The sequence below is a fragment of the Shewanella sp. SW1 genome (assembly GCF_025653545.1).
Taxonomy (GTDB): domain Bacteria; phylum Pseudomonadota; class Gammaproteobacteria; order Enterobacterales; family Shewanellaceae; genus Shewanella; species Shewanella oncorhynchi.
The window spans coordinates 230,686-434,048 of sequence record NZ_JAKKSG010000001.1 but is presented as its reverse complement, the minus strand read 5'-3'; the positions used below and the strand labels follow the sequence as shown (position 1 = coordinate 434,048).

At 45.4% G+C, this 203,363-nt stretch carries 166 protein-coding genes, 1 other RNA gene and 1 other annotated feature (1 of these 168 running past the window's edge); of the genes, 66 read left to right on the top strand and 101 right to left on the bottom strand.

Going from position 1 to position 203,363, the window contains the following annotated elements; translation table 11 throughout:
• The coding region (locus L5M71_RS01930) for a transposase (RefSeq protein WP_259573881.1) at window positions 1-156 on the bottom strand (156 nt) is incomplete at its 3' end.
• On the opposite strand from L5M71_RS01930, the gene L5M71_RS01925 reads away from it, so the two are divergent.
• From L5M71_RS01925 to L5M71_RS01915, 3 genes are all read left to right on the top strand, one after another.
• Window positions 150-1,952, top strand: a complete 1,803-nt coding sequence (locus L5M71_RS01925) for a hypothetical protein (protein WP_263206133.1) — start codon at window positions 150-152, stop codon at window positions 1,950-1,952. The genes L5M71_RS01930 and L5M71_RS01925 overlap by 7 nt on opposite strands.
• A 460-nt stretch (window positions 1,953-2,412) precedes the next feature.
• Window positions 2,413-3,030 (top strand): DUF6988 family protein, encoded by a 618-nt coding sequence (locus L5M71_RS01920; protein ID WP_263206130.1) that lies wholly within the window; start codon window positions 2,413-2,415, stop codon window positions 3,028-3,030.
• Window positions 3,031-3,048: 18 nt separating this feature from the next.
• Complete coding sequence (locus L5M71_RS01915) at window positions 3,049-3,669, top strand: hypothetical protein (protein WP_248067322.1); 621 nt, start codon at window positions 3,049-3,051, stop codon at window positions 3,667-3,669.
• Here the strand turns inward: L5M71_RS01915 and L5M71_RS01910 are convergent.
• The 5 genes from L5M71_RS01910 to L5M71_RS01890 all read right to left on the bottom strand — a co-directional run bounded on the left by L5M71_RS01910 (window position 3,661) and on the right by L5M71_RS01890 (window position 10,255).
• Entirely contained in the window at window positions 3,661-4,887 is a 1,227-nt protein-coding gene (locus tag L5M71_RS01910; protein ID WP_263206154.1) for a tyrosine-type recombinase/integrase, read from the bottom strand. The genes L5M71_RS01915 and L5M71_RS01910 overlap by 9 nt on opposite strands.
• Window positions 4,888-5,582: 695 nt before the next feature.
• Entirely contained in the window at window positions 5,583-6,554 is a 972-nt protein-coding gene (locus tag L5M71_RS01905) for a PstS family phosphate ABC transporter substrate-binding protein (RefSeq protein WP_113941039.1), read from the bottom strand.
• Between the two features lie 495 nt (window positions 6,555-7,049).
• Entirely contained in the window at window positions 7,050-8,348 is a 1,299-nt protein-coding gene (phoR, locus tag L5M71_RS01900; RefSeq protein WP_263206128.1) for a phosphate regulon sensor histidine kinase PhoR, read from the bottom strand.
• An 80-nt stretch (window positions 8,349-8,428) separates the two neighbouring features.
• Window positions 8,429-9,118: a phosphate regulon transcriptional regulator PhoB gene (phoB, locus tag L5M71_RS01895; RefSeq protein WP_007646631.1), complete on the bottom strand. Its 690-nt coding sequence runs from the start codon at window positions 9,116-9,118 to the stop codon at window positions 8,429-8,431.
• A 186-nt stretch (window positions 9,119-9,304) separates the two neighbouring features.
• The gene (locus L5M71_RS01890) at window positions 9,305-10,255 is read right to left on the bottom strand and encodes a porin (RefSeq protein ID WP_263206124.1); all 951 of its coding nucleotides are present in this window, start codon (window positions 10,253-10,255) and stop codon (window positions 9,305-9,307) included.
• 291 nt (window positions 10,256-10,546) lie between these two features.
• On the opposite strand from L5M71_RS01890, the gene rdgC reads away from it, so the two are divergent.
• Window positions 10,547-11,461, top strand: coding sequence for a recombination-associated protein RdgC (rdgC, locus tag L5M71_RS01885; protein WP_113941038.1), 915 nt, complete (start codon window positions 10,547-10,549; stop codon window positions 11,459-11,461).
• A gap of 171 nt (window positions 11,462-11,632) precedes the next feature.
• On the opposite strand, the gene L5M71_RS01880 is transcribed toward rdgC, so the two are convergent.
• Window positions 11,633-13,444, bottom strand: a complete 1,812-nt coding sequence (locus L5M71_RS01880) for a M61 family metallopeptidase (protein ID WP_263206122.1) — start codon at window positions 13,442-13,444, stop codon at window positions 11,633-11,635.
• A 134-nt stretch (window positions 13,445-13,578) separates the two neighbouring features.
• On the opposite strand from L5M71_RS01880, the gene L5M71_RS01875 reads away from it, so the two are divergent.
• The 5 genes from L5M71_RS01875 to L5M71_RS01855 all read left to right on the top strand — a co-directional run bounded on the left by L5M71_RS01875 (window position 13,579) and on the right by L5M71_RS01855 (window position 20,222).
• Window positions 13,579-15,741 (top strand): tetratricopeptide repeat protein, encoded by a 2,163-nt coding sequence (locus tag L5M71_RS01875; protein WP_263206120.1) that lies wholly within the window; start codon window positions 13,579-13,581, stop codon window positions 15,739-15,741.
• Between the two features lie 151 nt (window positions 15,742-15,892).
• Window positions 15,893-17,449 (top strand): GGDEF domain-containing protein, encoded by a 1,557-nt coding sequence (locus L5M71_RS01870; protein ID WP_105249767.1) that lies wholly within the window; start codon window positions 15,893-15,895, stop codon window positions 17,447-17,449.
• 56 nt (window positions 17,450-17,505) lie between these two features.
• Complete coding sequence (gene ppnN / locus L5M71_RS01865; RefSeq protein ID WP_028760679.1) at window positions 17,506-18,861, top strand: nucleotide 5'-monophosphate nucleosidase PpnN; 1,356 nt, start codon at window positions 17,506-17,508, stop codon at window positions 18,859-18,861.
• 21 nt (window positions 18,862-18,882) lie between these two features.
• A complete protein-coding gene (gene xni / locus L5M71_RS01860) occupies window positions 18,883-19,689 on the top strand; it encodes a flap endonuclease Xni (protein WP_263206118.1) in 807 nt (268 codons plus the stop codon).
• A 110-nt stretch (window positions 19,690-19,799) separates the two neighbouring features.
• The gene (locus L5M71_RS01855) at window positions 19,800-20,222 is read left to right on the top strand and encodes a DUF3192 domain-containing protein (protein WP_028760680.1); all 423 of its coding nucleotides are present in this window, start codon (window positions 19,800-19,802) and stop codon (window positions 20,220-20,222) included.
• Between the two features lie 99 nt (window positions 20,223-20,321).
• On the opposite strand, the gene L5M71_RS01850 is transcribed toward L5M71_RS01855, so the two are convergent.
• Entirely contained in the window at window positions 20,322-23,156 is a 2,835-nt protein-coding gene (locus L5M71_RS01850) for a S9 family peptidase (RefSeq protein ID WP_263206115.1), read from the bottom strand.
• A gap of 254 nt (window positions 23,157-23,410) precedes the next feature.
• On the opposite strand from L5M71_RS01850, the gene L5M71_RS01845 reads away from it, so the two are divergent.
• The gene (locus L5M71_RS01845; RefSeq protein WP_113941031.1) at window positions 23,411-24,418 is read left to right on the top strand and encodes an isocitrate dehydrogenase; all 1,008 of its coding nucleotides are present in this window, start codon (window positions 23,411-23,413) and stop codon (window positions 24,416-24,418) included.
• Window positions 24,419-24,638: 220 nt separating this feature from the next.
• Here L5M71_RS01845 and rlmM read toward each other — a convergent pair whose 3' ends face one another.
• The 4 genes from rlmM to L5M71_RS01825 form a co-directional block, all read right to left on the bottom strand.
• Window positions 24,639-25,724: a 23S rRNA (cytidine(2498)-2'-O)-methyltransferase RlmM gene (gene rlmM, locus L5M71_RS01840; RefSeq protein WP_011846285.1), complete on the bottom strand. Its 1,086-nt coding sequence runs from the start codon at window positions 25,722-25,724 to the stop codon at window positions 24,639-24,641.
• A 177-nt stretch (window positions 25,725-25,901) separates the two neighbouring features.
• Window positions 25,902-26,294 (bottom strand): DUF423 domain-containing protein, encoded by a 393-nt coding sequence (locus L5M71_RS01835; protein WP_011918954.1) that lies wholly within the window; start codon window positions 26,292-26,294, stop codon window positions 25,902-25,904.
• Window positions 26,295-26,322: 28 nt separating this feature from the next.
• Window positions 26,323-26,997 carry an alpha/beta family hydrolase gene (locus L5M71_RS01830; RefSeq protein ID WP_263206113.1) on the bottom strand — a complete coding sequence of 225 codons (675 nt, stop codon included), beginning with the start codon at window positions 26,995-26,997 and terminating at the stop codon, window positions 26,323-26,325.
• The gene (locus tag L5M71_RS01825) at window positions 26,978-27,889 is read right to left on the bottom strand and encodes a transcriptional regulator GcvA (RefSeq protein WP_105249769.1); all 912 of its coding nucleotides are present in this window, start codon (window positions 27,887-27,889) and stop codon (window positions 26,978-26,980) included. The genes L5M71_RS01830 and L5M71_RS01825 overlap by 20 nt, the downstream gene beginning before the upstream one ends.
• 227 nt (window positions 27,890-28,116) lie before the next feature.
• On the opposite strand from L5M71_RS01825, the gene L5M71_RS01820 reads away from it, so the two are divergent.
• Window positions 28,117-28,353: a hypothetical protein gene (locus L5M71_RS01820; RefSeq protein WP_028760686.1), complete on the top strand. Its 237-nt coding sequence runs from the start codon at window positions 28,117-28,119 to the stop codon at window positions 28,351-28,353.
• Window positions 28,354-28,488: 135 nt separating this feature from the next.
• Here the strand turns inward: L5M71_RS01820 and thiI are convergent, their stop codons facing one another.
• The 3 genes from thiI to pomA all read right to left on the bottom strand — a co-directional run bounded on the left by thiI (window position 28,489) and on the right by pomA (window position 32,126).
• The gene (gene thiI, locus L5M71_RS01815) at window positions 28,489-29,943 is read right to left on the bottom strand and encodes a tRNA uracil 4-sulfurtransferase ThiI (RefSeq protein ID WP_028760687.1); all 1,455 of its coding nucleotides are present in this window, start codon (window positions 29,941-29,943) and stop codon (window positions 28,489-28,491) included.
• Between the two features lie 485 nt (window positions 29,944-30,428).
• A complete protein-coding gene (locus L5M71_RS01810; protein ID WP_113941028.1) occupies window positions 30,429-31,355 on the bottom strand; it encodes a flagellar motor protein MotB in 927 nt (308 codons plus the stop codon).
• Window positions 31,356-31,358: 3 nt separating this feature from the next.
• Window positions 31,359-32,126 carry a flagellar motor protein PomA gene (gene pomA / locus L5M71_RS01805; RefSeq protein ID WP_113941027.1) on the bottom strand — a complete coding sequence of 256 codons (768 nt, stop codon included), beginning with the start codon at window positions 32,124-32,126 and terminating at the stop codon, window positions 31,359-31,361.
• A 314-nt stretch (window positions 32,127-32,440) separates the two neighbouring features.
• Between pomA and xseB the strand changes: the two genes are divergently transcribed.
• Genes xseB through dxs form a run of 3 tightly spaced genes read left to right on the top strand, consistent with a single transcriptional unit; the run spans window position 32,441 to window position 35,454 of the window.
• Entirely contained in the window at window positions 32,441-32,680 is a 240-nt protein-coding gene (gene xseB / locus L5M71_RS01800; protein WP_006080884.1) for an exodeoxyribonuclease VII small subunit, read from the top strand.
• A gap of 2 nt (window positions 32,681-32,682) precedes the next feature.
• Entirely contained in the window at window positions 32,683-33,564 is an 882-nt protein-coding gene (gene ispA, locus L5M71_RS01795; protein ID WP_212600336.1) for a (2E,6E)-farnesyl diphosphate synthase, read from the top strand.
• Between the two features lie 21 nt (window positions 33,565-33,585).
• The gene (gene dxs / locus L5M71_RS01790; protein ID WP_263206110.1) at window positions 33,586-35,454 is read left to right on the top strand and encodes a 1-deoxy-D-xylulose-5-phosphate synthase; all 1,869 of its coding nucleotides are present in this window, start codon (window positions 33,586-33,588) and stop codon (window positions 35,452-35,454) included.
• 125 nt (window positions 35,455-35,579) lie between these two features.
• Here dxs and grpE read toward each other — a convergent pair whose 3' ends face one another.
• A complete protein-coding gene (gene grpE, locus L5M71_RS01785; RefSeq protein ID WP_113941025.1) occupies window positions 35,580-36,200 on the bottom strand; it encodes a nucleotide exchange factor GrpE in 621 nt (206 codons plus the stop codon).
• A gap of 100 nt (window positions 36,201-36,300) precedes the next feature.
• Here grpE and nadK point away from each other — a divergent pair, with 100 nt between their 5' ends.
• From nadK to L5M71_RS01750, 7 genes are all read left to right on the top strand, one after another.
• Complete coding sequence (gene nadK / locus L5M71_RS01780) at window positions 36,301-37,179, top strand: NAD(+) kinase (RefSeq protein ID WP_081729057.1); 879 nt, start codon at window positions 36,301-36,303, stop codon at window positions 37,177-37,179.
• A gap of 1,016 nt (window positions 37,180-38,195) precedes the next feature.
• The gene (locus L5M71_RS01775) at window positions 38,196-39,839 is read left to right on the top strand and encodes an L-lactate permease (protein WP_049821741.1); all 1,644 of its coding nucleotides are present in this window, start codon (window positions 38,196-38,198) and stop codon (window positions 39,837-39,839) included.
• Window positions 39,840-39,916: 77 nt separating this feature from the next.
• Window positions 39,917-42,721 (top strand): FAD-binding and (Fe-S)-binding domain-containing protein, encoded by a 2,805-nt coding sequence (locus tag L5M71_RS01770; RefSeq protein ID WP_263206108.1) that lies wholly within the window; start codon window positions 39,917-39,919, stop codon window positions 42,719-42,721.
• Between the two features lie 310 nt (window positions 42,722-43,031).
• A complete protein-coding gene (locus tag L5M71_RS01765) occupies window positions 43,032-43,775 on the top strand; it encodes a (Fe-S)-binding protein (RefSeq protein WP_263206106.1) in 744 nt (247 codons plus the stop codon).
• Window positions 43,776-43,785: 10 nt separating this feature from the next.
• On the top strand, window positions 43,786-45,180 hold the full coding sequence (locus L5M71_RS01760; RefSeq protein ID WP_168823309.1) for a lactate utilization protein B: 1,395 nt from the start codon (window positions 43,786-43,788) through the stop codon (window positions 45,178-45,180).
• Between the two features lies 1 nt (window position 45,181).
• Window positions 45,182-45,751, top strand: a complete 570-nt coding sequence (locus L5M71_RS01755) for a lactate utilization protein C (RefSeq protein WP_263206103.1) — start codon at window positions 45,182-45,184, stop codon at window positions 45,749-45,751.
• 633 nt (window positions 45,752-46,384) lie between these two features.
• Window positions 46,385-47,563 carry an AAA family ATPase gene (locus L5M71_RS01750; RefSeq protein ID WP_263206101.1) on the top strand — a complete coding sequence of 393 codons (1,179 nt, stop codon included), beginning with the start codon at window positions 46,385-46,387 and terminating at the stop codon, window positions 47,561-47,563.
• Window positions 47,564-47,574: 11 nt separating this feature from the next.
• Here the strand turns inward: L5M71_RS01750 and L5M71_RS01745 are convergent, their stop codons facing one another.
• The 4 genes from L5M71_RS01745 to L5M71_RS01730 form a co-directional block, all read right to left on the bottom strand.
• The gene (locus L5M71_RS01745) at window positions 47,575-47,928 is read right to left on the bottom strand and encodes a hypothetical protein (RefSeq protein WP_263206099.1); all 354 of its coding nucleotides are present in this window, start codon (window positions 47,926-47,928) and stop codon (window positions 47,575-47,577) included.
• A 109-nt stretch (window positions 47,929-48,037) separates the two neighbouring features.
• Window positions 48,038-48,505, bottom strand: a complete 468-nt coding sequence (locus L5M71_RS01740; protein WP_251071031.1) for a DUF6386 family protein — start codon at window positions 48,503-48,505, stop codon at window positions 48,038-48,040.
• Between the two features lie 121 nt (window positions 48,506-48,626).
• Entirely contained in the window at window positions 48,627-50,138 is a 1,512-nt protein-coding gene (locus L5M71_RS01735; RefSeq protein ID WP_113941018.1) for a hypothetical protein, read from the bottom strand.
• Between the two features lie 388 nt (window positions 50,139-50,526).
• Window positions 50,527-51,882, bottom strand: a complete 1,356-nt coding sequence (locus tag L5M71_RS01730) for an MATE family efflux transporter (RefSeq protein ID WP_028760699.1) — start codon at window positions 51,880-51,882, stop codon at window positions 50,527-50,529.
• 400 nt (window positions 51,883-52,282) lie between these two features.
• Between L5M71_RS01730 and L5M71_RS01725 the strand changes: the two genes are divergently transcribed.
• Window positions 52,283-53,824 carry an MFS transporter gene (locus L5M71_RS01725; protein ID WP_028760700.1) on the top strand — a complete coding sequence of 514 codons (1,542 nt, stop codon included), beginning with the start codon at window positions 52,283-52,285 and terminating at the stop codon, window positions 53,822-53,824.
• Between the two features lie 99 nt (window positions 53,825-53,923).
• Here the strand turns inward: L5M71_RS01725 and L5M71_RS01720 are convergent, their stop codons facing one another.
• Complete coding sequence (locus L5M71_RS01720) at window positions 53,924-54,448, bottom strand: DUF3087 domain-containing protein (RefSeq protein ID WP_263200267.1); 525 nt, start codon at window positions 54,446-54,448, stop codon at window positions 53,924-53,926.
• A gap of 384 nt (window positions 54,449-54,832) precedes the next feature.
• Between L5M71_RS01720 and L5M71_RS01715 the strand changes: the two genes are divergently transcribed.
• On the top strand, window positions 54,833-55,594 hold the full coding sequence (locus tag L5M71_RS01715; RefSeq protein WP_168823321.1) for a substrate-binding periplasmic protein: 762 nt from the start codon (window positions 54,833-54,835) through the stop codon (window positions 55,592-55,594).
• A 79-nt stretch (window positions 55,595-55,673) separates the two neighbouring features.
• Here the strand turns inward: L5M71_RS01715 and L5M71_RS01710 are convergent, their stop codons facing one another.
• The 9 genes from L5M71_RS01710 to malQ form a co-directional block, all read right to left on the bottom strand.
• Window positions 55,674-56,780 carry a CobW family GTP-binding protein gene (locus L5M71_RS01710; RefSeq protein ID WP_263206097.1) on the bottom strand — a complete coding sequence of 369 codons (1,107 nt, stop codon included), beginning with the start codon at window positions 56,778-56,780 and terminating at the stop codon, window positions 55,674-55,676.
• Between the two features lie 252 nt (window positions 56,781-57,032).
• Window positions 57,033-58,451 (bottom strand): DEAD/DEAH box helicase, encoded by a 1,419-nt coding sequence (locus L5M71_RS01705; RefSeq protein ID WP_263206095.1) that lies wholly within the window; start codon window positions 58,449-58,451, stop codon window positions 57,033-57,035.
• Between the two features lie 129 nt (window positions 58,452-58,580).
• On the bottom strand, window positions 58,581-61,628 hold the full coding sequence (locus L5M71_RS01700; RefSeq protein WP_263206093.1) for an EAL domain-containing protein: 3,048 nt from the start codon (window positions 61,626-61,628) through the stop codon (window positions 58,581-58,583).
• A 128-nt stretch (window positions 61,629-61,756) separates the two neighbouring features.
• Window positions 61,757-63,376, bottom strand: a complete 1,620-nt coding sequence (locus tag L5M71_RS01695) for a glycogen synthase (protein ID WP_263206090.1) — start codon at window positions 63,374-63,376, stop codon at window positions 61,757-61,759.
• Between the two features lie 195 nt (window positions 63,377-63,571).
• Entirely contained in the window at window positions 63,572-64,834 is a 1,263-nt protein-coding gene (glgC, locus tag L5M71_RS01690) for a glucose-1-phosphate adenylyltransferase (RefSeq protein WP_006085131.1), read from the bottom strand.
• Between the two features lie 190 nt (window positions 64,835-65,024).
• The gene (locus tag L5M71_RS01685) at window positions 65,025-67,559 is read right to left on the bottom strand and encodes a glycogen/starch/alpha-glucan phosphorylase (protein ID WP_263206088.1); all 2,535 of its coding nucleotides are present in this window, start codon (window positions 67,557-67,559) and stop codon (window positions 65,025-65,027) included.
• Between the two features lie 18 nt (window positions 67,560-67,577).
• Complete coding sequence (gene glgX / locus L5M71_RS01680) at window positions 67,578-69,773, bottom strand: glycogen debranching protein GlgX (RefSeq protein ID WP_263206086.1); 2,196 nt, start codon at window positions 69,771-69,773, stop codon at window positions 67,578-67,580.
• Window position 69,774: 1 nt separating this feature from the next.
• Complete coding sequence (gene glgB, locus L5M71_RS01675; RefSeq protein WP_263206084.1) at window positions 69,775-72,006, bottom strand: 1,4-alpha-glucan branching protein GlgB; 2,232 nt, start codon at window positions 72,004-72,006, stop codon at window positions 69,775-69,777.
• Between the two features lie 127 nt (window positions 72,007-72,133).
• Complete coding sequence (gene malQ / locus L5M71_RS01670; protein ID WP_263206081.1) at window positions 72,134-74,560, bottom strand: 4-alpha-glucanotransferase; 2,427 nt, start codon at window positions 74,558-74,560, stop codon at window positions 72,134-72,136.
• A 566-nt stretch (window positions 74,561-75,126) separates the two neighbouring features.
• Between malQ and L5M71_RS01665 the strand changes: the two genes are divergently transcribed.
• Entirely contained in the window at window positions 75,127-75,756 is a 630-nt protein-coding gene (locus tag L5M71_RS01665) for a peptidylprolyl isomerase (RefSeq protein ID WP_173497052.1), read from the top strand.
• Between the two features lie 128 nt (window positions 75,757-75,884).
• Here L5M71_RS01665 and L5M71_RS01660 read toward each other — a convergent pair whose 3' ends face one another.
• The 6 genes from L5M71_RS01660 to betI all read right to left on the bottom strand — a co-directional run bounded on the left by L5M71_RS01660 (window position 75,885) and on the right by betI (window position 82,517).
• A complete protein-coding gene (locus L5M71_RS01660) occupies window positions 75,885-76,361 on the bottom strand; it encodes a MarR family winged helix-turn-helix transcriptional regulator (protein WP_006080852.1) in 477 nt (158 codons plus the stop codon).
• A gap of 101 nt (window positions 76,362-76,462) precedes the next feature.
• Window positions 76,463-77,167 (bottom strand): TorF family putative porin, encoded by a 705-nt coding sequence (locus L5M71_RS01655; RefSeq protein ID WP_263206079.1) that lies wholly within the window; start codon window positions 77,165-77,167, stop codon window positions 76,463-76,465.
• Between the two features lie 14 nt (window positions 77,168-77,181).
• Window positions 77,182-78,399, bottom strand: coding sequence for a BCCT family transporter (locus tag L5M71_RS01650; RefSeq protein WP_263206076.1), 1,218 nt, complete (start codon window positions 78,397-78,399; stop codon window positions 77,182-77,184).
• Window positions 78,400-78,762: 363 nt separating this feature from the next.
• Entirely contained in the window at window positions 78,763-80,448 is a 1,686-nt protein-coding gene (gene betA, locus L5M71_RS01645; RefSeq protein WP_263206074.1) for a choline dehydrogenase, read from the bottom strand.
• 9 nt (window positions 80,449-80,457) lie between these two features.
• Entirely contained in the window at window positions 80,458-81,921 is a 1,464-nt protein-coding gene (betB, locus tag L5M71_RS01640) for a betaine-aldehyde dehydrogenase (protein WP_263206072.1), read from the bottom strand.
• Window positions 81,912-82,517, bottom strand: coding sequence for a transcriptional regulator BetI (betI, locus tag L5M71_RS01635; RefSeq protein WP_263206070.1), 606 nt, complete (start codon window positions 82,515-82,517; stop codon window positions 81,912-81,914). The genes betB and betI overlap by 10 nt, the downstream gene beginning before the upstream one ends.
• Window positions 82,518-83,116: 599 nt before the next feature.
• On the opposite strand from betI, the gene yiaY reads away from it, so the two are divergent.
• The 3 genes from yiaY (at window position 83,117) to L5M71_RS01620 (ending at window position 85,976) form a co-directional block, all read left to right on the top strand.
• Window positions 83,117-84,265, top strand: coding sequence for an L-threonine dehydrogenase (gene yiaY, locus L5M71_RS01630; protein ID WP_028760717.1), 1,149 nt, complete (start codon window positions 83,117-83,119; stop codon window positions 84,263-84,265).
• An 850-nt stretch (window positions 84,266-85,115) separates the two neighbouring features.
• On the top strand, window positions 85,116-85,481 hold the full coding sequence (locus L5M71_RS01625) for a hypothetical protein (RefSeq protein ID WP_028760718.1): 366 nt from the start codon (window positions 85,116-85,118) through the stop codon (window positions 85,479-85,481).
• A 288-nt stretch (window positions 85,482-85,769) separates the two neighbouring features.
• Window positions 85,770-85,976, top strand: coding sequence for a hypothetical protein (locus L5M71_RS01620; RefSeq protein WP_028760719.1), 207 nt, complete (start codon window positions 85,770-85,772; stop codon window positions 85,974-85,976).
• Window positions 85,977-86,056: 80 nt separating this feature from the next.
• Here L5M71_RS01620 and L5M71_RS01615 read toward each other — a convergent pair whose 3' ends face one another.
• The 3 genes from L5M71_RS01615 to aceB all read right to left on the bottom strand — a co-directional run bounded on the left by L5M71_RS01615 (window position 86,057) and on the right by aceB (window position 90,076).
• Window positions 86,057-86,425 carry an acyl-CoA thioesterase gene (locus L5M71_RS01615; protein ID WP_006080843.1) on the bottom strand — a complete coding sequence of 123 codons (369 nt, stop codon included), beginning with the start codon at window positions 86,423-86,425 and terminating at the stop codon, window positions 86,057-86,059.
• A gap of 535 nt (window positions 86,426-86,960) precedes the next feature.
• On the bottom strand, window positions 86,961-88,286 hold the full coding sequence (aceA, locus tag L5M71_RS01610; RefSeq protein ID WP_198572101.1) for an isocitrate lyase: 1,326 nt from the start codon (window positions 88,284-88,286) through the stop codon (window positions 86,961-86,963).
• Between the two features lie 140 nt (window positions 88,287-88,426).
• Window positions 88,427-90,076, bottom strand: coding sequence for a malate synthase A (gene aceB / locus L5M71_RS01605; RefSeq protein ID WP_263206068.1), 1,650 nt, complete (start codon window positions 90,074-90,076; stop codon window positions 88,427-88,429).
• 860 nt (window positions 90,077-90,936) lie between these two features.
• Here aceB and L5M71_RS01600 point away from each other — a divergent pair.
• Window positions 90,937-93,381 (top strand): TonB-dependent receptor, encoded by a 2,445-nt coding sequence (locus tag L5M71_RS01600; RefSeq protein ID WP_263206066.1) that lies wholly within the window; start codon window positions 90,937-90,939, stop codon window positions 93,379-93,381.
• A gap of 93 nt (window positions 93,382-93,474) precedes the next feature.
• On the opposite strand, the gene L5M71_RS01595 is transcribed toward L5M71_RS01600, so the two are convergent.
• The 4 genes from L5M71_RS01595 to L5M71_RS01580 form a co-directional block, all read right to left on the bottom strand.
• Window positions 93,475-95,244, bottom strand: coding sequence for a monovalent cation:proton antiporter-2 (CPA2) family protein (locus L5M71_RS01595; RefSeq protein WP_263206063.1), 1,770 nt, complete (start codon window positions 95,242-95,244; stop codon window positions 93,475-93,477).
• Between the two features lie 331 nt (window positions 95,245-95,575).
• Window positions 95,576-97,309 carry a GGDEF domain-containing protein gene (locus L5M71_RS01590; protein WP_263206151.1) on the bottom strand — a complete coding sequence of 578 codons (1,734 nt, stop codon included), beginning with the start codon at window positions 97,307-97,309 and terminating at the stop codon, window positions 95,576-95,578.
• A gap of 63 nt (window positions 97,310-97,372) precedes the next feature.
• Entirely contained in the window at window positions 97,373-97,585 is a 213-nt protein-coding gene (locus L5M71_RS01585; protein ID WP_263206061.1) for a hypothetical protein, read from the bottom strand.
• Between the two features lie 58 nt (window positions 97,586-97,643).
• Window positions 97,644-98,435, bottom strand: coding sequence for an SAM-dependent methyltransferase (locus tag L5M71_RS01580; protein WP_263206059.1), 792 nt, complete (start codon window positions 98,433-98,435; stop codon window positions 97,644-97,646).
• A 430-nt stretch (window positions 98,436-98,865) separates the two neighbouring features.
• Here L5M71_RS01580 and L5M71_RS01575 point away from each other — a divergent pair, with 430 nt between their 5' ends.
• The gene (locus L5M71_RS01575; RefSeq protein WP_028760727.1) at window positions 98,866-99,357 is read left to right on the top strand and encodes an outer membrane protein assembly factor BamE; all 492 of its coding nucleotides are present in this window, start codon (window positions 98,866-98,868) and stop codon (window positions 99,355-99,357) included.
• 89 nt (window positions 99,358-99,446) lie between these two features.
• On the opposite strand, the gene L5M71_RS01570 is transcribed toward L5M71_RS01575, so the two are convergent.
• The gene (locus L5M71_RS01570; protein WP_263145130.1) at window positions 99,447-99,779 is read right to left on the bottom strand and encodes an RnfH family protein; all 333 of its coding nucleotides are present in this window, start codon (window positions 99,777-99,779) and stop codon (window positions 99,447-99,449) included.
• Window positions 99,769-100,206 carry a type II toxin-antitoxin system RatA family toxin gene (locus L5M71_RS01565; RefSeq protein ID WP_028760728.1) on the bottom strand — a complete coding sequence of 146 codons (438 nt, stop codon included), beginning with the start codon at window positions 100,204-100,206 and terminating at the stop codon, window positions 99,769-99,771. The genes L5M71_RS01570 and L5M71_RS01565 overlap by 11 nt, the downstream gene beginning before the upstream one ends.
• A 278-nt stretch (window positions 100,207-100,484) precedes the next feature.
• Between L5M71_RS01565 and smpB the strand changes: the two genes are divergently transcribed.
• Together smpB and ssrA are read left to right on the top strand one after the other, a co-directional pair.
• Window positions 100,485-100,976: an SsrA-binding protein SmpB gene (gene smpB / locus L5M71_RS01560; RefSeq protein ID WP_006080832.1), complete on the top strand. Its 492-nt coding sequence runs from the start codon at window positions 100,485-100,487 to the stop codon at window positions 100,974-100,976.
• Window positions 100,977-101,047: 71 nt separating this feature from the next.
• Window positions 101,048-101,403, top strand: a transfer-messenger RNA (tmRNA) gene (gene ssrA, locus L5M71_RS01555).
• A 178-nt stretch (window positions 101,404-101,581) separates the two neighbouring features.
• On the opposite strand, the gene L5M71_RS01550 is transcribed toward ssrA, so the two are convergent.
• Together L5M71_RS01550 and L5M71_RS01545 are read right to left on the bottom strand one after the other, a co-directional pair.
• Complete coding sequence (locus L5M71_RS01550) at window positions 101,582-102,820, bottom strand: DEAD/DEAH box helicase (protein WP_263179065.1); 1,239 nt, start codon at window positions 102,818-102,820, stop codon at window positions 101,582-101,584.
• Between the two features lie 99 nt (window positions 102,821-102,919).
• Entirely contained in the window at window positions 102,920-105,640 is a 2,721-nt protein-coding gene (locus L5M71_RS01545; RefSeq protein WP_263206057.1) for a putative bifunctional diguanylate cyclase/phosphodiesterase, read from the bottom strand.
• Window positions 105,641-106,159: 519 nt separating this feature from the next.
• Between L5M71_RS01545 and L5M71_RS01540 the strand changes: the two genes are divergently transcribed.
• Window positions 106,160-108,577, top strand: a complete 2,418-nt coding sequence (locus L5M71_RS01540; RefSeq protein WP_263206055.1) for a Lon protease family protein — start codon at window positions 106,160-106,162, stop codon at window positions 108,575-108,577.
• 72 nt (window positions 108,578-108,649) lie between these two features.
• On the opposite strand, the gene L5M71_RS01535 is transcribed toward L5M71_RS01540, so the two are convergent.
• Window positions 108,650-109,717, bottom strand: coding sequence for an alkene reductase (locus L5M71_RS01535; RefSeq protein ID WP_263206052.1), 1,068 nt, complete (start codon window positions 109,715-109,717; stop codon window positions 108,650-108,652).
• 133 nt (window positions 109,718-109,850) lie between these two features.
• Here L5M71_RS01535 and L5M71_RS01530 point away from each other — a divergent pair, with 133 nt between their 5' ends.
• Window positions 109,851-110,432 carry a TetR/AcrR family transcriptional regulator gene (locus L5M71_RS01530; protein ID WP_263206050.1) on the top strand — a complete coding sequence of 194 codons (582 nt, stop codon included), beginning with the start codon at window positions 109,851-109,853 and terminating at the stop codon, window positions 110,430-110,432.
• A gap of 176 nt (window positions 110,433-110,608) precedes the next feature.
• On the opposite strand, the gene L5M71_RS01525 is transcribed toward L5M71_RS01530, so the two are convergent.
• A complete protein-coding gene (locus L5M71_RS01525) occupies window positions 110,609-110,833 on the bottom strand; it encodes a TIGR02922 family protein (protein WP_028760777.1) in 225 nt (74 codons plus the stop codon).
• Between the two features lie 332 nt (window positions 110,834-111,165).
• Window positions 111,166-112,734 carry a methyl-accepting chemotaxis protein gene (locus L5M71_RS01520; protein WP_263206048.1) on the bottom strand — a complete coding sequence of 523 codons (1,569 nt, stop codon included), beginning with the start codon at window positions 112,732-112,734 and terminating at the stop codon, window positions 111,166-111,168.
• A 435-nt stretch (window positions 112,735-113,169) separates the two neighbouring features.
• Between L5M71_RS01520 and L5M71_RS01515 the strand changes: the two genes are divergently transcribed.
• Window positions 113,170-113,892 (top strand): YebC/PmpR family DNA-binding transcriptional regulator, encoded by a 723-nt coding sequence (locus L5M71_RS01515; RefSeq protein ID WP_006085103.1) that lies wholly within the window; start codon window positions 113,170-113,172, stop codon window positions 113,890-113,892.
• Window positions 113,893-113,956: 64 nt separating this feature from the next.
• On the opposite strand, the gene L5M71_RS01510 is transcribed toward L5M71_RS01515, so the two are convergent.
• On the bottom strand, window positions 113,957-115,621 hold the full coding sequence (locus L5M71_RS01510; protein ID WP_263206045.1) for a carotenoid oxygenase family protein: 1,665 nt from the start codon (window positions 115,619-115,621) through the stop codon (window positions 113,957-113,959).
• Between the two features lie 15 nt (window positions 115,622-115,636).
• Window positions 115,637-116,143 (bottom strand): DUF2141 domain-containing protein, encoded by a 507-nt coding sequence (locus L5M71_RS01505; protein ID WP_263206043.1) that lies wholly within the window; start codon window positions 116,141-116,143, stop codon window positions 115,637-115,639.
• Window positions 116,144-116,326: 183 nt separating this feature from the next.
• Here L5M71_RS01505 and L5M71_RS01500 point away from each other — a divergent pair, with 183 nt between their 5' ends.
• Together L5M71_RS01500 and L5M71_RS01495 are read left to right on the top strand one after the other, a co-directional pair.
• On the top strand, window positions 116,327-117,517 hold the full coding sequence (locus tag L5M71_RS01500; protein ID WP_263206041.1) for a sensor histidine kinase: 1,191 nt from the start codon (window positions 116,327-116,329) through the stop codon (window positions 117,515-117,517).
• A 30-nt stretch (window positions 117,518-117,547) separates the two neighbouring features.
• Window positions 117,548-118,198, top strand: a complete 651-nt coding sequence (locus tag L5M71_RS01495) for a response regulator transcription factor (protein ID WP_173246072.1) — start codon at window positions 117,548-117,550, stop codon at window positions 118,196-118,198.
• A 93-nt stretch (window positions 118,199-118,291) separates the two neighbouring features.
• Here the strand turns inward: L5M71_RS01495 and hpf (L5M71_RS01490) are convergent, their stop codons facing one another.
• The gene (gene hpf / locus L5M71_RS01490; protein WP_028760784.1) at window positions 118,292-118,648 is read right to left on the bottom strand and encodes a ribosome hibernation-promoting factor, HPF/YfiA family; all 357 of its coding nucleotides are present in this window, start codon (window positions 118,646-118,648) and stop codon (window positions 118,292-118,294) included.
• A gap of 248 nt (window positions 118,649-118,896) precedes the next feature.
• Window positions 118,897-120,465, bottom strand: a complete 1,569-nt coding sequence (locus L5M71_RS01485) for a methyl-accepting chemotaxis protein (RefSeq protein WP_105249832.1) — start codon at window positions 120,463-120,465, stop codon at window positions 118,897-118,899.
• 428 nt (window positions 120,466-120,893) lie between these two features.
• Between L5M71_RS01485 and L5M71_RS01480 the strand changes: the two genes are divergently transcribed.
• From L5M71_RS01480 to L5M71_RS01460, 5 genes are all read left to right on the top strand, one after another.
• On the top strand, window positions 120,894-121,268 hold the full coding sequence (locus L5M71_RS01480; RefSeq protein WP_131523016.1) for a DUF3649 domain-containing protein: 375 nt from the start codon (window positions 120,894-120,896) through the stop codon (window positions 121,266-121,268).
• 1 nt (window position 121,269) lies between these two features.
• The gene (locus L5M71_RS01475) at window positions 121,270-122,940 is read left to right on the top strand and encodes a PepSY-associated TM helix domain-containing protein (protein ID WP_263206039.1); all 1,671 of its coding nucleotides are present in this window, start codon (window positions 121,270-121,272) and stop codon (window positions 122,938-122,940) included.
• Window positions 122,937-123,287 (top strand): DUF3325 domain-containing protein, encoded by a 351-nt coding sequence (locus L5M71_RS01470; RefSeq protein ID WP_113940646.1) that lies wholly within the window; start codon window positions 122,937-122,939, stop codon window positions 123,285-123,287. The genes L5M71_RS01475 and L5M71_RS01470 overlap by 4 nt, the downstream gene beginning before the upstream one ends.
• A gap of 87 nt (window positions 123,288-123,374) precedes the next feature.
• Window positions 123,375-123,812 (top strand): OsmC family protein, encoded by a 438-nt coding sequence (locus L5M71_RS01465; RefSeq protein WP_131523019.1) that lies wholly within the window; start codon window positions 123,375-123,377, stop codon window positions 123,810-123,812.
• A 224-nt stretch (window positions 123,813-124,036) separates the two neighbouring features.
• Window positions 124,037-124,477 (top strand): hypothetical protein, encoded by a 441-nt coding sequence (locus L5M71_RS01460; RefSeq protein WP_263206037.1) that lies wholly within the window; start codon window positions 124,037-124,039, stop codon window positions 124,475-124,477.
• A 106-nt stretch (window positions 124,478-124,583) separates the two neighbouring features.
• Here the strand turns inward: L5M71_RS01460 and L5M71_RS01455 are convergent, their stop codons facing one another.
• From L5M71_RS01455 to thrA, 6 genes are all read right to left on the bottom strand, one after another.
• Window positions 124,584-127,868, bottom strand: coding sequence for a S41 family peptidase (locus L5M71_RS01455; protein WP_263206035.1), 3,285 nt, complete (start codon window positions 127,866-127,868; stop codon window positions 124,584-124,586).
• Window positions 127,869-128,215: 347 nt separating this feature from the next.
• Window positions 128,216-129,073 carry a substrate-binding periplasmic protein gene (locus L5M71_RS01450; protein ID WP_263206033.1) on the bottom strand — a complete coding sequence of 286 codons (858 nt, stop codon included), beginning with the start codon at window positions 129,071-129,073 and terminating at the stop codon, window positions 128,216-128,218.
• Between the two features lie 280 nt (window positions 129,074-129,353).
• Window positions 129,354-129,647, bottom strand: coding sequence for a hypothetical protein (locus L5M71_RS01445; protein WP_113940650.1), 294 nt, complete (start codon window positions 129,645-129,647; stop codon window positions 129,354-129,356).
• A 284-nt stretch (window positions 129,648-129,931) separates the two neighbouring features.
• Entirely contained in the window at window positions 129,932-131,215 is a 1,284-nt protein-coding gene (gene thrC, locus L5M71_RS01440; protein ID WP_263206031.1) for a threonine synthase, read from the bottom strand.
• Window positions 131,216-131,327: 112 nt separating this feature from the next.
• Window positions 131,328-132,287 carry a homoserine kinase gene (gene thrB / locus L5M71_RS01435; protein WP_263206029.1) on the bottom strand — a complete coding sequence of 320 codons (960 nt, stop codon included), beginning with the start codon at window positions 132,285-132,287 and terminating at the stop codon, window positions 131,328-131,330.
• Window positions 132,284-134,752, bottom strand: a complete 2,469-nt coding sequence (gene thrA, locus L5M71_RS01430) for a bifunctional aspartate kinase/homoserine dehydrogenase I (protein WP_263206027.1) — start codon at window positions 134,750-134,752, stop codon at window positions 132,284-132,286. The genes thrB and thrA overlap by 4 nt, the downstream gene beginning before the upstream one ends.
• Window positions 134,753-135,389: 637 nt before the next feature.
• Here thrA and slyD point away from each other — a divergent pair.
• Together slyD and L5M71_RS01420 are read left to right on the top strand one after the other, a co-directional pair.
• The gene (gene slyD, locus L5M71_RS01425) at window positions 135,390-136,046 is read left to right on the top strand and encodes a peptidylprolyl isomerase (protein ID WP_028760797.1); all 657 of its coding nucleotides are present in this window, start codon (window positions 135,390-135,392) and stop codon (window positions 136,044-136,046) included.
• Window positions 136,047-136,283: 237 nt separating this feature from the next.
• On the top strand, window positions 136,284-136,655 hold the full coding sequence (locus tag L5M71_RS01420; RefSeq protein WP_028760798.1) for a hypothetical protein: 372 nt from the start codon (window positions 136,284-136,286) through the stop codon (window positions 136,653-136,655).
• A 64-nt stretch (window positions 136,656-136,719) separates the two neighbouring features.
• Here L5M71_RS01420 and trpR read toward each other — a convergent pair whose 3' ends face one another.
• A complete protein-coding gene (gene trpR, locus L5M71_RS01415; RefSeq protein WP_028760799.1) occupies window positions 136,720-136,995 on the bottom strand; it encodes a trp operon repressor in 276 nt (91 codons plus the stop codon).
• A gap of 190 nt (window positions 136,996-137,185) precedes the next feature.
• Between trpR and L5M71_RS01410 the strand changes: the two genes are divergently transcribed.
• Window positions 137,186-137,635, top strand: a complete 450-nt coding sequence (locus L5M71_RS01410; protein ID WP_028760800.1) for a c-type cytochrome — start codon at window positions 137,186-137,188, stop codon at window positions 137,633-137,635.
• A gap of 73 nt (window positions 137,636-137,708) precedes the next feature.
• On the opposite strand, the gene L5M71_RS01405 is transcribed toward L5M71_RS01410, so the two are convergent.
• The gene (locus L5M71_RS01405) at window positions 137,709-138,401 is read right to left on the bottom strand and encodes a cytochrome b/b6 domain-containing protein (RefSeq protein WP_263206024.1); all 693 of its coding nucleotides are present in this window, start codon (window positions 138,399-138,401) and stop codon (window positions 137,709-137,711) included.
• 299 nt (window positions 138,402-138,700) lie between these two features.
• Between L5M71_RS01405 and hpf (L5M71_RS01400) the strand changes: the two genes are divergently transcribed.
• Together hpf (L5M71_RS01400) and L5M71_RS01395 are read left to right on the top strand one after the other, a co-directional pair.
• Complete coding sequence (hpf, locus tag L5M71_RS01400; protein ID WP_105249847.1) at window positions 138,701-139,057, top strand: ribosome hibernation-promoting factor, HPF/YfiA family; 357 nt, start codon at window positions 138,701-138,703, stop codon at window positions 139,055-139,057.
• Window positions 139,058-140,690: 1,633 nt separating this feature from the next.
• Window positions 140,691-140,808, top strand: a sequence feature (Phe leader region).
• A gap of 41 nt (window positions 140,809-140,849) precedes the next feature.
• Complete coding sequence (locus L5M71_RS01395) at window positions 140,850-142,844, top strand: chorismate mutase (protein ID WP_263206020.1); 1,995 nt, start codon at window positions 140,850-140,852, stop codon at window positions 142,842-142,844.
• Window positions 142,845-143,018: 174 nt separating this feature from the next.
• Here the strand turns inward: L5M71_RS01395 and L5M71_RS01390 are convergent, their stop codons facing one another.
• From L5M71_RS01390 to ffh, 11 genes are all read right to left on the bottom strand, one after another.
• A complete protein-coding gene (locus tag L5M71_RS01390; protein WP_263206017.1) occupies window positions 143,019-144,314 on the bottom strand; it encodes a cation:proton antiporter in 1,296 nt (431 codons plus the stop codon).
• Between the two features lie 43 nt (window positions 144,315-144,357).
• Complete coding sequence (locus L5M71_RS01385; RefSeq protein ID WP_028760805.1) at window positions 144,358-144,693, bottom strand: hypothetical protein; 336 nt, start codon at window positions 144,691-144,693, stop codon at window positions 144,358-144,360.
• A gap of 156 nt (window positions 144,694-144,849) precedes the next feature.
• Window positions 144,850-146,025 carry a hybrid-cluster NAD(P)-dependent oxidoreductase gene (locus L5M71_RS01380; protein WP_263146081.1) on the bottom strand — a complete coding sequence of 392 codons (1,176 nt, stop codon included), beginning with the start codon at window positions 146,023-146,025 and terminating at the stop codon, window positions 144,850-144,852.
• A gap of 74 nt (window positions 146,026-146,099) precedes the next feature.
• Window positions 146,100-147,764 carry a hydroxylamine reductase gene (gene hcp / locus L5M71_RS01375; protein ID WP_263206014.1) on the bottom strand — a complete coding sequence of 555 codons (1,665 nt, stop codon included), beginning with the start codon at window positions 147,762-147,764 and terminating at the stop codon, window positions 146,100-146,102.
• A 216-nt stretch (window positions 147,765-147,980) separates the two neighbouring features.
• On the bottom strand, window positions 147,981-149,120 hold the full coding sequence (gene tyrA / locus L5M71_RS01370) for a bifunctional chorismate mutase/prephenate dehydrogenase (RefSeq protein WP_028760808.1): 1,140 nt from the start codon (window positions 149,118-149,120) through the stop codon (window positions 147,981-147,983).
• A gap of 27 nt (window positions 149,121-149,147) precedes the next feature.
• A complete protein-coding gene (locus L5M71_RS01365; protein ID WP_263180812.1) occupies window positions 149,148-150,239 on the bottom strand; it encodes a 3-deoxy-7-phosphoheptulonate synthase in 1,092 nt (363 codons plus the stop codon).
• Window positions 150,240-150,499: 260 nt separating this feature from the next.
• Window positions 150,500-150,853 (bottom strand): 50S ribosomal protein L19, encoded by a 354-nt coding sequence (gene rplS, locus L5M71_RS01360; RefSeq protein ID WP_006080791.1) that lies wholly within the window; start codon window positions 150,851-150,853, stop codon window positions 150,500-150,502.
• Window positions 150,854-150,887: 34 nt separating this feature from the next.
• Complete coding sequence (gene trmD / locus L5M71_RS01355) at window positions 150,888-151,634, bottom strand: tRNA (guanosine(37)-N1)-methyltransferase TrmD (protein ID WP_028760810.1); 747 nt, start codon at window positions 151,632-151,634, stop codon at window positions 150,888-150,890.
• Between the two features lie 15 nt (window positions 151,635-151,649).
• The gene (gene rimM / locus L5M71_RS01350) at window positions 151,650-152,180 is read right to left on the bottom strand and encodes a ribosome maturation factor RimM (RefSeq protein ID WP_006080789.1); all 531 of its coding nucleotides are present in this window, start codon (window positions 152,178-152,180) and stop codon (window positions 151,650-151,652) included.
• 20 nt (window positions 152,181-152,200) lie between these two features.
• A complete protein-coding gene (rpsP, locus tag L5M71_RS01345; RefSeq protein ID WP_006080788.1) occupies window positions 152,201-152,452 on the bottom strand; it encodes a 30S ribosomal protein S16 in 252 nt (83 codons plus the stop codon).
• A gap of 217 nt (window positions 152,453-152,669) precedes the next feature.
• Window positions 152,670-154,043 carry a signal recognition particle protein gene (gene ffh / locus L5M71_RS01340; RefSeq protein WP_006080787.1) on the bottom strand — a complete coding sequence of 458 codons (1,374 nt, stop codon included), beginning with the start codon at window positions 154,041-154,043 and terminating at the stop codon, window positions 152,670-152,672.
• 289 nt (window positions 154,044-154,332) lie between these two features.
• On the opposite strand from ffh, the gene L5M71_RS01335 reads away from it, so the two are divergent.
• Together L5M71_RS01335 and L5M71_RS01330 are read left to right on the top strand one after the other, a co-directional pair.
• Window positions 154,333-155,121, top strand: coding sequence for an inner membrane protein YpjD (locus tag L5M71_RS01335; protein WP_028760813.1), 789 nt, complete (start codon window positions 154,333-154,335; stop codon window positions 155,119-155,121).
• Window positions 155,122-155,220: 99 nt separating this feature from the next.
• Window positions 155,221-156,495, top strand: coding sequence for an HlyC/CorC family transporter (locus L5M71_RS01330; RefSeq protein WP_263206010.1), 1,275 nt, complete (start codon window positions 155,221-155,223; stop codon window positions 156,493-156,495).
• 130 nt (window positions 156,496-156,625) lie between these two features.
• Here L5M71_RS01330 and L5M71_RS01325 read toward each other — a convergent pair whose 3' ends face one another.
• The 12 genes from L5M71_RS01325 to rpoE all read right to left on the bottom strand — a co-directional run bounded on the left by L5M71_RS01325 (window position 156,626) and on the right by rpoE (window position 166,717).
• The gene (locus L5M71_RS01325) at window positions 156,626-157,150 is read right to left on the bottom strand and encodes a DUF962 domain-containing protein (protein WP_105249854.1); all 525 of its coding nucleotides are present in this window, start codon (window positions 157,148-157,150) and stop codon (window positions 156,626-156,628) included.
• Window positions 157,151-157,358: 208 nt separating this feature from the next.
• The gene (gene acpS / locus L5M71_RS01320; RefSeq protein WP_263206007.1) at window positions 157,359-157,742 is read right to left on the bottom strand and encodes a holo-ACP synthase; all 384 of its coding nucleotides are present in this window, start codon (window positions 157,740-157,742) and stop codon (window positions 157,359-157,361) included.
• Complete coding sequence (pdxJ, locus tag L5M71_RS01315) at window positions 157,742-158,479, bottom strand: pyridoxine 5'-phosphate synthase (RefSeq protein ID WP_263206005.1); 738 nt, start codon at window positions 158,477-158,479, stop codon at window positions 157,742-157,744. Before pdxJ ends, acpS begins: the two co-directional genes overlap by 1 nt.
• A 70-nt stretch (window positions 158,480-158,549) precedes the next feature.
• A complete protein-coding gene (gene recO, locus L5M71_RS01310) occupies window positions 158,550-159,260 on the bottom strand; it encodes a DNA repair protein RecO (RefSeq protein WP_212599987.1) in 711 nt (236 codons plus the stop codon).
• 28 nt (window positions 159,261-159,288) lie between these two features.
• Complete coding sequence (gene era, locus L5M71_RS01305) at window positions 159,289-160,305, bottom strand: GTPase Era (protein ID WP_263206003.1); 1,017 nt, start codon at window positions 160,303-160,305, stop codon at window positions 159,289-159,291.
• Complete coding sequence (gene rnc, locus L5M71_RS01300) at window positions 160,302-160,982, bottom strand: ribonuclease III (protein ID WP_012088603.1); 681 nt, start codon at window positions 160,980-160,982, stop codon at window positions 160,302-160,304. The genes era and rnc overlap by 4 nt, the downstream gene beginning before the upstream one ends.
• Window position 160,983: 1 nt before the next feature.
• A complete protein-coding gene (gene lepB, locus L5M71_RS01295; RefSeq protein WP_028760821.1) occupies window positions 160,984-161,901 on the bottom strand; it encodes a signal peptidase I in 918 nt (305 codons plus the stop codon).
• 183 nt (window positions 161,902-162,084) lie between these two features.
• On the bottom strand, window positions 162,085-163,875 hold the full coding sequence (gene lepA / locus L5M71_RS01290; protein WP_028760822.1) for a translation elongation factor 4: 1,791 nt from the start codon (window positions 163,873-163,875) through the stop codon (window positions 162,085-162,087).
• Window positions 163,876-164,041: 166 nt separating this feature from the next.
• Complete coding sequence (locus tag L5M71_RS01285) at window positions 164,042-164,515, bottom strand: SoxR reducing system RseC family protein (protein ID WP_105249858.1); 474 nt, start codon at window positions 164,513-164,515, stop codon at window positions 164,042-164,044.
• Between the two features lie 10 nt (window positions 164,516-164,525).
• The gene (locus tag L5M71_RS01280) at window positions 164,526-165,458 is read right to left on the bottom strand and encodes a MucB/RseB C-terminal domain-containing protein (protein ID WP_028760824.1); all 933 of its coding nucleotides are present in this window, start codon (window positions 165,456-165,458) and stop codon (window positions 164,526-164,528) included.
• A gap of 12 nt (window positions 165,459-165,470) precedes the next feature.
• Window positions 165,471-166,097: a sigma-E factor negative regulatory protein gene (locus tag L5M71_RS01275; RefSeq protein ID WP_263160821.1), complete on the bottom strand. Its 627-nt coding sequence runs from the start codon at window positions 166,095-166,097 to the stop codon at window positions 165,471-165,473.
• 41 nt (window positions 166,098-166,138) lie between these two features.
• Window positions 166,139-166,717 carry an RNA polymerase sigma factor RpoE gene (rpoE, locus tag L5M71_RS01270; protein ID WP_028760826.1) on the bottom strand — a complete coding sequence of 193 codons (579 nt, stop codon included), beginning with the start codon at window positions 166,715-166,717 and terminating at the stop codon, window positions 166,139-166,141.
• A 190-nt stretch (window positions 166,718-166,907) separates the two neighbouring features.
• On the opposite strand from rpoE, the gene nadB reads away from it, so the two are divergent.
• Complete coding sequence (gene nadB, locus L5M71_RS01265; protein ID WP_028760827.1) at window positions 166,908-168,521, top strand: L-aspartate oxidase; 1,614 nt, start codon at window positions 166,908-166,910, stop codon at window positions 168,519-168,521.
• 34 nt (window positions 168,522-168,555) lie between these two features.
• Here nadB and L5M71_RS01260 read toward each other — a convergent pair whose 3' ends face one another.
• From L5M71_RS01260 to rppH, 10 genes are all read right to left on the bottom strand, one after another.
• On the bottom strand, window positions 168,556-168,996 hold the full coding sequence (locus L5M71_RS01260; protein WP_105249859.1) for a protein YgfX: 441 nt from the start codon (window positions 168,994-168,996) through the stop codon (window positions 168,556-168,558).
• The gene (locus L5M71_RS01255) at window positions 168,977-169,225 is read right to left on the bottom strand and encodes a succinate dehydrogenase assembly factor 2 (protein WP_028760829.1); all 249 of its coding nucleotides are present in this window, start codon (window positions 169,223-169,225) and stop codon (window positions 168,977-168,979) included. The genes L5M71_RS01260 and L5M71_RS01255 overlap by 20 nt, the downstream gene beginning before the upstream one ends.
• Window positions 169,226-169,310: 85 nt before the next feature.
• Entirely contained in the window at window positions 169,311-170,219 is a 909-nt protein-coding gene (gene nhaR, locus L5M71_RS01250; RefSeq protein WP_028760830.1) for a transcriptional activator NhaR, read from the bottom strand.
• A 115-nt stretch (window positions 170,220-170,334) separates the two neighbouring features.
• Window positions 170,335-170,721, bottom strand: a complete 387-nt coding sequence (locus tag L5M71_RS01245) for a hypothetical protein (RefSeq protein ID WP_105249860.1) — start codon at window positions 170,719-170,721, stop codon at window positions 170,335-170,337.
• 2 nt (window positions 170,722-170,723) lie between these two features.
• Window positions 170,724-171,893, bottom strand: coding sequence for a Na+/H+ antiporter NhaA (gene nhaA / locus L5M71_RS01240; RefSeq protein ID WP_198572137.1), 1,170 nt, complete (start codon window positions 171,891-171,893; stop codon window positions 170,724-170,726).
• A 117-nt stretch (window positions 171,894-172,010) separates the two neighbouring features.
• A complete protein-coding gene (gene thyA / locus L5M71_RS01235; protein WP_263205999.1) occupies window positions 172,011-172,805 on the bottom strand; it encodes a thymidylate synthase in 795 nt (264 codons plus the stop codon).
• Entirely contained in the window at window positions 172,802-173,611 is an 810-nt protein-coding gene (gene lgt / locus L5M71_RS01230) for a prolipoprotein diacylglyceryl transferase (protein WP_263205996.1), read from the bottom strand. Before lgt ends, thyA begins: the two co-directional genes overlap by 4 nt.
• 42 nt (window positions 173,612-173,653) lie before the next feature.
• On the bottom strand, window positions 173,654-174,454 hold the full coding sequence (locus L5M71_RS01225) for a sulfite exporter TauE/SafE family protein (RefSeq protein ID WP_028760835.1): 801 nt from the start codon (window positions 174,452-174,454) through the stop codon (window positions 173,654-173,656).
• Between the two features lie 52 nt (window positions 174,455-174,506).
• Window positions 174,507-176,741, bottom strand: a complete 2,235-nt coding sequence (gene ptsP / locus L5M71_RS01220; RefSeq protein WP_263140500.1) for a phosphoenolpyruvate--protein phosphotransferase — start codon at window positions 176,739-176,741, stop codon at window positions 174,507-174,509.
• Window positions 176,742-176,764: 23 nt separating this feature from the next.
• Complete coding sequence (gene rppH / locus L5M71_RS01215) at window positions 176,765-177,289, bottom strand: RNA pyrophosphohydrolase (protein WP_006080762.1); 525 nt, start codon at window positions 177,287-177,289, stop codon at window positions 176,765-176,767.
• 690 nt (window positions 177,290-177,979) lie between these two features.
• Here rppH and mutH point away from each other — a divergent pair.
• Together mutH and L5M71_RS01205 are read left to right on the top strand one after the other, a co-directional pair.
• Entirely contained in the window at window positions 177,980-178,651 is a 672-nt protein-coding gene (gene mutH, locus L5M71_RS01210) for a DNA mismatch repair endonuclease MutH (protein WP_131523041.1), read from the top strand.
• A 122-nt stretch (window positions 178,652-178,773) separates the two neighbouring features.
• Window positions 178,774-179,841, top strand: a complete 1,068-nt coding sequence (locus tag L5M71_RS01205; protein ID WP_105249866.1) for an adenylate/guanylate cyclase domain-containing protein — start codon at window positions 178,774-178,776, stop codon at window positions 179,839-179,841.
• Window positions 179,842-179,896: 55 nt separating this feature from the next.
• Here the strand turns inward: L5M71_RS01205 and oxyR are convergent, their stop codons facing one another.
• The 3 genes from oxyR to L5M71_RS01190 all read right to left on the bottom strand — a co-directional run bounded on the left by oxyR (window position 179,897) and on the right by L5M71_RS01190 (window position 182,590).
• The gene (oxyR, locus tag L5M71_RS01200; RefSeq protein WP_198572141.1) at window positions 179,897-180,808 is read right to left on the bottom strand and encodes a hydrogen peroxide-inducible genes transcriptional activator OxyR; all 912 of its coding nucleotides are present in this window, start codon (window positions 180,806-180,808) and stop codon (window positions 179,897-179,899) included.
• A 282-nt stretch (window positions 180,809-181,090) separates the two neighbouring features.
• On the bottom strand, window positions 181,091-181,456 hold the full coding sequence (locus tag L5M71_RS01195; RefSeq protein ID WP_028760840.1) for an Hpt domain-containing protein: 366 nt from the start codon (window positions 181,454-181,456) through the stop codon (window positions 181,091-181,093).
• 204 nt (window positions 181,457-181,660) lie between these two features.
• Window positions 181,661-182,590, bottom strand: a complete 930-nt coding sequence (locus L5M71_RS01190) for a TIGR01212 family radical SAM protein (protein WP_263205993.1) — start codon at window positions 182,588-182,590, stop codon at window positions 181,661-181,663.
• Between the two features lie 589 nt (window positions 182,591-183,179).
• On the opposite strand from L5M71_RS01190, the gene gltB reads away from it, so the two are divergent.
• From gltB to L5M71_RS01150, 8 genes are all read left to right on the top strand, one after another.
• Window positions 183,180-187,628, top strand: coding sequence for a glutamate synthase large subunit (gene gltB, locus L5M71_RS01185; protein ID WP_263205990.1), 4,449 nt, complete (start codon window positions 183,180-183,182; stop codon window positions 187,626-187,628).
• A 6-nt stretch (window positions 187,629-187,634) separates the two neighbouring features.
• Window positions 187,635-189,041, top strand: a complete 1,407-nt coding sequence (locus L5M71_RS01180; protein WP_219252993.1) for an FAD-dependent oxidoreductase — start codon at window positions 187,635-187,637, stop codon at window positions 189,039-189,041.
• Between the two features lie 346 nt (window positions 189,042-189,387).
• Window positions 189,388-190,098, top strand: coding sequence for a 5'-methylthioadenosine/adenosylhomocysteine nucleosidase (locus L5M71_RS01175; RefSeq protein WP_263205987.1), 711 nt, complete (start codon window positions 189,388-189,390; stop codon window positions 190,096-190,098).
• A gap of 22 nt (window positions 190,099-190,120) precedes the next feature.
• A complete protein-coding gene (locus L5M71_RS01170; RefSeq protein ID WP_263140518.1) occupies window positions 190,121-191,110 on the top strand; it encodes a cobalamin biosynthesis protein in 990 nt (329 codons plus the stop codon).
• A gap of 56 nt (window positions 191,111-191,166) precedes the next feature.
• Window positions 191,167-191,544, top strand: a complete 378-nt coding sequence (locus tag L5M71_RS01165) for a DUF2721 domain-containing protein (RefSeq protein WP_012088590.1) — start codon at window positions 191,167-191,169, stop codon at window positions 191,542-191,544.
• Window positions 191,541-192,167 carry a trimeric intracellular cation channel family protein gene (locus tag L5M71_RS01160; RefSeq protein ID WP_105249873.1) on the top strand — a complete coding sequence of 209 codons (627 nt, stop codon included), beginning with the start codon at window positions 191,541-191,543 and terminating at the stop codon, window positions 192,165-192,167. Before L5M71_RS01165 ends, L5M71_RS01160 begins: the two co-directional genes overlap by 4 nt.
• Window position 192,168: 1 nt before the next feature.
• Window positions 192,169-192,660 carry a nuclear transport factor 2 family protein gene (locus L5M71_RS01155; protein WP_028760847.1) on the top strand — a complete coding sequence of 164 codons (492 nt, stop codon included), beginning with the start codon at window positions 192,169-192,171 and terminating at the stop codon, window positions 192,658-192,660.
• A 126-nt stretch (window positions 192,661-192,786) separates the two neighbouring features.
• Complete coding sequence (locus L5M71_RS01150; protein WP_263178105.1) at window positions 192,787-193,215, top strand: hypothetical protein; 429 nt, start codon at window positions 192,787-192,789, stop codon at window positions 193,213-193,215.
• Between the two features lie 99 nt (window positions 193,216-193,314).
• Here L5M71_RS01150 and tyrS read toward each other — a convergent pair whose 3' ends face one another.
• Window positions 193,315-194,508: a tyrosine--tRNA ligase gene (tyrS, locus tag L5M71_RS01145; RefSeq protein WP_263205984.1), complete on the bottom strand. Its 1,194-nt coding sequence runs from the start codon at window positions 194,506-194,508 to the stop codon at window positions 193,315-193,317.
• Window positions 194,509-194,634: 126 nt separating this feature from the next.
• On the opposite strand from tyrS, the gene L5M71_RS01140 reads away from it, so the two are divergent.
• From L5M71_RS01140 to L5M71_RS01120, 5 genes are all read left to right on the top strand, one after another.
• Window positions 194,635-196,047 carry a peptidoglycan DD-metalloendopeptidase family protein gene (locus tag L5M71_RS01140; protein WP_263205981.1) on the top strand — a complete coding sequence of 471 codons (1,413 nt, stop codon included), beginning with the start codon at window positions 194,635-194,637 and terminating at the stop codon, window positions 196,045-196,047.
• Window positions 196,048-196,067: 20 nt separating this feature from the next.
• Window positions 196,068-197,177 (top strand): anhydro-N-acetylmuramic acid kinase, encoded by a 1,110-nt coding sequence (locus L5M71_RS01135; RefSeq protein WP_212599972.1) that lies wholly within the window; start codon window positions 196,068-196,070, stop codon window positions 197,175-197,177.
• Window positions 197,178-197,610: 433 nt separating this feature from the next.
• Window positions 197,611-198,306, top strand: a complete 696-nt coding sequence (aqpZ, locus tag L5M71_RS01130; protein ID WP_263205979.1) for an aquaporin Z — start codon at window positions 197,611-197,613, stop codon at window positions 198,304-198,306.
• 152 nt (window positions 198,307-198,458) lie between these two features.
• Window positions 198,459-198,839, top strand: a complete 381-nt coding sequence (locus tag L5M71_RS01125; protein ID WP_028760853.1) for a DUF2750 domain-containing protein — start codon at window positions 198,459-198,461, stop codon at window positions 198,837-198,839.
• A 25-nt stretch (window positions 198,840-198,864) separates the two neighbouring features.
• Window positions 198,865-199,314: a hypothetical protein gene (locus tag L5M71_RS01120; RefSeq protein ID WP_168823456.1), complete on the top strand. Its 450-nt coding sequence runs from the start codon at window positions 198,865-198,867 to the stop codon at window positions 199,312-199,314.
• A 116-nt stretch (window positions 199,315-199,430) separates the two neighbouring features.
• Here the strand turns inward: L5M71_RS01120 and erpA are convergent, their stop codons facing one another.
• Window positions 199,431-199,781 carry an iron-sulfur cluster insertion protein ErpA gene (gene erpA, locus L5M71_RS01115; protein WP_006080742.1) on the bottom strand — a complete coding sequence of 117 codons (351 nt, stop codon included), beginning with the start codon at window positions 199,779-199,781 and terminating at the stop codon, window positions 199,431-199,433.
• A complete protein-coding gene (locus L5M71_RS01110) occupies window positions 199,774-200,577 on the bottom strand; it encodes a DUF6776 family protein (protein WP_105249880.1) in 804 nt (267 codons plus the stop codon). The genes erpA and L5M71_RS01110 overlap by 8 nt, the downstream gene beginning before the upstream one ends.
• A 74-nt stretch (window positions 200,578-200,651) precedes the next feature.
• On the opposite strand from L5M71_RS01110, the gene L5M71_RS01105 reads away from it, so the two are divergent.
• Window positions 200,652-202,376, top strand: coding sequence for a chloride channel protein (locus L5M71_RS01105; RefSeq protein ID WP_263205976.1), 1,725 nt, complete (start codon window positions 200,652-200,654; stop codon window positions 202,374-202,376).
• Between the two features lie 263 nt (window positions 202,377-202,639).
• Window positions 202,640-203,363: the 5' portion of an aspartate carbamoyltransferase gene (locus L5M71_RS01100; protein WP_106649824.1), read on the top strand. Its footprint extends 296 nt past the window's final position; the window shows 724 of its 1,020 coding nt (coding positions 1-724); its start codon is at window positions 202,640-202,642; its stop codon lies off the right edge, out of view.

The following is a 203,363-nucleotide window of genomic DNA, read 5'->3' as shown; positions in this document are numbered from 1 at the left end:
TTTAGGTAAATCTCGCCAAGGGATACCTGTTCTAAGGCGGTAAAGAATACCTTCGAATGTTTGTCTATGTTCAGGTTTGTCATAAACACGGCCTGTGCTTTTCATTAAATGAAATAGCTTTTCCCAGCGTGCATCGGTTAGCATAAGTCTTGGCATGGCTTGAGGTTATGGTTACTTTTGGCGAAGCAAATTATAACGTCTTGCCATGCTGTCTAAAAATTACTCTCGAAAGATCAACAGACCCTAGTACCGACAGAAAACTTCGTGACGAAGCAACAAAAGCGCTAGTTTGCTTGTTAAATAATAATATCGGTATATTAATTGATGTATTAACCGAATTTGAAGGTGTAAACGATCCATACATATATGAACGTCTATTTGCGACAGCCTACGGCTGTGCATTGTTAAGCACGGATAAAGCTTCCCTCAAATCATTAGCAAATTACGTTTTTATCACAATCTTTGATACAGAAAGTGAAGTGTACCCGCATATCTTACTTCGTGACTATGCCCGTGGAGTTATCGAATACGCACAACATTTGTGCAAAGATCTAAGTATCAACATAAATAAGTGCCGTCCACCATATCAAAGTAATTTCCCCACTAGCTTCCCAACGAATGAGGAACTTGATACAAAATATAAATTAGACTTTGACAAGAACAAAAGATACCTCTACTCCCAAAATAATATTTTAAGTTCAATGACCACTGAGTACGGACGGGGTCTTTGTGCTTATGGTGATTTTGGTCGATATACCTTTCAATCAGCCCTTAGAGCTTGGGATGTAAATCCTGACGAACTTAGTAATATAGCAGTGGAGTGGATATTCGAAAAATATGGGTATAACGCCGAGTTGCACGGCGAATTTGATAGCAGAATAGGCTCAGGTAGAGGCCGAACTTCAAGTAGTGAACGTATTGGTAAAAAGTACCAATGGATAGCTTTACATGAAGTATTAGCACGAGTTTCTGATAACTGTGTCATGAAATCTGATCAAGGATGGCAAGAGAATAATACCGAACCTTATCAAGGTACTTGGCAACCATTTGTTCGGGATATTGATCCCTCAATGCTTCTTAGATATTCCGAATGGGAAGATGAGTCCACAGAAACTAAATGGTGGCTAACTGAACAACACGAAAACTGGGCAATAAGTGACAAAGAATGGATTCACGATCATAACGATCTGCCAAACCCTGAAGCATTAATTTCGGTTGTTGATAACAACAATCAAGAGTGGCTGGTACTAGAGGGGTATCCTGAGTGGGCAGAACCCAAAGTTCTAGGAAAAAAACAGTGGGAGCACCCTCACAAAAGAATGTATTACCACATTAGAAGTTACATTGTGTCAGAAGACGAATGTCAAAACTTGTATGCATGGTCTACCAAGCAAGACTTTATGGGTAGATGGATGCCAGAAGCCTCTGACAGATACCAAGTTTTTGACCGTGAATACTATTGGTCTAAAGCTCACCAATATTTTAATAACTATTATTATGGTGGTTTGGAGCACCATGAAATAGATTTAAAAGGAGAAAGCAATAATAAAATTGAAGTTATCTTAACAACTTGTAATTATTTATGGGAAAAAGGTATTGATGGCTCTATAGAAGGTTCCCTAAATATTTTGAAGCCATCTTCCTTCATATACAACGGCATGGGTTTAAAGCCAACTAAGAATGTTGCCGAGTTTGTAAATCAAAATAATGAACTATGCTGTTTCAGTCCGTCAATTGCAGTCAAAGACAAGGCTTATTTGTTAGTAAATAAACGGTTATTTTTAGAATATTTGGACTCAAACAAACTTAAAGTTGTATGGACGTTCCTCGGTGAAAAAAACATCATTGGAGGTTTCAGATCTGATGAATATTCAGGCCGTCTTGAAATAACTGGTGCCTATAAGCTTAGTGCCCAAGGCCTTGAGGGTGTAATAAACACAAAAATTACTTAGAACAGTACATGGGCTCTAATAACGTCCTCTCTTATTTGTAAAAAATAAAAGGGCACTGCAATAGCCAAATTTATTTATAACGTTTTAGTTTTTTACATTCTCTCCCTTAACTCTCGTAGCTCTGCCGGCGAGAGTTTCCCAATCTCTCTAACCAACCAATCCACCTTTGACTCCTGAACATAAGTCCCCAACAGCTGCGCCGTGGTGATCCCAAGCTCAGCCCTAACATTCTCAACATCTAAGTGGGCATAGGTGCTTGCTGTGATACAGGCTATTTTTTAAATATTTGCCTAACGGCAGAGGACTATGGCGGAGTAACTTATTGGTAGTTTGAATATTACCACAGCGCATCACTTAGAGATGCACAAAGACTGATAGCCACTTATTGTTCTGCATTGCTTCAAAAATCAATAATGAGTAGACTTTACTCAACCAACTGTTTAAAAAGAATTTAAAAAGCATGGATCAGCTACTGTTACGCTCTGCCGAGTACGAAAACTTTGTTTATGGGCTTCTATCTAATCCAGAAGCTCAACCATCAAAGCGCACAGAGGGAGCACGCATCCTGTGTGCTGTTTCGATGGAACATGCGCAGAGCATTAAGATCCTTATGCACTCACATGCCTTCACCTCCGCTTTAGGCCTATTAAGACTTCAGTACGAATCTCTAGTAAGGGCACATTGGCTTATTTTTGCCGCATCAGACAACATGGTTGATAAATTACTTGCAGAGCTTAACAGCGACTCAGCTCAGGCAGGAAATTCAATACCTATGGTTGGAGACATGATGAAATCAATGGAGGGAAAAGCGCCTCCAAATGCTCTTCAGCCGTTACTTGAATTTAAAGACAACTCTTATAAGCCGCTCAGTTCTTACATACATGGCGGCATCCACGCTATCAGTCGTAAGAGTAAAGGATATCCAATCCCATTACTTGAAAATGTACTTAAAAACTCTAATCAGCTTTGTGGAATTACAGGGTACTTTTGGGCACAAATGACTCAGAATCCGTTAGTTACTGCACATGCAATGCACTCTTTTAAGAAATATCAGGATTGTTTTAACTATACACTGTAATTTAATTTGGAATTAAAAATGGAATACATTGATATTGTTACAAAATTGATTGGAGGACTGGCTGCTATTTTTGGTATAGCGTTAACTTTATCTCATCTTTTCGCACAAAAAAGCACAGGTAGGCTTAAGAAGTTCGAAATTTATAAAGAAATTAAAACATACCTTGACGAACCATCTGACAAAAACTTTCCTGTAATCTGCGTAGCATTTAGTTGTTTAATAAGTAGAAACCTCACATTGGATGAAAGTAAATGGTTCATTAATACACCCCACGCATTTAATCATCTGAAAGCTTATAGTGATCAAGCAAGATATATCGAAATCTCAGAAAAAAAAGACTCTTTCAGATATGTAGAAAAATATTCAAGAAACTCAGCAAGACTTTATGAGCACATAAAACTAATAGGTGCATACATATTATCAGCAAGCATCGGAATCATTATTATGATGGTAACACATTCTAAATCTGATAATTTTTTCATTTCGTTTATGGGTTATTTATTTGGTGGAGTATTTATTTTCCTTGGTATTGTAGCATTACTTCAAGATGGTCATTTAAGTAGTGCAAGATCAACAATTAAGCATAAATTCAAACCGTTCAATCGAGTAACGAATAAAAGTAAAAAATCCTCAATTTAATCTAATAAGCAGCTCTTTCCTTTCTTCAAGAGAGAGCTGTTCAATTTCCCTCACCAGCTTATCAACCCTCGACTCTTGAACATAAGTCCCCAATAGCTGTGCCGTGGTGATCCCAAGCTCTGCCCTGACATTCTCAACATCTAAGTGGGCATAAGTGCTAGCTGTGATACTGATATCGCTGTGCCCTAACAACTTACTTGTCGTTTGAATATTGCCACCGCGCATCACACTCCAACTGGCGATGGTTCGCCTTAAGTCATGGATAGTGACATTATCCTCTTTTGCTGTCGCTGACTTTTCAGGGCTTCGCAGCCCTGCCCGTTCAGTAATGCGATACCAGAAACTTCCCTTACCCGCATTTTCGGTGATGTGGCCTGAATGACTACGTTCGGCAGGGAACACATATTTAACGCCGTGAGCGGCTTCATGGCTTCGGCGTTCAAGAATCGCCATCACCTCTTTGGTTAATGGCACCGCATGGGGCTTTTTCGATTTAATCTTACTGGTCGGGATAATCCACACCCCGCGCTGGTGATCTATCTCGCGCCACTCCATGCTAAACACACAGCTTTTACGCTGCCCTGTTAACAGCAATAACATGACAACATCACGGTAAAGTGGCGGCTCAAATTCTAACGACTCAAGTAATGCCCTCACCTCATGCTGATTTAAAATCCGTTCACGCTTCACCGCCGCCAATTTTTTGATGCGGCCAAAGGGATTGATTTGTTGCTCATTGAACATCGACTTGAGCAAGGTCAGGCATTTGTTACGCACAGCGGCAGAGTTTTTGGTGATAATCAGCTTAAGCAGGTTTTCAGCTTCGACAGCGGTGATGCTTTCAACGGGTAAATGAGCAATGCGCGGTTGAATGTGGTTCTTCCATGTGGATTGAATATCCTTAAGGGAATTGAGTCGCCGCTCACCCGTTTTGATTTTGACCATAAACTCAGCTTCGAAGGAATCAAACAACTGTTGAACGCTGATCGACAGAGCTTCTTTGCGCTCAGCCTCTTGTTTTGCAAGGCGCTTTGCCTCATTCGGATTCACCCCTTCAGCCAAGTCTACGGCAATATGCTTGGCCTGTTTACGGGCGTTCTCTATGGTTAAATGCGGGAACTCCCCGATCGTCACTGTGACGTCTTTACCTAAATGCTTGCGGCGAAAGCGAAAAACCTTTTTTCCCGATGGAAAAACATCTAAGATTAAGCCATTAATTGAGTCTCTATGGCCGAAATCCGCAATTCTGAAGCATTTTTGACCGATTCAGAGCTGTTCGAAAGCACGTTTTGTGAAGCTTGTTTCAATGTTCATAATGGCTTAGCCTTAAATCCTATGCAGCCTATGTGACACTATAGGGATTAATTTAGACTAAAATACAGTAATTTGAGTTAATGTCAAAACCACATAAAATACACTTAACAACATGTTTTATAATGATTTATTAATTTCAGATAATTTTCGTTAATATCGCGAACCATCTCCTGCGGAGAGACCGCGATTCACTTTTTAATATTAAATTTCAATAAATTACAGAACCTAAAATTTTTTGACTGCTTATGTGCAGCCATAGGAATGACAGTTTTTAGAAATTTTTTCGTAACATTTCCAAAAATCCCCGTTTTGCCCTTTTCATCTCAGTTATGGACAATTAACCCTATTTCTAATACTTGCCCTATGAGTTAACGAACAGGAAAAACAGGTTTGTGACGGAAATTTCATCGCCAAAAAAGTTCACTCACCCACTCGAAGATATCATCGAATCCCAAGATTCCGAATTGGAATTTACAGCAACCTACTTAGGTTGCTTTTTTATGTCTTTAATTTGGTCTAAACCTGACATCATCACACATTTAAAACCACAAAAACAAAAAGGACCTCCTGAGAGGTCCTTAATTAACAAGCCATTTGACTTACAAGCGAATACCTACTTGCTCTAAATCTTTAGCAACTACGCTATTAGGCACTGGCACATAGCCATCTTTCTCTACCACTTGCTGACCTTGCTTAGACAACACATAACGCAGGAATTCTTTTTCCATTGGTGCTAAGTCTTTGTTTGGTTGCTTGTTCACGTAAACGTATAAGTAACGTGATAGTGGGTAAGTACCATTAGCCGCGTTTTCAGCTGTAGCTTCGATAAACTCATTACCTTTCTTAGCGATGGCAACAGCTTTAACACCTGCAGTTTTGTAACCGATACCTGAGTAGCCAATCGCATTCAAAGATTGAGAAACAGATTGCACAACAGAAGCTGAACCAGGTTGCTCGTTTACGTTAGCTTTAAAGTCACCTTTACAAAGCGCGTGCTCTTTAAAGTAACCGTAAGTGCCCGATACTGAGTTGCGACCGTAAAGTTGAACGTCTTTGGCAGACCAGTTACCGTCTAAGCCTAAATCGCCCCAACGTTGGATGTCACTGCTACCACATTTGTGAGTTGAAGAAAAAATGCCATCAACTTGCTCAACGCTTAAGCCTTTGATTGGGTTATCTTTGTGCACGAATACGGCTAAAGCATCGATAGCAACACGAATCGCAGTTGGCTTATAACCAAAATGCTTTTCGAACGCTTCAACTTCATTAGGCTTCATCTTACGGCTCATAGGACCGAACTGTGAAGTGCCTTCAGTCAACGCTGGTGGCGCAGTAGAAGAACCCGCCGCTTGGATCTGAATGTTGACGTTAGGGTACATTTGTTTAAATTCTTCTGCCCAAAGTGTCATCATGTTGGCTAAGGTATCTGACCCTACAGATGATAAGTTGCCAGATACACCGCTCGCTTTTTCATAAGTAGGCAAAGATGGATCAATCGATGCCATCGCAGTGGCAGAGAATACACCAGCGGCTGTTAGAGTAATCGCGCCGACAAGCTTTTTCAGTTTCATTATGTGCTCCAGTAGTAAGCTAACTAATTTGTAACTTAAGTTTCTTCAGACGCAGCCAGTATCAATCGCTACAATGACAATTCTATGTCCGTGATATGACACTTAAATGACAATGCACTATTTATCGCTTTTTTCTGTCATTAATACCAATCACATTAAATATCTAATCAGTTCAGAGCCTCACAGGCATTTCAATCCAAGGCGCATTGACGCAGAAATGGTCATTCATGCAACACCGGAGTGGGATGCCTGTGTGGCTCCCGAAGGGCGGCTGATGTTAACGGCATGGCAACGCGCTTTATACTGCGTTAAAGGCTTTCGACAGAGCACCACTCTGCCTTCAAGCCTTCGCCTTGTCTAAAGCGCGTTGAATCCCCGCTGAATGAACAGATATTTAATACTATTGGTATAATAAAGACTCAATAAACCTAGAAATAAAAACAGGCCCTAATGGCCTGTTTTTATTATTTATTGTAAATATTTCACTCACACATACTATTTCTTACGTTCGATAAGATGCAAAGGGATAATAAAGCTAAAAGTACTGCCTTTACCGACTTCACTGCTGATTTTAAGCTTACTGTGATGGTGGTTAAGCGCATGTTTTACTATCGCTAAACCTAAACCACTACCACCGGTTTGCCTTGAGCGCGCACTGTCTACCCGATAAAAGCGTTCCGTTAATCGACCAATATGCTGAGCCGCAATACCTTCACCCGTATCCGTTACGCTAAAGATGGCACCCGTAGCCACACTGCACCACTGCACTGTAATTTTCCCGCCAGGTTCTGTGTAACGAATCGCATTAGAAATCAAGTTAGAACAGGCACTTCTCAGCTGTAATTCATTGCCGTGAGAATCAAGTCCAGGCTCACAATAGAAACTCAATTCATACTTATCTTGTGCCAGCGCCTTAGCTTCCTCCTTGAGCACCTCCATCAACTGCGTCATATTCACAGTGTTTTCGAGGTTAATATCAGCCGCATCTTCAATTCGCGATAACATCAATAGCTGTTCGACCATAGATTGCATTCGTCGTGTCTGCTGCTGCATCAATGCTAACGGCTTGACGTTCATCGAATCAGGCTCAGCCATGCTTTGCATCATTTCGAGGTAACCCTGTAGCACAGTGAGCGGCGTTTTTAATTCATGCGACACATTAGCGACAAACTCTTTACGCATTCCCTCTAGCTGACGTATACGAGTAATATCCCGCGCAATTAATAACAATTGTCTGTCACCATAAGCCATGATACGGATTTCAAGTAAACGCTTATCCGATACAGGCGAAGGTAACTCCAGCGGTTCTTTATATTGTGCACTTTTGATATAAGCGGAAAAATCAGGATGGCGGATTAAATTATCGATTCGTTGACCATTATCCTGCGGCCACACAAAACCGAGAATCAGTTGCGCTAACTTATTACACCATAAAATATTATGCTCAGAATCAAGCACCACAGCGGCATCGGGCAGCGCTTCAGCGCCTTGACGGAATCGGGCCAACAGCGCGGCTAATTGCCCAACACGGCGGCGATTCTTCCCTTGGAGGCGATAAATGCCGTTAAATATCCCTTCCCAGCTCCCACTGCCCTGCGGCGGCGTGAGTTTTCTATCCCGCCATAACCAAAAGTTAAGCCGTGCTAATTGGCGATAATGCCACAACACTAGACCGAGCAGACCAATAGTGAGTATCCAGAGGGGGCTCCCAACCAATAAACCAATTAGCAAACAAAGCAGTAGAAAAACTGCCAAGCGCGTAAATAACCGATACCCTGAATAAGAGTGAGACATAGATAAACCCAGACATCAGGCTAAATAGGAGGAGCACAAGATAGCCTAAAAGCCAACTTGTGCCTATCTCTTATTCGGCACTATATGCGTGTTGAAAAACGATAACCTGCACCACGAACAGTCTGGATCAAACGATCATGTCCAGATTCTTCAACGGCTTTACGAAGACGTCTAATATGCACATCGACGGTTCTGTCTTCCACATACACATTGGTGCCCCATACATTGTCGAGCAACTGTTCGCGGCTATAGACACGTTCTGGGTGCGTCATAAAAAAGTGCAATAAGCGAAACTCAGTAGGCCCCATATCGAGTACCGTCTCACCCACACTCACCCTGTGGCTCACGGGGTCGAGCAGTAAACCTTGCACATCAATGGTTTCCTCTAAACGGGTAGGAGCACTGCGGCGCAATACGGCCTTAATACGGGCGACCAGCTCTTTAGGGGAAAAGGGTTTAGTGATGTAATCATCGGCGCCGACTTCGAGGCCTTTGACTTTATCTTCCTCTTCACCACGGGCGGTTAACATTATGATCGGAATTTGGCGGGTAAACTCATCTTGTTTCAAGCGTTTCGCCAGTTGAATACCACTTCCGCCAGGAAACATCCAATCCAATAAAATCAGATCGGGGTAAGGCTCCTTTAGCAGCGCAATGGCCGAATCAAAATCCTCCGCCGCAGAGGTCGTAAACCCATGCTGTTCCATTACAAAAGTCAGCATCTCGCGGATGGCTAACTCGTCTTCTACTATCAATATCCTTGCAGTCATAAGTGATTTTCTGTCAGTGAATGTCAACACGGTTATTATTAGTCATTTTTATTACAGATTTATGAATAAGCGCACCGCGCAAGCCATATAGTAGCGATATTTGTCATAATGAGTTTATATAACTGTTTGTTTATGGCAATAAAAAAGGAGGCTGCATGCCTCCTTAATTAAACCTTGATACCGGATTTAGAATTTGTGTTCTAAACCAACACCAATGTATTTGTCATCATCAGAAGAAGCTTCGAATGAACGATTAGTGTAGAAAGCTAATAATTTCGTTGGCTTACCTAAGCTGTAATCGGCACCCACTGACCATGAATCACCTTTGTCTTCCATATCTTGGAATTGTGCTTTCAAAGTGACTGCCTTGATATCATAAGCCGCACTGAACAGGTAACCGTTAACGCTATCAGTCGTCACCGGCAGTTCGTCTTTATAGGTCTCTTCCTGCTGCTGGTACATACCACCTAAGGTGAAACCAGCGATTTTACCTTGTACCGTAGCACGAATAATTTCATAACCTTTAACATCTGAATCGTAAGCGATAGCCGCATAGAAAGCTGATTCTTTCAGTTTAGCGTCACCGTACATGGCCGCTAAGCTGAAGCCGTCTTGACCTTGTTGATTGGCATCGCCTTCCGCCACATAGGTTGCGCCGAAGACGAAACCACCAAATGAAGGTGTTAAATAAGTTGCCGTTTGGCTTAAACGGTTTTCGCCTTTGAACAGGACTTTAATGTCGCCAGTTTCATATAAATCGTTGAATTGGTCAACGCCACCTTGAGAGGTTTTCAGCAGGGTGTCGTTACGACCCACAGAGAACGAACCAAAGGAGCCTTTCAGGCCGACGAATTGATTACGGGCTGTGAAGTTGTTGCTAGTCTCAGCGCCAGTATCAACTTCATATTCAATAGTATAGAAGGCTTGTAACGAGCTAGACAGTTCGAAATCACCCTTCACACCAAAACGAGAAGCATTACTTTGAATAGTTGTTGTAGCATCACCTTTCTCATCATTTGATTGAGCAGTGACATTCAACTTACCATAAACAGTCAGTGGCTCAGCGGCATTAGCTGAAGCCAGAGTTGCAGAAGCTAGCGCAGAAGCAAGTAGAGTTTTACAAAAAACGTTCATCATTTAATCCTTTCGACGTTATGTTCGTCTTGGTTATTGGTTTGGAACGACCGAAAGTTTGCAATGAATGTGTTTCAATTTTATTTCAATTGTGACCATTAACGTTGGTGTGCAAAAAAACTGACGAGAAGCCAGGCATAAAACCCAGTAAAAATGCAGGCTGCAGCTAAGCTAATTATTATGTTACAGTTTAATGAATTCTGATCTTCCGTTAAAAATCAGCTATTGAACACAGGTTTACCCCGCCCAAACTATGCCGTAAACTGCCACTTTAATTTTCAATGGGCGCCTCTTATGTGGTTTAAAAATCTTACTCTTTATCGTTTCAATAAACCTTTTGCCGTCGAAACCGAAGCGCTAGAAACTGCGTTGGCCGATTTCACTTTCTCCCCCTGCTCAAGCCAAGATGTCAGTAAATTTGGTTTCTCAAATGCGTTAGGCAAAAAAGGCAGTTCTTTGGTCCATAGCGCTGACAATCGCCATCTGATCTGCGTGACTAAAGAAGAGAAAATTCTGCCAGGCCAAGTCATCAAAGAAGCCTTAGAAGAAAAAGTGGCTCTCATTGAAGATGAAGAAAATCGTAAACTGGCGAAAAAAGAAAAAGATGCGCTAAAAGATGAAATCATCACTAGCCTACTGCCACGCGCTTTTTCGCGCCGAAGCCAAACCCACGCCTTGATTTTACCTGAGCTAGAAATGATCCTCGTTGATAGTTCAAGTGCCACTAAGGCCGAAGAATTATTAGCGTTATTACGTAAAGCTCTCGGCAGTTTACCTGTGATCCCACTGAGTTTTAAAGCGCCAGTCGAATCCAATTTAACTGAATGGTTAAAACTTGGCAGCGCACCATTACCCTTTGAAATGCAAGACGAAGCCGAGCTCAAATCTGAAGCTGATGAAGGCGGAATTGTGCGTTTTAAGCAGCAGGATTTGAAAGAAGACGAAGTGTTAGCTCACTTAGCAACAGGTAAGCAAGTACACAAGTTAGCGCTGCATTTCGGCCAATCGATTGCACTATTATTGCAATCAGATGCCAGCGTGAAGCGCCTTAAATTCTCTGAAGAGTTTAGAGCAGGGAACGATGAAGTCGGCACTGACGATCCTATGGCCCGTTTAGATGCAGACTTTGCCCTAATGGGCAGCGAGTTAGTCGCCTTGATGCATGCACTCGTGGCCGCCCTTGGTGGACTCGAAGACGCACAAGTTTAAGCAAAACTCGTTAAGCATACGAGAGCTGCGACTCGCTTGTTAGACTGAGCCGTACAAGATAAGAAAAGGCGCCCCCATCAAAATAATGGTGGCGCCTTTTTTATGACGATTTCACTTTAGGTGGCTTTAAGACAAAGGCATTTAAATGCTAAAGATGAAGCCCTAACCACATTAAGCTTTAGTCGCTAACTCGCCTTTATTGTCAAACGGCCAATCAATGCCTAACCAAGTCTTGAAGAAAGCTTTTTGCTGTTTAGTCGCTTTTGCATCCCCCTTGAGCACTAGCTTACCGCTTTGCTGCTCGCCAAGGATGAGCTGTACTTGCTTGATTTTATCGTTGCTAAATAATACCACCTCTACACTATCGCCAACCTTAAAGTCTTTGATGCGCTTATAGAAACCCGCAGCAGTCACCTTGAGACCATTAATCGCTAATACTTCATCCCCCGCAACTATACCCGCTTGCCAAGCAGGACCATTACGCAACACTTGGTCTAACACTAAAGAGCCATGGGTACTGCTCAAGGTCATTCCTGCAAATGCCTCAGCTTTTGAATCTTTACCATAGGACAGATTTAACCCTGCCTGTGATAATAATTCTGGGAAATCTAAACTCATGGGACTATTCACATTGGCTTGCCACCAAGGTGCATAATCTTTGCCGGATAAGTCTTTAAGAATGTACTGAACATCACTAACACCATAGCCTTTTGGTACGCGATGTTCTTGATATAAACGACGGTGCACATCGCGATATGAATACTTAAGCTCGGAGTCTTGCAGCAATGAAAAATCTAAGGCTAAAGAGGTTAAGTAGCCCTCTGAGTAAATATTTACACTGTGGTTAATGGCATAATCGCCACCGATACTGCTCCACTCCCCCGCACTCGCCTCTGCCACAGATTGAGTTTCACGACCTGGATTGAGTTGGTTTTTCTCGACGCGCTTGGCTAAATCTTCGAGGAACTCTTTAACTGTTATGACTCCAGCCCGCAGCAACAACTGATCTTGAAAATAACTGGTAGATCCTTCGGCCATCCACAGTAATTCCGTCATATTTTCATGTTGATAATCGTAGGGAACTAATCCCTCTGGGCGATAAGCCTTCACGTTCCAGGTATGGATAAACTCATGGGATGCTGTGCTAATAAAGCGCAGGTAGTCCTTGCGTTCACGGAAACTAAAGCGCGGCAGCTGAATGACAGTAGAGTTTAAATGCTCTGTCGCGCCACTGGCACCACTCGTTGCATGCACCATATAAACATAACGATCAAAAGGATAATCATCCCAAATCACCTTGGCTTGACCGCTTAAGGCTTTAAGATCTTTTACTATTTTATCCGTGTCATAGTTACCTTCACCCCAAAACACCAATTCATAGTTTTTACCATTAGCACTAAATTGTTTATGGGTACTCATACCAGTTTCAATCGGGGAGTCGATCAACACATCATAATTAGGGGCAATAAAGGAATGAGCGGCCTTACCCGATGACATCCCAGAGTAACTTTGCCAATTTTTAGGCACTTTTAATTCTACGGATATTGGTTCAGAGCGAAATTGCGGACTGTACATGAACACACCGCTAGCATCTAAATAGGCATGGCTCGCGTCAATATGGCGCACCCTTTGGCCTAATTCATTAGCATACAATTGATAACTGACGGTAACACGGGTTGGCTGCGTGAGCGCCACTTGCCATTCACCGCTCGCGGTGCGCTTCCATTGCAGTTCATGACCTTGACTATCTTTAGCACTAAATAAGCGCACACCATCGGCCAAAGGCAATACTTGATATTTGCCCGTCCGCCACACAGGGAGATTCACCGTAAAATCGTTCGTCTTCACTTCAGGAAAAGTGACACTCACTTGGGCAATATGGTGTTCGGGTTTAATAAGGTCGATTTGGTATTTCACATCGGCCAATACTTGACCCGAAAATAATGCGCTCAATATCAAGATTGATAGTCTGTTGGGTTTCACTCTTGCTTCCTTCTGTTATTATGCTTCTTATGATTTTTCCAAGTATAACAAGTCGATGTAGCATCCTCATTAGGCGCTAACAAAAGCTAACAAAATAAGTTCCTTGACTAAAGGAATGAGGAATCACAGTTCAAATGCAAAAACTCACGGTTATTTTATTTACTCTGTTGCTGTCACTGCCTTTTACTGTCCAAAGCCGAGATCTCGAAGCGGATGAGGTTGAGTTAAGAGAATCACCGCAGCAAATGTATGATGCGCTCAACAAAACGATTTCCTTTCCCCTCGCATTTCAAAACCGTGACCAATTTGAGCGCGCAGCCCAAGAGCAAGGTTACAATCCACTCGAATTTGAACAGATTTTGTATTTACTGGCCCGCCTCAATATGGAGCCGAACGTTAAAACCAAGGTCGATTTTCAAAACGCAAAAAGCTTGATTGAACTCCTATCGACTGCGGCGCAATCACCCTACGAACTTGCCATGGTCGCCATGTTAAATGGCCGTTACCTTGGCCGTACTGAACAGAAATATCAAGAAACGATTGGTCTTTATAACGAAGCGCTCACCCGCATCAACGACAGCTATGACATCGAAGCATTAATTCTTAAACACAATATTCATGAACATCTAGGTGGCTTACATTTATTGATCCGCCAAGAAGTGCCAGCACTGATGCACTTCCACACATACCGCGACATTGCCTATAAACTCAGAAACGATTACTTAATCGCGGCGGCTGAAGCGAGGCTTGGCTTTTATTACAATTTTAATCAGCAGCTTACAAAATCATTACAGCATTATAGTGAAGCGATTCGGATCTCTAATCGTTCTAATTACCCTTCAATGAAGACCAATCTGCAATTGCAACTTTCAAAGGTATACCGTGATTTAAAGCAGTGGGATGAAGCGCTTAAAAATGCTCATGAAGCCGCGGCTGGCTTTAAAAAAATGGGCAATGACACTTATCTTTCAAGTTGTATGACTGTGATCGCTATGGTCTATGGCGAACAAGGGGATTGGCATAAAGCGATTGATTACTACCTAAATGCCCAGCAATTAGATGCAAAACGCGGTAACTACATCGCACAGGGGCTTAATTTCCATAATTTAGGACAAGCCTACTCAAATATTAAAGACAATGTTAACGCCCTAAAATATTTACTGATGGCCAATCAAATATTCAAAGAAAAACAAAGCCATCACTATCAAGTTTATAACGAACTCTTAATTGGTGAAATCGCCCAAACCAACCAAGATTGGCCGCTGATGATGGCCCATGCCGATATCGCATTAGCACTCGCGGTCGATTTAAAACTGGTCGATGAACAAAAATCCGCACTCACACTTATCGCCTCGGCGGCGAAGAAATTAGGTGAATTATCAAAAACCATCGATGCCCAAGCCCGTATCATTGAGCTAGGTAAAAAGCCAGCTGAGACAGATAAAGACTCCCCAGTGTCGGCCTCTGCCCTTGCAGAGCAACAGCTAAAACTTGAGCTCAACATGCTACAGGGAAAACTCGTTGAGACAGTGAAAGAAAGCAACAACACTCACACGCTACTGCTCATTTGCAGCCTTATTGCCGGACTCTTGCTGCTCGTGATTATTTTCATGCTACAAAATCGTCGCAAAATAATGGCTAAAAACGCGGCATTAACTCAATTAACGCTGCAGGAACCCTTCACTCACAATTTAGGGTATGCCGCATTATTAGCGCACTTAAGCCATAATCAAAGTCAGGAATCCACAACGGCACTCGCGATTATCGCCTTTCCCACCCAACTTACGGCGGATCTGGACTATGGCCAATATTTTAGTGATGCAGTAACAGCGCAAATTGCCAATCATCTAACGGATGCACTTGCAGCATCTGTTTATGTGGTACGCCAAGGGGTATTTGCGGTTCGGTTCACGCAACCTATTGAGCCGACACAAATACTCAGCCAAGTACGCCTGAAACTCGATGAACAGCAAATCACACATCATTTCCGTCTTGGCTTTGCGCATTTGCCACTTTTAGCGAAATCAGAAATTAAAATGGCCGCGAAATTAAAATTTGAAACAGTGCAGATGGCGCTTGCCTGTGCCCGTAGTTTAGGTGGCAATAACGACTATTATGTCGCTCTCAGAGCCCTCGACTTTGTTCCTTTGAGCTTATTTGCAAATCCGTTATTTTTGCACCTTGAAAAAGGCATTGAGCGTGGATTAATCAGATTAGAGACCAACGGCAATAAAGAGGATATTCGCTGGCCTTGCTGGGAAAATAACCAAGATAGGCAATTACTGGAAAATATTTGATCAATATCGGTAATTAATCACAGAGTCACAGGTAAATCGCATTTGCACTCTACGCCCAGTGTTATAACATTAGTATCATATGAGTTAACAGCTAATCTGGACATAGGATTGTCATGTTTTTTAGCCTTGCAGAGTTAGGACAATACTCAGGATGAAGGATTCAAGCGCTACAGTTTCACAACTTGCCTTGCTGCAACAGAAACTCCATTCGGCCAAACTTGCCCTTGATGAAGTTAATGAAGATAGAAATGCAAAGTTACAGACATTACTCCAATTTATTGGTCACTTAAGCCTCGCCTGTAAAGGGCAAAATCTTGAGCTGGATAATAAACTCGCCAAACTGCGCCATAACTTAAATACGTTTGAGCGAGTCGATGAGGCATTGCCAGAATTAGTTGATGTCGAGCGCCTGCTAAAAGGCCAATATCACCATGTGATGGTACAACTCGAAGAGAGTCGTACTGGTTTGTCACAGGTGATCCGTCAGATCCAACGCGTTAACTCTGCACCTGAAAAGCTCAAAAAAGAAGTCAATTACTTCAAGCAAGATCTGGCTAAACCTTTTCATACTGTGTGGGAATATATACCTAAAGTTAAGCAAATCATTGGCTTCTACGAAACCATATTACAGCTACAATTTAGCGAATCTGAAAAGCTTGATGTCTTACCAAAGCACAGGCAGCTAGCACATGAGCTGGCACAGATGATTTCGGAAATCGAGTTCCGTAAAGATCAACGTGACCAAGTATTAGTGATCAAAGAAGTACTCTCTTCTGAGATTGAAGTTGATAGCTTGCTCGAAGCCTACCAAACCATTTTAGCGTTATTGCTTGATAATATCGCCCGCGAGAAATCGGCATCCCAAGAGTTTTTGTTTGCCCTCAACGATGCCTTAGCCGCGGTACGTGAGGTGGTGAGCGAGTCTTACAATCACAATCAACGTAGCTTCCAATTAAAAACCCAGCTGAATCGTGAGATTAACACCCGCGTCGATAACGCAGGTGAAATCATTATCGATGTGGAAGACGTCGTTGACCTTAAAGCTCAACTAACAGAGCAACTTAACTCTATCCGCTCGGCATTAGCCCGTAAAGAAGCCCTAGAGCAAAGAGAGCAAGCTCTGCTGCGCAAGTCGATGGAGACAATGCGCAAAGAGCTTAATGAGTTAAGTAGTGAGGCTAACACCTACAAAGAGCGTTTGTTTGAACAACAAAAACTCAACTTACTCGACAGCTTAACTCAATTGCCTAACCGTGCTGCATTAGAAGAGCGCATGGAGCTAGAATACCGTAACTATCAACGGCATAAGTCCCCGTTGTGGGTTGCCGTTGCCGATATCGATCACTTCAAAACCATCAACGACAGTTTTGGCCACAGCACAGGTGATAAAACCTTGCAAGTTATAGCAATGGCATTGAAAAACTCCCTGCGAGATACAGAATTTGTAGCCCGCTATGGCGGTGAAGAATTTGTACTGCTATTACCTGATGTGGCCCCTGCTGATATCGCTCAACTTTTAAACAGAGTGCGCGAGAAAGTAAAAAATATTCCATTTAAATTTAAAAATCAGAGAATTACAGTTACAGTATCTATAGGGGCTGCGCAAGTTATGGGAAGTGAACTCATACATGAGACCTTTGAACGCGCCGATGCAGCACTCTACAAAGCGAAACACGAAAGCAGAGACAGGGTTGTGATTGACGTATAATTAAGCCCCACTATACGCCTCCTCTAATCACTCCTGTCATGACGAAGGAGTGGTAAATGATAGTAAAAGTCAGCCCAAAAGGCAGCATGGATCAGCTTTCGCAACTTGAAGTTGATCGACTCAAAAATAGTGCCAAAAGTGCCCTATACCAACTGTACCGCAACTGCTCCTTAGCAGTGCTTGCCGCGGGTTTAAAAACCGACAACTCTAAAGCCCTATTCGAGCAATACCATGATTTCGACATCAACGTTCTACAACGGGAGCGCGGTGTAAAATTAGAACTGATCAATCCCCCCGAACAAGCCTTTGTCGATGGTCAAATTATCACGGGAATTCAAGAGCACCTGTTCTCTGTCTTACGCGATATCCTTTATATCAGTGATAGATATGACTCACTAAAACACATTAATCTGACCAATGCCCACCATATCACCAATGTGGTGTTTGATATTCTGCGTAATGCGCGGGCGATAGCACCGATGAAAGACCCTAATGTGGTCGTCTGTTGGGGCGGACACAGTATTAATGCCATCGAATACCAGTACACACGTGAGGTAGGTTATCAACTTGGCCTGAGGGAATTAGATATTTGTACTGGCTGTGGTCCAGGTGCGATGGAAGGTCCGATGAAAGGTGCGGCGATAGGCCATGCCAAGCAACGGATTAAAAATGCACGATATATTGGCTTAACTGAACCAAGTATTATTGCCGCCGAGCCACCGAATCAAATTGTCAATGAACTGGTGATCTTACCCGATATTGAAAAGCGCCTCGAAGCTTTCGTGCGCTTAGGCCACGGCATTATTATCTTCCCTGGCGGTGCTGGCACGGCTGAAGAATTGCTCTATATATTGGGTATTTTACTTAACGAAGAAAACCAACAAACGCCTTTCCCGCTGATACTCACAGGCCCAACGGAGAGCGCAGATTACTTCATTAAGATTGATGAGTTTATTGCCTCAACCTTAGGACCCGAAGCTCAGAAAAAGTACCAAATTATCATAGATAATCCCACTGAAGTGGCACGCATCATGAAGCAAGGAATGGAGCAAGTAAAAGCCTATCGCCGCTCAACAGGTGATGCTTACCAATATCAGTGGGCACTGAAGATTGAGTCTGAGTTTCAGTTACCTTTTATCCCAAGCCACGAGGTGATGGCAAACTTAGATCTACACTTCCAAACCAACAAAGCCGAACTTGCCGCCAACCTGCGTAAAGCGTTTTCGGGTATAGTGGCGGGTAACGTCAAGTCGGAAACAATCAAGCACATAGAGCGTGATGGCCCCTTCCAATTAAAAGGCGATCCTAAGCTCATGGATATGATGGATAAACTCTTAAGTGCATTTGTACAACAACAAAGAATGAAGCTTCCAGGAAGCGCCTATATTCCTTGCTATCAAATAGTGAAATAGAGAGCGAAGCAACAACAGCCCATGAACAAGTTTTTAATCATCGATGGTCTCAACTTGGTTCGCCGCATCTATGCGGCGATCCCCGATGAATCCGATATGCAAAGCCTCACAGAGCGCGTCAGTTTTGCGTGCACTAAACTGCTGCGTGTGCATCGCCCAACCCATGTAGCTATCGTGTGGGATGGGGATGAAATCTCATGGCGTAAACAGCTTTACCCCGATTATAAGAAAGGCCGTAAACCTATGCCTGAGCCGCTGGCAAAAGGCCTTGCTGCGCTGCAAGATCACTTAACCATGATGAACATTGGATCTATTTATGCGGCGGCTGAAGCCGATGATGTGATTGCCACTCTAGCGATAAAAACCGCCAAAGCGCAGGGGGAAGCCATTATAGTGTCCACCGACAAAGGTTTTAGTCAGCTCAATCATCGCCGAATCAGCCAGTGGGATCACTTTAATCAGCAGCACTTAGATATCGCTGCGTTGGAACAAAAACTCGGTGTCGAACGCAGTCAATTTCTCGACTTGATGGCATTAGCGGGCGACAGCGGTAATAAAATTCCTGGTATTGCGGGCATAGGCCCTAAATCAGCCGCCGAATTATTGAAAACCTTTAGAAGCTTACCAACCTTGTTTTCATCGCTATCTAACTTAGGCGCTAAACAAGCCAAAAAACTTGCCGAAGGTAAGGAGATGGCAAGACTCAGCTATAAGCTCGCACAGTTACAAACAGACCTGCCACTCAATATTAATTTAAAAGATTTTCGCGTGATGAACTCCTTGCCTGATAATAACTGCCTGCCTGAAAACCCAATCAATCCAGCCTAAACATCTGTTAATATAAAGTTGCAATTAACGCATTTACCTTAGAACAACAAAAGCGTATTTTATGGACGTAATAACGTGACTCATTTAATGAGGTAAAGGAATAACTGTAAATGAAATCAAAAGTTTCGGTAATCATCGGTAGCATTTTCGCCGCCTACGTCGCCTTTGTCGCTGTGGTGGTACTCGTTTATGAACCTACGCCAGATGACATGAGTTGGGAGGACAGACAATCCTATAACAGCCAAAAAATGAACGAGTTAGCGCTAGGGCAAAATATCGTTTCAGTAAAACAGTTACTAGGTAAAGCTGACTTTTCAGAGGCCAAAGCCGTAAAAGAAACCAAGCTACAGGTGCTCTTTTATCGCACTCACCATGAAAAATCAGACGGTGTGACCACGAAAGAGGAATGTACCCCACTGATTTTTGAAAATGATCAATTGATTGCTTGGGGCCAAGATACCTATAAGCAATATCTCGATGCAGATACTGACACAGCCCTCAGCTCTGCCCAAGAGACATTAACCAGTAAATAAATACAACTGACAGTTAAATAAAAACGCCACCGAATCGGTGGCGTTTTTATTTTGACAATCAACGAATTGGCTCAATTGTAAAACAACTAAGCCAATTGCCTATTCATCATCGGCCTTATACTCGACATAGGCTTCACCTTTGCTGAGCCATTCTGGCGCAGGTTTTCCCTTCAGATAATGGTCGAAATATTGCATCATGCGAATGCTGTAATCGAGCTTGTTCGGGTACTTTTTCAAGTGATGCGGCTCATCCTCGTATTGCAAGAACACCACCTCTTTACCTGCACGGCGCATAGCTAAGTACATTTCAACACCTTGTTCCCAAGGCACTGCATCGTCCTTATCACCAAACATGATCATCAAAGGCGTTTGAATACGGTCAGCATAAAATACTGGCGAATTTTCAATGTACTTTTGCGGCGCGGCAAACAAACTTGCGCCAATACGACTCTGTCCGGTTTCATATTGGAACTGACGCGCAATGCCTGTGCCGTGGCGAATACCGCTATAGGCACTGGTCATGTTCGATACTGGAGCACCTGCAACCGCCGCCTTAAACATCTTAGTTTGAGTAATGGCAAACGCCGTTTGATAGCCACTCCAAGAATGACCTTGCAAACCAATAGCATCGGGATCGGCAATGCCTATCTCAATCAGCTTTTGCACGCCAGACGTGAGCGCTTGTACTGAGCTCGCCCCTGGGTAACCAATTTCAAAGCGAATGTCCGGTAGAAACACCGCATAGCCATTATTGATGTACCAAGCAAAGTTAGGTCTGTGGTTAATGTTCATCTGCGGGAAGGCATGCAGTCTATCCGTCATAAAGCGATAGTAATAAACCAGTACAGGATAGCGCTTACCCTCTTGATAATTGGTCGGCTTGATCAGCACGCCATCTAACGGTTTACCATCGCCATTTGTCCAGTGAACTAACTCGGATTGGCTCCAGTTAAAGGCTTGACGCTGCTTATCTAAATCGGTTTGCTTAACTGCATTTTGCGGTGCGCTATAGTTAGCCGTATACAAGTCAGGGAATAAGTCAAAACGCTCCTTAGAAAACACGATAGTGTCAGCGTCTTTACTGCGTCCCAATACTGTCAGCTTATACTCACCTTGCATCAACGTCTTCACGCCCGCTTCGCCCAAGGTGGCTTGATAAAAACCATCGGCCTTGGTTTTATCACTATAACCGTGGAGTAAAACCGTAGCGTTATAGGCAAGCTCTGTCGGCTCATCGGGATTATCGACTAAGCCCTCAAGGCGATATTGAATTTTCTGGGTGCGCCCTTTACCTGCGGTTAAGGCAAAACCCGCCTTAGATTCGGTATTAAACTGCCAAACATCGTATTTGTCGTAAACCAAGAAACCCGCATCATTTTTAAGCCAAGGACCAAAACCATATCCTGGAGCACTGGATGGATAATCGTGGTCTTCATCGGCAAAACTGACCTTTAGGGATTTTGTGAGATTAGTGCGACGGTCCTGTGCAATATCATAGAGATACACATTACCTTGCTGATAATAAGCCACATACTTGCCATTTCCCGACAGCGTAGGCTCGGCATCACTCGGCTGTTGTGTCAAAAATGGCACTTTACTGCCAGTATTAATATCGACCAAATAATAATCTTGGTAGAACCCTGCCCACGTCGCCATCTTGCGATAGGGCAAATCTGAACTGGCCAACATAAAACGTTTATGTTGTGAAATCGTCACATCTGGAACAGTTTTATCGCCAAGCTGCACCACGTTATTCGAACCTAAATGCAATACCGCAAGGTAAGTGCGTTTTTGCTCGTCCTCATATTGCTTGATTTCATTAGGCTTAATACGAGGATCATCCCCATGCCATACCTTAAGCCCACGCTGTCCGGTGACAATATTTGTATCGAACAGGTCTTTTTCTTCGGTGATCTTCTGCAAACTGAGCTGTTGACTCACCTCAGGTACGCGGCCAAAGAACAGCCGTTCGCTATCCAATGAGAAGCTTAAGCTAGTGTAGCGATTCAGTTTCCACTCGGGTGATTCAGGGGGGTTACTGATTTTGCCCGACTGCAAATCGACCAGCGATAACTGATAGCTGCGGCCATAGGGCAATTCACTGTCTTTGCCCTGCGTAAATGCAAGCCAACGACCATTTTTAGCCAGCGCTAACGCACCAATCTGTTGGCTAAGCGAATCAAAGGCAACGGTTTTTTTGTGAGTGTTTAAATCGACTAACTGCAATTGATGTTGCTTATTGGTGATATCGTTCACTGCCAGCGCGAGTCTACGGCTTGCCTTATCAAAAACATAGCCAGTAACCTGCTCGACATCAATTCGCTTTGTTTGGTCTTCTAAACTGAGCAACGTAAAACGTCGACCTTGGTCAAACTTATCGACCTTTGGCTTATCAATATTCGCAGGGCTTTGTGTGCCTGCTTCAGCGAGTTTTTCGGTAGTTTTAGGCTCAGCATCTTTTTTGGACTCTTCATCAGCCTCAAACCAAATCGCCAGATGCTTACCGTCATCACTGAACACAAATTCCTTCACACGCTCGAAGCGAGTTTGCGTGCCAGTTTGAGTATCGAGCAACACCATGTCGGATTTGAGTTTTTTCTTCGCCTTGGCATCACTCGTTTCACGCGTGAGCAAACTCGGTTTAACCACCACAGCTACATAACGACCATCGTGGTTCACCAAGGGATCTGACCCCCCCGCGATTTGATAGCTTTGCTGCGACAGGACATTTTTCACAATGACGTGACTATCCCCGCGATCGGGCGCAGACTCGACCGCGATGACTTGCCCCTTATCTGAGATAACCGGCTTTTCAAGGGATTCAAAATGCATAATGTCTGTTAGGGTGAGCGGTTTAGTGCTGGTTTCAGCCTGCACTGCTGGCAATATTCCAAGGGATAACAAAACCAGGGATGTGATAGGGATTAACTTCAATGTCTTCCTCTTTTATATATTTGTTAGACTAAAGTAGACTTTTTTAACCATTGGCTCTCCATCATGGTGAGAACCCAGTATTTTTACAAGTTATACCACATAAAAAATCGTGATATTGCTCACTATTTCCTGTGAAGTTTGACCAAAGATGGTTAAAATAATAGGCAGAAAAAATACCAAATTCATAGTCCTGCTATCCAGTTAGCACTGGGGCAGACAATTGCAGTAACGACGAACCGTGGAAGGACTTCTCCATGTCAAAAAGAACGATAACCGTAATTCCAGGTGATGGAATTGGCCCAAGTATTATTGATTCAGCCTTAAAAATTCTTGATAAAGCGGGCTGTGATTTTGAATATGAATTTGCCGATGCCGGCCTGACTGCACTTGAAAAGCAAGGCGAGTTACTGCCAGCACGCACTTTAGAACTCATTGAAAAAAACCGTATCACGCTGAAAGGGCCGCTGACGACTCCCGTTGGTGAAGGCTTTACTTCTATCAACGTAACCTTGCGTAAAAAATTCGGTCTGTATGCTAACGTACGCCCAGTACTGTCTTTCAAAGGTACCCAAGCCCGTTACGAAAATATCGATATCATCACAGTACGTGAAAACACCGAAGGCATGTATTCTGGCCATGGTCAAAAAGTGTCTGAAGATGGTTTAACAGCCGAAGCAACCAGTATCGTCACTCGCCAAGGTGCCGAGCAAATCGCCACTTTCGCCTACGAACTAGCTCGCAAAGAAAACCGTAAGAAAGTCACTATTGTACACAAAGCCAACATCATGAAGTCAACGTCAGGCCTGTTCCTGAAAGTGGCCCGTGAAGTGAGCCTACGTTACCCAGACATCAAGACAGAAGAAATGATCGTCGATGCAACGTGCATGAAGTTAGTGATGAACCCAGAAAACTTCGATGTGATCGTGACGACCAACCTGTTCGGTGACATTTTATCGGACCTGTGTGCCGGTTTAGTGGGTGGTTTAGGTATGGCGCCAGGCGCAAACATTGGCCGTGATGCCGCGATTTTCGAAGCCGTTCACGGTAGTGCACCGGATATCGCGGGCAAAAACCTTGCAAACCCAACCTCAGTGATTTTAGCGTCTATTCAGATGCTGGAATATTTAGGTATGGCTGACAAAGCTGAGCAAATCCGTAAAGCGGTATCTGCTGTCATTGAAGAAGGCGACCGTACGACTCGCGATTTAGGCGGCACTCACGGCACGACTGACTTCACGCAAGCGGTGCTTGAGCGTCTGTGATCTCAATGCTAAGCGCGTTTAAGACGTGTCTATAACGCGCTTATTCAAGCAAAAGCTTAAAAGAAGCAAGCGCTTGAAACTCAAATGAGTAAACACGAAAAAGCCCCAAAGTTTCCTTTGGGGCTTTTTGTTATCTAGCTTTTAAACCTGCGTGGCTTTAAACCCGCGTGACAATTACCATTCTAGCGACAACAAGATCACCGCAGGGTTAGCACTGGAATTAATTCCACGCGGTATTAGGGCGTAGCCATAAATGCACTGTCACTTCATCACGGTCGTGATAAAGATGCTTACACTGCACTTTAAAATCAGTCACACCATTCTCTTTAAGAATCGTCTGCATGGTCTCAAGGATAGCAGTCACTTCTTTATAGCGGCTCTTCATCGGTAATTTAAGGTTAAAAATCGCTTCCTTAAACCAACCGTTAATCGCCCAAGCTTCAATCAGTTCGGCAACACGCGCAGGTTTCTCAACCATGTCGCACACCAGCCAATAGATATTTTTACGTTGCGGTTCGAAACGGAAACCGTCTTCACGGTAATGTTTCACTTGGCCCGTTTCCATCAGTTTTTCATCCATAGGGCCATTATCAACTGCCGACACAAACATGCCGCGACGCACCAGTTGATAAGTCCAGCCACCAGGGCAAGCGCCCAAATCCACTGAGTTCATGCCACTGCGAATACGCTCTTCTTGCTCTTCCTTAGGCACGAATTGGCCAAAGGCTTCGTCGAGTTTCAGACTAGAACGACTCGGTGCATCCGCCGCCATTTTAAGGCGTGGAATGCCCATAAAATGTGGCGAACTGTTATTACTGTAGGAATAACCCACATAGGCACGGCCGGGTCCAATAAAACACACGTGGATAATCGGACGTTTGGGATTTTCCTGCGCGAGCAAACTGCCCGATTTTTTCAAATGCTGGCGTAAAGGCACAGTGAACTTACGGCAAAAAGCCGAGAGCTCTTTCGCTTCGTTAGTGTCAGGTGTTTCAACCCGCACTTCACCCGCTTTGCTGACGTCACTGAGCGCCGCAACGATTGGGCTTATTCTGTCATTTTCAGGCAAGTCGACTAACAAGTCGCTAGCAGCAAACATCTGGCGGGCGAAAATGAGCGAATCTAAAGGTAATTGTTTGACTAACGTATCGGCAGCGTCGTCTTCAAAACATTGGTATACAACATAAGCGTCGTTATTGTTGGCCTTAACAAAGCCACCCACATTGAGCTCACCGGCTCGCTGTTGGATTTCTGCAGCGCATTCTTTTTCAAAGCCTGCGCGGCAAAATAAAAATAGGTTTTTCATGGGGATCCCTGAGAAATCCAAGCCAAAGCATTGGCTGACTATCGATTTGGGCGCCAGTATACCAATTTCAATCCACAAATGCCCTATTTGCCTACTGCTGAACCTTGAATTGCGATTAGAGAAATAAAAAAGGCTTAGGTGCGCCCTAAGCCTGTTAACTCACATAAGCATCAGCGATTAAGACTCATGACCGTCGATAACTTTGTGACGCCATACCGCGGCGGCAAATAATAACCAACCGAGTAAGAAACACCCCCCCCCCATAGGCGTAATAGGACCTAACCACTTAGTCCCAAACAAGGCCAGTCCATATAGTGAGCCCGAAAATAGTACTATGCCTGCGACAAAGAGATATGCCGACCAGTCCAGTAAACGCGAGGTTAACCATTGGCCCGAGAAGGCAACCATGATGAGGGCAAAGGTATGGTAGAAATGATATTGCACACCTAAGTTAAAGACTTCAATTAAGTTTGGTGGCGCGACCGCTTTTAAACCATGGGCACCAAAAGCCCCTAAGGCGACGGCTAAGAATCCGCTCACGGCGGCGAGTAACAATAAACCTTTACGCATTTAACGCTCCTGCTGGAATGGGATTAACTCATTCAACATTTATTCGCTCAACATCAAGCTCACGAATAAAATCACTTGATAAATCAATAGCACGTGCAAGGTTAGCGGCTTCACTGGTGCCTGACGACTTTCTTGGGACAAAACTATGATCGCCGTCGGTTATCCAAGCTAATCCTATCTCAGCTTTCAAGGGCCAGCTTGGGATCTGCACTTTGCCACCAAACTTATCCCGCTCACCCTGTACAACTATTACTGGGACTTGGCATTCATTCAAAGGTTCCAATCTAGGCTCGCCGCCTTTGAGTGGCACAAAAGGATAACCTAAACAAATCACCCTATCGATGCGCGCCGCTAATGCAGGATCGCAGGCTAATAGGGCCGCCATACGACCGCCCATGGATTTCCCCATTAACACCACACGTTCAACTTGTGGTTGTGAGTGGGCGATATCGAGCATATGTGTAAAACACGCAAGCAATTTAGGCGCACGGTCCGGTGGACGCCGTTTGCCATCGACTGCATTCGCCTGCATATAAGGAAAATTAAAGCGCATCACTCGGAAGCCCTGAGCAACGAATCCCGCCGACATGGCCTGCATAAAATCAGAATCCATGTTAGCACCCGCACCGTGGGCCAATAAAATCAAAGTACTCGCAGGCTCCCCTTCTAATACATAAATCGGCTTATCCGGGCAACAACTCACTGCGAGACTCCTCGGCAAACATGTCTAACATCCATTCACGAAACGCCACCACTTTACCTAACTCAGCATGGTTTTGTTGGCAAACTAAGTAATAAGCATCTTTACTGACCAAGACTTCTTGGAATGGGCACACAAGCCGCCCAGCTTTAATATCGGGGCGTGCCAGCACGCTGTAACCCAGGGCAACCCCTTGACCGTGGGCTGCCGCCTGCAATACCAAAGACGAATGACTGAAAATAGGTCCTTGATTCACATTAATATCGGTAATGCCACATTGCCTAAACCACGCCTGCCAATCGTGACGATTCATATCATGTAATAACGTGTGATACTTTAAATCGCTCGGTTTTGAGAGTGGTTTAGGACCGTTGAGCAACATGGGCGAACATACGGGAATAAGCACTTCGTTTCTGAGCTTATCTGCACGTAGCCCGGGCCAATTACCTAAGCCATAATAAATAGCCACATCCACATCATCGGTTAATGAACTCGCTTCGGTATCAACGGCCTTAATTCGCACATCGATATCGGGATTTTTCTCACTGAATTTAGCCAAGCGTGGCACTAGCCATTGAATCGCAAAACTGGGTGACATACTGACCGTCAGCGAACCAATCGCACTGCGGGCGAGTAATCTGTCGGTGGCATCGGCAAGCTGAATAAAGATATCTTTGATGTCGAGAAAATAGCTTTGCCCTTCTTCGGTTAATAGCAAAGAACGGTTCTTTCGACGAAATAATTTTAATCCGAGGAAATCTTCTAATGCCTTTATTTGATGGCTCACCGCAGCCTGTGTAACAAACAATTCTTCCGCTGCCCGCGTAAAGCTCAAATGCCGCGCGGCTGCCTCAAAAGCTTTAACCGCATTAAGCGGTGGTAATCGTCTCGACATAGTGATCTCAGTCTCGTTTTTTAATTAGTTTTTCTAATCCGTATTGTTACATTTAATCGTTTGTAAAGGCCAGCGTTTTTGGTTAAATTTTGCGCCAATGAAACAGCTTATCAACGAAACACCAATAGCGATGAAACATCCATAGCTATGAAATACCTAAGTTAGACAATCTCAAAGTTGATGATGGGAATGTCTGACAGCGTTAATTTGTCAGCCCGGAGGCGACTATGTTCAATTTAAAATCGGCGTTTGCGTTAATATTAGTCTCAGCACTCAGCTTCAATGCCAGTGCAAATGTACTCGTTGACGAAATCGTCATTGACACAAGCGACTTGCAAGCCAATATCACTGCAGATTTAACCGCTGCAATGAATAAAATGCACCAAGAAGTGCTACAAGAAGCCACTCTGCTGATTGCCACAGACGATGTCGCATCTCATCAGCAAGTCGTTAAAGCCGAATAACCTAAACGACACTGAAACTCAGGTCGCGCTCAGTAAGAGCAAAGAAAAAGCCGCATTAATATGCGGCTTTTTTGTACTTGAATAGCAAATCAATCCCACTGACGATATACGGCAATGGGCAAGTTTTCGCCCGACTTATGGACGATACACTTTCACGTTCGTGTAGCCTTGCTCGATTAAATACAATGCCTGCAATTTACTCATCACCCCACGCTCACAATAGAGCAAATAAGTCTTTTGCTTATCGAGATCGGCAAACTGAGTCGCTAACTTGAAGAATGGGATGCGCTTTATCTCAATACCTTCAATTTGCAGCGGTTTGCTTTCCTCTTCTTCAGGGGCACGAATATCAATGACCACTTGGTTGGTATCGATACTGGCAACCGTTTCTGTCTCAGTAATCCGAGTATCCATTTGTTCTGCGATCTCCCTGATATCGATAGTGACAGATTGGGCGATGATCTGATCAATCAAATCCTCAGAGAACTTTTTCTCTTCCGCTTCAACCTTAGCTAATACCGCTTTTACCGTCGGCTTTTGCGAAATTACGCCGCAATATTCAGGCATTGATTTAGCAAAATCTTCGGTGCCGATTTTACGGCTCTCGTTGATAATGTCTTGCTTATCCATGGCGATTAAGGGACGTAAAATCAATAACTCAGTACAACGGTCGATGACGTTTAAGTTGGTCAGGGTCTGGCTAGACACTTGGCCTAAACTTTCACCGGTAACTAAGGCTTGAATGCCCATACGCTCGGCGATACGCGCCGCGGTACGCATCATCATGCGTTTCAATACAACGCCCATTTGACCGTTATCGATACGCTCTAAAATCTCAGCAACCACAGGCTCAAAAGGCACGGAGATAAACTTCACTTTATGGGATTCACCGTAGGTTTTCCACAAATGGTAAGCCACTTGTTTAACACCAATTTCATGCTGTGCGCCGCCCAGATTGAAGAAGCAGTAGTGGGTACGAGCGCCTTTTTTGATAAATTGATAGCTAGAAACGCCAGAATCAAAACCACCCGAAATCAAGGACAATACATCTTCCTGTGTTGCCATCGGAAAACCGCCTAGACCTTCAATACGCTTAGTCACCATATAAAGGTTATCGCGCTCAATCTCTAAATTAACGGTAATGTCCGGATTCTTTAAACGCACGCCCAGCGCATCGGTAAACTGGTTTAAGCCACCACCGACATAACGTTCAACTTCAATAGAATTAAAATCATGATCGCCAGTACGCTTTACTCGCACGCAGAAGGTTTTACCCGCGAGTTGGTCACGGTAAACAGGCAAGACTTGCTGATAAATATCATCAACAGATTCAAAGCTGTACTCATCCACTTGCACTACGTGTGCAATGCCAGGAATACACGCCAGACGCTCACCGAAAGCTTGGGCCAATTCAGGCTTATCCTTTGGTACCATCACCATAATGCGGTCCCATTGACGCTGCACTTTTGCATCTTCGTCAACTTTTTTAAGCACATTACGGATGTTAGTTTCGAGCATTTTGGTGAAGCGCATGCGTACAGGCTTGCTCTTCATCATGATTTCTGGATACAGCTTTACAATAAACTTCATGGGATTTCCGCGGGCAATTTTAAAACAGCAAAATTGGTTAAAAGAATAATCGGGGGATTATATACCCAAGCAACCTAAAAAGGCGAGTTTCAGCGCACATAGCCAACAGCGACACAGGCCACATTTATGGCGTATTCATTGCGTATTCATTGCGTATTCATTGCGTATTCATTGCGTATTAATGACTAAATCACGGCAGCTAATTAGGCTGAAATAATGTCACTAAAGCCTATTCGAATGGTTTGAATTTCCCTGCTTAAAATAAGTGATTTGAGATGAATCATTAACAATAAGTCGTTGAGGGATAATTAAAGGAAACTTAGGGATTACACACTCAATGTGATTAACGTAAAGCCCAAATGGATTTAAATCAACCACAGAAATTTGATGCATAACACGTTAACTAAAAAGGGAAAAGTACATATTAGCTCAATAAAAAAGCCGCAAGATTATTGCGGCTTTAGATTGGGAGAGTATCTAAACACTTAAGGCGAATTACCGATCTGAATTTCTTCAGACTCCTTAGCTTTACCTTGCTCAATAGCAATTTCAACCCTGCGGTTACGGGCACGATTTTCCGGAGAATCGTTAGGCACAATCGGATTGTTAGACGCCATACCAACCACTTTCATTCGATTAGAATCAAAGCCGCTGACCTGTACTAACTCATGGGCCACTGCCACGGCACGTTTGCTGGATAAATCCCAATTAGAACTATAGAGCTCATCGCTTATTTGCATATCATCCGTGTAACCTGACACTGTGATGACACCTGGAACATCTTTTAACAATTCGCCGACTGAGCGCACCACAGGTTTAAATCGAGGCTGCAGGAAACCTGAGCCAGAAGCAAATGACCCCTTCTCACGTATACGAATAATAATCTGCTGACCTAATGACTCAATTTCAATCGCTCCATCGGTGATCTCTTTATTGAGCTCCTGCGCCATCTTCTTCACTTGCTGATTGATCTTTTCTTGCGCCGCTGCCGCTTCCGCTTTAACCGCATCGGCAACTTCTTGTGCCGTAGCACTCGCTTCGCCACCCCGCTGAGAACCATTTTGCTGCTGCACGCCGCCCGCACTATCGTCTTCACCCGCTTGGAAATCCAATACAGGTTCAGTCATTTCATTCGTTTGCTGGTTAATGATTTCAATCGGAGTCGGATCGGGGCGTCCTGGTCTAAATTCTAAGGCAATGACAGAAGTCCCTTTCGGGATATCTTTAACTTCCACCTTATTTTGCACACCAAAGGCATACTTCATTGAGCCCGCGATCTGCTTAAACTTCATCACGTCCATTTCAGAAAATGACAATAACAATACGAAGAAACACATCAACAGCGACATCAAGTCGGCAAATGTTGCCAACCAGAGCGGTGCTCCGGGCGGTGGACAATTGCACTTAGCCATGGGCTACTCTCCGTCCGTTGTATCGATTTTACGATTTTTTTCAGCGAGATAATTTTTCAAAAAGCCTTCAATCACCCGCGGGTTTTGTCCGTCTTGAATCGCCAATACCGCATCCATAATAAGGTTACGATTGAGCATTTCCTCCCCCATCCTAAGCGTTAGCTTATCCGCGATAGGCAAGCAAACCATGTTAGCGACCATAGCGCCGTATAATGTGGTTAACAAAGCAACGGCCATCGAAGGACCAATAGATTTAGGATCTGACATGTTAGATAGCATGGCCACAAGACCCACAAGCGTACCTATCATGCCCATTGCTGGGCCAACATCGCCAAAGGCTCTAAATATGCCAATCCCCGTCCGATGACGTTCTTCCGTTAAAGCGATATCCTTCTCCAGGGCTGCACGCACCACTTCACCATCGTGACCATCGACCAACATATCGACAGCCTTTTGCATAAAAGTATTGGTAATTTGCGCTTCTTCTAATGCCAAAAAACCCCCTTTACGGGCGGCATCCGCCATAGTCACGGACTGCTCAATCAAATCTTCTGGTTTATCAATCTTAAATACAAAGGCTTTCAAAGCAATTTTAACGGCACTAAAAAACTGTTTAAGAGTGAACTTCATCATGACTACGAAGAAGGACCCGCCGAACACAATCAGGATCGAGGGCACATCAACGAAAATCATCAAGCCGCCGCTGGTCACCATAGCGCCGAGAATAAAACCAAAGGCTCCCACAATTCCGATTATTGTTGCTAAATCCACAACGGCTCCTCAATTTTCGTAATAAACGACATAATACTTACTCTGGGTAAGCAAGAACACTCAGTTATTCTACCGAATAAGATAATCCCATCGACACACATACGAGCCTTGTTTATCCAGTTAAAAATTACCATACAAATGATGATACTATTGTCAGTTATCGGACACACACTAAGCAAGTTTAGCGACAATTTATATTTTCTGGAAAAATTTCAGTAACAAAGCGTGCTATTGAGCAAATATCTTTAGTCTGAATTTGACCCTTACGCCGCCCTGATATACCTTGTGTCCGCTAAATCAAAGGAAACCTGAACGTGGCGAAGAAACCCGAAAATCTTAGTTTTGAAGAATCCCTTGGCGAACTTGAACGCATCGTTGCCGATCTAGAACAAGGCGATATCTCCCTCGATGACGCGTTAAAACAATTTGAACGTGGCATCAATCTCGTTCGAAATAGCCAAGCAAAACTCGAACAAGCCCAACAAAAAGTGGCCATTTTACTGAAACAAGATGAAAATGCGCCCCTATCCCCCTATGCCGTTGAGGGCGAATAAGCGTGTTAGTCAGTACCATTCAAGAATATCAACAACGAGTTGATGATCAATTAAAACAGCGTTTTAGTACGCTTGAAGATACAGCTCCCCAATTAAAAGCCGCTATGACTTACGGTGCCTTATTGGGAGGGAAGCGCATTCGACCGTTCCTCGTATACAGTGTGGGACGCATGTTTGGGGTCGAACTTGAAAAGTTAGATGCTTGCGCCGCAGCTATTGAATGTATCCATGCTTATTCATTAATCCACGACGATTTACCCGCCATGGACGATGACGAGCTCCGCCGTGGCCAGCCGACAGTGCATATCGCCTTTGATGAGGCGACGGCCATTTTAGCGGGGGATGCTCTGCAAACCTTAGCCTTTGAAATTGTCACCGAAGCCGTAGCAGGGATAAGCAGCGAACAACATATTGCTATGGTAAGAGTATTAGCCAAAGCCTCAGGTTATCGTGGTATGTGTGGAGGCCAAGCGATAGACTTAGCCTCGACCGATAAACATATTGATCTTAACGCGTTAACTCAGCTACATAATATGAAAACCGGTGCCCTTATCAGCTGCGCCGTTGAGTTAGCTTTAATCGCCGCAAACGCGCCAAAAGATCAGTATGCTGCTATGATGGATTTTGCCCGTGCGGTAGGGCTCGCCTTCCAAGTACAAGACGATATCCTTGACATCGTAGCCACCACCGAAGAGCTAGGTAAACCGCAAGGCTCTGATACTGAATCGAATAAGAGTACGTTTCCACAACTACTTGGACTACAAGGTGCACAAGACACCGCCAAACAACTGATCCAAGAGGCACTATCAGCGCTGGCTAAATTGCCATACAATAGCCAGTTAATTGCAGACTTCGCCCGCTATATCATTGAGCGAAGAATATAATAAGAGTCGAAGTATCTCGCTATGAGTTTGGACATTTCTCAGTTTCCCGTGTTGGCGCAGGCCAACACCCCCAATGAGCTCCGCCAGCTTCCTCAGGCACTTTTACCACAAGTAGCCGATGAACTGCGCGAGTTCCTTCTTAAGTCTGTTGGCATGTCCAGCGGACATTTTGCCTCAGGGCTCGGCACAGTAGAACTCACTGTGGCACTGCACTATGTCTACAATACCCCCTTTGATCGACTGATCTGGGACGTAGGCCATCAAGCCTATCCCCATAAAATTCTCACGGGTCGACGTGACAAGATGCACACCATTCGGCAAAAAGATGGCTTACATCCTTTCCCATGGCGTGAAGAAAGTGAATACGACACTTTCAGTGTTGGCCATTCTGGCACGTCGATTAGCGCCGCGCTGGCGATGGCGATAGCTGCAGAAAAAGAACAAGCAGGTCGTAAAGTTGTAGCTGTGATCGGCGATGGCGCTATGACTGGCGGCATGGTGTTTGAAGCCATGAACCACGCGGGCGACTTGCACAATGACATGCTCGTGGTACTGAACGACAACGAAATGTCGATTTCAGAAAATGTCGGCGCCCTCAACAATCATTTAGCACAACTGATGTCAGGCCGTTTCTACACCACACTGCGAGAAGGCGGCAAAAAAGTGTTGAAAGGTATGCCTGTCATCAAAGAAATGGCCAAGCGCACTGAGGAACACCTCAAAGGTATGGTCGTTCCTGGCACTCTATTTGAAGAGTTAGGTTTCAACTACATAGGTCCTATCGATGGCCATGATGTAGACGCTCTGGTCGAGACCATGCGCAATATGCGTAATCTGAAAGGTCCACAGGTGCTGCACATCATGACCAAAAAAGGTCGTGGTTATGAACCTGCTGAAAAAGATCCTATCGGTTGGCATGCTGTGCCTAAGTTTGACCCATCGCTATTTAAAAAACCGGCCACCAAACCCGGTTTACCGACCTTTTCTCAAGTCTTCGGTAAATGGTTGTGCGACATTGCCGAACAAGATGAGAAAGTGTTAGCGATTACTCCTGCGATGCGTGAGGGTTCTGGCATGGTGGAGTTTTCCCAGCGCTTCCCGAAACAATATTTTGATGCAGCGATTGCTGAGCAGCATGCCGTCACCTTAGCGGGGGGTTTTGCCTGCGAAGGCTTCAAGCCTGTAGTCGCAATTTACTCGACTTTCCTGCAACGCGCCTATGATCAGCTTATTCACGATGTCGCACTACAACAATTGCCCGTGTTATTTGCCATTGACCGTGGCGGTATCGTCGGTGCCGATGGTCCAACCCACCAAGGTGCATTCGATTTAAGTTTTATGCGTTGTATCCCTAATATGGTGATCATGGCGCCGTCCGATGAAAACGAATGTCGTCAAATGCTCTACACTGGCTATTGCTATGATGCGGGCCCAAGTGCGGTGCGTTACCCAAGAGGTAGTGCCACGGGAGCGATGCAAGTCGAGTCCATGACTGCGTTGCCAATTGGTAAAGGTGTCATTAAGCGCATCGGTAAGCGTATTGCCATACTTAACTTTGGTACCTTGCTCGCATCGGCATTAACCGCTGCCGAAAGCTTAGATGCGACGGTTGTCGATATGCGCTTTGTGAAACCACTTGATGTTGATCTGATAAAAGAAATGGCACTAACCCATGAAGTGTTAGTCACTGTGGAGGAAAATGCCATTATAGGCGGTGCGGGTGCAGGTGTTCTTGAACAGCTTCAAAAGCTAAAAATGCCTAAAGCCGTACTCCAAATAGGTTTGCCAGACGAGTTCATTAAACATGGCTCGCCAGAAGAAGTCATCCACGACTTGCAACTGGATGCCGAAGGCATACTGGCGCAAATCAATGCTTATCTAGCGCAATAGGCTGAACTTGCTTATCTCGTTAAGACGCTAAATCTTATCAATAAAAAATTCCGCCCATAAAAAAGGACTGCAATTGCAGTCCTTTTTTGTTGCTGTCTGTTATAACAGCGGCCTAACCAATAAGCTTAAGCTTCGATATCTATCGTCGCGGTTTCTTGGTTAGGGCCACCCTGTGACACCATTACCATAGCAGGGCGCAGCAAGCGACTGTTCAGCTCATACCCCTTTTGCATCACCAACATCACAGTGTTCGCAGGGAACTCAGCGCTTGGCTGCATGCCAATCGCTTGATGTTGATCAGGGTTAAATGACTGACCTTGTGGATCAATTTGCTTAACACCAAATTTAGCCACCGCAGTGAGTAAACTTTTTTGAGTTAACTCAACACCTTGATAAATCGCTTTCGTCGCTTCATCTTCTGGGTTTGTACCCATTAGCGCGCGCTCCATGTTATCAAGCACAGGCAAAAGCTCATTGGCGAACTTTTCCAAGGCAAACTTGTTCGCCTTTTCCACATCCATTGCGGCACGACGACGAATGTTATCGACCTCGGCTGCGGCGCGGATGACTGAATCCTTCTGCTCTTCAACTTTCGCCAAAGCTTCAGCGAGTAACTGTTCCAGCTCTTCAATACGGAAATTGGCCTGGGTAAGCTCATCGATCAGACTTGCTTCTGCGGTAGATACTTCAGACTCTACACCCTCTTGGATCAGATCCTGTTCTGCTTTAATCGATTCGTTGCTCATTTTCACTCCAGCTAAAAATGCTTTGTTTCTGAAATACTCTGGGCATATTATGGGGATCAATTTTGACGTTTCAAGGCCTAAGGCCAGATCTAGCATAAATATGACCACAAAGTTTCATACTATCGGCCTTATCGGCAAACCTCACCACCAAGGGACCAACCAAACCTTAAAGCGTCTGCATTATTGGCTGACAATGCAGGGCTTTGAAGTCTTAGTGGAAGAGCGTGTTGCTACCGAATTAGGACCCAATATCATAGCGGTCGATTTACTAGAAATTGGCGCGCGTTGCGACTTAGCCATAGTCGTCGGTGGTGACGGTAACATGCTCGGCGCGGCAAGGGTATTAGCCCGCTTCGATTTAGGCGTGATTGGGGTTAACCGCGGCAATTTAGGCTTTTTAACCGATCTGCCGCCCGATGCCTTCGAAGAGGCGCTCGCCAAGGTACTCGATGGAGAGTTCGATACCGAGCATAGATTCTTACTCGAAGCCGAAGTCTATCGCCACGGTATGCTCAAGGCGAGCAACACCGCCGTCAACGAAGCCGTACTCCATCCGGGTAAAATTGCCCACATGATTGAGTTTGAGGTCTATATTGACGATCAGTTCATGTACAGCCAACGTGCCGACGGCATGATAGTGTCAACGCCTACCGGTTCAACGGCCTACGCCCTCTCCGCTGGCGGCGCTATTCTGACGCCTAATTTACAGGCCCTAATCTTAGTACCTATGTTCCCGCACACTCTGTCGTGTCGCCCGATTGTTGTCGATGCGTGCAGCACCATAAAAATGGTTGTGTCACCTGAAAATGGCGAAAACCTCGAAGTCAGCTGTGATGGCCACGTGCATTTAGCCGTGTTACCCGGCGATGAAATCATAGTGCGCCGCAGCTCTGAACGTTTACGGCTTATTCATCCTAAAGGACACAACTATTTCCACGTGCTGCGGACCAAATTAGGCTGGGGCAGCAAGTTGTTTTAAGTCTGTATCTGTTGGCTAAATCACCAATAAAAGAGACATATCACGTCTCTTTTTTATTTTGTAAATTTAACCTAGAAGGTTGCGATTAAAGCCTTATCTTTTCCCCTGCACAGTCTTTGGTGAACTTTTTAGCACTTCTCACAAACAACTAATATTCACATTAATGGCGTTTGAGCATTAATGACACTAACCAGTCTGATAAAAGTTCAAACAGTATTTTTTAGTTTTGTTACTTAAAATTTCTGCTTCAATTTCACCCTGTTCTCTCAATTTCCCCTCTTAACCCATTAGAAGCGGTCACTTTTTATTTCAACTTTTCTGTTATTCGCTCAATATACTTGAATATTTGGGCTGGCTGTTCGCTCAAATAAACTGAAACTAAATTAAACAATGGTTATTAAATTTCATATTAAAGTAAAATTCATTAAGTGATATCCATCACAATAAAATCCCACCATTTTAAAACGTGCTCTAGATCACTATAAAAAACCATTCCAAAATGGACATATTAGGCAAATATTACAATAGCTTGATGAAAATAGAAGTAAATGAGTTAATCTAGCCACAACAATCTATGCGACCTTAATCACACCTTAAAAATGACTGAAAAAACCAATAACAGACTATTAATGAAATAAATGGATCAGTTAATTGCAATAATGACGATGAATATGAGTGATAGCTCTACTTTTAATAACCAGAAAAACAACAAATTTAATTTAATATAACCAAAGTAGATATACACCCAACAGTCTAAGTGATCATTGTCACATATAAGAAAATCCCCCGAGAGAAGCACCCCGCAGCACTGTAAATTAGCATTTCATATAACAGCCAAGATGATCTAGATCATATTAGTCAAGCTCACAATAGCGTCTAGTACACAACACAGAATGTCGAGACCGTAAGTACTTGCAGTATTAACTGCTGATTTATTGGTCTGGGAAGTCGACATGAAGGCAGATGAAAAATCCTAATATCAATAATAAGACAGACCACTTTATGAAGAGGCAAGCATGACAATACTTCAACTCCTCGCTAGCTTGACGCCAGTGCTCAGTGTAATGCTATTTCTAGTGTTACTCAGAATGCCTGCATCTAAGGCTATGCCTATCTCCATGATAATCACAGCGCTCGCCGCCGTGTTTATTTGGCAAATGGATACCACATTACTGGCGGCATCGGTCCTCGAAGGACTGCTCTCAGCCATCACACCGTTAACCATCATTTTTGGTGCCGTATTCCTACTCAATACCCTGAAATACTCAGGTGCCATGGACACTATCCGTGCTGGGTTTACTAACATCAGTGCCGATGCCCGTGTACAAGTCATCATCATCTGTTGGTTATTCGGTGCCTTTATTGAAGGTAGTGCTGGTTTTGGTACTCCCGCAGCCATTGGCGCACCACTACTGGTATTGCTTGGTGTACCACCCGTTGCCGCAGCTGTCGTGGCTTTAATTGCTGACTCGGCCTGTGTATCCTTCGGTGCGATTGGTCTACCTGTACTCTTTGGGATGGAACAGGGTCTGATCCAAGGTGGCGTGAGCATGGCGGCGGAGCAATTTGCTGCCCATGGTGGTAACTATGCTGGTTATGCTCGATATATCGTCATGCATATGATCACTATCGACTTAATCACAGGTTCATTAATTCCTCTCGTAATGGTGACCATGCTAACTGGATTCTTTGGTCGCAATAAATCCTTTAAGGAAGGCTTAGCAATTTGGAAATTTGCGATTTTCTCAGGTCTTGCCTTTACCGTCCCCGCATGGATCATCAACTACCTTGCTGGCCCAGAATTCCCTTCGGTTATCGGTTCATTGATCGGTATGGCCTTAGTGATCCCCGTTGCGCGTAAAGGCTACTTACTGCCTAAAACGCCATGGAATGATTTCGCAGAGAATGACAGTCAAGAAAGCGGAAAAGTCGAAACAACGGCTAAGTTTTCTCAAATTGCCGCTTGGACACCTTACATCATCATGGCTGCGCTTTTGGTACTGTCGCGTACAGTGGCACCGTTAAAAGCATGGTTATCAAGCTTTAACATCAGCTGGACAGGCCTAATGGGCACTGAGCTTAAAGCCAGCTTCGCAACCTTATATGCACCAGGTGCCTTCTTTGTTGCCGTGTGTATTCTAGGTTTCTTCCTGTTCAAAATGAAAAGTCCTGCGATTCAGCAAACGGTCGGTGTTTCATGTAAGTCCATGCTGCCAACAATTATTTCATTAGGCGCATCAGTGCCTATGGTGAAAATCTTCTTAAACTCAGGTGCGAATGGTGCAGGTCTTGCCTCAATGCCTGTCGCTTTAGCGGATATGTTGGCAGGTTCCATGGGCGCTGTGTGGGCTTGGATGGCGCCTATCGTGGGGATTTTTGGTGCCTTCTTATCGGGTTCAGCCACCTTCTCAAACATGATGTTCTCCAGCCTTCAATACAGCGTTGCCGACAATATTGGCATGAACCACACACTGGTATTGGCACTACAAGGTATCGGTGCAAACGCCGGTAACATGATGTGCGTAATGAACGTGGTTGCCGCTGCAACGGTAGTGGGTATGGCAGGTAGAGAATCAGAAATTATCCGTAAAACAATGCCTGTTGCCATTGGTTATGCCTTACTGGCGGGCACAATAGCTACCCTGTGGGGTGGATTCTAAGCCGTTTTATTTTATTGAATGCCCGAAGTCACTCCCAGTGACTTCGGCTTTAATCTATTAATAAAGAGAGTGATGCTATGTCGATTAACTATAAACTGGTCATCGATGATCTAAGAACGCAATTAGGTGATCATCCCGTGACGGATGATCCCGTTCGCCGTTTTGCCTGGTCCACCGATGCAAGCTACTTCAGGATAGTCCCAGAAGTGGTTGTCCATGCAGAAACCCTAGAACAGGTAAAGCTCACATTAGCCGTTGCCCGTAAGCATGATGCACCCGTCACGTTTAGGGCCGCTGGAACCAGTTTATCTGGCCAAGCTATCGGTGAAGGTATTTTGTTGATCCTAGGCCATGATGGTTTTAGAAAGATTGAAGTCAGTAGCGATGCCAAACAGATCACCTTAGGTGCTGCAGTCATTGGTTCCGACGCTAACGCCGTACTCGCGCCGCTTAACCGCAAAATTGGTCCCGATCCCGCCACCATAGGCTCCGCCAAAATTGGTGGTATTGTGGCAAACAATGCTTCGGGAATGTGCTGTGGTACTGCGCAAAACAGTTACCAAACTATCGCTTCCGCGAAACTTCTTTTTGCAGATGGTACTGAACTCGATACAGGCTGTGAAAAATCAAAAGCTGCCTTTGTTAAATCCCATGGAAAAATACTGGATGCGCTGACAGAACTGTCGCACATGACTCGTCATAACACAGTGTTAGCGGACAGAATTCGTAAAAAGTATTCCATTAAAAATACCACCGGCTACGGCATCAATTCGTTACTCGATTTTACCGACCCATTTGACATCATCAACCACTTAATGGTGGGGATGGAAGGCACCTTAGCTTTTATTAATGAAGTCACTTATCACACAGTGAATGAAGCTAAATTTAAAGCCTCAGCTATGGCCGTATTCCATAATATGGAAGATGCCGCACGAGCCATACCACTGATAAACGGTGAAAGCGTTTCTGCGGCTGAACTCCTTGATTGGCCATCAATCAAAGCAGTAACGGGCAAGCCTGGCATGCCAGATTGGTTATCAGAATTACCGGCCCTATCCGCTATTCTACTGATAGAATCCCGTGCTGATGACGACAAAACCTTAGAAAATTATACTCAAGATGTCACCGCGAAACTCGTCGGCTTTGACTTTATCCGCCCAATGGAATTTAGTACTAATCCAGCGGTTTATGACAAATACTGGGCAATGCGCAAAGGCTTGTTCCCGATTGTAGGTGGTGAGCGTCCAAAGGGAACCTCAGTTATCATCGAAGACGTGGCCTTTGAACTAGAGCACCTTGCTGCTGCGGCGCACGATATCACTGAGCTTTTCCATAAACATGGTTACCCTGAAGGCTGTATTTATGGCCATGCTCTTGCGGGTAACTTCCACTTTATCATTACCCCCACCTTCTCGACTCAAGCCGATATCGATCGTTTCCATGCCTTTATGGATGATATTGCCGACATGGTGATTAACAAGTACGACGGTTCAATGAAAGCCGAGCATGGTACTGGCCGTGCTGTCGCGCCGTTCGTCGAAAAAGAATGGGGACAAGATGCTTACACTTTGATGAAGAGCATCAAACAAGTATTTGATCCACAGGGTATTCTAAACCCAGGAGTTATTCTTAACGACGATAGCAATGTCCACGTTAAAAACATCAAGCCCTGCCCTGTGGTCGATGATTTTGTTGATAAATGTATCGAATGTGGTTTCTGTGAAAAAACCTGCCCAACATCGGCACTCAACTTCTCACCTCGTCAGCGTATTGCGACTCTGCGTGAAATCGAACGTTTAGAACAATCCGGTGATAAAGCCGCCGCAGCAGAAATGCGCGCCGCCGCTAAATACGATGTAGTTGATACCTGTGCCGCCTGCCAGCTTTGTACTATTGCTTGCCCAGTGGATAACAGCATGGGCCAACTGGTGCGTAAACTGCGCACGCCGTACATCAGCACTACTGAACAAAAAGTCTTAGATTTCCAAGCCAAACACTTTGGCGCAGTTAACCAGGTTATCAGTTCAGGTTTTGACATGCTTGGCGTGATCCACAAGATCACTGGCGATAGCATTACCAGTGCCCTAATGAAAACCGGCCGTTTGATTTCAAAAGAAGTGCCTTATTGGAACCCCGATTTCCCGAAAGGCGGCAAATTGCCAAAACCATCACCCGCTAAAGTTGGCCAAGAAACAGTGGTTTACTTCCCAGCATGCGGCGGCAGAACCTTTGGTCCGACACCCAAAGATCCCGATAACCGCACTTTACCTGAGGTGGTTGTCACGCTGCTGGAACGTGCTGGCTATAACGTCATCACGCCAGAAAAAACCCGCGATTTATGTTGCGGCCAGATGTGGGAATCTAAGGGCGACTTTAAAAACGCCGATGCCAAACGCCAAGAACTTATCGATGCCGTGAGCAAGATGACCAATGGTGGCAAGCTGCCAGTAATCGTCGATGCCTTGTCTTGCACCTACCGCACTTTGTCAGGTAATCCAAAAGTACAAATTATCGACTTAGTTGAGTTTATGCACGACAAGCTACTGACTAAGCTCAACATCAGCAAAAAAGTCAATGTGGCACTGCACTTAGGTTGTAGCGCACGCAAGATGAAACTTGAACCTAAGATGCAAGCAATCGCCGATGCCTGCTCTGCGCAAGTGCTCAAACCTGTGGGAATTGACTGCTGCGGTTACGCGGGTGAAAAAGGCTTGTATAAGCCTGAAATCAACGCCAGCGCACTGCGTAATATCAAAAAGCTCATTCCTGTCGAGATTAAGGAAGGCTATTACGCCAACCGTATGTGCGAGGTCGGTTTGACCCAACACAGCGGCATTTCCTACCGCCACTTAGCTTATCTGCTCGAAGAGTGCAGCCGCTAATCTGGTATGTCAGTAGTAAACAACGGGGCTATTTTTAGCCCCGTTTGTTTATATAAGCGAACTATTCTCATTTATTTGTCATTAAGTATTTTTTGAGAATTTAAAACCTGAATAAATACATTTTAAAACCAATGTAATCATCAAGTTAAAATATTCTCATTTTTGAAAAAATCTACAAGCTCATTTACTAAATTAGGGCTACTTATTCCGCTAAGATAGGCCTATATTTGATCAACTACCTTAGCATTAGTGTGGATATTGGGTCACACTGCAAGGCAATGTCGTTCACTAACAAGAAAGAGAAAACACAATGAAAATCGCCCTTTTCATCCCGTGTCTAGTCAATCAAATGATGCCAGAGGTCGCGATTGCCACCTTGGAATTATTAGAGAAACTCGGGCACCAAGTGATTCTACCCGCGGGTCAAACATGCTGTGGCCAGCCGATGACAAACTCGGGTTGCTTCGATGCAGCACGCAGTACCACTCTTAAATTGCTCAACGCCTTTAAAGGAGTGGAATGCGACGCTATTGTTTGCCCTGCCGCCTCTTGTTTAGTGGCCGCCAAAGAAAACTTCCACGAGTTTGATAGCAGCCCAGAAGCACAAGCTGTGATCAACAAACTCTATGAACTCACAGAGTTTTTACACGATATCGCGCCGATCCCAGCCTTTACCAAGCCCTTCGCGCACAAAATCAGCCTGCAACTGAGTTGCCATGGTATTCGCATGTTAAGCCTTGCCACCCCAAGTGAGCAAATGGGACCAAGATTCAACAAAGTCGAAGCTGTATTGGCCAATATTACCGGCATAGACATAGTGTATCCAGACCGCCGTGACGAATGCTGCGGCTTTGGTGGCACCTTCGCCGTCGATGAAGGCGCAGTGTCGGCCAAAATGGGCAAAGACAAGGCCCAAGCCCACGCCGCAACGGGTGCTGAGTATGTTGTGGGTTTTGATCCCTCATGCCTATTGCACCTCGATGGCATGATCCGCAGACAGCAATTGCCGATTGAAATTCGCCACATAGCGCAAGTGCTAAACGCCGCGCTCTAGGAGACTCACCATGGCTTACAATCATAATCACGGAGCTAATGGCTCCCAAGTCCATGCCCATAAAGCCGATATTTTTTGCCGCGACGAAACCCGTGTCGACTGGCATTCAAAAGCGCTATGGATGCTCAGAGAAAAACGCGACCGCGCCGCGGGTAGCATCCCAGAATGGGAACAACTGCGTCAGTTAGGCTCAGAAATAAAGCTGCACACGCTAACCCATCTTGCTCAATATCTTGAAACCTTTGAACAAAACTGTATCGCCAACGGCATACAAGTCCATTGGGCGAAAGATGGCGCAGAGCACAATCGTATCGTGCATGACATTTTATCCCGCCATAAAGTCAAAAAGTTGGTGAAGTCTAAGTCTATGCTGACCGAGGAATGTCACCTCAATCCGTACTTAGAACAACGTGGCATTGAGGTCATAGATACCGACTTAGGTGAGCGGATTATTCAGCTCGCCAAAATGCCACCATCACACATAGTCGTGCCCGCTATCCATATGAAAAAGGAAGAAGTCGGCGAACTCTTCCATGAAAAACTCGGCACTAAAGCGGGGGGATCCGATCCCTTGTATTTAACCCGCGCCGCCCGTGCCCACCTGCGTGAACAGTTCCTTAGCGCCGATGCCGCGATGACAGGCGTGAACATGGCGATTGCCGATAAAGGCGCCGTGGTGGTCTGCACGAACGAAGGCAACGCCGACATGGGTGCTAACCTGCCTAAGTTGCAGTTGCATTCAATGGGGATCGACAAAGTGGTGCCCGATATCGATAGCGCAGCCGTCTTGCTACGCACACTGGCACGCAACGCCACAGGCCAACCTGTCACGACTTATAGCGCCTTTTACCGTGGCCCACAGCCCGAAGGTGAGATGCACATTATTATCGTCGACAATGGCCGCACTGAGATGCTCAAGGATAAAATCCTCGCAGAATCATTGAAGTGTATTCGTTGTGGTGGTTGCCTCAATACCTGTCCTGTGTATCGTCGCTCCGGCGGTTACAGCTACAACTACACCATCCCTGGCCCAATTGGTATCGCAGTGGGCGCTAAGATTGATGACACTAACTCGATTGCCTGGGCCTGTACCTTGTGTGGCAGCTGTACCTATATCTGCCCAACTAAGGTGCCGCTCGATAAGATTATTTTCCACCACAGACGCCTTAAGGCTGAAGCCGGAAAACTCCCCTATGGCAAAAACAGTTACATGCCATTAGTAGGTAAATTTATGGCAAGCGAAACCATGTTGAACTGCTCTATGAGTGTGGCGAGAACTGCGCTGCGCATTCTACCGGGTAGTCTGTTAAAACCCTTTAGCGGTGCATGGGGTAAATACCGTGAACTGCCCGTTGCCCCGAACTCCAGCTTCGAAGCTTGGTTTAAGAAACACAGGAGCCTATAAGATGTCTAGTAAACTTGAAATTCTCAATGCGCTCAAACTGTCGGCCTTAACAAATCATCCTATGCCAAGCATAGAAGTGGCGCCAAGGCTCGAAAATCTCGTCGGCCAGTTCGAGACCAACCTCAATACTGTCGCGGGTACGCTGCATAAAGAAGGTGGCATCAAAGCCCTGCAAGCCAAAGTCGATGAACTTATTGCCCAAGGGTTACAGGTCATCTCACTTGTAGAGAGGGTCACGGCAAACCGTGAAATGCCACCCACTGCCCACGAGCTCAAAAACATAGATTATGCAGTGATCCCAGGTGACATTGGCGTTGCCGAAAACGGTGCCATATGGGTTAACAATAAGAATCTAGGCCACAGAGTGACACCTTTTATCTGTGAAAACCTGATCTTAGCCCTGCCAACGAATAAGATTGTGCCGACCCTACATCAGGCAGCTAAAGAAATCACGTTAGCCTCAGGTGAGTTCGGGGTGTTTATCGCGGGTCCATCAAAAACCGCCGATATCGAACAAGCCCTCGTCGTCGGCGCCCACGGCGCCTGCAGCTTGAACGTGTATTTGCTCTAATGCCTCGAGATTTAATGTAACCAAGAAAATTCAAGGGTTATGGAATAATCGAAACACAAAAGCCGCCTTCATTAGCGGCTTTCTTATTGAGACTTCGCTGAATGATATTTGAGTTGTAGGCTGATAAACCACTAACACAGCTTACTAATTAACGTTTATTGACAAGCAGTTTACAGGCTTGCCATGGCATTCACTCGCCGACTCGGTGAATAGAAACCTAGGGCTTTAAGCTTATGAACGAGAGCCATGGTCGTTCTCATGCATCCCTGCATTGCACGACATTCAGGCGTCCTGCCTATCAGATGGCGAACTGGCAGTTAAACACGGATGTTGTTCAAGTCAATCCGTGGATGCAGGGCCGCTCCATCCTGCTCTTTGATGAACGGCGCCATCTCTGATATTTATCTGTGTACGTTAGTGACGTTTAAATATAAACCCAACATTAAGATATTGATTTAAAATGTGATATTACTACATTCTAAGGCAATCGTTAGTGATAAGCAGGGGATCTTTATCAAGTCGCTTTAACCACGTGCGATAGCGCACATACTGAGGATACCTTAGTAGTATCCTCGACTCGGTTGATAGTATTCTCGACTATGTCCATGAGGCATTTATAGTAAAGGTGAGTAAATGAACGAGGTATTACTACAAATAAAGGCGCTCACCAATGGTGATCCTTTGTTGACGGCTGTCATTGTTGGAGTATTAACATTTACGTTAATTGGACTCGTAGGCTACATGCTAAAAGATGTCCCCGCAAAGCTGTTAAGTTGGCTCAGTAGTCTGCTGTTTGTGCGGCTCACTATAGACGATAGCCATCAGGCGCGCACAGAGGTATTCAATAAACTGTCCTTTTTGATCAGTAATACTACCATTCCGTTTTTTTCACGCTCTATCTCTGAGGCTGTGTACTATGACTATAGTGTGAGTTACGACGGGCGTGTCAGTGTTAAGTCTATCGGCTACGGTATGCACCTGTTTAAATACGGTGGTTGTTTCATGTTGGCTACCCGCTCTAAGGTCGATAGTACGATGGCATACGATACTATTACTGTAAGTGCACCATGGTGGGCAAAAGATAAACTATATCGTTTTTTAGAAGATACTCGTGGAGACATCTCTACAGAGCCAAAAGTGAATATTTTCGAAGAAACCGAATGGTGTCGCTATGGCACATTGAAATCATCGGGTTTTAGTGAATTAGTGCTAGATGAAGGGTTTAAGCAGAAGTTGATGGGAGAAGTTGATAACTTCGCAAGTAGAGGGAAATCGGTTGTAAGTAAGCTAACCATACTGTTACATGGAAAAACGGGTACTGGTAAGACGGGTATAGCGAGAGCCTTAGCTGTTGAGTATCATCGCGATCTATACATATTGAATCTATCGACTGTAAATGATGCCACTATTCATAAGGCTATTAGAAAAGTACCGCCCGGAGCTATGTTGTTAATAGAGGACTGTGACTGTGTAAAGGCTACGGTATCACGTGCTGCTGAAAGCAATGTAGATAACCCACCACTCACTTTAGGTGGCGTTCTAAACGCGTTAGACGGAATCGTTCCTCTTGATGATTGCCTTGTCATAATGACCACAAATCATCTTGATAATCTTGACCCCGCGTTGATACGTAAAGGTCGTGTAGATGTCAATATTGAAGTACCACTTATCAGTGCAAAACAAGTTAATGAAGACTACTTTGAACGTTTTGGCGCAGTTCTTAATAGAACTGAGCCATTGTTAGGTTGTGAAGTCTATGAACTCCATCGCAGAGCGAACTTAAGATATGGGGTGTGTTGTAAGCCAGTGTAGATGCTCTGGATTCAACAAACCATGAGGTCATGATAGCCATGAATAACAATAAACTGTTCGTCTTCAATTAGTGGTAACTGGCCGAGTTGCTGTAATCTGATTTTTAATTCAGCAAGCAGAAATACATTGTCATCCGCCAAACCGGCGGGACAAACGGTTTTCGCAATTCTAATCGCGTTAATGGATTTATAGCGAATACACCTTTGCACAAAAAGACAATCAGTAGCCATGATCTCGGATAACACTTGATTTGAGGCTTCATAATCGAGAGGAAAGTCCTCTTCACCGACCAACTGTAGTTGCAAATACACAGGACGAGAAGCTAACAGCGTCATACATTCGCGCCATTTAGTATTATTCATCATAGAACTCATAATGTTAAATTGCTTTTTTACCCCTGATGATTAACAAGTTACCTTTGGTGTTTAACAGCCCGTATAGGGATTAAAAATGGTAGCGAATAAAGTAAGCCGCTTAAAGTAATGGGCTAGACGTAAACTCGTTTAGTACATCTTCTGAGGTTGACTCATATTCAACCACCAGTTTATGGGGTGTAAGCCGATACACTCTCACCTCAATATTCCCTCGCACAGCATAAATTAAAGCGCCGCCATAGGTTGTTTCAGGCCCAAGATCTCCTGCAGGAACTTGCTCGGCGGCGCCAATATACAGGCACCCTGACAATACTGTTAAGTTTGCAGAGAGATAATTCGAATTGAGCCCAGCCTCACCTAGCTTACGGAAAATTTCAACCTCATAACAGCCATCGGCGCCAAGTCCTACGAATAGCACATGACCTTGATTGATTTCCAAAATTTCGTCACTCGGCACAGACCACCAATCAGCCGTATCTTCACAGCGATGAGTTAATGCCGCGGGATCAAATATCGCCATTGTGGCGGTATCTGTGTCAAACCGAGTTGTTGTATAGGGTTTACTCATCATCCTTGCCCACTAACAGAAATGATTCTGACTACCTGTTTTATCCTTGATAACTCCAAACCTAAAATAGAAAAATCGCCATAATTTTAGGCCGTTACTACCACTTACTTACAACAATCCTTTACATAAAGGCTTTAGTGAACGCTTCCTTCGACTGGCGAATGTAGTTACGGGCGCTTTTGGCGTGCTGCTCCCACACGGCGCGGTCGCTAGGATCGGTAAAGGGGTTTTGCTCGGCGGCAATTGAGCGCTCAAATTTGTCGTAGAAGGTCAGCATGGCCGAAGTGATCTGATTAAAACGTTCCTTGAACTCTTGAAATTCATCAATCTTCTCAGTGGTTTTAATCATGTACTGCACTAACTCTGCATTGCTGTTCGAAGCCAATAGCGCCTCAGCTTTAGCACTGATATTGGCACTCGCCTCAGCAATCACCAGCGCGCGTGCCTGCTCGTCTTTACTCATCACTCGGCTGTAATTTTCAGGTGTGCGGGCAATACTGGCATGCTGTAAGTAACTGCGCAGATGCTTGTCGAGATCCTTACGGAAATTATCTAAGTTCTTCTGCATACTGACTAAATCATTGTCGAGTGCAGTGACTTGTTGCAGTTCTTTTTCGATTTCAGACATAAACCGTTCGGCCTGCTGATAAATTTTCAGGCCATTTTCTTCAGCAAACTTTTTATCACTACGGCTTAAGTCACTGTTGTCATAATTAGAGCGATCAAAAGTCGCAGCTAAGAATGACTTAAAGGGTTCGGCAAAGGCGGAATACGCACCGGCACTAACCACGTTTAAGGTGGCAGTAGCTAAGTCACCAAAGGGTTTCACCATAGAGCCTAAACGCGCCTGTTGGAGAGGCGATGCCACACGTTTAGCGTCAGTTAAAACCGACCTAAAGGTGTTATATCCCATAGGGTTAGACATTTTATTGCGCTCAGACGTCGCCAACACAAAGGTGATACTTGAATAAATAGCATTCGAGTACTCGAGGTATTGTCTTTGGCTCTCGAGCTGGGCGGCATAATTTTTACCTAAAGTACGAAATGACTCAGACTGCACTTCGTAATTCTTATCAGCTTTCAGCTTATCTAAAATCCCGCCGATAATTTTCTGCTCATTTTTTTGCAGGGCCATATCAAGGCGAATTTTACCTAAGCTCAAATCGTCCAAACTGATAGGGCCATTAATGGCCTCAATATCAAGACGGATATATTGGCGACTCGGATCATCAATAGACACTCGGTGTGCTAAATATTCGTTAGCCCCAGGAGTGATATCGATTAAAGCAACATGCTGCCACTGGGCATCGAGCTTTAATACCGGAGAGGTCAATACATTGATTCGATATTGGGTTTGAGTATTCTGGGTTTTGACCCAAAACTCTAATAGACCCGCTTCAGAAATAGGGTACTTACTGACGATACTGCTATTGCCTTCGACGCAAAGCAGCGCACTTTCACCTGTGTGAGGTTCAGCGCCTTCAAATTGACAACCCATGATCCACGACCAAGGTTGAGATAAACGATTGCCTTCGAAGTCGCTGGCAAACACTAACTCATTCTCTTTGGCACTGGCATTAACTGTCGTTAACACGCCAAGCAACAGCATAGAAATGACTGCAGTGGTGCGCATAAGGGCCTCATAAAACATAAATTACTAAAATCAACGAGCGAGTCATTCGGCTCAATACCCAGTCATATCAACAATCAATCGACCCAAAAGCCTAAGCGAACTCAGTCTGTTAATTGAGGGCTATAGCCTCGGCTCAACAGCACGCTTGGATAAGTCATTTTTGATTGCAGATTAAACCAGCGAAATGTACCAGAGGCCATCATCCCACGCTAGCCCTAAGTCATGTTTAACGACGAAAGATATGTAGGCAATTACAATCGGGGCCATTAATCACCCCAATTGTAAAATTTACGTAAAACTAAACACTTATGCCCCGGCTAAAGGTTACTTGCCTCGCCCCTTGTCTTGTCAATAAATCAGGCGAAACCAATACAAACCAAAGCAAGGATTAATGCAGACGTGCCTCGACTCGCTTCATGGCGTAAAACATCCATATCGTCAAGATAGTGCTACAGGTCGCGAGCGACACCCACACACCAATCACGCCGAACGCCCATGCAAAGCAGTAGATGATCGCAGCGATAAGAATAAGCTTAGCGCCCGTCAGCATAGAAGCTTGTTTCGAACAGTTAATAGCTTGGAAGAAACTCGCACCGACTAAGATTAAGCCTTCCATAGGCAAGCCCCAAAAATACCAGCGCATACCTTCAATCGCCACTGGTGTTAAATTCGGATTATCACCGGCAAACAAATACACTAACCATTCAGGGCGAGAATAAATCAGCGCTAAACCTAAAGCTGCGGTGAGTAACGTCATACCAAAGGCAATATTGCGCGCTTGTTTAACCCTATCGAAACGCCCAGCTCCCGCGTTGAAGCTATAAATAGGTTGAGTACCAAGCGCAATGCCCTCAAAAATCAGATAGAAAAACGCTTCTGTGTAACTCACCACACCATAGGCGGCCACATGTAATGGACCGCCAACCCACAAAAAAGCCGTATTATGCAGGGTTAACACTATCGACAAATACAGATTCATCAAAAAGCTGGGGAAACCAACGCGGGCTATATTAAGGCAATTATCGAGCTTGAGCTTCATCTGCTCAAAAGTGATTTTAAGCTGAGTGCGCGGACTGAAAAAATGCTGTAAACACAAAAGCCCCGTTACCGCCTGCGACAACATAGTCGCAATCGCTGCACCTGCTAAACCAAAGGGGAAAACCACAATAAACAGCCAGTCTAAGAAAGTGTTTAATACACCACCCAAAATCAGCACCCAAGTCACCATGGATGGCCTGCCATCATTACGCAGCAGTGTGGTGAAGGTCATTGAAATTATGGGGAAATGACACAGTGCAAAATACCAGAATAAGTATTCGTTAGCATTTTCGAGCATCTCCCCTTGCGCCCCAAGGGCAACCAAAATATCTCGCGAGAATATCCCACCAACAAGGGCAAAAAAGCATCCCGTTAATAAACATAACGTAAAGGCATTACCCAGTAGTTTACGGGCCTTGACTACATTACCTTGGCCAAGATTGATTGACACTAATGCCGCGCTACCCATACCTATCATGGCGCCAATAGCGTATAAAATCGCGCCCACAGGGTAAGCTAGCATCATCCCCGCCAGCCCTGTTTCACCTAAATAGTGGCCAACAAAGATGCCATCAATTGTCACATATACGCCCGTGACCAACATAGAGGCTATGGTGGGTATGGTATAGCGCCAAAAAAGCTTCGCAATCGGCTCCTCGAGCAAGCTCATATCCGCAGGAGCATGATTAGATGTTGTTGCTGTCATTAGCGTTTCTCACAAAAAGGGGGGCTAGAGTCGTATCTATCTAGAAAAATGATCGGGTGAACAAAAATGCGACAATGGATTGTACCTAAAAATAGCGAGAACTCAAAGCATGTTCATTATGAATAATTAACAATAAAGATTAATAATCACAATGACTTAAGCAGAAACAGTCCAATTTCAGCCAAATGACAAACTCAGTACAGTTCAATAACAGATGTGGGTTAATTCATCATTTTCTGCTACTTTTTTGGTGTTTAAGGCCGAATTAGGTAAAGTATCCGTTCAAGCAAGCCCATTATCGTATTTAAACAAGATGAAATCATTAACTTCATAAATTTAAGTTTTTGATAATTAATGGGTTAAACAGAAATAAATTCAATAACAATAATAAGGGAAGGACATGAGTCAGAATAGTCCAAATGCAGGCAACGATCTGCGAGAAGTCAAACAGCTCGGCATGTGGGCCTCCATTACTAGCTTAGGTTATGTGTTTTGGTTAGTTGGCGGTATGGAGTTAGTCGAGCGTATCGCCTACTACGGTGTTAAAGCCAGTGCAGGACTGTATGCTAAGGCGCCAGAGTCTGCGGGCGGCCTTGGGATCAGCCTGAGTGACTACGGCATTATTATTTCCCTCTGGGCGATCATGCAAACCTTTGTGCCCGTGTTCACCGGTGGCATGTCTGACCGAGTGGGCTACAAAGAAACCATCTTCGGCTCCACCATCATTAAAATCTTTGGCTATCTAGTAATGGCATTCTTCCCCAGCTTTTGGGGCTTCCTTGTCGGTGCATTACTCCTTGCCATAGGCACAGGGATATTTAAACCGGGCATTCAAGGCACCTTAGTGCTGTCCACTAATCGCAATAACACTTCAATGGCTTGGGGCATTTTTTACCAAGTTGTAAACATTGGCGGTTTCCTCGGGCCCTTGGTTGCTGTGCATATGCGCCAATTGTCTTGGGACAATGTATTTTTCGCCTGCGCCGCGATTATTTCACTCAACTTCTTATTCTTACTCACCTATACCGAGCCAGGTAAAGCCGAGCGACTGGAACGCAATAAGCAAATAAAATCGGGTGAAGTCGAACAAGAATCCCTGTGGCGTGATGCTTGGCGCGAGTTGAAAAAGCCGATTGTAATCTACTATATGCTCGTTTTTTCAGGATTTTGGTTCTTGTTCAATGCCCTATTCGATGTGCTGCCTATCCATATTTCCGAATGGGTCGATACCAGTGTAATTGTCACCTCCCTCTTTGGCAGCGAAGGCACCAGTAACGGCATTCTGCAATTTTGGCTTGGCCTCAATAACGAAGGCACTAAGGTGATGCCCGAGGGCATGCTAAACCTCAATGCGGGTCTGATTATGACCTGCTGCTTTATCGTCGCGGCGCTGACGGCTAAATACCGTATTACCACCGCTATGTTTATTGGTTGTTTGCTGAGTATTTTAGCTTTTGTGTTTATCGGTGCTTTCCATGCGGCATGGTTTATCGTATTCGCGATTGCCATGTTCTCCATTGGCGAAATGATGATTAGCCCGAAGAAAAACGAGTTTATGGGTAATATTGCTCCCGAAGGCAAAAAAGCCATGTACTTGGGATTTGTGATGTTGCCCCAAGGGATCGGCTGGGGATTAGAAGGCTACTTTGGCCCTAAACTCTATGAGATTTATGCATCAAAGGAATTGTTTTCGCGGGATTTATTGCTAGAGCGCGGCATGAACAGCACTGAGGTCAGCGCCATTCCCCAAGGTGAAGCCTTTACTACCTTGGTGAGTTACACAGGTGAAAACGCACACGATCTCACCCAATTGCTATACCACAGCCATAACATTGGCATGGCATGGTACATCATAGCCGCCATAGGGACTATTTCAGCGGTAGGGATTTACATCTATGGTAAGTGGTTACTCACACTACAAAGAGCCCAGCAAGCCGCCTAAGTGACACTCGCTGACCTAATTTGGGGCAAGGACGACAAAGACAAGATAAGGGCTAGATATGGCAAGGTGAGGAGCGATCCTCATCTTGCCTCATCAGTATCAGAAAGGACGCGTCAGCAACTCAGGCGTAAATTGTTCGGGCGACAGCAATAGGCCTAAGCTCTCGATTTGCGCATTCAGACGATTAAGATCTTGAGTCAGTGCCGGTAAGGTCAGCGTATTGTCATCGAGTTCATACACTTGCCTTAAACTGGTGTAATAAAACAGCAGTATAATCAAAGCATTCACGTCATTTTGCGCCGCAGCGGCTTTAATCTTTATCAGCTTGCGATAAATACGATTATGGAGTTGCTTTAATTGCCACACATAATAAATTTCGCTGAAAAAAGGTCGGTCTTTTAAGTTGTAAATCACGGCGCTACACAGACCCAAACTGAAAATCACGCCTAAGAGATTCAAGTGAAAATTACCTGTTGGCTCACCTGGCACTGGCGTCGCCCCAAACAGCGCTATGAGTCCAGTACCAAAAATCAGTGATAACACGACTAAGCTAACAACTAGAATAACAATGAATAAATTCATGTTTTTACGATACAAGGTTTTATCTATTTCCTGCAGCTTCATAACATCCCGCTCAAATAAACCGCCCAGCATTGGGGTATAAATCAATGAATGGCAGAGCATACCCCAATCCCCTTTATTCGGCCTTAACTGATTTAAACGCATAACGAAAATACATTTCTCCACCCCATCAGTGAATGATACAAACTGAAACCTTTAAGCGTAACTAAGCAGGCTGAGGGATAGGATGATGTATCGATTAAAGATCAACGGCTTAATGCCCTTACGATTAATCTTCCATTTATTTCAAAACATTAAAATGTTAACGTGCAACCAAATCTGGGTAAAATTTGCTAACCTTAACCCTAGTGAATTGCATAACGATATCGCCGCTTTTACGAGAGACAGTGTTCTAACCTCCCGCATTCAAACCACACAAGGAATGCCATGATACTCAGCAAAGGCTTTGCACAAGTCGTCCTTTTGGCGCTCAGCAGCCTTTGCTTGACTGCACAGGCCAAAGACCTGCTCGCAGTGGGTTCGAGTTTCAGTCAAATTTTTGAACTACAAGCCAATGGAGAATATACAGGCTTAGGTGTCGATATTTTGAATCGCTTCGCCCAGCAGCAAAGTGTGAACATTCACTATCAAATTACCCCATGGCGCCGCGCTATCTCTATGGTTGAACGTGGCCAAGCGGATATTCTTATTGGTCCCTACGATACCCCAGAACGTAATGCCAACTTGGTTTTTGCGGCGAAGGCATTTTACCGCGATGATATGGTGTTTTATGCTCGGGCAGACAATGAAATAGTGTGGAATGGCGACTATGCCAGTATTAAAACGCAACGGATTGGAAAAATGCAGGGCTGGAGTTATGGCACACGGTTTACTGAACAAACTAAATCATTAAATATCAATGAATTTGTCGATATTAAAAGTGGCATAGAACGGCTTTCGCGGGGTGATTTAGATTTACTCGCCACCAATAGTCGCAATACCAATGCAGTGCTCGCCCAAATCAAAATCCCTAAAGCAATTACGCCAATCATGCCGATAATCGATGTCCGAGACGGCTTTATGGCTTTTCCGAAACAAGCTAAATTTGATCCGCTAAGAACTCGTTTTGACAGCTTCTTCGAGGAGATGATCCAAAATGGCACACTCACGACACTCGGCCAAAAATACCGCGTGACCTTGCCTTACTGAGCCGGCCTTACTATTCCCACCAAATCTGCCCCCTCTTACCTATGCTCACACCTGTAATAAAGAGTGATGGGGAACTCTGTTAGCTAAGACAAGCAATCAACTGCAGCTCAATCTCGTTCCAATTGACGTCGTCCATGGTAATCATTTCTAGTCTGGAATCTAAGGTGTCATCGAGTTCAACCACAGTAAACTCATGGTCAATCCAGTTAAATCCTGCAATTCCATCAGTAGTGATCATCACGGCCTTTAATCTAAGCAACACTTGCCCAACGTTGGATGACTGGGCTTGCCGCTGAATAAAATCCATTAATTTATCAAAATCAAATTCTTGACTCGGTTCAAACACCCAGCCGCAGCTAAAACAACCTTCACCTTGATTCTGCTTTCGCACGATACCGCGATCATCAAAATCAAGTGCGGCTTCAATTGCACCTTCGGCAAAGAGGCTCAACTCACTCAAGCGAAAACCACCAGCACGAAACAAGCTTGGGGCCGTCGTCGGTAGGCTGCCCAGCTTTAGGCCCGCGCTAGCATGCCCATTTATATTGAGTGACACGCGCCTTGGTTGGTTAAGATAGTCCAGCAAATCGCTAGGTAAAGGCTGTTGATTAGAGTGGCTCACTACAGGAATATCAGTACGTTCAATATGGCTTAAATAAGTCTGCAATTCATAGAGTAACTTAGTATTTTCAGCATCATACAAGTCAGACTTAGTTGCGATGATCACATCGGCCACTTGCAACTGTTGAATAAAATTTGCATGTTCGCGATAGCGAGGATCGTGGATCTTACGCGCGTCCACCAAACATAGGGTGCTACGCAGTGAAATCACATTCTGATAATGGGGCGCACTCAATACTTTAATGATTTCATTAGGATGCCCAAGCCCAGTCGGTTCAATCAATAAGCGGTCAGGTTTCGCTTTCGCAATCAACTGATTGATGGCCACTTGTGTCGGTACGCCTGCTGCGCAGCACATACAGCCACCCGCAACCTCACGAATTTGTATGCCGTTATCGGAGGAATTCAGTAACCCCGCATCAATGCCGACCTCACCAAATTCATTGACCAACACAGCCCAAATTTCATCCGCGGGTTTAGTCGCCAGCAATTGCTTAATCAGAGAGGTTTTACCTACACCTAAAAAACCTGTAATGATATTGGTGGGAATCGCTTTGATAATCATAAGGAAACTCGCTCGAATAAAAAGCTTAGCGCTCGAGTGTAGAAGTATTGGCTTTGAAGCTCAACAAAAAGCGCATCGGTGAGGATGCGCTTTTAGAATCGCGACAGGCTATGTAGCAAAATATGCAACTGACTATTCAACAGTCTAATCAACAGTCAAATCAACAAACTAGGTAACCGTTAAACGGCTAAGCTAATAGGCACTTTGCACTTATTAGCCTTGATTGTTGTGCTTAGCTTATTTTGACTTAACTTATTTTGACTTATTGGTGCGAGAGCCAAAACCTGACTTATTGCTCACCAAATTCGACTTAGGTTTAGTTGCATTAAACGGCTTACCTGAGCCAGAAGCTGGCTTAGCACGGCTAGAGGATTTATCGGCACTGGTTTTGCTATCCTGCGCTTTACCTTTCGCGTACTTACCCTGACGAGACTGACCAATAGTACGATCCTGCGGCGCCTTATGGCTCCACTTTCCAATCGGCTTAATCGGTGCTGCGGGCGCATCACGGTAACGGGCAGGCAAAGGCGTGCCTTCTTCATAACCCGGTTGTACCGACACGGGCAGTTTCTGCTCAATCAAGGCTTCAATTTCAGCGAGCATTTCATCGTCAGAAGGTGAAACAAACGAAATCGCGCGACCCGTTAATCCCGCACGGCCAGTACGACCAATACGATGGATATAGTCTTCGGCAAGGAAAGGTAATTCAAGGTTGATCACCATAGGCAAGGCATGAATGTCTAAACCACGAGCGGCCACATCGGTCGCCACCAGCACCCGCAATTTACCGGCTTTAAACTCTTCCAACACCCGATTACGGGCGCCTTGTGTTTTATCGCCGTGGAATACACCTGCGGCTATGCCATCCAGCTTTAATTCTTGCAATAAATGCTCGGCGCTTTCTTTCGTGCTGGCAAACACCAGCACTTGCCGCCAATTGTTGCGGCCAACCAATTCAGACAACAGCTCGGCTTTGCGACGTTTATCAACGCGATACACTTCCTGCACAACTGTGGATGCGGTAGTCGTGTCAGCAACATTCACCCACTGAGGTTCATTCAGCATTTTCTCGGCGAGTTGTTTGACTGCATCGCTATATGTGGCTGAAAACAACATGGTTTGATGCTGCGGCGCAATTAAGCGTTTCACTTTTTCAATGTCGCGCACAAAACCCATGTCTAACATACGGTCGGCTTCGTCGATCACTAACGTGGTAACGCTCGACAAATCTAACTGAAATTGGCCGATAATGTCGAATAAACGACCAGGAGTTGCCACCAAAATATCAACGCCCTGCTCTACCCCTTTACGCTGAGGATTCATGTTGGCGCCGCCGTAAACCGCTAAGGTTTTCAGTAGTAGGAACTGGCTGTATTTTTGAATATTTTCGCAGACTTGAATCGCAAGTTCGCGGGTTGGCGTCATCACCAACGCGCGTAAAATCGGTTTATCATTGCTGTCGCTTGTTAAAGACTCAGCCGCCAACTTTTCAAGTACAGGCAGAGCAAAGGAAGCCGTCTTACCTGTACCCGTTTGGGCGCAGGCCATAATGTCTTTGCCTTCAAAGGCAAGCGGGATCACTTTCTCTTGCACTTGAGTGAGTTGCTGATAGCCACACTCAGTTATCGCATTCAAAATAGGAGAAGATAAACCGAGTGTTTCAAATTTCATAGGAACTCTTTAGCTAAGTAGTAAAACTTTGATGCGAGGTGATACTCAATGCCCCAACGCGGGGCCGCGGAGTCTAGCAAAATCCGCGGCGTTTTTATAGGCAATTATCGCCACTAAGTTAATATCTCCTCAGACATGGGAGGCTAAAAGCGGATCCTGTAAGTATTTTTGGCTAAATTCACCCGCAGGCACAGGTCTTGAGAACAAGTAACCTTGGCCGTAGTCACAGCCTGCAGCCAACAAGACTAGCCGCTGCGCATCGGTTTCGACACCTTCGGCAATCACCTTCATTCCCAACTTGTGGGCCATCACTATAATCGCCTCGCAGAGAATTTGATCGTTTGAATCGGTATCAATATGGCGGGTAAAAGATTGATCAATTTTAAGATAATCAATATCAAACTTTTTCAAATAGGCGAGTGACGAATAGCCAGTACCAAAATCGTCCAGCGACACTTGCACACCCGCATCGCGATAGGCCAGTAGTTTTTCGGTTACACCCATACTGGCGTCCAATAACAGGCCTTCGGTAATTTCAACACAGACTCCCGCGCCTGTAATATTAAGATCTTGCAATAACTTCAACCAATCATTGAGCAGCGTGCCTTCATCACGAAATTGAATTGGGGATTTATTGACGCTGATTTGGATTTCAATCCCTAATTCATGACGCCACGCCGCACTCTGGCGAGCGGCTTGCTCAAATACCCAATTACCGATTTCAACAATCAGCCCAGTGTCTTCCGCCACCGGAATAAACTCGGCGGGTGACACAGCGCCACGCTCAGCATGGTGCCAGCGGATCAAGGCCTCGGCCTTAGTCACTTCCCCCGTCGCTAAGGCAACAATCGGTTGATAATGCAGTTCAAATTCTTTATTGGCGACCGCTTGACGCAAATCTTGGATCAAGCGCATGCGGTATTTGGCGTATTCCTGCATCGACGGGGTGAAATAGTTGAAACGATTGCGCCCTTGATCTTTCGCCGCATACATCGCCTGATCCGCATGCTTAAGCAGCCCTTCAATACTGGTAGAGTCATCGGGATATAAAGTAATCCCAATACTGACGCTGATATAAGCGGTTTCTTCCCCTAACACATAGGGTTCGGCAATTCGTCGCAAAATATTCTCGGCGACGCGCTCAATCCCCTTATGGTCTTCCATCGAACTTAACACCACAGTAAATTCATCGCCGCCAAGACGCGCCACGACGTCGGCATCACGCACACAGGATTTCAATCGACTCGCGGTTTCTATCAGCAGTAAATCGCCCATAGCATGGCCTAAGGTGTCATTCACTTCTTTAAAGAAATCTAAGTCCAAGAACAATAAGGCAAAGTGGTTGCGATTGCGGTCGGCATTTTTCACTTCACTGCTTAAATACTCCAACAACATGCGCCGATTAGGCAACCCCGTCAGCGTATCGTAGTTAGCCTGTTTCCAAATCAGATGTTCATTTTGCTTCTTATCGGTAATGTCTGAGAACAGGGCAACACGTCGATAGGGATGGCCTTCTTTGTCATTAATGGTATTGATGGTTAACCAGATGACATATTCTTCGCCGTTTTTACGCCGCTGCCACATTTCCCCCTGCCATTGGCCTTTCTCGCGGATATCATTATTCATTTTGGTGTAAAAATCACGGCCATTAAGGTCACAATAAAGCAGCCGAATATGTTGGTCCCGCACTTCAAATTCGCGATAACCCGTCATCACACTAAAGGCGGCATTGACGGTAATAATCACGCCCTTTTCATCGAGGACACTCATGGCTTCAGAGCTGTTATCGTAAACTAGTGCCGACAACTTTAAGGATTCTTCGATAAGTTTTGCGTCGGTAATATCGGTATAGGTTCCACACATACGCAGAGCATTGTTGTTTGCATCTCTGCTCACGACTTTACCTGTATCAAGGATCCACCGCACCTTACGGTTTACGGTATTTAAGCGGTACTCCATCTTATGTTGCGCCGTTTCGCCACGAATATGGGCCTCAATCGAATGCAGCACTTTAGGCCTGTCTTCGGCGACTATCGCATCCATCCATTGGCGACTATTGGCGTTGAGCATATCAACATCGCAACCAAGAATATCGGCGCTGCGGGCGTTACGTTCGATACGATCATTACGAATATCCCAATCCCACACCCCAAGATCGCTACTGCTTAACACCAGTTCGAGTTGTTCACGGCTAGCGAGCACCTCTTGGTCAGCAATGGCCTGTGAGGTGATATCTAAATATCCAGCAATAACAAGCAACACGGCATTATTACCACCACGCTTACAGGCGACTGTCATATGGGTGTAAACCACGCTGCCGTCTTTAACGATAAAACGTTTATCCATCTCGTAATTATCGATATCCCCCCGCAGCATAAGCTCAAATTTCAGGGCATCCGCTTCTAAATCATCGGGATGGGTAATTTGTGCCCACGTCATCCGTAGCAATTCAGCTTCTGAATACTTGAGCATTTGACATAACCGTGGATTCACCTTTATCCACTTTTGATCTATCCCCGTTATTGCAATACCAATATTGCCCGCGTTGAATTGGCTCCGAAAAAGGAAATCATCCTGCAGACGAATTTGTTCATCACGCTCTAATTCAAAACGTCGCGATAACAAGCGGCTCAATAGCCAAGTCGCTATCGGGAAAATGGTCAATACAGGGAGGGTCACTTTGGCGAGTAATGGCATTGCTATGCCATCGGGTAAAAATAAGAACCACAACAACATCACGATATGAACGGTATAGGCAAAGAGAAAAATTTCTCCACCTGAAATATTGGCTAACAGAGACTTACGATATTGACGCCAGATCACCCCGATTAAACCGGATGACACTATCACGCCGACGCCAATCCATATACCAGCGCCACCGATACTGATGCGATACAGCGCCGTCATCACGACAGCCACTAAGGTCGGTAAACCACCGAAAAATAGACCAGAAATACAGAGAATAACCGAACGGGTATCAAAGAAAACGCCAGGCAAATATACCCAAGGCGTACTCATAATAGTGATACCAATGCCACCAATCAGCATCCCAATAATGATGCGCCACAGTAAAAAATACTGCCGCTGGTGTTTTTTAGGGATCACGTCGTACAAAAATACCAACGCCAGCAATAAAGCCGCATTTTGTACTAACGGAAAGAGAATACCTTTATCCATAACTCAGAGAGCGACTCCAAAAATGAGGGGGCTTGATACCATTTTAACATTCCCCCACAAGTGTAGCAGAATCACTTAGAAATCATGCGTTAATTCCCTTTGCCGCATCACACTTTGGACTTACCACATTACATTTTGCAATAGAGTTGTTGACGATATTGCTCTGCAATAGAATGCCAGTCAAAACGCTGTGCCATGGCCGCAGCACGCACTTGTGGCCATGTTTTTCCCTCGAAACAAGCAATGGCTTGCATCAACCTTTGCAAAAACGCTTCGGCTTGCTCATTTAAGCTATTGCCGTTAAAAGCAAAACCATTAATTCCATCCTCAACGGTATCCTTTAAACCGCCTACACTATGCACTAAGCATGGCTGTCCCGCGCGCATGGCCAACATTTGACTGATGCCACAGGGCTCAAAGGAACTTGGCATCAAAAACAGATCGCCATACTGATACAGCGCTTCGGATAACGCCTCGTTGTATCCCTGCAAAAATAATAGGTTATCGTATTTAGCCCCTAACGCTTGGAAAGACTTAGCAATCGATGCATCGCCACTGCCGAGTAAAATCAGCAGCGCCGTCGGTTTTGTTTGCTTCAATGCTTTAAGTAAGGTTTCAAGCACAGATAAACCCGAGGGCAATTGATGGCGCAGCAGTAAGACTTTTTGATCGGTCAAACGGCCCACCGAAGTCAATAACAGACTCGGTACTTGCTCCGCCATCGCTTGACGCCAATGGGCTTGGGTGCGGGCAAAAGCAATCATGTCCACGCCGCTTACTTGGGTTTGATGCCCCTGCCATTGCACTAACGCAGTTTCAACCGCACTCAGCAGTTGCTTGAACTCGGGTACTTGAATACGCGCCTTTGGCTTAGGGTTTACATCGGTTGCGGCTGAGTACACACAGCCATTTAAAATCCCCACCACTTTGCCGTCATTGGCCTTGGCCTGTAAGTCTTGCTCTAACCCTTCACCACCAAAAAATCCCGCTTCGGGTCTGGAGGGCTGCAACACTTCCTTGGCATAACTGGGTGAGACTAAATGCACTTTGTCGCTCAGCACTATGCCCATGCGCATAGGGTTAACACAGTAAGGATAACGGGGATCAGTAATTAACTGTTTTTGCCCCTGCGTCAAAGTGGCAAACAGCTCGGGAAACCAAGCCGCAAAGGAGGATGAGTCTTGGCTTAAGGGACGTATCCCCTGCAGCGCAAGATTGTGGATAGAGAACACACACTCAATTTTTTTGAGAACACTGAACTCAGGCACGAATGCTCTTAACATGGCTAAGCAGCCCGCATGCCAGTCATGTAAATGCAGCACAGTCGGCATAGGCACTCGGCCAGTAACTAATGCTGTCGCGACGCTCGCGCAAAGGAAAGCAAACTTAGTCGCATCGTCGGCGAAAGGACGCTCGGCACTGCCTTGGCTATAAATCTGCCCAGGTACGGATTGCCATAATACATGTTCGAGCAGATAAATCATCGCCTCTGGCACATGGGGATGGGGCATGGAAAACAAATGCACTCGCTCAAAGCGACCACCAAAGGCCACAGTTAACTCACCCAGATCTTGGGGTTGATTCGCTACCGCAGTTAAAAAGCCATAGCTTGGCATGATCACATCGGCGCACAAATCAACACCCGCCAAAGCGGCGGGTAAATCACGGATGACATCCGCCATACCGCCAACCTTGGCGCCCGCAAGGGCACCGTTTTCAGCCGCGACCATCAAAATGCGTTGTTTCAATTAATTGGATACTCCCGCTACTTCATTTCAGCGACTTGTTGAGCTGCCTAAACCTAAGCGCTAAATCTAAGCGCTTAATCTAAGGGCTTAATCTTGCACTTAGCTTAATGCCCGTAGTTAAAGCTTGTGCTTAAGCCCGTTTCTAAGCCGTTTGTACTCGTTATGCTTCTCGACTCAAAGGATGAATTGCAACCGCTATTCATAACCCACAGGTAAACCTAGCATGTCACGGGTCACTAAGGTGACGCCTTTTTCCGACACCCTAAAGCCTTTAGCTCTGTCGTGATCATGGTTATAACCTATCACCATGCCTTCGGGAATAATGCAGCCACGGTCAAGTATCGCATTCTTGATTTTGCAATGGCGCAGCACGACTACATCGGGTAGCACTACTGAATCTTCAACTAACGAATAAGAACAAACGCGCACTTCGTTAAACAATACACTACGGCGCACTGTCGCACCCGAAATAATACAACCGCCCGAAACAATCGAGTCCAACGCCATACCGCGTCTATCATCGTCATCAAACACAAATTTAGCGGGTGGCAATTGTTCTTGGAAAGTCCAAATTGGCCATTTCGCATCGTACAAATTCAGTGCTGGCGTAGGCGATAACAGTTCCATATTCGCTTGCCAGAAAGAGTCTAGCGTACCCACATCGCGCCAATAGGCTTGCTCGTTCGGGAAAGCGCTCTTAAAGGGATAGGCGAACACATTATGTTTTTCGATGATCGCAGGAATAATATCCTTACCAAAATCGCGATCTGAGCTTTCGTTTAAGGCATCTTTCTTGAGCTGGTCAAACAAAAACTCTGTGTTAAACACATAGTTGCCCATAGATGCTAAACACATTTCAGGATTACCCGGAGAATGCTTAGGTTGCAGCGGCTTTTCTTCAAAGCCTAAAATGCGCATCTCTTCATCGACTTCCATCACCCCAAACGAACCCGCAGCTTCGGCAATCGGCACTTCAAGGCAAGAGACTGTCATATCTGCACCCGACTCGGCATGGGCGGCTAATAACCCCGCATAATCCATGCGATACACGTGATCGCCCGACAACACCATTACGTATTTAGGCAGCTCGTGGCGAATGATGTCGATGTTTTGGAATACCGCATCGGCCGTGCCTTGATACCAGTTTTCCGAATAGCGTTGTGAGGCGGGTAAAATCTCCACCGACTCGCCTAACTCTTTCTTAAAATGGCCCCAACCGCGCATTACATGGCGGATCAAGGAATGCGACTTGTACTGAGTGACCACACCTACGCGGCGAATACCCGAGTTGATGCAGTTAGACAACGGAAAATCGATAATACGAAACTTACCACCGAAATACAGCGCCGGTTTAGCACGCCAATCCGTGAGTTCATGCAAGCGAGACCCGCGCCCACCAGCTAAAATCAACGCATAGGTTTCACGAGTTAAATTACTGATATAACGAACATTAGACATAGGCTCTTACTCCGAAATCGGCAAACTGATTGCCCATAAATGGCTTCTCGATACGGCAGAAACAGCCGTATTCCCCTGAGTATTTCTCACTTGCATTCCCCATTCCTTCCATTGATTGTTGCATTCCTTTCAAACACTTAACCTTTATACTCGTCCGCAATAACAAGACTTATTACCCAGAGCCCAGCCCTTACAGTTTCCAAATTTCATCGCGATAACCCGCGATCGTCACATCACTCGAAAAACGCCCACTGGCGGCGGTATTGCGAATACTCATCTGCGTCCACACCTGCGGATCTTTATAGGCCCGCGCCACGGCTTCTTGCACGACTCGGTAACTGTCAAAGTCGGCGGCCGTCATCCATTGATCGTCGCTGCTTTCGATGGCGGTAATAATGGGATCGAAAATCCCCGGCTCAAGCAGATTGAAGTGACCACTTTTGAGTAACTTCATCACCTCAGATAACGCCGGTGAATCATCAATAATACTGCGCGGATGATAATGGTTACGTACCTGCGAGACCTGCTCCGCATTGAGTCCAAACAGGAAGAAGTTCTCAGAGCCCACTTCCTCTAACATCTCGATATTGGCGCCATCCATAGTGCCGATTGTCAGGGCGCCGTTCATCATGAACTTCATATTGCCCGTGCCCGATGCCTCTTTGCCCGCGGTTGAAATTTGCTCGGATAAGTCAGTCCCCGGACAGATTTTTTCCATGGCGCTGACGTTGTAATTGGGTAAGAAAGCAAAGCGTAGATAAGGCGTCACCATAGGATCGGAATTGACCATATGAGCAACATTGCTGGCGAGCTTGATGATCAACTTAGCCATAAAGTAACCGGGCGCCGCTTTACCGCCGATCAATACACAACGTGGCACCATGTTTTCGGTGTGGCCTTGCTGGATCTGATGATAGAGATGAATCACATGCAAGATATTGAGTAACTGACGTTTATATTCGTGAATACGCTTCACTTGCACGTCAAACAGCATAGCCGGATCGAACTCAACCCCACATTCCTTAACAATCATCTTAGCCAGCAAAGCCTTGTTGGCTTGCTTCACATCACGCCATTTTTGGATAAACGCCTTGTCCTGTGTGAGAGCATTGAGCGCCGTTAACTGGCTTAAGTCTGTCACCCATTCTTGACCTAAATGGGCAGTCAGTAACTTAGCTAAGGCAGGGTTACAATGGGCAAGCCAACGCCTTGGCGTCACACCATTAGTGCGGTTATTAAACTTATGCGGCCACAACTCATAGAAATCCTTAAACAACCCAGATTTGAGTAGTTGCGTGTGTAAACCCGCGACACCGTTGACCGAGAAACTCGCCACAATCGCCAAATACGCCATACGCACATGGGGATGTGGACCATCTTGAATAATTGACATACTCGCCAATTTCTCACTATTTCCTGGCCAATGGTGGGCGACTATATCTAAGTAACGGGCGTTGATTTCATAAATGATTTCTAAGATGCGTGGCAACATTTGCGCCATCATACGCACGGGCCAACGCTCTAGTGCTTCAGGCAACAGGGTATGGTTAGTGTAAGCCATGGTCTGGCTGGTAATCGCCCACGCACTGTCCCATTCCAAACCGTATTCGTCGATCAATAATCGCATCAACTCAGGCACGGCAATGCTAGGGTGAGTGTCATTCAACTGCATGACATTTTTAGCGGCAAACTGCGTAAAATCATGACCATGACGACTCACCCAACGTTTGAGTAAATCCTGCAAGCTAGCGGAGGATAAAAAGTATTGCTGCCGTAATCGCAGCTCTTTGCCGTTCTCGCTCGCATCATTAGGATAGAGTACCATAGTGATCTGCTCGGCCAAGTTTTTACGGGCCACGGCTTCCGTGTAGTCGCCTTGGTTAAACTCAGCTAAATCAAAATCATCGGTCGCTTCAGCCTTCCACAATCTCAAGGTATTTACCCGCCCATTGCGATAACCGGGAACAGGCATGTCATAGGCGACGGCGAGCACATCTTGGGTTTCAACCCAAATAATGTGCCGACGGCCTTGTTTATCGACATAGGATTCTGTGTGGCCAAAAAATGGCACTGTCACGTTGTGGGTCGGCACGCGCACTTCCCACGGATTGCCTTCGCGCAGCCAACGGTCAGGGCGTTCAACTTGATAACCGTCGACTATCTTCTGGGCGAACATGCCATATTCGTAACGTATGCCATAGCCTGTCACTGATAAGTCCATGCTGGCGCAGCTATCGAGGAAACACGCTGCTAATCGACCTAGGCCGCCGTTGCCTAAACCGGCATCATGTTCGGCCTCTTCTAACTCTTCTAACGATACCGCATAGTTGCTCAAGGCATCACGGCTATCTTGTTGCAAATCTAAACTCAGTAGTGCATTACCTAGCGCCCGGCCCATCAAAAATTCGAGGGATAAATACGCCACTTGCTTGCGCTTAAAATGGCTGTCATCCACTCGAGTCTGACGCCAATTATCTAGCATCTGTTCTTTCACGCTGTATGCTAACGCTTGAAATAATTCGCAGCTCACGCCTTCGCCACGGCTGAGTCCATAACGTAAATGGCGCTCAAAGGAAGCGGGCAAAGCATCGCAGGGTTCACAGGGCTCAGCGGCTTTAGACTTAGTCTGACGCTTAGCTGGCGCCTTCTTGCTCGCGGCTTTTGACTGAGCTAGTGTTACTGGTTTTTCGCTGGTATTGGGGCTCAGCTCGCTTTTGTCACTCATAGTTAATTCCTTCATTTCCTATAAAATCAAATCAGCATGAAAAAGCATGAGACTACGATCTTGCAGTAAGTATCGCGTCGCAGAGATCTGAACATCCAGCGGCTCAGTTTGGGTATGAATAAGGCATTGCCACGGACTCAAGTGCTCGAAAGTCGGCAGGGTAAAAGCGAGAGGATTGTCGTCGGCATTAACCATCAACAGCAAAGCTTGCTGCTTGCCTTGATCTTCTAAATCACCGGAAAGCACCACAGACAAACTGCGGCACATAGATTCGGTCCACAAGCTCTTGGTCATTTGTTCACCTTGGCGACTAAACCAATCTAATCGAGTACCAATATCGGCTAAGGATTCAGCCAATAACTGTTCGTGAATGAAGCGCTTAGCACATAACAGCGGGAAACGTTTCCGCAGGGCAATAAGCTGTTGAGTAAAGGCCAACAGCTCAGTGTCCATGCCCTTTGCCGACCAATCAAACCAGTTCAGTTCATTGTCTTGGCAATAGGCATTATTGTTGCCTTGCTGAGTGCGGCCCGTCTCATCACCGCTCAACAACATAGGCACACCTTGGGATAAAAATAGCGTAGTCAATAAGTTACGTTGTTGACGACTGCGAAGTGCCAGAATTGAGCTATCTTCGGTTTCCCCTTCAATCCCATAATGATGGCTGAAGTTTTCTTGGTGACCGTCGCGGTTATCCTCCCCATTTGCCAAGTTATGGCGCTGGGTATAACTCACCAAGTCTTTAAGGGTAAAACCGTCGTGACTGGTTAAAAAATTAAGACTAGTCGCAGGTGGACGGCCACTGTGCTCAAAAAAATCCCCCGAGCCGTGAAAACGCCGAGCAAATTCGGGCAACATGCTGTGATCGCCGCGCCAAAAGCGGCGCATAGTGTCTCTATATCTGTCGTTCCATTCGCTAAAAGCCACGGGGAAATTGCCCAATTGATAACCACCGGGGCCAATATCCCAAGGCTCAGCAATCAATTTCACTCGGCACAAAACAGGGTCTTGCAACAGCGCATCGAAGAAACCTGAGCCGGGATCAAAACCATAGGCCTCGCGACCTAAGCAAGCCGCCAAGTCGAAGCGAAACCCATCGACACCCATGATTTCTACCCAATAACGCAGCGAATCTAGTACGAGCTGTAACATGCGTGGATGGTTGATATTTAAGGTGTTTCCACAACCCGTATCATTAATATAAAAACGCTTATCATTCGGATGCAGGCGGTAATAACTGAGATTATCTATGCCACGAAAACTAAAGGTCGGCCCAAGTCGACTCCCCTCGGCGCTGTGGTTATAGACCACATCGAGGATCACTTCGATACCTGCGCCGTGAAGTGCATCCACCATGGCCCGAAACTCACCAATATCGTCGGATGACAGATAACTCGGCTCAGGGGCAAAAAAGCCGATACTGTTGTAACCCCAATAGTTAGTGAGCTTTTTCTCGAGCAAAAATGGTTCAGTGAAAAAGGCCTGTACAGGGAGTAACTCGACGCACGTCACCCCAAGTTCAGCCAAATAATCGATAGCAGGCTGAGTCGCTAAGCCCGCAAAGGTGGCGCGTTTATTAGGTTCAATCTCAGGATGCGCCGCCGTAAAGCCTTTAACGTGCATCTCATAAATAATGCTGCGCTCTAGGGGTTTGGGCTGAAACCTAGTCGCAAGGGGCTGAATCGACTGCTTAGCGGCGATATCGATTAATGGACGAATGTCCACGACCTTGCATTTTGGCACATGGGCAGCGTTATCTAACTTACTGAAAGATAAATCTTCATCCATGTGGTTCAGCTCGTAACCATAGTTAGACTCATGGTCGCGATATTCACCGACGAGCTGGCGCGCATAGGGGTCGAGCAATAATTTATTGGGGTTAAATCTATGACCAAGCAGAGGCTCATAGGAGCCATAAACGCGATAACCGTAGAGTTGCCCCGCCTTAAGCCCTTGCACAAACACATGCCAGATTTGCTGGGTTTGCTCAGTTAACGCAATCCGCGCGATTTCTTGCTCGCCATTGTCATCAAATAAACATAACTCGACCGCTGTGGCGTTAGCTGAAAATAACGCAAAGTTGACGCCATCGCCTTCAACATTAGCACCGAGCGGAAAAGGCTCACCTACCCCTAACGCCCATTTTTCGCTTTGAAATGGGTGGTTTTTAGCGTCAGGATTAAGCTTAATATCATCAGCCGTAGGCTTTTGCATGCTAGTTCGCCTCAGCCAATCCAGTTGCAGGCCCTATCACTAGGCAGCCCAAGGGCGGCACAGTGATCAGCGCGCTCTGCGCCATTCCCTGCCACGGTAGCGACTCAGCAACCACAGTGCCCGCATTACCTTGATTACTGCCACCATAAATCTGGCTATCGCTATTAAGATATTCGCGGTAATCCCCCGCCAAGGGCAAACCAATACGGAACCCAGTGTGCAATTGGGGCGTCATGTTGATGACAAACACTAACGGTGCATCACCCGCTAACCCGTAACGCACAAAGGTAAAGATGCTGTCGCGGCTATTCTCACAATCTAGCCAACTAAATCCTGCGCCCTCGTAATCCTGAACCGATAAGGCTGGCATTTTTTGATATAAGTGATTGAGATCTTTAAGCCAACGCTGGACGCCTTGGTGCGGTTCATAGGCCAATAAGTGCCAATCTAAACTCTGGTTATGGTTCCACTCATTTCGCTGACCAAACTCGCAGCCCATAAAGAGTAATTTCTTACCGGGATGCCCCCACATAAAACCGTAATAAGCACGCAGAGTTGCAAATTTCTGCCAATCATCACCGGGAATTTTATGCAGCAACGAACCCTTGCCGTGGACCACTTCATCGTGACTCACGGACAACATAAATTGCTCGGTATAGGCGTACATTAAACTGAAGGTCAATTGATGATGGTGGAACTGGCGGTAAAGCGGGTCACGGCCTAAGTAGCTTAAGCTGTCGTTCATCCAGCCCATATTCCACTTAAAACCAAAGCCGAGACCTTGCTGATCCGTCGGCTTAGTCACTCCCGCAAAGGCGGTGGACTCTTCGGCGATCATGCAAATGCCGGGGAAAGCTTGGTACAGGCGTTGATTCAAAATTTGTAAGAAACTAATGGCTTCGAGATTCTCCCGTCCACCATAGGCATTAGGCAGCCATTGGCCCGGCTCGCGGCTGTAATCGAGATACAACATAGAAGACACGGCATCGAGACGCAGGCCATCAAAGTGGAACTCCCGCAGCCAGTAACAGGCATTACTCAACAAGAAGCTGCGCACTTCACCGCGATCATAGTTATAAATTAGGGTATCCCAATCGGGATGTGTACCCTTGCGAGGATCTTCATGCTCATACAGACATGTGCCATCGAAACGCACTAAGCCGTGGGGATCCTTAGGGAAATGCGCCGACACCCAATCGAGGATAATACCAATCCCCGCCTGATGGCAGGCATCCACAAAGGCCTTTAACCCATTGGCATCGCCAAATCTGTGGGTCGGCGCATAGAGACCCACAGGCTGATATCCCCACGAACCATCAAAGGGAAACTCGCTGATCGGCATCAGTTCGATGTGGGTAAAGCCTTGCTCTTTCACATAGGGAATAAGCTGTTCAATCAAGTCTTGATAATCAAGATATTGCTCGCCTTGCTCTCCCTTACGACGCCACGAACCTAAGTGCACTTCGTAGGCCGACATGGGCGCTTTATGCCAAGCAGTCGCCGCTCGCTTACTCATCCAAGCGGTATCATTCCAGCTATGGTGGGCTTTTTTGGGCACGATAGAAGCATTGTGGGGCGCGCATTCCATTTGGGTTGCCATAGGATCGGATTTAGTATGGCGCTCACCATTTTGATAAACCAAATCAAACTTATAGTGTGCACCTTCGGCCACATTGGGTAAAAATAGCTCCCATAAACCATTGGCAATATGTTGGCGCATCACATGGCGAGTATCGTCCCAATGGTTAAAATCTCCCACCACAGACACCCGCTTAGCATTGGGTGCCCACACACAAAAATGCACGCCTTCGACGCCTTGGGTTTGACGCCAGTTGGCACCTAAAAATTCATAGGCACGCTCGGCGCTGCCTTCACCAAACAGGTAAATATCGTCACTATTGAGCAGTGAATCAAACTGATAAGGGTCGACTATATCTAACTGACACAGGGGATATTCCACCCGTAGCAAGTAGAGAAACGGCTTGACGCGTCGTCCCAGAGTGCCGGCGAACAGTCCCTGCTCGTTGACTTTGTCCAAACTCGCTACTTTGCGGCCATCTTTAATGCTGATCACATCCACACTGAGGGCATTGCGAAAAAAACAACGAACAATTAATGCCTTACCCTCGTTGGCACAGTGCATACCCAAGAGCGAAAAAACATCAGTGTATTGACCATTAAGTAGGGCGACGTCGGCACCATCGTAGAAATAGGCATTGGCTTGAGTCATCATTTTTCTTCCGTTTATCAGTCAATTAAACTTGCAAATTGGCACTCTTTACCCACATCCCCCTAATAATCTCATCTTTAGGGATGGCATAATGTGGTGCGACTTAGGCTGCCTTTCGCTGGTGCTAGATTTAGCTCGGTAGCTGTCTCGCCACAGCGATATTTTGTAATCGCTGCAGTATCTCTGGCGAAGTCGACACTTGCGTTAAATTCAGCGGCAGGCGACGCTGCCAATTTGGATATTCGAGCCAAGTACCAGGAATGTTCACCGCATGGCGATCGGCTAATAAATCGCACAGTTGCACGCTGTATAGCGCACTATTACCGCGAGCTCCTAAGGTCATCCAAGCCGTGAGCAAGGTTTGAATATCGAGTTCGGCTATCGCCGCCTCGGCTAACAGACCTTGAGCGACTAACAGTGAAATGAGTTGCTGCTTTTCATGTTCACGCCCAGCGAGCGCCTCGCCTAGCTGCTCGTCAGTTTCAAACAGGGATAACTGTCGACGCAGGTGTAAATCACTGCCACACCACCAAGCGACTAAAGTCGGCACATCGTGGTTCGCCAGCATCATTAAGCTTTGGGACTTATATTGATCCGGTGATTTAAAGCCTTGATGGTCTTTGCAGAAATAGAACAACTCGTTGGAATAAATGCCAGAAGTGTAGAGACGATGAATAATTTCAGGTGGCACCAGTCCTAAATCTTCGCCAATCACCACACAGCGAGCACGTTGGCTCTCAAGGCAAACGATGGCAAGCAAAGTTTCGACGGGATAATACACATAGGCACCATGACCGAGTTGCTTATCCAGCGGCCACCACCAGAGTCGCAGTAAGCCCATCACATGATCGATACGCAAGGCACCACAGCTTTCCATATTGGCGCGGTTCAAGGCGATAAAATGACTGAAATTATGTTGTTTTAACTTAACCGGATCGAGTGGCGTTAAACCCCAATTTTGTCCTTGGGGTGCGAAGGGATCGGGCGGTGCACCTATGCTGGCATTCAAACAAAACTGCTCGGCATTGGCCTGTACTTCACTGCCCTGCAGCGCTGCACCAACGGCCAAATCACGGATCAATCCCAACCCCATCCCCACCTCTTTCGCTTTTAGCTGACAGAGGTGTAACTGCTTTTCAGCCACAAATTGCAGGTAAAGATAGAAACCTTCCTCTTGCACAAACGCTTTAGGACTACGCAAATATTCCGCTTGAGCAAACTCTTGTAGCGCACTGCCCTGCTCACGCACAAATTCATGGAATCTTTGCGCTCTGGGCGTGTCGTTCGCCAGATGCGTGTCACAAAAAACGCGATATAACTGCTCAAAGGCACGGTATTTCAGCTCGCTCACTTTAGGATAATCGAGCCAATTATCACGATTCAGTAAAGCGATAGCCTCTACCCAAGTAGAACTTGAAAATTCAGTGGCAAGAGTTTGGTATTCAGGAACGCTTTGTAATTGAATATATAGAGGATTAAGTCTGCGGCGATCGCACGGACTATAGGGACTCGGATGCTCTGGCGCCGCGATATCGAGGGCATGCAAGGGATTGAGTTGAATAAAATCCGCGCCCTGCGCCGCCACCAGCCCGATCAGTTGTTCTAAATCACCAAAGTCGCCAATGCCCCATTGGCTCTCGCTGCGCAAACTGTAGAGTTGGACGCTGATCCCCCAAGGTTTATGGCGTTTACCTTGGGCAACAGCCGTGAGTACGCCTTGGTAAGCGGCCCGCGGCGCCACCATTAAGGTACCAGAGAACAAAGTACGAGTATCAGCCTCTGCCGTCACACAGCCCTCTAGCGCAGAGCTTGCCGCTTGTGCACTTGTCGATAGGGCATGTTTTAAGCTTAAGGCTATGCGATGAAAGCCCAAACCTAACACAGAGAAATCACTCGCATTTTTGTCTGCTACTTGCACAAATGAGTCTTGGTTTTTTGTGAATGCAGGGTTGTTAGTGAACTCTTGGCTGCTCAGGAAATAGGACGCTAAATTCACCGCTTCAGTCTCGGCGGGCATTAAGTTGTCAGGGAAAGCTTGGGTCTTGGCCTCAGCTAAATCGAGGCGTGCGAATCCCAGTTGCGTAAGATCAAGGCGATAGTGTAGATAAAGCGTTTGTTCAATGCGGTAATCGCCAATGGACTTAAGCGCCGAGAAAGGCACATCGAATACGATGGACTCACCCTGTTCGCATTCAATCGCCACACTCAGATCTGAGGTGTAGGTTTCTGGTAAACAAAGGCTTATCCAAGGTTCATCCACAAAACACCAATGGAATTCAGGTAGCACCTGAGTCCAAGGACGGGCATCCAGCAAGTCAATTTGCGACGCGATCAATGCTTCGGTCAATACCGCATCGACACAGGTCAGCCCAGCATCACTCGATAACGCTTCTGTAGCAGGAGCATCAATGGCAGTCCCTGCCACGCTGTTTTTTTCCTGTAACATACAGGTCAAGATACCTTGCCTGTCTAGCTCGGAAATATGGATGTTTTGGCCAAAACAATCAGTAAATTCTGCTCCAACTCCCCGCAAATACAGCAACTTTTCCAGCCCCATATTTTGTCGCCCCCGCGACCGCTCATCCATAGCTTTAGATATACAGTAACCATGCCAACAAAAAGTAACAAGAAGATGACATAAATATTTCAGAGAAATAACAAAAAACTTTTTCAAAAAATCAGTAACTTACTAGAAGCACTCAGTTAAGTTGGCGCTCAGTAGCTATCAGGATATAAAGAGTGGAATGCACTAAATTGGGGCATGCGTTCAGCAAGAGGGCAAGCATGGCTCCTAAAGCATGCAATAAGTGAAGAGCAAATGGGTAGAAATAACATGACAAGCGTAAGTCATTTTTATGTCATTGCGTTCAGACTAATACTAACAAATACGTCAGGTGACATATTAACCACAGACATCAGTGCAACACTTTGTATCAATTGCGTTTTATAACTTGAACAGCCTATCTCTCCTCTGTCAACATCTCGTCTCGCTACAGCATAGAAACATAATAACAACATTAAATTCATGGAACCTGATATGCCCTCGCATATACGCCAGTGGCTCGCTCCCATGGAATGCTAAAGCAAAAACACCCCAATGATGATTGAGAATAAGGATATGAAATGAAGAAGTTATCAGGATTACTATTTGTCGGCTGCATTGCCTTGACGGGTTGTGAAGGAAGTACAGATGGTGATTTAACGCCGACGCCACCGACGCCCGATCCCACTCCGCCAGCCTTAGCTGCGGATGTGTGTTATTTAATGAAAACCACGAAAGGCGATATCACACTTGCCATTGACTTAACTAACATGCCAATCACAGGTAAAAACTTTAAGCAGTATGTTGATAAGTCATTCTATAACGGCACCTTATTCCATAGAACCGTTAATAACTTTATGATCCAAGGCGGCGGTTTTACCACTGGGCTCAAAAGCAAACCAGGCGATGCCCCCATCAAGAATGAAGCCGCTGTCGGTATTAGCAACAAACGTGGCACTATCTCCATGGCTCGCACGGATGATCCTAACTCTGCAACATCACAGTTCTTTATCAATGTGTTAGATAATCCACATTTGGATGCGTCTGCGAGTAATTATGGTTATGCCGTGTTTGGCAAAGTGGTCGACGGCATGGATGTGGCGGATCAAATCAGCATAGTACCGACAAAAAACAGCGGTGGTTTTGCTAATACGCCAGTGCAAGAAATCCTGATTAACTCTGTTGCTAAAACAAGCTGCCCTGCTGCTTAAGCATCTAAAAGACGCACAGCTAAACGACATCTAACTAAAAGCAAAAAAGCACTGAAGATTCAGTGCTTTTTCATTTTAAAATCTAATCGATTTTAACGTCTAATCAATTTAAAGCATGAGCTAAACGATTACTCATCCCCTTGGATCTTCCCCACCAAGAGCATAGGCGCCGCATCAATTTTATCGGCGTCCATCATAGTCGCGATACGCTCAACGGCTGAGAGCAATTGACTCTGCTCCCATTCTTCAAGATTCTGATAACGCTTAATAAAATGATCCTGTAACGGTTTAGGAGAGTCCTGTAACAGCGCTCGTCCCGCATCGCTAAGATATAAATGCACCTTACGTTTGTCAGTCTCACTGCGCAGACGGATCACTAAACCACGGCCCTCGAGTCGATCGATAATGGTCGTTACAGTCGCAGGGCTGAGCGTAATTTCTTCCGCCACGGTTTTAGCCAATGGCGCATCCAATTGGGCGATTTTCTGCATCACCATCAATTGCGGCCCAGTTAAACCTGAGTGTTTGTTCAGCTGGCGAGAATGAATGTCGATAGCGCGTATCACTCGGCGCAGCGAAATAAGCAGTTGTTCGTACTTTTCCATCGTTCTTTTCATTCTCCCCATTCTAAGCAACGAGTGCACCTTACCAGAAAGCGCGACTGAACTCACCCACGGGAGGCGCTTTTAAGGCAAAATCCCTGAGGTTACAACATGAATTGACGCGATACCGACAACACGAGACGCTCGTCACTGGTATCTAAGTTCATGCTAGTATCTTCGGCAGCAAGACTGAAATCAAAGCCACTCCAGCTGGTCAGATAGGCGATACGGAAATGATTAAAAGATTTGCCACCATCCCATGACCATTTATCCTTATCAAGTGATGTCGAGCGATCGACACTAAAGCGAATATTATGCCCTTCAGCGACACTGACAGTATGGCCAAGCAACATAGTGTAATGCTCACCACCCAAACCAAAGTAATCCCATGTATAGGTCAACTTAGCCTCAGAGTGACCCAGTGAACTATCATACCCTAACTTGCTATACAGCTCAGGATAGTTGTACTCATCGGAAAACGACTCGCCGTGGTAAGTGTAATAAGCCAGTCCGACATCGAAACTCAGTTGCTCATTGAGCTGATAAAACTTACCCACATAGGCATCGAGTTCCAACCAAGTGCTGTCGTTCCCCCCAAAGTCGACGTTCGAGGTAAAGCCACCCACATACCATCCCGAATCAAAACCATAATCCAAATTGCCTTGCAGCGCTGGGCCGCTGTCAGTTTGGCTGACACCGTTAAAAGTGTAATCCGACGTCGCCGTCACAGTGGCCGATAATCCGGCATTGGCCGCTGTTGACACCAATAACAACCCTCCAGCGACAAGATAAAAACATTTTGATTTCATTATTAATTTTTCCATTAGTTGGCTAGCTCAATTTTAGTAAAGTCGATTTTGTTCTCTTTTGGCGAGCGCTCAATGGCACGAACAGTTTGCAATTGCGTCATCATGATGTAACCAAAACAGCTAAAGATCAGGCCCAGTGCGATTGCACCAACCCATTGAATTTGAAGAAAGTCTAATTGAAAAAGTAATGTCAGACTGCAGAGCAAGACTAAGTTAAAACTGACATATTTAAGCTTGCCTAACCGCTCAATGGTCAAATTAAGATTATCGGTATAGAGGCGCACCAGTGAGTCGAGGGAATTGATTACAAAGGTAATTCCCACAATCACCATCGCCAGATTATAGAAGCCCGAGGTATCTAAGCCATTGGCGCTGTAGTAATAAAGTACAGTGAACCAAATCGCGATGGGGATAGACGGAAACACCATCATGGCCAGCAGCACTTGATAGGTTTTCATGCCACCGACAAAGCGCGAGGTAAATTGGCCTATCATAATGCTCCATGCAAACCACCAGAACAGATAAAACTCATGGTAGTCGTTGATGGGTAACACAAAATGTTGAATATTGCCGAAGTAGTCACCCAGCATGGCAAAGGTCGTAAAGAACTCGCCCACACTCGAGTCAGCCGATAAAAATGCACTGGCCCACATCATGGCAATCAAGCCTAAAAATAACCAAGTGCTCGCCAGACTCAAGATACGCACATAACGTATGCTAGTGCTGGAATATACCGCCGCGGCGATCACCATAAATACGATTAAATAGAAGCTACCGACTATGGTTTCGCCATCACCTAATTCGGGTAAATACCAAGGTAAATTGCTCAATAGCAAATAGGCGGTAAAGGCGCAGGTGCCAATAATTACGATATTATTGATGAACTTAACCCAAGGAATATCGAAGAATCTCACCCTAGGCTCGATGACACAAAAATAAAAACAGGTTAAAAAGTAGAAGCTCCAAATCAAGAAGGCCCAGAAGCCAAACTCAATCGCCAGCGGATTACTAAAGCCGTATTCAGGACTCGCCGCCACATTGGCGTAACCCGCAAACTCGGTGAGCGGAAACATGATCAAGCCGACATCAAGTCCTGAGGTAAACAGAATCGCGATAAAGGTAAAAGTACGCACAGGCGTCACGCCGATACAGCGAATATTGCCCCAGCGATAAATCACAAACGCAATCGCGGCAAAAGTGAACAGTATCCCTGCGGATAATAACCAAGTCATAATGAGCACTCAGTCCCAGTCGATACTGGGTATAAGTCGGCATCTGGATATAAACCCATAAAATGTAACTCCATGTTTTTATTTAATAATAAAAACTGAACCATTTTTAAAGGCAACGTTCTGCCCTCAAGCCTTAAATATCGCTACTTAAAAATACTCCGCGATAGTTAAACCCTGATAGATGATCAGTCGTGAAAGCGGTCATTTGCACACTCACTGCGGGCTGACCGACCCTTTAGACAAAATGAATCATGACCCTTTTGAGTCATCAATTAATGAGTCTTTTCAAAGTTGAAGCCGCCAGCCCATCGATAAGACGGACCGAGCAGGCATGTTGTGCACTTATGGCGTTAACTTGCGCCGTTAACTTGTAGCTGTACTTCTTTGTATGGTTTGCCAAGCGTCGGCAACCACAACGGCACAGTCCGCTGGCGCTAACATCTCAGCCTCTAAAATCATATCCGCGGCGCGCTCGGCCAACATGATGGTCGGCGCGTTCAAATTGCCGTTCGGGATAGTCGGGAAAATAGAAGAATCCACCACCCGTAAATTCTGCAATCCATGCACGCGGGTTTCGGGATCCACCACCGCCATCGCATCCATGCCCATCTTGCACGAACAAGAAGGATGGTAAGCACTCTCAACCGATTGACGCACAAAGGCATCGATTTGCGCATCGGTTTGCACTTGTATGCCGGGTTGAATTTCCTCACCGCGATACTCATCGAATGGCGCTTGATTGATGATCTCACGGGTCAAACGCACGCAGGCCCTAAAGCCTTCAATATCATCGGGATGCTGTAAATAATTGAACTGGATCTTAGGTGGCGCTTTAGGATCTGCCGACACTAAGGTCACGGCACCACGACTCTTAGGCTTGTTATGGCCCACATGTACCTGAAACCCATGACCCGCAAAGGCTTCTTTGCCATCGTAACGCATGGCCGCAGGTAAAAAGTGGTACTGTAAATCCGGCCACTCCAGACCCGCTTTTGAGCGAATAAAGCCACAGGACTCGAAGTGATTCGTGGCCCCTAAACCGGATCTATCTAAAATCCACCGAGCACCGATTAAGAACTTGTTAAAAGGATCTAACTTGCCATTGAGTGAAATCGGTTTAAGGCATTTGAATTGGAAATAAAACTCTAAATGATCCTGTAAATTCTGACCAACACCGGGTAACTCATGTTGTAACTCGACCCCAGCATCAGCCAATATTTTGGGATCGCCAATGCCTGATAATTGCAACAAATGCGGCGAACCTATTGAACCTGCAGCTAAAATCACGTCTTTGTTACAACGAATATCTTCAACTTTACCTTTATGTTCAATGCGAACGCCAACGGCCATTTGGCCTTCCAATAACACTTTATGCACTAAGGCATGGGTCACAACCGTGAGGTTACGTCTAGCCATCGCTGGGCGTAAATAGGCATTGGCGGTTGACCAGCGTACGCCTTTTTTGACCGTCATATGCATAGGGCCAAAACCTTCTTGCTGCGCCGCATTATAATCGGCGGTCGATAAATACCCCGCCGCAATGCCCGCATCCACAAAGGCTTGGTACAACGGGTTTTGCATTTGATTGCCGTTATTCACGCCTAACGGCCCAGACTCACCGCGATACTCATCACCACCAAAGGCCCAGGTTTCCGCCTTCTTAAAGTACGGTAAGCAGTGGCTATAATCCCAATCGGTCGCCCCTTGCGCCTGCCACTCATCAAAGTCCCTAGCATGACCACGAACGTATACCATGCCATTGATCGACGATGAACCGCCAAGCACCTTGCCCCGAGGACAATGCATCTTGCGATTATCTAAATACGGCTCAGGCTGCGTCTCAAACTGCCAAGCATATTTAGGGCTGTTCATCGGAATTGATAACGCCGTCGGCATTTGAATAAAGATGCTCTTATCGCTGCCTCCGGTTTCTAATAACAGCACTTCGTTTTTAGGATCCTTTGACAAGCGATTGGCGAGCACACAACCCGCTGAGCCTGCACCAACTATGATGTAGTTATAATATTTTTGCTCTAATGACTGAGTCAAAATGCCTCCTTAAAATGGGCTTTCTAAGGGCTGCAGACCCACGTAAACGGCTTTAACTTGAGTGTAATGCTTGAGTGTCTCGCTACCGTTTTCACGGCCAATGCCCGACAACTTATAGCCACCCACAGGCATTTCGGCTGGTGAGGCACCATAGGCATTGATCCAGCAAATACCCGCCTGTAACTGATGAATGACCCGGTGAGCACGGCTGATATCTTGGGTAAACACCCCAGCGGCCAAGCCCATAGCGGTATTGTTTGCCCGAGCAATCACTTCGGCTTCATCTTTAAAGGTAAGCACGGACATTACAGGGCCAAAGATTTCTTCTTTACAGATGCGCATCTCGTCGGTGCAATCGGTGAAAATCGTCGGGGCAACAAAGTAACCATTAGGGGCATTCTCTGGCGTTAACGTTATGCCTCCCGTGAGCAGAGTTGCGCCGTCATCGATACCTTGCTGAATATAATCGAGCACTTTTTGCTGGTGATCTTTGGAGATCAAGGCGCCAAAGTTAGTCTCTGGCGCCATAGGATCGCCCACCACAATATTGGTTTGAGTACGCATAAGCAGTTTTTCGATAAAGCGTGGATAAACTGACTCATGGACAAACACCCGCGTCCCATTAGTACAGACTTCACCTTGGGTATAGAAGTTACCGAGCATGGCACCTGAAACGGCATTATCGATATCAGCATCATCAAATACGATAAGCGGTGATTTACCACCGAGTTCCATAGTGACGTCTTTTAATGAACTTGCCGCCGCGGCCATGACTTTCTTGCCTGTACCGACTTCGCCTGTGAAGGACACTTTGGCAATATCCGGATGCCCCGTTAACCAAGCGCCAACCTTGCCATCGCCCATGACGACGTTAAATACGCCATCAGGTAAACCCGCCTCACTTAAGAGTTGCGCTAATTTCAGTGCGCCAAGCGGCGTTTCTTCCGAAGGTTTAAAAATCATCACATTGCCGCTAGCTAAGGCAGGTGCGGCCTTCCAACAGGCGATTTGCAATGGATAATTCCACGCGCCAATGCCAGCACAAATGCCTAAGGGCTCGCGGCGGGTGTAATAAAAATCCCCACCGACTTGCTGCTGCGCGCCTTCAAGCCCTGGGGCAATATGGGCAAAAAATTCGATAGCATCTGCGCCTGTGACCACATCAACCACTGAGGCTTCTTGCCAAGGTTTACCTGTGTCGCACACTTCGATTGCCGCGAGTTCATCATTACGAGCCCGCAATAATGCGACCGCCTTTAACAGAATACGACTGCGTTCGGTGGCACTCATGGCAGACCAAATCACAAAGCCTTTTTTGGCGCTCTCGATGGCCGCTTGCTGAATTTTTTCATCGGCCACTTGCACTCGGTACGCCAATTGCCCAGTGGCAGGATTGACGACGTCGAAGGTTTCGCCGCTATCGTTAGCGAGCAGCTGACCCGCAATAAAGTTGTACTGTACTTCTACTGACATGTTTTGACTCCATGCTGCTTTATCACATTTTGGATAAAGGTTTTGCATAATTTTTCGGTCTGAACAAAATCCTGCTCAGGGGTTTCACTTAAGGCGCTGCGTAACCAAAATCCATCGATCATCGCCGCCGTTTGCTTAGCAGCCATCAGGGCAAACTCTTTGGGCAACACGTGCCGAAAGGAAAAATGTAAGTTGCTGTATAAGCGGCGACTATTAATATTCTGCAAACGGGCTAATAGAGGATCGTGGACGGCCTGTGCCCAAAAACTCAGCCAAGTGTGAGTGACATTTCGTGAGCGCTGTAACTCGGTAAAATTCGCTTCAACTATCATCATTAAGCGCTCTGTTGGCGCCAACACTTGTCCTTGGATTCGATTGAGCAACGCCTGCTTTAACTGCTCGAGCAAGTGGCGCAGCGTCGCTTGGATCAAGCCCTGCTTACCACTGAAATAATGACTGATGATCCCCGACGACATCCCCGCCAACTGACTAATGCTGTTGATGGTCGTGTGCTGCAATCCATGCAAGGCAACCGATGCTAATGTCGCATCGATAAGCTGCTGTCTGCGTATCAATTTCATTGCGGCTTTAGGCATACATACTCAAGGAATAACCACTCTCTCAATACTCTGAACGACGTTAATTGAACGTTCAATTAACAATCATAATAATGATCAGTGATGTAACTATCAACCTAAAATGCCACAGTGACAAAGCTCACAAGTTAGTTATGCAAAAAAGAATTAATGTATAAAAACAAGATAAATGTATAGATCCCTTTGACTTGCGGCCCTACCACAACCACTGCAGCACGCATGAATTAATATTAGATATCAAACTAATTAATTGGAGTTAATGCTACAAATGAGAGTGTTTATGAGGTTTAACCTCTGTTAGATTTAACAATTGAGCCGTCAAACTCTGGATAAAAAGTGGGATAAAAAGTAAACGAAAAATGCACAGGAATGATGCATCACCAGGGGCGCTAACAACGCTAAAAAACCATATCGTACGCCAACACTAATACCCGTCATAAAAGTCCGAAATTTAGTTACCCAGTTCCAACTTTAGTGGGAAATTACCCTCAGATAAGCGCCGAACTCGATCAAGCTCACACTTTCACTACCTCCAAATTGGTAGCTTGATCACCAGAAAAGAACACAACTTAATCTTTACAAGCAAATAGGTGGATTTTATGGCTGCTAAATTTTTTATTCCTTCTGTCAACGTATTAGGCCAAGGCGCAGTGGATGATGCTATCGGTGACATCAAAACCTTAGGCTTTAAACACGCACTCATAGTGACAGATAAACCCTTAGTCAAGATTGGCTTAGTGGGTGAAGTGGCCGAAAAACTCGGTCAAAATGGTATTACCTCCACCATCTATGATGGTGTACAACCTAACCCAACAGTGACCAACGTCGAAGCGGGTTTAGCCCTGTTAAAAGCCAACAAGTGTGACTTTGTGATTTCACTCGGCGGCGGCTCACCCCATGATTGTGCCAAGGGTATCGCCCTTGTTGCCACCAACGGTGGCAGCATCAAAGACTACGAAGGGTTAGATCAATCCGCGAAACCACAGTTGCCGTTAGTGGCCATTAATACGACGGCAGGTACTGCCAGTGAAATGACGCGCTTCTGTATCATTACCGACGAAGCCCGCCACATTAAAATGGCGATTGTCGATAAGCACACCACGCCTTTGCTGTCGGTCAACGACCCTGAGTTAATGCTGAAAAAGCCTGCGAGCCTAACTGCCGCAACAGGTATGGATGCACTGACTCACGCGGTTGAAGCCTATGTGTCTATTGCAGCGAACCCGATCACCGACGCCTGTGCGATCAAGGCTATGGAATTGATTCAAGCTAACTTAGTCAACGCAGTTGAAAACGGTCAAGACATCAACGCCCGTGAACAAATGGCCTACGCCCAGTTCTTAGCAGGTATGGCGTTTAACAATGCCAGCTTAGGTTATGTGCATGCGATGGCGCACCAATTAGGCGGTTTCTACGATCTGCCCCACGGCGTGTGTAACGCTCTGCTGCTGCCCCATGTGCAGGAATACAACGCCCAGGTCGTCCCTGCTCGCTTAAAAGACATTGCCAAGGCTATGGGTGTCGATGTGTCTGCGATGACTGATGAGCAAGGTGCTAGTGCGGCGATAGCGGCAATCAAAAAACTGTCTGTTGCGGTTAAGATCCCAGAAAACCTGACCTTGTTAGGCGTGAAAGCGGAAGATATTCCAACACTTGCGGATAACGCGTTAAAAGATGCATGTGGATTCACCAATCCAAAACAAGCGACCCATGCGGAGATCTGTCAGATCTTCACTAATGCGCTGTAATTGTGCGCAGTAATCGCCATACCTTACCAATCGCAAGTTATCGCACTGTAATCGTGCGCTAACTTGCTGGATAACGACTTATTGTCCTGCTAGTGCGTAAACACGACTTCATCCTCCAATGAATTCGTTTTAGGCTCCAATAGTGCACAGATTATTGCTGCACTATTGGGGCCTTTTTTACACCTGTATCAACAAGATGGTAAGGTAAGTTGCTATCTTAAAAATTAAGTAACAAAAACCAACATAAAACTCAGTGTCTATGCACCTTTGCACTGACAAAACACTCACAAATCTGCATATTCAAGAAGAAAGGATCTGAACCTAAAATATTCATAGCAAAATGATATAAAAAACGTGATCTCTGTGGGTTACAGACTGTTACAGATCCGATAAGATGGCCCCAGTTCGCTTTTTCCCTGCAAAAGATGAAGCCAGCTGAGAGGCCCGTTCTAACGAATGGGCCTCTGTCCATTCTGCCTTCTGCGTTTCCTCTGCAACAACTTATGCTGCCACTTAATCGTATTGCGCCCACCAAAGCCTAATTAACCTATTTACTCCGCTGTTCGCTCTTTTTATCAATAAGACTTACTGACGACCAAGTTGTTGCTTTATTAATCAGTAATTCAGCAAAAGCGAAACTTCACCCAAAACTGAGATCTAGCACAAAGTTATTGGCATAAAACTCATGCTAAATAGAGACATGACAGATTAAGTAAATGGTTAATTTTCATGCAGTAACTATCCTTCTCCGTCAAAAAACATCAAGGCTATATAGACTTAATTAATGATTGACCGAATTCAAAAACGATGCCTATGATGGCAACAATATCCTCGAACAGGTAGGTACGCTATGACTGCAATCACCCATGTATATAACTACACAGTTAGATGTCCACATTACAAAGATCCTGAACATCCCGTTACTTGGTTAAATCATATTGAAATGAACCAGTCCTGTGAGATCGCGTTAAATCGCATCACTAAATGGCACGAGCTTTCTGGGGAAAAAACCTTCGAAACGAATAAATTTGTGGTTCGTAAAGCCGAAAATGAAGATGCTTACTTCTCAATGCAGAGTGACAGACTCAAAAATGACGGCCATGCCTTAGTCACTTTTAAAATCTTTTTAGACGATTGCTGTGACGATGCGGCGCCAGAAGAAATTATGCAGCACCTGATTGAAGACTATCAACAACGCTTAGCCAAACTCGAATAATCTTTGCAGTATTATTTAGCGACCTTAGACGCCAGTGCGCAAAACGCCACTGGCGTTTTTATTTGTCGAGTTCGATAACTCAACCCACGACGTCATTTAATGCTCTTAGTTTCGCTCACTCGGTTGATACTCGAACAGAAACATTGCAACGGCGACTCAGCAGATAATGTCGCCATAGCGTGATTCAGCTCAAGATCTGTTATATTGTCCCGAATGTCATTTAGCACAGTAAAAATGGCAAGGCCCAGTAAATTGAGTTACGAACTTAAATTGAGGATTAGCATCACAATGAATAAAGCGACGCTCATTATTATTCCTTTATTACTCGCTACATCCGCCTGTGCGGATTTAAAGGACGCAGGCCGTGCCATCGGCACAACGACTAAAGAAGTCACCACTGAGATAGGCCACGCGACTCGAGACACGACAAAAGCCATAGGTCATGCTTCACGGGATGCGGTCAAATCGGTAAAAGAAGATTTAACCAAAGACTAATGACAGTGACGCCTAGGCGTCACTGCTCATTTTAAGCATCTTATACATTTAAGCATCACGCATTTTAAGCGCCACGCCCCTTAAGCCGCATTCGCCCGAATACCATGGGGCACTGGCAATCCTTGGGCATTGACATGCACAAACACCATCTTATCTATACTCACCACTGGCGCCTGCGTCATCTTATTGCGTACTTGACAACTCACGGTAATAGAACTGTGGCCAAGACTCACCAGCTCCAGACCAAACTCGATCACATCCCCTTGATGCGCTGGCGTCATAAAGTTGATTTCAGAAATCAGCTTAGTCACATGGCTCGTGCTCTTCATCTGACAGGCAGCAAAAATGGCGGCCTCCTCATCTATCCAACTGAGCAACTGACCGCCAAACAGGGTATTTGCTGGATTTAAATGTTCAGGTTTAACTAAACGGCGACTGTAATATTTCATGGCGGTGACCTCAATGTGAATGCCAATAATCAGCTTTAATGCACTGTAACTTCCCGTAATATTCAGAGCATTATTCAGGCCACATTTGATAGCTATTAAATAACAATGAGATAGCAATAAGATGCTGTAAAATAATCCGATTATTGCACCAAGTCGCATCAGAGTTGCACCATATTAATCAGCACAATAGTGAACCAATAAGCAAAAAAATAGCGACTCATAGAGTCGCCAAGCTAAGGCAAGCAAAAACTTACTGGGTAGGAAGTTAAGTCACAAGGTTTGACTTAAAAACCCGCACAGCACATGTAGGAGAACTGTACGGGGACAACAGCTGCAACGCAGCTAAACACAGGCTTACGGGTAACACTCTTTCATACTCAACTCGAGATTTAAGCTGCAAGCTCGGTAACTCATCACAGTCCGCCCTTGCCCTCTATTTCGAGTTTTTAACCACGCCTCACCACAAACATCAGCATAAGGCGTGCTAAGGATTGATCCACAATCACAATGGATCATCCTAAGCGCTGCTTACTGCTTAAAACTGCTCTTCTTCGGTAGACCCAGTCAGTGCAGTCACTGAAGAATGGCCACCTTGAATAACCGTAGTCACTTGGTCGAAATAACCTGTGCCCACTTCCTGTTGATGCGCCACGAAGGTGTAACCTTTTTTCGCTGCAGCAAACTCAACTTCTTGAACTTTTTCAACATAATGCTTCATACCTTCGCCACGAGCATAGTCGTAAGCGAGGTCGAACATGTTGTACCACATGTTGTGGATGCCGGCTAAAGTGATGAACTGGTACTTGTAGCCCATGTCTGACAATGCTTGTTGGAAGCGCGCGATAGTGGCGTCGTCCAGATTTTTCTTCCAGTTGAACGAAGGCGAACAGTTATAAGCAAGCAGTTGATCTGGGTATTGGGCATGAATCGCTTCAGCAAAAATACGCGCTTCTTCAAGATCCGGTTTAGCGGTTTCACACCAAATCAAATCCGCATACGGAGCATAAGCCAGACCACGAGAAATTGCTTGGTCAAGACCGGCTTTAACACGGTAGAAACCTTCATTGGTGCGCTCGCCAGTCACGAAATCACGATCGTATGGGTCGCAATCTGAAGTTAACAAATCGGCCGCGTTAGCATCGGTACGGGCGATAACCAGTGTATCGACACCGCTCACGTCCGCTGCTAAACGTGCAGCAACCAGCTTTTGTACCGCTTCTTGGGTTGGCACTAATACTTTGCCGCCCATGTGACCACATTTCTTCACTGAAGCTAACTGATCTTCAAAGTGAACACCGGCAGCGCCTGCGTCGATCATCGACTTCATCAGTTCGAAGGCATTTAATACGCCGCCAAAACCCGCTTCTGCGTCAGCAATAATTGGCAGAAAGTAATCAACAAATTTTTCATCTTCTGGATTAACACCATTGCCCCACTGAATTTGGTCAGCACGACGGAATGAATTATTGATGCGTGACACCACAGCTGGCACTGAGTTGGCTGGGTATAAAGATTGATCTGGGTACATAGTGCCGGCTAAGTTAGCATCGGCTGCCACTTGCCAACCTGAAAGGTAAATCGCTTCAATACCCGCTTTCGCCTGTTGTACCGCTTGCCCCCCCGTTAACGCACCCAGTGAATTCACGTAGCCTTTTTTAGCGCCACCGTTAACCAATTCCCATAACTTCGCAGCACCGCGCTTAGCGATAGTATTCTCAGGCACGATTGAACCGCGAAGCGCAACCACTTCTTCTGCGGTATAAGGACGACGCACGTGTTTCCAACGTGGGTTTTCTGCCCAATCTCTCTTGATTGCATCAATCTGTTCTTGACGTGAAGTCTGAGTCGTTGCCTTAGTCATAGTGTCGCTCCTTTATCTTTGATGTTGTAGCTATCATGAAACTGCCCCCCAGTTTCACTCTGCTAAATTGTTTGGTTGACGGTAGCCCCGCCACAGCTAAATCTGGTTTACCTAAAACGGTTCAAGCAAATGAGTTCATTCTAAGCTGTCAGGATTTCGTAACCGGGTAAGGTTAAGAAATCGACCAGCTCGTCGGAGGTGGTAATGTCTTCGAGCAATACCGCCGCTTGGGTGAATTTGCCATGGGTGAATCTGTCACTACCCACTTCTTTTTTCACGTTCGACAGCTCTTCAACCAACATGTCTTTAAAGAGTTGTTTGGTCACTAATTTTCCGTTTGACAGCGACTTACCGTGTTGGATCCATTGCCAAATTGATGCTCTAGAGATCTCAGCCGTAGCCGCATCTTCCATTAAGCCGTAAATAGGTACACAACCATTGCCACTGATCCACGCCTCTAAATACTGCAGGGCGATACGAATGTTCAGACGCATCCCTTGTTCAGTGCGCTCACCATCGCAGGTTTTAAGTAACTCACTAGCCAGAATTGGCGCGTCGACATCACGGGTAATATGTAATTGATTACAGTGATCTTGGCCTATGTATTCGTTGAAAATCCCCATAGCGGTGTCGGCAAGGCCAGGGTGCGCTACCCAAGTGCCATCGTGACCGTTACGCGCCTCAAGCTCTTTATCTCGACGAACTCGCTGTAATACCGCTTCGTTCTGAGCAGGATCTTTAGCAGGAATAAAGGCTGCCATGCCGCCCATCGCTAAGGCACCGCGTTTGTGGCAGGTCTTAATCAAGAGTCTTGAATAAGCGCTTAAGAAAGGCGTATCCATAGTGACGGCTTGGCGATCCGGTAAGACTCGGTCGCTATGACGTTTTAATGTTTTAATATAGCTGAAGATGTAATCCCAACGACCACAGTTCAGTGCGACGATATTGGAACGTAGTTCATAGAGAATTTCGTCCATTTCGAAAACGGCAGGCAAAGTCTCAATCAAGCAAGTACATTTAATCGTGCCCGCTTGCAGACAAAACCTTTCCTCAACAAAAGCAAATACTTTTGCCCACCAGCGCGCTTCAACATGACTTTCTAACTTAGGAATATAGAAGTATGGACCACTGCCCTTGGCCAAAAGTTGGCGATAGTTGTGGTAGAAATACAGTGCGAAATCAAACAGTGAGCCTGGAATCGCTTTGCCGTTAAACTGCACGTGTTTTTCTTTAAGGTGCAGACCACGAACGCGGCAAATAAGCACTGCCGGATTTGGTCCTAATTTGTAGTGCTTACCTGTGTCCGGTGCTGTGTACTCAATATCACCACGCACGGCATCACGTAGATTGATTTGACCTTCGACGACTTTTTCCCAGCTCGGTGCTAAGGAATCTTCAAAGTCAGCCATAAACACTTTGGCGTTGGCGTTGAGTGCGTTAATCACCATTTTACGTTCAACGGGACCTGTGATTTCCACGCGGCGGTCAAGCAAGTCATCGGGAATACCGCGAATCTGCCATGCACCATCACGGATAGCGCGGGTTTCAGGCAGAAAGTCTGGTAATGATCCTTTATCGATACGCGCTTGCTTATCTTTACGTTTAGCGAGTAAAGCGGGTACTTCGTCGGCAAATTCACGACAAAGGGATTCGAGTAAGGCGACAGCCCCTTCGGTAAATATGACTTCTTGGCCTGGAATGTCACGACCCACAATATTAAGCGTGGCGTTTGCTGTAGCTTTACCCAGTGTCGAATTCAATTGCTGTTCACTCAAAGTGTGTTCCGTCATCTTGATGCCCTCCCAAGAGGCTCCACTATCACAGGCTTAACGCTGACATATAAAGCAGTAGCATCCCCAATCACCACTGCTTATAAACTCACCAAAAAACCATCAAATGTTTGTTTCAAACTAAAACTTACCGACAAACGTTTGTATTTGCAACAGTCCAAGATTGACAAAAACATGCATTAACCTAAGTAAAAGCCATGCTAAAATTGGTCTGACCAAGCAATAAAATAAACAACAAACAACTGATAAATATACAATTAAACATTTTAATCACATATGGCAATTGCAGTTAAATGAAACTTGTCAGACAACTTTACCAATCAATACGCAAAGTAATTAATTACGTAATTAAATAACTAATAGTAAATTTATTATTACATCATTTTTACTCTATTAGACCTAAGTAGAAAATGCTCAATGTTTTGAACTAACCTAGAGGTAAGTCAGATAAATTCATATAAATCATAATGATAAAGACTGTTGCTATTGCCACAAATTAAAACGACCGTTTCACTTTGACGTTTACGTAAACGAAATAAGTGTCGTGTGCGATTCAAACTAAGTGCCAGGTTGCGTTTCCCGATCAACAAGGTGGGATGTGATGGTTAACTCAAAAAATAAATCACTTTTTTATAAAAAAAATGAAACAAATTTGACATTACAGCGGGATGGAGCTTAGACGCGACTTTTTATGAAGCTTTTCTCCTGCGAGAACCCATATCTTACTTCCTCAAATACATGCCTTTTCGTAACACTTATTCGCAGCACTGCACATTTCAACCACGACATCTGAAACATATGTTGCCAACTTAAATACAAATCATTACTATTCGCGACCTATTTATTTGGGGGAACCATTAATGAAATCATTTCGTTTGTCACTAACTGCACTCGCCTGCCTTTCCGTTTTATCGCAAACTGCATCCGCCGAAGCTAACTCGGTATCAGCAAATACTGAAGCCAACGTTGAGCGCATCACGGTTTATGGCAGACAAAACTCAGTGGTGAAAAATTCAGGGCTAGCGACTAAATCCGACATGTCTCTCATGGAAACACCCGCTGCAGTTGTAATTGTTGACCAAGAACTGATCGAAACCCAAGGTACAGATAATCTGCAAGACTTGATCCGTAACATCAGTGGTGTGACTCAAGCGGGTAATAACTATGGCATCGGTGACAACATAGTCATCCGTGGTTTAGGCGCAAATTACACCTATGACGGTATGTATGGCGGTGCTGGCCTTGGTAACACTTTCAACCCCACGCGCTCTTTAACCAACGTTGAATCCGTAGAAGTATTAAAAGGCCCAGCGACTGGACTCTATGGCATGGGGAGTGCTGGCGGCGTCATCAATTTAATTGAGAAAAAACCGCAATTCGAGTCAAAAAACAAATTTACCGCCGAAGTTGGGCAATGGGATACCTACTCCCTTGCTCTGGATAGCACGGGCGGCCTGAGTGATGATGTCGCCTACCGTTTAGTGGCCAAATCTGGCCGCAGTGATGGGTATCGCGATATAGGTACAGACAGAGACGAAATCTATGGCGCCTTAAAATGGGTATTAAGTGATAGCCAAGATGTAATGCTTTCAGGTGCTTACATCAAAGATGCTATTGCCGTTGACTCTATTGGCCACCCGATTCGAATTTACAATGCCGATTCAGTCGGCGGTAAGAGCGCGGGAGAGGTCACTTGGCAGGATTTGATCAACGATCCAAGTGGTAAAGGTCTACAACTGACCGATGCACAGCGTCAGCAGTTAGCGGCCTCGTTGTCGGGTGCTGACGGCTTAAGGCCCTATTCGTTTGGTGATGCAGGGCTGATTTCACCCATGGCGAAGGACAATGAAGGCGAAGAGTTAAGATTTAAACTAACCCATAATATTTACTTCAACGATAATCTGTTTGTTAATCAGCAATTACAGTATCGCGACTACACTTCAGGCTTCGCCCGCCAAACAGGTGCTTATAACTACGTCTACTGGAAACAAGGCAAAAACCCGATCAACACAGATCCCCGCGCGCCTTTAGTTGAAAACGGCGTACTTTATCCTTTTGCTGCAAGACGTCAGGAATACCGTAAAGTGGATGCCGACGAGACTTCGTGGCAGTACTTTGCCGATTTACGTTATGACTTCCAAATTGGCAATATAGACAATGAATTATTGGTCAATGCCAACTATGAAGACCGTAATATTCGCTTCCAGCAATATTCTATCTACGATGCGGATCAAATCTTTAAAAACAAAGATGGCAAAATCATTTACCAAGGATCTCTGCCTTATATATACGACATCCGCAATCCTAATTGGGGCACAGGTAAATTCGAGGACTATGACCCACTCAAAACCGCTAACTATGACAAAAAAGTCAGCGCTTGGGGCGTAGGCTTACAACATGTCAGTTATCTGCCATACGGCTTTACCACGCGTATTGGTGTTGCCTTTAATGAGATTAAACAAGCCTATGAGCACTTTGGTGTTGATCCACGCTATAGCACTAGCCAATCCCAAGCGACACCAGAAGCCGATACCACAGATAACGGTATGACCTATAACCTAGGGTTAACCTACATGCCGATTGAGGATTTATCATTTTTCATCAACCATTCTAAAGGGCGCACCGCTTACAGTGTACTTGATGCAGTAAAAGATAATGCTACCGACCGAGATGATTCAGAATCGATTAGTAATGATTTAGGCATGCGCTTTAAAGCATTTGAGGATCAATTACTTGGCTCACTGGTATTCTTTAAAAGCTCGCGTACTAATGTCGCCTATAACAACCCTGATTATACCAATGGCATATTAACCCCTAATATTCCCGTGTATTTTTACGATGGCAGCGAAGATACTCAGGGGGTCGAACTCGATCTCAATGCCCACCTGAATGATCAATGGCGCGTTAACCTTAATGGCATGTACCAAGATGCAAGGGATAAGCAAAACCCGAATGACGTCGCAAATTACGACAGCCGTCAAAAAGGTGTGCCTTATGTCACCGCCAGTGCTTGGGTTACCTATGGCGCGGATTGGTTTAGATTATCAAGCCCAATCGAGCTGAGCCTTGGTGCAAAATTTGTCGATGATCGCAGTACGCACTCAAGCTCATTTGGTATTCCAGACGGTTACGTGCCTAGCTATACCGTCGTTGACTCGGCGGTGAGCTACAACGCGGATTCTTGGAAAATCCAGCTGAACATCAATAACCTTTTCAATAAAGACTATTACAGTAAAGCCATGTTCCTCGGTGGTATGCCGGGTGAAGAACGCAACGTCAAACTGCAATACAGCTATAGCTTTTAACACTTAAACATCAGCGTTAAATTTGATGTTGTAAACCAATAAAAAAGAGAGCATTTATGCTCTCTTTTTTATATCCAAATCAGAGTGACAACATTAACTCACATTCTCCCTATCGCCACGCATGAGGGATTCCAACTCTGCCTTACCCTTATTCGATAGATTGATTAACGTCGCTAAATCATTTTGATGGGCTGCGCTAGCAATCACGAGTTTCTTATCATGTTCAGCAAATATTTTTACCCGCTCGTTGGCTTGTACCTGCGATAAACCTAGGCCTTGGAGAATCTTCTCACTGGCCGATAGCGCCGAACCAAAGGTCTCACGAAACACATCCGTCACCCCAAGGCTCATCAAACGATAAGCATGGTTACGGTCCCTCGCCCGCGCGACTATGTTGATATGGGGAAAATGCGTTTTCACTTGCTGAGCAATTTCAATGGAATCCTCAACACTATCCACGGCAAGCAATAGTAATCTAGACCGAGCAATCCCCGCCGACATCAACATGTCTAAGCGTCTGGCATCACCAAAATAGACCTCACCGCCATATTTGCGAATCACATCCACATGACTCGCATCCTTATCCAATGCGACAAAAGGGATACCTGATGAGGCCAAAATACGCCCCGTGATCTGGCCTACTCGACCAAATCCAGCAATCACCACTTCAGATTCGGTGACATTAATCGTATCTGGCAGACGAGTATCCACCACTTTGGCTTTAGTTGCTCGGAACAAAGTAAACAATAGAGGTGTTACTGCCATAGACAAACCAATAGCAAGCACAAGGACTTGCGCAATTTTATCGCCGACAATACCAGATAGCTGCGCCTGAGATAAAAGCACAAAGGCAAATTCGCCCCCTTCAGCAAGGATCAACCCTAGTGCAATACTCGGCCGCCATTTGTGGTGCCTAATGCGACCCAACACCATAAGCACAAAGGTTTTAATCAGCAACATAGCCATTAAAATTCCCAGAATAAGTAACGGATCAGATATCAATAATCTCAAATCCATACTCATACCGACAGCCATGAAAAACAGCCCAAGCAATAAGCCTTTAAAAGGTTCTATGTCAGTTTCGAGCTGGTGCCGATAACTTGAGTTAGCGAGCATAATACCCGCCAAAAATGCCCCCATGCCCGCAGAAAGTCCCAACCACTCCATTAACTCAGCGCTACCCATGACCAGCAATAATGCAAAAGCGGTGAGCACTTCACGCACCCCACTGCTTGCCACTAGTTTAAGGAATTTAGGCAATAAATATTTCCCCACTAACACAAAACCAACGAGCGCAAGACACGTCCAGTACCAAGGCACCGCATGATGTTCAATCTGAGCAGAATTGGGCGCCAAATATGCTGTCAGCAGCAACATAGGGATAACCGCAAGATCTTGCATTAACAAGACCCCAAAAGCATCACGTCCAAGTGGGGTTGTGAGCAACCTATGCTCACTCATTAACTGCACGGCAAAGGCTGTCGATGATAAAGATAGCGCGGCACCAACCACTAAAGCCGCCTCAATAGACAAGCCAAAGCCCCAAGCCAAACCTCCAATCGCAGCCCATGACAACAACAGCTGACCACTACCTAAACCAAAGATAGCACTGCGAAGTTCCCATAATTTACTTGGATTCAATTCGAGTCCAAGTACAAACAGCATAAGTACCACACCTAACTCGGCAAAATGCAACACAGAAGCAGGATCAGAAACCAACGCCATGCCACCTGGGCCTAAAATAATCCCTGCGGCCAAATAGGAAAGAATAGGACCCGCTCCAAAACGTTTACCCAAAGGAACAAAAATAACCGCCGCCAATAAAAATAGCAGCACCGACGTGAGTAAACTCGACTGTTCCATGAAGGCTCCAACGGAAAAAGGAATGCGCATTGTTCTATGTAAGGACCCAGCAATAGCTAGGCAATTATCAGCTATGATATCCCATTTATTTATTAACAAGGTCAAGGCAATTCATTAAAAATGAGAAATTTTTGATACGAAAAACACTTAAGCGTGGGGGAAATCAACTGGAGCAACAAAGCAGAGTAAAAGAGCGCTTAGAGACACCTTAGACTGTTATTGCATTTTAGTGAGTGGCTGCAAAATAAAAAACGAGCAATAAACTAAGGAAGGATAAAACCAGTAAGGGCCTACCAACTCTGGATGAGACTAAATGCTCACTCAACTTACATTACACAGAGGGCGATGCAATATGACGCCGTAAATCAGTCGCCTGCTTGTCACATTTTAATATGTCAGAATAGCGTACTACGGTGTTGCGGCCATTGGCCTTAGCGGCATAGAGCGCCATGTCGGCTCGGTGAAATAATGGATCCAAACTCAGATCATCAGCCATTAAACCGCTCACGCCAAAACTCGCCGTTATGACGAACTTATGCCCTGAATGTTGGGTATCAATGGCCTCGATACGAGCTCGACATTGCTCCGCCACTTCCATGCCTTTCTCTTCATCAGCATAGGGTAATAAAATTGCAAACTCCTCACCGCCGATACGAGCAAAAACATCACCATTTCGGATATGGGATTTAAGGGAGTCAACCACCTTTTTAAGCGCCCAATCGCCAGTTCCATGACCAAAAGAATCGTTGATACGTTTGAAGAAATCTAAATCGAATAAAATGACACAGAAATCCCCGCTACGAGCCATGGCTTGCACAAAAAGGTTTTCTCCCAACTCTTGCCCTGCACCACGATTCAATATGCCTGTTAAGGCATCCATTCTCGCCATACGCATAAACTTACGTTTCTGCATCTGACCTACGGCTAACAAAATCCCAAGGAAGAACAGCCCACCCACTAGAATAGTGATAAACATCAGCATATTGGTGTATTCCCGCTCTTTTACCATTTGCTGAGCGATGTAAAGTTCACGCTCTTTATTGAGTAAATTGATTTCACGCGACTGTTCATCAGCATTAAACTTAGCCGCCTGATAAGCGAGGGTTTTCATTCTAGATTGGTCAAAAATCAATTGATTATAATATTGTTCTTTTCTTGTATATTCATAGGCTTGCTCAAATTGTTTATCCGCCGCCATCAGTTCGGCAAATACCTTATATGCAATATGCTTATGTTCGATGTAGCTATTATCATCGGGGAATGAAAGCACTTTAACGGCGTGACTTTTCGCTTGAACCTGCTCACCCATGGCAAAGTAATTCTCGGCAAGTAGTGCATGTACATGGCTAATTTCTAACTGAAATTGAAAAGCTTCATACCCTTTTAAGGCTAATAGCAGAATCGCTCTCGCGCCTAAAAAGTCGCCCCGCTCCTGCAAAACCATAGCTTTGCCCTTCATCGACATAGTCGCCAGAAGGGGGAATTGCTTCGCATCACAGTATTGACGGCTATCTTCGAAGGCATCGAAGGCGTCGGGATTTTTCACGCCGAGTAAATAAATAGCGCGCAACAATTTGGCATGACAAATATCGCGGACATCGGTTTCCTTTGCGAGTTGTAGCACTTTATTGGCATAAAGGCCCATATCGCTATAAGCATCCATTTCGGAATAAATATTGGCAATTCTTAAATATGAGTGCCGTTTAATCGTGACATCATCAATATTCACCACTAGGGCTAATGCTTGAGCGACTGCAGCCAAGGCTTTGTCATAGTCACGCAGACCTATATATACAGTGGCTTTGTAACTATAAACTGACGCCAATAAATCAGTATTTGTCACTAAGGTTTCGGCTTGGTGAAGATCATCTAACGCTTTAGTATATTCACCAGTGAAAAAATAACCTATCGCTCTATCTATCCTCAGTCGTCCTTGTTGTATTGTAGTTAAACGACTGAATTCTTTCTCATATTCGGCAAGCTTTTTCTGCGCAGCACTAAGATCAGATTGCAGTAATACATCAAGCTCATTGAGTGCCTGATCAAAATCGAGAGAGTTAGCCATCAAAGCTGTCGAACACAAGGCGAAGATGGCTAATAGGGCACAACGTAACCGTTTCAAGATGAGTTAATTATTACCATGATTGACTAAAACAAATGTTTGATAATTTTGGTCGCCACTCAAAACTTTTAGTTTTGTCATATCCCCTGTCATTACAGCGCTAATTTCTTCATCAGTTAACCCATGGGCGTGCATTACGGCCTCCGGGTCCTGTTGATACGCTTCCATCAGTTGTGCATCTTGACCTAACTGGGTAAAAAAATCCGATAATGCAGACATACCTTTCCTTATTTATATGATGACTCCCGAATTCAGCTCAGAAGTACAGCACTCACAATTAGCCTAAATCTTCAGGTCTAATGCCTAATTTAGTTAAAATAGCATAGTTGTATTCGAGTTTTTTTGCTGGCGGGATCAGTAAAGAACTGATCGGAGACAAGTTTGCCTCGGGCAGCTTACTCAACGGCAAATACTCAATTCTAGGGGCTTGAACTGGCAGATTAGCAGCTTCGTAAATCACCACTTGATGATCTCGCGGATACCATTGATTCAGTTGTTCAACCAAAATCTGCAGCCTGTCACTCGTAGTATGAAACTGAGTTAAGGTATGTTCACCAGCAATCGCAATTTGCCATAACAATAAATGGGTTGTCGGATCGGGCACATGATTAAAAAACATAAACTGGCTAGCTTCAAAGCTTTGATGCCCAGAGCTGCCGGGGTCAATACCCAGATCAGCCCATAAACACGCCTCGGCCGAAATCCCCGGCTCCATCTTCGCTGAAAACCCTTCTGCCCTCGCCCGTGTAATCGCCATATGGGAAACACAGGCAAAGACTCCAGGATGACCATAGAGCGCACAAACGGTTTTTTTGCCAGCCCTTACGGCCTCCAATATAGAATTAACCATTTGTTCGTAGGTTTCTCGGCGATTTTTAACTTCACCATTTTGTGCATAAAACGGCTGTAAATTGATGACATTGGGATTAATGTTCTGGATCCAACGCTGCGAAAAACCATCGGGCAAGAGTGAAAACACGACATCAGCGTGCTCAATATAACTACGACTCATCACACTGATCTGTCCGGCCAGTTGTAAACCCGTACCTACGCAAACTAAAGAACCCAATGCATCTATCCCACTATTTTATTTCGAACACTGCAAACTTACGGCAAAAAAGCCACAGTACAAGAACACAATAAAAACATATCGGTAACTTTAATCTGATTTTAATGAGATTACTATGTTTATCGCCACACATACTGTCTATCGACTTACTAACTAATTGCTTGGCTTTAAAGAAGAAATCGCTCACATTTACTCTTTTCCCAATCCAGCCAACAGTAAACCTGTACGGCTCTAGAAGCCGAAAATCATACTCATAGCCCCATATGACTTTAGCGAATAAATATCCTTAAAGATTGAGAACTAAAGCCAACATACTGGGTCGAAAAGTCACACAATTCGATCTATGACGGTTGCAAAGCCCGATTGCCCTTGTCATGAGGGGGAATGCTTGGGTATTATGGCCGCCAGATTTTCAGAAGTAGCGCATACAATGATCAATAAAAAGCAAAGTCTTACCCTACTGGGCGCTGTGGCGCTCTCTGTTTCGCTCAGTGCCTGTAGCGTGTTCGATTGGTTGATTTATAAGCCCGATATTCCACAGGGCAACTACATGGAACCGCAACAAGTTGAAAAGTTGCGCATTGACATGACCAAAGAACAAGCCGAATACATTCTCGGCCGTCCGGTATTACGAGATAGTTTTGCCGACGATACTTGGTACTATGTGTATCACTACAAGAGTGGGCGTGATGCCAGCATTACGCATAAAGAACTCATACTGCACTTTACGGGCGATAAACTTACCTCAGTGAAAGGCGATTATGAACTGAGCAAAGAATTTAGTACGCCGCTAGAACAAAGCAGCTTGCCAACAGGTAATAAAACTGAGCTAGTGCCACAAATTCCAGCACAGCGCGCCGATGAAAAGCCATTAGTGAAAGAAAATCAAGCTGAAGCGCAAGTTCAAAAACCAATTAAGTAATATCCTAAACTTTGCTTATGCTCTTCTCAGTCAATCAAATACAAAAAAGCGCCCAAGGGCGCTTTTTTATTGAGCAATGATGTCAGTATTTAAGCCCGTCCGCCCGTCACTTTATTCGCGCGGCCTTCATCTTTAGCTTTATCTGCTCGGCGACGACGCACATCCTTAGGATCAGCAATCAAAGGACGATAAATCTCAACCCTTTGCCCCGGTAAAATCACTTGGTCATGCTTAATCACATTACTAAACACACCGAGCTTAACCGTGTCTAAATCGATCTCAGGAAAAAAGCTTACAATGTTACTTAAACGCACAACCTCAATCGCTGACGTGCCGGGATTCACATTCACCGAAATCACTTTTTGCTGTGTAGGCAAGGCGTAAACCACATCAACTACAAACTTATCTGTCTCATTTGTCACTGTAAATCACCTTAGCGCGACTCGTAAATGCCGTCACCATTGATACCATAAGATCATTAAACACTTTACCAAAGGCCATATCGGCTAACGAACTTGAAAACTCAAAACTCAGCTCGAACTCTACCTTGCAGGCCTCTTCAGTCAGCTCAGTAAAACGCCACTGCCCCAATAAATGCTTAAAGGGCCCATTTTCCAATGTTAAATCAATACTCTTACCAGGAACCACTTGGTTGCGAGTCGTAAATGTCTTACGGATCCCCGCTTTACTCACATCCACAGATGCCAGCATAGTCTTACCATCAAATTCTAAGACTTTACCACCCACACAACCGGGTAAAAATTCCTTATACGACTCGACATCATTCACTAAGTCATACATTTGCATCGCACTAAAACGGACTAACACACTTCGAGAAATTTGCGGCATAGGACTTAGTACTCTTCACTAACGTATTCACAGCGACCTAAGCAAACTCAAACGCACGAAAATAACGCACGTGCAATAAACAACTTAGGCCAGCAATCAAAATTTGCACGGATTTTATCACGATACGTAAAAAACGCACCCCTTGTGCACTTAGGCTGATACTCAACCCCCTAATCACGTTCAAAAAACCAGCAATAACACGATAGAGGCTTGAAATTAACTAAATAAAACCTTATATCAATACCAAATTGAATCACCGTGCGTATAATGGCGCCACTATGGTAAAGAAAAATTCAAGCAAAGCCGCGCCTGCGACTATCGCACGTAATAAGCGCGCAACCTTCGAATACCGTTTCGAAGAGAAAATGGAAGCCGGCCTATCCCTCATGGGATGGGAAGTGAAATCTATCCGTATGGGTAAGGTCAACTTGTCCGACTGTTACGTATTCCTGAAAAATGGCGAAGCCTTTATGCATGGCTGCACCATTATTCCCTTGAATACGGCATCGACACACGTTGTCTGCGATCCCCTACGTTTGAAAAAGCTGCTACTCAGCCGTAAAGAGCTAGATAAACTAGCGGGCTTAGTTGAGCGCCAAGGCTACTCTATTATTCCTATCTCAATGTACTGGCGTAAAGGTGCATGGGTGAAAGTGGAAATTGGTCTAGGTAAAGGTAAGAAAGATCACGATAAGCGCGAAGATACTAAAGCGCGTGAATGGGAAGTTGAAAAAGCCCGCGTGATGAAAAAAGAAAAAACGCACGGATAATGAACAAACGATTGAACTTGAAGCAAATGATGCTAGGTGATCATAGTGCTACGGGTTACAATCAAATTCTTGGGGGCGATTCTGGATTCGACAGGATTCACGAAACCCTGGGAGCATGCCGAGGGGCGGTTGGCCTCGTAAAAAGCCGCACAGTTATAGTTGCAAACGACGATAACTACGCTCTAGCAGCTTAGGCTAGCTAGCCATCTGACACAGGTCTCTCAAATGGGCGGTGTATACAGATGGTCATCTTACATTTGATAGCGAGGGAACTCCGTCCGGGGGTGAACCGCGAAATAGTACCGGACTCGCCCGATGAAATCCTGTCTTTCGGAGTTTATTCGGGTTAATTAAAAGAGAGACTAAGCATGTAGTGCCTTGGATGTAGGTGTTCTGGACGCGGGTTCAAGTCCCGCCGCCTCCACCAATTTTACCAGAAGGGCTTAACCGCAAGGTTAAGCCCTTTTTGTTTGAACTTTCAGGCTATTTTGAGCTATCAATTCAAATGCGGCGGCGGGAACTGAACTGGCGTCGATAAATGAATCATGTCACCACTTGATCTAATCTCTATTAGATTCAGCCATTCAGACGCCGCACCTAAAAAACTACCTTTTTCCCTTTCCACCCAAAGCGCGCTTTTTAGCACGTTGTTTTTGCGCCGCTTTGCCGTTACGTCTAGGTTCGGTATCCATCTTATTAAAGTCGGGTTCGAAGCCTAGTAACCATTGTTGTGGTAGACGCTTGTCGAGCACAACTTCAACTTCTTCCAATAATAGGGCGTCCTCTTGACTAAAGAGAGTGATGGCAAGCCCTGCACTGCCCGCTCGACCTGTGCGACCGATACGATGAATATAATCTTCAGCGATAAAGGGTAGCTCAAAGTTGATCACATATTTAAGCTCGACGATATCTAGGCCTCTGGCGGCGACATCCGTTGCCACTAGCACTTGGATCTTACCTTGTTTAAATTCCTGTAAAACTTTCTCGCGCGCGCCTTGGGACAAGTCACCGTGAAACGCCTGAGTGATAATATCGGCTTTATTGAGTTGCTGAACCAGTTTATCGACGCCTTGCTTAGTGCGGCTAAAAATCAACACTTGATGCCAGTTTTTACTGCGTACCAGATGGCTAACGAGTTCGGTTTTACGGTCGGCGTCGACGGCATAAACCACTTGTTCAATTTCGGCAGCGGTCGTGTTGCGCTTGGCAACTTCAATCAACTTGGGATCGCGCAGTAAGGTTTTACTTAAGCTGAAAATAGCGGCATCTAAAGTGGCAGAAAATAACAGGGTTTGCCTATCACTCGGTACTTGCTTGAGCACGGCTTGAATTTCATCCATAAACCCCATGTCGAGCATACGGTCGGCTTCATCGAAAACAAGCACACTCAATTGCTTAAGATTTAATGCACCTTGCCTAAGGTGGTCAAGTAAGCGGCCCGGTGTTGCGATTAACACATCAATCCCTGCATTAAACACGGCGACCTGCGCATCGATACTCACGCCGCCGTAGGCGATGCCGATACGAATATCAGTCCCTTTAGCGTACTTAACAAAACTCTGCTGTACCTGCACTGCCAGTTCACGTGTCGGCACTAAGACTAATGCGCGTACGGGTCTCACAGTTATTAATTCTTGCGAAGGGCTGAGTGTCATCAAATGATGCAAGATAGGCAAGGCGAACGCAGCGGTTTTGCCTGTACCCGTTTGGGCGCCAGCCATCACATCCCGTTTAGCTAAGATGGCAGGGATCGCTTCTAACTGGATAGGCGTTGGCGATTCATAACCAAGAGCCGCTAAGGTATTCACTAACGTGGAGTTTAAGGATAAGGCACTAAAAGACATTGCGGTTAACCACTGAAAATAATGGCCAGAATTTTAGCAGACACAACCCTAAGCGACTAGCGGCATAGCGTTAGTCCTATTGTTATATGCAAACTTGTTTTACGATAAAAATGCGTCGAGATCTGCAGCTAGTTGCGGACGACTAAAAAGGTAACCTTGGGCTTGATCGCACTGATTTTGTTGCAGAAAATCGGCTTGTTCTTTGGTTTCCACTCCTTCGGCGATAATGTCAAGCTTCAACGCATGTCCAAGCGCAATCACAGCTTTAGCAATCGCAGTATTGTTAGTGTCGAAGGGAATGTCTCGCACAAAAGACTGATCAATTTTCAATTTATGAATAGGCAGTTTTTTCAAATAGTTGAGCGATGAATAGCCTGTACCAAAATCATCAACCGATAATTCGATACCCAGATCGCCAAGTCGCTTTAAGTCACGGATAGCAAGATCAGGATTCTGCATCATCACACTTTCGGTCACTTCAAGCTCTAAATGCTTGGCGGGCAAACCCGTTTCAGCTAAGACACGCTTCACATCATCCACAAAGGAACTGCGCTGTAACTGTTGTCCTGCCACGTTCACGGCAATACGGCCAAAATTTTTGCCTTCACCAAGCCAACGCATTCCCTGACGGCAAGCGGTTTCTAAAACCCATAAACCAATTTCATGGATAAGACCTATCTTTTCTGCCACAGGAATAAATATCGCGGGAGAAATCAACCCCAGTTGAGGATCGTGCCAACGCAGTAATGCTTCAAATCCAACGGTTTGTCGAGCCACTAAATCAAGTTTTGGCTGGTACATTAAGTACAAAGCATTTTGCTCAATCGCTCCATAGAGAGCACTTTGCAGCTTAAGATGTTCAAAAGACTGTTGAGTTAAGGACTCTGTATAAAAAGCATAATTATTGCGGCCATCATTTTTGGCGCGATACATGGCCGCATCGGCGTTACGCAGTAAAGTGTCCGCATCGGTTCCATCATTTGGATACAAAGAAACGCCCATACTCGCCGTTAAACGTAAGTGGTCGCCCGTGCTCACAATAAAAGGTTGCTCAAACACTTGGCGCAATTGATTTATGGCAACTGCGGCATCGGCACTATTGTCAATCCCTGAAATCAATGCCACAAACTCATCGCCACCAATCCGTGATAACACATCCTGATCGCCTACTTGGCTGCGTAAACGCTTGGCAAGCTCAACTAACATTTCATCGCCTATACTGTGGCCAAAACTGTCGTTGATATGCTTGAACAGATCGACATCAATCATCACAGTCGCTAATTGCAAATTCAGCCGCTTAGCTTGTCGCACTTCTTGCTTAAGCTGCATCATGAACTTCATGCGATTGGGCAAATGCGTTAGCGGGTCAAAATACGCTAAGTGCGTGAGTTGCGCTTCGTTCTCTTTCTGGGCTGAAATATCGGCAAATACAGCGACAAAATAACGCACATCTCCAACGTCATCATAAATAGTGCTTATGGTGATATTTTGCGGAAAAATCGTGCCATTTTTACGCCGATTCCAAATTTCGCCATTCCATTTACCTTGAGTAAGCAAGGCATTCCAGAGTTTATCGAAAAAATCTTTATCATGCCGACCCGAACTAAAAATCCGAGGATTCTGGCCGAGTAACTCTTCCCTCACATAACCTGTGATCTCAAAAAATGCACCGTTAACGTCGGTAATATTGCCATGCCGGTCGGTCACAACGACACCTTCAACCGAGTTTTTAAACACATTGGTCGCCAGTGTCAGTTGTTCTTCAACTGCTTTATGCTTGGAGATGTTGCGAGTCATACCGATAACGCCCACGAGCTCACCCAGGGCATTGAGTGTTGGGAGTTTTAGCGTTTCTAGCCAAAGATGATTTTTAGCTTCACTGCCATCTAAACACTCAGCGACAATGATAGGCGTACCTGACTCGATAGCGAGCCTATCACCCTCTAGAAAAATCTCTGCAATATCAGCACCAAAGAGTTCAACATCGGATTTACCAACAATCTCACTGCGGGGCATTTCCCACGCATTCTCAACACTACGATTGCAAAGAGTGTAAATGCCTGCGGCATTTTTCATCCAAATATGTTCGTCAAAACTATCGATAAAAGTTTGTAAATCGACCGTATCGACACGACTCGGTGAACCTCGGCTTAATGTTTCAGCCGTATTATGTTGGCTCAATATCTCGCCTAACTGGTGTTGAATGCTATCGCTGATAAGCTTAGCGAGTTGTAGTGTTTTTGAATCTACGCCGTGAGCCTCGTTGTGATAGAAGCATAAAAAGCCAAAATTAGCCCCAGATGGCCAAGCGAGAGACAAACAAATCACGCTGCCGATTGCGCTACAAGTGTGCCAATCTGAGTGCTGCCGAGTATCCATAATTAACAGAGGCTCACGTACCTGCTCAGTTAGCTGTGATACAGATAATGCAGCCGTGATTTGATGACTGCCTAATCGCGGCAATGCTGAAATTGGCTCGCTCAAGCTGTACAACTTAGCATTGCTTAGAGGGGGAATAGTAGGTTTATCAATAATATCAAAGGGATTTTGAACAATTTCTGATGGTGTGAGCATTGAGGGCATCACAACGGACTGGCTTATCGCAGGCTGGGAGGTAGCCAAATGATTGCCACTTAAGTGGCTGAGTATTGCCTGTATTTCACTTTCAGCCGCAGAGTCTGAACTTAACATGCTGCTAAGTTCACCCGCAGCATTCCATGCTAATAACATTGCTTTACTGCTTGATATCTCAGCGACTAAATTTAAGTCACTCAACCAGTTATCAAGCTGTTGCTGCGTAATAGGTACATCTATCATCATCTTGCCAACTCAGATCTCGTTACTGCTCAATCGGCCTACAGCGAGAATACCGTAAGACCTTAAACACATGCCCAATATTGCTACAGAGGGAAAACGTTAACCAAGCAGTAAAATCTCATAAAATTTTACGTTTAACATCAAATCAATACATCTCAATTGGCACTAAGGTTGGATCTAAAACTTACTCCATCATATCCACCTTTTAGGGTGGTAGAGGTCAAACCATCAAAATTCACACTAACTTACTCACACTCAGCAGACTGCTTGCACGGGTAAATCCAACTAACATTGCATTTGCTACTTTAGCACAAAATTTTAGTGTCAGTATCTTGATAAGTTTATTGAGTAACAATTAGTTAGGCTTAATCAATTAAGTCTTCCCCCGATAATTCAGCACTTTCTTAGCGAGAGAAAACCATCCCTAAAGACATATATCAGCAATAACAGGGTTTTGATTGACAAAAATGCTATCTTATTGTCTACAATGGAAATAATAAGGCTGAAAAACCAAGGATATTTATGCCCACTGACGTCGTATCAAGCCAAGCTACCCTGCTCAACAGTAAACAATTATATCGCATTTGCGAACTCGACCAATTAAGCACAGATTGCCAATCGACAGCAGAACTCACACCTCTCAATGACATTGTCGGCCAAGAACGCGCCCAGCAAGCGGTAGAGTTTGCAATGGGAATTAAAGAAAAGGGTTACAACATCTACGCCATAGGTCAGAACGGCCTCGGCAAACGGACCATGATGCTGCGTTACCTAAGCCGTCACGAGCCAAACGACCATACCCTGTACGATTGGTGCTATGTGGTTAATTTCGATGATACCCGTTGCCCTAAAGTGCTGAAACTGAGCGCAGGGACGGGGCTTGAATTTAAAAAAGCCGTCGAAAAGTTGATGCTTAAACTTGTCAAAGCTATGCCTTTAGCCTTTGATAATGAAATGTATTATGCCCGCACTGAAAAGCTCAAAAGCCAATTATCACAGAAGCAAGAAGTCGCACTCACTGAATTAACCGAAGAAGCGAAACAAAAAGGCATCAGCCTCAGTTTAACCATGCAGGGCGACTATCAAATGGTAGCGCTCAATGGTGAAGAACCCCATGACGAAGCTTCATTCGAAGCATTGACAGAGACTGAACGTAGTCAATTTGAAAGTAATATCAATGGCCTAGAGGTTAAACTACGGGGTATTATTCGCCAAATCACTGAATGGGAAGAAGAATTCAGCGACAAGCAGCAAGAGCATGACGAACAAGTCGCCAAAGAAGTATTAATCCATTTTATTAAGCCACTCAAAGATAAGTTCAAGCACCAGCCAGAAGCGCGGACTTTCTTAACCGGTATGCAGGCGGATATCTTAGACAATTTAGATATCTTTTTAGAAGAAAGTGAAGAACAACTGGGCCTAGCCTACGCTTCCCTTGAAAAGAAAATGCCCCGCCGCTACCAAGTTAACGTTTTGGTCGCTCAAGGGACTCAAAAATTCCCTATTGTCGTAGAAGAAAGCCCAAGTTATCACAGCCTATTTGGCTATGTGGAAAACGCCACATTCAGGGGGACAGTGTTCACCGACTTCTCACTTATCCGCTCCGGCAGTCTGCACAAAGCTAACGGCGGCGTGTTATTGATGGATGCGGTAAAAGTGTTAGAACGCCCTTACGTGTGGGACGGGTTAAAACGCGCCCTGCGTTCACGCAAACTCGATTTAAGTTCGCTGGAGCGGGAAGTGTCACTGTCGGGCACGATTTCATTGGCGCCTGAGCCTATCCCCTTAGATGTGAAAATTATTCTGTTTGGCGATCACGAAACTTATCAGCTATTACAGCACTATGATCCTGACTTCAGTGAGTTATTCCGCGTTACCGCCGATTTTGAAGATGTGATGGACAGAACCTCAACTTCTGAGGCGCACTATGCCCGCTTTATTTCGAGCATAGTTCACGACAACAACATGCTACATTGCGACCGTGCGGCTATAGCACGCATCATCGAATACAGCTCGCGGGAGGCCGAAGATCAACAAAAACTGTCGCTACACTCAGCCAATATTGCCAACCTGCTGCGGGAATCAAACTACTGCGCTAAATCGGCAGGCTGTCAGCAAATTTTAGTGCCGCACGTTGAGCAAGCACTGCGAAATCAAGAGCAAAGAGTCTCGCGTCTTCACGACAACATAATGCAAAGCTTTACCAACGGCACGACCTTGATTAGCACTCAGGGCAAAGTGGTTGGGCAAATCAATGCCTTATCCGTCATCTCGACCTCAGATCATCAGTTTGGTATGCCCAATCGCATCACAGCAACCACAGCGTTTGGTAAGGGTGAAGTGATGGATATCGAGCACAGAGTCAAACTAGGGGGGCGAATTCACTCTAAGGGCGTGTTGATCTTAACCGCTTATTTAGCCTCAGTTTTAGGTAAGACGGCGCAAATCCCGCTCACCACTTACCTCACCTTTGAGCAATCATACAGCGGTGTGGACGGTGACAGCGCGTCGATGGCCGAATGCTGCGCCATTATCTCGGCTATTAGCGAGCAAGCAATTAGGCAAGATATTGCCATCACAGGTTCGATGAACCAATTTGGTGAGGCTCAGCCTATTGGCGGCGTGAATGAAAAAATTGAAGGCTTCTTCGATGTCTGCAAAATAAAAGGCCGTACGCCGGAGCAAGGGGTGATTATTCCTGCCTCGAACATGGCCAACCTTATGCTGCGCAAAGACATTGTCGATGCAGTGGCACAGGGGGAATTCCATATTTGGGCTATTACCCATGTAACTCAAGCCATGGAGTTACTGCTCGGTAAAACCGCAGGAAGTTTGCCGCAAACGGCCGCACCTAGCCAAGGGCAATATTCTCCCGAGAGCATTTTCGGCATCGCTCAGCAAAAACTCACCGCACTCAGATCCTTAGTTAAAGCGGATTAAATAAAAACGAGAGAAACAAACGAAAAGGGTTAGCACATGCTAACCCTTTCTTTATAAAGCTATTAAGCGAAATTACACTAAGCTTGCTAGCATTTCGTCGCTGTAAGGAACAAGTTCAACGCCATCACGCACGCGAGCAACATAGTCAGGATTGGCAATGAATGGGCGACCAATAGCAATCAAATCAAACTTATTCGCCGCAATCGCTTCACTGGCGGTTTCAGCGCTGTAGCTTCCAACTCCCACTAAGGTTTTGCCATAGTGTGCGCGCACATAGCTTGAAGCTCTGCCACCAAGATAATCGAATTCCATGCTGTCATCGAAAATCCCAATATGCACAAAAGCGATATCGCGGGATTCTAGCTCAGGCAAGAAGTAATCGAACACTTCGCGGTCACGACTATCTGCCGCCATATTGAAATAAGCCCCTGGAGAAATCCGTAAACCGGTTCTGTCTTTGCCGATACGAGCCACAACAGCATCGACAACCTCAAGCGCAAAACGGGACATATTGGCAGGTGTTCCACCGTATTCATCGGTGCGGCGATTGCTGTCATGGTGTAAGAAGGTATCAATTAAATAACCATTTGCACCGTGGATTTCGACGCCATCGAACCCAGCTTCAATGGCATTTTCCGCCGCTTTGGCGTAATCACGCACTAGGCCTTGAATATCCTCAAGTGTAGCAGGTTTTGGCGTGACATATGTCAGTTCGCGCATTCTTGGCACGCTGCCTTCAATTTTCTGCGCTGATGCCGCAAGCACATCGCCACCACCGAAAAAGTGTGGATGAGCAACACGTCCCGTATGCCATAACTGCACAAAAATCTTACCGCCATTGGCATGTACTGCATCGGTCACTTTACGCCAGCCAGCAATTTGCGCTTGAGTAAAAATACCAGGGGTATTTGGATAACCTTGAGCATCGGGACGAATAATCGTCGCCTCTGTGATGATCAAACCCGCTTCGGCGCGGCGTGCATAATAGGCGACCATATCATCGGTCGGCACTAAATCGGCATCCGCCATACAACGGGTTAAAGGTGCCATTAAGATACGATTATTTAAGGTAATAGTGTCATTAAGTGAGTAGGTATCGAACAGATTTACCAATGAATTTGGCGTGGTTTGTGTAATCATTTTCTCAGTTCCATTCTTGAATATGCATTCAAGATATTATTATTTGAACGATCATTCAAGTTCATTTTTGAATGTTTGTTCAAATTTAGGTAGAATCTGGCCTAAGCGTTTCTATTCAAGTGAATTAAATTCGATGCGTAATGCAGAGTTCGACCGAGAACAGGTACTTCGCGGCGCTATGGCCGCCTTCATGCACAAGGGTTACACCAAAACGAGCATGCAAGATCTTACTCAAGCCACGGGATTACATCCGGGGTCGATTTACTGTGCCTTCACCAATAAACGCGGGTTATTAATCGCGGCCATTGAGCAATATCAACTCGACAGAAACGAGCAATTCAACAATCTATTCGGCAATGGCGAGAATGTGCTGACTAATTTGAAAACCTACTTAGATCATCTCGTTATTGAATGTCTGAGTTGCGATAGCGCCCAAGCTTGCTTACTGACAAAAGCGTTAAATGAAATTGCAGAGCAAGATGTTGAGATCCGGGACATCATCAATCAGTATCTACAATCTTGGCAGCAAGCACTCACGCTACAATTTGCCACTGCAACGTTGCAAGGACTCCTCCAAGGCAATCGCAGCAGCGAGCAAAGAGCCCAATATTTAATGATGGGAATTTATGGTTTAAGAACCTTCGCCCACACACATCCTAATGCCGAAACCTTACAGTACCTTGCAGACCAATTGCTGGTAGAAGTCTGCCATTAAAGTGCGTTAATTTGTGGGACAGTAAATATCTGAACGACTAACCGAATATGATTAAGCGAACAAGCGCTAACATTAATAGAAATAGATGGATTGAATAGAGTTTTTGCAGAAAATGTCGGGACGATAATTTAGCAAAGTGAATTATTCGTCCCAAGAATGACGATTAGTTTAAAATGTTAACCTATATTAGCTTGAGCAAACACTCGCTCGCCTAATGAATTCAATATCTTACACTCACCTTCAAGTACAGCAATGATAGATTTTCCCTTGCGGAAACTTGCAGGTATCATCACACGCCCAGCTTCACTCACTGGTAAATTACCTAATACGGCGTTGTGCATAATTAACCCTACGGGCGCATCATAATATAAAACAGTTACAGTCGCTTGATTTGCTTGCATCACATTTAACTCACATTAAGCAGCATCTACTGCGTTATATTTACATCGCAAGAGAGCTCCCTGTCCTCAACATTTTAAAATATCCAGAAAGATATTTTAAACATTTTAAATCAATTACTTAAGGTCTTATTCAAATTTTATGATTTTTTATTGGATACAATACTGTCTTATACTGTACACCTTGGGCTATTTAAGCACTTCGGCAAAAAGATGCCAATCTATTTCTATTATGTTAATCGATTACCTACTATCGATCACATATAAGACACAAATAAAGATGCGTTTTTATGCATTTTTTAGAGTAAATAACCTAAATTTGAGTTATCAGTAATCTACTTAGCTTTAAATCCCACTCGAAATCCGCCCCAATGTTTACCGTTTACAAAAATGGGCACCGACAAGTCGTGCATCACTTCGCCCGTATCGCGTTTATAAGTTTGCAATAGCACAGGTTCAGTATGGGCGCCGCAACGGATCCCTGTCGGATCATTAAACAAGCGTTTGGTTCGATTGTGCACCATATCAACCTCAACTTTGCCTGTCAGTGCTTGGCTAAAGCGTTTATTATGGGTCGGAAAATAACCTTTCCTATCAACGGCTCCCGCATAAATAATTTCGCTGTGTTTTGCCAGAATGGGCTCTTGAATTGTTGGAAAATGCTGATCGGTATAACGATCGAAAGCCGTGCTGTATTTCTGCGGCTGAGTATTGGTAATAGGTTGGTATTTAGGATTAAACAAATCAGCCTCGCTAAAACTGCCACTGGCTAAACCTTGTGCTAACTTGTCACCGCACGCTTTAGCGGCAACATTCGCCAATTGCAGAACCTGCTGATCGAAGGTTTGTGTATCCCATTTAGACAGCGCTTTAAAAATACCCTCAGTGGTCAAGGATAAAGTAAAGGCCTGCTCGGATACGCTATGACTCTGTTTACCCGTCGAATTTAATGAGTCACGTATTTGAGTCACCGAGCGGCTAATGTCGTTAGTAGTGTTGTTATATTGTTTGAGTGAATCTTCCATATCACCTAAGGCATGGGCCGATTGGGTCACAGAAGCCGAAATCTCAGTGAAGTGCGCGTCTAACTCGCCCATGGCGGCGACCACATCGGCTGTTTGCGTCACGACTCGCTCCATCAGCCCAGAAGTTTTATCCGTTTCACTACGGATTTCTAATAGCATTTTGCCAATATCTTGGGTTGCACCCGCCGTTTTCCCCGCAAGGCTGCGTACTTCGTCAGCCACTACCGCAAAACCTCGACCCTGCTCCCCCGCACGAGCCGCTTCGATGGCCGCATTTAACGCCAACAGATTCGTTTGCTCGGCAACGGAGTTAATCACTTCGGTAATTTTTTGGATTTCTTCGGCTCTTGATTTAAGCGCCTGCACTTGCTCAGCGGCGGTATCAATATCCGTACTCAGTGAACGAATGGCTGCAACACCTTTCTGAGCTTGACTTCGTCCCTGCACGCTAACGCGCTCAGCCTCTTGAGCTTGGCCTAAAATATCTGCCGCATTATCGCCAAGTTGGGCCGTAGTGTGGCTCAATTGCCCCGCGGCAACCGCAATGGCACTGGCATGCTCGCCATTTGATTCAACTGATTTATTCAGTAAATCAATAAAATGCGACACCTCAGCCGAACCGATAGCCATTTTGCTGGTTTGCACACTAATGTCGTGGGCGGGGATGCTTTGCTCTTGTAATGCCTTAATGTTTGCCTCATCGGTGTCGAGCTTAGCCTTAGATGCGCGCAAACACACCCACACTACTAAGCCACAGGCAAGAGCGCCCAAGATCAACGCCTGCACAATACTCGGAAGATGCAGTCCCTCAAGTAATAAACTCCCCAGAGAGACCAGTATGAAACTGATGAAAATTAAAATTTTGTGCTGTATTTCCATATACTTCCCGTAACTGCGCAAGGTAAAAATGAAAGGGAAATGCTAAGAGTCGAATCATTAGCCTTCGTTCAGCTGCTATCAATTACAGCGGCTATTGCTTACAACTGACGAGGGAGGGCTAACTATGATAGCGCTCAAGATTTATAGTTTTAGTCTATTTCTCTGAATAAGCTAGATAATTTATCTCGCTAAATAAACAAAGTAGAAGTTAGCTATCATCAACAGTCTCACGAGCGTATGGCATTAGACATTAGTATTAATCTATCGCGATATAGTCCTAGCCTATCTAAAAGCGGATCTTCCTTGATAAAACCAACTTTGCCCTGAAATGCGTGCCCCGTCGCCTTCTAGGTAATAAATCACATAGGGACGACTGCACTTATGCCAAGAAAACTGCTAATATCGGCGCAATTTTTTTGAGCTAACGAGATCAAGATGGGCAGAGCATATCAAAACAAGAAAGAATCCATGGCGAAAACAGCCGGTCAAAAAACCCGCATTTATTCACGCTACGGTAAAGAGATTTACGTTGTCGCTAAGCAAGGCGGCGTTGAGCCCGATGGAAACTTATCACTGCGTCGCTTAATTGAACGCGCTAAGAAAGACCAAGTGCCCGCGCATGTTATTGAACGCGCAATTGAAAAAGCCAAAGGCGGCGGTGGTGAAGATTACGATACCGCCCGTTACGAAGGTTTTGGTCCTGGCAACTGCATGGTCATTGTTGACTGCTTAACCGATAACGTAAAACGTACCTTCACCGAAGTGCGTCAAGCCTTCGTGAAAAACGATGCCAAACTCGGCGGTCCAGGTACAGTTGGCCACATGTTTGATCATCAAGCCGTGTTCGTGTTTGCCGGTGATGACGAAGATGCGATTTTAGAACTACTGATGATGGCTGACGTTGATGTGAGCGATGTTGAGCTGGAAGATGGCTTAATCACAGTATACGCGCCGCACACTGAGTACTTTAAAGTCAAAACTGCACTGACCGAAGCGATGCCAGAGGTTAACTTCGAATTCGACAACATCACCTTCGTACCGCAGGACATGACTAAGGTTGAAGGTGAAGATGTGGCTATGTTTGAAAAGTTTATCGCCGCTTTAGAAGATTGTGACGACGTACAAAACGTCTATCACAATGCGGAAATTGAAGACTAAACACTGCTTTCGCCTGAAATAAAACGCAGCCCTAGGCTGCGTTTTTTGTTTATAGGTCAACATATTAAGCGTTAATGAAACAACCGTGAAACCCTAACGGCAATACCCTGTTCATATGAGCCGAAGCAATGGGTCCCGCACTGATGTCACTGGCACGAAACAAAGACAAGCCAGACTGTGCATTGTGGTAATCGAGCCAAGTCATCAATAAATAGGCTTCATGCTGCTCAGTGGCGGGGATATAGAGCGGCTCTTCGGCAATCTTGCCTTTGCCAAGATAAAACGCGCTATAGCTCGCGTCGCCAAGTGTATCCGCACTGTGCTTGCTGCTGTCTTTTGCATTATGAATACAATACAGAGTGTTACTTAGCCCTGATTCAGAGTCAGATTCTGCTTCATATTTAAAGTTAGAATTAGCAGCAGAATCTGATCTTGCTCCAACGCCAAATAACGGAACAAACTCCGAAGCCCCGCCTGTTTTCTCCGCAAACGCTTTTTCACCGCTAGTTTGTTTTTTACCCATAATGTGCTGCGCAAACTGGGGAAACTCCATCATCACGCCGCTGCGGTTAATACGTGCAGAGGAAGACAAGGTCTTTGCAAACTGCGCTTTGCTAGCTGCTGTAAGTGCTACTGTGAGCGGTACTGTGAGAGGTACTGTGATCGTCACTAACTCTGCATGGGGTGTCTTAGTTTTTCGCTCCCCCGTCAGCAACCCCTTCATCCCTTGGGTTAAAATAGCTGAATTGGGATAGAGGCAAAGCTGCACCGAAAGTTCGTCATTCTTCTCAATGGCTTGACCAAAGTGAAACACAAATCCCGCAGGTAGCTGGTGTAACTGGCGCGCTTTAAAGTCGGCTTTGTCGATAACCAGTAATTGCGATGGCAATTCGGGGCGCCATTTAAAAGCATCAATATAAGTTTCGCCCTCTTCATACACGCAGGATGAAATGTAAAACACTAGCTTATTCTCACTCTGCGCGAAGGCATGTAAGTAACTCGCCTGTGGTAATTCAATCACTTCCATTCTGACTATGCTGTCATCGGGCGCCACTTGAGACACAAATAATTGCTTCTCACCACCGACATACCAGACGCCAAAATTCCATAGTCCACCTTGTCCGTCATCGAGCGGGTGAGCAGAAAAGGGTAAGCCCTTAAATTTGTCACCAAAGCTTTTCACGCCAAGCGTGGTTAAGGTCTGGGCATCAAGTCGATAGGGTGAACCCGCCTCCCATAAAGCGAGCAACTCGCCGTGGCGCGGCAATAAACTAGTATTAGCCACATTCAAATCGTCGTTGTTTCGAATAGGTAAAGCATTGGGGATCACTGTGCCTGCGGTCGTGTACTTAAACGCGCCAGCGGCCTCCTCCACTTTAAACTTCTTTGTTTGGATAAACTTAGCCTGATGCTGAATTTGCCCATTGGCCACACTAAACTGCTGCACCATGCCATCACCATCGAACCAATGTTGATATGCCTTACCTGCCCGAGACATTTTCGCTGGCCCATTACGATATAGATTGCCGCTCAACTGCGCTGGCCACTCGCCTGAAACCTGCATAGTCAGTGGCTGATAGTCAGCTTCAGCACCACTAAATCCAATCGCCCATGGCTCACGTGCGACCGTTTGTGCGTTATCCAGCGCCAGCAATTTATCCACTGAACTGGCCCAAACTGCACTCGTCATGAGGGCGGCTGAGCCTGCTAGAAATTGACGTCTATCCATGGTGCAGCGCCCCTCTTAGCGAATGTGTATAGTGATTTGCGCATCGGCCTGCAAACTAAAGCTGGCGTCTTTAAAGCTCGCAGGTCCAAAACTGCCGGCGTTATTGCTAAAACCATAGCCTTCACTCGGCACACTTAACATATTGGTATCTAAGCTGTGGTTGCCATTTTCATCGTGAAAGACCTTGACCGCATATTGGCCATCGGCGAGATCGCTAAATACCAGCCTATGCTCTGTCTTAGTGACGGGTTTTATCATAGACGCACTAGGATTGTGGCCTGCGGCGTAATCCTCGGCATTGGCGTAAAGCTCCACCATCAAGGCGCCGGTTTGTACTTGAATATTATCGATATCCACAGTCAAGGTATGTGTCTGGCTGCCAGTGGACATGGAGCCTGCCGACATACTTCCTGCAGACAAGAGTAAGCAAGCTAAGCCTGCGCCCCAAATCGCTGATAACGTCCTTTTCGTCTTATTAACTTGGCGAACCTGTGTTGTCATAGCCGAGTTCATGTGTTTCATGTCTTACTCCTGTTATTTGCGCTGATAAGTAACTGCGATGAAGTTAGCTTAAAAAATCGCAGGACGAAAAACAGGTGCCAAAAGTCATGAAACAAAAATTTAACAAGATGACTTTTGGCATAGTGACATCTGGCGCTGATACCTTAGAATGGTCGGCAGAATTGGATTAAGGAATCGTCATTCGTGCTAGAAAATCGATTAGCGAAAGAAGAAAACATGTTGATTGCTGCAGGAGTGCTCACTTGGGCATTAGTCGCTTGGGTTGGGATAAATCAAGCCGCATTGCATACATGGCAAGGCATGCTCAATGTAACACTTTATGGGCTGTATTTAGTGCAATTTATACTGATAGCAACGGACATAGCTCCACATAATATTCGACTTCGCCGCATAACCACGCTAGCAATGCCCTTGATCGTACTGAGCTTATTACTCACGGCAAACCATGCATTGCTGCCGATCCTCTTCGTTATTTGGGCGTCACTCTTGCCTGAGTTTTTTAATCGCCGCCAAGCCATTTCACAGTTGCTGCTAGCCAACATGGTTTATTACGTGCTGCTGCAATGGCATTGGCATGAACAAAGCAATGTGTTCAATATTTTGATTTATCTTGGCTTTCAATTCTTTGCCTACAGCAGCAGCCAAGCAAGGCTTTCCGAGCATAAATCACGCTTGATACAAGAACAGCTAAACCAACAGCTTATTGCCACTCGCGCCCTACTGAGCCAAGCCAGCGAACAGCAAGAAAGATTAAGGATATCACGCGATTTGCACGACATTCTCGGCCACCAACTCACAGCGCTTTCCCTGCAATTGGAAGTACTAAGCCATACAGCGCCCGAGGAGCTCAAACCTCAAGTCAATCAAAGTAAATCCTTAGCTAAACAGCTACTTGAAAGTATTCGCGCCGTCGTCAGGGCTCAAAGAGTGCAAGTGGGATTGGATTTAGTCCCACCTTTAGAGGCACTGATGACCCGCTTACCCAACGTGACTCTTAACTGCAAAGGGATGAAGCCACTGCAATCAGCCGAACTGACTCAGGCACTACTGTTAGTGCTGCAGGAAGGCATCAGCAACGCCGTTCGTCACGGCAAGGCGAATCAACTGCAATTGAGCATGCAAGACTCCCAAATCGCGCTGGTATTGCAACTAAGCGACAACGGCGTGGGGCTAACACGGGGAGCCGCGCGAAACGCATCAGTTAAAAGCGGCACAGGGCTAAACGGTACAGGACAGCTCGGCACAGGACAGTTCGGTACAGGGCTTGGCGGCATGCAGGAAAGGCTACAACCCTTTAATGGCAGATTGGAGTTAAGGGCAAATGACTCGGCGTCCGGCTGCCAACTCACCCTCACACTCCCTGCACTCGCTTAACTTTTTATAAAAAAAATCTTTGGAATAGCTATGGATATGCAAAACAACATCATCAGTGTCGGTTTAGTGGAAGATCAGCAATTGGTTCGCCAAGGGATCGCTAGCCTGCTCGCTATTTCCGACAACATTCGCGTGTTATGGCAAGCCGAAGACGGTCAAGATGCACTCAAAAAGCTTGCCAGCAATCCCGTCGATGTGCTGCTCAGTGATATCCGTATGCCAAATCTTGATGGTATCGCCATGCTCAAACAGATACGGCAAAGTGCCAATCGCTTACCTGTCATCATGTTAACCACCTTCGATGACAGTGAGTTATTCCTCAATAGTTTGCAGGCGGGAGCCAACGGCTTTTTGCTCAAGGACGTGTCACTCGACAAGTTACTGCACGCCATCGAAACCGTCGCCAAAGGCGGCTACTTGATAGAGCCTTCGGTACTCAAACAGATGAGTGAGCCTAAACCTGCACCTAGCGTTGGGGTAACTAGAAATGAATTATTGTCGGAACGGGAGCGGGAAATTCTCAGTTTTATGGCGGGCGGCTTCTCCAACAAGGAAATCGCCAATGCGGTATTTTTAGCCGAGGGCACAGTGAAGAATCATGTCTCTAACATACTCACTAAACTCGATTGCCGAGACCGTACCCAAGCTGTGCTCAAGGGATTACAACTGGCATTGATTTAACCCATTAGCATTAAACCAAACCCGATTGCCAACAAAAAGGGCCATTTAAGGCCCTTTTTGTGCTCATCTAAAGCGATGAGTTATGACTAAAACCTAACGAAGATCCATCTCTTGGATAATTTCATGGGCAATAGCTGGCGTTGTACAGCTCGGGGTTTCATGCAAATCCGCTTTTAGCTGACCTTTACGGTGCTTAAGTGCTGCATCTAATTTTTTCGATGCGGCTTTGATTGCTGGGTACATAACCTCATCGGTACCTGAAGCAGAAATACGGCTTCCTTCATAATTCGTACGAAGCTCAACCTGATACTCGCCATGCTCTTTCGCAATAATAATGTCCAGTGCGATCAGAGAGGGGAAATGGGTGGCGATTTTTGCAAATTTTTCGTTAACATCTTCTCTAATAGAATCAGTAACATCGACGTGGTGACCAGAAATATTTATTTTCATAGGTTGTCCCTTTTAGTGTCATTACTTTTATTTTTGCTTCACTAATAGAGCTTGGGGCATGCAGGATAAAACACAAGGGTTATTGGCAAATATTTCGGTCAACTCAGGTATTAGCATCTCCTAAATGTGACCTCCATCAAGAAGTCAAAAATAAAACAGCGAGAAAAACATGATTAAGTGATTGATTTATAAACAGGCATTAATAATAAATCAATCACAAAATGCAATACGACATAAGGTAAATACGCTTAATATTTACGTTGCACACTCTGCTGCCAAAACTGTTGGGACAAATGATGCGTCTTGGTCGATAAACGCGACACTTGATCACCCCGCGCTGCCGCATCGAGCGTCTGCTCTAAACTCTGTTGAGCCAAGTCGCTGATCACATGGATAGCTCGGCTAATTTCTGCGGCCACGGAAGTCTGCTGCGTCATCGCCGCCGCATTATCATCGCTCAAAGAATTAATTCGCGAAATAGATGAAAGCAACTCGCCAAAAGCCACACTCGCATCTTGCGCTAAGCTTACCGAACGTTTTACCTGTTCCTGCCCCGCCATCATGGTCGAGGTCGCCCTTTGAGTGCTTTCCCTAAAACGGCTAACAATTAACTCAATTTGCGAGGTGGATTGGCTAGTACGACTCGATAACTGCCTGACCTCATCGGCCACCACGGCAAAACCACGACCACTCTCCCCTGCCCGTGCCGCTTCAATTGCCGCATTTAAGGCTAATAAGTTAGTTTGGTCGGCAATGGCACGTATGACTTCGAGCACTTGGTGAATCGCACTGCTATCTTGTTCAATAGCTTGTACAACATCGGAAAAGTGGCTCACTTGTACACTTAACTGATGTATCGCATCAATAACCGTTTCTAAACGAGAATGCCCGCGTTGAGCCGCCTCATGGCTCGACACCATTTCCGAGGCAGTGCGATGAATGTTTCCCGTTACTTCAGCAAAACTGGCACTCATCTGCTCCATCGCAGTCGCAGCTTGCGTGGTTTGTTCACTCTGACTATCGGCATGCTCCCAAGTGTTTGTAATGGTTTGTTTAAGGCTGACACTTTGTGCTTGGATCTCACTGGCAGAATCAGCCATACGGCCAACAACGCCACCAATTTCAGTGATCAAAAAACGTAGGGCGAGGTCTAATTTACCGATCTCATCTTGGCGGCCGGTGTACACGCCCGTAGCGACGGGATCGTCAATAATGTTGGTTGCCATAGACACAAGCTTTTGCAGCGGCTGCATCAGGTAATACCATGCTAGGCACGCGAGACTCATTCCCACCATCGCGGCAACTATGGGGGAATAACTGGCAATCATCGCCGTAGCCGTAATCGAAACCAACATGGCCAGCAGTATTTTGCCACTGAAACCTAACCTATCTTTACGCAACACTTTAGGTTGCTTGCCCTGATTAATATCACTGTAAATACTCTCAGCGGCTTTAATCTGCTCAGGGGTAGCTTGGCGACGAACAGATTGATACTCATGAACTTTACCATCTTCATACACAGGCGCGACGTAGGCATTCACCCAATAATAGCCGCCCGTTTTGGTGCGATTTTTAACTATCCCCATCCAAGGCTTGCCCTGCTTAATTCGCTCCCAGAGGATCTTAAATGCAGCCGCAGGCATATCTTGATGGCGCACTATGTTATGTGGATTCCCTTGCAACTCAGCAACACTAAACCCACTGATCTGCGAAAAGGTCTGATTCACATATTTAATGTTTCCCTTCAGATCCGTCGTTGATAGTAAAATCGCATTATCTGACAGGTGTGTTTCACCATTTGTAGAATTTTTATGCATAGGGTTATCAGGCTAGGTCTCGGTAAAAAAGATAACGCATTCTGCCAAAACCGTCGTCTATCAAAATTGATAAAGCTCACATTGGCAGCATAAAAATTAACCTAATGCTAAACAAGCAGTAACCACTAAACACATATCAACAAATAAAAACAAACAATTGTGACAGGGCGCTCGTTACGCTACATACGTTAAACTCGTCACCCTACACTCGCTAAAGCAGATCAGCTTAAAATCACAAATTCACATTCGAATCTAAATGATATCGTTTATCATTTGAATTAACTAAGTTATACTTCTCGCGGTTAGCTATCTACTGCTATAGAAATGCATTCGTCGTTAAGCCAAAAAGCTCAAGCACACTTTGCAGAATCAACAGTAGCGGATAGCCATAACAGACCCATATTGGCTCGAAATGAGAAGTGGCACTTATGTCTAATACACCCGCGTTTGAAACCTCAACGCAATCTTCTACAACTCAAATGCGCTCGTTCTCGCTGATTTCGCGGGGAATTGTGCAATGGTTTAAGCAAGAGCAATCGCAGTTTGCCTTCAAAGTCTTTGCCCGTGCAAGTGCCGCTCTACTGGCGGGTTATGTTGCGGCAGCAACCTTGGCTTGCCTGCTGACATTAGTGCTACCTATGCCGCGCTTTGAAAGCACGATAACGGCCAATATGTTAGCTTTCCTGTTTTATGCCATCGCTATTATTTATGCCTTTTGTGTGCGTAAAACCTGGCATGCATGGCGAGATTTAGGCTTAGTGAGTTTGTTATGTTTTGGATTGATCAAAGTATGTGGGCAATAAGATGAAAGAGACATTTTTTAGAACTTTATCTTGGCTACATACCTGGGCAGGCTTGCTGGTATGTTGGGTATTATTGTTGATCTTTTTTGCGGGTAGCTTGAGCTATTTTCGCCATGAGATCAGCCTTTGGAATGAACCCGAATTACACAAAGGGGTTTATCAAGATTACCGAGCCGATACCCTCGAAAACCAATTAGATAAAGGTCAAAGTTACATAGAAGCGCATTCGCCGGCAACAGCGCAGCGCTGGATGATAGGTTTTCCAACTGAACGAACCCCCTTTCAAAGCGTTAGCTGGCAACTGCCACCAGAAAAAGGTCAGCGTCGTGGCAAGACTGAAGAACATGTAGCCTTAGCAGATGGCAGCGGCATGATCTCAGAAGTGCGTGAGAGTCGCGGCGGTGATTTCTTCTATCGTCTGCACTTTGACTTGCACTATATGTCCGCTATTACAGCGCGTTATATCGTCGGCGTTTGCACTATGTTTATGCTGATCGCCCTTATCAGTGGCATAGTGATCCACAAACGGATCTTCAAAGATTTGTTCAGTTTTAGACGGGATAAAGGCGCTCGCTCTTGGCTAGACGCGCACAATGTGAGCTCTGTCATCGCCCTGCCCTACCATTTGATGATCACTTATACAGGGCTTATTACCCTAATGCTTATCTATATCCCATGGACGGTTAATACTGCCTATTCGGGTGATAACCAAGCTTTTTTAAAAGAACTTAATCCCGCCAGACAAACCGAGAAAGCCGCGGGGATTAGTGCGCCACAGGTGCAACTGAGCCAATTACTACCTCAAGTGAAAGCCGCATGGGGCGATGCGCCAATTAAGCAAGTGATAGTGTCATACCCTAAAGATCAAAATAGCCAAGTGACCTTTTACCAAAACACAGGTAAAGATGTGACCGATGAAGCCAATATTTTGATATTCAACGGGGTAAATGGTGAGCTTAAATATGCCAGCCCGCACGAAGCCTCTGGAGCCTCCGCGACTTACGATACTATGATGTCGCTGCACACGGCACGTTTTGCCGCACCGCTGCTAAGATTTTTATTCTTTTTCTGCGGTTTATTAGGCTGCGCTATGATCGCGACAGGCACTTTGATGTGGGCCATTCGTCTACGTCAAAAACAGCAAAAATTGATCGATAAAGGCGAGAAACCAAGCTTTGGATTACGTTTAGTTGAAGGGTTAAACTTCATGTTTATCTTAGGACTCCCCTTAGGCACTGTAGCCTTCTTTTATGCCAATCGTCTCTTATCGACAAGTTTTGCAAGCCGCTCTGAATGGGAAGTTCACAGTTTCTTTATCGCGTTAGCGGCAATGGGAGTTTGGGCTTTCTTGGGTCGTTCACGTCGCCAGTGGCAAACCGCATTACGACTCACAGGGACTTTGTGCTGTGCGCTGCCCGTGCTCAATGCCTTCACATCACCAAGCAATATCATCGACAATATCCAATCCCATCAATGGGCTTTAGTCGGATTTGACGTGCTCGCAGTGCTACTTGGTGGCGCTATGCTATTTGCCAGTAAAAGAGTGACTTTGATTGCTAAGGCCCCCGTTAAACGCCCAGCAAAAGCAAAAAATGCACGTAGAAACGAATCCCAAACATCCCTTGCCAGCGACCTTAGTTCGTCATCTTCATTGGAGGAAGCCAAATCATGATGCCAGAATTTATTCCCCTACTTGGGATCTTAGGTTTGAGTTATCTTTCCCTCGCCCTGTTTGCCTTAGCTAAATTTGGTCACTTCAAGGATGTGTTCAATCGTCCACCAGCACAATGGCAAAGTCGTTTGCTAACCTTGTTTGCTTGGTTACTACTGGCATTTAGCTTAAGTGCCTGCGCGAGCGATCAAGGCTGGGCCTACGGGAGCATTTTGTTTATGGGAATAATTTCCCTCGCGGCAATGCTGGTCATCCTAACGTTAAGCTACAGCCCGCGCCATTTACCGATAGGAATCGTCACTGGCAGCGTGCTCACTGGCACTCTATTACTGAGTGCTGGGATCTAATGTCCAGCTAACACTGGCATGGCGATCATGGCTAAGTGAGCACCGCTAGGCTATAGTGCCCTGATGTCCTTCAGATAGGAGAAAATAATGGGCTTTAACTTAACGGTTAACTGGCAAACCTCGCCAGCCGAAGAAGGCGAATTTTGTCGAGACCACAGTATTACCTTTGGCAGCGGCCAGACGATTCAAGCCTCGTCGGCACCGGAATACAAAGGCAATGGGCAAAATGTCAATCCAGAGGAAAGCCTGTTGGCTGCATTATCCTCATGCCATATGTTGACCTTTCTAGCAATTGCGCATCTTAAGCGCTTACCTGTAACCTCTTATGTGGATAATGCCACTGCAGAGCTAGGTAAAAACGATGCGGGCAAGTTGGCCGTGACAAAGATGGTGCTTAATCCTAAGGTCATTTTCGCTGAAGGGGTCGAAGTCAGCCAAGAAACCCTTGAGAAAATTCACGAGAAAGCACATGCAAATTGCTTTATCGCTAATAGTTTAGCAACAGATATTCAAATCAAGTTTTAGGATTTGAGCAGATCTTTATGGCCCGCTGATGGTTTTCTTAAGCGGGCTTTTTTATTGCCGCACCGTAACTCAATACCTGTCTGAATCATTGCTATCATCGAATTATCCGCGCCACCTAACCATCCACATAGTCTAACTTTTCACCATGATTCAGCTCAGGTCCAGCTTTTAAACAGTACGATATAAGCCAATCTTAGCTTGGTATCATCTGTTGGAGTTAAAAGATGCACATTCAACCACTGCGAAATTCCCCGTCTGTCAGCCCACAAAAAAATGTCTCCACTGCTGAATTTGCACAGGTTAAAAATCCAGTTCAAACCAGCGCACCAGCATCAACTGATACAGTAACGCTTTCTAGCGATGCAAAACAATTGGCGGCAAATGCGCAAAAACCAGCAGAAATGCCAGCACTGAGGGATAACATAGAAACCTTAGTCGAATTGAAACACGCGAAGATGAAGTATCAAGTGATCGCCGACATGACCAATTTAGCGACAGGAACGAGCCAAGGGATTTCAGCGCCAACGGCCTATTATCTAAGCCATAACGAAGATGCGAGAGCAATGACAGTTAATCACCTTGCCCAACAACAGCAAGTGAACACTATGCAGACCTATGCAGAAACAACTAAAAATGGGAATAGAAGTATTAATGAATGGGCATAAAAATGGGTGTTGTCTCGGGAACCAAGAGACAACACCCTAACTTTGTACGCGGACATGCTAGCCGAGATACCTTAAATTTCGGTTAAATACTGAATTTAAATATCAATTACTTAGCTTTAATATCCTGTGCCATACCTTTTACAGGCAAAGGTTGCACTTTTAAGGCTGGGATTGGCTGTTTAACCAACTCATCCTTCAAATAACTTATTGCAGTTTCAAGTTGCGCATCTTTGCCATTAAAGGTAGCGAAAGGTAAGTTATCGACTTCAATATCCGGCGTTACGCCATGGCCTTCAAGCACCCAGCGGCCATCCATTGCATACTGTGGATACTCGGCCACCCGCGCCATCCCTTTATCGGTCAACGCATTTCGCCCAGATAACCACACGCCCGCCCCTGCCGTTTGCTTACCAATTAAGGGCGCAATACCGAGTGCTTTAATCCCTGCGGAGAAGGTTTCGCCGTCGGAATAGGTCAGTTCATCGGTTAACACCACTAAATGACCGCGGAAGGTTTGTTGCATATTGGTGTTTGGCGTGCCGTGGGTCGGTTGCCAAAACGCCCAAGCGCGGCGTAGTAACTTCTCGATAATCCAACTGTCAATATTGCCACCGCGGTTACGGCGAACATCGATAATCAAACCCTCTTTATCGTAGTTGGCATAAAACTCACGGGCGAAACTTTCAATATCACCACCGCCCATGGCATATAAGTGCAAATACCCCATCTTGCCCTGACTTGCATCCTCGACCACTGCCGCGTTATGGCTCACCCAATCTAAGTAACGTAATTGACTGTCCACCACAGCGCTAACGGGCATGACGATGGTTTTATGGGTTTGGCTACCACGCTTAAGCTGTAGTAATACTTGCTTATCCTGTTGATTGCGCAGAAGACGCGTGACGTCGGCCACATTTGCCACTGGCGTGCCATTGATAGCCAGTAACATATCGCCTTCTTTAGCATCGACTTCGATACGATTTAACGGTGAAGCATTAGCAGGTAACTCAGGATCGTTACTGTAAATGTGCGCAATTTTAACGCCATCTGCAGTTTGTTGTAGGCGCGCGCCAAGACTTGCCGCTTTAGCCGCATCGGGATCTTGAGGTATGTCACCACCGCGCACCTGTGAGTGCAAAGAATCTAACTCGCCCATCATTTGCATGAAGATGTCATTCAGTTCGTTACGATCGGTCAGGCGGTCGAGCAAAGGTTGATACTTAGCTTTGGTCGCTTGCCAATCGAGGCCGCGCATTTTTTTGTCGAAGAAAGATTCTCGGTGCATCAACCACGCATCTTCAAACATTTGCTGCCATTCAAGCTGCGGAGAAATCGCTAGCTGCCATTGTTCCGTTTGCACTTTGGCATTATCCGTATCGCCTAATTTATCGCCGCCATCAACAATCAGGAGAGATTTCTCATTACTGTGCTTACGTAGCATCAGCTTTTTACCATCGGCAGAAACCTCATATTGGCCAATGTCCTCGGCAAAAACCTCGGCTTTGGGGCTTAATCGGTCAAATTTGATGGTCATTAAATTAGGTGCGACATCGTCACCAATAGCTTGATCTAACAGATAAAGTCTATCATCGACGACGCGCAGCTTACTGTAATTGCCTGAATCGACAGGCACTTGCCATAAACGCTGAGAGATCCCTACCCAATCGATTTTCACTGGACTCGGTTTATCCTTAGCATCGGTTTTTTCAACTTGATTAGATTCGAGTTCATTGGGTTTACTAAAGGGGAATTTGGCATTTTTGACCAGTGCGATGGCAAAAATTTGGCTGCGTTTATCAAACACTGGACCCATGTTTCTATCGCCCCAAGGTGAACTTGGTGTTGCGCTGAATTGGCGGTTTGACAGGAAATATAGCCACTGGCCGTCACTGCTAAAGGTTGGCGAATAGGACTCGTATTTGTCGCTGGTGAGCGTCTCGGCCTTATTTTCATCCACAGAATACAGGACGATTTGCGGACGTTGTTTACCGATTTCCGACTTAGTTAATGCAATAAAACGGCTGTCACCGGACCAGCGGATATCGGCGTAAGGCCCAAGTCCCTCGCCGTTAGTGATGATTTTTTGATTGGTATTTTTCTTTAAGTCGAGCAGCCAAACATTACCATCGTTATCGTCATGGGCGATAAATCGACCGTCACAGGACAAATTAAGACTCATTCTTAAAGTATGACCATCTTTGGTTAACTGTTTAGCGCCACTGCTGCCATCAGCAGAGAATTGCCAAATTTCCTGCTGACCTGTCATGTCGCTAATCGCATAAACCGACTTGCCATCTTGGCTCAACACCGCTTCCCTTACGCGATAAGTCCCCGGCAGTGCAACTTGAACTAAACGCGAGCCATCAATACCCGCGATTGCCACGTGGCTGCGGGCGGTGATCACCACTTTATCGCCAGCAGGGGCCAAATTAGTTGAAGAAGCGTAATCCATAGGATCTGTCACCCAATGCTCACGGCGCTCGGCAAAATCGGAAATGAGTTCAATATTGAGTAACGAGTCTTTAGCGGCCGCAATATCAAACACATGGATATCCGCACCTAACTGGAATACCACTTTGCCTTGGTCCATCCGCGCACCGCGGACTTGCCAATCTTTAAATTGAGTCAACTGTTTTGCATCTGAACCATCGAGCGCCATCGACCAGAGGTTGTCGTTGCCATCGCTGTCGCTAATAAAATAGAGTCTGTCCTGCCATAGCATAGGTTGGCGCACTGAGCCGCCGTGTTGGCCGCTGAGCAACTGTGCTTCGGTTTTGCTGCCGAGTTTAAAGCGCCATAATTCGCCTTTTGCACCGCCACGGTACACTTTGGCATTATCGCCAGTCACTTGCAGACTAAAGCGGGTGAAGTACACGTATTCGTTGCGATCATCAATCACACCTTCGACCGCATCGGCTAAGGGTAAATCTGTAGTGGTGAGGGTTTGAGGATCGACGCTGCGCAGCATCCAATTATTAGCAGGACCAAAGCCCGTGTCGGTGGAATATAAAATCTCGCCTTTGGCAGTCCAGCCCTGAACTCGTACACGGCTATTCTCAAAACTCACCCGTTTAGCCACACCGCCCGTAATAGGGATCACATACACTTCGCTCGCGCCTTCATAGTTGGCAACATAAGCAACCCACTTACCGTCGGCCGAAATAGTCGCCCCTAGCTCTTCCGCAGGTAAACTCGTTAAGCGAGTCGCCGCTTTTTGACCTAAGGTCTGAGTCCATAAATCCCCTTCTGCAGTAAAGACTAAGGTTTGATCGTGCAACGCGGGCGCACGGTAATACCCTTGATTGCTCACCGCATCGGCAGCGATGGTTTGGAACGCTGTTAATGTGCCTAGGGCAAGCATACAGCAGGCGACAGAATGGCGAAGTTTCATGTATGACCTCTATCCTATTGTTATTTTTTAGCAATAGACTCTTTACTACGAGATTTTGCTAGCAGATTTAGCGAAGAAATTCTTGCCATGGGCTTTTGTAAAAAACCACAATCAAGTCCAAAGCATGACAATTGAGCCCAACAAGCTAGCAGAATTTGATAGAGAGTTCAGTAACTTCGAGTCAGAGAAGTTTTAGCAAATGTGTCACATCTTAAATCGCGGAGGAACAACTGAATAAAAGACAAGATTCTTTAGAGGAAAACATCAAAGATCATAGCGTTACCATATTGCACTAGGATAAAAATATACCAGAGTCGGACATGAGTGGCTAACGTGAAGGGCTAATGTTAAGGGCTGACATACAGCGTCTTTAGCGGACTGTTTAGGCGGCTCATATTAGACTGTTTCGCCAGTGTCATTTGTTGCCATTTATTGATCACTCGTGCAATTTCACCGTTATCCATCAATGCCTTAATCGCATGATTAAACTGCTCTAACTGGCTTGTCTTGATACTCGCTTTACTGAACATTAAATGAATATGGTTTTGATCTAACACTAACTTAAGTGGCACTAGCTTGATGCGTTGATGCTGGCTGGCGATATAGGGCATAGCTAAGGTATCTCCGACGATCATATCTCCCCTACCGTAGATAAGCATTTGCACAGACTTATCTGAGTCGGGACTTAATACTAACAAGTGCTCCTGCTCTAATCGATATTGAGATTCTTGATAATCTGCACCATACCAACCGCTAGAAGGGACAAGTAGACGCAATTTTTTGGTAAAAATGTCCTCCCATTTATCGATATTAATCTGATCTTTTTGCTCATAAAGTACAAATAAGCGCAGCTCTTCATCTCGGTAATAGGTTGAAAAAAGAGCATAGTTTTGACGTTCATCCGTCATAGTCGCTCCCATCAACACATCTAACTGTCCTGCTCGCAACATCTGATGCGAGCGCTTAGCGGGCACATTAATAAAATGAACTTCACAACCAAGATACACTGCAAATGCCCGCATCAGATCCACATCTAAGCCTTGGGCTTCTCCGTGAGGATCTTGCCAAGCATAGGGAGGCCAATCGTTGTAACCGACTTTAATCATGTTCTTACAAGGTAAAGAACTATTGACCTGCGGCGCACTTACAGCGGGCAAGACTAAAAAAAGCAAAAATAAGACAGGAACGTATTTAAACCATGGCATAGGCTAAGTTACTTGCCTCTTAAGTTGACGATCCTCTCTTGATTAAGATGAAGTATAACGATTCAGTGTCAGACTTCCGTGAGGGGGTTCTACCTCAGTAAGCGTAGTTGTCACTTAGATAGCGCGCCATAAACACCGGCGAGATCACAGTAATTAGCCTAGAAAAGGGCGAGGAATAATAACAAAAAAGCACAACAGCCAAGAGTGAGATCTAAACGACTCACTATACTGCGATAAAGGCTAAGCCTGAACGCAGGAAATAAAATAAAGTTTTATAAATTTAAATCAGACACTTATAAATAATAGCAACAACTTTAGTGGGATCCCCCATATCGACTTGTAACCAAACTATGTGTGTTCCCCCCAATTCCTCACCCTGAGCCGTGGCAGACTCTTTAGCTTCATCAAGCTGGTTTTCATGGCGGCTCACCCCAGTGACTAAAGCAAAACTATCGCAGTGGGTGACTTCAAAATCGTAGGCCACGTTAATGCGACGATATAGTTCATGCTGCTTGGTCGCACATCCAGATATTAAAACGCAAAAACATGTACTTAACAGAAAAAATTTAGACAAATCAATTAACCCACAGATTAAACACGCGGGTGAACATAACTAATTGCAACCGATAAAATTGTGAACAATGTCACATATAAGAAACCAAAGATAATACAGAAAGTTACAAATATTAATTAAATATCATGTAGTTAACTAAGGGTTGTTTTATGTTCGCTGGTAACACAAGCTCATCAATTCCCCACCATAAAACTCACACTTGTAAAAAAAGGGAGCCAAGCTCCCTTCCTGCTTTTACGCCATGTTATTCCACTGCTAGGCAGACATCAGTAGGGCTAAAGCCCTTAAGCTAATATTTTGAATAAATGCACTTTTAATGCAGCAAAATCTGCCGCTAATTCCGCGGATAAGATGGGCTTACTCGCAACAGCTTCAAGCTCAGGCGGCAAGGGTAAGTTAAGCGTTAATTCTCTATCCACAACATCCTTAAATTTAGCGGGATGGGCAGTCCCCAAAAATATGCCCACTTCATCGGGCACTAAGGTTAAAGATAAGGCCTTAGCTGCAATCGCCGCGTGGGGTTCAGACACATAACCCTGTGCATGCAACTCAGCTAATGCCTGTGACGTTTGTTCCTCCGATAAGCGAATACCCACTAAGCGACTCAGTGGCCAGCCTAATTTCTCACAAATGGCTTCCACACGCGGCCAGTTACTGGGTTCACTCACATCCATGGCATTGGACATAGTCGCTTGAGTCGGATTGGGCTGCCATTGGCCATTGTCTAAATAACGCGGCACTGTATCGTTGGCATTGGTCGCGGCAATAAAGCGTTTAACTGGTAATCCCATCGCTTTAGCGAATAAACCTGCGGTGAGGTTGCCAAAGTTACCACTTGGCACCGAAATCACAGGATCGGCTTCATGGCGTTGTTTAGATTGGGCAACCGCTTCAAAGTAATAGCAAATTTGTGCGAGTAAGCGGCTGATGTTGATAGAATTTGCCGAGTTTAAGCTCAAACCATCGCGGACTTCGGGATCATCAAAGGCGCGTTTAACGAGATCTTGGCAGGCATCGAAATCGGACGAGACGGCAACTGTATGGATATTTTTGCCCAACGTCGTGAACATCTTTTCCTGTAGTTCACTGATCTTGCCCTTAGGATAGAGCACCACGACATTGACTTTCTCTAGTCCATAGAAGGCATCGGCAACCGCAGCGCCAGTGTCGCCCGAGGTCGCAGTCAAAATGGTTAAGCGCGTGTCACCCACAAAGGCATTAACGCATTGCGCCATAAAACGCGCCCCAAAATCTTTAAATGCCAGTGTTGGACCGTGGAACAATTCGAGGCAAGCGCGCTGCTCATCGACGGCAACCAAAGGTAAATCGAAGTTAAAGGCACGTTCAACCAGGTCATCAACCGCATCTTGCCCTAGTTCAGAGGCAAGCCATGCACCGAGCACTTTTTTACTGCGCTCAACAAATGGCAGCGCCAGCAGCCCTTCAATATCGTCTAATAGCGGAATTTGGGTGGGAAAGAACAAACCTCTGTCCTGACCTAAACCTAATTGCACTGCTTCTTTAAAGCTCACTTTCTGCGAAGGGTGTTTTAAATTATATAGTTCCATGCTCACTCGACCTTTTGATGCTAAGCCTTAAATGCTAATTCTTGATGCATGCTCTTTATGCATAAGATGGATATTTAGCCTTAATGCTTAGTCTTGATACTAAAAATAAGAATTAATCGACTCTACGCGTGCCTTGCTCATCGAGGCGACACACGTGGGCAAAGCCACCCACCTCGGTGAGATAATGCTGTTCTAACCAGGCTTTAGCGGTATTTGCCGTGGCTAAATCATCGGTAATCGAAAACAGCGTTGGGCCGCTGCCAGAAATCCCCGTAGTCAACATGCCTAAATCGGCTAAAGCGGCTCTGGCCTTGTCGTAACCCGGAATCGCGGCGGCGCGATAGGGCTCGGCTAACACATCCTTTAATACGCTGATCGCAAGCTTGGCATTCTGCTGGTAAGACGCATGAACAAAGGCGCTTAAATAACGGCCAAAATCGATAGTGACACTTTTATCATACTGATCTGGCATGAGTTTGCGCATCATTGCCGTTGAAAGTGAAATCCCTGGATAGGCCACAACCCAATACCATTCTTTAAAACTGGGTATCGCTTCACAGACATTGCCCGGCACATTGAGCATCAATTGCATACCGCCCAAATAACAGGGTGCAACGTTGTCATAGTGCACACTGCCGCTGATCTTACCTTCAAACTCGCCCATCAGTTCTAGCAGTGCTTGCTCGTTATAGGGTCTATCAAAATGTTCATTCAAGGCATATAACGCCGCCACGACAGAGCTGGCACTCGACCCTAACCCACTACCGACGGGCAGGTTCTTTTCCAGTGTGAGTGCCACGCCTTCATCTTTGCCAAATGCTTCTAAGAACTCCTTACTCATGGCTGTTAAGAAGAATTCGGCACATTGGTACACAATATTGTCTTGCGGATTATCAGGCAGTTTATGAGCCCAAGCGCCAGTCTGCATAAGACTCACACCCGACGCTGCCGCGGCGATAGTCACTCTATCGCCCAGTAAACTACCATCAATCGGCGCCAAAGCAGCACCGAGTAAATCAAATCCGACTCCCACGTTACCCATAGAGGCTGGAGCGTACACAGTCAAACTCATACACTCACCTCACGAGTCCAATTCAAAGTTCTTAATACATCGGCAAAGGCGCCAGCGGCAGTCACTTCCGTTCCCGCGCCATAACCGCGCAGCACAAACGGAATGGGCTGATAATAGCGACTATAGAACGCCAAGGCATTTTCACCGCCTTTAACGCTATAAAGCGGATCCTGTGCATCCACTTCGGCGATACGCACACGGCACACACCATCCTCAATTTGCCCAACATAACGCAGCACTTTACCTTGGGCTTTGGCCTGCGCCACTTTTGCGGCAATTGCAGCATCAACCTGCGGCAAACGCGCCATAAAGCTCTCAACATCACCTGAATCATCAAATTCGGCTGGCAATACAGATTCAACCTGCACATCACTGAGCTCTAACTTTAGTCCCACTTCACGGGCAAGAATGAGCACCTTACGCGCCACATCCATACCACTCAAATCATCACGGGGATCGGGCTCAGTAAAACATTTTTCCCGCGCAAGACCGGTTGCTTCAGAAAGTGTCATGCCTTCATCCAGCATGCCGAAGATAAAGGATAAAGAGCCCGATAAAATACCGTTAAATTTATGCAGTTTATCACCCGCAAATAACAGTTTTTTCAGGTTATCGATCACAGGCAAGCCCGCACCGACTGTGGTTTCGTATAAGAATTGGCGACGCTGTTTTAATGCCGTTTGGCGCAGTGCTTGGTAATAAGCATAATCGCGAGTGTTCGACTTTTTGTTCGGCGTGACCACATGCAATCCTGAGTTCATCACATCCAAATACAGATCCGATACTTGCTCGCTCGAGGTGCAATCCACCAGCACAGGATTAAGCAATTGTTGCTCTTTCACCCATGCAAGTAAAGCTGGGATATCGCAGGCTTGGTGACTATCGGCAAGCAAGCTAGACCAGTTGCTTAAGTCGATACCCGCACTGTCGAGTAGCATCTTGTTCGAATTCACTATGCCGCAAACACGGATACTGATGTGCTGCTCTTTGAGCATGGCAGACTGTTGTTTTATCTGCTCGAGCAGGCCTGCCCCCACATTGCCGCAACCCACTAAAAACACATCTAAATACTGCTGCACATCGAAAAAGCCTTGATGACACGCCGCCACCGCATGCTTAGTCTTACGCTGCTCGATCACAGTCGAAATCGAGCGCTCGGACGAACCTTGGGCGATGGCGATAATGTTCACGCTCGCCTGCGCTAACGCTTGGAAGAAACGCGCTGCCACGCCTTTGTGGGTGCGCATGCCATCACCAATCAAAGACACAATTGCCAGCTCATGGCGCATAGCGATAGGTTCAAGCAAGTCACTTTTTATTTCTAATTCAAACTCTTGCTCTAAGGCCCATTTCACTTTGGCCGAATCAGATGTAGCCACACAGAAGCTAATGCTGTATTCAGAAGAACTTTGAGTGATTAAAGACACAGACACGCCGCTGCGGGAAATCGCCGCTAAAGTGCGGCTCGCCATGCCAACCATGCCTTTCATGCCTGGGCCTGAAATATCGAACATGGTCTGGTTATCTAAATTGGAGATAGCTTTAACCTGCAAGCCGGTTTCATCGGCTTGGTTTGATACCAGAGTGCCGGGCGCATCGGGGTTAAAACTGTTTTTGATATAACAGGGAATATGGAACTGAGCGATGGGCGCAATCGTCTTAGGATGCAGCACCTTAGCGCCAAAATAGGAGAGTTCCATCGCCTCTTGATAGCTCAGTTGTGACAACAGCTTAGCATCGGCAACCACACGAGGATCGGTATTATAAACACCATCAACATCGGTCCAGATTTCACAACTTGACGCATCTAAACAGGCGGCGAGCACTGCAGCAGAATAGTCAGAACCATTACGGCCTAATGTCACCACTTTGCCCTGTTCATCGGCGGCGGTGAAACCCGGCATTACCCATACGCGTTTTTCACCCAGCGCCAACGCGCGAAACCTTGGCTTACTTATAGCGATATCGACCACGGATTCTAACGGCCGACCACGACCTAGAAACAAGGCGCGCGGATCGAGTTGAGCAGACGTGATCCCCTTAGATAGCATCACTTGTTCCATCAAGGCTGCAGATAAACGCTCACCTGCCACCACGATTTCAGCACGTATGCCATCGGGACACTCTTGCAGTAAGCTAATGCCACGTAATCTATCCTGCCAAATCACCAGCTGCGTATTAAGTCCAGAAAAGAGCTGTTCACTCTGCTCACTCGACAACATTGAAGTAACAGCGTCTTGGTACAGCGAAGTAAATACCCGCTCAACATGCTGCAGCACAGACGAATAATCTTCACCTTTAACGGCTACATCAACCATTTCTAGTAACGCATTTGTCACAGTCGCTGGGGCCGATAGCACAGTGGCTATGGGTTCAAGCTTAGATGACTTAGCAACGATATCCGCCGCCATCGAGAATCGCTGCCAATTTGCAAGCGAGGTACCACCAAATTTCATTACTTTCATCTTGTTCTCCTGTACCGCGCCCGACTTAGAAATAAGAGCTAGAAACAAAAAAGCCCGCTTCTTTGTGGGAAGCGGGCTCATCGTTAAAATTCTTTAGGGTGTATCAGCCCGCCCCCACTGTTGTAGTGGTGGTTGTAATAATGGTAGTTACTACGAAACCTAGGCTATGCATGTGTTTGGGCTAATCCATGTTAATTTCTTGATAAACAGAATTGCTTTTTTTACCCGCGCTTGTCAACCCCTAAAATGGATTATTTATAGGCAAATATTAACGCTCGATAAAATACTGCATCAAGATTCGTTAATATGAAGTTTTCTAGGGGTAAAAATGCGATTTACGCAACAGATAACTGTTGACGCCAACGTAACACGGTACGAAAAAATTAGATAATCACTTGTTTTACATCTGATTATTTATAATGCATTTTAAAATAATGCATTATTTGTTCTACCTCATCACTCAGGCTAAATTAACAGGCTAACGAGCAAAAAACACATTACTCATCCTTTCTACCGTAAAGCACCGACAAATTTGCCTAAAAAAAACCTGTGCGATATCTAACATAAGCCACTTCAAATTATCGCCAGCACTAAAAAAGCACGTTATTATGCGCGCACATTACGAATTGGAGGCGATATGAAGATCACTCAACACAGCGCGGTAACCATTCATTACCGTTTATCAGATCAAGAAGGCAGACTATTAGAAGACTCTTTCGACTCTGAACCTATGCTATATCTACACGGCACTGAAAATCTGATCCCAGGTTTAGAAGCCGCATTAGACGGTAAAAGCAAAGGCGAAAAACTCGATGTCACTATTAGTGCCGAAGAAGCCTATGGGCCTTATCACGATGGCCTACGTCAAGCAGTGCCATTAGAAGCCTTTGGTGATATCGAAGATATCGTCCCAGGTATGCGCTTCATCGCTGAAACTGAAATGGGTCAGCGCCCAGTTCAAGTCATGGAAGTGAAAGACGATGTGGTTATCGTCGATGGCAACCATCCTTTAGCGGGCCAATCGCTCAATTTCAGCGTCGAAATCGTTGACGTTCGTGAAGCCTCAGCCGAAGAAATCGCTCATGGCCACATTCATGCCCAAGGTGGTTGTGGAAGCCATGGACATGATCACGACCACGGCGGTGGATGCTGTGGCGGTTCAGGCAAACAAGAAGCGGGCGGCTGTTGTGGTGGTTCAGACCACGATCATGGACACCACCATGAAGAGCACGAAGCCTGTGACACACCTAAAACAGGCTGTGACGGCAATGGCGGCTGTGGTTGCCGCGGCTAAACAAAGCCTGATACCAGAAGTTAAACGAGAAGTTGTTTATCCGTAAGTGATTAAACTGCCATGGTTTAACCTTTTAAAATGCACGCCCTTAATTTAAGGTCGTGCATTTTTTATACACAAGCGTTTATAATATTCGTAATAGATAAATAACTGACTGGTAAATTGAAATATTCAAATTTTATATGAATATTTTCAATTAGATATTGATATCAACCTAAGTTAAGCGACGGAGTGCTTATGTTAACCAAACCACTTTACGAAATTTTGCCTTTTGGCTATATGGCGCTCGGTAGTTCGAGTTTTATTGCACTCGACATCAACTATGCCTTGATAGCGGCAACTGTGGTATTTGTATTAGGTGCGAGGATCTACGTTATGCGTTCTCAAAACCGTCGAACAGACTCGGCTAAGCGGCGTAAATCGGGATATCTTCCCGAGATAATTTATAACTTTCTACCTTTTATCTATCTCTTAGCGGCGCTGGCTATCTTTAAATTCCTTCCCAAGGATCTTTACCCAATTCTGGCTATCTGTTTACTCAGCTACGGCTTATACATTCTGGTTCGTCGTTCCCTCTATCGTCGTCATAAGCTTCCCATCACGCCTTAAGGCTTAGTTCTATTCACCACAGTAGGAGCAGATGATATTCACAAGAGTTGTATCCACATGAACACTAACCAATTAATTTTTGAACTTTCGCCCTATGCTCAGAAGACATATTCTTCAAATAATTAGAACAACGTGTAATCGTTGCAATACTGACTTCATATTCCGCAGCGATATGCCTTTGACTCATTTCCCCGTCTAGCAGCAATTGAAAGACCTTCAAACGTCCGGCAACGGCACTACGTTCTTCTTCGGTTAACAGTAAATGAAACAACACAGAAAGATCTTCATAATTGCTGTGGCTCAAAATTTTTTCTAATACTAGATCCCAGTTAGCTCGCATAATCACCCTCATAAGTACTGTTCAAGCATTACATTAGCAGTCTAACAGATTTAGCCTACTTACAAATAAATTGTTACGTTTAGTCGTCTTATCCAGACAAAAACTGACAAAATTGCTTCTAGTACATCAAGTTAATTTGTGTACAATAGACGTGCAATGTCACACTTCGACGCTAATTTGTGAGAATACGATGAAAAAATTACTACTTACTCTCGTTGCCAGTACCTTATTGGCTTCAACTGCTCAAGCACACAATTTCGAAGACTCTAAAGATGCAATTGAATACCGCCAATCTGCATTTGGTCTTATTGCTTATAACTTCGGCGATATGGCTGCCATGATGAAAGGCAAAAAACCTTTCGAAGCAGAAACCTTCGCAATGCGCGCAACGAATGTTGCTGCATTATCCAAAATTCCTTTCGAAGGCTTTATTGATGGCTCAGACAAAGGTGATACCGAAGCCCTAGCCAAAGTTTGGCAAGACAGAGCTGATTTTGATGCAAAAATGAAAACCTTCCAAGAAAATGCTGCCATTCTGGCTACTGTAGCTCAAAAAGGTAATCAAGCTGAAATCAAACAAGCCTTTATGGACACAGGAAAAAGTTGTAAAAGTTGTCACGACATTTATAAGAAAGATTAGTTTGACGTTGTTTTTCCCATCAAAAAGCCTGCTAAATAGCAGGCTTTTTGTTGTTCCCAAACTAAGTATAAATCTACAGAATTTGCACTATTGGCCACATTAAATAGCCAAAGACCACAGCGGCGCATACTGTGAACAGCACTAAAGCAAGCCACTCAGACTTGAATCGAAGCTCGCTCTTCGCACTTGATGAAAAAGCAACCTTCGAGACTTTCTTGTAACCACTGATCATAGCACCAACTAACTTATCCCCTTTCATGGCATGAATAATCACAGCCAGTACATGAATGGCACTCAGCAAGAGAATAAGGTTAAAGTTCGTTTTGTGTAACCAAGTCAAAAATCCACTGATATCTGAACTGACGTAGCTATATAGCGGACCTTCGGTAAAAATATCATCGGTCGCAAAAAGGCCTGTAACTAATTGAAGGCTAATGATCCCAATCAACGCGATGACCATATAGCCACCGATAGGATTGTGTCCAAGTACCACAGACATCCCTTTAGTTCGAATCGATCTCAAGTAGTCGAGTACAACTTTGGGGTGATGAACAAAGTGGCTAAACCTTGCCGTATCGCTACCAATGAGCCCCCAGAGGATCCTAAATCCAATAAGGATCAGCAAACTATAAGCAAAAATTTGATGCCACTGCATTTCGCCCGCATCGGCACTCCACCATAAAAGTGCCAACAGACACACCATGCCCCAATGGAAAATTCGCGTGGGTAAATCCCAGACCTTAATTTTAACGTGTTCAGTATTCATAAAATGGGCAAACTCAAAGTGACCGAATGGAATAAGTAGAGGTATTTTATCGGGATTCGGGATGAAACTTAAAGTAAATATAAGTAAATAAGGGCAAAGACTGCGGAGTTATCTCATCGAATATGACCCCATTTAGCTAGCAATACAAGGCTTTTGGGCCAAGAATTATTGATATTTGTCTAAGTGATCAAATATCCAACGAACAGTATCTAATGGGCACAAAAACGTGATCTACATCTCGTTTTATAGTGCGAACCTTGGTAATCTGAAATCCAAGGAAACAACAGAAGGTTCGAAATATGCTAAAGATTACTAGCAAGCAACTTGAAGTCACATCTCCTATTCGCGAACGCATTGAAAGCCGTTTTGAAAAACTTTCAAGGCATGATGTGCAAATGATAAATCCCCATGTAATCATTACGGAGGAGAAACCTGGTTTCAAAATTGAAGCATCGGTTGGCATCCCAAATGGAGAACTCTTCGCTCAAGCAAAACATGAAAATTTATATACTGCGATTAACGCTATGGGCCAAAAATTAGAGAAGCAGCTCAATCGCATAACACACAAACCTGAAGCTCAACGCTCCACATCACTAACACCGACTAATAATGTTGTTGAAATTGACGACGAGTACGAGGAGGAAGATGCGGCATAATTTAAATCTGGTGAGTGCGAGAAACGCATCACTTTGAGAGCAATAAAGTAGAAATATTTAATCAGATCACAGTTTTTTAAAAAGCTTAGTGCAATCATTTTAATGATAAAAAAAACAGTTCTTTTGACTAAATACCTACTACACTTTACAAAGTGACAGCAAGAATCGAAGTGGTGCGGATTTAAATCGTTTCAAATGTTGATTTACTTTAAATTTTGATTTACAAATATTGATTAACAGATCTTAAGTTCTAAGTAACGTTACTGGATATAACTAAGGAGCACTACTAATCTAAGCTATATAGTTTTAAGTACTAAGGTTTACTGTTAATGATTAATTTTACTTATAATTTCTACGTTTAAAAGTTCAATTTTTATTTTCAACTAGGTTCCACTTTCAATAGCAAGTTTGGAAAGGAGGCAACACAAGAGCGAACAATTTGATTTTAGAAACAATCAAGTATGTTGGCATTCACTAAAAGCAGTACTCAATTTTGACCCAATATCAGGATGACCACCAGAAACAGGCGGCATTGCTGAATACCAGAGTTAACATAAGGAGCCGAGTACAGTACAACGAGTACATTAGCAAAACCTTTAACTATCAAATTTTTTATATCCACAATGGAGGCCTAGGTAAACATAAACAAAAGTCACATTAACAAAAGCTACATGAATAAAAACGTTTATTGTAAAACGGGTCAGCACCAATACGTGCTAAACACTGAGATAAATGAGGTAACAACTGTCACGTTTAGTTAGATGTAGAGATGTAGATGATTTATATAAAGAGAGTCATATTTACACTGATATGATAAGTTAGCGTTTTTAGCGTGAGATTTAATGTAGGTGTTTAATGTAAGTGCAATACGTTGGTTTGATTAAAAGTCATTAGTTTACTTAGTGTTATTTGTATAGTAAAAACTGTAAAACGTATAAATGTTTATTTATGTAATGTGTTAACGTTTACCATTAGTTAAGTTTTGATATTTATAGACACCTTAAATAATGTTTACTTATCAACTAAAAAGGAGGAAATCTAGACTTGACGAAAATTGTAATAACAGTAAATGAGAGCTTTTTATACGCTCCATGTATTAACATGCTAGGTTTTAAAGTAAAAAGTAATAATGGTAATAATGTAAGTAGCAAGACCTAAACGCGTGACAAGGCTAAGCTGTTCTTACAGCAAAATGTACCTAGTACAACCAATGAGCCGTAAATCGTTTATTTTTAAATGTTCGTTTTGTTAGTGTTAGTTTTTAATGTTATAGCTCCATGCAAGTGTTAATTGTTAAAATATAAGTGCAAGACATGTCAACGTAAGTTCGCTGGTACTGCAAACTGCATAGTTTCAAGGTTATACGCTATGCTGCATAAAGTACTTGTTAATGTTCATTATAAATGCAAGTCGTTATCTAGTGAGTTGTCAACGTTTTACTGTTACACGTAAATGTAAGATAAACGAATGTGTTACCTTGTCCCACACTGACCATAAGGAGGATAAACTCGCTTGACCATATATACATACTTGAACCAAACCAGCGCACCCTCGGGTGCGCTTTTTTTAGATTACCTTTAAGAAAGTTTTGATTGACAGCTAAGCCCTAGCCCTTTAGTTTTAAGACCATGAAAATGATAACAGCAGCTTTTTTTACTTTCTTTTTTACCCCCCCCACTCTAGGAGGCGGATTTACTGTGTAAAAACGAAAGTAAAAATCCAAAGCCTCCCAACTGGGAGGCTTTTTTGTCTTAAACGATTGATAAAATACATGGCGGCAATTGAGGTCAGAATGCATACACCACAGCCTTTAAATCAAACCCGAGAGCAGATCACCCATCTGGATAATGAACTGCTGGCATTACTCGCTGAGCGCCGTCGCTTAAGTTTAGAAGTAGCCCGTAGCAAAGAAGTAGATGTCAGACCCATCAGAGATACTCAAAGGGAAAAAGAACTGCTCGCTCGACTCGTGAAAGAAGGCAGAGAGAAAGGATTAGATGCCCACTATGTTATCTCCCTTTACCAGAGCATCATTGAAGATTCAGTATTGAATCAACAAGCTTACCTTCACGGCCGCGCCAATCCAGAGACACAAAAACAACAGTATTGTATCGCTTACCTCGGTGCTAGAGGTTCATACTCTTATCTCGCAGCTACACGCTATTGCCAACGTCGCCAAGTTGAAATGCTGGACTTAGGTTGCCAAAGTTTCGATGAAATAGTGCAAGCCGTTGAGTCTGGACATGCTGATTATGGTTTCCTGCCGATTGAGAACACATCTTCAGGTTCAATCAACGAAGTCTACGACGTGCTACAGCACACCAGTCTGTCGATTGTTGGCGAAACGACGATTGAAGTCAGCCATTGCCTACTAGGAAAAGCTGGCAGTAAATTAGCTGATATAAAAACTGTCTATGCCCACCCTCAGCCTATTAGCCAATGCAGCAGATATTTAACTCAACACAAAGACTTGAGACTGGAATACTGCTCAAGCAGCGCAGAAGCAATGGAAAAGGTAAACCAAAGTCCAGATAACAGTGCAGCAGCGATTGGCAGCGCCGAAGGTGGTGCACTCTATCAGCTTGAGTCCATAGAAGCAGGTTTAGCGAATCAAAAAATCAACCAAAGTCGCTTTATCGTTGTTGCCCGCAAAGCCGTTGCCGTACCAGAGCAGTTACCCGCTAAGACTACATTGATCATGGCAACAGGCCAAAAAGCTGGTGCTTTAGTGGAAGCCTTACTGGTTCTAAAAGCGCATCAGTTAAACATGAGTAAATTAGAGTCACGCCCGATTCCAGGAACACCTTGGGAAGAAATGTTCTATTTGGATATCGACGCGAACATCTCCAGTGAATCTATGCAGGCAGGTTTAAAGCAACTAGAGCGGATCACCCGTTTTATCAAAGTATTAGGCTGTTATCCTTGTGAAACAGTCAAGCCCACACAGCTGAGCAACAGCCAGCTACTGATTGAGCCCAGCACCTCTAAGGATCAAGTCATCAGCGAAAATGGTACTAATGCGAGTCCAGTTCGATATAGCAAAGCCTATAAAGAGCAAGCCAGTGAAATTAACTGCGGCGCAATGACAATCGGTGCAGGGCATGTCTGTGCCATAGCCCAAATCACACTGAACAATGACATTTCACACTTAGCGTTATCGGCTTTCGAGCAGCAAGTGAAGCAGCTTAAAGAAGCGGGATTCCAAGCCGTTTTGCTCTGCGCGGTTAATCAACTGACTATGGCAGAAGTTACTCTCGCTAAACTACGCCAAATCCTGCATCAATATGGCCTAGTGTGCATTATTGCCATAGCGCAAGAAGCCGATATGCCATTAGCAGTCCAGCACGCCGATATGTTATTCCTCGCAGGCAAGCAGATGTTTAACCAAACTTTACTGACTCAAGCTGGAACCCTACCGATACCATTAATACTTGAGCGTAACGATATGGCAAGTTTTGAAGAATTACTCACGGCAACAGAAGTCATTTTAAGCCAAGGCAATCAGCAACTTATCCTGTGTGACTCAGGCATTAGAACCTTAAATAACGCCAATCTACCTTCACTCGATTTAGCGAGTCTGATCCAGATTAAAGCCACGAGCCATTTGCCGATTTTAATCAACCCAAGTTATGCCGTATCAGATGATGCCCTATTGGTTCAAACACAAGGAATTAAACAGCTTAAAGTGGATGGATTGATACTCAATTGTCCACTATCTAGCAGTGATGACCATGAGTCGCTTAACTTAATAAGCGCTGTGGTACGGGAATTATATCGGGCAAATTAAAGCTTTGATCTTGAGTGATTTAATTTAAAGTGAAATGTGGTTAGTTCGAAGTGTGTTAAGGGATAAATGAAGCTTCTTTTATCCCTAATTGACTCAGACAAGCTTGCTAGCCAGTGTGATGACTAGCAGGCTTAATATTGTTTAGTATTGCAGCGCAGTGAGCCTTTATGCATTTTAAGAAGAGCCAACAGCACTCGATGGTTCAGTAACGGCATTACTCCTACGGATAAGCCCTGTCATAGTAGAGCCCTGCACTAAAATCGAAAATACGACGACGGCATAGGTCATCACTAACAACAACTCCCGCAGCTCTACACCACCAATAGCATCTATGACGATACCCTCAGGCAAACTCATCGCCATAGCGAGGGCTAATCCTCCCCTTAAACCACCCCAAATCAAAATCGTCTCTGCATAGGGGTTGTATGACTTAAACAATCGAAAGCCCAAATAAGGTAATAACACACTCATTGCACGCGCCAACAAGACTATTGGTATAGCCACAAACATAAACCACCATAATGGTGCTTTGAAAGTGACTAACAAAAGCAATAAACCAAGCAATAGGAAGAGTAAGGCATTAAAGAAGGATTCAATCAGCGACCAAAAAGTAAATAGTTTCACTCGCTCGTTACGAGCAAAAAACTTAGGCACGCTGAAATTTCCTATGATCATCCCCGCACTCACCATAGCTAAAGGACCTGAAACACCAAGCACATCCGCCATGACATATCCCGCAGTTGGGATCAGCAGGGTAACCAGCATTAATTGCGTTTCTTCCTCGCAGTAGCGGAAAAAATGATGCAATAAAAAGCCAAGTATGCCACCGTAAATAACCCCACCTACCGCCTCACGAATAAATAACTCAGAGATATGGATAAACGTCAGTGGCTCGGTGGAGAAAGCCAATTGCGATATTGCCACAAAAATCACTAACCCTATGCCATCGTTAAATAAAGATTCACCTTCTACTTGAATCGCAATATCTTCCGGCGCACCCATTTTCTTTAAAATAGCCAAAACAGCGATAGGATCGGTGGGCGAAATCAAGGCGCCGAACAGTAAGCAGTGGCTGAATTGTAGCGGGAGACCCAGCATAGGCGCGAACCAAAATAACAGCCCACCTATAATAAATGTCGACAATAAAGTGCTTATAAAAGCAAGGATTAGGATCTCCCACTTTTGATGCCTCAATATTTTTAAGCGGATTTGTAATGCGCCGGCAAAGAGTAAAAAACCGAGCATGCCATTGAGCAGTAAAGCTTGAAAATCGAGTTTCTCTAAGCCAGAGACAAAATACACATAAACGTCCCCACCTAAAGCCTTTCCCCCAAGGAGCAACAACAAACTCATTCCTAGGGCAATAGCAGTAATGGCCACAGTTTCCTGCAGTTTATGGACGCGAGAGGAGATAACCGAAGTCACTAGCGCCAACGCGCAGAGGACACACAGAATTTGGTAGCTGGACATAAGAGCCTCTAAAAATCATCAATTTAGAGACTCTAGCACAAGTTTAGATTTCTAAACCATCCAATAGACTTAACCACCCTTTAATGATCCTGTGGCAAAACCAAATGATCCCAAAGAGATAAATCGAAAGACTGAGCCAAGTCAGTGGAACGCAATAGCCGAGCACTAGCAAGCCAAGAAAGGCGAGATTAGAATGCCGTTGCCAACGCAAATGCGACGCCAATAATGGATTACCATGGAATTGGCGTTGGGAAAGATTAATGAACAAACTTAGCAGCACAGGAAGTAATAATAAGGGAAAACCCGACATCAAGGCGTACAACAAATGTCCCAGAGTACGGTCTTCAATTTTTGCGGCATAAGTGGTTGTCATTGTCATTGAGAGACTCCAGCCAGACTAATAGACTGGGCGCAAACATCATACGCCCTTGTCATTAACCTTACGTTCTCACTGAGATAAGCGCAACTAAGGATTAGAAATATTTCCATCCATTTAAAAATAAGTCACAAGTAAATGACGCTAATTAGCAGCACGTTAAAGTTTAAGTGTCACGTCGGATGCTAATGTTGTGGAGCAAGCGAGTACAAAACCGGCCTCAATTTCTGCAGCAGTCAGTGTCATCACGCTTGTCGATACCGTTTCTCCCTCCAAGACTTGACACTTACACGCGCCGCAAACGCCCGAACGACAGGCTGCAATAATCGGCAACCCTTCGGCCTCAATTCCCTCCAGCAGACTTTGTCCTTGATTTAGCGTCGTGCTTCGATCGCCAATAGACAAGGTAAAAGCCCCTTCAGGTAGGTTTTCACTCGTTCCATCTGACGAGTTTGCTTGCATAAGCTGACTGCGGGCAACTTTCTCGGCCGTGGCAAAACTCTCATGGTATAACCGACTCATATCAAAATTGAGTTCGACCAATAAGATTTTTACCGCTTGCATATAGGGTTCTGGCCCACAAAGGTAGATAGTACGCTCTGCAAAATCAGGTACTAAGGTTTTTAGCATCTGTGCACTTAACCGCCCGAAATCGAATGCTATCTTTGGTGAACACCCCAGTGTTTCAGTGACAGTCTCAAGTGCGTAGCTGAGCTTAAATGCATTAAAACGGTTGGCCATAGTCGCCAATGATGACTTAAAAATAATATCATTCTCTGATCGCGCACTGTGCACAAAGGCAATATCGGCATCAATTTGTGTATCAGTCAGATAACGCGACATAGAGTACATGGGGGTAATACCGCAACCAGCACTCAAAAAAAGGTATTTCTGCGCCGTTATAGCTAATAGATTAGCATCTAACTTTTCAGTCTCTGGCTGTTTATGGCTTAGCCGAGCAATATCAAACAGATTAAATTGTCCCGCGGGCGGCAGCACTCGTACACTCTGGCCGAGTAATAGATTGTCGATAAGATAATTAGATACGAGTCCACCCGCAACACGCTTAATCGTCACCATCAAGGAATAGGGCCTAGATGGCGATGATGACAAGGTATAACTGCGGCACACTTGCTCGCCATTAATCTCAAGCACAAAGGTCATAAACTGACCGGGTTTATAGTCAAACTTCATCGGCTCGCCCGCTTGAAAACGAAAACTCACGACATCCGAGGTTTCATTCCAGCGTTCGACGCACACTAATTGATTAACACTTCCAGGTTTATGGGGCGAAACCGATAATGCCCGCGCTCCCGCTATCACACTCATGTTCATAGCATTTACCCACAAAACACTGCGGCCTCAGTAAACAAGCCAAAACCGCAGTTCAGCAACAATTCTTGGTTGATTTAAGCCACGTTTAACATATTTTTTAAATCGGCTTCGACTGTCGTGGTATTACGCAAGCCAAATTTATCTTCCAAAATTTTGGCTAAATTGGCCGTCAGGAACGCAGGTGGCGTCGGGCCTGTTCGAATATTTTTAACGCCAAGTGACAACAGCGTCAGCAGTACTACAATGGCTTTTTGCTCAAACCAAGAAAGCACTAAGCTCAGAGGTAATTCATTGATATCACATTCAAACACTTCAGCTAATGCAATCGCTAACTGAATCGCTGAATAGGCATCGTTACATTGGCCCACATCGAGCAAACGTGGAATACCGTTAATGTCACCAAATTCGAGCTTATTGAATTTGTACTTACCACAGCCTAGCGTCAGGATTATTGAATCCTTAGGTGTGGATTTAGCAAGTTCAGTGAAGTAGCTTCTGTCGGCTTTGTCGCCATCGCAACCGCCAACAAGGAAGAAATGCTTAATCGCACCACTTTTCACATTTTCAACCACGGCGGGCGCTGCGGCCATCAAGGCATTGCGGGCAAAACCAATAGTGATAGTGTGTGGGATTTCATCATAGATAAAGCCTTCTAAGGCTAACGCTTTATCAATGACAGCCGAGAAATCATCTCCTTCGATATGCACCACACCAGGCCAGCCCACTATGCTGCGAGTAAAGATACGATCACTATAACTACCCACATTTGGATCGATAATACAGTTAGATGTCATCACTACAGCGCCAGGGAAATTGGCAAATTCTTGCTGTTGATTCTGCCAAGCACTGCCGTAATTACCGACAAGATGTACATATTTTTTAAAGGCTGGATACGCCAGTGCAGGAAGCATTTCACCGTGGGTAAACACATTGATACCCTTGCCTACAGTCTGCTCGAGAATAAGCTCTAAATCCTTCATGTCATGGCCAGAGACTAGTATGGCTTTGCCCTTAACTGACTTAGTGTTGACCACAGTTGGCTCAGGATGACCAAAGGCTTGAGTTTCACCCGCATCCAGCATTGCCATTATGCGGTAGTTCAACTGACCTATGTCCATAGCCGTAGTAAACAGCTTATCGCCATCAACACTCGGCTCACCTAAGAAAGACATAATTTCATGGAAGCGCCCTGCCACATCAGCATCAGTCTGACCCAACACGCGAGCATGCTCCATATAAGCAGCCGCGCCCTTAAGACCATATAAACACAATAACCTCAATCCCATGATGTCTTCATGAACTTCATGCTTATCTTTATTCAGCAATGCAATCGGTGCCTGCGCTAGCATTTCAATCTTACTGGTACCCAGCACTAACTGAGCGACTTGCGGCACTTGCTCAGCAGCAATACCGGCTTGTTCACAAGCCGCTTCGTAAGAAGCTTTTAACTGAGCACGATACTTAGCCGCCTGCTGGATATAGGCCATAATGCGCTCATCATCGAAGTTGACGTTGGTGAGGGTCGCGAAAAAGGCTTTAGGCACAAAACTATCAATTTCAGCATCGATAATGCCCAGCTCGCGAGCTTTAACCGCATAAACAGACACGCCTTGCAGCATGTAAATCAGCAAGTCTTGCAGATCGGACGTTGCCGCCAACTTGCCACACATACCTTGGGAATAACTACAACCATTGCCAGCGGGTGTACGAATGGTTTGCTCACACTGAATACAGAACATGGATAGACTCCTAATTTAAATTCATGCTTTATTTTTGCATGTTTAAAACTAGTCTACCTAAACGTGCCATAAGCGACAGTCATTTCTAAAGTGAGATGCTAAATGTTAGAGAAAGATCACCTTAAGCAATTACTAATAAATACAATGTGACCTGTTAAAAATCCATAAAAAAACGCCCATCAATGATGGGCGTTTTAAAGAGTAACTGTTTATTTATTAATTGGTTTTCATATCATTTACCGATTGCAGCATAATACGGCTTTCGCGTTGGAATTGAGGGGCAAAATCCCCAAACCATTTGGCGACACTTTGGAACTGCTTAATAAACTCGTTCCTGTCACCCCGTTTTAGTAGCTCTAACGCTTCACGGTAGTTATCTAAATAATCACCAATAGCATGCTGGCTATCTTGCTGTGCAAAAATAATATCGGCGTAAAGCTCTGGGCTTTGGGCGAATAAGCGCCCTACCATAGCTAATTCTAATCGGTAAATCGGCGAGCTAAATTGCAGTAAAGTATCAATATCGGCCTCTTCCTTACACAGATTCAAACCATACACAAAGGTCGAGAAGTGACGCATTGCCTGCACTAGCTGCATCGCATTGTCGTGACGCTCAGGTTCTGCTTCGACAATCCGAGCTCCCCAAATGGCGATCTGCTCAAGTAACCACTGGTATTTTTCCGGCGAGCGACCATGACACACCACCACGACTTGCTTCGCCAGACTGCCCACATCAGGACCAAACATAGGATGAAAACCAACGACGGGACCAGAATGCGCCTCAAGCATGGCTTTAACTGGCTCAGTCTTGATGGAGGTTAAATCCGCCAGAATGCAGTCGGCTGGTAATTGGGTCAGCTTTTCACGAATAAGCTCACAGGTAATCGCAATAGGCACTGTCACTAACACCATGCCAGCATCGGCAAATAAGCTATCCGCTTGCTGCCAATCGTCTTTATCGAGCAAATTCACTTGGTAGCCGGATAAAGTCAGCATTTGTGAAAATAGTCCACCGAGTTGCCCTTTACCGCCGACAATCACCACTGAGCCAAGATCTTTTTTAACTTGCTTAAAACCAACATCTTTTTCATTGAGGTAAGACTCACGCATCAAGCGACGCAAAATATCTTCGATCAACTGCGGCTCGATTCCCATAGTTTTTGCTTCTTCACGGCGTTTAGCCAGCATGGCGGCTTCACGCTGAGGTGCATAAATAGGTAAACCGGCGCCGTGTTTCACCGTGCCTACTTGCGCCACGAGATCCAAGCGCTTACGCAGTAAGTGCAGTAATTGCTGATCAACACCATCAATCAGGCCGCGAAGGTGTTCTAATTCGGCCGTTGTTTTTTCATTCATACCTGAGTCCATTAAGCTGTAACCAATTTAAGCGTTAGCTACTTTAAGCATATCGAAACGCGTTGGAAGTATTGAAGATAACTTCGCTGCGCCTTCCCGTAAAATGGTTTCTGTTTTTTCCCAATTAATACAAGAATCTGTTACAGAAACACCGTAAGCTAGCTCGCTTAATGGCCTATCACAACTTTGATTGCCTTCATTTAAATGACTTTCTAGCATGACGCCAATAATCGACTTATTGCCGTTATAAATCTGCTCGAACACATCTTCACAGACAGGCTTTTGGCGGCTGTAGTCTTTAGATGAATTGCCATGGCTGCAATCGATGATCAAACGTGCATTGAGTTTGGCTTTGTGGAGCTGCATTTCACATTCAGCCACACTCGCCGCATCATAGTTGGGCGTTGCACCACCGCGTAAAATCACATGGCCATCGGGATTACCTGCAGTTTGCAATAATGCGACTTGGCCCTGTTGGTTAATACCCATAAATCTGTGACTGCTGGCCGCCGATTTTAGCGCATTAATCGCTACATCGAGCTTACCATCGGTGCCATTTTTAAAGCCCACCGGCATAGACAGACCCGATGCCATTTCTCTATGGGTCTGCGATTCAGTGGTACGGGCGCCAATGGCAGACCAAGTGACAAGCTCAGAAATGTACTGAGGACTGATAGGGTCGAGTGCTTCGGTTGCAACAGGCAGTCCTAACTCGGCCAACCAAATCATCAGCTCACGGGCCATTTTCAGGCCTTTTTCGACATCAAAGGATTCATCCATATCGGGATCGTTGATCATGCCCTTCCAACCTACCGTGGTACGCGGCTTTTCAAAGTACACTCGCATTAAGATGTAAAACTCATCACTGAGTTCATCGTGCAGGGTTTTAAGCCTTAAAGCGTATTCCTTAGCAGCGGCGATATCATGGATGGAGCAAGGACCAGTGACAATCAATACTCGATTGTCGCGCTTATGAACAATATCAGCCACGGTTTTGCGAGCATTGAGGATATAGCGATAAGCATGCTCAGAGAGTGGCAAGGCATTTTTAAGCTCTTGCGGCGTGATTAAGACTTTCTCTGAACTGATGTGTACGTTGTTAATCGTATCTTGTTGCATGCTTACCACCTAAGACTTAGTGTTTAACCCAGTTGTCGAAGCAGGACTTCAAGTCAGCTTGGGCATTCATTTCGGATATAAAATAGCGTAAATCTATCGCAATGTACTTTTGTAATGCTACGCCATTACAATTAGGCGACCACTATGCCTGTTCATTCTCTTTAGATCAAGTATAAATACTCAAAAAACAGCAACAAAAAACCGCCACTAGGGCGGTTTTCTGTGCGAACACTACGTCTTGTTTTCTGTAGCGGTAACTATTACTTAGTTGCCAGCTTCTCACGGATACGTGCAGATTTACCTGAACGATCACGCAGATAGTACAGTTTGGCGCGACGAACGCGACCACGACGCTTAACTTCAATGCTAGCGATCAGTGGGCTGTGCGTTTGGAAAGCACGCTCAACACCTTCGCCATTAGAGATTTTACGTACTGTGAATGCAGAGTGCAGACCACGGTTACGCTTAGCAATTACAACGCCTTCAAAAGCCTGTAAACGCTCTTTATCGCCTTCTTTAACACGAACCTGAACGACTACTGTATCACCAGCACCAAACGCAGGTACGTCTTGTTTCATTTGCTCATCGTTGAGCATTTTAATGATGTTGTTCATAACTTACTCCGTTCTAGAATTAACTGAGCTACGACTAAGCATGCTTGTTCATTGCTTCAACGAACTGCGCTAATAGAGTCGTTTGTTCGTCAGTCAGAGCTAGATTTTGCAATAATTCTGGCCGTCTAAGTAAAGTCCTACCAAGGCTTTGCTGTAAACGCCAGAGTCTAATTTGTTCGTGGTTGCCACTTAGCAGCACTGCCGGTACGTCAAGACCATCCAAGCTTTCAGGGCGAGTGTAATGTGGACAATCCAGTAAACCGTCGGAGAAAGAATCTTGCTCCGCCGAAGCTTGTTTTCCTAGCACGCCAGGAACCAATCTCGATACTGAATCTATTAGAGTCATCGCCGGTAATTCGCCGCCCGAAAGCACGTAATCCCCTATCGACCACTCTTCATCCACTTCCGTTTGAATGATGCGTTCATCAATACCTTCGTATCGACCACAGACCAAAATCAAACGTGATGATTGAGCCAACTCAGTGACGCCTTGCTGATCCAGCTTACGTCCTTGAGGTGACAAATAAATCACCTTCGCACCTTCACCCGCTGCGGCTTTCGCTGCATGGATAGCATCGCGCAAGGGTTGCACCATCATCAACATTCCGGGACCACCGCCGTAAGGCCTGTCATCTACCGTATTATGTCTATCATGGGTGAAATCACGGGGATTCCACGTGTGCAACTCGAGCAGGCCGTTTTTCACGGCTCGACCCGTAACACCAAAGTCTGTCACGGCACGGAACATCTCTGGGAACAGGGTTATTACCCCTAACCACATCTGTTGTACCTCGACTTAGAAGTCAGGATCCCAATCCACTAAAATCTGTTTACCTTGCAGGTCCACCGTTTTGATGAACTGCTCAGGGACAAAGGGGATCATACGTTCCACTTTGCCGAAACTATCTTTAGCGTTGGCTTTAACAAGTAATACGTCGTTCGATCCTGTTTCCACGATCTGATCGACAATCCCCATGTTATAGCCTGTTGTATTGACCACTTCGCAACCGATGAGATCACGCCAGTAGAATTCATCTGCTGGCAAATCGTTCATCTGTTCCGGCAAAATCGCAATCTCACAATTTGTGAGCATTTGCGCTTGCTCCCGTGTTTCTACGCCATCAAGTAAGGCAACAACGGCCTTACCTTGATAACGCCACTGGGTGACCTTTATTTCGCGCCATTCACCATTTTCTTTAATAAGCCAAGGTGAATAGTCAAAGATACCTTCAACAGAATCGGTATAGGCGGTGATTTTCAGCCAACCTTTAATGCCATGACAGGAGCCTAATTTCCCCAGTACGACTGGCTGTTGGTTACTGCTCATCAATCTATACCTTAACGCTATTAAGCTGTTGCTTTACGAGCGTCTTTGATCAGTTTTGCTACACGTTCTGTAGCAGCTGCACCGTTAGAAACCCAGTGCTCAACGCGAGCTAGGTCTAAACGTAAAGTTTCTTCTTGGCCACGGGCCAATGGGTTGAAGAAACCAACACGCTCGATGAAACGACCGTCACGAGCGTTACGGCTATCAGCAACAACGATGTTGTAAAATGGACGCTTTTTTGCGCCGCCACGAGCTAAACGAATGGTAACCATGCGTTTTCAATCCTCTAATGATTTGCTTGAAGCAAAAATAAAAACTGGAACCCCGTGTTCGCGAAGAGTCCCAGATAGAAAGCCGGAAGATTTTACCTGACTTTCCAACGAATGCAACCAAAAATGGCGATTATTACGCCTGCGCCCTCAGTAAGCGGTTCATTGTTGCCAGAGTCAACCGACTGATAAAGTGCTAAGTTTAACTAAAAATGCCCGATTAACGTCCCGGAAATTTCATTCCTGGCGGCATCATGCCACGCATTCCGCGCATCATTTTTTGCATGCCGCCCTTAGCAGACATTTTTTTCATCATCTTTTGCATTTGAGTAAACTGTTTCAATAAACGGTTTACATCTTGAATTTGCGTGCCAGAACCAGCAGCGATGCGACGTTTGCGTGAGCCCTTGATTAAATCAGGGTTCTTACGCTCCTTGGAAGTCATCGAATTAATGATGGCTTCCATTTGGCCTGTCATCTTGCCGTCTTGGATTTGCGCTAAGGCTTCAGGGGGCAATTGACCCACTCCGGGCAATTTTTCCAGCATATTCATCATGCCGCCCATGTTTTTCATTTGCTGTAACTGCTCACGGAAATCTTCTAAATCGAAACTGCCACCTTGCTTCACTTTCGAAGCCAGCTTCATGGCCTTTTCTTTATCGACGCCACGCTCAACTTCTTCGATAAGCGATAACACATCGCCCATGCCCAAAATGCGTGAGGCGATACGATCGGGATGGAACGGTTCTAGCGCGTCGGTCTTTTCACCGACACCAAGGAATTTGATCGGCTTGCCCGTAATGTGGCGAATCGATAACGCCGCACCACCGCGCGCATCACCATCGACTTTGGTTAAGATCACCCCTGTCAGTGGTAAAGCTTCGTTAAACGCCTTAGCGGTGTTTGCCGCATCTTGACCTGTCATAGCATCAACAACGAACAAGGTCTCGATAGGCTTGACCGCAGCGTGTAAGCCTTTGATCTCGTCCATCATGGCTTCGTCAACGTGCAGACGACCCGCGGTATCGAGGATCACCACATCGATAAACTTTAATTTAGCGTGGGCAATCGCCGCTTTCGCAATGTCGATTGGCTTTTGGCTAACGTCCGATGGGAAAAACTCCACCGCAACTTCTTGCGCTAACGTCTCAAGCTGTTTAATCGCCGCGGGGCGATAAACGTCAGCACTGACGACTAATACCGATTTTTTATGGCGTTCGCGTAAAAATTTACCCAGTTTGGCCACACTGGTGGTTTTACCCGCACCTTGCAGACCCGCCATCATAATCACAGCTGGCGGCTGAGTGGCTAAATCTAGGGCTTCATTCGCCTCACCCATGGATTTTTCAAGTTCACTTTGAACTATCTTAATAAAGGCTTGACCTGGGCTTAAGCTTTTAGAGACTTCTTGGCCAACGGCACGTTCTTTTACATTATTAACGAATTCGCGCACCACAGGCAGGGCAACATCGGCCTCCAGCAGTGCCATACGCACTTCGCGCAGGGTTTCCTTAACGTTTTCTTCAGTTAAGCGACCACGGCCACTGATATTTTTCAGTGTGCGTGACAGTCTGTCGGTTAGGTTCTCAAACATCGTCCTGTTCTATACCTTTAAGAATCTCGATTGATGGACTGTATTATAACGATGCATGCGCATTATGCTACTGCTGCACCCATCTTGATTGTGGTTAAGTGTTTTACTTGCGCTGAGTCATGTTTTATTGTCGTCGACACACTATTTAACCCTAACAATAAGAATCTGCTAAATTTTGCAACTCATGTCACTGCCCATTTGCCGACAGCTCATGTTATTCTAGGGAAAATATTGATCTGTATGCCCCGTTTTTAAGGCACCTTTAACTACACAAATAGGTTAATTACCCATGGTCATCTTTTCTGCCTCAGCCATGTTTTTTTATTGCATTGCATTGGTACTAGTGACGAGTAGATTGTTTCACCCAGACGGTCCGAATCGCCGTGCTGTCGCAGGCTTTGCCGCTATTGCGGTAATTTTGCATGCCGCAGCATTATCACAAGTGATTTTCACCACAGATGGCCAAAACTTTAGCCTGACGAATGTGATTTCCTTAGTGAACTGGATTATCGCTTTTACTTTTACGATATTGATGTTCAGGCTGAAGGTCATCGTCGTCGTGCCCGTGGTTTATGCCTGCTCAGTGCTTTCGGTTGCCCTACTCTGGTTATTGCCGCCTAAATTCATCACACATTTTGAGCTTTATCCTGAAGTATTAGCCCACGTCGTATTGTCACTCATGGCCTACAGCGCCCTGATGATTGCCGCCCTGTATGCGATACAACTGGCGATGATCCAAAATAAACTGAAGAAAAAACAATTTATGCTGAGCCCTGGCATTCCGCCGCTGATGACAGTTGAAAAACAGCTTTATCATCTGGTGATTATCGGCGTTATCTTGCTCAGTTTGTCGCTCGCGACTGGTTTTATCTTCCTTGAAGATATGTTCGCCGATGGTAAAGGTCATAAGGCAATTCTGTCGATAATGGCTTGGTTTGTATACATTACTATGCTGTGGCAACAGTATTGGGTCGGTTGTAAAATTCGTACCGCAGTCATTTACACTCTGACTGGCGCATCCTTACTTTCGCTCGCATATTTTGGCGCGCGCATTGTCAAAGAGTTAATCCTCAACTAAACATTTAAGTCGGCTGAGGCAGTTATTGCTGCGGCCGACTTGACACTTTTTTTAAATGTCGGTATTTACTTAAGTTTACTGGCCACATTGGAGCCTTTTTTGGACGCTATATCGACAAGCGCACTCCTGATCGTTTTACTAGTGCTTATCCTATTCTCTGCCTATTTTTCAGGCTCAGAAACCGCAATGATGACTCTCAACCGTTACCGTTTACGCCACTTAGCCAACAATGGCCATAAAGGGGCGATTAGAGCCTTGAAGTTACTTGAGCGTCCTGACCGTTTGATTGGATTGATCTTAATTGGCAATAACTTAGTCAATATTTCCGCATCTGCTATTGCGACTATCATTGGTATGCGTCTTTGGGGCGACTTAGGGGTCGCTGTTGCAACTGGCGTGCTTACATTAGTCGTGCTCGTTTTTGCTGAAGTCACGCCAAAAACCATCGCCGCGCTAAATCCTGAGCGTATTGCTTTTCCCTCTAGCATACTGCTACTTATACTTTCCTCTACCTTTGCCTATGTTGTCTCAAGCGTTAATTTAATAACCACAGGCATCTTACGTTTGATGGGGATAAAAACCGTTAATAGTAACGATGCACTAAGCCAAGAAGAGTTGCGTACTGTGGTACATGAGGCAGGGGCACTCATCCCCCGACGCCACCAAGAAATGCTGTTATCTATCTTGGATTTAGAGAAAGTCACCGTTGAAGATATTATGGTGCCACGCTCAGATATCTACGGAATTAACGTCAATGACGAATTTAAGGTTATCAATCGTCAGGTGATCCAAAGTCCACATACCCGAGTGTTAGTGTATCGCGACACCATAGACGATGCAGTGGGCTTTATTCATCTACGCGATGCCCTGCGCCTCCAATCTAAAGAGCAATTTAGCAAGTCATCTTTGCTACGTGCAGTGAAAGAACTCTACTTTGTGCCAGAAGGTACACCACTCAATGTGCAGCTAGCTAACTTCCAACAAAATAAAGAGCGCATCGGCTTAGTCGTTGATGAATATGGTGATATTCAAGGTCTAGTAACACTCGAAGATATTCTCGAAGAGATTGTCGGTGACTTTACCACTTCGATGTTGACCACCCCGAGTGAAGACATTAAGGTGCAGCAAGATGGCAGCTACTTAGTCGATGCGGGCATTACGATCCGCGATTTGAATAAAGAAATGAAGTGGAACTTTCCCACCGATGGCCCTAAAACCCTCAATGGTCTGATTCTGGAGTATCTGGAGGAAATTCCTTCAGCGAATACCAGTCTACGTTTAGCAGGTTATCCATTAGAGATAATTGATGTGTCAGAGAATATGATTAATACAGTGAGAATTATCCCGCTGTATTATCACCCACCCAGAGTTTAATCCTCAATTTTGAGCATAAAAATTGGCCGAACCACACGAGTTAAGATGTGGTCCGGCCGACGATTTCCTTCAAACGATGATGCTCCCCCAAGCTATAAATCTATCTACTCTAATTCACTATCTAGCCAAGCTATGCAGACTTTTTCGCCTCAAGTATACGACGCTTCTCAAGCGCCATTGGCGTTATCTGGGCATTCAGCGCCTTTTCTAAGCCCAACATAAAATACACTTCCGCCATTAAGAAAAATGGCCCAATTAATAGCTGATTTAAGTCATCCACAAAGGCTGGCTTGGCTTTTTCATATTGATGGCCGATTAGCTGGAACACCCAGCCCACCACAAATACCCCTAGGGCAAGCCAAGTGGCACCGGCGATATGCGCCGCCCACTCAGTCGTGAGCAGTACAGGTACCATAAATAAGATGAGCCCCATTGAAAGCCTTAAGTGTAAACGGACATAATAGGCCAACACGAATATACCGACTATCACTGCTAAACTTGTCTCCCCCATACTCCCCAGCGGAATACGCACTGTGGCCAGCAACAGGAAAGCAGACCAAATAATCAGTGGGATGCCAATAAAATGGGTCTGAATATTACGCTGATTTAAATGCACACTTTTGTAGGTCGATAACTGCTCTGCGGCGGATTTCATGCGGGTTCCTCTTCATTTGCCCCTGATTTTACCTGCGCCAAATTGAGCGACGCGCAAGCCATAAACTAACGTAAAACAATTAAACTGAACAGTAAAAGTAAATAAATTGTTGCATTCACTGATTTTGCATTTATTTAGATACCCATCCAGAAATGAAAAAAGGAACCCTAAGGTTCCTTTTTTACCACCAACAGACGCAAACTCGGGTTTATTGAGACTCTATGATTACCGTCGCAATCGCATAGGATTTTTCATCGGCAATAGAGATATGCCCAACCGTCGCTTTAAGATGCTGTAAGCGCGTAAGCGCCCCCTCGGTAAAGTGAATCGTCGGTGCACCATCCTCATTGTTGCCAATGTGAATATGCTGAAACGACACGCCGCGGCCAATACCCGTACCGAGGGCTTTGGCTGCGGCTTCTTTTGCAGCAAAACGCTTGGCAAGATAACGACTTGGCTGACTATGGGCAGTATAAATGGCTAACTCAGCCTCGGTCAGCACACGTCTAGCGAGCTTGTCACCTGCGCGCGCCACATGGACCTGAATACGCTCAATCTCGACGATATCTGTGCCTAGGCCGACAATCGCCATTATTCGCCTCGACGACCTTCAAGCATTAACACTTTCATGTCTTTCACTGCTGTCGCTAAACCGTCAATGGCGGCACGTGCGACAATCGCATGGCCGATATTGAGTTCATATAACTCAGGAATCGCCGCGATGGGTTTCACGTTGTGATAATGCAAACCATGACCCGCGTTAACCACTAAACCTTTGCCATGGGCGTATTTTGCCATTTCGCGAATACGCGCTAACTCAGTGGCTTCTTCTGCTTCCGTTTTAGCATCGGCATAACAGCCCGTATGAATTTCAATAAGCGGTGCGCCAGAGACAACAGCGGCATCAATTTGAGTTTTATCGGCATCGATAAATAAGGAGACTTGAATACCCTCAGCAGCTAAACGAGTCACTGCTGCAGTGATTTTATCTAATTGCCCCGCCACATCTAAGCCACCTTCAGTGGTGACTTCTTGACGTTTTTCTGGCACTAAACAGACATAGGTCGGCTTAATTTCACAGGCGATGTTAAGCATTTCTTCGGTCACAGCACATTCAAAATTCATGCGGGTTTTCAAGGTTTTTGCCAGCAGATATACATCGCGGTCTATGATATGGCGTCTGTCTTCACGCAAATGGATAGTGATGCCATCGGCGCCAGCATGTTCAGCAACGGCAGCAGCATGCACAGGATCAGGATAACTGGTGCCACGGGCTTGGCGCAGAGTAGCAATATGGTCGATATTCACGCCCAATAAGATACGGCTCATCGGGAACTCCTTAATGTTTAACGCTGATATTGCGGCCTATTGTACTTAGGCTCACGCTAAAAAACAGGAGCTAGGGCGAATTATTCCCATCAATCTTAGTTGGTACGGCAGTGCTGACGAACAATTGTCGACTCAACAAAGGTTTAGTCCCGAGTAATGGCGTCAACAGGGAGCGCATCAACAACTTAGCGCTCAAAAAATGTGCTTCGGTGAGCTGGTTATCGTTAAGCGCCGTCAACATTGCCCCTTGATAGGCATTGCGAGCACGGGAGTTGAGCACAAATTGAAAACCTAACTCAGGCACGAGCTGGTAATAATCGTCAGGTACGAGTGGTTCACCTTGAGTATCGCGGCTAAGAGAAGGCATAAAACCTAATTCCCGCAGCAAGGCAAGCTCAATATAACGCAGTTGGGATTGGCAAAACTTCGCGGCAAGGCCGACTAAGGCTTGATGATAAATGAGGAACAACTCTTCGGCATTGTGCTGTACAGACAAAGTGCGAACCAATAACTCATTGATATACATACCAGCAAACAAACTTTGGCCAGAAAGAGGCACAGCAGGCGCAGCGGCTTCGACTTGAGTTAAGGTTTTTAATTCTGACTTACCGCTAAATTCGAAGATCAGCGGTTGAAAGGGCTGGAGAATACTCTTGATAGAGCGCTTACCGCTGCCGGTTCGGGCAACCACATCAACCCGTCCAATGCCGTCAACTAAGAGGTTAACTAAGACACTGGACTCTCGATATGGGCGATGATGTAAAACGTAACCACGTTTCATCGGTAAGCGCGCTCGCTAGAATTAATGCTTAATCGTCGCCGTAACCTAAGCTACGTAAGGCGCGTTCATCATCGGCCCAACCGGATTTCACTTTCACCCACACTTCGAGGAAAACTTTATTATCAAACAAGGTCTCCATGTCTAAGCGAGCTTGAGTTGCGATAGTACGAATACGTTCGCCCTTGCTACCAATCACCATACGTTTTTGACCTTCACGCTCAACAAGGATCAAGGCATTGATTTGATAAACGCCATTTTCCATCATCTTGAACTGTTCAATCTCAACTGTCGCATCATAGGGTAATTCATCACCTAAGAAGCGCATCAGTTTTTCACGCACAATTTCCGACGCCATAAAACGTTGCGAACGATCGGTAACATAGTCTTCAGGGAAGAAGAAAGGTCCTTCAGGAATAGACGCCGCCGCTAGCTCTAAAATGCGCTTAACGTTAGTGCCTTTACTGGCAGAAATCGGCAAAATTTCATCGAAAGGATATTTTTTGGCGACTTCTTCCAAATACGGGAATAGCGATTCTTTGTCTTTGATATTGTCGACTTTATTGATCGCCAGAATTGTCTGACGCTCTTCACCGCCACGGCGTAATTTACTCAACACCATCTCATCATCGGCGGTCCACGTCATGCCATCAACCACGAAAATCACCATAGCCACATCGGCAAGCGAACTGGCTGCAGCGCGGTTCATCAGGCGGTTAATCGCCCGCTGCTCTTCTATGTGTAAACCTGGTGTATCGATAAACACGATTTGCTTCGGACCATCGGTATGAATACCCATGATACGGTGGCGCGTGGTTTGTGGCTTTTTAGAAGTAATACTTACCTTCTGACCAAGCAAACGGTTGATTAACGTTGATTTACCGACGTTAGGGCGACCAATGATCGCCACCATGCCGCAATAAGTGACATCGTATTGGGTCGATGGCGTTGGCGCGGCCGCATTCATCCTTGCCAGTAATTCATCTAAACTCGGCTCAGTTGCCGCTTTTGCAGCATCGATACCTGACAAGTCTGTTTTTTTGGTCATTTCTTTAGTAACTCCAATACTTGAGCGGCCGCGATTTGCTCGGCTTTACGGCGTGAACTCGCCACACCAATGACGCTTTGGCTCAAGTCTTCAATACGACATTCAACGGTAAATGTCTGATCGTGGGCATCGCCTTCTATGTTGATTACTTGGTAATCAGGCAGCGGCTTTTTAAACCCTTGTAAATGTTCTTGCAGTAATGTCTTAGCGTCTTTCTGGCTGATCCCTGGTTGGATTTCGGCCAAACGCTCGGCATACCATTTCAACAGTAATGCACGGCAAACTTCGAGATCGGAATCAAGGTAAACGGCGCCAATAATGGCTTCAACCGCATCGGCAAGAATCGACTCGCGTCTAAATCCGCCACTTTTCAACTCGCCAGGACCGAGATATAAATAATCGCCGAGCTTAAACTCTTGGGCGATGATAGTTAAGGTATCACCGCGAACTAAGGTGGCACGCATCCGGCTTAAATCGCCTTCGGTTGCCTTCGGAAACTGATGATACAAAGCATCAGAAATCACGATAGATAAAATTGAATCACCTAAAAACTCTAAGCGCTCATTATGCTTATTTGCCGCACTTCTGTGGGTCAGCGCTTGAGTCAAAAGCTCAATATTCTTGAACTCATAACCTAAAGTACGACACAAACGTGGCAAATTTTTAATCGGTTCCATGCTATTTAATTCCACCTACACGCTCAAAACGCACACCGCTAGGCACCCAAGTTGGGAGGAAGTCGGCTTTTGAACGGTCAAATTCAAAACTAATCCAAATCGCTACCGCTTTACCGACCAGGTTTTCTTCTGGCACAAAGCCCCAGAAACGACTGTCGGTACTGTTATCGCGGTTATCGCCCATGGCAAAGTAATGGCCTTCTGGCACTAAAAACTCACCCGCGGGTAAATTACCTTCGCGCTTAAAATACCCCAGCATGTCAGGTCGACTTGGGTTGATCAAAATATCGTGGGCAACATCGCCCAATTCCTCTTTATAACGCAGTAATGGCACACCATCTTGGCTGTAATCACCACGACTGATCTCTGTGCGGGCGATAACTTGCGGTTCTGGACAAGCTGTTTGCTCAACACCACAAGCCTTTTGGATCATCAACTGTTTATTACGGTAAATAATTCTATCACCCGGCAAACCGACTACACGTTTAATGTAGTCAATGGCAGGGTTTTCAGGATATTTAAATACCACCACATCACCGCGTTTGGGCTCGCCAGTTTCAACCAACTTGGTTCGCCATACGGGATCTTTAAGCCCATAACTAAATTTTTCCACCAGAATGAAGTCGCCCACTAAGAGGGTTGGCATCATAGAGCCCGATGGGATTTGAAATGGCTCATAAATGAATGAACGTAGGATCAACACAAAGGCAATCACAGGGAAGATAGAGTGCGCGGTTTCGACTATGGTCGACTCACGAATGATTTGGTACTCAGCTTCTTCAGTTAAATTCGCTTGTGATGCCTTTGCTAACGCTAAACTCTCACGACGCTTTGGCGCGAAAACGAGCACATCGACTAACCATATAAGTCCTGAGATCAGGGTGATTAGCACTAGAATAATGGAAAAATACGCTGCCATTGCTTATTGAACTCCTGCCTTAAAAATAATTAAAGGTGCCTAACTCAGCGAATATCATACTTTAGTTAACTTACCGTATTCGACCTTGGTAAACCAAAGTGATAAACCAATGCGATAACCTAACTAAAGCGCCGCAAACAGCGGCGCAATAGTCAACTAAATTGTCACTTCTTATGCTAACGATTACTCGTTTAGCTTAAGTACCGCTAAGAATGCTTCTTGTGGCACCTCAACGTTACCTACTTGCTTCATCCGTTTCTTACCCTCTTTTTGTTTATTTAAGAGTTTTTTCTTACGAGAAACGTCGCCGCCATAACACTTAGCCGTTACGTCTTTACGCAGGGCTTTCACGGTTGAACGGGCAATAATTTGACTGCCCACCGCCGCTTGAATCGCAATATCAAACATCTGACGTGGAATAAGTTCTTTCATCTTATCCACTAAAGCTAAACCACGGTGACGAATGTTTGATCTATGGATAACCATAGCCAAGGCGTCGACTCGGTCGCCGTTGATGAGAATATCTAAACGCACCATGTCTGCAGGATCGAAACGAATAAAGTTATATTCGAGTGATGCATAACCACGGCTAGTGGATTTCAAACGGTCGAAAAAGTCCATGACCACTTCCGCCATTGGCAGATGGTAAGTCACAGCCACTTGGTTACCGTGGTAAACCATGTTCACTTGGGTGCCACGTTTTTCAATACACAGGGTAATCACGTTACCTAAGTATTCTTTTGGCACTAAAATGTTGGCCTCAACAATCGGCTCACGCATTTCTTCAATGTTGTTAATCGCAGGCAGATCAGACGGGTTATCAACGTAAATCGTTTCACCGCTGGTCATGACAACTTCGTACACTACGGTTGGCGCAGTGGTGATCAACTCTAGGTTATATTCACGCTCTAAACGCTCTTGTACGATTTCCATGTGGAGCAGGCCTAAATAGCCAATGCGGAAACCAAAACCGAGTGCAGATGAACTTTCAGGTTCAAAGAATAATGACGCATCGTTCAGGCTGAGTTTGTTCAGCGCATCACGGAAGTTTTCATATTCGTCGGTCGAAATTGGGAATACGCCAGCGTATACCTGTGGCTTCACTTTCTTAAAACCAGGTAACGGCTTTTCAGCACCATTTTTGGCTAAAGTTAACGTATCGCCCACGGGCGCGCCGTGAATTTCCTTCAGACCCGCAATCACAAAGCCGACTTCACCGGTTTTAAGTTCAGTTTTGTCAGTTTGTTTTGGCGTGAAAATACCCACGCGATCCGCAGTGTGGTTTTGCCCTGTAGACATGACCTTAAACTTGTCACCTTTTTTCAGGCTACCGTGTTTAATTCGCACTAACGACACTACGCCTAAGTAGTTATCAAACCAAGAATCGATGATCAAGGCTTGCAATGGTGCGTCAGGATCGCCTTCTGGCGGTGGAATTTTGGCAACAATGACTTCTAAAACCTCATCGACACCGACACCGGTTTTAGCCGAACAACGCACAGCATCCATCGCATCAATACCGACGATATCTTCAATCTCGGCAGCAACACGTTCCGGATCGGCTTGTGGTAAGTCAATCTTGTTTAAAATGGGTACCACATCTAGATTCATATCCAGCGCGGTATAACAGTTTGCCAGTGTCTGAGCTTCAACGCCCTGACCCGCATCAACCACCAGCAAAGCACCTTCACAGGCAGCTAATGAGCGCGAGACCTCGTAGGAGAAGTCAACGTGACCTGGGGTATCAATAAAGTTGAGTTGATAGACAAGGCCATCTTTGGCTTTATAATCCAAAGTGACACTTTGTGCCTTAATCGTAATACCACGCTCACGTTCTAGATCCATAGAATCTAAAACTTGAGAATCCATTTCACGGTCGGTTAAACCGCCACAAACCTGAATAAGACGATCTGATAGCGTCGATTTACCATGGTCGATATGGGCAATAATTGAGAAGTTTCTAATTTGTTTCATTATGCTGCAATGACTAATACTGAAAATGGATACGGTTCAAAGGAGCGAAATTGTACCTGATTGCGGTTTCAATACCAATCACATTCACTCCTACTTAAGACAGGCCGATAAAACAACGTCCAAAACCGCAGTTAGCTGTTATTTGATAAAAAATAACACATTGAAATTATTGAGCTAATTCGTTTAAATTGATGCTCCTACCTAAATAGGCCAAAATCACAGGCTGAGCATCAACTTCTAAACGTTTGGCCTGTTGCTTACCAAAAGACCACGCAATCAAGGCACCAACGGCCGCAAAGCCCATGGCACCTAGGTTAGGATTAAACTCAAGCAACTGGCCTAAAAATTGTCCTAACGCCGCGCCGACAAACAGGCCAAACAGCGGCATTAAATAGATTAATGCTGCTGCTTTGAGGATCACGCTCTCGGGAAGGCCTAATTTGAGTAATTCACCAGCCTCACAGCGGCGGTCACTCTGAATAGAAAATTGCTGGGTTTTCGAGGAAAAAGCCTGAGCGACAGCAGAGGTCCCGCAAGACTCACTGTTACTGCAGCTCTTGCAGGTACTCTTAAGTTCCACTTCAACCGTCAACCAGCCTTGACTATCACTGGAGACGACTCTGGCAATTTCTTCCATCATAATCGGCGTCCTATTCTAGCGTCAGACTTTTAGCAATGCGCGTTAAGGTTTCTGTCGGCACTTTACCCACAGCAACCACTTCGGCATTACCGACTTTTTCTGAGACTAATGACAAGCCATTACGGGTAATTAATTCTTCAGGCAATGGACTTGTGCCCGCACGCGCCACATAAACAGAAATATTTGCCAGTCCATCGGTCAGTGCTATGTATTCCACCGCTTCGTGACTGCCAATTAATCTATGGTGGTCGCGCACTACCACAGTAAAACCTGCGGGTAACCAAGCAAATTGCCAGTTTTGACCGTCTTGGCGCTCGGCTTGATCGATAACTGCCGGCCACTCTTGCTTATAGGCCTCTTGCAAAATAGCTGGCGGCTCGCTGAATTCAATGAGTTCAATCACCATGATCTGCTCAAGTAATTGCTTATCTTGAGTCAGCATGTCGTATCTCAGCGGCAGATAGGTTTCCATATCAAGCCAAATTTGAAAGCCATAACGGAATTCATCATTAGGCAACAGGCGGATCATCTGCCCCGGACGCCCAGCGATACGGGTACGGCCACCGAGTACAAACTGATAACCCACTTCTAAGTCCGCCATATTGGCAGAGAAAGCAGCAGGCCAGACACCTTGAATATGATTAGAAACGATACTATACGCAGGCTCATCGTGCTCAATAAAGGTGACACGATTACCGACACGCACTGCATTTTTGGGTGGACCGTTAAGGTATTCTAGAAAGGCAACTTCTTGATTATTCACCTTACCATGCAGGTAAACCAAAGGCCGAATATGATCGGCCTGAAGTTGAATAATCGATGCTTTAAACTCTTTCTCTCGTAAAGCCTGACTCATTTTCTCGAGCCAAGCTTTGGCAGGCATGTCTTCCTGCGCGGTTGCAGGAAAGACCAAGGCTAATAAAGCCAACAGGATTAGACGCAAGCTAACTCCTCGTTATTGATTGACCGGAACGGGTACGACCTCGGTATTGTCCTCTACAACCGCACCAGTATTCAATCGTTGTTGCAACATATGATCTTGGATATAAGTATTAATTCGGCGACGTTGCTCATTCACCTGATCATTGGTATAGCCTTGATTCTGTTGTACAGGACCGGTTTGTAGGCTCACAGGTGATGCGCTACCAATAAGCGGCCTTGTAATTAACACGGGCGATGGTGACGCGGCATCATCGGCGGTTTGATTGTAATTCTGCACACCCACAATCGCAAACATAGCAACCGTCGCAGCAATGGCATATTGACCAAATTGCTTAAATAAAGGTACGACGCGGCTTTGCTCCGAATTGGCGGCAATTTGTGGCGTTACAGGTGCAGCAACGTTAGACGCATGATGCTTAGGCGCAACTATCGCTGGCTCAAGCTCAATGGCGGCAGCAATGCTAGCAGAGAGATCTAACACAATATTCTGCGGCAACTCGCCACGCATGGCATCGCCTATCATATGATAGTTATGCCATTTATCATGTGAATGTGTATCAGCAGATAACTCTGCCATGGTCTGCGCATCAGTCTCTCCATCGACTGCGGCAGATACCCATTCTTGACCTAATTTATCCATTTTTCACCTGTCTAAATATAAGGGTTTCTTAAAATAAGAATTTAGGCTTCCAGCAAAGGCTGGAGCTTTTTATCGATTGCTTCTCGTGCTCGGAAGATACGTGATCTTACGGTCCCGACAGGACAATCCATGACTATGGCAATATCTTCGTAACTCATACCATCGAGTTCACGCAATGAGATGGCCATTCGTAATTCTTCAGGCAAGGTCTCTAATGTATCGAAAATCACTTTTTTGATTTCATCCGATAACATTAGCCGTTCTGGGGAGGCAAACTCCTTCAGCGCGTCACTGCCTTCGTAATATTCGGCATCTTCTGCATCAACATCATTCGCAGGCGTTCTACGCCCCTGTGATACGAGATAATTCTTCGCAGTGTTTACTGCGATGCGGTACAACCAAGTATAAAATGCACTTTCACCGCGAAAGTTTGGCAAAGCTCTGTAAGCTTTGATAAACGCTTCCTGTGCGACATCAGCAACGTCCGCTTGGTTCCGTACATAACGGGATATCAAGCTAATGACTTTACTTTGATATTTAAGCACTAACAGGTTAAAAGCGTTTTTATCACCTTGTTGTACGCGCTCAACTAATTGTTGATCACTTAATTGTCCACTCATCCGAGCCGACTTCTCCTAAATCTAAAATGCTGATTTCTCAGTCGCTCGAATCATATTCACTTATGTAGACTCGCGGGCTTTGAAAAAGTTCTAAAAATTATACAAAAAAAGTAAGGTAAAAAGGAAAGTACCCATAATCGGTGAGTTGGTTTACCATAGTTGGCACTCTTCAGTCACATCATGATACCCGATGAAACAAGTAGTTGAACACCAATCTGACATATTAGTCATAGGTAGCGGTGCCGCAGGTCTGACACTAGCTTTGCATCTTGCTGAAAAAGCAAAAGTAATTCTGCTTTCAAAAGGCCCACTCTCGGAAGGGTCGACTTACTACGCCCAAGGCGGTATCGCCTCCGTCTTCGACGAAAGTGACACTATCGAATCCCATGTTGCAGACACCTTAATCGCAGGGGCGGGTTTATGTGACAAAGACGTTGTCACTTTCACGGCTGAAAATGCCAAGAGTGCGATGCAATGGCTTATCGAATGTGGCGTCGCCTTCGATAAAGAAGAAACCACAGACGGGAACGCAAAAGATGCACCTTACCATTTAACCCGTGAAGGCGGCCATAGCCACAGACGTATTCTGCACGCTGCCGATGCCACAGGCAAAGAAGTGCAAACGACACTGCAAGAACGCGCACTCGCCCACCCCAATATTCAAGTTTTAGAACGCTATAACGCCATCGACCTCATCACCACCCGTAAGTTAAATCGCCCAGGTAATCGTGTGTTAGGCGCTTATGTGTGGAATCGCAATGAAGAGCACGTCGAAACCGTTAAGGCTAAGTTTGTCGCGTTAGCAACAGGCGGTAGCTCTAAGGTTTATCAATATACCTCAAACCCCGATGTCGCTAGTGGTGATGGTATTGCCATGGCATGGCGTGCAGGTTGCCGCGTGGCAAATATGGAGTTCAACCAATTCCATCCAACGTGTTTGTACCACGCAGATGCGCGCAACTTCTTACTCACCGAAGCCCTGCGTGGTGAAGGGGCTTATCTGCGTCGTCCAGATGGCAGCCGCTTTATGCCGGACTTTGATGAACGCGCTGAGCTCGCTCCCCGTGACATCGTTGCCCGCGCCATCGACTACGAGATGAAACGTCTGGGTGCTGATTGCGTCTATCTCGATATCAGCCATAAAGATGCTGACTTTGTGATGAAGCATTTCCCGACCATCTATAGCCGTTGCTTAGATCTAGGAATCGATATCACTAAAGATGCGATTCCTGTGGTACCCGCTGCTCACTATACCTGCGGTGGTGTAATGACAGATATGCACGGTCAGACGGATCTCAATGGTCTCTATGCTATTGGTGAAGTTGCCTATACGGGCTTACATGGCGCCAATCGTCTGGCGAGTAACTCACTACTCGAATGTTTAGTGTTTGCCCGTGCGGCGTCACAGGACATAGAAAGCCAACTGCATAAAATTCAAATCCCGGGACAAATTCCAGCATGGGATGAAAGTAAAGTATCGAACTCGGATGAGGAAGTGGTCATCGCCCATAACTGGCACGAGCTGCGGTTATTCATGTGGGACTACGTTGGAATTGTACGCTCTGATAAACGTCTGGAGCGAGCACTGCGCCGCTGCCTGATGTTACAGCAAGAAATTCAGGAATATTACAGTAACTTCAGGGTTAGCAATAACTTGCTCGAATTACGTAACTTAGTGCAAGTGGCCGAATTAATTATTCGCTGTGCCATGGAGCGTAAAGAAAGCCGTGGGCTGCATTTTAATATCGATCATCCAGAGAAATTAGACGCGCCTCGCCCGACTATTTTACTACCAGAAAAGTAACCGCATACGCATAGGTGACTTCATCATAAACAGACTAAATCTCAGAATGAGGTTTAGTCTGTTGCATTTTAGCCCGCAGCAACAGCCGACATAAATGCCGATAGTCAGTATCATTTAACATATCAGCCCAAACCAGCAAGAGCCGCAGCTGAGTATCCACTTCGATATAAATCAAGCAAACAAAGGGCGTGACCCAAGTGCGTTTTAGTACCTGAAAGTGTTCCCCCGTTGACAAACGTCCCTCGCCTTTATCACTCAGCACAAAATCTAAACGCCAATGCTGCAGTCGCCACAACTGCGACAGCAAAAAAATACTGACAAGTACGATAAACAAATATTTAAGCAGAGATAAGGCGATAATGTCGCTTTGGGGCCAAAGCAGAAATGAGCTAGAACAAACGCCAATAAAAACGACCAACGAGAGTCGTTGGTCGAAAGAGGCTTTTACGCTGAAACTATGGTGCCGGTCTTCCACGGACTTTTACTATCATACGAGCCAGTTCAGTATCAGGGCACACTTCATGGCCCATAAACCAAGCAAACAATTCTGGATCTTCACATTCCAACAAACGGATAAACACGGTTTTATCTTCATCGGACATTTCTTGATAGAAGTTTTCAACAAAAGGTTGAAGCAAGACGTCTAATTCCAGCATCCCACGGCGACATGCCCAGCGAACCCTTGCGATGTTCATTAATTCCAAGGTATTTCTCCCAACACAGATTTGGCATTAGTCTATCAGTTCACTGACTAAAGTGTCGATTAACCCTTCATATTGACTCACAAAATTAGCATTGTTGTACTTGAGTATCGAGCCCCTCAAAGAGATCGCTGAAATCAGTATCCAATAATCGCTTTACCGCAGGATGTTGGATCATACGTTCGGCAAACATCACATGGTATTCCTCTTTCACATCGGTGGTTTCACCGAGCAAATTCATACCATGGGAAATCACTTCTTGGCGATAAATCGACGGTGTGACAAAAATACCTCGTTTAAGGTAACCAAAGGCTTTCATCATGGCCGCATCATCGAACTCGCCCAAAATACTGACTTTAAGGTTTTGCTCGTCAAACCAGCGATATAGCTGTTGTCCAAGTGATGTTCTGCGGCCAGGAATTAATAGCTGGCCTTGTTCTAAACAGGCAGGAAAATCTGCGCTATAAGTCTCAGCGGAGAAAAAACTCACGCCACATTCGCCCAATTTTTTAGATAAAATTTCAGGGTATTTCAGTGACTCACCTGCACAATCCGAAAGGATCATATCCAGTTTATGCTCACGTAAACGCGCCATTAGGCTCTCGTGAGTCGCCTCATAGCAGGCTAAGTGCATAGAATTGTCATTAGGCACTACAGATAATAACACTCGACTGACTAAAGCTTTAGATAAGGCATCGGCAATACCCACCTCGAATAACATGGCATCCGCTTTTTGATAATTAAGTAAATCGAGCATTTCATAGCTAAGGCTAAACATCTTATCGGCGTAGCGAAAAACCAATTCACCTAATTCTGTCGCCTCCAATGTCCGCCCGACTCGCTTGAACAGACTGCCGTTTAACCTATCTTCTAAGGCACGAATTTGCCCCGTTATCGTTTGCGGCGTCAAACATAGGGCTTCGGCCGCCTTCGCGACTGAGCCCTTTTTCTTAATCATCCAAAAATAATACAAGTGGTTATAATTTAAGTGCAGCATGCTAACCCGCTGTTAATGCTCCCTCAAACGCCAAAGCGCTGAGGGGTTACTGTGTTATTTTAAACTCGATTAGTTTAAAATCAGATGATTAAAAACCTGATGATTCCCAGTCAAGTTACTTTAAACGCTGGCAGTCGAGTAAGTTAGTAACTATGCCTTGTAACTGCTCCAAATCGGCAGCATTCCCCAGACTTACCGCTTCAGTGACTCCTGAAACTAAAACGTTACGTTCTGGAATACGTTCGGCGCAATAGGTTCGATTCGCTTCTTGGAAACGTTTACCACCGCGATACTTAAGTGCCCTCGATTCATAACCATTAGTTTCTAATCTCGCCCCTAAGGAATCAGATTTAAACATCAAAGCGCCATCCACTATTCCTTCAAGATAGCTTTGGCAAGTCTGCGAGTTTGCATCCTGATTACAGGCCGAAATTTGCGATGCCGTCGCGGTTGTCGATAAACATAAGAGCGTTGCTATTCCCATTAATTTCAACTTTATCATAGTTATACTCCTTTCTTAGGTAACACTTTTGATAACCAGAAATACCCGACTAACGCTGCCATAATCGAACCGATTAAGGTCCCTAGGCGTGCTAAGTCACCGTACATAGGGTCTGCATGTTCAAAGGCTAACGACGCAATAAACATAGACATAGTAAAACCAATACCGCACATGGCCGCGACGGGGGCAATTTGCTTCCAACCTACGCCATCGGGCAATTGCGCTAATTTTAGTTTCACCGCAATAAAGCTAAATAACATTACACCGATTGGCTTACCTAACATCAGGCCCAATGCAATACCAACAGGAACAGGAGAAATTAACGTCTCCAAATTCATATTGCCGACATAAACGCCCGCATTGGCAAAAGCAAACACTGGCAAAATGAGGAAAGTACTCCAAGGATGCAAACTATGCTCTAAGCCTTCTGAGGGTGAACTGCCATCCTTTGCCCGCAATGGAATACAAAAAGCAATGATGACGCCAGCCAGAGTCGCATGCACTCCAGACTTAAGTACGGCAACCCAAAGGATTAACCCTAAGATGCCATAGGGTAAAAGTGAGGTAACCCCTTTGCGGTTTAACCCAACCAAGCCCGCAATCGCTAAACTGGCAATCACTAAACTGATGGTTGATAAGTCAGTACTATAAAACAGCGCGATAATCACTATGACGCCTAAATCATCGATGATAGCTAAAGCAAGTAAGAAGACTTTCAGTGAAACAGGAACGCGGCTTCCGAGCAGTGCCATAATACCTAAGGCAAAGGCAATATCGGTCGCGGCAGGAATCGCCCAGCCCGCCTGTGTGACAGGATCACCATAGTTAAACAGTAAGTACACACCAGCAGGGACTAACATGCCGCCAATGGCAGCAAAGGTAGGCAGGGAAGCTTGAGCGACACTCGATAAGGCGCCTTCAAGTAACTCACGTTTCACTTCTAAACCAATCAGCAAAAAGAATATGGCCATCAAGCCATCGTTTATCCACAGGATGAGTGGCTTGTGTATATTGAGCTCGCCAATTTTGACTTGAACGTCAGTGCCTAAAAAGCCTTGATAAAGTCCAGATAAGGGGGAATTGGCCATCAGCATGGCTAAGACAACAGCAACCAATAACAGGATACCGCCAGCCGACTCTTGGCTCAGAAAATTTCTAATTGCTTTTTCCATCTTGCACTCCTAAAAATCATAATGAATTGAGTGTAGACGAATTGTAATAACAAATATAATCGTAAGTTTCTCCCTAACACCTCGGTTATCCCGAAGTGTTAGGTTAAAAAACATACATCACACAGCAACAGGGGCTTTGATATGAGGGTGTGGAGCGTAGTTTGTTAATTCAAAATCATCGAATTGATAGTCAAAAATCGACTCAGGTCTGCGTACAATAGTCATGGTCGGCAACGGTTTTGGATCACGACTTAACTGCAGTGCCGTCTGTTCCATATGATTAGAATATAAATGGGTATCGCCACCCGTCCACACAAAATCACCTAAGGCCAAGTCACATTGCTGGGCGACCATCATAGTTAACAAAGCATAACTGGCAATATTAAATGGCAAACCAAGAAACACATCACAACTACGCTGATACAGCTGACAAGATAATTTACCATCGGCTACATAGAACTGAAAAAACGCGTGGCACGGTGCCAAAGCCATTTTATCCAGTTCGCCCACGTTCCACGCAGAAACGATAAGACGGCGAGAATCTGGCTGAGATTTTATCTGGGCGATAACTTGCGAAATCTGATCGATAGCATCACCACTCTGGGTTGGCCAGCTGCGCCACTGGGCACCATAAACTGGGCCCAAATCGCCATTATCATCGGCCCATTCGTCCCAAATGCTGACCTTGTTTTCGCGTAAATAGGCAACGTTAGTTTCACCCTTCAGAAACCACAGCAATTCATGGATGATAGAGCGCATATGGCATTTTTTGGTGCTCACCAAAGGAAAACCTTTGCTCAAATTGAAGCGCATTTGATAGCCAAATACCGAGCGAGTCCCAGTACCTGTGCGATCCGATTTATCCACGCCTTCGGCTAATATGTGCTTCATTAAGTCTAAATACTGTTTCATTGCTGCTTACCTTGCTTACGAAAAATCAAGTACAAACCGATTAACACCATAGGCACAGAGAGTATCTGCCCCATAGTCATAAATCCCCAGTAGAGCCCCAACTGTGTGTCGGGTTGCCTCACAGTTTCAACCATAATACGGAACATACCGTAACCGACTAAGAACATACCAGAGACGGCACCGACTTTATCGGTACGTTTGCTAAACCAGTAAAGTAATAGGAATAATGCTACGCCTTCAAGGGCGAACTGATACAACTGGGATGGATGACGTGGGTCAGGCCCACCGGTTGGAAACACCATAGCCCAAGGCACATCAGTGGTTCGTCCCCAAAGCTCGCCGTTAATAAAGTTACCAATACGACCAGCGCCTAAACCAATAGGCACAACAGGTGCCACCATATCGGCGACAGCAAAAAAAGTACGTTTTTGTTTCCACGCGATATAAAGCATAGCCATAATCACGCCCATCAAACCGCCGTGGAAGGACATGCCACCTTCAGAGATTTTAAATAAATATAGGGGACTGGCGAGGAAATAATCGAAATGATAAAAAAGCACGTAACCGATACGGCCACCTAAAATCACCCCAAGAAAACCATAAAAGAGTAAATCTGAAACTTGCTCCCGCGTCCATATCCCCTTTGAACGGTCGGCTTGGCGGTTCAACAACCACATAGTCGCAACAAATCCGACTAAATAGGTAAAACCATACCAACGTAGTGCCGGTTCAAAGGTTTGTCCAAAAAGATTAAACGGTCCAAATGAAACGATCACGGGATCGATATTGGGGAAACTCAACGCCATAACACATCCATTAGCAGCCTCAAACTGAGATAAACATAAAAACTAGGTCAGAATTAACTTAAGGCCGACACATAGAAGTAACAATGCAAATATCTTTTTAAGTACAGGTGTTGGCCAAGTGCTCGCCGCTTTTACCCCCACAGGCGCCATCAAGACAGAAGTGATTACTAAACCAAACAATGCAGGTAAATAGATATAGCCTAAGGTACCATAGGGCAACTCAGGGGCATTCATACCTGCAATAATATAGCCGAAACTGCCAGAAAGAGAGATTAAGAAACCCATCGCAGCAGAAAACCCCACGGCTTGACGCATCTGTAAACCATAAAAAGTCAAAAATGGCACTATCAGTATACCGCCACCTATCCCGGTCAAACCTGCCAAAACCGCAACAAAAGCCGATACAACAAAAAGCACTACTGAATTAGGTAATTGACGATTTGATTCGGCCTTAACGGGGTAAGCCATTTGAATTGTCATTAAAATCACAAAGATGGCAAAACCTTGTTGTAACTTATCAGCGGGAATACGCTCAGCAATAAAACCTGAAGCCAGCGCGCCTATAATCAGGCCCGGTAACATTGATTTGAATAAATCCCAAGGCACATTGCCACGCTTATGGTGGGCACGTGCCGACGAAATAGAGGTGAGAATAATGGCTGCTAGCGAAGTGGCAATTGCAATATGGGGGAGCTGAGTAGAGCTAATACCGACCGATGGCAAAATATAAAGCAGTGCCGGCACTACAATCAAGCCGCCACCGATACCTAATAATCCTGCCATAAAGCCGACAAATGCGCCTAAAGCCAAGCAAATAAAGAACACCAACAACAAACTATCCACACGAGTACCTACAGCGTGATAAATTGAGGGCCTTAGCTTAACACGGCATTAGTTAATTAAGAATTGTTGCGAGACCCTGCTGGGTCAAATATTCTTTAACCAGCTCACGCACTTGGAAGCCGTTTGGTAGGCTCAGCGCTTTAGCAAGTAATTGATCTAAATCGGCCCGCGCAACACGTCGCAATAGATAATTGATCCGCGCTAAACTGCCCTGATTCATACTCAACTGATCGTATCCCATAGCCACCAGCAAAATGGCCCCCATAGGTTCGCCCGCTAACTCTCCACAGATACTAATATCGAGTTTATGGTATCGACAATCTAGGTGCGCCTGATGCAAAGCCCGCAATATTCCAGGATGATAACTGTCAAATAACGAGCTCACACGCGGGTTATTACGGTCAACAGCCAGCAAATATTGGGTTAAATCATTACTACCAACAGAGACAAAATCCACTCGTTTTGCCACATCATCCAACTGATATAACATGGCAGGCACTTCGAGCATAATGCCTATTCGTGGCATCACTATGTCGCTGTTAACATCGTTTTTTAATTCGACATAGGCTTGTTGCAAATATTCTAAGGATTGATCGATTTCATCTAAGTTGCTGACCATAGGCAGCAAAATACTTAACTGTTTACCGTCTCCCCCAGCCTGTAGCATGGCCCGTAACTGCACCAAAAACAGCTCAGGATGATCCAGAGACAAGCGAATACCGCGCCATCCAAGGAAAGGATTGTCTTCTTTAATCGGGAAATACGGTAAAGGTTTATCGCCCCCCACATCTAAAGTACGCATCACCACAGGTCGACCGGACGCTGCCGATAAGACCTGTTGATAGACTTTAACTTGCTCAGATTCACTCGGGAAGCGCTGTTGCAACATAAAAGGAATTTCAGTGCGATAAAGCCCAATACCGTCGGCGCCCTCTGCAATTTCAGAGGCCACACCACTGAGTAATCCCGCATTGAGATACAAGCGAATACGTGAACCATCTAAGGTTACAGAAGGCAGCGCTAATTCTTGGGCATACTGGCGTTGCAAGGCTTTTTGTGCCGAAATCAGGCTACGATACTCACCGACAATCGCAGGTGATGGCGACACCAATAACTGACCACGGCTTGCGTTGACGACTAAAAGTTTTTGGTCAATATTGGCAGATAACAGTTGCTCTACACCTGTAATAGCAGGCACACCTAAGGCACGGGCTAAAATGGCGGCATGGGAGTTTACGCCACCAAGCTCAGTGACAATACCCGCAAGCTTTTGCCTTGGGAACTCAGCCAACATAGTCGCATCGGCTTCACGGGTAATGAGGATTACAGGTTTATCAGGCTCAAGCTCTAGACGTTCTGGCTCAATAAGTTGGCGCAATACTTTTTGACCTAAGTCACGAATATCGCTAGCCCGCTCCTTAAGGTAAGGGTCTTCCATTGCTAAAAACTGTTGAATATAACGTAGAGACACTCGACTCACCGCCGACTCAGCAGCCCAGCCTAATTGCACTTCACGGGTATATTCGCCGCCTAAACTAGCATCATCAAGCAGTAACTGTAATGCATTGAAAATGGAGACAACTTCGTCATCTTGCTCGCGATCAAACCGTTGAGATAAGGCACCTATCGCTTCTTTACAACGCACCATAGCCGTGGTTAAGCGACTCGATTCATAGGCAATATCGTCAGAACGCACCTCAGGCTGTTCAAGGGGGATTTCCCCACCAAGTACGAAGGCATACGCAATGGCGATACCGTTTGACGCTGAAGTACCTTGAAACAGAATTTGTTGATGATGGGAGCTGACTTGTGCTTTTTGTTTTAACCCACGCACTGCCATCGCTAATTGGGCGGCGAGGGTCATCAGGAAGGCTTCTTCGCCCTCACTGAATTGACGAGCACTCGCCTGCTGTACCACTATCACCCCAACCACAGCCTTCTGGTAGATAATAGGTACAGCTAAAAAAGCGCGGTATTCTTCTTCGGCGACTTCAGGAAAAAGCTTAAACCTTGGATGAAGCCGAGCATCAGCTAAATTAACGGCCTCTTCTCGCTGGGCAGCGAGTCCAACTAAACCTTCAGTCAGCGGCATACGTACTCGACCAACGGCGCTTTTTTCAAGACCATCGGTTGCAGATAACACGAGTTCTTGCTCTTCTAGGATATAGATGGAGCAACATTGGGTTTCCATCGCCGCTTTAGTCGATGAAACTAAGATTTCTAATGCGGTTTCCAAACTGTGGGCAGATGCCACAGCCTGAGTAATATCCCTAAGCGTATTTAACACTGTTTTCAATCCTCTTTTGAAAATCAGCCCGTTGTTTTTTGTCTTCCCCGCTTCCTAGGTATTTCTAGGGTTTGGAATGACAATGCCGTTACCGCAAACTCTTTCATCACCTTACGATAAACATCACGCTTAAATGACACGACTTGCCGCACAGGATACCAATAACTTACCCAGCGCCAATCGTCAAATTCAGGATGCCCAGAAGAACTCAAATTAATCGCACTATCTTGGCTTTTCAGTTGTAACAGAAACCACTTTTGTTTTTGCCCGATACACACAGGTTTACTGTCTTGCCTCACTAAACGCTTTGGCAAACGATAGCGCAACCAAGAACGGGTCGAGGTTAATATATGCACGTGTTCAGGTCTTAGGCCCACTTCTTCATACAACTCACGGTACATAGCCTCTTCTGCTGTCTCGCCATCATCGACGCCACCTTGAGGAAATTGCCATGAGTGTTGACCGAAACGTCTAGCCCACATGACTTGGCCATATCTGTTACAAATTATAATGCCCACATTTGCGCGAAAGCCGTCGCTATCAATCACATGGACTCCAAATCACATTAAATTTTAATAAACTGATTGTTTCATAAAGCTAGTCTCTCAGCAAACCTCTATTTTATCCTAAGCTTTGGATAACATCTGACTTAAAAGACATTTATCAACAATGCTAGGGGATGGAATCCGGGGATATCCACATTTTCTGTGGATATCTCTGTTTGAAACTCAGGTGAACTTGTTATAACGTTCAAAAAACATCTATTTGCCATCGTTTTTAAAATTTAGAGTTAAAACTTAATAGCAAACAAATTCATAAACTTGCACGTTAATCACAATTTATTTCAGACTAAAAAACCAATAAAGCTCATTATTTGACCAGCAAGAAGTATTTATATCATTCTCGCGATATTACTCAACTTTATACACAAATAGTGTCCACAACTGTCCACAAAAGCCAGAATAAATGCACTTTATTCGCATTGACTTAGGATTTTTATTAGGTTAAGAGGCTCACTTTACTGAGTTATCCATAATATCTGTGGATAAGTATGTGGGGAACGCAAGGGAAAGCAGAGAGTAACTTTGAACACTTTTTTGCAAAACGGGGGGGAACACGGATATAAAATTGAAAATCAGTCACTTAGAATAAAAACATTCGGTACAAGTTAACCCACCCTGTAGAGCTCGTTTTTTAACCACCATTGCTAAGCGGTTATTTTTAAGTAAAATCCAGCCATGAATCGAATTATCCCCCCCGAAAATCTATCTGAACTACTCGAACGTGCCAACATGATGGCGGGCGTGAGTTTGGCGCAGATAGCCAGCCAAAGAAGCATTCGTGTCCCCAAGGATCTTAAACGCGATAAAGGTTGGGTCGGTCAATTAATCGAAATGGAATTAGGCGCAACGGCGGGTTCTAAACCTGAGCAAGATTTTCTACATTTAGGGGTCGAGCTAAAAACTATCCCCATTGATACACAGGGGCGACCGCTGGAGACCACTTATGTCTGCGTGGCGCCGCTATCGAATATCCAAGGATTAACCTGGCAAAACAGCTTAGTCTGCCATAAGTTACAGCGAGTACTTTGGGTACCCGTTGAAGGAGAGAGGCATATTCCTGTGGGTGAGCGCCGTATAGGTACACCAATATTGTGGGAACCAGATCCGCACGAGTTGCAATTACTGCAACAGGATTGGGAAGAGATCATGGAGCTTATCGCCCTCGGAAAAGTAGAGAGGCTTACAGCGCGCCACGGCGAAGTGCTGCAATTGCGCCCTAAGGCCGCTAATAGTAAGGCGTTAACACAAAGCATTGCCGAAGATGGTAGCCTCAAAATGACCAACCCTAGGGGCTTTTATTTAAAGACCAGTTTCACTGCTATGATACTTAATAAGGTATTTGGTTAATTTTTAGTAACGATATGGACTTGGATTGATCCAGATCACAAATTTCACTGGCACTAAGGTGACTCTTTTCTATAAACTACGGCATCCTGAAATCACAGCCGTATTCGGATACCAATCAAGCAGTGAGAGCACGTAGACAAGCGAAAAAACTCCTTTTTGCGATTTTAGCTTGGGCGATTGCCATGGCTGCATTCGTGTTTTTTCGATATGCCCAATCACCAGAGCTGCCCCAATGGGCGGTAAGTTCGGCTGATCTCGCAACACTTGCTATCTACATGGGGATAATTTTTGGCAGCTTACATTGGATGTCGAACGTCATTGCAGATTTCAGTGCAATCAATCGCCTCCCCTATGTGTTTTCAGTCATCTTTAAGGGCTTGTTTTTATTACTGGGTGCTACGACGTTAGCTTACATGACTCAGTTTTTAAATATGTGGGCCATCGAAAATCATATGTCGACCCTCAGACAAATGCTGACGGCGCACATTCTCTATAGCCCTTCATTCCAAGCATTGATCGTATATTTGGTCGTCGTACGAGTCAGCTTAGCTTTTGTCGAGCAAATGGCATTATTAGTCGGGCCGCGTATTTTACTCAACATAGGCCTTGGTAAATACCACAAGCCAAGATATGAGCAGCGCTTATTCCTCTATTTAGACATGGTCGCCTCAACCACACATGCCGAATCACTTGGCGATTACCGCTTTAGTCGATTGATCCAAGACAGCTTTAGTTTACTTTCAGATACAGTGTCCAATAACGAAGCTGAAATCTACCGCTATATGGGAGATGCAGTGCTGCTTCACTGGCCATTAGAAGAAGGGATAGTTCACGACCGCTGCATGAATATTTATTTTGAATTTAGCCAACAACTGAACTGGCAACGCCGCTACTTTGAAGAGCATTATGGCTTTGTGCCGAAATTTAAAGCGGCGGCTCATTGTGGCCAAGTCGTCGCTGCAGTTGTTGGTGTACAGAAACAAGAAATTAGTTTCTTTAGTGACGTGCTCAATACCTTAGCAAGACTGCAAGATCAATGTAATCCACTAGGACAGCGCATGTTGATTTCGGGCGCACTCGCGGGACGTTTAGATAACCCCAACACTCAGTATCACCTATCAAATCTAGGCCCAGTCAAACTCAAAGGGAAACAACACTCAATTGAAGTGTTTGGCGTTTCCCCGCTCTGATTTGTAATCGACTTTAAGCTTTAGCTTGAATTAATGCTTTGCAGTTACAGTCAGTTTATTCCCCGTCCTTAGTTAATAATTTTTGGATCATTAAACCTAAAGTGCGGAAAGTTAAGATGCGACTGGTGGTTTGACGCCAAACAAGGCCGATATCACGGTAAGGAGCTTCACCCGGTGGCGTCATCACCACTAAATCTGTGTCATTCAAAATACCCGCGTCAATGGCCATTTGCGGAAGAAACGTGGTGCCCAGTTTACTGTTCACCATCTGCACTAAAGTATGCAAACTGGTGGCGGCAAACGGATTGACTTTCGCACTATCACCTAGCTGACATGCAGTAATAGCATGGCCTGTGATGCAATGCTCACTTTGCAGAAGAAAAATGCTCTCGTCCGGCAGAGTTTGATAATCAATAGGTTGATGTATGCCACCCGCTAAATCTTTGTGGGCTACCATTTTGAAAGGATCTATGCCCACTTTCATGCTGTGGTAACCGCTAGTATCAACGGGTAGTGCTAGGATCAATAAGTCCAGCTCTCCTTTCCCCAAAGCATCTAGCAAACGCTCAGTGGTATCTTCCTTCAATAATAAACTCATCGCTGGATAAGATTGCTGACACTGGCGAATCACACGGCTCAATAGGAAAGGCGCAATAGTGGGAATACACCCTAAACGTATATCGCCTGTCATCGGCTCACCTTGATTTTTCACTAATTCCACCAAATCATCCACATCAGTGAGAATTTTACGGGCGCGCTGCACCACTTCTTCACCAATGGCGGTAAACATAAATGACTTATGGTCTCGCTCAATCAACTGATGCCCTAACTGCTCTTCTAGGTTTTGGATCCCACTTGAAAGCGTTGATTGACTGACAAAACACACCTTAGCGGCGCGGTTAAAATTCTGCTCTTGATGGAGATTCACCAAATAGAATAAGTTTTTTAAGCTAGGTAAACTTTTCATTTTCTCGATTGCCATTAAGGTTATGAATTAAGAAATTAAATCTACTTTAGCATAAGTGATGAGCAATAACGCGGCATAAGATATCAGGATTGTGACCCGAATCGATATTCAATCGGTTCGCCGTAAAACTTAAGTGGGAGTAACAAAATAAGATGGGAAAAGCGCTAACAAGAAAATGTCGAAAACAACAAACTTAATCGTAAAACCAATGCAAGATTCACTCAATTGAGCGCAACAATAGACATTATTGCTGCGCCTTAACTTACCTTAGCAAGTAATATTTTATGCTTTGGCTTGGAGGAATAACTTTAACTGTTGTAAATCTGCACTCGCGTGTTCAACGATGTCAGCAACCCAAGAGCCATGTTCAGCATCCCATCTTGCTTCTTCGCCATGCTGTAATAACTGGGCGATCTGCTGAATACGTTTTAACCCCACAGAACCTGCAGCACCTTTAAATTTATGTGCTTCTGAACATAAGGTATCTTTGTCTGCTGCGTCGTTAGCCTTCACTAGATTTCCAACATATTCAGGCATTAACTGCTCAAATAACACCACACTCTTGAGTAAGGTACCGGCACCAATGGCGCTGCAGTACTGTTCGAGAGTATTGAGATCTAGGATTGCTTCTAATTCAACTGTGGCCATAAGGCCTCCCTTAAGTGGTTCAATGCTTAAAACGAATTTATCACATGATACCCACTAAAATTGTCAGTGCAACTTATAGCGATATTCATGGTCTAATTCAGATTAAAATTAACAAAAAACAAACTAATAGTCGTAAATAAACGCTTACGACATAATAGCGACGACATAACATTTAGGGAGTAAATTTATCCCACTAACTTGCCTCTATCGTTGCGCTAATGCGTGCCCTTGTCCACCATAAAGCTGCAAATTATCCACAATCGCCACCAATCCATCCCAACGATAAGCGCACCAATCGGGTGCTAATAGCATAGGTTTTTTCGCATAAGCGGTGACACGGTGAAAAATCACTTCCGCGGGAGTATGGCGGATCATCTCACCGACACTGTGGGCATAATCCTCAAGACTCAATAAAGGTAAGCGCCCACTTCGCCACGACTTAGCCATAGTGCTACCTTCGACGATATGCAAAGGATGTAACTTCAAACCGTCAACACCCTGCTGCAATACAGCAGCTAAAGTCGCCATATAATCGCTATGGGTTTCATCGGGTAAGCCAAGAATAAGATGAGTGCACACCTTAAGACCGCGAGCTCTCGCCCTAGACACAGTGTCACAATAACAGGCGAAATCATGGCCACGGTTAATTCTACGCAGTGATTCATCTTTGGCTGTTTGCAACCCGAGCTCTAACCACACATCGACACCATTTTCCTGATAGCGCGCCAGTAAATCCAGTACATTATCCGGCACACAATCGGGGCGAGTTCCTACACATAAACCGACTATCTCGCCATCTTTAACCGCTTCATCGTACTTAGCAATTAACACTTGATATTCATCGTAAGTGCTAGTGTAAGCTTGAAAATAAGCAATAAATTTATCGGCTTGTGCCTGAGGCTTCGCCTCACGATAGCGGCTCTTACCCTGTTCGAGTTGCTCAGTAATACTCAATACATCGGCAGTTTGATGGCTAAATGACGCCACATTACAGAAAGTACAACCTCCACGCCCCAAAGTGCCGTCACGGTTAGGGCAAGTAAACTTGGCATCTATAGTGAGTTTTCGCAGTCGGGTGCCATATCGCGCCTTGCAAACAGCGCCAAAGGTGTTCACATATGCATCAAGCCCCATCAGAGCACCCACCAAATTTCATATCGCTTCATTGAGAATAACCAAGATAAAATCACAAATAGAAAAGAAAATACGTGAACAAATAGAAGAAAAAGCTTAGTGTAAATAAGGTAGCGAGAGTTTTCTTGGCGCTACATCAAATTCCCGCCTGACTCATACCGTTATTATCATAAATGTGCGCACCCTCAAATTAGCCAGCTTACCGCTGAGATCTTGCTCACATCGAAAAATGAATAACAATTCAACAATTTTAATTTTTTATCTATTTACTGTGTTTGCAATAAAAATCACTATTTCTAAATCAAAAACAATCCCATTAGCATGTTACACCTTGGTAAATTTTGAGTTTGATAGTTTTTAAAATTCTTTTTATTCATAATGTTATACGACACATTTTACTGTTGACGTTAACGTAAATCAATTGTGATTTGTGTATGAAACATGAATTAATACCCATGTTTTATGCAAATTTTTGGTTTGACCTTTATTGAATCTCAGGCTAATTTGGGTGGTTCGGGTGCATATCTATAGAAAGTCTTTACATTTTCTCCCCGAGTAGTAATCAGTTGAGGTCTAGGGAGGTTTTTGTATGAGCTTATATCATCCCAGTTTTGAGCGGGACAATTGTGGTTTTGGGTTGATAGCACAGATGGATGGCGAAGCCAGCCACCGTATAGTGCGCACGGCAATCCATGGTCTAGATCGCATGAAGCACCGAGGGGGCATTGCCTCCGACGGTCGCACTGGCGACGGCTGTGGTTTATTAATGCAATTACCCGTGCAATTTTTTGAAGCGATTGCCGCGGAAAATGATTGGCATTTGAGCAGAAAATTTGCCGTAGGTATGCTGTTTTTAAGTCAAGATGATGAACTGGCTGACCAAGCCAAGTTTATTCTTGAGCGCGAACTCGAGCGTGAAACCTTAAGTATTGCAGGCTGGCGCAAGGTGCCTGTCAATCCCGATGTGTTAGGTGAAATTGGCAAGGCTAGCCTGCCACAAATCTATCAAGTGCTGATCAACGCCCCCATTGGCTGGCGTGAAAAAGACTTGGAACGTCGCCTTTATATGGCGCGTCGCCGCTTAGAGCAGCAGATCACCGACGACAAAGACTTCTATGTCGCGAGTTTGTCAGGCCAAGTTATCGTCTATAAAGGTCTGATGATGCCTGTGGACTTGCCCGCGTTTTATCCCGATCTCGCGGACATTCGCTTAAAAAGCTCTATATGCCTATTCCATCAACGTTTCTCAACGAATACTTCTCCTAAATGGCCATTAGCTCAGCCGTTTAGATATTTAGCCCATAACGGCGAAATCAATACTATTACGGGTAACCGTCAATGGGCCCGCGCCCGTGCCTATAAGTTTAATTCACCGCTACTGCCAGATTTGCAGCAGGCCGCTCCCTTTGTGAATGAAACAGGCTCAGACTCTTCATCTTTAGATAACATGCTGGAAATGCTGTTATCCGGTGGCATGGACTTATACCGTGCCATGCGTCTATTGATCCCGCCTGCTTGGCAAAGTAATCCGGAAATGGATGACGAATTAAAAGCCTTCTACGACTTTAACTCTATGCACATGGAGCCTTGGGATGGTCCGGCTGGTATTGTGATGACCAACGGTCGCCATGCCGCCTGCGCCGTAGACCGTAACGGTCTGCGTCCATCGCGTTATGTGATCACAAAAGATCGTATTTTGACCCTAGCCTCCGAAGTGGGTATTTGGGATTACGCCGCCGATGAAGTGATTGAAAAAGGCCGTGTTGGGCCTGGCGAATTGCTGGTATTAGATACCTTGAACGGCCGCCTGTACCAATCTTTTGAAATTGATAACGATCTTAAACGCCGCCACCCTTACAAAGAGTGGATGGCGAAAAACAGCCGTACTTTAACGCCAGCGGAAGATTTAGCCTCTGAGCAGCACGGTGCCAGCGAGTTAAGCCCTGAACTATTGCTGCAATACCAAAAACAATTTGGCTATACCCGTGAGGAATTAGAACAAGTCATTTGGGTATTGGCGAAGCAAGGTGAAGAAGCTACAGGTTCTATGGGCGACGACACACCTATGGCGGTATTGTCGAAAAAGTCACGTTCACTGTATGACTATTTTAGGCAGAAATTTGCTCAAGTAACGAATCCACCTATCGACCCCTTACGTGAAAAGCACGTTATGTCATTGACCACTTGTATTGGCCGTGAACAGAACCTCTTCAATGAAACGACTGGGCATGCTTACCGGGTGATGTTCAATTCACCTATTTTATTATTCAGTGATTTTAACCAGTTACTGGGATTAGATAGCACTTACTATCGAGCCAATATTGTCGATTTAAATTACGAACCACAGGAAGGCTTAGAAAGCGCCATTCGCCGCATCACAGCCGAAGCCGAACGTTTAGCCCGCAGCGGCACGACTTTGTTGATTCTTTCGGATAGAGCCATAGGTAAAACGGCGCAAGTGATCCCCGCGGCCATGGCGGTCGGTTCTGTGCAGCAAATGCTGGTGAATAAGAGCCTGCGCTGCGACACCAACATTATTGTTGAAACCGCATCGGCGCGAGATCCGCATCACTTTGCTGTATTGCTTGGCTTTGGTGCCACGGCGATTTATCCGTATTTAGTGTATGAGTCAATTTCCGAACTGGCGAAACGCCATGACTTAGCCGATACCACGGCATTGATGTTGAACTTCCGCTACGGCATCGAAAAAGGCTTGCGTAAGATCATGTCCAAAATGGGCATCAGCACTGTCGGCTCCTATCGTTGCAGTCAGCAATTTGAAGCCATAGGCATTGCCAGCGAAGTGATCGAACTGTGTTTTAAAGGCGTAATTAGCCGCATCGAGGGTGCAGGCTTTGCAGACATCGCTCAAGACCAAGCGATTCTGCACAAAGCTGCCTACCGTGCCCATGTGCCATTACCGCAAGGTGGCCTGCTGAAATACGTTGAGGGCGGCGAGTATCACTGTTTCAACCCTGATGTGGTCAACACCTTGCAAGCGTCATTGATTGACAAAGACTTCGCGAGCTATAAAAAATTCACCGAACTCGTCGACAATCGTCCCGTGGCCACACTGCGTGACTTAATCGGTATTAAGGGCGCACAAACATCGATTAATGTCGCCGATGTAGAAGCGGCATCAAATCTATATTCACGTTTTGACAGCGCCGCCATGAGCATCGGCGCCTTGAGCCCTGAAGCCCATGAAGCGCTGGCTATCGCGATGAACCGCTTAGGTGGCCGCTCGAACTCAGGTGAAGGTGGTGAGGATGCTCGCCGCTTTAATACTGAACGCAACTCTGCGATTAAGCAGATTGCCTCGGCACGCTTTGGCGTTACGGCGCATTATTTAGTTAATGCTGATGTGTTACAGATTAAAGTCGCCCAAGGGGCAAAACCCGGTGAAGGTGGCCAGTTACCCGGCCATAAAGTGAGTGTTGAAATCGCCGGACTGCGTCATGCACGTCCTGGTGTGACCTTGATTTCACCGCCGCCGCACCACGATATTTACTCTATCGAAGATTTAGCCCAGCTGATTTTCGACTTGAAGCAAATCAATACTAAAGCGCTGATTTCAGTGAAACTTGTGTCAGAACCCGGTGTGGGCACTATCGCCACCGGCGTGGCCAAAGCCTATGCGGACATGATCACGATTTCAGGGTATGACGGCGGCACAGGTGCTAGCCCAATTACCTCAGTGAAATATGCGGGCAGTCCATGGGAGCTAGGGTTAGCCGAGGTGCATCAATCGCTAGTGGAAAACGGTCTACGCCATAAAATTCGTCTGCAGGTCGATGGCGGCTTAAAAACCGGTACCGATGTGATTAAAGCCGCGTTATTAGGCGCCGAAAGTTTTGGTTTTGGTACTGTGCCTATGATCGCTCTAGGTTGTAAATACCTGCGTATTTGCCACTTGAACAACTGCGCGACTGGCGTAGCGACGCAAGATAAAAACCTGCGCGACAACCACTACCACGGCCTGCCAGAGCGAGTGATGACTTACTTTGAGTTTGTCGCCGAGGAAGTCCGCGAGTGGATGGCGACCCTTGGGGTCAGTAAGTTTGAGGACTTAGTGGGCCGAAGTGAGTGGCTACATACCTTAGAAGGCCAAACCGATAAGCAACGCGGACTCGATTTAGCGCCGATCCTGTATCAGCCTAAGGTCAAAGCCAGCACATCGCGTACTTGGCAGGAAACCAATCCACCAGCGGATTTAGGGCTACTTAATCAGCATTTATTAAACGAATGCCAAAGTGCTGTCGATAAGGGCGAATCTTTCGATGCCGCTTACAGCATCAATAACACCGACCGCTCAGTGGGAGCAAGACTGTCGGGTTATATCGCGAGCACACTCGGCGTCAAAGGCACTAAGGCACCAATTAAGCTCAGCTTTAATGGCAGTGCTGGTCAAAGCTTTGGTGTATGGAACAGCCCAGGTCTTGAACTCAAGCTCTGCGGTGATGCCAACGACTACGTAGGTAAAGGCATGTCTGGCGGCCAGATAGTGATTTATCCGCCGATTGGCAGCCCGTTCCAGAGTGAGCGCAGCGCCATTGTCGGTAACACCTGCCTTTACGGCGCGACAGGCGGCAAGTTCTTCGCCGCGGGTCAAGCGGGCGAGCGTTTTGCGGTCCGTAACTCAGGGGCGATTGCTGTGGTCGAAGGACTCGGTGATAACGGCTGTGAATACATGACCAGCGGCATTGTGGTTGTCCTTGGTAAAACAGGGGTGAACTTCGGCGCAGGTATGACAGGCGGCTTTGCCTATGTTTTCGATCAATTTGGCCGTTTCAATCGCCGTGTGAACACTGAGCTTGTCGATACTCAAAAACTCGAATCACCTATTCATCAACAACATTTGAAAGGTCTGATTGAAGCCCACGTGGCCGAAACGGGCAGCGAACATGCCAAGATGATTTTAAGTGATTTTGGTAACTGGTTAGATTGCTTCGTATTAGTAAAACCTAAAAATATTGCCGTGGCCGATCTACTCAAGTTAGAGAAATCGAGCCCAGAATTAGTTGTAAAAGCGGGGTAATGGCGCATGAGTAACGATTTTCAATTTATTGAAGTGGGTCGTAAAGACCCCGCTAAACACCCTGCGGCTAAACGTGCGACTCAGTTTATTGAGATTTATCAGCCTTTTGCTCAGCCTCAAGTGGCTGAGCAAGCGGACCGCTGTTTAGATTGCGGCAATCCTTATTGTGAGTGGAAATGCCCGCTACACAATTATATTCCTAACTGGCTCAAGCTAGCGGAACAAGGTCGCATCATGGAAGCGGCAGATTTAGTGCATGAGACCAACACTCTGCCCGAAATCTGCGGCCGTGTTTGTCCACAGGACAGACTCTGTGAAGGTGCTTGTACTCTGAACGACGACTTTGGCGCTGTCACTATCGGTAATGTCGAAAAATACATTACCGACACAGCTATCGCCCAAGGCTGGCGCCCCGATATGAGCAAGGTCACGCCACGCCCTGAACGAGTGGCGATTGTCGGTGCGGGTCCTGCGGGTTTAGGCTGCGCGGATATTCTGTCTCGCAACGGTGTTAAAGCTGTGGTCTTTGATAAATATCCACAAATTGGTGGTCTACTCACCTACGGTATTCCGTCTTTTAAACTCGACAAAGCCGTTATGGCGACCCGTCGCAGTGTATTAGAAGGCATGGGCATTGAGTTTAAACTCGGTGTCACTGTCGGTAAGGACATCCCATTTACTAAACTGCTCGAAGAATACGATGCCGTCTTCCTCGGTATGGGCACCTATACCGCGATGAAAGCAGGCCTTGAGGGTGAAGATGCCCAAGGCGTATACCAAGCCCTGCCCTATTTGATTGGTAACACCCATCATTTAATGGGCACCCAGAATACTGAAACGCCCTACCTGAACCTTGAAGGTAAGCGTGTGGTGGTATTAGGCGGTGGTGATACTGCGATGGATTGTGTGCGCACAGCCGTCAGACAAGGTGCCAGCAGCGTAGTCTGTGCTTACCGCCGGGACGAGGCCAACATGCCGGGCTCACGTCGCGAAGTGCAAAATGCGCGGGAGGAAGGCGTTAACTTCCTGTTTAACCGTCAACCTGTGGCGATTAAAACCCAAGATGGCAAAGTGATCGGCATTGAATGCGTTGAAACAGCCATGGGCAAGGCCGATGCAAGTGGTCGTCAACGCGCCGAAGCGATTGCCGGTAGCGAACAGTTGCTCGAAGCCGATGCGATTATTATCGCCTTTGGTTTCCAGCCTAGCCCTGCCCCTTGGTTTGCCGAACACGGTATCGAGCTCGATCAATGGGGCCGAGTCAAAGCGAGCAAGTTAGACGAAAACCCATTCCAAACCACAAACCCGAAAGTGTTTGCCGGTGGTGATATGGTGCGCGGTTCTGACTTAGTCGTGACAGCCATTGCCGAAGGTCGCGATGCTGCTCAAGGTATTCTTAACTACTTAGACTAAGCGCTAAGCTTAAACGCCAATGTGTTTGTTTTATCGCTAAAAAACTGTTTTACCGCTGTCATTTAACAAGCACTGCAATGGCTGGACTTAGGCAAACAAGTCCAGCTTTTTTTTGTGATTTGTCGCCATCGGTTGATGGAAAAATAGATAAGTAAAATAGACAGATGAAATAGATAGATAAAAGTGCACCTCTTAGGGGGGCACTTTTCCGTTAACCCTCCCGCGTTTTACCCCGCGATTATCAAGCAATCCCAATCTCGCCATAACGACTGCATAAAACTGTGTGGTATATTAGCCAGCATTCCCATTTCCCACTCTTTAAGTGTTGAATCAAAAAAGGTCTCCCATGAAAATTGGAATTATTGGCGCAATGGAGCCAGAAGTCGCTCACCTGATCGCCGCCATGACAAATGCGACATCGCAAACCATTGCTGGTATTGAATTTATTGCTGGTACTCTCGCGGGTAAAGACGTAGTCGTGACTCGCTCAGGCATAGGTAAAGTCGCCGCAAGTATTGCAACCACGCTACTCATCGAAAAATATGCGCCGGATGCGGTGATCAACACTGGTTCTGCAGGTGGTTTTGTGGATTCGCTGGCCATTGGCGATATCGTGATTTCTTCTGAAGTACGTCACCATGATGTGGATGTCACCGCCTTTGGTTATGAAATTGGCCAAATGGCGCAGCAACCTGCTGCGTTTACTCCTGCCGCACATTTAGTTGAAGCCGCTAACAAAGCGATTGCTCAACTGGGTGAAGTCAAAGCGATCGAAGGTTTGATTTGTACTGGCGACAGCTTTATTTGCGATCCTGTTCGCACCCAAGCCATGCTCAAAAACTTCCCGACTATGGCCGCCTGTGAGATGGAAGGTGCGGCAATCGCTCAAGTTTGTCATCAGTTTGGAGTGCCATTTGTGGTGATCCGCTCTTTATCGGATAACGCCAACAATGACTCGCCAGTGGATTTCGACTCTTATATTGTCAAAGCGGGTTATCACTCGGCTCTGATGGTGATGTTGCTGCTTGAGCAACTGAATCCTAGCGCAATAAAATAATCACTTAAGTGGAAAGTACCGAATGCACACCTCTTTTTATCAACAACTTGTCGAGATAGATGGCGCTTTGTTTGAAGGCTTTTTGGTACTTTTTTTTGCTTTGTTATTGGCGCGGTTAGCGCCATTGCCACGGGAAATGCAGCCGCTTATTTGGTTTAGCCATTTAGCTAAGCAACTCGCAGCCAAGGTAAATCGCCCAGAACGCTCTCCAAGCCAACAAGCCACAGCAGGCTTTTTAGCTATGTTGCTGTTGCTGTTTCCATTTTGGGCCATTATCACCTTTTTGCTCGAACTGGCTGCCTTTCCATGGTTTTTCGAATTTTTGGTGCTTTATCTGTGTTTAACCGATGCAGGGTTTAGCCAAGTTGCCGATGAAATCGCTAAGGCCTTAAAACGTGGAGATAATGCCAGCGCAAAAAAGCTTTTACAGCCTTGGGTGGTGCGCGATACCGATAGTTTGTCGGAAATCGGCCTAGCCAAAGCCACCATAGAAAAACTCGCCACTGCACCTATTTACGGCACAGCATCGACCATTTTCTTTTTCGCTATTGCTGGAGCACCGCTAGTGCTAGCTGTGCGAATGCTCAAACAACTCGAATTGAGCTGGCCGCCCATTCAACCAAAGTATCAACATTTCTGCAGTACTGTGAATGGTGTATCCATTATCTTGCTGGCGATTCCGGCTTGGTTGTGGAGCCTGTCGCTCGCCATTCAAGGCGGGCCTAAGGCGTTTGCAAAACTTTTTAGAGCCCCTAAAAATCATCACGCTATTCGAGGTTATGTTCTCAGTGTGAATCTCGTGGCCAGTATTTTGAGAATCGAGCTCGGTGGACCACAGAAGTTTGCTGGCGTGCGTATCAATGTGGATAAATTGTGCTACGGTCCGCAGCCAACCTGTGATGACATCACGCCTGCAATTAAGCTGACCTCACGTGCCTGTGCTATCTGGTTTAGCTTTATCATTATACTGCCCTTGTTATGGGCAAGTTTACGTTGGTTACAAAGCCTGTGATATGATGCCGCATTATCTCAACGTGAAGTTAAAGGCTGACCATCTTGCTCGAAAACATGCATGTTTCATTAACAACACCTGCGTTGTTATTTCCTGCTATCTCATTGTTATTATTAGCTTATACCAATCGTTTTTTTGCCTTGGCCGCATTAATCCGAAATTTAAGCAATGGTGAAAAACCCGTACATAAAGATCAAATTAAGAACCTGAGCCAGCGTATTACCATCATTCGTCGAATGCAGGAAGCAGGCGTGTCAAGCTTTGCCCTATGTGTACTGTGTATGATTTTTATCTATATCGGCTTTAATAAAACCGGCTCAGTGATTTTTGGCGCTAGCCTACTGCTCTTGCTCTATTCACTGATTTTATCTGTGATTGAAATCCGCATCTCTGTTGACGCATTAAATATCCATATCAAAGAGATGAGTAAATGAGCCAGTGGATCTACTTTTTTGATTTATGGGGTACCGCTGTATTTGCATTATCCGGCGCACTTGCCGCTGGACGCCATAGAATGGACCCCTTTGGCGTTATCGTGCTCGCCTCGGTTACCGCTGTCGGTGGTGGCAGTATTCGTGATGCCTTAATTGGTGCAACGCCAGTGTTCTGGATCCGCGACCCGAATTACATCATAGTGATCCTCGCGACCGTGCTCGTCTGTTTGCTATTAGTCCGTCGCCCTCGTAAAGTACCCGAGTATATTTTACCCGTCGCAGATGCCTTTGGATTGGCCCTCTTTACCGTGATAGGTGCTGAAAAGGCCCTCAATATGGGCTTGAGTGGGATGATTGCCGTCGTAATGGGCTTGATCACAGGCGTGGGAGGAGGCATTATTCGAGACTTACTGTGTAGACAAGTTCCGATGGTCTTACGCACAGAAGTCTATGCCACAGCTTCGATCATAGGTGGTATCGGCTATACCGTGAGCTTAGCCTACGGTATGGGCGAAAAAATGGCGCTGTTTCTGGCGATGGCCAGTGCCCTGTTAATCCGTTTAAGTGCCATCAAGTGGCATCTTTCATTACCGGCCTTTGATCTCAAGACCAAGAGGGAATAGTTTGCGAATATTGTGTTTTATTTTGTGCCTCATTTTTGTTCCAGCCCTCAATCCTGCAGCGGCGCAAGCCAACTCAGGTGAAATGCCACAAGAACAGCAGTTAGCCGTAAAATATATGAATGCGCTAACTGAACACGACTATAAGACACTGCGCAAATTCTATAACCGCGAAAGCGTCTTCTTCGACAAAACCGCCAACCGCAAATACACCGGCGGCCGCTTCATCATCGACTTCCTTGAGCGCGCCCACGAGGGCGTGCTCGAGTACAACTTCAACATAGAACATATGTATAACGCAGGCTCTTTAGTGGTGATGATAGGTAACTACCATTTCAAGGGTCCAGGTGAACAATTTGGCAAACCGGGGAAAATCATCGATGTTGCGATACCTGGTGTAACAAGCCTTAAGATCGACATGCTCAATCGCAGAGTAACGGAACATGTCGACCTAATCGATTACCAGACCATGTCAGACCAATTAGCGATGCAGTAGTCACAAAATTTATCCGTCTTTGAAACTTGATCCCTAAAAACGAGTCGAAACTAACAATGAGTCAATACCACTGCGTATTTCACCTTTGAAAAATTGACTGAGCCGTTTCGTTTCAATGAGGTTTGTATGAAGTTTTTTGGATTGATAGCCCTACTCGCCCTTAATGGCTTAATACTGGCCCCCAAAGCACAGGCCTTACAGCCCATTATCGTTTCCTACGCCGTTCAGCCTGTAAGCCATTTTAATCAACAACTACGTGCCGCTCAGGCGCAACATCAGCCTTGGTCGGAAGATCCCAATAAAATCAGCAGCCAATATGCAGGCAACAAATTTACCTTAGTGCGAACTCAAACCAATAAAGACGGCATTTTAACCTATCAAGTGAGCGAGCTTTCCAAGCAGCATCCACAGATGCTGTTGATTATCTCACTGAAACAAAACGCTAAACTTTGGCAGGTAAGTTCGGCCCAATTGGCATGGAAATGCAGTGGTGGGCAACACTTTGGCACCGACAGATGTAATATCGCCGAGCATGAGGCCAACACAGCGCCTTAATCTTGTTTTATGAAAAGATTCAAAAACAAAGAGCGCCCTAAGGCGCTCTTTTTGTTCGTTTAAACTTACTATAGCGTAAACCTAACTAAACCAACGTCACTATACCAAAGTCACTTTGGCAAACTTACGTTTACCGACTTGGAATACAGCAACAGTACCCGCGAACAAAGTCATACGGCTATCTTCTAGCTTTTCGCCGTCCATCTTCACCGCGCCTTGCTTGATCATCCGCATCGCTTCTGAAGTCGATGACACTAAGTCCGCGTCTTTCAACAGATTGGCAATCGCAATACCTTCACCGGCAGCTAACTCAATTTCTTCGATATCATCGGGGATCATGCCCTTAGCACGGTCAACAAAGGCTTGATGCGCACTTTCGGCAGACGCTGCATCATGGAAACGTGTGATAATTTCCTTAGCTAAGGCGATTTTAGTGTCACGTGGGTTAGACCCATTCGCCACGTCTTGCTTAAACTGTTCAATTTCAGCCAATGGGCGGAATGATAACAGCTCAAAGTAGCGCCACATCAAGTCGTCCGAAATTGACATCAGCTTGCCAAACATTTCATTGGCAGGTTCGCTCACGCCAATATAGTTATGCGCCGATTTAGACATTTTCTTCACGCCGTCTAAACCTTCGAGCAGCGGCATCATGATCACAGCTTGTGGCTTTTGGCCTTCGGCTTTTTGCAGTTCACGGCCCATTAACAGGTTGAACTTTTGATCTGTACCACCCAGCTCAACATCGGCCTGCAGCGCAACTGAGTCATAGCCCTGAAGTAAAGGATACATAAACTCATGAATCGCAATCGACTGACCCGAGGCATAACGCTTCTTAAAGTCATCGCGCTCCATCATACGAGCCACAGTTTGCTTAGACGCGAGACGGATCATACCTGCGGCGCCCAATGGCTCTAACCAGCTTGAGTTGAATTCGATACGAGTCTTAGCAGGATCGAGGATCTTGTAAACCTGTTCTTTATAGGTTTCTGCGTTTGCTAAAACTTGTTCACGGGTGAGCGGCGGACGTGTACTATTTTTACCACTTGGGTCCCCCACCATACCAGTAAAGTCACCAATCAAAAAAATGACTTCATGACCTAACTCTTGGAATAATCTTAATTTATTCAAGATTACTGTGTGTCCAAGATGGATATCCGGAGCGGTAGGGTCAGCGCCTAACTTAATACGGAGTGGACGTCCTTCTTTGAGTTTTTCCAGCAGATCCGCTTCGAGTAAAATCTCATCGGTACCACGTCTAATTTCTGCTAATACTTGGTCTAAATCAGCCATCTCGGCAGGGACTCCTAAGGCCATGATCATAAAATGAAGAGACTTATGTTACTTGTTAGCCACCACAATTGAAAGTGTGTACACTAACGGGATTATTTAAGTCTCTGGTTATTGGTATCGGCGTCAATGGGAAAGGTTATAACGTTATTTAAATTGTTGCCTAAAAAGCATCAAATTCTCCTTAGCATTCTTTCAGTTATCACAATGATAACCATGCTTCTACCTTCTGAAGAAGCGCAAGCTTCAAGACAAACCACTAGCATTGATGACCAAGCTCAAATCAACACCCGTTATGATGTGCCCTTAGCTTTTCGCTCGCCTGAACGCCCTGAGTTACTAGAAGGTCAAACAGATAATGCTCCGACAACGGCTGAACCGTTATCCTCACCCGATGCGCTCGCTGCAGCTGGAGCTGGAGCTAATAATCAAGCCGCAGGATCCCACGAAAGCGCTCTCCACAGAGATGTCGAACATTTTAACGTCAAAAATGGTGATACTTTAGCCGCGGTATTTGACCGCGCTGGCTTAACCAGCAAAGACGTTTATGAAATCACCCAGTTGCCTTTAGCCAAGCAAAACTTACTTAAGATAATGCCGGGCGAAGAAATTGTGATTTCAAAGGATGCAAACGGTAATTTGACTGAAGTACGTTATCGGGTCGATGCTATTTCCACGCTAGTCATCACTAAAAGCCAAGAGCAATACAACGAAAAAATCTCCGAAAAGGATGTGGAAATCCGCAACCATTTCACCAGTGCCAAAATTAAGAGCAATTTCTGGAATGCCGCTGTGGATGCAGGCATGTCTGCTAACCAGATATTACAATTATCGACCGTATTCGGCTGGGATATCGACTTTGCCTTAGACTTACGCGAAGGCGACAGCTTCGCCATTATTTACGAGCAAGAATATGCCGATGGTGAATTTTTGCGGAATGGCAATATCTTAGCTGCAGAATTTGTTAACCAAGATGAGCGCTATACTGCCATTCGCTATACCGACGGTAACTATTATTCCGAAAATGGCACTAGCATGCGTAAAGCCTTCCTGCGCTCACCGGTCGATTTTAAGTATGTCAGCTCCAACTTTAACCCAAGACGTTTGCACCCAGTGACAGGCCAAGTCAAAGCCCATCGCGGTGTAGACTATGTCGCAGCCATTGGCACGCCCATTAAAGCTGCGGGTAGTGGACGCGTTATTGAGTCTGGTTATAATCAATTCAACGGTAACTATGTGTTTATCAAACATAACGATACCTATACCACCAAATATCTACACCTCACAAAACGTAATGTCAGCAAAGGCGCCAACGTTAAGCAAGGACAAATTATTGGTACTTTAGGTAAAACAGGCCGTGTCACTGGGGCTCATTTACATTACGAATTTATCGTCAATGGCGTACACCGCAACCCGAGAACGATTACGCTACCGAAATCCGAATCAATTGCGAGAAAAGAAAAAAATCAATTCGATGCACTTAGCAAGCAATTGATGACTACACTTTCGCAAAACAAGCAAACGCAATTGGCAATGCAATAACGACGGATGGATTCCTCCCAATGAAAAACGCTTATTATATTGGACTTATGTCAGGCACCAGCATGGACGGTGTCGATGCAGTATTGGTCGACTTTTCAGGCGCACAGCCGCAGCTTATCGCCAGCCATACCGAAGCTATTCCGAGCCATTTGCTCAAAGGTCTACAGCGCCTGTGCTTACCCAGCTCAGATGAAATTAACCGCCTCGGCCGTTTAGATCGAAATGTGGGTCAGCTGTTTGCCTTAGCAGTCAATAATCTGATGGCTAAATGTACTATTGCGAAAGAAGATATCATCGCCATTGGTAGCCATGGTCAAACTGTGCGCCATATGCCAAACCTCGAAGTGGGTTTTACCTTACAAATTGGCGATCCTAATACTATTGCGACCGAAACAGGCATAGATGTCATTGCCGATTTTCGTCGCAAAGATATTGCCCTTGGTGGGCAAGGCGCGCCCTTAGTACCCGCATTCCACCAGCAAACCTTTGCCCAAGTCGGTAAAAAACGTGTCATTCTCAATATTGGTGGTATTGCCAATATCACCTATCTGCCGGGCAATAGCGAAGAAGTCTTAGGCTTTGATACAGGACCAGGTAACACCTTAATTGATGCCTGGATGCAACAGGTTAAAAGTGAGCCCTTCGATAAAAATGGCGAATGGGCTGCATCCGGAAAAACTGATCAAAGCTTATTAACTCAGCTGCTTTCGCATCCGTATTTTTCCCTTGCTTACCCTAAAAGCACTGGTCGCGAACTGTTTAACCAAGCTTGGTTAGAGCAGCAATTATCGCCCTTTAATCATTTAGATGAAGAAGATATTCAATCAACTTTATTGGATTTAACCTGCCACAGCATAGCCCAAGACATTATTAAACTATCCAATGAAGGGGAATTATTCGTCTGTGGCGGCGGTGCATTTAATGGTCAACTGATGCAGCGTCTTGCAGCCTTATTACCAGGTTATAAGCTGGATACTACCTCGGCCCTTGGCGTAGATCCTAAGTGGGCAGAAGGCATCGCCTTTGCCTGGCTCGCCATGCGCAATCACTTAGGTTTACCCGCTAATCTCCCTGCAGTAACAGGCGCCTCCCGCGAAGCCGTACTCGGCGGACGATTTAGCGCTAAGTAATTGGCCTTCGCAAAATACTAAAGCGATAACCTAAACAAGAGCTTCTACATGAAGCTCTTGTTGTCTTTAAAAGACAAACTAATCTTTTCCCCTCTTCCTGCCTAAATTTCTCAAGAAAATCAGCAGCTATTTTAAAGCCATCTATTCTTAATTACTGAAGCATTTAGTGACAGAAGCATGAGTAAAAAAGTTTCGTCACTGAAGCTTAATCAAGTCTCACTATAGTAAAAACGGATACAGGATATTGCTCTAAACAGCTCAAACACTTAGGAATAGCCTCATAGGCGTCCAATAAGAAACTGGTTTTAAGGGAACTCGTGTCTACAGCGCGATTTTGCTCACTCAGACAAGATCCGTTAATAGGCAGGTAAATTAGGAATAAAGACGCACTGATTAACAAGCAAGCGTCTTTAAAAGAATAGGAAATCAAACAATGAACATGTCACAAAAAATGGCGGCAGAATTTCTCGGCACCTTGTGGTTAGTCCTTGGAGGGTGTGGTAGTGCTGTACTCGCCGCTGCATTTCCCGAGGTGGGCATAGGCTTACTCGGTGTCGCGCTCGCATTTGGCTTAACGGTTCTGACTATGGCCTTTGCGATTGGCCATATTTCAGGTTGTCATGTCAACCCTGCAGTGTCATTCGGCCTTTGGGCTGGGGGACGTTTTCCGGCAGCAGAATTATTGCCCTATATCATAGCCCAAGTCGCGGGCGGAATTGTTGGCGCAGGCATCTTGTATCTCATCGCTTCAGGACAAGAGGGATTTTCACTCGCTGGCGGATTTGCCTCTAACGGTTTTGGTGAGCACTCACCAGGTGGCTATAGCATGCTGTCGGTGATGATTTGTGAAATCGTTATGACACTGTTCTTCTTGATTATTATTTTAGGTGCCACCGATGAGCGAGCGCCTAAGGGATTTGCCCCAATTGCCATAGGGTTAGGTTTAACCTTAATTCACCTTATTAGTATTCCTGTGTCCAATACTTCGGTGAACCCAGCGCGTAGCACAGGCCCTGCACTGTTTGTCGGTGACTGGGCGGTATCACAACTCTGGTTGTTCTGGGTAGCACCGATTGTCGGCGCCATTTTGGCGGGCTTTATCTATCGCTACTTCCGTGCGGAAGAATAAAAGCCGAAGATCTAACACAACAGCGCTCTCTTGGCGCTGTTGTTCTTTTTCTAATCCCGCTCTAATGTTACCATTTAGCCAACTGGCGAATTTTGCTGTGCGACTAAAGACACAACAGGCTTCGCCCTATCCAAGCAAAAGAGATATTTTTCATGAGCAAGACTGTTAAAAACCTCGCTGAGACAGCAGCAATGACGCCAGAAGCCCGTTACGATTACCTCGTTGAACAAGTTAAAGAACACAAAATACTTTGGACATTACAAGATCAAGACGGTTGCGTGATGTTAACCACTGAAGAAGAAGATTGCATCCCAATGTGGCCAACCGAAGAAGCCGCTGATTCTTGGGCTGTGGATGAATGGAGTGATTGCCAAACGTTAGCGATTCCACTCGACGAATTTCACGAAAGATGGGTGCCAGGCATGGAAGATGACGACCTCTTTGTCGCCGTATTCCCAGTATTAGATGATTTAGGTGTGGTAATCCCGCCTTATGAGTTAGATCAAAGATTAGCGCCTAAGCAAAGCCACTAATCGCTATCGCTAAACGAGAATGCCTATGAGCGAGCAAAAATCGGCGATACCGACACCAGAGGCAAGTACAGCCCTTAGTCAGCACTTTCCGAAACGACTCATTGCACTATTGCTAGTGTATGTTGTTGCGTCAGTGAGTGGCTTAATCGCTAAACAAGGGGTGTTATTTTGTCTGCTAACCCTCCTGATGGTGATTGCCATTATCGGTCGGCAAAAAGCAGGGCTTATCATGCTGCGCGGCTACACAGTCGTGCAGCTTGGATTGATTAGCATGCTGCCAGTGATTATGTACGATCCGGGCAACTTAGTGGTAGGTCCAACGACAGTGTATCTAGGTGAATGGCAGGGAAAACTGCCTGACTATGTGATTTTTATCGCTTTGATCGTCTTGTCATTACTGCAAGTTTGGATAGCCTTTGATAAAAAGGTAAAGGCATGGTTTAAGCCTAAGCTTAACCTGAATATCATGAGCTAAGCTCTTGTAGAAAATAAATTTAGCCCAACAAAAAGCCGTCATTGTGACGGCTTTTTTGATCTCACTCCACGCCTAAAAAGATGCAAAGTTAGTCATCATTAAACAGAAAAACTTTTTTACACAGAGAAACTGGCACCACAGCCACAGGTCGTGGTTGCGTTAGGGTTTTTCACGAAGAAGCGAGAACCTTCCAGTCCTGAAGTGTAATCCACTTCACCACCGACTAAATATTGTAGGCTCATAGGATCGACAACCAAGAGAACGCCTTGTTTTTCTATCGTAAAATCGCCGTCATTGACCTTTTCATCAAAGGTAAAGCCGTACTGAAATCCAGAACAACCACCACCAGTCACATAGACTCGTAGCTTAAGTGCAGGATTTTGCTCTTCTTCCAGCAAACCTTTCACCTTAGCGGCTGCCGCATCGGTAAATTGGATTGGCATTGCTGTATCAGCTTGATCAGTCATTACTACCTCTTACATCAGTTTTCTGGGGCAAATTATCCTTTACCTGACTGTTTTGTTCAAGTATTACCCGTGGTTCTTTTTCACCCTGTAATAACTCAGGGGCACTATAGACATGTTCGGTCTGCGAATTCTTAGTCCAGCGGCTCGAAGGCACCAGCACTTTGACTTTCACTTGTTGTAAATTAAAGCCAGCAGGAACAGTGACCTTGGTATCTATGACTTGAAAATAGCGAAAATCAAATTCCAACTTAGAACCCGTGAGTTTGTTCACACTCAAGCTAACAGATTTGCCATCTTGCACACCAATGAGTGTCAATTCAGTTCGACCTTGAATAGCTTGCTTACGCTTTTGCAACTGAGTCAACACCAACTTGAGATGATATTCATCGGCCAAAGCGCCCGGCGTCATTTCAAGTCCGTGAATAGCGACACCTTCAGCATTATCATCCGGTGTCATAATGCTGCGGTAAAACGCCAGCTCATGTTCCAATTCTTTTTGCTTTTTCATTTGCTGGCCAAACATTTCTTGCATTTGGGTATTAGCCTCTCGCTCGACGGACAGCTCTAAATTTCGGGTTGCAAGTAGTTGGGTCTGTGCCTCTAACTCAGCGGTCAAGCGTTGAGTCTTGCTGCTGATATGCTTAACAACAGGCTCATCGCTACTTAATAGCAGAAAACTTATCCAAGCCCCAAAAAGAATAGAAACTAACACTAAAAGCGATAAATACACTGAAGATGGACGATACTTGAGATCCATCACTTGCAGCCGATCTAGCCAACGATGATAATTTGGCATTAGGTAACAGCCCCTTATATAAAATACAATCAACTCAAGAACGAGTTCGATACAATACAACTCAGGCCAATGTAGTGCAATTAACGATAAATAAAGTCGCTATCCAACATGCCATAGTCACAGCCAAAAAGTATTTAACCAATGAGCTACGTGACCATTTATCTCAAGCCCGCATCAGTGCACAGCTGTGCATACTGGCACTGTTATTTGCTATTTTTGCATCCTGTGTGATCTTACTGTTTCGACTCTTGCTCGTTTGGGCTAATCATTACACCCAAATACAGGCGCTGGATTTTACGGGGAACGTCGCCGACTGGCGAGCCCTGTTACCCCTTTTAGGCGCAATATTAATTTGGATAGTGGCGAAGTTGGGCTCCAAACGCTACAAACGTATGGGAATAGCCTATGTGTTACATAGAGTTAAACTGCATTATGGTAAAATCCCCCTACAATCCGCCGCTGGGCAATTTTTTCAAGCACTCTTTGCCCTAGGCACAAATTTCTCAGTCGGCCGTGAAGGTCCTGCCATTCATCTGGGTGCTGTCAGCGCCAGTTTTCTCGCTGAAAAATTCAATCTTCCCGATAATAGCGTACGCATCATGTGTGCCAGTGGCATTGCAGCAGGGATTGCCGCCACTTTTAACGCGCCCTTGGCGGCGGTGATTTTTGTACTCGAAGTGATAGTACGTGAATATAAAATCCATTACTTTTTCCCGATTATGCTCTCCGCAATTTGTGGCGCGGTTTCAAGCCAATTAGTGTTTGGTAATGTGCACGAATTTGACCGTATTCAAGTGATCCACATTCCCTTAGATCACTACCCTATTCTCGCCATCGGCGGCGTAGTATTAGGCTGCGCTGCGGCGCTGTTTAATTACTCACTCTTAAAAGTTACCGCGACGGGGCAAAACTGGCCACTGATTTACCGACTATTACTGGCGGGCAGTGTCACCACACTAATCGGTCTCGTGTTGCCGCAAGCCCTTGGCACGGGCGATCTCGCCATTAGCGAAGCCATTAGCCAACATCCAAGCCTGTTACTGTTAATCGCCCTGTTATTTGCCAAAACCATCGCCACTATTGCGGCGATTGGCTTAGGTATTCCCGGTGGTTTGATTGGTCCACTTTATGGTATCGGCGCGCTGCTCGGGGCGATTTTGGCGCTGATCAGCGCTATCTTATTCCCCTCCATCGCCCCTTATGTAGGGCTTTACACTGTAATCGGCATGACAGCCATGATGGGCGTGTGTTTAAGCGCGCCGCTGGCGGCGTTAGTCGCCCTGCTAGAAATGACTAATGATGCCAGCATTATTTTACCGGCAATGTTTGTAACAATTCCGGCTTTTTTAATTGCTTATCAGGGTTTTAAGACCGACTCCATTTTCTTTAAGCAATTAGAAATCATGGGGCTAGGCTATAAAGTTGCACCAGTAAATTTAGCCCTGCAGAAAAAAGGTGTGCGAGCCTTGATGGATAAACGCTTTGTTATCGTCAATAACAACGATGAATTGTTACTCGAAGTGCTTAAACGCGCCGAAGGTCGCCCTGTGTTAGTGCGTAACGCCGATGGCGTTATCGAAATGCTCAGCCTTGAAATGCAATCCTACGATGACAGTACCACGCTATCACGCCATCCCATGCAAGGCTTAAGCGACAGCACTACTCTGAATGAAGCCTATTTACTCTTGTCACCCAAGCGCAGCGGTGAGGTGTTTATCTATCAAGATACGCCCGATAACGTGGTCGGGGTGATCAGTTGGTCAAACCTGCAACAGGAAATTCGCTTAGGCCAAGCCTAGTGCCAATTAATGACATCGATTTAAAACCTGATATCAATTTAAAATCTGATAGTGATGCAGAATCTTATATTGATGCCAAACCTGAGGCGGCAGATTAAAAGCTTTGGGCTTCATCGCAAAAATCTAACACAGTGGTAATGTGGCTATTTCGTTGCCCCAGTGTTTCTGCTACAATCGCGCCTCAGCCACCCTACATAACATCAGGGCAGATAAGCGCGATACCGCAGCTTAAAATGCCCCCTAGCAAATTGGAAAACAGGCTGATGAATCAGTTCGAAGGATCCCATATCCTCTCCGTAAACCAGTTAGATCTTGACTCAATCCAAACTATTTTTAATGTCGCTAGCCGCATGATGCCCTATGCACTTCGAGAGAAGCGTAATAATGTGCTCGATGGCGCCATTTTAGGTAACCTGTTTTTCGAACCTAGTACCCGTACCCGCGTGAGTTTTGGTTGTGCCTTTAACTTGCTCGGCGGCCATGTACGTGAAACCACAGGCATGGCTTCATCGTCTTTATCTAAAGGTGAATCCCTGTACGATACGGCGCGGGTGTTATCCACCTATTCTGATGTCATTGCCATGCGCCATCCAGACTCTTACTCGGTCAAAGAGTTTGCTGAAGGCAGCCGCGTCCCAGTGATCAACGGCGGCGATGGTTCGAACGAGCATCCGACCCAAGCTTTGCTCGACTTATACACTATCCAAAAAGAACTCAAGTGTGCTGGCCGCGGTATCGATGGCATGCACATCGCTATGGTCGGCGACTTAAAATTTGGCCGTACAGTGCATTCACTGTCGCGCTTACTCTGCATGTATAAGAACATCAGTTTCACACTGATTTCACCTGCTGAATTAGCTATGCCTGATTATGTGATCTCCGACATTGAAAATGCTGGCCATAGCATCAAAATAACCGACCAGCTTGAAGGCCATTTAGATCAAGCAGATATTTTGTATCTCACTCGCATTCAAGAAGAACGCTTCC

Bases quoted from the DNA above. Each gene is read 5' to 3' on its own strand.
- L5M71_RS01920 (WP_263206130.1), top strand. From the start codon at position 2,413: ATGGATCAGCTACTGTTACGCTCTGCCGAGTACGAAAACTTTGTTTAT.
- L5M71_RS01915 (WP_248067322.1), top strand. From the start codon at position 3,049: ATGGAATACATTGATATTGTTACAAAATTGATTGGAGGACTGGCTGCT.
- L5M71_RS01905 (WP_113941039.1), bottom strand. From the start codon at position 6,554: ATGAAACTGAAAAAGCTTGTCGGCGCGATTACTCTAACAGCCGCTGGT.
- phoR (WP_263206128.1), bottom strand. From the start codon at position 8,348: ATGTCTCACTCTTATTCAGGGTATCGGTTATTTACGCGCTTGGCAGTT.
- phoB (WP_007646631.1), bottom strand. From the start codon at position 9,118: ATGACTGCAAGGATATTGATAGTAGAAGACGAGTTAGCCATCCGCGAG.
- L5M71_RS01890 (WP_263206124.1), bottom strand. From the start codon at position 10,255: ATGATGAACGTTTTTTGTAAAACTCTACTTGCTTCTGCGCTAGCTTCT.
- rdgC (WP_113941038.1), top strand. From the start codon at position 10,547: ATGTGGTTTAAAAATCTTACTCTTTATCGTTTCAATAAACCTTTTGCC.
- L5M71_RS01875 (WP_263206120.1), top strand. From the start codon at position 13,579: ATGCAAAAACTCACGGTTATTTTATTTACTCTGTTGCTGTCACTGCCT.
- L5M71_RS01870 (WP_105249767.1), top strand. From the start codon at position 15,893: ATGAAGGATTCAAGCGCTACAGTTTCACAACTTGCCTTGCTGCAACAG.
- ppnN (WP_028760679.1), top strand. From the start codon at position 17,506: ATGATAGTAAAAGTCAGCCCAAAAGGCAGCATGGATCAGCTTTCGCAA.
- xni (WP_263206118.1), top strand. From the start codon at position 18,883: ATGAACAAGTTTTTAATCATCGATGGTCTCAACTTGGTTCGCCGCATC.
- L5M71_RS01855 (WP_028760680.1), top strand. From the start codon at position 19,800: ATGAAATCAAAAGTTTCGGTAATCATCGGTAGCATTTTCGCCGCCTAC.
- L5M71_RS01845 (WP_113941031.1), top strand. From the start codon at position 23,411: ATGTCAAAAAGAACGATAACCGTAATTCCAGGTGATGGAATTGGCCCA.
- rlmM (WP_011846285.1), bottom strand. From the start codon at position 25,724: ATGAAAAACCTATTTTTATTTTGCCGCGCAGGCTTTGAAAAAGAATGC.
- L5M71_RS01835 (WP_011918954.1), bottom strand. From the start codon at position 26,294: ATGCGTAAAGGTTTATTGTTACTCGCCGCCGTGAGCGGATTCTTAGCC.
- L5M71_RS01825 (WP_105249769.1), bottom strand. From the start codon at position 27,889: ATGTCGAGACGATTACCACCGCTTAATGCGGTTAAAGCTTTTGAGGCA.
- L5M71_RS01820 (WP_028760686.1), top strand. From the start codon at position 28,117: ATGTTCAATTTAAAATCGGCGTTTGCGTTAATATTAGTCTCAGCACTC.
- thiI (WP_028760687.1), bottom strand. From the start codon at position 29,943: ATGAAGTTTATTGTAAAGCTGTATCCAGAAATCATGATGAAGAGCAAG.
- L5M71_RS01810 (WP_113941028.1), bottom strand. From the start codon at position 31,355: ATGGCTAAGTGCAATTGTCCACCGCCCGGAGCACCGCTCTGGTTGGCA.
- dxs (WP_263206110.1), top strand. From the start codon at position 33,586: ATGAGTTTGGACATTTCTCAGTTTCCCGTGTTGGCGCAGGCCAACACC.
- grpE (WP_113941025.1), bottom strand. From the start codon at position 36,200: ATGAGCAACGAATCGATTAAAGCAGAACAGGATCTGATCCAAGAGGGT.
- nadK (WP_081729057.1), top strand. From the start codon at position 36,301: ATGACCACAAAGTTTCATACTATCGGCCTTATCGGCAAACCTCACCAC.
- L5M71_RS01775 (WP_049821741.1), top strand. From the start codon at position 38,196: ATGACAATACTTCAACTCCTCGCTAGCTTGACGCCAGTGCTCAGTGTA.
- L5M71_RS01770 (WP_263206108.1), top strand. From the start codon at position 39,917: ATGTCGATTAACTATAAACTGGTCATCGATGATCTAAGAACGCAATTA.
- L5M71_RS01765 (WP_263206106.1), top strand. From the start codon at position 43,032: ATGAAAATCGCCCTTTTCATCCCGTGTCTAGTCAATCAAATGATGCCA.
- L5M71_RS01760 (WP_168823309.1), top strand. From the start codon at position 43,786: ATGGCTTACAATCATAATCACGGAGCTAATGGCTCCCAAGTCCATGCC.
- L5M71_RS01755 (WP_263206103.1), top strand. From the start codon at position 45,182: ATGTCTAGTAAACTTGAAATTCTCAATGCGCTCAAACTGTCGGCCTTA.
- L5M71_RS01750 (WP_263206101.1), top strand. From the start codon at position 46,385: ATGAACGAGGTATTACTACAAATAAAGGCGCTCACCAATGGTGATCCT.
- L5M71_RS01745 (WP_263206099.1), bottom strand. From the start codon at position 47,928: ATGATGAATAATACTAAATGGCGCGAATGTATGACGCTGTTAGCTTCT.
- L5M71_RS01740 (WP_251071031.1), bottom strand. From the start codon at position 48,505: ATGAGTAAACCCTATACAACAACTCGGTTTGACACAGATACCGCCACA.
- L5M71_RS01735 (WP_113941018.1), bottom strand. From the start codon at position 50,138: ATGCGCACCACTGCAGTCATTTCTATGCTGTTGCTTGGCGTGTTAACG.
- L5M71_RS01730 (WP_028760699.1), bottom strand. From the start codon at position 51,882: ATGACAGCAACAACATCTAATCATGCTCCTGCGGATATGAGCTTGCTC.
- L5M71_RS01725 (WP_028760700.1), top strand. From the start codon at position 52,283: ATGAGTCAGAATAGTCCAAATGCAGGCAACGATCTGCGAGAAGTCAAA.
- L5M71_RS01720 (WP_263200267.1), bottom strand. From the start codon at position 54,448: ATGAAGCTGCAGGAAATAGATAAAACCTTGTATCGTAAAAACATGAAT.
- L5M71_RS01715 (WP_168823321.1), top strand. From the start codon at position 54,833: ATGATACTCAGCAAAGGCTTTGCACAAGTCGTCCTTTTGGCGCTCAGC.
- L5M71_RS01710 (WP_263206097.1), bottom strand. From the start codon at position 56,780: ATGATTATCAAAGCGATTCCCACCAATATCATTACAGGTTTTTTAGGT.
- L5M71_RS01705 (WP_263206095.1), bottom strand. From the start codon at position 58,451: ATGAAATTTGAAACACTCGGTTTATCTTCTCCTATTTTGAATGCGATA.
- L5M71_RS01700 (WP_263206093.1), bottom strand. From the start codon at position 61,628: ATGGATAAAGGTATTCTCTTTCCGTTAGTACAAAATGCGGCTTTATTG.
- glgC (WP_006085131.1), bottom strand. From the start codon at position 64,834: ATGTCTAATGTTCGTTATATCAGTAATTTAACTCGTGAAACCTATGCG.
- L5M71_RS01685 (WP_263206088.1), bottom strand. From the start codon at position 67,559: ATGAGTGACAAAAGCGAGCTGAGCCCCAATACCAGCGAAAAACCAGTA.
- glgX (WP_263206086.1), bottom strand. From the start codon at position 69,773: ATGCAAAAGCCTACGGCTGATGATATTAAGCTTAATCCTGACGCTAAA.
- glgB (WP_263206084.1), bottom strand. From the start codon at position 72,006: ATGATGACTCAAGCCAATGCCTATTTCTACGATGGTGCCGACGTCGCC.
- malQ (WP_263206081.1), bottom strand. From the start codon at position 74,560: ATGGGGCTGGAAAAGTTGCTGTATTTGCGGGGAGTTGGAGCAGAATTT.
- L5M71_RS01665 (WP_173497052.1), top strand. From the start codon at position 75,127: ATGAAGAAGTTATCAGGATTACTATTTGTCGGCTGCATTGCCTTGACG.
- L5M71_RS01660 (WP_006080852.1), bottom strand. From the start codon at position 76,361: ATGGAAAAGTACGAACAACTGCTTATTTCGCTGCGCCGAGTGATACGC.
- L5M71_RS01655 (WP_263206079.1), bottom strand. From the start codon at position 77,167: ATGAAATCAAAATGTTTTTATCTTGTCGCTGGAGGGTTGTTATTGGTG.
- L5M71_RS01650 (WP_263206076.1), bottom strand. From the start codon at position 78,399: ATGACTTGGTTATTATCCGCAGGGATACTGTTCACTTTTGCCGCGATT.
- betB (WP_263206072.1), bottom strand. From the start codon at position 81,921: ATGTCAGTAGAAGTACAGTACAACTTTATTGCGGGTCAGCTGCTCGCT.
- betI (WP_263206070.1), bottom strand. From the start codon at position 82,517: ATGCCTAAAGCCGCAATGAAATTGATACGCAGACAGCAGCTTATCGAT.
- yiaY (WP_028760717.1), top strand. From the start codon at position 83,117: ATGGCTGCTAAATTTTTTATTCCTTCTGTCAACGTATTAGGCCAAGGC.
- L5M71_RS01625 (WP_028760718.1), top strand. From the start codon at position 85,116: ATGACTGCAATCACCCATGTATATAACTACACAGTTAGATGTCCACAT.
- L5M71_RS01620 (WP_028760719.1), top strand. From the start codon at position 85,770: ATGAATAAAGCGACGCTCATTATTATTCCTTTATTACTCGCTACATCC.
- L5M71_RS01615 (WP_006080843.1), bottom strand. From the start codon at position 86,425: ATGAAATATTACAGTCGCCGTTTAGTTAAACCTGAACATTTAAATCCA.
- aceA (WP_198572101.1), bottom strand. From the start codon at position 88,286: ATGACTAAGGCAACGACTCAGACTTCACGTCAAGAACAGATTGATGCA.
- aceB (WP_263206068.1), bottom strand. From the start codon at position 90,076: ATGACGGAACACACTTTGAGTGAACAGCAATTGAATTCGACACTGGGT.
- L5M71_RS01600 (WP_263206066.1), top strand. From the start codon at position 90,937: ATGAAATCATTTCGTTTGTCACTAACTGCACTCGCCTGCCTTTCCGTT.
- L5M71_RS01595 (WP_263206063.1), bottom strand. From the start codon at position 95,244: ATGGAACAGTCGAGTTTACTCACGTCGGTGCTGCTATTTTTATTGGCG.
- L5M71_RS01590 (WP_263206151.1), bottom strand. From the start codon at position 97,309: ATGGCTAACTCTCTCGATTTTGATCAGGCACTCAATGAGCTTGATGTA.
- L5M71_RS01585 (WP_263206061.1), bottom strand. From the start codon at position 97,585: ATGTCTGCATTATCGGATTTTTTTACCCAGTTAGGTCAAGATGCACAA.
- L5M71_RS01575 (WP_028760727.1), top strand. From the start codon at position 98,866: ATGATCAATAAAAAGCAAAGTCTTACCCTACTGGGCGCTGTGGCGCTC.
- L5M71_RS01565 (WP_028760728.1), bottom strand. From the start codon at position 100,206: ATGCCGCAAATTTCTCGAAGTGTGTTAGTCCGTTTTAGTGCGATGCAA.
- smpB (WP_006080832.1), top strand. From the start codon at position 100,485: ATGGTAAAGAAAAATTCAAGCAAAGCCGCGCCTGCGACTATCGCACGT.
- L5M71_RS01550 (WP_263179065.1), bottom strand. From the start codon at position 102,820: ATGTCTTTTAGTGCCTTATCCTTAAACTCCACGTTAGTGAATACCTTA.
- L5M71_RS01545 (WP_263206057.1), bottom strand. From the start codon at position 105,640: ATGATGATAGATGTACCTATTACGCAGCAACAGCTTGATAACTGGTTG.
- L5M71_RS01540 (WP_263206055.1), top strand. From the start codon at position 106,160: ATGCCCACTGACGTCGTATCAAGCCAAGCTACCCTGCTCAACAGTAAA.
- L5M71_RS01535 (WP_263206052.1), bottom strand. From the start codon at position 109,717: ATGATTACACAAACCACGCCAAATTCATTGGTAAATCTGTTCGATACC.
- L5M71_RS01530 (WP_263206050.1), top strand. From the start codon at position 109,851: ATGCGTAATGCAGAGTTCGACCGAGAACAGGTACTTCGCGGCGCTATG.
- L5M71_RS01525 (WP_028760777.1), bottom strand. From the start codon at position 110,833: ATGCAAGCAAATCAAGCGACTGTAACTGTTTTATATTATGATGCGCCC.
- L5M71_RS01520 (WP_263206048.1), bottom strand. From the start codon at position 112,734: ATGGAAATACAGCACAAAATTTTAATTTTCATCAGTTTCATACTGGTC.
- L5M71_RS01515 (WP_006085103.1), top strand. From the start codon at position 113,170: ATGGGCAGAGCATATCAAAACAAGAAAGAATCCATGGCGAAAACAGCC.
- L5M71_RS01510 (WP_263206045.1), bottom strand. From the start codon at position 115,621: ATGGATAGACGTCAATTTCTAGCAGGCTCAGCCGCCCTCATGACGAGT.
- L5M71_RS01505 (WP_263206043.1), bottom strand. From the start codon at position 116,143: ATGAAACACATGAACTCGGCTATGACAACACAGGTTCGCCAAGTTAAT.
- L5M71_RS01495 (WP_173246072.1), top strand. From the start codon at position 117,548: ATGGATATGCAAAACAACATCATCAGTGTCGGTTTAGTGGAAGATCAG.
- hpf (WP_028760784.1), bottom strand. From the start codon at position 118,648: ATGAAAATAAATATTTCTGGTCACCACGTCGATGTTACTGATTCTATT.
- L5M71_RS01485 (WP_105249832.1), bottom strand. From the start codon at position 120,465: ATGCATAAAAATTCTACAAATGGTGAAACACACCTGTCAGATAATGCG.
- L5M71_RS01480 (WP_131523016.1), top strand. From the start codon at position 120,894: ATGTCTAATACACCCGCGTTTGAAACCTCAACGCAATCTTCTACAACT.
- L5M71_RS01475 (WP_263206039.1), top strand. From the start codon at position 121,270: ATGAAAGAGACATTTTTTAGAACTTTATCTTGGCTACATACCTGGGCA.
- L5M71_RS01470 (WP_113940646.1), top strand. From the start codon at position 122,937: ATGATGCCAGAATTTATTCCCCTACTTGGGATCTTAGGTTTGAGTTAT.
- L5M71_RS01465 (WP_131523019.1), top strand. From the start codon at position 123,375: ATGGGCTTTAACTTAACGGTTAACTGGCAAACCTCGCCAGCCGAAGAA.
- L5M71_RS01460 (WP_263206037.1), top strand. From the start codon at position 124,037: ATGCACATTCAACCACTGCGAAATTCCCCGTCTGTCAGCCCACAAAAA.
- L5M71_RS01455 (WP_263206035.1), bottom strand. From the start codon at position 127,868: ATGAAACTTCGCCATTCTGTCGCCTGCTGTATGCTTGCCCTAGGCACA.
- L5M71_RS01450 (WP_263206033.1), bottom strand. From the start codon at position 129,073: ATGCCATGGTTTAAATACGTTCCTGTCTTATTTTTGCTTTTTTTAGTC.
- thrC (WP_263206031.1), bottom strand. From the start codon at position 131,215: ATGGAACTATATAATTTAAAACACCCTTCGCAGAAAGTGAGCTTTAAA.
- thrB (WP_263206029.1), bottom strand. From the start codon at position 132,287: ATGAGTTTGACTGTGTACGCTCCAGCCTCTATGGGTAACGTGGGAGTC.
- thrA (WP_263206027.1), bottom strand. From the start codon at position 134,752: ATGAAAGTAATGAAATTTGGTGGTACCTCGCTTGCAAATTGGCAGCGA.
- slyD (WP_028760797.1), top strand. From the start codon at position 135,390: ATGAAGATCACTCAACACAGCGCGGTAACCATTCATTACCGTTTATCA.
- L5M71_RS01420 (WP_028760798.1), top strand. From the start codon at position 136,284: ATGTTAACCAAACCACTTTACGAAATTTTGCCTTTTGGCTATATGGCG.
- trpR (WP_028760799.1), bottom strand. From the start codon at position 136,995: ATGCGAGCTAACTGGGATCTAGTATTAGAAAAAATTTTGAGCCACAGC.
- L5M71_RS01410 (WP_028760800.1), top strand. From the start codon at position 137,186: ATGAAAAAATTACTACTTACTCTCGTTGCCAGTACCTTATTGGCTTCA.
- L5M71_RS01405 (WP_263206024.1), bottom strand. From the start codon at position 138,401: ATGAATACTGAACACGTTAAAATTAAGGTCTGGGATTTACCCACGCGA.
- hpf (WP_105249847.1), top strand. From the start codon at position 138,701: ATGCTAAAGATTACTAGCAAGCAACTTGAAGTCACATCTCCTATTCGC.
- L5M71_RS01395 (WP_263206020.1), top strand. From the start codon at position 140,850: ATGCATACACCACAGCCTTTAAATCAAACCCGAGAGCAGATCACCCAT.
- L5M71_RS01390 (WP_263206017.1), bottom strand. From the start codon at position 144,314: ATGTCCAGCTACCAAATTCTGTGTGTCCTCTGCGCGTTGGCGCTAGTG.
- L5M71_RS01385 (WP_028760805.1), bottom strand. From the start codon at position 144,693: ATGACAATGACAACCACTTATGCCGCAAAAATTGAAGACCGTACTCTG.
- L5M71_RS01380 (WP_263146081.1), bottom strand. From the start codon at position 146,025: ATGAACATGAGTGTGATAGCGGGAGCGCGGGCATTATCGGTTTCGCCC.
- hcp (WP_263206014.1), bottom strand. From the start codon at position 147,764: ATGTTCTGTATTCAGTGTGAGCAAACCATTCGTACACCCGCTGGCAAT.
- tyrA (WP_028760808.1), bottom strand. From the start codon at position 149,120: ATGAATGAAAAAACAACGGCCGAATTAGAACACCTTCGCGGCCTGATT.
- L5M71_RS01365 (WP_263180812.1), bottom strand. From the start codon at position 150,239: ATGCAACAAGATACGATTAACAACGTACACATCAGTTCAGAGAAAGTC.
- rplS (WP_006080791.1), bottom strand. From the start codon at position 150,853: ATGAACAACATCATTAAAATGCTCAACGATGAGCAAATGAAACAAGAC.
- trmD (WP_028760810.1), bottom strand. From the start codon at position 151,634: ATGTGGTTAGGGGTAATAACCCTGTTCCCAGAGATGTTCCGTGCCGTG.
- rimM (WP_006080789.1), bottom strand. From the start codon at position 152,180: ATGAGCAGTAACCAACAGCCAGTCGTACTGGGGAAATTAGGCTCCTGT.
- rpsP (WP_006080788.1), bottom strand. From the start codon at position 152,452: ATGGTTACCATTCGTTTAGCTCGTGGCGGCGCAAAAAAGCGTCCATTT.
- ffh (WP_006080787.1), bottom strand. From the start codon at position 154,043: ATGTTTGAGAACCTAACCGACAGACTGTCACGCACACTGAAAAATATC.
- L5M71_RS01335 (WP_028760813.1), top strand. From the start codon at position 154,333: ATGGTCATCTTTTCTGCCTCAGCCATGTTTTTTTATTGCATTGCATTG.
- L5M71_RS01325 (WP_105249854.1), bottom strand. From the start codon at position 157,150: ATGAAATCCGCCGCAGAGCAGTTATCGACCTACAAAAGTGTGCATTTA.
- acpS (WP_263206007.1), bottom strand. From the start codon at position 157,742: ATGGCGATTGTCGGCCTAGGCACAGATATCGTCGAGATTGAGCGTATT.
- pdxJ (WP_263206005.1), bottom strand. From the start codon at position 158,479: ATGAGCCGTATCTTATTGGGCGTGAATATCGACCATATTGCTACTCTG.
- recO (WP_212599987.1), bottom strand. From the start codon at position 159,260: ATGAAACGTGGTTACGTTTTACATCATCGCCCATATCGAGAGTCCAGT.
- era (WP_263206003.1), bottom strand. From the start codon at position 160,305: ATGACCAAAAAAACAGACTTGTCAGGTATCGATGCTGCAAAAGCGGCA.
- rnc (WP_012088603.1), bottom strand. From the start codon at position 160,982: ATGGAACCGATTAAAAATTTGCCACGTTTGTGTCGTACTTTAGGTTAT.
- lepB (WP_028760821.1), bottom strand. From the start codon at position 161,901: ATGGCAGCGTATTTTTCCATTATTCTAGTGCTAATCACCCTGATCTCA.
- lepA (WP_028760822.1), bottom strand. From the start codon at position 163,875: ATGAAACAAATTAGAAACTTCTCAATTATTGCCCATATCGACCATGGT.
- L5M71_RS01285 (WP_105249858.1), bottom strand. From the start codon at position 164,515: ATGATGGAAGAAATTGCCAGAGTCGTCTCCAGTGATAGTCAAGGCTGG.
- L5M71_RS01275 (WP_263160821.1), bottom strand. From the start codon at position 166,097: ATGGATAAATTAGGTCAAGAATGGGTATCTGCCGCAGTCGATGGAGAG.
- rpoE (WP_028760826.1), bottom strand. From the start codon at position 166,717: ATGAGTGGACAATTAAGTGATCAACAATTAGTTGAGCGCGTACAACAA.
- nadB (WP_028760827.1), top strand. From the start codon at position 166,908: ATGAAACAAGTAGTTGAACACCAATCTGACATATTAGTCATAGGTAGC.
- nhaR (WP_028760830.1), bottom strand. From the start codon at position 170,219: ATGCTGCACTTAAATTATAACCACTTGTATTATTTTTGGATGATTAAG.
- L5M71_RS01245 (WP_105249860.1), bottom strand. From the start codon at position 170,721: ATGATAAAGTTGAAATTAATGGGAATAGCAACGCTCTTATGTTTATCG.
- nhaA (WP_198572137.1), bottom strand. From the start codon at position 171,893: ATGGAAAAAGCAATTAGAAATTTTCTGAGCCAAGAGTCGGCTGGCGGT.
- thyA (WP_263205999.1), bottom strand. From the start codon at position 172,805: ATGAAACAGTATTTAGACTTAATGAAGCACATATTAGCCGAAGGCGTG.
- lgt (WP_263205996.1), bottom strand. From the start codon at position 173,611: ATGGCGTTGAGTTTCCCCAATATCGATCCCGTGATCGTTTCATTTGGA.
- mutH (WP_131523041.1), top strand. From the start codon at position 177,980: ATGAATCGAATTATCCCCCCCGAAAATCTATCTGAACTACTCGAACGT.
- oxyR (WP_198572141.1), bottom strand. From the start codon at position 180,808: ATGAAAAGTTTACCTAGCTTAAAAAACTTATTCTATTTGGTGAATCTC.
- L5M71_RS01195 (WP_028760840.1), bottom strand. From the start codon at position 181,456: ATGGCCACAGTTGAATTAGAAGCAATCCTAGATCTCAATACTCTCGAA.
- L5M71_RS01190 (WP_263205993.1), bottom strand. From the start codon at position 182,590: ATGGGGCTTGATGCATATGTGAACACCTTTGGCGCTGTTTGCAAGGCG.
- gltB (WP_263205990.1), top strand. From the start codon at position 183,180: ATGAGCTTATATCATCCCAGTTTTGAGCGGGACAATTGTGGTTTTGGG.
- L5M71_RS01180 (WP_219252993.1), top strand. From the start codon at position 187,635: ATGAGTAACGATTTTCAATTTATTGAAGTGGGTCGTAAAGACCCCGCT.
- L5M71_RS01175 (WP_263205987.1), top strand. From the start codon at position 189,388: ATGAAAATTGGAATTATTGGCGCAATGGAGCCAGAAGTCGCTCACCTG.
- L5M71_RS01170 (WP_263140518.1), top strand. From the start codon at position 190,121: ATGCACACCTCTTTTTATCAACAACTTGTCGAGATAGATGGCGCTTTG.
- L5M71_RS01165 (WP_012088590.1), top strand. From the start codon at position 191,167: ATGCATGTTTCATTAACAACACCTGCGTTGTTATTTCCTGCTATCTCA.
- L5M71_RS01160 (WP_105249873.1), top strand. From the start codon at position 191,541: ATGAGCCAGTGGATCTACTTTTTTGATTTATGGGGTACCGCTGTATTT.
- L5M71_RS01150 (WP_263178105.1), top strand. From the start codon at position 192,787: ATGAAGTTTTTTGGATTGATAGCCCTACTCGCCCTTAATGGCTTAATA.
- tyrS (WP_263205984.1), bottom strand. From the start codon at position 194,508: ATGGCTGATTTAGACCAAGTATTAGCAGAAATTAGACGTGGTACCGAT.
- L5M71_RS01140 (WP_263205981.1), top strand. From the start codon at position 194,635: ATGGGAAAGGTTATAACGTTATTTAAATTGTTGCCTAAAAAGCATCAA.
- L5M71_RS01135 (WP_212599972.1), top strand. From the start codon at position 196,068: ATGAAAAACGCTTATTATATTGGACTTATGTCAGGCACCAGCATGGAC.
- aqpZ (WP_263205979.1), top strand. From the start codon at position 197,611: ATGAACATGTCACAAAAAATGGCGGCAGAATTTCTCGGCACCTTGTGG.
- L5M71_RS01125 (WP_028760853.1), top strand. From the start codon at position 198,459: ATGAGCAAGACTGTTAAAAACCTCGCTGAGACAGCAGCAATGACGCCA.
- L5M71_RS01120 (WP_168823456.1), top strand. From the start codon at position 198,865: ATGAGCGAGCAAAAATCGGCGATACCGACACCAGAGGCAAGTACAGCC.
- erpA (WP_006080742.1), bottom strand. From the start codon at position 199,781: ATGACTGATCAAGCTGATACAGCAATGCCAATCCAATTTACCGATGCG.
- L5M71_RS01110 (WP_105249880.1), bottom strand. From the start codon at position 200,577: ATGCCAAATTATCATCGTTGGCTAGATCGGCTGCAAGTGATGGATCTC.